The organism is Mycobacterium riyadhense, from assembly GCF_963853645.1.
GTDB lineage: Bacteria > Actinomycetota > Actinomycetes > Mycobacteriales > Mycobacteriaceae > Mycobacterium > Mycobacterium riyadhense.
On the sequence record NZ_OY970456.1, the window covers coordinates 1,267,331 to 1,498,016 of the forward strand.

Consider the following 230,686-nt stretch of genomic DNA (forward strand, 5'->3'; position numbering starts at 1 on the left):
GATGGGCCTACCTACCCGCCCTGGAACAGGTCGCCGCTTGGCACTGGCGACTGACCCACCCCGACGATGACGGCGACGTTCGCCAACAGGCGTCTCTCGCCATTGGGCAGGTCGCTGCCGAGAGCCGCCAACGCGCGTTGGAGATCGTCGCCCACCGCTACGCCGTGGCCGTTGGACTTGCCGACGAGTCCGGCTTCCCCGAGCCCGTCAGGGTGCAGTGGTTGACCGCCGACGAGAACGAAACCCTTTGCGATGACCCGATTGCCGTCTCGGCGCGGCTGATCACGCGCACGTTGTTTATCACCCGGGCGCTGCCGGCGATCGAGCACTTTCTCGACCTGCTGCGTGCGGACCCGCGGCTGCCGCAGTGGCGGACCGCTGCGGCCCAAGCGCTGGCCAGGCGCGACGAATTAGCCTGCCAAAAGCCCCATTTGAACCTGCACCGACCCGACGCCACGCAACTGAAGAGTCTTTTCGCGAAGAGATGGCACACCGAGGTGGACTGCATCGAGCTCGCCCGACGCGGCCTGATGAGCGACGATGCCTTCTACACCGCCGCCAGCCCGTTCGCAGTCGCGGCGGCCGACGACCGTCTGCCGTCTATTGAAGTGGGCGTCCTCGGTCCGGCGCGCCGGTAACGACGCAGCGGGTCCGGCTGTAGATGGTGGGCATGCACCGGTTGCAGTGCGTGCAGGCCGATCGCACCTGCTCGCCGTCGGCGGCTATTCGATTGATCAGGTCCGGTTCGGCCAGCAGCGCCCGGGCCATCGCGACGAACTGGAATCCCTCCGACATGGCCAAGTCCATCGTTTCCCGGTTGGTGATGCCGCCAAGCAGAATCAGCGGCATCTTCAGCTCGGCGCGAAATAGCTTCGCCTCACGCAACAGATAGGCATCGCGGTAGGGGTATTCGCGGAGAAACTTCTTGCCCGTCAGGCGCATGCCCCAGCGCAGCGGCGGTTTGAAAACGCCGGCGAACTCCTTGACCGGCGCGTCGCCGCGGAACAAATACATCGGGTTGACCAGCGAGCTGCCCGCGGTGAGCTCGATCGCGTCCAGCCCGCCGTCTTCCTCCAGCCATTTGGCGGTGGTCAGCGCCTCGTCGGTGGTGATGCCGCCGCGGATGCCGTCGGCCATGTTCAGCTTGGCTGTCACCGCGATCTGGCCTTCGACAGCTCGGCGCACGGCCAGCACCAATCCGCGAGCGACCTTGGCTCGGTTCTCCAGCGAGCCGCCGAACTCGTCGTCGCGGCGGTTGATCAGTGGGGACAGAAACGCGCTCGCCAAATAGTTGTGGCCCAAATGGATTTCGACGGCGTCGAAGCCGGCATCGACCGCCAGCCGGGCGGCGTTGGCGTGGGCGGCCAACACCTCGTCGATGTCATCGGGGGTGGCCTTCTTGGCGAACCGCATCGCGATCGGATTGAAGAACCGCACCGGCGCCAGGGCCGTGGCCTTGTTGGAGCGGGCATCGGCCACCGGGCCGGCGTGGCCGATCTGTGCGCTCACCGCCGCGCCCTCGGCGTGGACGGCCTCGGTGAGCCGGCGCAGCCCCGGTACCGCCTCCGGGCGCATCCAGATCTGGTCGCCGCCGGTGCGCCCGCCGGGGGAGACCGCGCAATAGGCGACAGTGGTCATGCCGACCCCGCCGGCGGCGGGCTGGCGGTGATAGTCGATCAGATCATCGGTCACCAGCGCGTTTGGCGTGCGCGCTTCGAAGGTCGCAGCCTTGATGATCCGGTTGCGCAGCTTCAACGGACCGAGCGTGGCCGGGCTGAGCACATCCGGGGCCATATCGGGAGCGTAATGGCGATCGCAAGCGCGGCGAAGCCGGGCGCAGCGGGTCGCCATTATTGGGCACCCGGCGATCGCAAGCGCGGCGAAGCCGGGCGCGGCGGGTCGCCATTATTGGGCACCCGGCGATCGCAAGCGCGGCGAAGCCGGGCGCGGCGGGTCGCCATCATTGAGCTACGCGGCACCCATGCCAGACTGTCTGGCGTGGGCGCTATCACGCTGGACGGCAAGGTCACCCGCGACGAGATCTTTGTGGACCTCAAGCAGCGGGTCGCGGCATTAACCAAATCGGGCCGCACGCCCGGACTGGGCACCATCCTGGTCGGCGACGACCCCGGGTCGCACGCCTACGTGCGGGGCAAGCACTCCGACTGCGCCAAGGTGGGCATCACGTCGATCCGCCGCGATCTACCCGCCGACATCTCCCAGGCCACCCTCGACGAGACCATCGACGAACTGAACGCCAACCCCGAGTGCACCGGATACATCGTGCAGTTACCCCTGCCGAAGCATCTGGACGAAAACGCCGCATTGCAGCGCGTCGACCCGGATAAGGACGCCGACGGCCTGCACCCGACCAACCTGGGCCGGCTGGTGCTGAGCATGCCGGCGCCGCTGCCCTGTACCGCGCGCGGCATCGTGCACCTGCTGCGCCGCTACGACGTTGAAATCGCGGGGGCGCACGTGGTCGTCATCGGTCGCGGTGTGACGGTGGGCCGGCCGTTGGGGTTGTTGCTCACCCGGCGCTCCGAGAACGCCACGGTGACGTTATGCCACACCGCAACGCGCGATCTGCCGTCGCTGACCAGGCAAGCCGACATCATTGTGGCCGCCGTCGGGGTGCCGCATCTGCTGACGGCCGGCATGGTGCGTCCCGGCGCCGCCGTCGTCGACGTCGGCGTCAGCCGCACCGATAACGGACTAGTCGGCGACGTGCATCCCGACGTATGGGACGTTGCCGGGCATGTGTCGCCAAACCCCGGTGGTGTAGGGCCGCTGACCCGGGCGTTCTTGTTGACCAACGTTGTCGAGCTGGCCGAGCAGCGATGACGGTTCGGACCATCCTGGGGCGCGCCGTCCGCGCCCAATGGCCGATCCTGCTGGTTGGGCTGATCTTTGTGGTGGCGTTCGTGCTGGCGGCGGCGAACTTCTGGCGCCGCGGGGCGCTGCTGATCGGTATCGGTGTCGGGGTCGCCGCGGCGTTGCGGCTGGCATTGCCCGACGAGCGGGCCGGCCTGCTGGTGGTACGCAGCAGGGGGACCGACTTCCTGACAACGGCGGCGGTCGGGGCCGCGATGGTCTACATCGCGTGGACGATTGACCCGTTGGGCACGGGCTAGAAGTGGGCTAGAAGCCGGGCAGGTCCGGCATGCCCGGTATTTGCTGCAAACCCGACAGGTTGCCGCTCGCGACGTCTGCCATCACCGACGGGCAGTACATCGAAATCGCAATGCTGGTGAAGGTTTCCGCCATCTCCTGGGACATGCCTTGACTGCCTGCGATGACGCTCGCCGCCGCGCTGTTGAAGGACCCTCCCGGCTGGGCAAGGATCGGGCACACCGACTGACCCAACGCCTCCGCGTTTATCGGGTCGCCGTAGTTGACACCGGCGTTGTTCAGCGCGGTGATGAACGCGTCGTCGACGGGGTTTGCCTCGGCGGGTGCCGCGAATGCCGCCGCTGCGGCGAGGATGCCCGCGGATGCCGCCAGCAGTCGAAGTGTCAGGGGCTGATGGCGCCATAGGTTCATCTCCGCAACCCTGCTACACGTCAGTCACATTTGGGGCACGTTGACGTTAAGGTTTGCGTTCTGTCGCGGTTCGTAACCGGCCGCGCTCGGAACGCCGCGTTTAACAATGCGGCCCATGATCTCTCGCCAGATATTTCTGCGCGGCGCTGTCGCAGCGTTGGCGACCTCGGCGGTTTTCCCGACGGCACGAGCGCGCGCGGAACCGGGGTGGGCCAACCTGGCGTCGTCGATAGCCGGGCAGGTGCTGCTGCCGGCCAACGGCGGCTCGTTCACCAGCGGAAAGCAGATCTTCAACTCGAACTACAACGGCTCCAACCCCGCGGCGGTGGTAACGGTCACCTCGCAGGCAGATGTGCAGAAGGCGGTCGCGTTCGCGGCGACGAACAAGCTCAAGATCGCCCCGCGCGGCGGCGGGCATTCCTACATCGGCGCGTCCACCGCGCCCGGGACGATGGTGCTCGATCTGCGCGGGCTGCCGGGCGGGGTGACTTTCGACAGTGCCACGGGAACCGTGACGGTGCCGGCCGCGGCCGATCTCTATGCGGTCCATCAGGCAATGGCCGGCGCGGGCCGGGCGATTCCCACCGGCAGCTGCCCGACCGTGGGTGTGGCGGGGTTGACCCTAGGCGGCGGCATCGGCGCCGACTCCCGCCACGCGGGGCTGACCTGCGATGCGCTCAAGTCGGCGACGGTGGTGCTGCCCAGCGGTGATGCGGTGACCGCGTCCGCGGACGACCACGCCGACCTGTTCTGGGCGCTGCGCGGTGGCGGGGGCGGCAACTTCGGGGTGACGACGTCGATGACCTTTGCGACGTTCCCCACTGCCGACTCCGATGTCGTCCGTGTCGATTTCCCGCCGTCGGCGGCCGCGCAGGTGCTCGTCGGCTGGCAGGTGTGGCTGGGCTCGGCCGACCGCGACACCTGGGGTCTGGTCGACCTCGCCGTCGGTTCGGCGCAGGGCCCGTCGGGGGGCAATTGCCATGTGCTGGCGACCTGCCCGGCCGGGCGCGGTCCGGCGGTCGCGGACGCGATTAGGTCCGCAGTTGGAGTGCAGCCCAGCGGAATTGAGCACAAGACCCTGAGCCACATGGACCTGGTGCTGTATCTGGCCGGCGGCCACACGACCTATCCGCCGGAGGGCTTCGTGGCCGGATCCGATGTGATCGGCACGATGAATTTGGCTGCGGCGCAAGCCATCGTGGCCGGGATCGGAAAGTGGCCGCCCGCCGTGGGTCGCGCGTCGGCTCTCATCGATTCGCTCGGTGGCGCGGTCGCCGACGTGGACCCGGCAGGCTCGGCATTCCCGTGGCGCCGTCAGTCCGCCGTTGTGCAGTGGTACGCCAACACCCCCAGCAGCGGCCAGGCGGCGACGGCCAACAAATGGCTGAGCGATGCGCATCAAGCGGTGCAACACGTTTCGGTCGGCGGCTACGTCAACTATCTGGAGACCGACACCGCGGCGTCACGCTACTTCGGCGCAAACCTGTCGCGGCTGACCACCGTGCGGCAGCGATACGACCCCGACCGGATTATGTACTCAGGGCTTAACTTCTGACGGGTTTGCATGCCCCCGGTCTTCGATAGGGCGTTCTGCCCAGGTCTTTGTTAAACATGTGTGCACTGTGCACTGACATTCTGAAATCTTTGGGAACTTTGCCCTTCCTTGTCCTGGCCACGCGCAGAATCATCGGTGCGAGCTGATGCCACCGGCTTGCTCAGAGGTGTCAATGAGACGCCGCAGAAACACAAGTAGTGGGTGAATCGACCGGTGGTAGGGGCGTTACCCGCGAACAGGATAGGGCAATGGATTTGTCGGCGTTGCCACCGCAGCTCAACGCTCGTGCCCGAGCGGCGTACCCGCCGCTGGTGTTGGAGGAATAGTCGTGTTGCTGGTGGTGGCGCCGGAGATGGTCGCGGCGGCGGCAGCTGACTTGGCCGGGATTCGGTCGGCGATCAGCGCGGCGAATGCGGCGGCAGCGGGCCCGACCACTGAGGTGTTGGCGGCCGCCGGTGATGAGGTGTCGGCGGCGATCGCAGCGTTGTTTGGTGCGCACGCGCAGGAGTATCGGGCGGTGAGTGCTCAGGCGGCGGCGTTTCATGAGCGGTTTGTGCAGTCGCTGACGGGGGCTGGCGGCGCGTATGCGAGTGCTGAGGCGGCGAATGCGTCGCCGTTGCAGGCGTTCGAGCAGGCCGTGTTGGATGCGATCAATGCGCCCACACAGCTGTTGTTGGGGCGTCCGCTGATCGGTGATGGCGTTAATGGGGCGTCGGGAACTGGGCAGGCCGGTGCTGCCGGGGGGTTGTTGTGGGGCAATGGCGGTAACGGCGGTTCGGGGGCGGTCGGGCAAACCGGCGGCCCGGGCGGTGCGGCGGGGCTGTTCGGCAACGGCGGGGCCGGCGGCGCTGGCGGCGCTGGCGCTACGGGTGGTGTCGGCGGGACCGGCGGCTGGTTGAACGGCAACGGCGGCGCCGGCGGGTCCGGCGGGACCGCAGGTGCCGGCGGTGCGGGCGGCAACGCCTGGCTGTTTGGGGCCGGCGGAGCTGGCGGGGTCGGCGGCGCCGGTGCCACTGGTGGTGTCGGCGGGACCGGCGGGTGGGTGTACGGCAACGGCGGGGCCGGAGGGGTCGGCGGGGCCGGCGGTACGGGTGGCAACGGTGGCAACGCCGGGTTGCTGTTCGGCAACGGTGGCGTCGGTGGGGCTGGCGGGGCTGGCCTGCCGGGTGCCGCCGGCCTTAACGGCAATAGCGGCGGCGACGGCGGCAACGGCGGAACGGGCGGCAACGGTGGGCGCGGCGGGTTATTGGTCGGTAACGGTGGGGCCGGCGGGGCCGGTGGTGTCGGTGGCGATGGCGGTATCGGCGGCGCCGGCGATCCGAGTTTCGCATTCAACAGTGGTGCCGGCGGTAACGGCGGTAACGGCGGCGACCCCGGCGGGGGCGGGGCCGGTGGGGCCGGCGGCATCCTTGGGGGTGCGCAAGGTGCTACCGGCGTTACCCCCACCAGCGGCGGTAACGGCGGCGACGGCGGCACTGGCGCCACCGGCAACTCGCCCCTTCAGGCCGGTGGAGCAGGTGGTAATGGCGGTAATGGCGGGTCGGTCGGTAACGGCGGTAACGGCGGTGCCGGCGGTACCGGTTATGCGGGTTCTGCCGGTGCTATAGGTACCGCCTTACAAACTGGGGGCGGTAACGGCGGTAATGGCACCGCTGGGGGCCACGGTGGTAACGGCGGTGATGGCGGCGCACAGCACGGCAATGGCGGCGCCGGCGGCAAGGGCGGCGCCGGCGGTAGCGGTGGCACCGGTGGTAACGGGTTCGACGCCGCCACCGTGGGTTCGCCCGGTTCTGACGGCGGCATGGGCGGCAACGGTGGCAAGGGGGGCGACGGCGGTAGTGGCGGCGCCGGCGGCACCGCGGTCGCCGGTTCCAACGGCAAGGCGGGGGACGGCGGTAGGGGCGGTGATGGCGGTGGCGCCGGTAATGGCGGTGGCGGCGCCGCCGGTGATGTGACGTTGACGGTCAACCAGGGTGCCGGCGGCGACGGCGGTAACGGCGGTGAAGTGGGTGTTGCCGGCAAGGGTGGGGCCGGCGGAATTAGCGCCAACCCGGCTCTGAACGGTTCGGCCGGTGCGAACGGCACCGCGCCCACCAGCGGTGGTAACGGCGGCAACGGCGGCGTCGGCGCGACCCCCACCGCCGCGGGGGCGAGCGGCGGTGACGGCGGCAACGGCGGCAATGGCGGGTCCTACGGCAACGGCGGTGCGGGTGGCGACGGGGGTAGCGGCGTCGCTGGCGCCGGCTTTGGCGCCAACGGCGGCAACGGCGGCGATGGCGGCAACGGCGGCGACGGCGGGTCGTTGGCCGGCACCGGCGGTGCGGGTGGCGACGGCGGTAACGGCGCCGCCGGAACCGACGGGCAAGACTTCTCCAATTCTTCCCTCGGCCAGGACGGCGGCAACGGCGGTAGTGGCGGCAGCGGCGGCGACGGCGGCAAGGGTGGTAACGCCTCGGCCACGCTCGCTAAGGCCGGCAGCGGCGGCGCCGGCGGTAACGGCGGTGCCGCCGGTGATGGCGGCGGCGGTGCCGCCGGCGACGTGACGTTGGCGATCAACAGCGGTGCCGGCGGCGACGGCGGCGCCGGCGGTGAGGTGGGTGTTGGCGGCACGGGTGGGGCCGGCGGCAAGGGCGCTATTCCGGCTATGAAGGGTGCGGCCGGTGCCGACGGCACCGCGCCCACCAGCGGCGGCAACGGCGGCAACGGCGGTAACGGCGCCACCGCGACCACGTTGGGTGCCATCGGGGGCGCCGGCGGCAACGGTGGCAATGGCGGGTCTTACGGCAACGGCGGCGCCGGCGGCGACGGCGGCAACGGAGGCAAGGCCGGTGAGCTCTTTCCCGGCTTAATCGTCCCAGGTGGTCTCGGTGGCACCGGCGGCGATGGCGGCAATGGCGGGTCGTCGGTCGGCAACGGTGGTAACGGCGGTGACGGTGGCAACGGCGGCGCCGGCGAGTTCAGCCTCGGCATCTCCCTCGCAGGCGGCGCCGGCGGGGCCGGCGGCAATGGCGGCCATGGCGGGTCGGTCGGCGACGGCGGCAACGGTGGCAACGGCGGCAACGGCGCAGCTGGCGCCGGCGGCAAGTCGGCCATCAGCTCCGGTGGATTCGGCACGGATGCCGGCGACGGTGGGGCTGGTGGGAAGGGCGGGTTCGGCGGCAATGGCGGAACCGATGCCGGCAATGGCGGCGACGGGGGCGCCGGCGGCGCCGGCGGCGCTGGCGGCAACGGCGGCAACGGCCTAGACGGCACACAGGGCTCTAACCCCTTCCCCGGTGACGGTGGCAACGGCCAGAACGGTGGTAACGGCGGTGACGGTGGTAACGGCGGCGCCGGAGGCGACGGCGGCGCGGGCGGCACGGCGCAGGCGGTCGGGTACGTCGACGGCGCCACAGGCGCTGGCGGTGACGGCGGCGCGGGCGGTAACGGCGGCACTCCGGGTGACGGCGGAGCCGGCCAGGCCGGCACCAGCAGCTCAGACAGCGATTCTGTCGGTAAGGGCGGTAACGGCGGTAACGGCGGTGACGCCGGGGTTGGCGGGACCGGAGGCAAGGCCGGCACCGGCTCTTCGACGGGTTTGGACGGCGCCGACGGCATAACCCACAACGGCGGCAAGGGCGGCGACGGTGGCGCCGGCGGGAGCGCCCAGTCAAAGGCCGGCGGGACCGCCAAAGACGGCGGGGGTGGCGGCAACGGCGGCAACGGCGGCTCCGGCCTCAACGGCGGTGACGCCGGCAACGGCGGCAACGGCGGGGGAGCGCTGAACCAGCTCGGCTTCGTAGGCACGGGTGGCACGGGCGGCAACGGCGGCACCGGCGGTACCGGCATGATCAACGGCGGCCTCGGCGGCTTCGGCGGCGCCGGCGGCGGTGGCACCGTTGACATCGCTGCGGGACAGGGCGGGAACGGCGGACATGGCGGCGCCGGCGGCGCCGCCGGCACCGGGTTTGGTGGCCCGGGCGGCGCCGGCGGCACCGGCGGCATAGGAGATTTTGCTAACACCAGCAAAAGCGGCGGCACCGGCGGCAACGGCGGCAACGGCGGTAGCAGCACCAGCGGGGTTGGCGGCTTCGGCGGCCAGGGGGGCACGGGCGGAACCGGGAACACCGGCGGCAACGGCGGCGCCGGCGGCGCCGGTGGCGGCGGCGCCTTGGGCGGCGGCCAAGGCGGTGGCGGCGGCTTCGGCGGCCCGGGCCAATTCGCCGGCAGCGGCGGCAACGGCGCCGTCGGCGGCGCCGGCGGCGACGCCACCAAGGGATTCGGCGGCGCCGGCGGTACCGGCGGGTACGGCGGTAGCAGCGGCCCCAACGGCGGCGCCGGCGGCGACGGCGCCAACGGGGGCGCCGGCGGCCAGGGCGGAAATGACGAAATTGGCGGTGTCGGCGGCGCCGGCGGGGCCGGCGGCAACGGCGGCAACTCCCTGGGTGGGAATCAAACGGGCGGCACCGGCGGTGCAGGCGGCGCCGGCGGCGATGGCGGCAATGGCACGGCCGGCGCGGGTGGTGCCGGCGGCGCCGGCGGTGCCGGTGGTGCCGGCGGTCAAAACACCAGCACGACGGTCGGCGGTAACGGCGGTAACGGCGGCGCCGGTGGCGACGGCGGCGACGGCACGGACGCTGCGGGCGGTGCCGGTGGTAACGGCGGCAACGCAGGCGCCGCTGGCAAGGCCTTGGGCGACCTCGCGGGCGGCAACGGCGCCAACGGCGGCAACGGCGGCCACGGCGGCAACGGCACGACGGGCGGGGCCGGCGGCGCGGGCGGCAACGGCACCGACGGCGCCGCCAACGGCCCAGCTGCCATCAACTTCACCGCCGGCCACGGCGGCAACGGCGGCAACGGCGGCAACGGCGGCAACGGCTCCGCGGGCGCCGGCGGCCAGGGCGGCGCCGGTGGCAACGCCGGCGACGGCGGCGCCGGCGGCGGCGCGGGCGGCGGCAACGGCGGCAACGGCGGCAACGGCGGCAACTCCGGCAACAGCACCGGCGTCGCGGGCCTTGCCGGTGGTGCCGCCGGTGCCGCAGGCAACGGCGGCGGCACCTCCAGCAACACCGGCCAGGGTGGCAGCGGCGGCAAGGGCGGCAGCGGTGGCAACGGCGGCAGCGGCACCACGGGCGGCGCCGGCGCCAACGGCGCCGCCGGCGGCACGGCCGCCGGCAACGGCTCCCTTGCCGCCGGCCTCGGTGCCGGTAGCGGCGGCTCCGGCGGTAACGGCGGCAACGGCGGCAACGGCTCCGCCGGCGCCGGTGGCCAGGGCGGTAACGGCGGCGCCGGCGCCAACGGCGGTCACGGCGGCGGCGGCCATGGTGGTAACGCCGGCAACGGCGGCAACGGCGGCAACTCCGGTAACAGCACTGGCGTCGCGGGCCTCGCTGGTGGTGCCGGTGGTGCCGGCGGCAACGGCGGCGGCACCAGCGCCGGCGGCGGATTCGGCGGCGACGCGGGTGCCGGTGGCGCCGGCGGCAACGGCGGCGACGGCACCAGCGGCGGTGACGGCGGCGCCGGTGGTGCCGGCGGTGCTGGTGCCGGCGGCGGCTCTCTTAGCCTTGGCGACTCCGGTGGCAACGGCGGCAATGGTGGTGCCGGCGGCGCTGGTGGCGACGGCTCCACCGGCAACGCCGGTAGCGGCGGTGCTGGCGGCGGCGGCGGTAACGGCGGCAACGGTGGCGGCGGCAACGGCGGCCACGCCGGCTCGGGCGGCGCTGGCGGCAAGGGCGGCGACAGCACCGGCCCCGCCGGCCACTTCGGCGGCAGTGGCGGCAAGGGCGGCGACGGCGGCGACGGCGGCTCTACTAGCGGTAACGCTCGCGGTGGCAACGCAGGTGGCGGCGGCAATGGTGGTGCCGGCGGCAGCGGCCACACGGGCGGCGCCGGTGGTGCCGGCGGCCAGGGCGGCTTCGGCGGCGCCGGGGGCACCGGCACCGGTACCGGCGGTGGTGCCGGCGGTAACGGCGGTAACGGAGGCAAGGGCGGCACCGGTGTCGTCCTCGGCGGAGCAGGTGGCGCCGGAGGCCACGGCGACCACGGCGGCGCCGCCACCAACGGAGGTAGCGGCAGCATCGGCGGCAATGGTGGTGCCGGCGGCAGCGGCGGCGACGGCGGCAACTCCACCGGCGTGGGCGGCAAGGGCGGCGCCGGCGGTAACGGCGGCAACGGCAGCTTCGGCGACACCAGCGGCGGCGTGGCCACCGGCCTCACGGGCGCGTCCGGCGGCGCCGGCGGCGCCGGGGGCAAGGGCGGTAACAATCTCAACGGCTCCGGTGGTGACGGCGGCAACGGCGGCATCGGCGGCGCCGGCGGCAACGGCGGTGGCGGCAACGGCGGCTCTGGGGCCTCCGGTGGTGCCGGCGGGGCCGGCGGCCACGGCGGCCTTAACGTCGGTGACATGGGCGGCAAGGGTGGTGCCGGCGGCAACGGCGGCGGCGGCGTCGGCGGCACCGCCGGCGGCTCCCAAGGCGGCAACGGCGGCAACGGCGGCAAAGGTGGTGCCGGCGGCACCGGCTACGTGGGCGGTGACGGCGGTAGGGGTGGTGACGGCAGCTCCGGCGGCTCCAACGGCGCGCTCACCATCGGCACCGTGTCTGGTGTTGGCGGCAACGGCGGCAACGGCGGCGACGGCGGCGACGGCGTCACCGTCGGCGGTACCGGAGGCAACGCCGGCAACGGCGGTACCGGCGGCAACGGCGGCGGCTCCACCGGCGGTAACGGCGGCACCGGCGGCGCGGGCGGTGACGGAGGTACCGCCGTTGCTCCCGGCGGCTTCGGCGGTGATGGCGGCAACGGCGGTCGTGGCGGCGACGGCGGCGCCACCCAGAGCGGCACCGGCCTCGGTGGCGACGGCGGCAGCGGCGGCAGCGGGGGTGATGGCGGCGCCAGCAACGTCATTGCCGGCGATCCCGGCGACGCCGGTAAGGCCGGCGAGGCCAACGTGGGCACAACCCCCGGGGCCGGCGGCGACGGCGGCGATGGCGGCGACGGCGCAACGCCCTGATCACCGGTCGACAGCGATGTTGGAAACGCACGGAGAAGGGATGGCGGCATGAATTTCGTCGTAATGCCGCCAGAGATCAACTCGGCGCTGATCTACGCCGGGGCGGGTTCGGGGCCCCTGTTGGCCGCGGCTGCGGCCTGGGATGAGCTTGCCGCCGAGCTGGGCTCGGCGGCGATGTCTTTCGGGTCGGTGACCTCGGGGTTGGCCGGTGGGATGTGGCAGGGACCGTCGTCGGTCGCGATGGCGGCGGCGGCCGCCCCATACGTGGGGTGGTTGAGCGCGGCGGCTGCCTCGGCCGAGTCGGCGGCCGGGCAGGCCAGGGCGGTGGTGGGTGTGTTCGAGGCGGCGTTGGCCGCGACGGTGGACCCGCTCGTCATTGCGACTAATCGGTCGGAGTTGGTGGCGCTGGCGCTATCGAATTTGTTCGGGCAGAACACGCCGGCGATTGCGGCCGCGGAGTTCGACTATGAGCTGATGTGGGCCCAGGACGTGGCCGCGATGCTGGGGTACCACGCCGGCGCATCGGCGGTCGCGTCGGCGTTGGCGCCGTTTGCCCCGCCGTTGGCGAGCCTGGCGGCCGCCGCGGAGCCGGGCAGGTCGCTCGCCGTCAATCTGGGCCTGGCCAACGTCGGCGCCTTCAACGCGGGCAACGCCAATATCGGCAGCTACAACCTGGGGTCCGGAAATATCGGCGGCAACAACGTCGGGTGGGGCAATGTCGGGTGGGGCAACGTTGGGTTCGCGAACTCGGGTGACCCGGTGGGTCTGATGGGTGTTGCCAATATCGGGTTCGGCAATGCCGGCAGCAACAATTTCGGTTTGGCGAATATGGGTGTGGGCAATATCGGGTTCGCCAATACCGGGAGCAACAATATCGGTATCGGGCTCACCGGTGACAACCTGACCGGGATCGGTGGCTTCAATTCGGGCAGCGGCAATGTCGGGTTGTTCAATTCGGGGACCGGCAATGTCGGGTTCTTCAACTCCGGCACCGGGAACTGGGGCGTGTTCAATTCGGGGAGCTACAACACCGGTATCGGTAATTCGGGGATCGCCAGCACGGGGTGGTTCAATGCGGGTGACGCCAATACCGGCGGTTTCAACCCGGGCAGCATCAATACCGGCTGGTTGAACACCGGTGACACCAACACCGGGCTGGCCAACTCCGGCAACGTCAACACCGGGGCCTTCATCTCGGGCAGTTACAGCAACGGCGTCTTGTGGCGGGGCAACTACGAGGGGCTGCTCGGATCCTTCTCAACCGGATGGGACATTCTCCCCAAAATTCCCCTCAGCCTCGATATAAACGGTGGTGTCGGCGCCATCACGATCGAGCCCATCCACATTCTTCCCGAAATCCCGATCAACATCAACGAAACCCTCTATCTTGGACCCTTGGTCGTCCCACCGATCAACATCCCGGCAATCTCGCTGGGCATCGGCATACCGAATCTTTCGATCGGCCCAATCAAAATCAATCCCATCACGCTTTGGCCCGCTCAAAACTTCGAGCAGGCTATAACTTTGAGCTGGCCCGTCTCGTCCATAACAATTCCTCAAATCCGACAGGTCTCCCTTAGCCCTTCCGTTCCCGATACTTTGATCGGCCCAATACATATCAACACCGGCTTTTCAATCCCAGTCACGTTCAGCTATTCCACCCCGGCCCTTACCATTTTCCCGAATGGCGTCAGTATTCCCGACACACCGCTCTCCCTGACTCTTGGTGTGACGGCCGGCACCGACGCCTTCACCATTCCGGGATTTTCGATTCCCGAGCAACCACTTCCGCTGGCGATCAACGTGATTGGCCACATCGACGCCCTGAGCACCCCGGGAATCACTATTCACAACATCCCGTTGAACCTGCACGCCACCGGCAGCGCCGGCCCCGTCGGCATCGCAGGCGTGAATGTTCCGGCGTCGCCGGGCTTCGGGAATTCGACCACCGCCCCGTCATCAGGTTTCTTCAATACCGGTGCCGGTGGCGTGTCGGGATTCGGGAACGCTGGCGCACACACGTCGGGCTGGTTTAACCAGATCACGCAGTCGTTGCCGGGGCCGGGTTCGGGTTACTTCAACGCCGGCACGTTGGTGTCCGGTATCGGCAATGTCGGCGCTCAGTTGTCGGGGGTGTTGTCGGGGAGCGCGCTAGGGGCCGGCAATATCGGCAGCAACAACCTGGGGTTGGGCAATATCGGGTCGGGCAACGTCGGGTTCGGGAACTCGGGTTTGGCGGCTGGCCTGATGGGCATGAACAACATTGGGTTCGGCAATTCCGGCAGTGATAACCTCGGCTTTGCGAATATGGGCTTGGGCAACATCGGGTTCGGCAACACCGGCAATGGGAATATCGGTATCGGGTTGACCGGTGACAACCTGACCGGGTTCGGTGGCTTCAATTCGGGCAGCGGCAATGTGGGGTTGTTCAATTCGGGGACCGGCAATGTCGGGTTCTTCAATTCCGGCACCGGGAACTCTGGCTTGTTCAATTCGGGGAGCCAGAACAGCGGAATCGGTAATTCGGGGATCGCCAACACCGGCGTTTTCTTCACGGGCAACCACAGCAACGGCCTGGCCCCCTTCACCCCGGGTCCCCTTTTCACTATTTCCGAAATACCCATTGACCTTCAAGTGGTCGGCGGGATAGGACCCATCTACGTCGAGCCCATTCCAGTTCCTGCATTCAACGTGCAAATCACCGGCGGATTCGTCGGGCTCCGCGAATTCGTCCTCCCGGAGATCACCATTCCGGCGATCCCAATCCACGTGGCGGCAACCGTCGGCCTCGAGGGTTTCCACGTGTCTCCCACTGTTCTCGTTCCAGGGCTCGGCGCCACGGCATCTGTCTTCGCAAACCCTTTCGATTTGCCGAGCCCGTTCATCACGATCGATCACTACGGCCCGCCCTTAGGTGGGCCCGGCAACAAATTCCCCTCTGGACCGTTCTACCTCAGCATCACCGACCTCAAGATCAATGGACCCCTCATCGGCAGTGGGGACCAAGGGGTCGTCACCCCGATCTTCGCGTCTTTCGATCTGTCCACAACGCCCCTGACCTTGTTCCCGCACGGCATCACTGTTCCCGACCAAACCCCGGTGACAATCAACCTGTCTGGCGGCCTCGACAGCATCACGTTGTTCCCGGGTGGCCTGGAGTTCCCGGAAAACCCCGTGGTCAGCCTCACCAACTTCTCCGCCGGTACAAGGGCGTTCACGGTTTTCCCGCAGGGCTTCACCGTTGACCGCATCCCGGTGAACCTGCACAGCACACTTTCTATCGGCCCCTTCCCCTTCCACTGGGGCTACATTCCCCCGGCCCCACCGAACGGCCCCATTCCGGCAATCCCAGGCGGCTTCGGCCTCACCAGTGGGCTGTTCCCGCTGCATTTCACCCTCACCGGCGACATCGGCCCCATCAGCATCCCAACCACCACCGTTTTGGACGCCATAAATCCGCTCCTGACGGTCACGGGAAACGTCGAGGTTGGCCCTTTTACCGTCCCGGACATCCCCATCCCTGCAATCCGTCTGGGCCTCGACGGAGCTGTCAACCTGAGCTTCAGCGCCCCGGCAACCACTGTTCTTTCCGGCCTGGGCATCACGGGAGGCCTCGATATCCCTCAAATCCAAATCGCGGATATCGGCACCGAGCCCGCCAAATTGTACATGGCGGTCGGTAACATTGGCACTCTTTTCCTATTTGACTTCAGAGACGGCATCACGCTAAATCCCATAGTAATTCCGGGAATTTCTATACCTCTCGACGTGGACGCGCTGGAACTCACCTTCCCGGGCACTTTCACTGAATCCATACCTATCAATCTGACGATCGTCGACTCCCCGGCATCCACCATTAAGTCGATGGTTCTCCACGTTACTGAGTCCATCAACGAGTCCGTTGCCATCGAGGCCGTCTCCATCCCGGCCACCGTTCTGCCCGCAATTAACCTGGACGTGGACGCCACCCTCCCCGTGGGCCCCATCAACATCCCGATCATCACCGACCCGGGTTCAGGGAACTCGACCACCACCAACACCTCGTCAGACCCCGTGTCGGGTCTCTTCAACGGTTTGGGTGTGCCGGGCCTGGGTTTGGGTGTATTGAGCCTGTTCGACGGGAGCTTCGGGTCCCACCTGATAGCGGGCTTCAGCTCGGCCGTTGGGATCGTGGGCCCCAATGTGGGGTTGAGCGACCTAGGTGGCGGCAATATCGGGCTCGCCAATGTCGGGGACTTCAACGTAGGCAGCGGCAACGTCGGCGACTTCAATCTGGGGGCCGGCAACATCGGCGGCAACAACGTCGGGTGGGGCAATGTCGGGTGGGGCAACGTCGGGTTCGCGAACTCGGGTGACCCGGTGGGTCTGATGGGTGTTGCCAATATCGGGTTCGGCAATGCCGGCAGCAACAATTTCGGTTTGGCGAATATGGGTGTGGGCAATATCGGGTTCGCCAATACCGGGAGCAACAATATCGGTATCGGGCTCACCGGTGACAACCTGACCGGGATCGGTGGCTTCAATTCGGGCAGCGGCAATGTCGGGTTGTTCAATTCGGGGACCGGCAATGTCGGGTTCTTCAACTCCGGCACCGGGAACTGGGGCTTGTTCAATTCGGGGAGCTACAACACCGGTATCGGTAATTCGGGGATCGCCAGCACGGGGTGGTTCAACGCGGGTGGTTTCAACACCGGTCTGGTCAATGCGGGTGATTACAACACCGGCAGCTTCAACGCGGGTGACGCCAATACCGGCGGTTTCAACCCGGGCAGCATCAACACCGGCTGGTTGAACACCGGTGACACCAACACCGGGGTGGCCAACTCCGGCAACGTCAACACCGGCGCCTTCATCTCGGGAAGTTACAGCAACGGTGTCTTGTGGACCGGCGATTACCAGGGCCTGCTCGACTTCACCTTCCCCGTCGGCCCCCTGATTCCCAAAACCTACCTCGTCTACCTCCGCGAAACCGTGAACCTGGGCCCCATCCACATTGATCCGATACCCGTTCACATACCCCCGCTGCTGGACATTGACCAAACCTTCGACATCGGCCCATTCACCGTGGATCCCATTACCGTTGAGGCAATCCCCCTGGATTACCACGACACCTTCGAGCTGGGCCCCCTCGTCATCTTCCCGCCCATGAACATCCCCGCCACGGTCATAAACTCGTACTCCACATCCGCCGGTGACCCCGCACCACCGCCCTTTGTCATTCCGTCAACTGGAAATGTGTGGCTCTCCAGCGTCGACTTCGCGAACGGCAACATCGTATTGGGGCCATTTCCGGGTGCCCTCAACGACGTCACCATTCAGCTGGGCGCTTCTGGCCCGTCATTCTCCGCGTTCAACCTGAGCATTCCGCCCATCCATATTCCGGGACTGACCATTCCATCCCTGCCCGTGCGCATCGATGTGGACAGTGGTATCGCGGGTTTCACCCTCTTCCCGGATGGCCTCACTTTCCCGAAAATCCCGGTGCATGTCGATGCCTTCGCCGGCATCCCGGACTTCACGATCTTCCCCAACGGCTACACGATCGACCCGATTCCCCTCCAGCTCAACCTCGACCTCACCCTCGGCCCGATCAACCTCAATCCCATCCACAATCCGGCGGTCCCGGGGTTCGGGAATTCGACGAGCGCCCCGTCGTCGGGTTTCTTCAACAGCGGTGCCGGTGGGGTGTCGGGGTTCGGGAACTTCGGTTCGAACATGTCGGGCTGGTTTAACCAGGCCCCCCAGTCGTTGGTAGGGCTGGCGTCGGGTTACTTCAATGCCGGTGCGCTGGGATCGGGTGTGCTCAACCTCGGGTCGGGTGTGTCGGGGCTGTTCAACACCAGCGCGCTGGATGCGGGGGCCTCGGCGTTGGTGTCGGGTTTCGCCAATGTCGGCGCTTTCGTGTCGGGGCAGTGGTCGGGAGCCAGCCTGGGGTTGGCCAATGTGGGCGCGGGCAATGTCGGGTTCGGCAACATCGGCGCCGTCAACCTGGGCAGCGGCAACGTCGGCGACTTCAATCTGGGGGCCGGCAACATCGGCGGCAACAACGTCGGGTGGGGCAATGTCGGGTGGGGCAACGTCGGGTTCGCGAACTCGGGTGACCCGGTGGGTCTGATGGGTGTTGCCAATATCGGGTTCGGCAATGCCGGCAGCAACAATTTCGGTTTGGCGAATATGGGCGTGGGCAATATCGGGTTCGCCAATACCGGGAGCAACAATATCGGTATCGGGCTCACCGGTGACAACCTGACCGGGATCGGTGGCTTCAATTCGGGCAGCGGCAATGTCGGGTTGTTCAATTCGGGGACCGGCAATGTCGGGTTCTTCAACTCCGGCACCGGGAACTGGGGCTTGTTCAATTCGGGGAGCTACAACAGCGGTATCGGTAATTCGGGGATCGCCAGCACGGGGTGGTTCAACGCGGGTGGTTTCAACACCGGTCTGGTCAATGCGGGTGATTACAACACCGGCAGCTTCAACGCGGGTGACGCCAATACCGGCGGTTTCAACCCGGGCAGCATCAACACCGGCTGGTTGAACACCGGTGACACCAACACCGGGGTGGCCAACTCCGGCAACGTCAACACCGGCGCCTTCATCGGCGGCAACGACAGCAACGGCTTCTGGTGGCGGGGCAACTATCAGGGCCTGGTGAGCTTCTCCTACATCCCTGCTGTGCTTCCCCAAACCCCGTTCCTGGACCTCACCTTCACCGGCGGACTGGGCCCCGTCGTTATCCCTGCCATCGACGTTCCCGCGATCCGCCCCGAGTTCAGCGCCAACGTCGCCATCGGCAGCTTCACCCTCCCGACCATCCCGATTCCCCGGATCGACCTGGACGTCACCACGGTAAGCGTCGGCGTCGGCCCCATCAGCGTCCCGCACCTCGAAATTCCAAAGGTGCCCGTCACACTGAACTACTCCTTTGGCTCACAACCCGGCGGCCCGCTGAAAATCGGTCCGATTACGGGCATCTTTTCGGTGTTCAACGTCCCTACCTTTGTCGAAATCAGCCAGATAGTGATAGGCGCCAGCTCGTCGCAAGGGACCATAACTGCTTTCCTGGCCAACCTGCCTTTCAGCACCCCGGTAGTCACCATCGACGAGATCCCGCTGCTTGCGAGCGTTACCGCCCATACCGAGCCCATCGACATCTTCCCAGGCGGCCTCACGATCCCCGCGATGAACCCGCTGAGCATCAACCTGTCCGGCGGCACCGGCGCGTTCACCATCCCGGCAATCACCATCCCCGAAATCCCCTTCACTCTCGAGGCCCACAGCACCCTCGGCCCCATTCACATCAAGCTCATCGACGTTCCGGCGGTCCCGGGGTTCGGGAATTCGACGAGCGCCCCGTCGTCGGGTTTCTTCAACAGCGGTGCCGGTGGGGTGTCGGGGTTCGGGAACTTCGGTTCGAACATGTCGGGCTGGTTTAACCAGGCCCCCCAGTCGTTGCTGGGGCTGGCGTCGGGTTACTTCAATGCCGGTGCGCTGGGATCGGGTGTGCTCAACCTCGGGTCGGGTGTGTCGGGGCTGTTCAACACCAGCGCGCTGGATGTGGGGACCTCGGCGTTGATGTCGGGTGTCGGCAATTTCGGCGCTCACTTGTCGGGGGTGTTGTCGGGTGCCAGCCTGGGGTTGAGCAACGTAGGTGGCGGCAATATCGGGTTCGGCAATGTTGGCGACTTCAACCTGGGCAGCGGCAACATCGGCGACTTCAACATCGGGGTGCCCAATGTCGGGGGTGTTGTCGGGGGTGTTGTTGTCGGTGGTATTTCCGGGAGCGCTGCCGGGGGTGTCATCGGAAGTGTTGCCGGCGGTGTTGTCGGAAGTGTTGCCGGGGGTGTTGTCGGGGGTGGCATCGGGGGCGTCGTCGGAGGTGCTGCCGGGAGTGTTGTCGGGGGTGTCATCGGGGGTGTTGCCGGGGGTGTTGCCGGGGGGCTGTTTCCGGGGGGCAACATCGGCGACTTCAACCTCGGCAGCGGCAACATCGGCGACTTCAACCTGGGTGACGGCAACATCGGCAGCAACAACTTCGGGTTCGCCAATGTCGGCAGCACCAATTTCGGTTTGGCGAATATGGGCGTGGGCAATATCGGGTTCGCCAATACCGGGAGCAACAATATCGGTATCGGGCTCACCGGTGACAACCTGACCGGGATCGGTGGCTTCAATTCGGGCAGCGGCAATGTCGGGTTGTTCAATTCGGGGACCGGCAATGTCGGGTTCTTCAACTCCGGCACCGGGAACTGGGGCTTGTTCAATTCGGGGAGCTACAACACCGGTATCGGTAATTCGGGGATCGCCAGCACGGGGTGGTTCAACGCGGGTGGTTTCAACACCGGTCTGGTCAATGCGGGTGATTACAACACCGGCAGCTTCAACGCGGGTGACGCCAATACCGGCGGTTTCAACCCGGGCAGCATCAACACCGGCTGGTTGAACACCGGTGACACCAACACCGGGCTGGCCAACTCCGGCAACGTCAACACCGGCGCCTTCATCGGCGGCAACGACAGCAACGGCTTCTGGTGGCGGGGCAACTATCAGGGCCTGGTGAGCTTCTCCACCATCAACACCATCGTTCCCGAATTCACTGTCGCGAGCGTTCACGCGTCCGGCGGCGCCGGGCCCATCACCGTTCCGTCGTTCCATATTCCCGCAATTCCGCTGGATTTCAGCGCAACCGGCCACATCGGCGGCTTCACCATCCCGTCCATCGCTATTCCCCCGATCACGCTACGCATCGACCCAGTCTTCGACCTCGGCCCCATCGTCGTACAGGACATCACGATTCCCGCCCTGGGCCTCGACCCCGACAGTAGTGTCACTGTCGGCCCGATTTTCAGCTCGGGCTCCATCATTGATCCATTCACTATTCAGCTTGGGTTTGTCGACATTAATATCGCTGCCATCCAAACGACGGGCAGCGAGATTTTGCCGTTCACCGTGACGTTGAGTTCTCTTGGCCTGACCACCCCGACACCGGAATTCACCATCCCGGGATTCCGCATTCCCGTCGATCCAATCCACATGGAGGTGCCGCTGTCCGTCACCATCGGGCCCTTCGTGAGCCCGGAAATCACGATTCCGCAGATCCCAGTGGGCTTAGGGTGGTCCGGCGCCACACCGGCTTTCGCCTTCCCCCCGGAGATCACCATCGACCGAATCCCGGTGGTTCTCGATGTCAACGCCCTCCTCGGTCCCATCAACGCCCCGATCGTCATCCCGGCGGTTCCGGGCTTCGGCAACGCGACCACGGTCCCGTCGTCGGGATTCTTCAACGCCGGCGGTGGTGGGGTTTCGGGTATCACCAACTTCGGCGCGGACATCTCGGGTTTGCTGAACCAGGCTGCGACTCCGTTGTTGGGGTCAGTCTCGGGCTACTTGAACTTTGGTGCCCTGCAGTCGGGCCTGCTGAACAGCGGTGCCGGTCTGTCGGGCCTATACAACACCAGCATCCTCGACCTCAACCACTTAACGTCGGCCTTCACTTCGGGCGTCGTGAACTTCGGCCGGCAGCTCTCCGGCTTCCTGTTCCAAGGCACCGGGCCCTAACCGGTCCCCGGCATTAGTGCGGCTGGATTCAACCGTTAGCCAACGTTTATTCAAGGCTGCCCCGCCACGGTTGGCGAGAAGGCGTGGTTGGGAGGTCAGTGACGCCGTACGTGACCGTAGTGCCGCAGCTGCTGGCGGTGGCGGCTTCGGATTTGGCGGGTATCGGCTCGACGATCAGCGCTGCGAATGCCGTCGCGGCCGCCCAGACGACCCGGATGGCGGCGGCCGCTGCCGATGAGGTGTCGGCTGCCCTCGCGGCGCTGTTCGAAACGTACGCTCAGCACTATCAAACGATCGGCGCCCAAGTGGCGACGTTTCACGACCAGTTTGTGAACGCCTTGACCGCTGCCAGCGGATCGTATGCGGCCACCGAGGCCGTGAACGTGGGGCACAGTCTGCTGACTGCGGTGAATGCACAGACCATGGCGTTGTTGGGTCGCCCACTCATCGGCGACGGTGCCGATGCGACCGTGCCCGGCGGCAACGGCGCGCCCGGCGGTTTGTTGTATGGCAACGGTGGGGCCGGCGCTGCTGGGGAATCCGGCGTTGCCGGCGGCCAAGCCAGCGTGAACCTCCAGGCCTGGTTCGGCTCTACTTGGCCAGTGTGGCCCGCACGCACACCGTGACGTACGGCAGCGCAAGGCCGTTGGCGTTCGCCAGCGCCGGATGCGTGGCCAGCAGTTCGCGCACCTGCCCAAGGGTTTTGGTGCGAACTTCCGTGGGCGAGTTAATGCAGTAGGTGCGGGACGCAACCAAATCGATAAGTGCTTGCGGGGTAAGGTAATTCGTCCACTCGAGCTGATGCCGTTCGACTCCGGTGAACGGCTCGGGCAGCGACACCTTGTTGCGGACCGGATCGTCGTCGCGGCCGATGATTTCACCCAGCTCACGCACCCAGCCCAGCCGTTCATCGCGGGTGTTCCACACCAGACCCAGCCGCCCGCCCGGGCGCAGGACGCGTGCCACCTCGGGAATCGCCCGCGCTGGATCGAACCAATGCCACGCCTGGGCGACCAGCACCGCGTCAACACTGTTGTCCGCCAACGGAATTTCTTCCGCGGTACCCAACAGTGCGACGGTCTCCGTCAGCGAAGCGCGCAGCACTTCCAGCATCTCCGCAATCGGGTCGACGGCAACCACATCCAGGCCGCGCTCGACCAGCCGGGTGGTCAGCTTGCCGGTACCCGCACCAAGGTCCAGCACGTCGCGCACACCCGCCGGCAGCAGCCAGTCGATCGCCTCGGGCGGATACGACGGGCGCCCACGCTCATAGGCGGCAGCCGCCGAACCGAATGACAGGGAGCGGTCGCGCTTAGAGCGGATCACCTTGGACACCTAAGGCACGAGCCTTCGATCTCGGCCAGTTTCAACGTCTTTCGGATCAGTTCGCCCACAGCGTCGGATTCCACCAGAAAGCCGTCGTGCCCGCAGATGGAGTCGACGACGTTTAGGCCGTCGCAGCCGGGCAACAGCTCGGCCAGCTCCTCCTGCAAGCGCAGCGGGTAGAGCCGGTCAGAAGTGATGCCGCCGACCACGACCGGAACCGGGCACCCGCGAAGCGCCGCCGCGACCCCGCCGCGCCCACGGCCGACATCGTGGCTGTTGAGTGTCTCCGTTAACGTCACATAGCTCCCGGCGTCGAACCGGGCCAACAGCTTGTCGCCCTGGTGTTCCAGATAGCTCTGCACGGCGTAGCGGCCGCCGCGCGTAGGGTCCTCGGTGCCTTGGCTGTCGTTGGCGAATCGGGTGTCGAGCTCGATCTCGCCGCGGTAGGTCAGGTGCGCAAAGCGGCGGGCGATCTTCAGCCCGGTATCCGGTGACCTCCCGGTCTCGTAGTAGTCGCCGTCCTGCCAGTCCGGGTCGGCCTTGATGGCCGCGATCTGGGTGGTTTGGGTGCCGATCTGATCGCCGGTGGCACGCGCGCCGACGGCCAGCAGCAATCCGGCCCGAACCCGATCCGGATGGCCGACAACCCATTCCAGAGCCCGAGCACCGCCCATAGACCCGCCAACGACGGCTGCCACGTCGGTTATTCCCATCGCGGCCAGCGCGGCGATGTCGGCCGCTACCTGATCGCGCACCGTTATTTGCGGAAACCTTGAGCCCCAAGGTTTTCCGTCGCGGGCAAGCGAACTGGGCCCGGTCGAGCCGCGGCAACCGCCGAGCACGTTGGTGGCCACGGCGCACCAGCGGTCGGTGTCGATCGGCGCGCCCGGTCCGGCCACCCCGTCCCACCAGCCCGGTGTGGGATGGCCGGGTCCGGCGGGCCCGGTGATATGCGAATCACCGGTGAGCGCGTGCAGAACCACGACGACGTTGTCACCGCTGGGCGACAACTTGCCCCAGCGCTGGACGGCGATACAGACATCGTCGATCACCGCGCCGCTTTCGGTGGTCAGCGAGCCGATGTCGACCAGGCCCACCTCGCCTTCAGCGGGCAGTGTCTGGGTTGGCACCTCGGAGATCGTCATGTCAGAACCCTCAGAATGCCGCCACGGCCTGCGGGTCGCTGCTCTTTGCGGAGGCGCCGGATGCCCGGGCCGCCGCGAAACCAAGCTCCAGGTCGGCCAGGATATCGTCGATACCTTCGATGCCCACCGCTAACCGCACCAGTCCCGGGCTGACGCCGGTGGAGAGCTGCTCCGCGGGGCTCAGCTGGGCGTGGGTGGTTGACGCCGGGTGGATCACCAGCGAGCGCACGTCACCGATGTTGGCGACATGACTGTGCAGCTGCAACGCATCCACGAACGCCTTGCCGGCCGCTATGCCACCGGCCAGCTCGAAGGCAAGGACCGCTCCAGTTCCCTTGGGCGCCAGCCTCTTTGCCCTCTCGTGCCATGGCGAGCTGGGCAGCCCCGCATAGTTGACCGACAGCACGTCGTCGCGGGCTGCCAAAAACTCGGCGACTCGCTGCGCGTTGGCGACGTGCCGCTCCACCCGCAGACTCAGCGTTTCCAGGCCTTGGGCGATCAGGAACGCGTTGAACGGCGAAGCCGCCGACCCGTAGTCGCGCAGCAGTTGCACCCGAGCCTTGAGCGCATACGCCGGCGGCCCCAGCTCGGCATACACCACGCCGTGGTAGCTGGGGTCGGGTGTGGTGAATCCGGGGAAGCGGCCCTGCGTCCAGTCGAAGGTGCCGCCGTCGACGATCACTCCGGCGATGGCGGCGCCGTGCCCGCCCAGGTACTTGGTGGCCGAGTGCACCACGATGTCGGCGCCCTGTGCCAGCGGCTGGATCAGGTAGGGGGTGGCGATGGTGTTGTCGACGATCAGCGGCACCCCGTTGCGGTGGGCGACCTCGGCGACCGCCGGGGTGTCCAGCACGTCGATCTGCGGGTTGGAGATGGTCTCGCCGAAGAACGCCTTGGTATTCGGCCGGACCTCCGCCTGCCAGGACTCCGGATCGTCGGGATCGGCGACGAAGCTGACCTCGATGCCGAGCTTCGCCAGCGAATAGTGGAACAGGTTATAAGTCCCGCCATACAGCCGCGGGCTGGACACGATGTGATCGCCGGCACCGGCCAGGTTCAGGATGGCGAAAGTCTCCGCGGCCTGCCCGGAGGACAGGAACAACGCGGCCACCCCGCCCTCGAGTGCGGCGATGCGCTGCTCGACCACCTCGGTGGTCGGGTTGCCGATCCGGGTGTAGATGTTGCCCGGAACTTCCAGCCCGAACAGGGCGGCGGCATGCGCGGTGTCGTCGAAGGTGTACGAGGTGGTCGCATAGATCGGCAGCGCCCGGGCGTTGGTGGTCGGGTCCGGGTACTGACCCGCATGAATCTGCTTGGTCTCAAACGACCAATGCGCGGTCGGATCGGTGTCGGTACTGCCGGTTTCTGAGGTGCCCATCACGTATCCCTGTCTGGCCAGGGGCCCGTCATGGCGGACCCGCGCTTGCCGTGTAGCCGGGTCTGGCTACTCAACCTGGTCATCACCCGGGGCACCCCACCGCGGTTGGAGGGTTGCCGGCCAGCAAGCCGGGGCTTAACGCTGGCGCTCATGACCGCAATGCAGCTTAGCGTATGGCGGCTAGTCGATGCCAATTGCGTAGTCTGATCTGGCGAGCAATGGACTGGAGGATCCGCTCAACGATGTCCAAGATCAAAGTCAAAGGTCCGGTGGTTGAGCTCGACGGTGACGAGATGACCCGCGTCATCTGGAAGCTCATCAAGGACATGCTCATCCTGCCGCATCTTGACATCAACCTGGACTACTACGACCTGGGTATCGAGCACCGTGATGCCACCGACGACCAGGTGACAATCGATGCGGCCTATGCGATCAAGAAGCACGGCGTGGGCGTCAAGTGCGCGACGATCACCCCCGACGAAGCCCGGGTCCAGGAATTCAACCTCAAGAAAATGTGGCTGTCGCCCAACGGGACGATCCGAAACATCCTGGGCGGCACCATTTTCCGTGAGCCGATCGTGATTTCTAATGTGCCGCGGCTGGTTCCGGGCTGGACCAAGCCAATTGTCATCGGCCGCCACGCTTTCGGCGACCAATACCGCGCGACGAACTTCAAGGTCGACCAACCAGGCACCGTCACATTGACTTTCACTCCTTCCGACGGCAGCGAGCCGATCGTGCACGAGATGGTGTCCATCCCCGAAGACGGTGGCGTGGTGATGGGGATGTACAACTTCAGGGAATCCATCCGGGATTTCGCGCGCGCGTCGTTCGCCTACGGGCTGAACGCAAAATGGCCGGTGTACCTGTCGACCAAGAACACCATCCTCAAGGCCTACGACGGCATGTTCAAAGACGAGTTCCAGCGCATCTACGAAACCGAGTTCAAGGACAAGTTCGAAGCCGAAGGGTTGACCTACGAGCACCGGCTGATCGACGACATGGTCGCCGCCTGCCTGAAGTGGGAGGGTGGCTATGTGTGGGCGTGTAAGAACTACGACGGCGACGTGCAGTCGGACACCGTCGCGCAGGGATACGGCTCGCTGGGGTTGATGACGTCGGTGCTGATGACGGCCGACGGTAGGACGGTCGAGGCCGAGGCCGCGCACGGCACCGTCACCCGGCACTTTCGGCAGTACCAGGCCGGCAAGCCGACCTCCACCAACCCGATCGCGTCGATCTTCGCCTGGACGCGTGGCCTGCAGCACCGTGGCAAGCTGGACGGCACACCGGAGGTCACCGAATTCGCCCAACAGCTGGAAGAGGTCGTCATCGGCACCGTCGAGAGCGGCAAGATGACCAAGGACCTCGCGCTGCTGATCGGTCCCGGACAGGAGTGGCTGAACAGCGAGGAATTCCTCGAAGCGATCTCCGACAACCTGGAAAAGGCGCTGGCCAACTAGCCGAGCAGACGCAAAAGCCCCCGAAAATGCGCATTTTCGGGGGCTTTTGCGTCTGCTCGCGCGGCTAACTGGCCGGTGGTTCGATCGCCTTCGGCGGCGCGAACTGGTCGAGGAACTCGACGATCACCTCTGTGACCCGCTTCGGCGCCTCGAACATGGGGACGTGCCCGACGTCCTCGAGCGTGGTGACCTTGTGGTCCTTCGGAAGGTGGGTGGTGAAATGCCGGATGAATCTGGGTGCGGGAACGACCCGATCCTTTCCGCAGATCACCAGATGCGCCGGGGCGGCGGTTTCCGCGAGCTCTCGCAGGCCGTGCAGCAGCGCCGCCTTGACCAGGAGCTGGAAGTAGGCGGGGCACCGAGCGACGTCGTCGACGATCGTGCTGAGCTCGCGCTCGCTGACCCCATCCGGTGACGCGCTGATCGCGTAGGTGGCTAGCCGGCGGCTGAACGGCAGCTGCAACACCCGCGGCCCGAACAACCAAGCGAGCACAAATAGCGGCATACCCAGGATGAATTTGCCGATCACCTCGAACTTCGCCGGGCTCCATCGTGTCCATCCGCCAGCCGGGGCGATGCCGGTGACGGTGCGCGCCCGCCCACGTCGCTCCAGTTCGAAAGCGACCCAGCCGCCCAGCGAGTTGCCGACGATGTGGGCGGTGTCCCAGCCCAGTTCGTCGAGTTGCCGCTCGACGTGATCGGCCAGCACCGCAGAGGACAAAAACCAGGTGCCGGCACCCGGGCCCCCGTTGTGGCCGGCCATCGTCGGGGCGAACACCTCATAGCGGCCGGTGTCGGCCAGCTGTTGGGCAACCTTTTCCCATACCGTCTGCGACAGCAGGAACGGGTGCAGCAACAGGACCGGTTCTCCAGAGCCCAAGTGAATCGGCGGGCGTGTAGTCATGCTGCCGACACTAAATGCGGTACCGCCGGTATCGCAAGGATGGTCGGTGCCGCCCGTGGCCGAACGGATGTCAAACCTGCTGGCCATTCGGGCCAGTTGGGCCGGTCGCGCCGGCGAGGCCCAACAGCTGGCCGCTGTTGCCGCCGTTACCGCCTTGACCACCGGTCCCGACGGCCACAAAGGGCGTAGTGACGGACCCGCCGGCCCCACCGGCACCCCCGTTCCCGCCGTTACCGACCAGCTGGGCATCACCACCGTCGCCACCGACCCCGCCGTTGCCAGCCACTGCCGTAGGAGTGGCGAGGCCGAGGAGGTTCCCGCCGTTCCCGCCGTCTCCGCCGGCCCCAGCATCGCCGTATAGCAGCCCGCCGGCGCCACCGTGACCACCGTGACCCCCCGTGCCGCCCGCTGACAAAGAGGCGCCGCCACCGAACCCGCCGGTCCCGCCATTTCCACCGGCGCCGATCAGCCTGGCAGTACCACCGCCCCCGCCGGCACCACCGGTCCCACCGATAAGTCCACCGGTCCCACCGTTCCCACCGGTCCCGCCGGCGCCGGCGTTGCCGATCAGCCCGCTGATGCCACCGATCCCACCGTTCCCCCCGGCGCCTCCGGCCCCGCCGGCCCCGCCGGCCCCACCTGACCCTCCGAGTCCGCCGCTGCCGATCAGTCCGACGGCGTTGCCGCCGGCCCCACCGGCTCCGCCGGCCCCGCCGTCCGCGCTGGCAGTCGCCAATGCGGTCCCGCCGGTCCCGCCGGTCCCGCCGGTCCCGGCGTTGCCAAACACCCGCCCGCCGGTGCCGCCGTGACCGCCGTTCCCGCCGCCGCCACCGACACCACTGCCCGCGCCTCCGTCAGACGTCCCAGACCCGCCGGCGCCACCGGCCCCACCGCGCCCGCCGCTGCCGATCAGGCCGACGGCCTCCCCGCCATCCCCACCGACCCCGCCGGCTCCGCCGACGCCGGCGGAAGCGCTGGAGCCGGACCCGCCGGCCCCGCCGGTCCCACCGCCGCCAGCGTTGCCGAACACCAGCCCGCCGGTGCCGCCGTGACCTCCGTTCCCGCCGGCACCACCGGTAGCGGTATCGGTGCTTGCGATCACATTGGCGATCCCGCCCGCCCCGCCGGCCCCACCGAGCCCGCCGCTGCCGATCAGCCGCGCAGCACCGCCGTCCCCGCCCGTCCCACCGGGCCCGCCGCCGAAACCGGACCCGCCGTTCCCGCCGGTCCCACCGCCGCCAGCGTTGCCGAACATCAGTCCGCCGGTGCCGCCGGTGCCGCCGGTACCGCCGGCGCCGCCGTCAACGCCACCTAATCCGGCCCCGCCGGATCCACCGGTTCCGCCGTTCCCACCAGCGCCGAACAGTCCGACGGCGCTGCCACCGGCGCCACCGTTGCCGCCCGCAGCGCCCGCGATGCCAGCGGTGCCCCCGGCCCCACCGGCGCCACCGGTGCCCACCAGCAGCCCGCCATTGCCGCCGCGACCGCCCGGCTCGCCGGCACCGGTGCTGGAGTTGAACCCGCCTGTCCCGCCGGCGCCGCCACTACCGAACAACCCGGCGCTGCCGCCGTTGCCGCCGGCCTGGTTGGGTCCGCCCGATCCGCCGTTGCCCCCATTGCCGATCAACAGCCCGCCGTCGCCGCCGTTTTGCCCGGTCCCGGGCAGCCCGTTGGCGCCGTTGCCGATCAGCGGGCGGCCCAGCAGGGCCAGGGTGGGCGCATTGACCGCGTTCAGCAGTTCCTGCTGCACGGCCTGCAGTGGCCCGGCGTTGGCGGCCTCGGCGCTGGCATAGGATCCCGCGGCCGCGTTCAGCGCCCGCACAAACTGCGCATGAAACGTCGCCGCCCGCACGCCGAGCGCCTGATAGCCCTGGGCGTGCCCGGAAAACAGGGCGGCGATGGCCGCCGACACCTCATCGGCGGCCGCGGGCAGCACTGCGGTGGTCGGCGCCGCCCAGGCTGCATTGGCCGCGCTGATCGCCGAGCCAATTCCTGCCAATTCCGTCGCCGCCGCCGCCAGCGTCGGTGGCGATGCCAAAACGAACGACACCGTAGTCCTCCCACCGCAACAGGGTCGCCTACAGACAACGAACGCTACGCCGAGACGGCCGAGAACACTGAGGTTTCGACGAAGGTCATTGATGCCAGCGCCAGCGTGAAATGATCAGGGCATCATGAGCACCCCTACCGGATTGCGCCGGGTCTTCTCCGGCGTGCAGCCAACTTCCGACTCGCTTCATCTCGGTAACGCGTTGGGCGCGGTCTCCCACTGGGTTGGGCTGCAGGAGGACCACGACGCGTTCTTCTGCGTGGTCGACCTGCACGCGATCACCGTCACGCAGGATCCCGAGGCGCTGCGCCGCCGCACCCTGGTTACCGCCGCGCAATACCTGGCGCTGGGTATCGATCCGACCCGCGCCACCATTTTCGTGCAAAGCCACGTGCCGGCCCACACCCAGTTGGCCTGGGTGCTGGGCTGCTTCACCGGCTTCGGCCAGGCGTCGCGGATGACGCAGTTCAAAGACAAGTCGACGCGTCAGGGCAGCGAATCCACCACCGTCGGCTTGTTCACCTACCCGGTGCTGCAGGCCGCCGACGTGCTGGCCTACGACGCCGAGCTGGTGCCGGTGGGTGAGGATCAGCGGCAGCACCTGGAGCTGGCGCGCGACGTCGCGCAGCGGTTCAACAGTCGGTTCCCCGACACTTTCGTGGTGCCCGACGTGCTCATTCCCAAGGCCACCGCGAAGATCTACGACTTGCAAGACCCGACATCGAAGATGAGCAAGTCGGCCAGCACCGACGCCGGGCTGATCAGCCTGCTCGACGATCCAGCGTTGTCCGCCAAGAAGATTCGCTCGGCGGTCACCGACAGCGAGCGAGAGATCCGCTATGACCTTGACGCCAAGCCGGGCGTGTCGAACCTGTTGAGCATCCAGTCGGCGGTCACCGGAGTCGGCATCGACACCCTCGTCGACGGCTACGCCGGACGCGGCTACGGCGACCTGAAGAAGGACACCGCCGAAGCCGTCGTCGAGTACGTTAGGCCCATCAAGGCCCGGGTCGACGAGTTGACGGCCGATCCCACCGAATTGGAGGCGGTGCTTGCCACCGGCGCGCGGCGCGCCAACGATGTCGCCAGCAAAACTCTGCAGCGGGTCTACGATCGGCTCGGGTTCCTTCCGCAGCGGGGATAGGGCGTCCATGACCGAACCGGCCAAGCCAGGGATCTTGGATCGGATGCGGGCCCGGTTTCCCTGGTTGGACCATGTGGTCCGCGCCCATGCACGCTTCAGCCAGTGCAATGGCGGCTTCTTTGCGGCCGGGCTCACCTACTACACGATCTTCGCCCTATTTCCGCTGCTGATGGTCAGTTTCGCGGTGGGCGGATTCGCGTTGTCGCGTCGACCGGAGCTGCTGCAGACAATCGACGACCGAATCCGCTCCTCGGTCACCAGCGAGCTCGGACAGCAGCTGGTTGACTTGATGAATTCCGCGATCGACGCGCGGGCGTCCGTCGGCACCATCGGGCTGGCCACCGCGGCCTGGGCGGGTCTGAGCTGGATGTCGCATTTGCGAGAAGCACTGAGCCAGATGTGGGACCAGTCGCGGAACCAGTTGGGCTACGTGCGCGCCAAATTGTCCGATGCGGTCGCGATGGTGGGGACGTTCGTGGTTATTGTGGTGACGCTTGCGCTGACCGCGCTCGGCCATGCGAAACCGATGGGCGCGGTGCTGAGATGGCTTCAAATACCCGAGTTCTCGTTCTTCGACGAAATCTTTCGCGGTGTCTCACTGCTGATTTCGCTACTGGTGTCATGGCTGCTGTTCACGTGGATGATTGCCCGGCTGCCCAGGGAGCCGGCCAGCTTCGTCACCTCGGTGCGGGCCGGACTCATCGCGGCCGTCGGGTTCGAGTTGTTCAAGCAGTTGGGGTCGATCTACCTACAGGTCGTCCTGCGCAGCCCGGCCAGCGCCACGTTCGGGCCGGCGCTGGGCTTGATGGTGTTTGGGTTCATTACCGCCTACCTGATCCTGTTCGCCGCCGCCTGGGCCGCGACGGCCTCCGGCGAAGACCCCCGCGCTAAACACGTAGAACCGCCCGGCCCCGCGGTGATCAGCCCGCGGATACAGGTGAACGAGGGCCTCAGTACGCGCCAGACGTTGACCGCGGTGGCCGTGGGAGCCGTTGGGGCGTTGACGTTTTCGAGGTTGATCAACCCGCATCGGCACCACCACTAGGCTGGTACCGGCACCTGCCACTCGCCGTTGGCCATGACCGCGGTCACCTGCCAATCACGGTCCAGCACGACAAGATTGGCGTCATAGCCGGCTCGCAGTTCGCCCACCCGATCCAGCCCGAGAGCCCGCGCGGGCGTCGTCGAAGTCATCTGAACAGCGGCCAGCAGCGCCGCATCGCGGTCCACGCCCAATCCCGCCACCAACCGAAACAGCTGATCCATGGTCGCCGTGCTGCCCGCGATGCTCGACGTTCCGCGCACCCGAGCCACGCCCGACGCGACATCCACTGGCAACGTGCCAAGCCGGAACGCGCCGTCGCCGCAGCCCGCCGCGGCGGTGGCGTCGGTGACCACGGCGACCCGGTGCGGACCCGCGAATTGGATCACGGCGTGCACCACATCGGGGTGGACGTGCACGCCGTCGGCGATCAGTTCGACGGTCACCCGTGGGTCGGCTAGCAGGGCCAGCGCGGGTCCCGGCTCGCGGTGGTCCAGCGGCGGCATCGCGTTGAACAAATGGGTACCGACGCTGGCGCCCAGGGCGATGGCTCGTCGGGTCTGCTCATATGTCGCGTCCGTATGTCCAACGGCCACAACCACACCCGCGTCGAGGAAGCGCCGGATCGCCTCGTCGCTGCCGGGCAGTTCGGGAGCCAGCGTGACCATCCGGACGGCGCCGCCGGCGGCGGTAAGAACGGCGTCGATCTCCGCACAATCCGGCGCACGCATCCGGGTGTGGTCGTGTGCGCCGCAGCGCGCCGGGCTCAGCCACGGCCCCTCCAGGTGAATGCCCGCGATGACGCCGCGCCGAGTCGCGTCGGCAAGGCCACCCACGGCCGAGAGCAACTCTGCGGGTGCGGCGGTGACCACACTGGCCAGCGTGGTGGTGCTGCCGTGCCGCAGGTGAAACGCGACGGCCGCGCCGACGCCGGAAGCGTTGCCGTCGGTGAAGGACCCGCCGCCGCCCCCGTGCACGTGCATGTCGATAAACCCAGGCACCACAACGCAATCTGGCACGTCCAGATCGGCCGGCACGGGCGGCGCGCCGGCACCGCAGGCCAGAACCTGACGACCGGCGATCTGCACCCATCCGGGTCTGCAAAGCTGCCCGTTGATGATCACGGTGCCGGCATGGATGATCATCAGGCTTTCGCCTCGGCCGGCCAACGGCCGCCGTTCTCCCAAAAGTGGCGGATGTCTTCGAGCTGGCGGCCTTTGGTCTCGGGCGCATACCGGTATACCACCATGAAGGCGGTCACGGCGAACGTCCCGAACAGCGCGAAAACGCCTGCGCCGCCAAGGAAATGCAACATCGTGAGGAAGAAGCCGGCAATGAGAGCGTTGGCCGTCAGGTTCGCGGTGAGCATCACGCTCGACCCCATCGACCGCAGCCGCAGCGGAAAGCTTTCGGCGGCGTACACCCAGACCAGCGCGCCGAACCCGAAGCCGAACCCGATGATGAACAGCAGCACGCCGCCGAATCCGAACAGCAGCGCCACGCCGTGACCGAAGTCCCGGGCGAACACAAAGATCAGCACGGCATCGGCGACGATCATCAACGCGATGCCGGACAACAGGATTGGACGCCGCCCCAGCCGGTCGACCAGCAGCAGTGAGACACACACCGCCGCCAAACCCGCGACCTGCACCATCGCCGGCAGCGCCAGCAGCGCGAAATTGCCTTGGAAGCCCATGGCCGCGAATAGCCGTGGGCTGTAGTAGATGATCGCGTTGATGCCGGTGATCTGGACCAGAAAGCCGAGCGCGATCACAAACATACTGGCCCGCAAGTAGGGCCGCCGCAGCATCTCCGACAAGCCGCCGCCACCTTCTTCGGTTATCGCGCCGGCGATTTCGGCCAGCTCGGCGTCGACGGCGGTCTCGCGCTCTATGAGCATCAGCGCCCGGCGGGCATCGGCGACCCGGCCCTTGAGCAGGTACCAGCGCGCGGTGTCGGGCATGCGTAGCAACAACGGCAGCAGCAGCACCGCGGGAACCGCGGCCAGGCCCAGCATCCACCGCCACTGCTGCCAACCGGCCAGCAGGTAGCCGGTTAGATAGCCGAGGATGATGCCGCTGACCGTCGCCACCTGATAGGCGGCCACCAACGATCCGCGCACGGCGGCCGGTGCCGACTCGGCGACGTACACCGGGGCCACCACCACCGACACCCCGATGGTGATACCGAGCAGCAGCCGCGCCACCAACAGCATCGGCACCGAGACCGAGCTCGCGCCCAGCACCGCGAAAACCGCGTAGCCGGCGGTGATCAACACCATCGACTTCTTGCGCCCGACCGCGTTGGCCAGCACGCCGCCGCCAAGCGCCCCGAGGATCTGGCCGAACACCACCATCGTGGTCAGCAGCTCTTGTTGGCGCGTGGACAGGCGGAATTCCTCGGTGATGAACAGCAGCGCGCCCGCGATGCTGGACAGGTCGTAGCCGTAGATGACGCCGACGCTGGCGGCGGTGAGCCCGACCAGTAGTCCCCGCCGTGACGATCCGGTCAGCTGACCGGTACCCGGGCTTCAGCTTCAGTCATCCCGCAGAGTCTAAAGCGTGGGCCTGCGATTCATCGAGCGCGCGACCATGATCAATCCGAAAACGATGACGGTTCCGATCACGGCCACGCCCACCCGTATCGGCAGCGCGTCGGCCGACGAGATCAGGCCGGCGGCCTGGCTGGCGTTGGCCTGCCGATCGGTGGGGTTGGGCTTGGCCGGCTGCAACGACGGGTCGGGTTCGATCAGCGAACCGATCTGGGTGCCTTGGGCGGTGCTGAACCCGTAGTCCAATAGGTGCGCGGCCTGTTCCCACGGCGCGATCGGCTGGCGGGTCCCGTGCAACAGCACCGCCATCAGCCGCCGGCCGTTGTGGTTGGCCGCGCCCACGAACGTCTGCCCGGCGTCGTCGGTATAACCGGTCTTGCCGCCCATCGCGCCCGGGTAGTGGTAGAGCAGTTGGTTGTCGTTCTCCAGCTCGTAGCCCGGATGATCGCCGTGCCCCGGGAAGTCGAACGTGCGGGTGGCGACGATGTCGGCGAAGACCGGGTTCTGCCACGCATAGCGGTAGAACAGGCCGATGTCGTAGGCCGACGTGCACATCCCGGGCCCGTCCAGGCCCGACGGCGTCGCCACCCGGGTATCCCGGCCACCCAGCTTGGCGGCCAGCACATTGAGCTTCTCCAACGCGGTCTGCATACCGCCGAGTTGAACGGCCAGCGCGTGCGCGGCGTCATTGCCGGAGTGCATCAGCAGACCGTGCAGCAACTGATTGATGGTGTAGGTGCCGCCGGCGTTCACCCCGACCTTGGTGCCCTCGGCGGCCGCGTCGTCGTCGGTTCCGGCGACGGACTTGTTGAGGTTGAACGCGTTGATGGACGCCATCGCGACCAGAACCTTGATGATGCTGGCCGGGCGGTGACGGCCGTGCGGGTCGCGGGCGGCGATGACCGCGCCGCTGTCTAGATCTGCCACCAGCCAAGCCTCGGCGGAGATGTCGTTGGGCACCGACGGGGTGTCAGGGGCGGCGATGATGCCGCAGCCGCCCAACGCGTTGCCGCCGACCGGGGTAGGGGGCACCGCCAGCGGCAGCGGCGGTGCACCTGCTGCGGGAACCTCCGACGAGTCCACGGCGGGTGGGGTGGTGATCTTGTACCGGCAGTTTTCGGCGGCGCCATTCGCCTCCGCGTTGGGCTCGGCGACGACTAGCGGCGTACCCAGGGCGACCGGCCCGGCAACCACGAAAACTGCCGCGGCCAGGCAGGATGCCGCGCGGGAGAGGGGCCTTGAACAGAGCATCGTCTGTGCAGAGTAGGGGATAGGCTGCGGGTTCGCAGGTCGGCGCGCTGTGACTGATGGGACACAAGTTAATTTGACAGTGTCTGGTATTTGTATGACACTGTCAAATAGCCCATGCAAACGCTGCTGACGCTTTCGGAATTCGCCGCCGTCGCCGCCAAGGCGGTCCAGGTGTCGGGCGCCGCGCCCGAAAACCGTCAAGCCAAACCGATCCCGGCCGAACGAATGGTTCGCTACTACACGGCGCGGGGCCTGCTGCCCAGACCAGGCACTCGTGGACGCGCCCTCACCTTTGGGCGGACGCACCTGCTGTGCCTGGTCGCCATCAAACGGCTCCAAGGACAAGGCCTGTCGCTGGACGAGATCGCCGAACGCCTGGACGGGATGGCGCCGGCCGAGGTGGAGTCGCTGGCCGCTATCCCGCACAGCGCCATGCCGCCCGACCTGGGCGACCCCGACACGCCCGCTCCATCTCGTGCCGCGGGCCGGTTCTGGCGCGATCCACCGGCCTCCAACGTCCCCGCACCCGCCGTTACCAACCTTCAGGCGGTTCGGCTTTCCGACACTGTCACGTTGCTGATCGACGGCGACTCGCTCCCGGCGCTAGACAGCCTGCGCCGCGCCGCCGCGCCGCTACTGGACCTGCTCGCCAATTCCCGGAAGGACGCCCCATGAGTACTCAGTTACTTCCCCTCATCGTCACCGAACCCGCCCAGTCCGCCGGCCGGCCGACCTGCGGAGAGCTGAGTACGGCCGACGGGGTCCGGCTGCCGCTGAAGGCCCTGAGCGTCGACACCGCCATCGTCGGCATGACCGCGACGTCCACCGTCCGTCAGCGTTTCGCCAACACCGGGGACACCACCATCGAGGCCACTTATGTGTTCCCACTGCCGGCGCGTGCGGGTGTCACCGATTTCGTCGCCGACCTGGCGGGGCGACGGGTGGTTGGCGTGCTGAAGGAGCGCGGCCAGGCCCGAGCCGACTACGAGCAGGCATTGGTGCAAGGGCAGCGCGCCGCGATCATGGAGGAGGACCGCTCCGACGTGTTCTCGGTGCGCGTGGGCAACCTCGGGCCCGGCGAGGAAGCCACCATCGAGATGCGCCTGACGGGTCCGCTGTCGTTCGAGGATGGCGAGGCCACCTTCCGGTTCCCGCTCGTGGTCGCCCCGCGGTACACCACCGGAAGCCCGGTGCCCGGGGATCAGACCGGCTCCGGTTTGGCCGTCGACACTGACGCGGTGCCCGACGCGTCACGGGTGACCCCGCCCCGGCTTGAGGACGGTGACGAGCGTCCTGATGTCGAGATCGCGCTGACTCTCGACGGCGGTGGGCTGCCGGTGTCAAACCTGCGGGCGTCATTGCCCACCGCTGTTGCTGACAACGATGGATTGACCCGGTTGCGGGTCGAGCCGGGCGTCCGAGCCGACCGTGACTTCGTGCTGCGCTTTCGCGTTGACCGCCAACAACTTTCGTCGGCAGCGCTACTCGTCTCCGACGCCGAGGGTGATGAGGGCACCTGGTCGGTCACGTTGGTGCCGCCCATCGAGACGTCAACCACGCCGCGCGATGTTGTAGTGGTGCTGGACCGGTCCGGGTCGATGCACGGCTGGAAGATGATCGCCGCGCGACGAGCGGCGGGGCGGATCGTGGACATGCTCGACACCGTCGACCGATTCAGCGTCCTTGCCTTCGACGACCGGATCGACACGGCCGCGACCCTGCCCGTCGGACTCGTCGAGGCCAACGACCGAAATCGGTTCGCCGCGTCGTCGTGGCTGGGTTCGCTGGAAAGCCGCGGCGGGACCGCGATGGCCGAACCGCTGCGTAAGGCCGTCCAGATGCTAGCCGGCCCCGGTGAAGACCGGCTGGCCAGCGTGGTTCTGGTGACCGACGGCCAGATCACCGGCGAGGACCACCTGTTGACCACGCTGGCACCTCTGGTCGGGCGAACCCGGGTCTACTGCGTGGGCATCGACCGCGCCGTCAACGCGGGCTTCCTGGACCGGCTGGCGCGCCTGGGCGCCGGACGATGCGAGTTGGTGGAATCGGAGGAGCGCCTCGACGAGGTAATGGCCAGGCTGGCGCGAACCATCGGGCGCCCGGCGCTGACGGATATTCGGGTGAGCGCCGAGGGAGCCGACCTTATCGAGGGCACCGTCACGCCCAGCCGGTCGCCGGATGCCTTTGCCGGCGTGCCCTGCGTGATCTCCGGGCGCTATCGGGGCCGGGCGGATTCGGTGACATTCCGCGTCGCGGCCGACGGGCCATTCACCGCCGCACTCGCAGCCCGCTCGTCGCCGGAAGCACTTGCCGTGCAAACGATTTGGGCACGTTCGGTGGTCCGTGACCTAGAGGACGAATACGCGTCCGGTTATCCCGACGAGGAGTTGGCCGCCCGACTGGTCGACCATTCCATCCGATTCGGCGTGCTGTCCCGGTTCACCGCGTTCGTCGCCATTGACCCCGAACGGACCGAGGCTGGGCCGCTCACCGAGGTCATCCAGCCCGTCGAGATCCCCTCGGGGTGGAGCCCGGCGGTGCGCTTCGCCGCGGCCGCGCCGCTGGCGGTGGGCGGCAGGGCTGGCGCCGCCGTGCGCCCGGCCGGCGCTCAACCTGTGGTCACGCGACCCCTCAAGGAACTGCTCAAGCTGGTGCAGAAGGGGATCGGCGCTGACGAGTCAGGGCTCGCGGCGGTCTGCGCGGAGCTGGCCGTCCACCGCGACGCGGCGTCGGATCCCGCGTTGAGCGCGGCGGTCACGCAACTGTGCGACGCGCTGACCCGGTACCTGTGCAACCCGACCGAGCTGGGAGCGCAGGAAGTGCTGGCGGGGGTGGCGGACGTCAAGCGAATCCTGGCCAGCGCCAAGCGCACTCGGCGCACCAGCAAGCTGCGTTTCTGGGCCTAAACTTCGCTGAGCACGCTGCGCGGGATGGATACGATCACCACGGACCGCCAGTATTGGGCAGGTCGAATCGGTGATCACCCGCGACACCCTGGCTGCAACCACCGTGGAGCGACAAGAGTTGGCCCTGGCTGTGCTGCGGTCGCTTATGGACGACGGACTGATGGCACGCGTATATGACCTCTTCGTAGCCCGTTACGACGATCTCGGAACTTGGGCATTCGCTGTCTGGCTCAAACTCACCGAAGCGGGCAAACACACTGCTAAAGAACTCGCTAACAAGACCAGGTGGAGCCTCGCTGAGCACGCGGCGCGGGATGGCTTCGACGGTGTCGAACTCGGCCTGACCGCTGATTGGCGGCGGGGTGAGCTGGATGACCGAATCGCCGCGATCGTCTGTGCGGCAATACAATCCGCCACATCGCATGGTCATAACAGTCACATGTGTCGCTGCACCGGGAGACACCCGATCTGCCCGGCTTTGAGCGACAATTACCTGACCTGCGGTGTTGTGCCCAAGTTGGTGGTGGCGGTGCGGGTTTCGCGGTGGCGTTGACCTGCAGAAACCGCGTTGTCGCGCGTAGATGGGCAGGGAGACCATAGCCGCCGGCAGAGGCCAGTGTTGCGGATGTGACGAGAGAGCAATACGGACAGCCAGAGCAGAAAGTCGCGTCGAGTGCAGTCATGGTGCGCGCCAACACAGTTCGGAGTAGCCCGGCTCGTTACCGTCGCGTCCAGGTGCTCCTGACTGACCGGCCCACCAGGAAGACTCCAGCGGCGCGTCGCAGGTCTGGGTTTCGTGCACAATTTTCGACGCGCCACGATGCATACTCACAGGTCAGCGGGCTCCAGCCAGGCTGACGGGTGTCACGCAAGTATTGGTGAAACTTGTTGACCTCAGCTGGGGCCTGGGTGCGGTTACAAAGGCTGGCTAACTTCGCTGAGCACGCTGCGCAGGATGGCTTCGATGTTGTTGAACTCGGCCTGACCGCTGATCAACGGCGGGGCCAGCTGGATGACCGAATCGCCGCGATCGTCGGTGCGGCAGTACAGCCCGGCCTCAAACAGCGCCGAGGACACGTGGCCGAGCAGCTTGGCGCGTTCGTCGTCGGTGAAGGTCTGTTTGGTCGCCTGGTCCTTGACCAGTTCGATGCCGAAGAAAAACCCCTCGCCGCGGACATCGCCGACGATGGGCAGGTCGTACAACTTCTCCAAGGTGGCGCGCAGCGCCGGCGACAGTTGTTTGACGCGCTCGTTGAGGCCCTCGCGTTCGAAGATGTCGAGATTGGCCAGCCCGACGGCCGCCGACACCGGATGACCGCCGAACGTGTAGCCATGGCGGAACATCGTTTTGCCGTCGTTGAACGGTTCGAACACGCGGTCGCTGGCGATCATGGCGCCCAGCGGGGAGTAGCCCGACGTCAGCCCTTTGGCGCAAGTGATCATGTCGGGCACATAGCCAAAATCGGTGCAGGCGAACATGGAACCGATCCGGCCGAACGCACAGATCACCTCGTCGGAAACCAGCAGCACGTCGTACTCGTCGCAGATCTCGCGGACCCGCTCGAAATACCCTGGCGGCGGCGGATACGAGCCGCCGGCGTTTTGCACCGGCTCTAAAAACACCGCGGCGACGGTATCGGGCCCTTCGAACTCGATCGCCTCGGCAATCCGGTCGGCGGCCCACTGCCCAAAGGCCTTGATGTCGGTATCAAACGGTGCGGGCGCGCGGTAGAAGTTCGTGTTGGGCACCCGGAAGCCGCCCGGGGTCACCGGCTCGAACGGTTGCTTGAACACCGGCAGCCCGGTGATCGCGAGCGCGCCCTGGGTGGTGCCGTGGTAGGCGGTCGCGCGCGAAATGACCTTGTACTTGCCCGGTTTGCCGGTGAGCTTGAAGTACTGCTTGGCCACTTTCCAGGCGGTTTCGACGGCCTCGGTGCCGCCGGTGGTGAAGAACACCCGGTTCAGGTCGCCGGGCGCATATCGGGCCAGGCGTTCGGCGAGCTCGATCGCCGGCGGGGTGGCATATCCCCACAACGGAAAGAACCCGAGCGTGCCGGCTTGGCGGGCGGCGGCCTCGGCGAGTTCGGTCCGGCCGTGACCGACCTGCACCACGAACAGCCCGGACAGCGCGTCGAGGTAGCTCTTGCCGCGGTCGTCGAAGATGGTCACACCCTCACCGCGAGTGATGATCGGCGGCTTGATACCGGCGCCGTGCCGGGCGAAATGCAACCAAAGATTGTCGGTCATGCTGCCCGCGAGCGTAGCGCTAGTGTTGGGGGATGACCTCGACGCAGGTCGCCGAGTTCGAGGAGTTGCGGCCACATCTCATGTCGGTTGCCTACCGGCTGACCGGAACCGTCGCCGACGCCGAAGACATCGTCCAGGAAGCCTGGCTGCGCTGGGACCGCGCGGACACGGTGATCGAGGACCTGCGGGCCTGGCTGACCACCGTGGTGAGCCGGCTCGGCCTGGACCGGTTGCGGTCGGCGGCGCATCGGCGCGAGACCTATACCGGCACCTGGCTGCCCGAACCCGTGGTCACCGGTTTTGACAGTGCCGATCCGCTTTCCGCCGTGGTGGCTGCCGAGGACGCCCGGTTCGCGGCGATGGTGGTGCTAGAGCGACTCAGCCCCGATCAGCGCGTGGCGTTCGTGCTGCACGACGGGTTCGCGATGCCGTTTGCCGAAGTCGCCGAGGTGTTGGGAACCAACGAGGCCGCCGCGCGGCAGCTGGCCTCGCGGGCCCGCAAGGCGTTGAAGGAGGGAGGCGCGAAGCCACCGCCCAATTCGGATCCCAGCCACAACGAGGTGGTCGGCAAGCTGATGGCCGCCATGGCCGCCGGTGACCTGGATGCCGTGGTGTCGCTGTTGCATCCCGACGTGACCTTCACCGGCGATTCAAATGGCAAGGCGCCCACGGCGGTTCAGGTCATCCATGGCGCGGACAAAGTGGCCCGATTCATGTTTGGCCTGGCCCGCCGCTACGGTCCGTCGTTCTTTACCGTCAATCAGCTGGCACTGGTCAACGGCGAGCTGGGCGCCTACACCGAAGGCTGCCCCGGCGCCGACGGGTTTCGGGAGATGGCACCGCGGATCACCGCGATGACGGTGCGCGACGGAAAGGTTTGCGCCCTATGGGATATCGCGAACCCCGACAAGTTCACCGGCTCTCCGCTTCGAGCCATGGCACGCGGCACGCGTCACCGGAGTTGAAGCCCTGCTCGGTGATGCCCAGGGCCGAGTACATCCGGGCGCGCATGTTCTCCACGCCGATCTGGTAGGTCAGCTCGATGACGCCGGGGTCGCCGAAGCGGGCTCGCAGATCGGCGACCTGCTCATCGGTGACGGTGTGTGGGTCGGTGGTCATCGCGTCGGCGTAGGAAATGGCGGCGCGCTCGTCCTCGGTGAAGCGAGGCGATGTCGCGTAGTTGTCGATCTCCTTCAAGCGCTCGATGTCGAGGCCGTCCAGGCGTTGCAGCATGGATCCGAAGTCCACGCACCAGGAGCAGCCGATCTTGCGTGCCGTCCACAACACGGCGAGCTCACGCACGCTGATGGGCAGCGTTCGCGACGCGCGTTGCAGCAGCGTCTCGTGCACCGCGTTGGCGACTAGCAGACGGGAATGATGCGCCGCGACGGTGAACGGCTCGGGTACCTCGCCGAAACGACGCTTGGCGATCCGGTACATGATGCGGGTCAGCACGCCGGCGCGCTTTGGGGGTAGGGGCTCAATTCGGGTTTTCTGTGTCATACCAGTCAGACGAGACGGCCCGCCAAACCGTGACGGGTCTCAAGAATCGACCAAGAATCCACCAAGGCCCACGTCGCAGGCTCGGGTAGTGGCAGATGAAACGTCGTCGTACTGGTCTTTCACGCAGATTCCGCGGCCGCAGGACATCCAGGATTGGGCACACGCAGAAGTGCTGGTTGCCGACTCGCGATTGGACCAAGGGGGCATCCGCGCCGCAGTCGATGCGGTCTTCGAAGCCAACCCCGCCCTTGGCGCCGTGTTCGAACCGCGCTGTGACCGCTGGATGGCTCGTCCGGGCGGCTCATGGACGTGGGCGGTGGAACCCCCGGGGGTCGCCGTCGCGGAGGTGATCGCGCGGCAACGCGCCTCTTTCGACATGCGCACCGGCAGGCTGTTCGCGGTGTCGTTGCTCCCCGGAGCGCCGGAACGGCTGGTGCTTACCGCCAGCCACCTCTGCGTGGACGGGCAGTCGTGGCAGACCGTGGTGGAGGACTTGATTACGGAGTACGACGAGGGTGCATTGGCGCCTGAAGCCGCGTACCACGCCTAGAAATCACGCCGAATGCTCATCGGTGTGGTGGCGGGCAGATCACCGCCGGCGAGCACCGTGCGGGCGACCGCCGTCAACGCGTGCAACAGCGCCTCCAGTTCGCCGTCGTCCAGACCGTCGAACGAATGGAGTGCCAGCATGTCGGTGGTGGCCTCGATGCGGTCCTTGAAGTCACGTCCGGCGGGTGTCAGTGATCCGTCGTCACCGAGCAGACCGCGGTCCGCAAGACTCTGTTCGCAGGCCCGCCACTCGGCATCGTCGTAGTGGCGGATCCGCTGCATGTAGTCTTGCGGCACCGCCCCGGCCGCGGCGTGCAACACGTTCGACTCCCGCCCCGAGATACCCGCGGCAACAAGCACCGCCGTGTGACCGTCGCCGCGATGCTCACGCAGCAAAGTCGCGGCATGCCACAACGTCGCAACCGGATCCGACGGCCAGGGCAGCGCGAGATTGGCCGCGAACAATGGCCGGCCGTCCAGGGGTGCCCGCTGTGCCGCGCGGGCAGCCAATTGTGCTGCCGTGCATACATTTTCATCATCGTCGGTGAGCCCGTAGCGCCGCAGCGCCGCGGCCGCCGATTCTTCGCGGGCTCGCAGCGCACGCTGCGGCCCGGCGATCTCCCAGGCCGCCGGAAGGGCCTTGGCTACCCGCGCCCGTGCGAAGTTGTAGAACACGGCCGCCACGACCTCCGGCGGCACCGGGCCCAGGGGAGCCGACCGAGCGGCGAAGTAACCCATCCAGAACCCGCGGTAACCGAGGTTGTCGAGCGCCGCGCGCGCCTCCGGCGCAAAGTACGTCACCGCGTGGATCGGCTCGAAGCGATCGTAGAACTGCCGGGCCAGCTCAGGTAGTCGTTGCATGTCTGCAGAACCTAGCCCGGCGTGAACACGACCGGTATTGCGGCCGGCGATCGGAACGCCATGCCGACGATGCTCGGGGTGGCTGCGTTTGGGTCGAGCCGCAAGTCCGGCAACCGGTCGAGCAGCGCGTTGATCGCGACCGTTGTTTCCATCCGCGCCAGGTGCATGCCCAGGCACAGGTGCGGGCCGCCACCGAACGTCAGGTGCGCGACGTTTTTCCGGGTGGGATCGAAGCGGTCCGGGTCCGGGTAGCGCTTGGGGTCCCGGTTGGCCGCCGCGACACTGACGTTGACGGTTGTTCCCGACGGAATCGCGACGCCCCCGAGCTCGCAGTCGACGACGGCTCTGCGTACCACCGAGGTGATCGGCGGCTCCCAGCGCAAACCTTCCTCGATGGCACCGCGGACCATGCCGCGATTGGTTCGCACCGTGTCGAGTAGCGCCGGCTCGGACAGCAGGGCGACCAGCAGGTTGCCCGAGGACCGGTATGTCGTCTCCACCCCGGCAGGCAGGATGAGCAGCAGGAACGCGAAGATCTCGTCGTCGGTCAGCCGTACGCCGTCGATCTCGGACTCCGCCAGCGTGCTGACCAGGTCGTCTTGTGGGTTGCGTCGCCGGCTGGCAAGAACCTCCCCGAAGTACTCCTTCAACGACGCGGAGGCGGCGATCCCACGATCCCAGTCGTAAACCACATTGAGCAGCTCGATCGAAAGTCGTTGGAAGCGAAGGTAGTCCGCCCGCGGCAGTCCCATCATGCGGGCGATCACCTGCACCGGGAACGCGAAGGTGAACTCGCGAACCAGCTCGGCGCGACCGCGCGCCGTGAACCTGTCGATGAGCTCGTGCACCACGACTTCCACCAGCTCGCTGCGCCATCGCTCCAGCAGCGCGGCCCGGAACGACGGCGACACCAGGGCCCGGCTGGCCCGGTGCTCGGCCCCCTCGAGTTCGAGCAGGGTGCGGCCCATGACGGGGCCCATCACCTGGGCGTATATCGACGAGGAAAACGTGTCCGGATGCGTGAGCACCGTCTGGCATTCGTCGTATCCGAGTACCGTCACCCCCGCCACACCGAGCGTCTGTCCGGCGGTTTCTGCGAATGGGTTGCCCAGCATCACCGGGTGCCGCGCGCGTGCGTCGCGCAGCCGGTCGTGCACGTTCTCGACCTGCATGAGCAGACCGATCTCGGGGCGGGTCAAGGTGCGCCGGCCCGGATCGTCTGTGTGTCCCGTCCGGATCGAAGCACGGTGCCCGGCGTTGCCCCGGTGGCCACGCCGTCGCGGCAGACCTCGACGCCGCCGACCCACACGCAGGTGATCCCGTGGGCGTCGGCGACCAATCGTGGGGCGCCGGCGGGCAGGTCGTAGCGGGTGCGCTCGGGCCCGTGGTCGACGGTCGCCGGGTCGAACAGCACCAAGTCGGCGTGCCAGCCGGGCGCGATCCGGCCGCGGTCCGTCAGCCCGTAGAGGCGGGCCGGCACGTCGGTGATCAGCCGCACGGCCTCTTCCAGCGTCACCACTTTGTGCTTGCGGACACCGCGGCCGAGCAGCGACGTGGTGTAGATCGCGCCGCACATCATGTCGAGGTGGGCGCCGGCGTCCGAGCCGCCGATCACGGCATGCGGGTGGTGCCACACGTCGGCCCGCAGCCGCCAGTCCGCGGCTTCATCGCCGGCCAGCGGCGGGCTGAGTCCGGTCCGCAGCTCGTCGGCGATGACGATGTCGAGCAGCGTGTCGAACGGCTCACCGCCGCGCGCGGCGGCGACGTCACCGACGGTGCGGCCGGCCGCGTCGGCGTTCTCGGGGGCGAAGGTCTCGACGACGCTCAGCCGCTCCCACTGCGCCAGACCGCGCAGCATGCCCGCCTCCTTCGAGGCAGCACCCTCGGTGAGGCGTCGTCGTACCTCGGGGTCGGCCAACGCCTTGAGCCGTTCGGGCACCGGCAGGTGCATGGTGTCGCGCCAACCCGGCAGCCCGTCGAGCACGAAGCCGGACAGGAACGAGAGCCGGATCTTCATCGCGTGCGGAAGCGTGAGCGCGACGACGCGGGCGCCGCGCTGCGCGGCGACTTCCGAGGCGCGCAGCTGCCTTTGGTGGCCGGCCGGATTCGCGGCCGACACACCCAGCAGGTTCCAGTTGAGCGGCCGGTCGGCGGCCAGCGACAGGTCGGTGAGCAGCGCGACCTCGTCGTCGGTGAAACCCGCCAGACAACCGGGGATGATCGCCTCGAGCGTCGTGCCCGGATGGTCGCCGACGGCGGCCGCCAGCGCCACCAATTCCTCCCGTGACGCGCTGCGCGACGGTACCGGCTGGCCGGCGCCGTCGTTGTGAGTCGGTGACTGCGACGTCGACAGCCCCAGCGCGCCCGCGTCCAAGGCCTCGTGCAGCACCGCGAGCATCCGCTCGATCTGCTCGGGCGTGGCCTCGCCACCGACCGCGTCGCTGCCCATCGCCGCCAGCCGGACCGCCGAATGGCCCACCAGGAAGCCGGCGTTGACGGCGATGCGGCCTTCGAACCGGTTCAGCCAGTCGCCGAACGACGACCACTGCCAGTCCAGACCGGCCCGCAGCGCGTTCAGCGGCATGCCTTCGACCCGCGCCAGCATCCGGGTGAGGTAGTCCTGTTGGTCGACCGCCGGTGCCAGCGTGAACCCGCAGTTGCCGCCGAACACGGTGGTGACACCGTGCTGCAGCGACGGACTCGCGGTCGGATCCCAGAACAGCTGGGCGTCGTAGTGCGTGTGCAGGTCGACGAAGCCCGGCGCCAGCGTCAGCCCGTGTGCGTCGACCGTCTGCGTCGCCGGGTCATCGACGTGACCGACCGCGACGATCCGCCCCGCACTGACACCGACGTCGCCACGGCGGGCGGGCGCACCGGTGCCGTCGACAATGTCGGCATCACGGATGAGTAGGTCCAGCATGGCAGCCCCCTACGTCTTAGCCAGCCATCCGTTGTCCGGCAGCTGGTGACGAAACAGCTTCGCGGCGTTGCGGTGGGTAATCCGAGCCGCGTCCTCCGCCGAAAGGCCCGCGACGTTGCGCGCGACCACCTGCTGGGTGTCGGGCCAGCTGGAGTCGGCATGCGGGTAGTCGCTTTCGACGAGGATGCGCTCGGCGCCGATCGCGTCCAGCGCACCGAATGCGTGCGGGTCGTCGATCGAGCAGAACCAGAAGTTGCGTCGCAGCACCTCGCTGGGCAGCAGGTCGCCCTTCCAGGACCCACCCTCGCGGCCCGAAGCGGAGTGTGCGAGAACGTAATTGGCCCGATCGCCGAGCATCGCCGCCCAGCCGAGCCCGCCTTCGGCCAAGGTGATGTTCAGCCGGGGGAACCGCACCGGAATGCCGGACCACAGCATGTCCGCGCAGGCGACCAGGCCGTTCACCGGAAACAACGTGGTGATCGTCTCAAAGGGGGTGTCCGGGGCGGGAATTGGCGCCCACTGGGCGGAGCCGGTGTGCAGGCACACCACGGTGTCGGTCTCCTCGCAGGCCGCGAAGAACGGGTCCCACACCCCGGTGTGCAGGCTGGGCAGGCCGCATTGGGCCGGCAGCTCAGGGAAGCTCACCGCTTTGAAGCCGCGGGCTGCGTTGCGGCGCACCTCTTCGGCCGCGAGCCGCGGGTCGGCCAGCCACGGCAGCTGCAACGGAATGATCCGCTCGGGAAAACTGCCGGCCCACACCTCGAAATGCCAGTCATTCCAGGCTCGCAGCACCGCCAGCCCCAGCTCCGGGTCGTCGCTCTTCCAGAACACGGTCCCGGCGAACCCGGCAATCAGTGAGGGGAAGTTCAGCGAAGCCCAGATGCCGGCGAGATCCATGTCGGCGATCCGGGCGTTGATGTCCCAGCAGCCGCGCCTCATCTCGTCGAACCGCGCGGCCTCCATGCTCCATTCCTCGAGTGGCCGCCCGACCACGGCGTTGAGCCCAACGTTGGGGTATTCGCGGCCCTCGTAACGCCAAACCTGGCGTCCGTCATCGGTTTCCACGATCCGCGGCGCCCGTTCGGCCAATGCCGCCGGCAGCCGGCCGGTGAACATGTTGGGTGGCTCGATGACGTGGTCGTCGACCGAGATCAGGATGTGCTGTCGTTCCCGCGGCGCAGGATCAGGCAGCAATGCCATACCTGTCGACTATCGTCCGATTTCGGCGGGTGTCAATCCTTTTAGGGCTATTAATGCTATCTATGCAAAGTTGCTTTCAGGCCAGGCGCTTGCGATGGTGGGCGTCTGGTTGGAGCAGGACGCCCTCGACGTGCTGGGAACCCTGTCGACGATCCACCGACGCCTCGATGTTGCACGCTCGCGCGCGGTTCACCCATCGACCGGCCACGTTGACCGGTTGTGTCCACCATGTGCACTGGCCGAACGCTTCCCAAACGACAATCGGTACAGGGTCATCAAGGGTGACTGCAACCAGACGATCGACGGGGTGCTGCAAGAGCTGCAACCGATCCGATGGGCGCCGACGTTCGCGTTCCTCGATCAGCAAGGCGCCGAGATCCACTGGAGAACCATCGAAAGGCTCGCACGGTTCCGCGAGAACAAGAACGGCTGGAAGACCGAGCTGTGGATCCTGATGTCGCCGACGATGATTGCGCGTGGGGTGCGCGGCACCAACGCCGAAGAGTTCGAGCAGCAGGTGTCGAAGCTCTACGGCGGCGAGGACTGGTTGCGCATCGTGCGTGCGCTACGTGCCCGGACGATCACTGCCGACGAGTACCGGCAGGAGATGGTCAACCTGCTGCGCTTCCAGCTAGAAACCATCCTCGGTTACCGCCATACTCACCGCATCCCGATGAAGATGTCGACGAACAAGATGACCATCTTCGACATGGTGTTCGCGACCGACCACGACACCGGCGATCGCATCATGCGCCACCTCTATAACCTTGCGGCGCAACGTGAGCCGGAGATGATGCGGCGAGCGCAGGCGGCCAAGGCCGAGACCGAAGCCGAGAAGGCCGGGTTGATCGGCCTCTTCCCAGCCGGGGACTTGGAGGTCAAACCGAGCAACACCCTCGGCCAGGTGCTCTGGACACCGCAGCCGACCTGGGATCCGGCGGTCCGCGACTGGTGGGAAGACGACGATGCTTAACCCGTAGCCGACGCGGGCATCTCGTCCCACAGTTGGCCGTCAAGCTCACGTCCGAACGCCTTCGGGGTGCGGCCGCCCCACTGTTTGAAGAAGAAGGGCACCTCGGCGTCGCTGCAGGCGTCGCGGATGCCGCGTGCCCAGGACAGTTCCATCGGCCGGTACCGCGGGCCCGACTCGCCACCGGCGATCACCCAACCGATGCCGGTCAGGTCGATCCCGTCGAGCGGCCCGAGCAGCGGCTCGCAGGAAAGGAACCGGACTGCTGCTGGAACCTCGCGCAAGTGGTCCACCCGTGGCAGGGCGTCGGCATTCTCCACCGACACACCCATCCACAGGTTGTCCGGCCAGTCCAGCTTCTCGGCGACGCGGCGCAGACGCAGACTGCGCTTCGTGACCACCTGGTAGGTGTGCTGGGGGGTCTGCCGACACACTTCGAACACGTCGCGGACGAAGTCCAGCGGCACCCTGGCGTGGAACATGTCCGACATCGAGTTCACGAACACCACCCGTGGACTCCGCCAGCGCCTCGGCTCGTCGAGGGCCTGCGGATGGACCGTGACTCCGAAGCCGGGGCCGGAGGTGCGAGAGTCACCGTCAGCCTGGTACTTGGCCGAGCCCATCGCCTTGAGCCGCTTGGCCAGAGTCATCGCATAGCAATGGTCGCAGCCAGCGGAGACGCGGTCGCAGCCGGTGACAGGGTTCCAGGTGGCCTCGGTCCACTCGATCGCCGATCGATCCGCCATCGTGGCCTCCTCAGCCGTTCCCGGTCCATGTCACCGTCACTCTATGGTCAGGTAGCGACGAACTCGGTGATGCAATTGTGACAGGTGTGTCACGGGGTACCGCACGGTCGTCGGCGGCAACAAGACGCGGGCCGAGATGACGGTATGCCCTGTGGGGCTGGCGGTGCGATTTGCGCCGGGCGACAGGGATCCCCGCGGTGAAGGCTGCGTTCATCAATCGAGAGATGTTGTGGCGGGCCATGACAGCGACCTGTAGCGCATCCCGGGCCGATAAGCCCGAGTGCGCGGTCTGGACCGCCTCACGTCGGTTAATCACCACATAGCGGTGACACATTTCTTGCAATACTTCGGCGTCGGTGACCGGCCGTTCGCCGGCGAAGAGCGCGGATTCCAGCAGCCGCTGCGCATCCAGCTTGTGTGGACGAGTCGACGAGGATCACCGGGCAGCTTCGGGTGGCTCGGAGTATCCACGCTCGACCTCTTCGAGCATCTGCTCAATGTCGGGGGCCGGGAACTCATAACGCGCCGCGGCGCGGACGGCGCGCAGCTTGGCGTCGAGGTCGCCGCCTGGTTCGCGCTCCCGCGCTTGGCGCAGCATACGGCGAACCCAGTCGGAGACGGTCATTCGATGCCGGCGTGCGATCTGTTGAACCTCGTCCCATTCGTCCGCGTCGAGGAGTACCTGTAGACGCTTACTCATCCTAGCGATCAGACCCGCTAGCACGGGACGCTCTGTCGAACGAACCCGCGAGGTTGGGTGAACGCCCGGATGCCCTCGGCGCCGAGTTCGCGGCCGATACCGGACTGGCCGACGCCGCCGAACGGCAGCCGTGGGTCCTGGGCCGCCATGCCATGGCAGTTGACGCTGACGGTGCCGGCGACGAGCTGGGCGGCGACTCGGTCGGCGAGCGCGTCGTCGCCGGTCCAGATCGAGGCGGTCAGGCCGAACTCGGTGGCGTTGGCCGCCGTGACGGCGTCCTCGACAGCGTCGTAGCCGAAAATCGGCAGCACCGGGCCGAACTGCTCCTCGGTAGCCAGCGGCGAGTCGGGCGCCAGATCCGTGACGACGGTCGGCAGCGCGAAGTACCCGCCGCTGTCAGCGTCCGCCTCGCGGACCCGCCCGGCTGTGCGCACCGACGCCCCGCGCGCCGCCGCGTCGGCGACCAGTGCGGCTACTCGGTCGCGCCCCGCGGCGGTGTGCAACGGGCCGAGGGTGGTCTCCTCGGCGAGGCCGTCGCCGACCACCTCGCGCTCGCAGCGGGCGAGCAGCGCCTCGGCCAGCTCGTCGACCCGATCCCTGGGGGCATACAGCCGCTTGATCGCCATGCACACCTGGCCGCTTGTCGTGTACGTCGCCGTCGCCAGCCGCTCGACCAGCTCGTCGCTGACGGTGATGTCGGGCCCGATGATCGCGGCGTCGTTGCCGCCCAGCTCAAGCAACACCGGGGTGAGCCGGGGGGCGGCCGCGGCCATGACCGCACGCCCGGTGGCGACGCCGCCGGTCAGCGAGATGACGTCGATGCCCGGATGGGCGACCAATGCTTGACCGAGTTCGCTGCCCGGGCTGGCGAGCATGTTGACCACCCCCGGCGGCAGTGCGGCGGCGAGCGCCGCGCCGAGCTGCAACGCGGCCAGCGGACAGGTCGGCGGCACCTTGACGACCGTGGTGTTGCCGGCGACCAGCGCCGAGGTCAGCTTCGTCGCCGTTAGCGACAGTGGCCAGTTGAACGGGAGCACGACCGCGGCCACCCCGAACGGCTCGCGGTGCAGCCGTGGGTAGGGCGACTGCGGGTCGATCCGTTCAGGCGCTAGCGCCGCCTCCGCCATCGAACCGATCAGTGCCGCCAAGGCCGGCCCGGTGTTGATCTCGAAGTCCGCCTCGGCGAGCACCTTTCCGTGCTCGCGGGTGTACAGCCGCGCGCCGTCGCCGCCCGCGAGTTCCTGGGCGGCCGCGGTAGCCGCGGTCGCGACGGCCGCGACTCGCTCGGCGACGGGGAGCGCGCGCCACCCTGGCAATGCGTGCCGCGCAGCGCGCACCGCGGCGTCGACCTGGCCGCGATCGGCGGCCGGCGCGTGGCCGACGATCTCGGCCGGTCGAGCCGGATTGTGGACGGGGTAGCTGCCCGCGGCGCCGGGCTGCGATTCGCCGCCGATCGTGAGCAACGCATCCGTCATCGTCGAGCTCCTTGACCTGTTGCGGTCCTGCGGCCATGGTAGGTCGATATGAAGGCCGTCGTGCTGCGCGAGGCCGGGAAGCCCCCTGCGGCGGAGGAACTGACGCTGCGGCCGCTCGCCCGCCACGAGGTCCGGGTGCGGCTGGTGGCCAGCGGCGTGTGCCACACCGACCTGTCGATACGCGACGGTCTGATACCGACCTTGCTGCCGTGCGCGCTCGGTCACGAGGGCGCCGGGATCGTCACCGAGGCGGGCGACGCCGTCACCACCGTCGCCCCGGGCGACCACGTCGTGCTGACGTGGAACGTGCCGTGCCGGCGCTGCCCGCACTGCCTGCGCGGCGAAGCCGAACTGTGCCCGCACGGCCTCAAGCACGCCTTCGGCGAGCCCTATGCCCAGAGCGCCACCGGCCCAGTGTGGCCCGAGATGGGCGCCGGCACACTGGCCGAGCAGACACTGCTACCGGCCGCGGCGGTAGTCCCGGTCAATCCGACGCTGCCGCTCGACCACGCGGCGCTGCTGGCCTGCGGGGTCACCACCGGGGTCGGCGCGGTCGTGCGCACCGCCGCCGTCCGTCCGGGCGAGAGCGTTCTGGTGGTCGGCTGCGGCGGTGTGGGTCTAGCGGCGATCCAAGGCGCCCGGCTGGCCGGCGCGGCGCCGATCATCGCCGCCGACCGGGTGGCGGGGCAGCTTCCGGCGGCGGCGGCCAACGGCGCGACCGACACGATCGACGTCGGCGACGTCGACCTCGCCACTGCTGTCCGCGACCTCACCGGCGGCGCCGGGGTCGATCACGGGATCGAGGTCGTCGGCAAGCCCGACACGATCCGGGCGACGTACGACGCCACCCGCCGCGGCGGCACCGTCACGTTGGTTGGTGCTGCCGGTATCTCCGAGACGGTAACCCTCCCGGCGTTGTCGTTGATGGCCGACGGCAAGCAGATTCGGGGCAGCGTCTATGGCGCCAGCGACCCCGCACGCGACATCCCGGTGCTCGCCGAACTCGCCGTGCGCGGTCGGCTGGATCTCGAGGCGCTCGTGACGCGGCGGATCGGGATCGACGACGTCGAGGCGGCGTTCACCGATATGGCCGCGGGGCGCGGAGCGCGTAGCGTGGTCTGCTTCAGCGACACCCCGTGAAAGGACGCCGAGCAGACGCAAAGGCCCCCAGATTCGGCACGAATCAGGGGCCTTTGCGTCTGCTCGCGCCAAAAACTCAGCGCGAGAACATGATTGCGCGCTTGACCTCTTGGATCGCCTTGGTCACTTCGATGCCGCGGGGGCAGCTTTCGGTGCAGTTGAACGTGGTTCGGCAGCGCCACACCCCGTCGACCTCGTTGAGGATGTCGAGACGCTCGGCGGCGGCCTCGTCGCGGCTGTCGAAAATGAAGCGGTGCGCGTTGACGATCGCCGCCGGGCCGAAATAACTGCCCTCGTACCAAAAGACCGGGCAGCTGGTGGTGCAGCACGCACACAGGATGCACTTGGTGGTGTCGTCGTAGCGAGCGCGGTCGGTGGGACTTTGGATCCGCTCCCGAGTGGGCGGGTTACCCGTGGTGATCAGATAGGGCTTCACCGCGCGGTAGGCGTCGAAGAACGGCTCCATGTCGACCACCAGGTCCTTCTCGACAGGCAGTCCGCGGATCGGCTCGACCGTAATGGTTAGCGGCTTTCCCGGCTTTTTTGGCAGCAGGTCGCGCATCAACACCTTGCAGGCCAGCCGGTTAACCCCGTTGATCCGCATGGCATCCGAGCCGCACACCCCGTGGGCGCAGGATCGCCGGAAGGTCAACGTGCCGTCCAGGTAGCCCTTGATGTAGATCAGCAGGTTGAGCAACCGGTCGCTGGGCAGGCAGGGCACCCGAAAGCTTTGCCAGCCGCCGGTGTCTGCGAACGCGTCGGGGTCGTCGGGATTGAACCGGGCGATCTTGACCGTCACCATAACCGCGCCTTCGGGAATCGGCGGCAGGGGTGGCTCCAGAGTCTCGACCTCGGCAGTCATCAGTACTTCCGTTCCTTCGGTTCGTAGCGGGTCTGCACGACGGGCTTGAAGTCCAGCCGGATGTCGCTGAGCAGGTCGGTGCCTTCCTTATCGGCCCCAATTTCCTTGTATGCCATGGTGTGGCGCATGTAGTTGACGTCGTCGCGGTTGGGATAGTCCTCCCGGGCATGCCCGCCACGGGATTCCTTGCGGTTCAACGCACCTACCACCGTCACTTCGGCCAACTCCAGCAGGAAACCCAGCTCGATGGCCTCCAGCAAGTCGCTGTTGAAGCGTTTTCCCTTGTCGTGCACGGTGATTCGGGAATACCGCTCCTTCAGAGCGTGGATATCCGTCAAAGCCTGCTTCAGGGTTTCCTCGGTGCGAAACACCGCGGCGTTGTTGTCCATCGTCTGCTGCAGGGCGCCGCGGATGTCGGCCACGCGCTCGTTGCCATGCTCGGACAGGATGTCGCTCACCCAGCCGACGACCATCGCCGCCGGGTCGGGAGGCATGTCGGTGAAGTCGTGGCCCCGCGCGAAGTTGGCTGCGGCGATGCCGGCCCGACGACCGAAGACGTTGATGTCCAGCAGCGAGTTGGTACCCAGCCGGTTGGCGCCGTGCACCGACACGCAGGCGCACTCGCCGGCCGCGTATAGGCCGGGGACGGTATTGGTGTTGTCGCGCAATACCTGCCCGGTGACCGTGGTCGGGATGCCGCCCATCACGTAGTGACACGTCGGGTAAACCGGGACCAGTTCGTGCACCGGGTCCACGCCGAGGTAGGTGCGGGCGAACTCGGTGATGTCGGGCAGCTTGGCTTCCAGCACCTCCTCACCGAGATGGCGGACGTCGATGTAGACGTAGTCCTTGAGCGGTCCGGCGCCGCGGCCCCCCAGAACTTCCAGCACCATCGAGCGGGCGACGATGTCGCGGGGCGCCAGGTCGACGATCGTCGGGGCGTAGCGCTCCATGAAGCGCTCGCCCTCGCCGTTGAGCAGTCGGCCGCCCTCGCCGCGAACCGCTTCGGAGATCAAGATGCCCAGGCCGGCCAGGCCGGTCGGATGGAATTGGTGAAACTCCATGTCTTCCAACGGAAGTCCCTTGCGGAAGACGATGCCGATGCCGTCGCCGGTGAGCGTGTGCGCGTTGGAGGTGGTCTTGTACATCCGGCCGGAGCCGCCGGTGGCGAGCACGATGGCCTTGGCGTGGAAGACGTGGATCTCGCCGGTGGCCAGTTCATAGGCCACCACCCCGGTGGCCACCGGGCCGGTGGGGGTCTGCGTCAAAGCCAGGTCGAGTGCGTAGAACTCGTTGAAGAACTCCACGTCGTGCTTGACGCAGTTCTGGTAGAGCGTCTGCAGGATCATGTGGCCGGTACGGTCGGCCGCGTAGCAGGCCCGCCGTACCGGGGCCTTGCCGTGATCGCGGGTGTGCCCGCCGAACCGGCGTTGGTCGATGCGGCCCTCGGGGGTGCGGTTGAACGGCATCCCCATCTTTTCCAGGTCGAGCACCGCGTCGATGGCTTCCTTGCACATGATCTCCACGGCGTCCTGGTCGGCGAGGTAGTCGCCGCCCTTGACGGTGTCGAACGTGTGCCATTCCCAGTTGTCGTCTTCGACGTTGGCCAGCGCGGCGCACATGCCGCCCTGGGCGGCCCCGGTGTGGCTGCGGGTGGGATACAGCTTGGTCAGCACCGCGGTGCGAACGCGCGGACCCGCCTCGACCGCCGCGCGCATTCCGGCACCGCCCGCCCCGACGATCACCACGTCGTATCGGTGTTGCTGGATCACGGCCGCCGCCGACGATGCAGTGGGGGCACCCCCAGCCGCGAGGCGGCGAGGGGGACGCAGCGATGAGGTGGGGGTGCCTCCCGCTTGCGGGGGAGAGGTGGCGAAATCAATGGAGGCCTCTCAAGAGATGTTCGGGTTGAACGTGACCAAGATGTAGGTGCCCAGCATCAGCGTGAACGTCATCGACACCGCCAGCAGCGCGTTCAGCCAGAATCGGGTGATGTTCTTGCGGCTGTAGTCGTCGATGATGGTACGGATGCCATTGCCGCCGTGCAGTTGCGCCAGCCACAACAGCAGCAGGTCCCAGGTCTGCCAGAACGGCGATGCCCAGCGTTGCGCCACGAAGTTGAAGTCGAGGCGGTATACGCCGTTGTCCCACATCAGCATGATGAACAGGTGGCCGATTGCCAGGAACACCAGCACGATTCCGGAGAACCGCATGAACAGCCAGGCGAATTTCTCGAAGTTGGGGATGCCGGCCCGACGTCGCGGTGACCTGGGGTTGTCCAGGCTGGCCGGGCGATCGTAGCTGCGCTGCCGTACCGGCGCGATCTGGCCGCGGCCGAGCTGAAGGTCGGGTGTGCTCATCGGAAGTGCTCCCACATGTGAACGCCAATGACCACTCCTGCCATAACCAGCAGGAGTAGGAACACGACGCCGATAATCCACAGCATCAGCCGCTGGTGGCGGGGGCCCTCCGACCAGAAGTCGATCAGAATGACCCGAATCCCGTTCAGCCCGTGGAAAAGCACCGCAGCCACCAGGCCGTATTCCATTAGCCCGACGATCGGGGTTTTATATGTCGCAAGCACCGCGTTGTATGTCTGGGGGCTCACCCGCAGCATCGCGGCGTCCAGGACATGGACAAACAGGAAGAAGAAAATTGTCGCGCCGCTGATGCGGTGTAGCACCCATGACCACATACCGGGATCGCCCCGATAGAGGGTACGAGGTGGTCGCCGCTTGCGTCGTGATCCAGCGGCAGTGGCCGGATCCGCGGTTGTCGTCGTTGTCCTCACCCCTTCAAAACCACCGTCAAAACGCCAAAATAACCAGCTTTGGCCGGGCAATCGAGCTTAACTTGACCAGGTTGCGGGTGGTACCGAACAGTCGGATCGAAAGGCGTGTGTCTTGTAACGACAATTGCGGAGTTAGGGTGGGCTTTCTTTAGTCGACGCACCGGTGAGCAGGGGTTGTTGAATGCCTGATGTTGATTGGAATATGCTGCGGGACAAGGCAATCCAGGCGGCAGCGGGAGCCTACGCGCCGTATTCGCGGTTTCCGGTGGGCGCGGCCGGATTGGTCGATGACGGCCGCGTCGTCAGCGGATGCAATGTGGAGAATGTCTCATATGGCCTGGGTCTATGCGCGGAGTGCAGTGTCGTGTGCGCCCTGCATTCGAGCGGTGGCGGCCGGCTGGTGGCGCTCGCCTGTGTCACCGGGACCGGGTCGCTGCTGATGCCGTGCGGCCGATGTCGTCAGGTGCTGCTCGAGCACGGCGGCCCCGAGCTGCTGATTGACCATCCGGCTGGGCCCCGCCCGCTCGGGGATCTACTTCCGGATGCCTTCGGCCCCGGCGATCTGGCTAAGGAACTTTCTTGAGCGACTTCGCATTCGACGCGCCGACGGTGATTCGGACCAAGCGCGACGGGGGCCGGCTCTCCGACGCCGCCATCGACTGGATCATCGGGTCCTACACCGACGGCAAGGTTGCCGATGCACAGATGGCGGCCCTGTTGATGGCGATCGTGTGGCGCGGCATGGACCGCGGCGAGGTCGCGAGGTGGACCGAGGCGATGCTCACTTCCGGTGAGCTGCTGGACTTCACCGATCTGCGCTCGGGCGGTAAGCCGTTGGCGACGGTGGACAAGCACTCCACCGGCGGGGTCGGGGACAAAACCACGCTGGCCTTGGTGCCGATCGTCGCCGCCTGTGGCGGGGCCGTGCCAAAGGCATCCGGTCGTGGACTGGGCCATACCGGCGGCACCTTGGACAAGCTGGAATCCATCGCGGGCTGCACCACGGATTTGCCCAATCAGCGGGTCCGCGAACAATTGTGTGACATCGGTGCGGCGATCTTCGGCGCCGGACAGCTGGCAACGGCCGACAAGAAGCTGTATGCGTTGCGCGATATCACCGCGACGGTCGAATCCTTGCCGTTGATCGCCAGTTCGGTGATGAGCAAGAAGCTGGCCGAAGGGGTCGGCGGGTTGGTGCTCGACGTGAAGGTCGGTGCCGGGGCGCTGATGGAGTCGGAGGCACAGTGCCGCGAACTGGCGCACACCATGGTCGAGCTGGGCGCGGCCCATGGGGTGCCCACCCATGCGCTGCTGACGGACATGAACTGCCCGCTGGGCGCCACCGTCGGCAATGCGCTCGAGGTTGCCGAGTCCATGGAGGTGCTGGCCGGTGGCGGTCCGCCCGACCTGGTGGAGCTGACGTTGCGGTTGGCCGAGGAGATGCTCGCGTTGGCAGGGATCGACGATGTCGATCCCGCACAGACGCTGCGGGACGGGACCGCGATGGACCGATTCCGCCAGCTGGTCGCCGCCCAGGGAGGTGACTTGTCGGTACCGTTGCCCGTCGCGGCGCATTCGGAGAGCGTCATCGCCTACCGGAGCGGCACAATGGGCACCATCGACGCGATGGCAGTGGGGTTGACAGCCTGGCGGCTGGGTGCGGGCAGATCGCGCCCGGGCGAACAGATCCAAGCCGGTGCCGGCGTCAGGATCCACCGGCGACCCGGGGAGCCGGTCGCGGCCGGTGAGCCGTTGTTCACGCTGTACACCGATACCCCGGAACGCTTCGGCGCCGCGTTGGCCGAGCTGGAGGGCGCCTGGAGTGTCGAGGACACACCACCGGAGCCCGGGCCACTGATCATCGATCGGATTGCTTGATGACTAACCCACTGAACTTGGCGACGATCAAGCAAGCGCCCAAGGCCCTGCTGCACGATCACCTCGACGGCGGGCTGCGCCCGGCAACGGTGCTCGACATCGCCGGCCAAGTCGGCTATGACGGGCTGCCGGCGACCGACGTCGACGCGCTGGCGAACTGGTTTCGAACCCGGTCGCACAGTGGCTCACTGGAGCGCTATCTCGAACCCTTCTCGCACACGGTGGCCGTGATGCAGACTCCGGAGGCGTTGCACCGCGTCGCCTACGAGTGCGTGGAAGACCTGGCCGCCGATTCGGTGGTGTATGCCGAGGTGCGATTCGCCCCAGAGTTGCATATCGACCGCGGGCTGTCGTTCGACGAGGTCGTCGACGCCGTGTTGACCGGATTCGCCGCCGGCGAGAAGGCTTGTGGCGCCGAAGGCAGGCCGATCAAGGTGCGTTGCTTGGTCACCGCGATGAGGCACGCCGCGGTGTCTCGCGAGATCGCCGAGCTGGCGATCCGATTTCGGGACAAGGGGGTGGTCGGATTCGACATCGCCGGTGCCGAAGCCGGACACCCGCCGACCCGGCACCTGGACGCTTTTGAGTACATGTGGGATAACAACGCGCGCTTCACAATTCATGCTGGCGAGGCGTTCGGGTTGCCGTCCATCCATGAGGCGATCGCGTTTTGCGGTGCCGATCGGCTGGGTCACGGGGTGCGAATTACCGACGACATCGACGTCGGCCCCGACGGTGGTGTCACGTTGGGCAGGCTGGCATCCATCCTGCGGGACAAGCGAATTCCGCTGGAGTTGTGCCCCAGCTCGAACGTCCAGACGGGCGCCGTCGCAAGCATCGCCGACCACCCGTTCGATCTGTTAGCCCGGACGCGCTTTCGGGTGACCGTCAACACCGACAACCGGCTGATCAGTGACACCACGATGACGCTCGAAATGCATCGTCTGGTAGAGGCTTTCGGATATGGCTGGAGCGATCTCGAGCGGTTCACCATCAACGCGATGAAGTCGGCGTTCATTCCGTTCGATGAGCGGCTGGCGATCATCGACGAGGTGATCAAGCCGCGGTACGCAGTGCTGATCGGGTAGCGCAGGTGCCGGTGCCGATGCCTATCGGAGTGGACGGTCTCGACGAGCTGACCGCAATCGCGTGATCGGGTATGGCTAGCCAGCCGCGTCGAGATCGCCGAGCACCGGCGTGCCGTTCATCCAGCCTAAGGCCCGCCAGGCCGGTCGCAGAACGCCACACACAATGCTGAAGCGGGAATGGACACCCACTGCAGTTGCCCATCCGCCTGGCGCTCGCAATAGATCGGACCGGGGTTCCCCCATAGTTTCGCGCCTTCCGGCGAGCATGGTTTACCGATATCGGTATCGGCATGCGCCGGGCTGCTTCCGATGAGGACCGCGATCGGAGTGACCGCCGTCATGATCGCCAAGCCGACGAACCTCCGTAGGTCCATGATCCACGCCTTCCTGTAATGGCAGCGCCGAACGACAAACTCGACGATACAAGGAAACGTGACTGAGCAGCAGGAGCAGGCAGTGTTCTTCGAGTTCCACCCAGGGTGGCCCATCAAAAGGGCGGTGGTTCGTCGTCGGGATCGGTTGGTGGGCTGTGGGTTTCGGTGGGGGTTGTGGTGGCGCTGGCGGTTGCGGTGGTTTGGCGGCGTTGGTGGTTGTGGTGGCGTTCGGTGGCGATGTAGTGGGCCCGGTTTTGCGCGCGGGTGCTGGCTCGTAGCGGCATCATCGCGGTACGGTCCCCACAACGGTCGGCGCGGGCCGGATCGGGTGGGGGTGGGTCGCCGGTAGGGGTGCACAGGCTGGGGAACAGCAGCGCGCTGCCGGGGGTGGTGACGTGGGTTTGGTTGTCGGGCAGGGTCCAGATCACGGTGCCGTCGGGCAGTTGTTTGTCGCGCCAGCCCCAGAAGGTTTTCAAAAGGTGGTGGGTGCGGCACAGACATTTGATGTTGGAGGGGTGGGTGGCGCCGCCGTCGGAGTAGGCGATGGTGTGGTCGAGGTCGGTATCGGTGGCGGGGCGGTCGCAGCCTGGGGCTCGGCAGGTCAGGTCTCGGGCCCGCACGTAGGCCGCCAGTTGCGGTGAGGGGGTGTAGCGGGGTTCGCCCCCGGGTGGGTCGAGGGGTTGCAGGCGCGCGGTGCGGGCCAGCTCGGCGACCAGCTCGGCGGGGATGAGGCCGTCGGCGCCAAGCAGGGTGCCCGGGGTGGCACTGCGGCCTTCCAGGGTGGCTTGTTCGGCGATCACATGAACGACTACCGGGGACACCGGGCGGGTGGCGGCGGGGCAACCGGGGTCAGCGCAGCGGCAGTCCAGCCGCTGGGCGCCGGCGGCCAGCGCGCCCAGGGCGTCGGCGCGGCGCTGATCGCGGGTTCGCGGATCGGCGGGGCACACGGTGGCCGCCAACGCGTCCAGGCGTTGGTCGAGGGTGTGGGCGTCGGTGGCATACAACCGCCCCGAGATCTCACTCATCCCCGACTGCACGTCCCAGATCGCCACTGCCCGGTCCCGGGTGTGTTCGCGGGTGCGGCGCACCGCGTCGGGGTCGGCGCCGGCCACGATGCGATCGATGGCGGCGGCCAGCTTGCCCTGGGTCATCGACGGCCAGCGCCGCACCCGCAGGGCAAGCTCGGCGTCCACCCGGGCCAGCACCTGCGGGTCGGTGATCAAGTCGCTGCGATAGACCAGCGTCTGAAACATGCGGTAATCGATGTCGCCGGCTACGAACACCGCCGCCACCTCGGGGAGTCGTTCGCGCATGGCCAGCGCGTAGCGCAGGTAGCTGCCGGCCATGGCCAGGCTGGTGCGAAAGGCCGCGGCCACCTCAGCGCCCACCGCGGCCCAGGTGTCCACGGCCCAGTCGGCGCATTCGCCGCGTTCCCGGCGGCGCAGCTCGAACAGCTCTGCGATCGCCGCCAAGCGGGCCGCGGCGGCCCGAGCTTCGGCGCGCCCGGCCGCGCGCATCCGATCGATCAGGGTGCGTGACGGCTCGGTGTCGGAAGGCTCCCAATACTCCGCGAGATCGAACATGTGTTCGAGCATAACCGAGCCCACCGACACCGTCATACCATCGTTCGTGTGCTGCTTAACCGTGTCACTGCCGAGGGCATCGCGGACGGCAGCATCAGCCTGGTGCTGCGGCGCTGGGACGTCGCACGGGCAAAGCCCGGTGGCACCCAACGCACGATGGCCGGCACGATCCGCATCGACGATGTCGAGGAGCTGCCCCACGACCATCGGGTCACCGAACAGCAGGCGCGTGCTGCCGGCTATCGGGATGCCGCGACCGCCCAGGCGGAGCTGGATCGGCGGCACGCGAAACACACCTACCTCATCACCGTGGCGTTCGTCGGCCCCGACGAGCGCCCCTCGTTGGCGAAAGCCGACGCCCTGACCGCCGATGACACCCAATCGATCGTGGCCCGCCTCGACCGCCTCGACGCCGTCAGTCAGTCCGGCCCGTGGACCAGGCGCTACCTGCGATTGATCGCCGACAACGAGGCGGTTCGCGCCCCGAACCTGGCGGCCGGGGAAGGACTGGATGTGCCCCGCTTCAAGCGGCGGGTGCGTCGGCTCAAGGAACTGGGCCTGACGATCAGCCTCAATGTCGGCTACCGCCTGTCGCCGCGGGGCCGGGCTTTTCTGGAAGCCACCGGCTGATGCAGTTGCTGCCGGAGCACATCAGCACCGACGAGGCGAGCACGCTAATGCTGTCCGACGGGCGCGCGCTCGCCTACCAGGAGTGGGGCGACGGCGCCGGGTATCCCACGTTCTACTTTCACGGCACGCCTAGCTCGCGGCTCGAAGGTGCCTTTGCCGATCAGGCCGCAAAGCGGACCGGCTTTCGATTGATCGCGGTCGATCGTCCCGGATTTGGGCGCTCGACATTTCAGGAACGGCGCCGGTTGCGTGATTGGCCCGCAGACGTATGCGTCCTGGCCGATGCGCTCGAGCTGGACGATTTTGGCGTGGTCGGGCATTCGGGAGCAGGTCCCCATCTCTTCGCCTGCGGCGCTCTCATTTCGCCGGCACGGCTTGCGTTCGTCGGCGCGCTCGGACCATGGGGTCCGTTAGTCACCCCGGAAATCATGCGTGGCCTCAACGCCGCGGACCGCTGCTATGCACTCATAGCGCGACGAGCGCCATGGATGTTCGGCGCATCATTTGCGCCCCTCGGCTGGTGCGCGAAGTACTCGCCCGGGTTGTTTGCGACGTTGGTTACCGCATCGGTCCCAACAGTAGACAAGCGCCGCATGCTCGACCCACTCTTCCTCAAGCACTTCCAAGCCATGCAACTCGAAGCGTTCCGGCAGGGCAGCAGAGGTGGAGCGTACGAGGCGTTTCTCGAGTATCGGCCCTGGGACTTCGACCTCGCCGAGGTCGCTGTGCCCGTGCACATCTGGCTGGGTGACCGCGACTCATTCGTGCCGCGCGCGATGGGCGAGTATCTCGAGGGCGCGATTCCGAATGTCGATTTTCACTGGGTCGAAGGCAAAGGCCATTTCAACATCGAAGACTGGGACGCCATCTTCGCCGCATGCGCCGGAGACATCGGCACCCGTAGGTAAGCGGCGCTATTCGCGTCTGAGCCGACCCTCCACGAAGGACTCCAACTTTTCCCACTCCCGTACGGCCGACGCGTACGGCGGTGCGGGCTTGCCGACGGCCTCGGGGTCCAGCACGTAGGCCACCAGCTTGCCCAGTGGCTTGCCGGAGTCGAGCGCCTTGTCGACGGTGCTCTCCTCGGAGTAGTCGCCGATATCGCGGAGCAGCTCGACGGCGAGGTCGAGCTGGTCGCGGTCCACCGCGTCGGGCCCGTCGGCGAAATCGTCGGCGAGCCCGCTCAGCACGTAAACGTTGTCGTCGGTGACGTCCACCGCCAGTGACCCGTCGGTGGCGGCGGTGCGGATGTCGTCGTAGGTACTCAGATCCGACAAGTCATGGTCGTGTTCGTCGGCGAGGTAGCGCGCCAGGGCGCGCTCGGAGCTGAATACGCTGATCCGGCCGTTGCGGCCCAGGAAGATCGGGCGATCATCCAGGTAGCAGCGCAGCGTATAGAAGGTACCCGAACCCGTCATGATCTGGATCGGGTCGATACCTACTTGCAGCCAGAAATCCTCCTGGCTGCCCAGCACGACGGTGTCGCCGGGCGCGCGTTCATGCTCCTCTTCCTCGCCCTCGTCGGCCTCCTCGCCCTCCTCGGCTTCGTCAACTGCGTCCTCCGCGGCCTCGGCGTCGGACTCGTCAGCTGTCTCGGGTTCTTCGATCTCCTCTTCCAGTTCTTCGGCGGCCTTCTCCGACAGCTCCGCGTCGACCTCGGGAATGCTGATGATGCCCTCGACGGCGTTGAGCACGTCATCCCAGCTTCGCCCGATGATCTCGGCGATCATGTTCCAGCGTTTCTGGCCGGCCTTCCCGGTGAAGTGTTCGATGCCGCCAGACACCGTGCCCAGCATGGGATTGCCGTTGAAGAACTTCGAGACCGCCGCCAGCTCGCACACCGATCCGATGGACGAGACCACCGCCAGTGTGGCCGCCAGCGTGGATACCGAGTCCTCCGTCGGCTTCTCGGCCACCAGCTCCTCGACGACCATCAGATCGAACTGCCTGTCTTCGGACGGCTCGAAGTGATGCGCGTGAGCCTCGGTCAGACCCTGCCACGCGGGGTGGTCGACCACGTCGTTGTCGGTGTTGGAACGCACGAATGCGACCAGGTCAGCAACGTTTTCGAAGCCGTACAGGTCGTCGTCTTTGCCCAGAAACGCTTCCCACTCGTCGCCGGCATCACGCCACCGAGGCGCCCACAGCGTGTAGCGGTCACCTTCGGACAGGCTCAGGCGGATGGGCACGAGGTCAGCAGCCATGCGGCACAGAATAGCGACCCCGCCCGATTGTGCTTACCCGCCCCAAATACTTGCGATGGGGGCGGCATTCACCGCATTGCCGGTCTTGGGCAAGCCATACATCTGCTCCAGTGTGGAAAGCACGTTGTAGTGGTTGATCTGCTCGTTGTACGTTCCGGGCTGCACGTGCGCGCCGTAGAACACCGTCGGAATTTGGTTCCGGCTGGATCCATCGTCCTCGTCCCAGGTCACGATCAGCAGGCTGTTGTTGGCCTTGGCCCAGTTGGCATACGCAGACAGCTGGCGGTTCAGCCAGGCGTCGCCGGCGGCGATCGAGCCGTCGTGCATGTTGTTGGCGGCATTGGGAATGACGAACGCGACGGTGGGCAGGCTGGCGTAGTTGTCCGGGGCGGGAAATGCGGAAAACGGCACGGAATTCGTTGGCGGCACGTTGCTGAAGTTGACCCAGGGCACGTGCTTGCGTCCGTACTTGCCCGCACTGCAGACCGTTGAGCCGACCGCGGGTAGGTCTTCTGAATAACCCACGAATGTGTAACCAGCGGCTAGCAATTCAGAACCCAGATTGGGCAGGTTGCCACCGTCAACCGGACAGATGTTCTTCTTCAAACCGAACGTGTCGCCGGCGAACAGCGCCAGGTAGTTCGGTTCGCTTGGGTGTGTTTCGGCGAACGACTGGGCCATCATTGCGCCGTTGGCGGCCAGGGCGTTGATAAACGGCGCCGACTTGTTACCGATGATGTTGGCCTGAGAACGGTTTTCCTCCACCACGATTACCACGTGCGCGAAGGTCGGCAGGGCTGCAGCGGCGTGTGCTCGCGTGGGGGCCACGCTGGCGATGATCGTTAGCAACATCAACGTCGCTAGGGCGAGGGGCCGCATGCCGGGGAGTATATGGGCGGGTTGAGCCGGTTGGGACCCTGGCGGGAAGCGTGTCAGCGGTACGACTCCCGATTGTTACGTACGCTCGAAGCCATGGACGTGTGCGTGGTAGACCACCCGCTGGCCGCTGCCCGACTTACCGTGCTGCGCGACGAACGTACCGATCCGGCTACCTTTCGGGCAGCGTTGCGCGAACTGACGCTGGTGCTGGTCTACGAGGCCAGCAGAGACGCACCCCGGGAGCCGGTCAAGATCCGGACCCCAGTTGCCGAAACGGTTGGGACGCGACTCATCAACCCGCCACTACTGGTTCCCGTGTTGCGGGCCGGCCTGGGGATGATCGACGAGGCACAGGCTGCGATACCGGAGGCCCAGGTCGGGTTCGTCGGTATGGCGCGCGACGAGGAAACCCACGAGCCGGTCACGTACATGGAGAAGTTGCCCGACGATCTCAGAGGCTGGCCGGTAATGGTCCTCGATCCCATGCTGGCAACTGGTGGGTCGATGATCCAAACCATCGAACTGCTGAAACGCCGCGGCGCAACGGAATTCATCGTGCTCTGTGTGGTGGCCGCACCGGAAGGACTTGCGGCGCTTGAAAAAGCGGCGCCCACCGCCCGGGTGTTCACCGTGGCGGTCGACGAAGGGCTCAATCAGGCGGCATATATCGTGCCGGGTCTCGGAGATGCCGGCGACCGGCAGTTCGGGCCCAGCCCCTTCACCAACCCGCAACCGAAGAGACCAGCCCCGCACGCACCGCGGCGGCCCGTTCCCGGGCATGTCGTAGGTCACCGGCCCCCGCGCAGCGAACCTCCAGATAACACTTCACCTTCGGCTCGGTTCCGGAAAGGCGCGCCACCACCCTGATCGAGGTGCCACCGTCGCCGCCGGTGAAGATCAGCGCGTCGGCGATATCGGTTACGGTCACGGCTAATCCAGCCAGCCGATCCGGCGGCGCCGCACGCAGCCGCTGCATCCACCCGGCAGCCTCTTCGGGGTTGGCGACGCGACGTGATACCGCGGCAACATCGTGCACTCCGTGGCGCCGGGCAAGGTCGTCGAGCACATCAGACACCGACCGACCCTGCTGCTTCGCCATGGCGACCAGATCGCACACCAAAACCGCGGCACTGATGCCGTCCTTGTCGCGCACCGCGACGGGATCGACGCAGTGCCCGATCGCCTCCTCGTAGGCGTACCCGAGCGTTCCCCCGGCGCGCGCGTCGGCGCGCGCCAACCATTTGAAACCGGTGCGAGTCTCCACGTGGACCGCGCCGTAGTGCGCGGCGATCGCCGCCAGCATCCGCGACGACACCACGGTGCTGGCAACCACCAGGCTCTCCGGATTCGAGGCCCGCGACAAGATGTAATCGCCTAGCAACCAACCGGTTTCGTCGCCGGACAGCATTCGCCAGCCCGACGCCCGTGAATTTCCCAACGGGATGCCCACCGCACACCGGTCAGCATCCGGATCCAGCGCGATCGCAACGTCGGCCCTGACTTCGGCGGCCAGGGCGAGCAGTGCGTCGGTGGCGCCGGGCTCCTCCGGATTTGGGAATCTCACGGTGGGGAAGTCGGGATCCGGCGCGAATTGTGCTGCGACGGTTTGCACATCGTCGAAGCCGGCCCGGCGCAGCGTCTCGACCGCGACGGCACCGCCGACCCCGTGCATGGGTGTCAGGGCCACCCGGACGGATCCGGTGCCGCGGCGGACTCCGGCCGCGCGCTTGATGTAGCGGTCAATGAGGTCGGTGCCTGCGGGTTGCACCGGTTTCCTGATGATCTGATCGGCTGGGGGAGCCGACGACATCGCGGCTTCAATTTGGTGGTCGGTAGGAGAAACGATCTGGATACCGTCGTCGAGATACACCTTGTACCCGTTGTCGGTCGCGGGGTTATGCGACGCGGTGATCTGAATCCCGGCGGCGGCGCCGGTGTGGCGCACCGCGAACGCGACCACCGGTGTGGGCACCGGCCCCGGCAGCAGCAGCACCGAAAAGCCTTCGGCAGCAAGCACTTCAGCCGTCATCCTGGCAAATGCCGCCGAGCCGTGCCGAGCGTCGCGCCCCACGATGGCCAGCCCACCGCCACAGCCGCGCTGACTGAGCACCTGTGCCACCGCCCACGTTGCGCGCAGCACCACGGCAACATTCATCGCGTCCGGGCCGCCGCGCACCGGACCGCGCAGCCCCGCGGTCCCGAATGCCAGTGGACGAGCGAATCGCGCCGCCAGCTCGGCGGGGTCGCACGCGGCGAGCTCGGCGGCCGTCCGCGGGTCCGGGTCGTGAGCGATCCAATCCTGTGGTGTCACAGTCACTTTCTAAAACCGAGCGATGACGTCGGCCAGCAGCGATCCCATCCGAGCCGCCGACGCGGCCCCGGCGGCGAGCACCTCGGCGTGGCTCACTGGCTTGCCCGTGATCCCGGCCGCCAGGTTCGTCACCAGGGACACCCCGAGCACCTCGGCACCCGCCGCCCGTGCGGCGATGGTCTCGTGCACGGTCGACATGCCCACCAGGTCGGCGCCCAACGTTTGCAGCATCCGAATCTCCGCGGGCGTCTCATAATGCGGACCCGGCAGGGCGGCGTAGACGCCCTCGGGCAGCTCCGGGTCCGCGGCGTGAGCCAGCGCCCGCAGCCGTGGTGAATACGCGTGGGTCAGGTCAACGAACTGCGCCCCGACCAGCGGCGAACGCGCGGTCAGGTTCAGGTGGTCGCTGATCAGCATCGGCTGGCCCACCTGCAGCTCCCGACGCAGTCCGCCGGCCGCGTTGGTGAGCACGACGATCCGCGCTCCCGCGGCACAGGCTGACCGTACCGGGTGCACGACGTGCCGCAGCTCGTGTCCCTCGTAGGCGTGGATGCGACCGGCCAGCACCAGCACCCGGTGCCTACCGATCGGCACCGACGACAGCTCCCCGGCATGGCCGGCCGCCTGTGGGGGCGTAAACCCCGGCACTTCGGCGTAAGGCAGTGCGGCGGTAGGGGAACCCAGTGCCGCAACGGCCGGTGCCCAGCCCGACCCAAGAACGACCGCGACGTCGTGCTCGCCGATCCCGGTGCGCTCCGCGATGACCTGGGCCGCCCGCTGCGCGAGTTCGGCGGGATCAGTCACAGTGGGGGAGCGTAACTCGCTCGATGAGATACTGCGAGCATGCTTGCTGCCAGCGCACTGGATAACGTCGAGGAAGTGGTGCGACGCCGTGGCAGCGAACTGGTCGAGCTGTCCCACGCGATCCACGCCGAACCGGAGTTGGCGTTCGCCGAACACCGCAGCTGCGCCAAGACCCAGGCGCTGGTTGCCGAACGCGGTTTCGAGATGGCCGCGGCGGTCGCCGGTTTGGACACGGCGTTTCGCGCCGACTACGGCAGTGGACCGCTGGTAGTCGGGATCTGCGCAGAATATGACGCGCTTCCCGGTATTGGCCACGCCTGCGGTCATAACATCATTGCCGCATCGGCGGTGGGCACCGCGCTGGCATTGGCCGAGGTAGCCGATGACTTGGGCCTGACGGTGGCGTTGCTGGGCACGCCGGCCGAGGAGTCCGGCGGCGGTAAGGCGCTGATGCTGCAGGCCGGGACATTCGATGATGTCGCGGTTGCGGTGATGGTGCATCCCGGGCCGACCGACATTGCCGGGACCCGATCGTTGGCGTTGTCTGAGGTCACCGTTAAGTACCGAGGTAAGGAATCGCACGCCGCCGTCGCCCCGCACCTCGGGGTCAATGCCGCCGATGCCGTGACCGTTGCCCAAGTGGCCGTGGGATTGCTGCGACAGCAGCTGGCGCCGGGGCAGCTGGTGCACGGCATCGTCACCGAGGGCGGGCAGGCGGTCAACGTCATCCCCGGGCATGCGTCGTTGCAGTATGCGATGCGGGCGGTGGAATCGGATTCGCTGCGCGAGCTAGAGGGCAGAATGTTCGCTTGCTTTGCCGCGGGTGCGCTGGCCGCTGGCTGTGAATACGGAATCGACAACGCCGCACCGGCATACGCGGAGCTCAAACCCGACCGATGGCTGGCCGAGGTATGCCGGGAGGAGATGCGCCGGCTCGGGCGCCAGCCGGTGCCGCCCGCCATGGAGGCGGCGCTCCCGTTGGGCAGCACCGACATGGGTAACGTGACGCAGGTGATACCGGGGATTCATCCGGTGATCGGCCTAGACGCCGGCGGGGCCACGGTCCACCAGCGCGCCTTCGCCGCGGCGGCCGTCGGTCCCAGCGCCGATCGCGCGGTAGTGGACGGCGCGATCATGTTGGCGCGCACCATCGTTCATCTCGCCCAGACTCGCGACGAGCGTGACCGGGTACTGGCGGCTCGCGATAAACGGGTGGCCTCATGAGCCGCGCCGGCGACGATGCAGAGCGTAGCGATGAGGAGGAGCGGTGCATATGAGCCGCGCCGGCGACGATGCAGAGCGTAGCGATGAGGAGGAGCGGTGCATATGAGCCGCGCCGGCGACGATGCAGAGCGTAGCGATGAGGAGGAGCGGTGCATATGAGCCGCGCCGGCGACGATGCAGAGCGTAGCGATGAGGAGGAGCGGTGCATATGAGCCTCGTGGACACCGCCGAATCGTGGCTCGCCGCGCACTACGACCAGCTGATCGAATGGCGCCGGCACATCCACCGCTATCCAGAGTTGGGCCGCCAGGAGTATGCCACCACGCAGTTCGTTGCCGAGCGGTTGGCCGATGCGGGGCTCAACCCCAAGGTGCTACCCGGGGGAACCGGACTGACCTGCGACTTCGGCCCCGAGCATCAGCCGAAGATTGCGCTGCGCGCCGACATGGATGCGTTGCCGATGGCTGAGCGGACCGGCGCACCGTACGCCTCGACGATGCCCAATGTCGCGCACGCCTGTGGTCATGACGCCCACACCGCGATCCTGTTGGGCACCGCGCTGGCGTTGGCGTCGGTACCCGAGCTGCCGGTCGGGGTGCGACTGATCTTCCAGGCTGCCGAAGAGCTGATGCCCGGCGGCGCCATCGACGCGATCGCCGCCGGAGCGTTGATCGGGGTGTCACGAATCTTCGCTCTGCACTGCGATCCTCGGCTCGAGGTCGGCAAGATCGCGGTCAGACATGGCCCCATCACTTCGGCGGCCGACTCCATCGAGATCACGCTGTATTCGCCTGGCGGACACACGTCGCGTCCACACTTGACCGCCGACTTGGTTTACGGCCTCGGCACGCTGATCACCGGGCTGCCCGGGGTGCTGTCGCGTCGCATCGACCCGCGCAACGGCACGGTGCTGGTGTGGGGGGCGGTCAATGCCGGCGTGGCCGCCAACGCCATTCCCCAAACCGGCGTCCTGTACGGCACCGTTCGCACCGCGAGCCGGCAGACCTGGGTCGACCTCGAGGACATCATCCGCGAAGCGGTGGCTGCGCTGCTGTCGCCGTTGGCCATTGAGCACACCCTGCAGTACCGACGCGGCGTGCCACCCGTGGTCAACGAGGACGTGTCGACACGCATCCTCACCCACGCCATCGAGGCCGTCGGACCCGACGTGCTCGCCGACACCCGGCAATCCGGCGGCGGTGAGGACTTCTCCTGGTACCTCGAGGAAGTGCCCGGCGCGATGGCGCGCCTGGGGGTTTGGTCGGGCGAGGGACCCCAGTTGGACCTACATCAGCCAACGTTCGACCTTGACGAGCGGGCCCTGGGGATCGGGCTGCGAGTGCTGGTGAACATCATCGAGCAGGCCGCCGCCTTCTGACCGCGAGCGTGCGTGTCTGTGCAAGGACACGCCGCCCCGCGGTGGCATTCTGCGCACCTTCGGCGGGGGTGAATTGTGGGGATGGGAGGCTCGCCCGGACGATAGCGTGCGTGCAGCCAGAGCTGGGTCAGCTATTGGACTCGCAGGGCGGGGTCGTTACTTCCGCCCAGGCCTTGACATTCCTCACCCGACGCGGCCTGGAGTCACAGCTGAAATGCGGTGTGCTGCAAAAGGTTTGGCATGGCATCTACGGTCGGGGCGAAATCACCGACGCACTACGTCTGCGTGGCCTGGATTTGGCGACCGGGACGAGGGTCGCGGTGTGCCTGGGCACGGCAGCGGCCGTACACGGATTCGACACCGAAGGGGATAAGTACCTGCACGTGCTCAATCCCGCCGGGCAGCAATTGCGACCGACCCGCGGGCTAGTGGTGCATCGTCGCGAGGGCGCGCCGTTGACCGAGCTTTCGGGCCGGCCGATCACTACGCCCGCATGGACCGCGATCGAGGTGGCCCGCAGCCTGCGGCGGCCGAGGGCGCTGGCGACGCTGGACGCCGCCCTGCGCAGTGGCACGTGTGGCCGTGTCGAACTCGAGCAGGCCGTCAAACGGCAGTCCGGCCGGCGCGGCATCGTCATCGTGCGCGAGTTGCTGCCTCTAGCCTCCCCACTGGCCGAGTCGCCGATGGAGAGCGAGGCCCGGTTGGTCATGCATGACGGCGGGTTGCCCCCGCCGCTGCTGCAGTACCAGATCGTCGACCTGCACGGGCGGATCTGGCGGCTCGACTTCGCCTGGCCCGAACACCGCGTCGCGGCCGAGTACGACGGCGTGGACTGGCACAGCGGGCCGGACGCATTTCTCCGGGACCGCCGGCGTACGTCTGCGCTCCAAGAGCTGGGCTGGCTGGTACATCCCATCATCGCCGAGGACGTCAGGTACCGACCCGTCGAACTTATCCGCCGACTCGAGACATCGCTACGACGCGCCGCGTGAGAGTGCGTAAAGTGCCAGCCGCGACGGCGTGTCGCTGTACAGACACGCACGCTCGCGAGAGAGAGGCTAAGCCGTGGTCCCCGGGCCGATATTGCGGGCCGGACGGGTGCGCAGGTCGTGAACGTAATCGGCTGGGGCGCCGGCGATTTCGGCGGCATCGGCCATGACACCCAGATAGCGCGCTGACGGCAGCCCACCCTCCCAGGCATCCAGTACGTACAGCCAGGCCAGCACGGGATCGGTTGTGGTGTCACTGGATAAACGCTCCACGCGACAGCGGATCTTCTTGTGGACGCCGAACTCGGAGCCCTCCCACTGATCAAGGTTGCGCTCGTCCGACGGCGTCATGTCGTAGAGCACGACGAACACCTTGGAATCGGGATCCTCGACGACGGTGGCCAGAGCCCCTTCCCAGCCGATGTCTTCGCCGCCGAACGTCAGCCGCCACCCGTGCAGCCACCCGGTTCCGGCCATCGGCGAGTGGGGCGCCCGCTTGAGCATCTGCTCGGGATGCATGTTCGACCCATAGGCTGCGTAGAGCGGCACGGGGAAAGCTTAAACAACGCACCGGCGCGCTAGGTTAGGCCTGTGGTGACACGCATAGTGATCCTCGGCGGGGGACCGGCCGGTTACGAGGCCGCATTGGTAGCGGCAACCTCTCACCCCGAATCAACCCGTGTCACCGTCATCGACTCCGATGGCATCGGCGGGGCGGCCGTGCTCGACGACTGCGTGCCGTCCAAGACCTTCATCGCCTCCACCGGCCTGCGCACCGAACTGCGCAAAGCGCCGCAATTGGGCTTTGACATCGACATCGAGGACGCCAAAATCTCGTTGCCGCAAATCCATGCCAGGGTCAAGTCCCTGGCCGCGGCACAGTCGGCCGATATCACCGCTTCGCTGAAGAGCATGGGAGTGGAGGTGATCGCCGGTCGGGGTGAGCTGGTCGATCCCACCCCCGGGCTGGCGCGGCACCGCATCAAGGCGACCCATTCCGATGGGGGGCCCGACGGCCCCATCACCAGCGAGCACGACGCCGACGTGGTGCTGATCGCCACCGGCGCCAGCCCCCGCATCCTGCCGTCGGCCCGGCCCGACGGCGAGCGCATCCTGACCTGGCGGCAGCTCTACGACCTCGACGCGCTGCCCGAGCACCTGGTGGTGGTCGGCTCGGGGGTCACCGGTGCCGAGTTCGTGCACGCCTACACCGAGTTGGGCGTGCAGGTGTCGGTTGCCGCCAGCCGGGACCGGGTGCTGCCGTACGAGGACGCCGACGCCGCGCTGGTCTTGGAAGAGTCGTTCGCCGAACGCGGCGTGCGGCTGTTCAAGAACGCGCGCGCCGCGTCGGTCACCCGTACCGAAGCCGGGGTGCTGGTGACCATGACCGACGGCCGCACCGTGGAGGGCAGTCACGCCCTGATGACCATCGGGTCGGTCCCCAACACCAGCGGCCTTGGCCTGGAACGCGTCGGCATCGAGCTCGGCCCCGGCGACTACCTGACCGTGGACCGGGTGTCGCGCACCTCGGTGCCGGGCATCTATGCCGCCGGCGACTGCACCGGTCTACTGCTGTTGGCGTCGGTTGCCGCGATGCAGGGCCGGATCGCGATGTATCACGCGCTGGGCGAGGGGGTCAGCCCGATCCGGTTGCGCACGGTGGCCGCGACGGTGTTCACCCGCCCCGAGATCGCCGCCGTCGGCATCCCGCAATCGGCGATCGACGACGGGACGTTCAGCGCCCGGACCATCATGCTGCCGCTGCACACCAACGCGCGGGCCAAGATGTCCGGGGTGCGGCAAGGGTTCGTCAAGATCTTCTGCCGGAAGTCCACGGGCGTGGTGATCGGCGGCGTGGTGGTGGCGCCGATCGCATCCGAGCTGATCCTGCCGATCGCGGTCGCCGTGCAAAACCGCATAACCGTCAACGAGCTGGCCCAGACACTCGCCGTTTACCCGTCGTTATCCGGTTCGATCACTGAGGCCGCTCGCCGCCTCATGGCACACGACGATCTGGACTGAAGGCCAACTCACGGCGGCATAAGCAACTAGCCTTGGCTAAGCAACGCCTACCCACCGGTAACCGACAGGAGTCCTTAGTCGTGAGCAACCCGATCCCCGGACCGGAGAGCGACCAGGTCTGGCCCGCCGCGTCGCTGGGCCCTGAGCAGCGCGCGTTGGCCTGGGAGCGACTCGGCACCGAGCAGTTCGACGTGGTGGTGATCGGCGGCGGTGTGGTGGGTTCCGGCTGCGCGCTGGATGCCGCCACCCGCGGACTCAAAGTGGCGCTGGTCGAGGCGCGCGACTTGGCCTCCGGCACGTCGAGCAGGTCGTCGAAGATGTTCCACGGCGGCCTGCGCTATCTCGAGCAACTGGAATTCGGGCTGGTGCGTGAGGCGCTCTACGAGCGCGAGCTGTCGCTGACCACGCTGGCGCCGCATCTGGTCAAGCCGTTGCCGTTCCTGTTTCCGCTGACCAAGCGCTGGTGGGAACGCCCCTACATGGCCGCGGGCATTTTCCTCTACGACACCCTCGGCGGCGCGAAATCGGTTCCGGCGCAAAAGCATATGACTCGCGCCGGTGCGTTGCGGTTAAGCCCCGGCCTCAAACGCAGTTCGCTGATCGGTGGTATTCGCTACTACGACACCGTCGTCGACGACGCCCGCCACACCATGACGGTCGCCCGCACCGCTGCGCACTACGGCGCGGTCGTCCGGTGCTCCACCCAGGTGGTCGCATTGCTGCGCGAAGGCGACCGGGTGATCGGCGTGCGGGTCCGCGATTCCGAGGATGGCTCGGTCACCGAGGTCCGCGGCCACGTGGTAATCAACGCGACCGGGGTGTGGACCGACGAGATTCAGGCATTGTCCAAGCAGCGCGGCCGGTTCCAGGTGCGCGCGTCCAAGGGCGTGCACGTCGTGGTGCCGCGGGACCGCATCGTCAGCGACGTCGCAATCATCCTGCGCACCGAGAAGTCGGTGATGTTCGTCATCCCCTGGGGCAGTCACTGGATCATCGGGACCACCGACACCGACTGGAACCTCGACCTGGCGCACCCCGCGGCCACCAAGGCCGATATCGACTACATCCTGCAGACGGTCAACACCGTGCTGGCCACCCCGCTCACCCACGCGGATATCGACGGCGTCTACGCGGGCCTGCGGCCGCTGCTGGCCGGGGAAAGCGATGACACTTCCAAGTTGTCCCGGGAACACGCCGTGGCGGTGCCGGCGGCCGGCCTGGTCGCCATCGCGGGTGGCAAGTACACCACTTATCGGGTGATGGCGGCCGATGCCGTGGACGCCGCGGCTGAGTTCATCCCGGCCAGGGTCGCGACGTCGATCACCCAAAAGGTGCCGCTGGTGGGCGCGGACGGCTACTTCGCCCTGATCAACCAAACCGAGAACGTTGGCGCTACGCGAGGTCTGCACCCCTACCGGGTACGCCACCTGCTGGACCGCTACGGCTCGCTGATCGACGAGGTCCTGGCATTGGCGGCCAAAGACCCCAGCCTGCTGGGCCCGATCAAGGAGGCGCCGGGCTACCTGAAGGTGGAAGCCCTCTACGCCGTCACGGCCGAGGGTGCGCTGCATCTCGAGGACATCCTGGCCCGACGAATGCGCATCTCGATCGAGTATCCGCACCGCGGTGTCGACTGCGCCCGGGAGGTCGCCGAGCTGGTCGCGCCGGTGCTGGGGTGGAGCGCCGCGGACACCGACCGGGAAGTCGCGAACTACAAGGCGCGGGTGGAGGCGGAGATACTGTCACAGGCGCAGCCCGACGACGTGTCGGCGGATGAGTTGCGGGCCAGCGCGCCCGAGGCGCGCGCCGAAATTCTCGAGCCGGTACCCCTGAGTTGAGACCCGCGCCGCTGCCGGTTCGCGACGGATTGGGGCCCGCGCGGGTGCGGCTGCGTGGCGGAGGAGTGCTGGACGAGCTGAACGCGCGATTCGGCGCGGCAGCCCGCGCGAAAGTCCTTGCCGGAGAAGTCGTCGACGCCCGCGGCCGCGTGGTTGATGAAACCACCGTGCTGGCCAGCGGCTCGCACGTGTATCTCTACCGTGAGCTGCCCGCCGAAGTGCCGGTGCCCTTTGACATTCCGGTGCTCCATCGGGACGCGGACATCGTGGTCGTCGACAAGCCGCACTTCCTGGCCACCATGCCCAGGGGCCGTCACGTCGCGCAGACCGCGCTGGTGCGGCTGCGCCGGGAACTGGATTTGCCCGAGCTGAGCCCGGCCCACCGGCTGGACCGGCTGACCGCCGGCGTGCTGCTGTTCACCACTCGGCGCGAGGTGCGCGGGCGGTACCAGACGCTGTTCGCGCGGGGCGCGGTACGCAAGACCTACCTGGCCCGGGCGGCCGTTGACCCGGCCCTGGAGCTGCCGCGCGTGGTTCGAGACCGCATCGTCAAGCGGCGGGGCAATCTGCAGGCTGTCTGTGAGCCCGGCGCGCCTAACGCGGAGACGTTCGTGGAGCTGTTATCACCAGACGGTCTGTATCGGCTGACGCCGCGCACCGGACGCACCCACCAGTTAAGGGTTCACATGGCATCGCTGGGCCTGCCGATCGTCGGAGACCCGTTGTACCCGAAGGTGCTTGACATAGCCGACAACGACTTCAGCACGCCGCTGCGACTGCTGGCGCAGCGCATCGAGTTCAAGGATCCTGTGACCGGTTCGCCCCGGGAATTCGTCAGTCGCCGAGAAATCTAGGAGTCAGCTCATGGGTGAGGAAAACGCGCTAGTCATTGTCGCCGGCTATCAGGACCTCGAGGCGGCTCGTCACGACTTCGAAAACCTCACCGGTGGGGCCACCGCCAAGACCGTTCCGCTGCAGGATGCGATGCTGGTCGGCAAGGACGCAAAGGGCGAGCGGGTGGTGCTCGACAGCGGGAATCGGCTCGCCCGCAAGGGCGCGGTGTGGGGCGCTGGCGCGGGTCTGGCGCTGGGTTTGTTTTCACCGGTGTCGTTGGCCACGGCCGCATTCGGCGCCGCGACCGGAGCGTTGGCCGGCAGTGTCGTCAACAAGCGGGTCAAAGGCGGGGTGGCTGACAAGATCGGCGAAGCGATGGCGGCGGGCAGTGCGGTGATCATCGCGGTCACACCGGCCTCGGGCCGCCTGGCGGTGGAGCAGACCTTGGCCGGCTCACCGATGAAATCGGTTGCCGAAATGAGCCATTCGACGCTGCGCAGCTTCGGCGGCGCGCTGCGGGAGGCGATGGATAAGTTCAACCCGGACCGCACCAAGCTGCCGATACCGCAGCGCAACTTCGGCGGCACGATCGGTCGCACCACGGCGGACTCGGTGGGGGACTGGACGATTGTCCCCGGCGCCAACGCGCCCGACGGTGCACCCAATGTGCTGATCGTGCTGATCGACGACGCCGGGTTCGGTGGCCCGGATACCTTCGGTGGCGGCATCCGGACCCCGACGCTGTCTCGCGTGGCGCAGAATGGGCTGGCGTACAACCGCTTCCACGTCACCGCCGTGTGCTCACCGACCCGTGCGGCGTTGCTGACCGGACGCAACCATCACCGGGTGGGTTTTGGATCGGTGTGCGAGTTCCCCGGGCCTTACCCGGGCTATTCGACGGTCAAGCCGCGCAGTTGTGCCGCACTGCCGCGCATCCTGCGCGACAACGGTTATGTGACAGGCGCTTTCGGCAAGTGGCACCTGACACCGGACAACGTTCAGGGGGCAGCCGGGCCGTTCGACAACTGGCCGCTGGGCTGGGGCTTCGACCACTACTGGGGGTTCCCGTCGGGCGCCGCCGGTCAGTACGACCCGATCATCAGCCAGGACAACTCCGTGCTTGGCATACCCGAAGGACGAGACGGCAAGCCCTATTTCTTCCCCGACGACCTCACCGACAAGGCCATCGAGTGGCTGCACACCGTGCGTGCCCAGAACGCCACGAAGCCGTGGATGATGTACTACTCGACCGGCGCCACCCATGCGCCGCACCACGTGTTCAAGGAATGGGCCGACAAGTACCAGGGACAGTTCGACGAGGGCTGGGATGTCTACCGGCGCAAGACTTTTGAACGGCAGAAGCAGCTGGGGATCATTCCGCCGGACGCCGAACTGACCGAGCGGCCCGACCTGTTCCCGGCGTGGGACAGCCTGTCGGAGACCCAGAAGAAGCTCTTTGCGCGGCAGATGGAGGTGTTCGCGGGATTCTCCGAAAACGCCGACTGGAACGTCGGCCGCCTGCTCGACGCGATCGAGGAACTTGGCGAGTCGGACAACACGCTGGTCTTCTACATCTGGGGCGACAACGGCGCCAGCATGGAGGGCACCAACACCGGTTCGTTCAACGAGATGACGTTCCTCAACGGCCTGGATCTCGACGCCGACAAGCAGCTTGCGCTCATCGAACAGTACGGGGGGATCGAAGCGCTCGGCAACGAGTTCACCGCGCCGCATTTCGCGAGCGCGTGGGCACATGCCAATAACACCCCGTTCCAATGGGGCAAGCAGATGGCCAGCCACCTGGGCGGCACCCGTGATCCGATGGTGGTCGCCTGGCCGGCACGGATCCGGCCGGACGGCGTGCTTGGAGTCCGGAGCCAGTTCACCCACTGCATCGACATCGCCCCAACGGTGTTGGAGGCCATCGGTTTACCAGAGCCGACCAGTGTGGACGGCTTCGAGCAGGAACCGATGGACGGCACCAGTTTCGTGCACACCTTCGACCCGAGCGTGGCAGCGGCGGCCGAAGACCGCCACACGGTGCAGTACTTCGAAAATTTCGGCAGCCGCGCCATGTACAAGGACGGCTGGTGGGCGTGTGCTCGCCTGGACAAGGCGCCGTGGGACTTGTCTCCGGAGACGATGCAGCGGTTCGCGCCCGGGAATTACGACCCCGACGACGACGTGTGGGAGCTGTATTACCTTCCCGACGACTTCTCACAGGCCAAGAACCTGGCAGCCGAACATCCGGACAAGGTCGCAGAGCTCAAAGAGCTGTGGTGGCAGGAAGCCGAGAAAAACCGGGTGCTGCCATTGTTCGGTGGGCTCGCGGTGATGTTCGGCGACCTGCCGCCACTTCCCACCACCGCACGGTTCAGCTTCCCCGGAGGTGTGCAGAACATTCAGCGGGGCATGATCCCACGTATCTTCGGCCGCTCCTATGCGATCGAGGCGCGGCTGCAGGTGCCCGACGACGGCGCCGAAGGCGTCATCGTCGCCAACGCCGACTTCATGGGTGGGTTTGCCCTGTGGGTGGACGAGGGGCGCCTGCTACATCACACCTATTCGTTCCTCGGCATCGAGACCTATCGGCAGGTATCCACCGAGCCGATCCCCACTGGCGATATCACCGTGCGGATGCTCTTCGAGTCCGAGCAGCCGGTCGTCGGTTCCGGCGGCCGGGTGACACTGTGGGCCGACGATCGGTTGATTGGCGAGGGTGAGCTGCCGCAAACGGTGAGCCTGGCGTTTACGTCCTATGCCGGGTTGGATGTCGGCCGCGACAACGGCCTGGTCGTCGATCGCGATTATGAGGACAAGGCGCCGTATGTGTTCACCGGAACGGTCAAGGAGGTCGTTTTCGACCTCAAGCCCCTGCCTCTGGACGCGGAGCGGGCGCTGCACGAGCATGCATCGGTGCAGGCGGTGGGACAGGGCGCGGCGGGTTAGCCGGCAGGTCAAACGGCCAACGACTATGTGTGGTGGTGCCTGGGGCAGTACGCGGCGATGCTGAGGCCGACAAAGAACCCGGCGTGATAGCCGTCCAGGTTGCCGCCATTCGTCATGTCGGTCGCCACGTCGGCTTTCTGCCGACCTTGATCGAGTTCGTCGCACACTTCGTGGCCGGCAACTATCGCGGCTTTCGGTGACCCGAAATTGATTCCCTTGGAGTTCACGGCCTTCAGGAATGCGTCATCGACGCCGTCGGCGTGTGCGGTTGGGATCGCTATGCCCACGAGGCCAAGCAGCGCGACCACCAGGGCAAGGCCGGTCAAGAGTGATCGCACGGATGGAACCTCCCTTCTGCGCTGACGGCAAGCCAAGCCGCTGGGCTATAACGGGAGGTGAACCCGTCGGAAACAATGGCTGAACTCGTCAATGCCCTTGCTACTATGCCTCATGACTGCGATCAAGACGGCGTCATTCCAAGGAATTGAATTGAAACCCAATCGATTTGGCGCTGCGCTGAGTATTCTGACCGCTGGTGCGGTGATGCTGTCGGCATGTGGCAGTGACAACAACGCCAGCGGAGGACGCGCACCGACTCCCACGTCGTCGGTGACGGTGGCCTGCGGCGGCAAGACGACGCTGAAGGCCAGTGGTTCCACCGCGCAGGAAAACGCAATGACCCGATTTGCCAAGGCTTTCGAACAAGCCTGCCCTGGGCAATCTTTGAACTACACGGCCAACGGTTCCGGCGCCGGGGTCAGCGAATTTATAAGCAGTGAAACCGATTTCGCTGGCTCGGACTCGCCGCTGAGCAAAGACGAGTACAACGGCGCTGGGCAGCGGTGCGGCTCGCCGGCGTGGAACTTGCCTATGGTGTTCGGCCCGATCGCCATCGCTTACAACGTCAACGGTCTGACTTCGTTGAACCTCGACGGTCCGACTGCCGCCAAGATCTTCAACGGCGGCATTACCGCCTGGAACGATCCTGCGATCCAAGCATTGAACTCGACTACTACCTTGCCCGCCGAGCCCATTCGTGTCGTGTTCCGCAGCGACGAATCCGGGACCACGGATAACTTCCAGCGATATCTCGATACCGCTTCGGGCGGCGCGTGGGGCAAGGGTGCAGGAAAGCAATTCAAGGGTGGCGTCGGTGAGGGTGCCAGGGGAAACGGTGGCGCCGCGGTGGCCGTTAAAGACACCGAAGGGTCGATCACCTACGTCGAATGGTCATTCGCGCAGACGAAACAGTTGAACACGGCTAAGGTCATCACGTCGGCGGGTCCGGAGCCCGTTGCGATCAGCACGGAGTCGGTGGGAAGGACGATTTCGGCCGCTTGGTTCACCAGGGAGGGTAACGACCTAGCGCTCGACACGATCTCGTTCTACCGGCCGAACGAGCCCGGCTCCTATCCGATCGTGCTAGCGACGTATGAAATCGTGTGCTCGAAGTATCCCGATGCGCAGGTCGGTACGGCCGTAAAGGCATTCCTGCAAAGCACGATCGGCGCGGGCCAAAATGGTCTGGCTGACAACGGGTATGTCCCCGTTCCGGACCGGTTCAAGTCGCGGTTGTCGACCGCGGTCAACGCCATTTCGTAGCGACGCGCAATGTTCCAGGGCTTTTACCGCCGTAGTCAACCCAATGTTCCAGAAAATTTTCTTTCATAGTCAATTAACTACGTTGTGGAGTTCACAACATTGCCTCCCGAGGTGACCTCGGCGCTGATCCACTCGGGACCCGGTGCGCAATCTTTGATCGAGGCCTCCGGCGTGTGGCAGCGGCTCGGCACCGACTTGGAAGAAACTGTTGGCGGCTATGTAGCGGTGCTGTCAACACTGGCCGCGGACTGGCACGGTCCGTCCACGTTGGCGATGCTGCAGGCCGCGGAACCTTATCTCAGGTGGATGCGCACTACCGGGCAGCAGTGCCACCAGCTGGGCTCCTCGGCGCAGGCCGCCGCCGCGGCATACGGCTCCACACTCGCGGCGGTGGTTCATCCTGCACAGGTCAGCGCCAACCGAGTCCAATTGGCACAACTGCTGGCCACCAACGGATTTGGCAAAAACCTTGCGGCCATCGCCGAAACCGAGGCGCAGTACGAGGGCATGTGGGTGAACAATTCGGCGGCGATGTATCGCTATGAGGCGGCCACGGCACAAGCGCTTGCGCTTCCTGAGTTCTCGCCCCCGCCTTCGATTGTCGATCCGGCGGGGTCGGCGGCTCAAGCCAGTGCGGTGTCTGCCGCTGCGGTAGCGCCCGCTGACGCTGTCGCTCCGCCGGTGTCTCCGGTGGATTCGATATTGCAGGCGATTGGCGTCACCTTCGACCCCAACCAAGGCTGGTTTGGGCTGGCGAACACCTACGCCAACCAGTTCGTATCGTCTGGATTTCCGATTAACCTGCTCAGCTACATGGCGCAAAACACGTCGGCCCAGGCGCTGACGTCGGTGGCCCCCGATATCGCCGCGGGCCTATCGGAGGGCGAGGCGGCGCTAGGAGAGTCGGCGGCCAGTTTGTCCAACGCGGCCAGCGCCCTTGGCGCGGCAGAAGCGCCCGCCGCGGCGGTGGGCGTCGGAGTTCCGATGGGCAACCTCACCGCGCCGCCCGCCGCGGTGGGGTTGTTGACCACTGCGCAAACGCCGGTGCAACTTGCGTCGGCGGCGTCACCACTGCCCGCGGGGGAATCCGGGTTTCCCATGCTTCCGCCGCTAATGCCGCCGCCGATCGCGGCGGGCAGTGGGTGGCGCAAACGCAAGCAGCAGAAGTACGAAGATCTCGCGATGGGCTTGGAGCTCAAGGGGACGTTCATGCCGAAACCGCCATCGGCGGGATGAGCCTGATGTGGCAGCGGTAACTTGGCCGTCATGCCATGGGCGCGATTGCTGTCGGTTGCCGTTCTCGTGGCGTGCCTGGTCGGGTGTGGCGAGCGGCACGTCGCGGCGGCGGCCCGCGCTCGGGACCAGCCCGGAACATTTCAGTTCGGCGGCTTGAACCGGACCTATACGGTGCACGTGCCGCCGGGCCCGCCCGTCGGGCTGGTGCTCAACCTGCACGGTGGTGGTGGCACCGGCACCGGACAGCAGGCGCTGACAAACTTCAACGCCGTCGCCGACAGCACCAACCTGGTCGTGGTCTATCCCGACGGCTACGACAAGAGCTGGGCCGACGGCAGAGGGGCGTCACCGGCGGACCGCCGTCATCTCGACGACGTTGGGTTTCTGGTGGCCCTGGTTGGCAAGGTACGGAACGAATTTGGCGTTCCCGCCGGGCATGTCTTCGCGACCGGCATGTCCAACGGCGGCTTCATGTCCAACCGCCTGGCTTGCGACCGAGCCGATGTGTTCGCCGCCATCGCGCCAGTGTCCGGCACACTGGGCGTGGGTGTGGCGTGCAATCCAACACGGCCGGTGTCGGTTCTGGACGCGCACGGTACCGCCGATCCGATCGTGCCGTTCAATGGCGGGAAGGTTCGTGGCAGGGGCGGGGTCAGCCAGGCCATCTCGGCTACCAGCGTGGTCGATCGATGGCGGGCTATCGATGGCTGCCAGGGCGACCCGTCGGCAGTGGACCTACCAAGCGCGGGCGACGGAACCCTCGTGCGCAGGTTTGACTCCGCGGCGTGTACGGCCGGCACCGAGGTTGCCTTCTACCAGATCGACAACGGCGGACACACCTGGCCCGGCAGCAAGCCGTATCTGCCGAAGGCGATCATCGGGTCCACCACCCGCGCGTTGGATGGCTCCCTAGTCATTGCGCAGTTCTTCCTGGCACACGGCCGGGAATAGCGGGGGCTTAGCCCTGATTGCTCGGCTCCTCCTCGCCGCTACGCGGCTGGGGGTGCCCCCACCTCACTCCGCTTCGCGGAGAGCATCGTTGCCAAGCTCAGCGCTGGCAGGTGGGACACCAATAGGCGACCCGTTCGCCGGTGCCTCCGGGGTTTCGGTGTTCGATCCGCGTACCGCAGCGTCGGCAGCGTTGCCCGGCGCGCCCGTAGACCCACAGCTGCCGGCCTGGGCGGGTGTCGCCGGTGGTGCAGCGGCTCCAGCGGAAGCGGTTGGCCCACAACATATCCCGGGCGCGCGAAACCATACGCCTCGGATCGGTTATCGCGCTGACCGGCGCGGTCGGCAGCTGCCCGCTGACGAAACAGAGTTCGTTGCAATAGACGTTGCCGATCCCGGCCATCACACGCTGGTCGAGCAACGCCTCGGCGATCGGCCGATCCGGATCGGCCATCAGGTTGGTGGCGGCAAGCTTGGGATCCCAATCCTCGCCGAGTAGATCGGGCCCCAGATGCGCGACGACGTCACCGTCATGGTCCCGTTCGAGGATCTCCAACACGCTTAGGTCGACACCGACGGCGCGGATGGTGCCCGCTTCCAGGATGATTCGCACGCGGTGATCCACCCGCACCGGCCGGTCGCCGACGCGCCAACTGCCGTCCATCTTCAGATGGGAATGAATGCTGGCCGCACCGATCCTGATGAACAGATGCTTACCCCGACTGAGCACCTCGTCGACCACAGCCCCGGTGAGGTCGACGGTGGCAAACCGTGGCACGCGGATGTCGCAGCGCGTCAGGGTACGGCCGGCCAAGTGCTGCCGCAGGGTCGCCGCGGTGTGCCAGACGGTGTCACCCTCGGGCATGCCTACCGCAGCCGCAACCCACGTGGCGTTCGGGCGAAGCCGGCGTCCGTCAGCGCCTCCGTCACCGGGGTCGATCCGCCTGGTTGTAGAACCGGTACCCCGTTGACGCGCTCGATCAGGATGGACGCGACGCGCCGAGCCGCGACCAAGTCGGCCAGTTCGCTGGCCGCCGCGTGATTGGCCCCGGCGTCGTCGGTGAACGTCAGCAGTGACCGCCCGCCGCGTTCTAAGAACCAGGCCAGCTCGCCGTCTACCAGCACCACCAGCGCCCCGGCCTTGCGCCCCGGCCGGGCGGCCCCCCTGGAATCGTCGTCTTCGGAATTGGGCCAGGGCAGGGCAGCGCCGTAGGGGTTGGCCGGGTCGGCGGCGGCCAGCACCACGGTCCGGTACTCCGGCCGTTCGGGGTCGACACTGTCGAGGAAGCCGCGCAGCCGGTCGACGGTCGACGTGACGGCGAACTGCGCGCCCCCCAACGACTCGACGAAGTAACCACGCTGGCACCTGCCGGCGTCCTCGAACCCACTCAGCACCTTGTAGAGGGTGGCGAACCCGCCCGGCACACCCTCGGCGGCTACGGCGCCCTTGGTCAGCACGCCGTATCGGTTGAGCAGCAGCTCGGCCTGGTAGTGGGCCCGCAGCGTGGAGTCCGGCTCGGGAGGCGGCAGCGCCGACCACCGACCGGCCACCGTCGGGTCGGCGGTGCGTGCCGCGGCGTGCGCGACGCTGTAGCGGCTCAGACGCGGTGGGCGGTGTGTCCGGTGCGCCGGCAGGGAGGGTCGGCCACGCTTGCGACTGCCCGGACCGCCGCCGAGTATCGCCCGTACCGGCGCGAAGGTGTCGCCGGTGACCCAGCCGGCCCAAATCAATTCCCACAGGGCGGCTTTCAGCTCCGCCTCCGGCGGCCCGGTCTGGCAGAGCTGCCGGAAGAAGTACGCGCCGCCGCCGGCTAGCGCGTCCAGGATCGCCCGATGGGCGTCGGTGAAATCGATCTCGACCGGCGCGGTAAGCGTCAAGGGCGCCGACTCGGCAGGGTGCAGCGCGATCCAGCCGTCACTACCCGAGATTGGCCCGGCACCCGACCAGGTGACCTCGCCGGCGGCCAGCAGCTCGTCGAGCATCGCGGGGGTGTAGTCGCGGATGCGCGGCGCCAACACGAGCGGTTCCAGCGACGATGCGGGCAGCCGCACCCCGGCGAGCTGATCGATCACGGCGACCAACCCGTCAACCCCCGAGAGCGCCGACGAACCAGAGGTGCCCACCTGGTGCCAGGCCGGCAGAAATCGGCCGTAAGCGGCGGTGCTCACGGGCTCGACCTGGGCCCGCAGCGCGGCCAGCGACCGGCGCCGCAGGATGCGCAACACCTCGGCGTCGCACCATTGCTCGCCGCCGACCGTCTCCACGGTGGCGACGAAGTCGCCGCGTACCAGGCGACCGTCACTTGCCAACCGGCCCAACACATCCGCGGTGACCCGCAGGCCCAGGCCGAACCGGCGGGCGGCCTCGGCTGTGGTGAACGGGGTGTGGGTGCGTGCGTAACGACCGAGGAGCTCGCCGAGCGGGTCGGTGACCGCCTCGGTGAAGCTGGCCGGCACGCCAACCGGAACCGCCGCGCCCACGCCGTCACGCAGCCGGGCGATGTCCTCAATGGCCACCCACCAGCTGTGGCCGGCGAACGACACCGTCAGCGCGCGCCGACCCGCGCGCAGGCCTTCCAGCCATCCGCCGACTGCGGGAGCGGTCGCTCGGGCGGCGACTTCTTCCTCGGTGAGCGGACCCAACAGCCGCAGCAGATCCGCCACCCCTTCGGCATCGCGGGCGAGTCGGTCGGTCGACAAATGCTGCAACTGACGGCCGGTCGCGGCGATGACCTCGGGATCGAGCAGCTCGCGTAGCTCGACCCGGCCCAGGAGCTCGGCCAGCAGGGTGCTGTCCAGCGAGAGCGCCGCGGCGCGACGCTCCGCCAAGGGGGCATCGCCCTCGTACATAAATGCGCCGACATACCCGAACAACAGTGATGCCGCGAACGGGGACGGTCTCGCCGTTTCTGCCTCGAGCACCCGCACCTTGCGCTGGGCGATCTCGCTCATCAACCGCACCAGGGTCGGGACGTCGTAGACGTCCTGCAGGCATTCGCGGACGGTCTCCAGCACGATGGGGAAGTCGGGATATTTGTGCGCCACTTCCAGCAGCTGGGCGGCCCGCTGTCGCTGGTGCCACAACGGTGAGCGGCGGCCCGGATGCCGGCGCGGCAGCAGCAGCGCGCGGGCCGCCGCTTCCCGGAATCGCGCAGCGAACAAAGCGGAGCCGCCCACCTCGGCGGTGACGATCGGGTCTATCTCCTCGGCGTCGAAGACGAACAACTCGGCTCCGGGCGGGGCCTCACCCCCAGGAGACAAGCCGATGTCGGGCAACCGCACCACGATGCCGTCGTCGGAGGCGGTCGGTTTCTCGTCGATGCCGTAACGTTCGTGCAGCCGCCGGCTCACCGCGAGCGCCAGCGGCCCGTGCACCGGAAGCCCGTACGGCGAGTGCAGGATCACCCGCCAATCGCCCAGCTCGTCGCGGAACCGTTCGACCAACAGGGTGGTGTCGGTGGGCACTACCCCGGCGGCGGTGCGTTGGTCGTCCAGCAGGGTCCACAGGTTGTCGGTGGCGTAGTCGTCGAAGCCCAAAGTCGCACACCGTTTGCCGAATGCCTTGCGGTCCAGGTTGGCCAGTTCGCCGGTGAAGGCGCCGAGTGCTCGGCCGAGCTCGGCGGGCCGCCCGACGTCGTCACCGCGCCAAAACGGCAATCGGGCCGGCTGGCCCGGCGCGGGAATCACCAGCACCCGGTCGTGGGTGATCTCGGTGATCCGCCAGCTGGTGGCGCCCAGCGAGATCACGTCTCCGGGGCGGGACTCGTAGACCATCTCTTCGTCGAGTTCGCCTACCCGCGAAGGCTTTTCGGAATCGGAAGCCAGGTAGACGGTGAACAGCCCGCGGTCCGGGATGGCGCCGCCGGAGGTGACGGCAAGGCGCTGGGCTCCGGGCCGGGCGATCAGCGTGCCGTTGTCGCGGTCATAGACCAGCCGCGGTCGCAGCTCGGCGAACTCGGTCGACGGGTATTTGCCGGACAGCAGGTCCAAGGTGGCCTCGAACACGCTGCGCGACAGCGTCGCGAACGGGGCGCTGCGGCGCACGGTGTCGAACCACCGGTCGGCGTCCAGCGGCTCCAGCGCGGCAGCGGCCACGGTGTGTTGCGCCAGGATGTCGAGCGGGTTGGCCGGCACCCGCATGGTCTCGATCTGACCGGAAAGCATGCGCTGCACGCTGACCGCGCAGCCCAGCAGATCGGTGCGGTGTTTGGGAAACAGCACACCCCGAGAAATCTCGCCGACCTGATGGCCGGCCCGCCCGATGCGCTGCAAGCCGCTGGCCACCGACGGCGGCGCCTCCACCTGGATGACCAGATCGACCGCGCCCATGTCGATGCCGAGCTCCAGGCTGGACGTCGCGACCACCGCCTTGAGCTGTCCGCGTTTGAGGTCCTCCTCGACGATGGCGCGCTGTTCCTTGCTGACCGAGCCGTGATGGGCGCGCGCCAACACCGTTGGCGCACCGAAGGTCTGGCCGCTGGCCATGATGTAGGCCGGGGCGCCGCCGGCAACCTGTGGGTTGGCGTCGGACGGGAGCGCGACACCGCAGCGCTCTGCGTGAATTTCGTTGAGCCGGGCGGTAAGTCGCTCGGCCAGCCGTCGCGAGTTGGCGAACACGATGGTCGAATTGTGCGATTCGATTAGGTCGACGAGCCGCGCTTCGACATCGGGCCAAATGCTGTCGTTGGCCAGATTGGCCATATCGGGCACCGGCACCTGCACCGACAGCTCGACGGTCTTGGCCGAGGGCGGCACCACAATGGTCGTCGGACACTGACCGGATAAGAATCGCGCCAGCTCCTCGGGCGGACGCACGGTCGCCGACAGCCCGATGCGCTGCGCGCGCCGCCCACCCGACAGGTCATCGAGCCGCTCCAGCGACAGCGCCAGATGCGCGCCGCGTTTGGTGGCGGCGATGGCGTGAATCTCGTCGACGATGACGGTCTGCACACCGGCCAGGGTTTCCCGGGCGGCCGAAGTCAGCATGAGAAACAGCGACTCCGGGGTGGTGATCAACACGTCGGGTGGCCGGGCGATGAGCTGGCGGCGCTGCGCGGCCGGGGTGTCGCCGGAGCGGACCCCGACGCTGATGCTCGGCGGGGGCAGACCGCGGCGCTCGGCGAGCCGCGTCAGCCCCGCCAGCGGAGTGCGCAGGTTGCGCTCGACGTCGACCGCCAGCGCCTTGAGCGGGGACACGTAGAGCACCCGGGTACCCGCCGGGCGGTCGGCTTCGCGGGCCAGCGCATCGATCGCCCACAGGAACGCGGCCAAGGTCTTGCCCGACCCGGTGGGCGCGATGACCAGGGTGTTGTCGCCGTCGGCGATGGCCGCCCAGGCGCTGGCCTGCGCCGGGGTGGGCCCGACGAAGGTGCTGGTGAACCAGTCGCGGGTAGCCGCGCTAAACCTGGCCAACGGATCGACGATCACATAGCCATCGTGCCAACGGGCACCGACAAAAAACTATTGCGGGCGTGTTCTCGCGGTCGCCATCGCCTCGGCCAGTTGGGCCGGAATCTCAGGTACCCGGGCAATCGAGTCCAGCAGCGTGTGCGCGCACGCGTCGGCGAGCCGGTCGGCATCGGTCGTGGGGTCCATGATGCGCTGCCGGCATATCTCGAAGGTGAACGCGATCCAGCCATGAATGATCACTCGCAGGTCGCGCTCGACTTCGGGTGCCAGGGTATTGCTGCCGGGAATCCCGCTGACGACCTCGCCGATGCGGGTCATGATGTGTTCCATCTGCCGGTTTTTGGCTTCGTCATCGATGCCCAGCAGAACCGGGTCCGACCGGCCTAGTCCGACGTATGCGGCCCATGCCGCCTCCGGATTCTGCTGGTGATACGCCATGTAGGCGAGCACGCCCATCCGAATCTCTTCGAACATCGTCATGCCCGCCGGAGGCTCGGTGTTGGTGGCCGCGTACAGCCGGTCGGCCTCGTCCTTGACGACGGCCGCAAAGAACGCCCGCTTGTCCGGGAAGTAGTGGTACATCAGGGCGCGCGACACCCCGGCCCGCTCCGCGATCTCATCGATGCGGACCTCGTCGTAAGGTCGCTTACCGAAGACCTCTGCCCCCAGGGCGAGCAGTTCGGCGCGTCGGTCCTCAGGGGATAACCGCCTCCTGGCTGTCGCCATAAGCAGTGATACTACTCACGCAAAATATGCGCCCCGCTAGAGCCGATGGTGGTGACCCGCTGTCGCCCCGCTTCGCGGCGCTGGCGATCACCACGAGGCCGATGGTGGTGACCCGCTGTCGCCCCGCTTCGCGGCGCTGGCGATCACCACGAGGCCGATGGTGGTGACCCGCTGTCGCCCCGCTTCGCGGCGCTGGCGATCACCACGAGGCCGATGGTGGTGACCCGCTGTCGCCCCGCTTCGCGGCGCTGGCGATCACCACGAGGCCGATGGTGGTGACCCGCTGTCGCCCCGCTTCGCGGCGCTGGCGATCACCACGAGGCCGATGCTCACCCGAACTTCACGCCTTGGGCCAGCGGCAGCTCGTTGGAGTAGTTGATGGTGTTGGTGGCGCGGCGCATGTAGGCCTTCCACGCGTCCGAACCGGACTCGCGGCCGCCGCCGGTTTGCTTCTCGCCGCCGAACGCGCCACCGATCTCCGCGCCCGACGTGCCGATGTTGACGTTGGCGATACCGCAGTCCGATCCGTCCAGAAAGCGTTGCGCCTCGCGCAGGTCTGTGGTGAACATCGACGATGAAAGCCCTTGTGGCACAGCGTTGTTGAGCGCTATAGCGGTATCGAGATCGTCGTAGGTCAGCACGTAGAGGATCGGTGCGAAGGTCTCGGTCGCCACGATGTCCGTTTGCGACGGCATGCGGACCACCGCAGGCGCGACGTAATACGCGCTCGGGTATGCGCTGGAGAAGCCGTCCTGGTGGCGTTGGCCGCCGAAGACCTCGCCGCCGTCGGCGCGCGCCTGTTCCAGGGCGCCCACCATGTCGCGATAGGCGGTTTCGTGGATGAGTGGCCCGACCAGTGTGGCCGGCGCCGACGGGTCGCCGATCGGCAGTTGCCGATACGCGGAGACGACGCGGTCGGTCACATCGTCGGCCACCGAGCGGTGCACGATCAGCCGGCGCAGGCTGGTGCAGCGCTGACCGGCGGTGCCGGCGGCGGCGAACACGATGGCGCGCGCCGCCAGCTCCAGGTCCGCCGACGGCGTCACAATGGCCGCGTTGTTGCCGCCCAGCTCCAGCAGCACCCGCCCGAAGCGCCGGGCCACGCGGGGACCGACCTGCGCACCCATCCGCACCGAACCGGTCGCCGACACCAACCCGATCCGCGGGTCGTCGACGAGCCGTTCGCCCAGGTCGCGCTCACCCAGGAGCAGACCGCTCACCGCGGGCGGAGCACCGACATCAGCGGCGGCGCGGGCCAACAGCGCCTGGCAGGCCAGGGCGGTCAGCGGTGTCAGCTCCGAGGGTTTCCACACCACCGCGTCGCCGCATACCAGCGCGATCGCGGCGTTCCAGGCCCAGACCGCCACCGGGAAGTTGAACGCGGTGATCACCCCGACGACACCGAGCGGATGCCAGGTCTCCAAGAGCTGATGGCCGGGCCGCTCCGAAGCGATGGTGCGTCCGTAGAGCTGGCGCGACAGGCCGACGGCGAACTGACAGACGTCGATCATTTCCTGAACTTCGCCCAGCGCCTCGGACGTGATCTTGCCGACCTCGACCGTCACCAACGTCGCGAGGTCGTCCCTGTGTGCGGTGAGCAGCTCGCCGAGCCGGGCCACCAGAGCCCCGCGCACCGGGGCCGGCGTGCTGCGCCATTGCGAAAACGCCTGGGCGGCAGCGGCGATCGTGTGGTCGGCCTGCTCCGGCGTGGTGGGTGCGACGGTGCACAGCACCTCCCCGGTGATCGGCGTGCTCGCGGGCAGCCCCTCCGAGCCCGGCTCGCCTAAGTCAGCGGCAACGCCGATCGCTTCGAAGGCCTTGAGCACCTGGGCGCGCAACTGATCGGTCATCCTGCTGCCTCCTCGTATAGCGCGTACGGGTCGTGGATCTCGGGGCACGTGACTGCCAATTCGTGAGCCTCATGTTGCGCCGTCGCTGCGATAGTCTCCGGCCATGGGTGAGACGCTCGACGATATCGACCGGATCCTGTTGCGCGAGCTGGTCGCCGACGGGCGTGCCACGCTGTCGGAACTGGCTGCCAGTGCTGGGCTGTCCGTCTCGGCGGTCCAATCGCGGGTGCGCAGACTGGAGTCCCGCGGGGTGGTGGCGGGGTATTCGGCGCGGATCAACCCGGAGGCGGTCGGGCACTTGCTGTCGGCGTTCGTGGCCATCACTCCTCTTGATCCGTCTCAACCCGATGATGCTCCCGCCCGCCTGGAACACATCCAGGAGATTGAGTCGTGCCAGTCGGTGGCCGGCGAAGAGAGCTACATCCTGCTGGTGCGCGTCGAGTCCGCGCGGGCGCTCGAAGATCTGTTGCAGCGGATCCGGACAACCGCGAACGTGCAAACACGCAGCACGATCATCTTGAACACTTTTTACAGTGATCGGCAGCATATACCATAATATTTCCTGTCGCTGAGCCAGTATTTCGTAAAGATACAGCTATCATGGCGGCATGACGGTAGCCCTGGACACGGGACCCGATCAGGTCCATGAGGTGCTGGCGCGCAGCATGCTGGTCGACGGTTTTGACTTCGTGCTCGATCTGAACCGCTCAGCCGGCTCCTATCTGGTCGATGCCCGAACGGGCCGGCGCTACCTCGACATGTTCACGTTCTTCGCCTCGTCGGCGCTGGGCATGAACCATCCGGCGATTGCCGACGACGACGAGTTCCGTGCCGAACTCACCGAGGCCGCCCTGAACAAGCCCAGCAACTCCGACGTGTACTCGGTGGCGATGGCCCGCTTCGTGGAAACCTTTGCCCGTGTCCTGGGCGACCCGGCGCTGCCGCACCTGTTCTTCGTCGACGGCGGCGCACTGGCCGTGGAGAACGCACTCAAGGTTGCCTTCGACTGGAAGAGTCGCCACAACGAGGCCCACGGCATTGATCCCGCGCTGGGCACTCGGGTGCTGCATCTGCGCGGCGCATTTCACGGCCGCAGCGGCTACACCCTGTCGCTGACCAACACCAATCCGGTCGCCGTGTCGCGCTTCCCGAAATTCGACTGGCCGCGCATCGACGCGCCGTACTCGCGGCCCGGTGTCAACATGGACGCGCTGGAAGCCGAGTCGGTTGGGCAGGCCCGCGCGGCGTTCGAGGCGTACCCGCACGACATCGCGTGCTTTATCGCCGAACCCATCCAGGGGGAAGGCGGCGACCGGCACTTCCGGCCGCAGTTCTTCGCCACCATGCGCCGACTCTGCGACGAATACGATGCCCTGCTGATCTTCGACGAGGTGCAAACGGGCTGCGGTTCGACCGGAACTCCCTGGGCCTACCAGCAATTGGGGATCGAACCCGACGCGGTGGCGTTCGGCAAAAAGACACAGGTGTGCGGAGTGATGGCGGGTCGCCGGGTTGACGAGGTCGCCGACAACGTGTTCGCGGTCGCCTCGCGTCTCAACTCGACGTGGGGCGGCAATCTCGCCGACATGGTGCGCGCCCGTCGCACCCTGGAGGTGATCGAAGCAGAGGGGCTGTTCGAGCGCGCGGCCGAACAAGGTGCCTACATGCGCGCCCGGCTCGACGAACTCGCCGACGAGTTCCCCGGAGTGGTTCTCGACCCGCGCGGGCGCGGCCTGATGTGTGCATTCAGCCTGCCCACCACCGCCGACCGTGATGAGTTGATCCGTCAGGTATGGCAGCGGGGGGTCATAGTGCTGCCCACCGGAAAGGACGGTGTGCGATTCCGTCCCGCGCTGACCGTTTCGCGCGCCGAGATCGACGCGGCAATGGCCGGGGTGCGGGGTGCGCTGATGGCTGTGAGCTAGGCCGCAGGTGTTTGCCTTGGTGTGACGCCGGGTATTGCACCGAAATGGCCTCGGAGATTGGTGAGTGACGCAGGATAGAGGTGCTCCGATGCAGAAGGCGGATGAGCGATTACGCGGTGATGATCGTCTGGGGCAGGAAGACAGCGAGGTCCGCGCCGCCATCCGGTTTGCAGTCCTTGCCATGATCGCCGGTGTTGGCTTCGTGATCCTGGCCGCGTTGTGGGTCAGTACTTGTCCCGGAGCCAGCGTCGACACGGTGGCTTGTGGTCCACCCCAGCGGACCGTGCTGGCGTTGGGCGGGCCGCTGATCCTGTTGATTGCCGGGCTCTGGGCGTTTCTGCGGACCTACCGCGTGTGGCGCGATGGCGGCACTTGGTGGGGATGGCACGGTGCCGGCTGGTTCTTGTTGACGCTGATGATGCTGACGACGGCCATGGGCGTCGCCCCGATCGCCAGCCCGACCCTGTGACGCCGCAGCCGCCCCGGTAGGCCCGCTGGCAAATACTTGCCTCTGAACTCTCCACAACCGGTTCCACGAGTTCTACCGTTGGTTGTGATGCCTGATGTTGGCAGAAATCGCGGAATAGGACCGTAATAGGAGGAAGCCATGGGGGACACGTATCGTGACCCCGTCGACCACTTGCGGACGACGCGGCCACTCGCGGGCGAATCGCTGATCGACGTGCTGCACTGGCCTGGGTATCTCTTGATCGTCGCGGGTGTGATCGGCGGCGTCGGATCCCTTGCGGCCTTCGGCAGCGGACATCACACCGAAGGCATGACGGCTGGCGTTGTGGCGATCTCGCTCGCCGTCGTCGGCCTCGTGTGGCTGGCGGTCGAGCACTGGCGGGTACGCAGGCTCGCCGACCGGTGGTACGCCGAGCATCCCGAAGTCCGAAGGCAGCGCCTGGCCAGCTGACGCGAATATTGGGGTTTTGCCTGCGATGGTAAGGGGGTATCAGGTCTAGACCATGACGAGTACCGGCAGTCGTATTGCCTCAGCGTTGTCACCCCATCATGGGGGACAAAATCACGAAAGCACCGACATAGATCCCTACTGCTATCAAGATCAACACCATCAGCGTGATTCCGGCGATCACCGCGATGCGCTTAAGTCGGCGCGTCCGGACGGTGTCGGTCGCGTCTACCCCGTTCATAGCTGGTTGAATACCCGGTGGCGACCATGACCAACCGGCTCGAAGGCAAGGTCCAAGGTGGGCCCCAGGGGGGTAGTAGTGTCGGTCGAATACTGCCGGGAGGCCAGATGATCGATGGGGATCGGCGCACCAGCGGGCGCCAGCGAGGGCACCGCGCCGTCGAGCTCACCGTTGCTGCACGCCTGGAAAACCTGGCGATGTTGCGCACTCTGGTCGGTGCCATCGGCACCTTCGAGGACTTGGATTTCGACGCCGTCGCGGACCTGAGGCTGGCGGTCGACGAGGTGTGCACTCGGTTGATCCGGTCCGCGACGCCGGATGCCATGCTCAGCCTGGTGGTCGATCCGCGCGACGACGAACTCGTGGTGGAGGCCTCCGCGGCGTGTGACACTCACGACGTGGTTGCTCCGGGAAGCTTCAGCTGGCATGTCCTGACATCGCTTGCCGACGATGTCCAGACGTTCCACGACGGTCGCGAACCCGATGCCAGCGGAAGTGTCTTCGGCATCACCCTGACAGCCCGGCGGGCGGCCTCTAGCAGGTGACTTCCACGTGACAGCTAATGCTGCCGGCGGATCTACTTCGCGACCTAACGAATACGCCGACGTTCCGGAGATGTTCCGCGAGATGGCGAACTTCCCTGCCGATTCGCCGGAAGTCCAGCGTCACCGGGACAAGATCGTCGCGAGGTGCCTGCCGCTTGCCGAACACATCGCGCGGCGGTTCGAGGGCCGCGGCGAACCGCGTGACGACCTGATTCAGGTCGCGCGGGTCGGGTTGGTCAACGCCGTGGTCCGCTACGACGTCGAGGCCGGCTCGGACTTTGTCTCCTTTGCCGTTCCCACCATCATGGGTGAGGTCCGTCGGCACTTTCGCGACAACAGCTGGTCGGTCAAGGTTCCCCGGCGTCTCAAGGAACTGCACCTGCGGCTTGGCACCGCTACCGCGGATCTGTCGCAACGGCTGGGCCGCGCGCCCACGGCAACCGAACTTGCCATGGAACTCGGTATGGACCGGGATGAGGTTGTCGAGGGCCTGGTTGCGGGGAGCTCCTACAACACCCTGTCCATCGACAGCGGGGGCGGCAGCGACGAGGACGATGCCCGCGCCATCGCCGACACGCTCGGCGACGTCGACGCCGGTCTGGAGCGGATCGAGAATCGTGAGGCGCTGCGTCCGCTGCTCGAGGCGTTGCCCGAGCGGGAACGAACGGTGTTGATCCTCAGGTTTTTTGAGGCCATGACACAAACCCAGATCGCCGAGCGGGTCGGCATCTCACAGATGCACGTCTCTAGGCTGCTGGCTAAGTCGCTAGCTCGACTACGCGACCAGTTGGAGTAGCCGCGGCCAGGCCGTGCTATTTGATCTCGGCGAGCACCGTGCCCTGGGTGATCGCTGCGCCGGCCTCGACCGCCAGTCCGGTGATCGTGCCGTCCTTGTGCGCGGTGACCGGGTTCTCCATCTTCATCGCCTCAAGGACCACGACCAGGTCGCCGGCCACGACCTCCTGTCCCTCTTCGACCGCGACTTTGACCACGGTGCCCTGCATGGGCGCGGTAACAGCGTCGCCGGAGGCTGCAGCGCCGGTGTGCGCACCACGCTTGCGGGGCTTGGGCTTGCGCCGAATAACACCGGCCGACTCGGCGCCGGAGCCGTTCGACAGCGCCAGATCGGCGGGCAGCGAGACCTCGACCCGGCGACCATCGATTTCGACGACCACCTTCTGCCGGGGCCGGGCGTCCTCTTCGTCGATTGGTTCGCCGCCGGCGAACGGTTCGACGGTGTTGTTCCACTCGGTCTCGATCCAGCGGGTGTGCACCGAGAAGCCGTCGTCGTCGCCGATGAAGGCCGGATCGGACACCACCGCGCGGTGGAATGGGATAACGGTGGCCAGGCCTTCGACCTGGAACTCGTCCAGCGCGCGACGGGCCCGGGCCAGCGCCTCGGCGCGGTCGGCGCCGTGCACGATGAGCTTGGCCAGCATCGAGTCGAACTGGCCACCGATCACCGAGCCCGTTTCGACACCGGAGTCCACCCGCACACCCGGGCCGCTGGGCGGGTGGAACTTCGTCACCGGCCCCGGCGCAGGCAGGAAGCCGCGGCCGGCGTCCTCGCCGTTGATCCGGAACTCGATGGCATGTCCGCGGGGCGTGGGATCCTCGGTCAGATCCAGCTTCTCGCCGTTGGCGATCTTGAACTGCTGCAGGACCAGGTCGATGCCCGCGGTTTCCTCGGTGACCGGGTGTTCCACCTGCAGGCGGGTGTTGACTTCCAGGAAGGAGATCAGGCCGTCCTGGCCGACCAGGTATTCAACGGTTCCGGCGCCGTGGTAGTGCGCCTCTTTGCAGATCCGCTTGGCGGATTCGTGAATCTCCTTGCGCTGCGCGTCCGTCAGGTACGGTGCCGGCGCCTCTTCGACCAGTTTCTGGAACCGGCGCTGCAGTGAGCAGTCCCGGGTGCCGGCGACGACGACGTTGCCGTGCTGGTCGGCGATCACTTGTGCCTCGACGTGGCGGGGCTTGTCCAGGTAGCGCTCGACGAAGCATTCGCCGCGCCCGAACGCGGCCGTCGCTTCCCGTACCGCTGACTCATACAGCTCGGGAATCTCTTCGATGGTGCGGGCCACCTTCATGCCCTTGCCGCCGCCGCCGAATGCGGCCTTGATCGCGATCGGCACGCCGTACTCCTTGGCGAACGCCACCACCTCGTCGGCGTCTTTGACCGGGTCGGGTGTGCCGGGGACCAGCGGGGCCTGCGCACGTGCGGCGATATGGCGTGCGGTCACCTTGTCACCGAGGTCGCGGATCGACTGCGGGCTGGGGCCTATCCAGATCAAGCCGGCGTCGATGACGGCCTGGGCGAAGTCCGCGTTCTCAGCCAGGAAGCCATAGCCGGGGTGGATGGCGTTGGCGCCGGACTTCGCCGCCGCGTCGAGGATCTTTGCGAAGTCCAGGTAGGACTCGGCCGAGGTTTGACCGCCCAGCGCAAAGGCTTCGTCGGCCAGGGTGACGTGCGGGGCCTCGGCATCGGGTTCGGCATACACCGCCACACTGGGCAGACCGGCGTCGCGGGCGGCTCGGATCACGCGGACCGCGATCTCGCCGCGATTGGCGACCAAAACCTTAGCGATCCTCGAGCTGGCGTGACTACCCACTGCGCCTCCTTGTAGGACGTCTTCGTCTCTGAAAAAAATCGGTCTTTAAGAGAATTTCTTACAAGTCTCGTCGGGGGAAGTTTAGGCGCAGCGCCGTGGGCTCGGTCACGCGGTTCCTCAATTCAGTGCTCTTGGGGGCTCTCGCGAACGCGTCGCTTGATCCGGGCCAGCATCGCCGACATTCCGCGCAGCCGCAGCGGGCTGATCAGAGCTGCCAGACCAAGATCGGTGTAGAAATCCTCGGGCACCGCAAGGATGTCGGCTGCGGGTTGTTCGTCCAGGCCGGCGGCCAGAATCGAGGCGAATCCGCGAGTGGTTGGCGCTTCGGCCGGCGCGCTGAAGTACAGCCGCACTCGATTCGGGTCGTGCACGTCGACGTGCAGAAACAGCGGCGACTGGCACTCGGGCACCGGTTCCATCGCTGCCTCGACGAGGTCGGCGGGCAGCGCTGGCAGGTCGTCGGCGAATTCCAGCAGCAGCCTCAGTTTGTCCTGGCCCTGAACTTCGGCGAAATCGGACACCACCTCGGCCAGTGGCGCGGGCAGGCTCATAAGGCTGGTACAGCTCCTGGTTCTTCGCCGGCGACGATGGGCACCCGCACGGTGTTTCCCCACTCGGTCCATGAGCCGTCGTAATTGCGCACATCCGGCTTGCCCAACAGATGCGTCAGCACGAACCAGGTGTGGCTGGACCGCTCGCCGATACGGCAGTAGACGATGGTGTTGTCTTCGGGCTCTAAGAAGCCGTACAGCTCTTCCAGCTCCTCGCGACTGCGGAACCGGCCGTTCTCCGCGGCCGCCTTCCCCCACGGGATCGAGCGCGCGGTGGGGATGTGGCCCGCGCGCAACGCCCCCTCCTCCGGATAGTCGGGCATGTGGGTCCGTTTGCCGGTGTACTCCTCGGGGGAACGCACGTCGATCAGCGGCTCGGTGCCCAAGATGCCCAGCACGTCGTCTTTGAACGCACGGATCGGCGCGTCGTTGCGCTGCACGACGGGATAGCCGGTCGACGTCTTGGTCGGCACATCCAGCGTGGTGTCTCGACGTTCGGCGAGCCAAAGGTCGCGGCCCCCGTTGAGCAGCCGCACATCGGGGTGGCCGAACAACGTGAAGACCCAGAGCGCGTAGGCCGCCCACCAATTGCTCTTGTCGCCGTAGATCACCACGGTGTCCTCGCGGGCGATGCCCTTACTGTCCATCAAATCGGCGAACTGCTCGCCATCGATGTAGTCACGCACCCTCGGGTCGTTGAGGTCGGTATGCCAGTCGACCTTGACCGCGCCAGGAATATGGCCCACGTCGTAGAGCAAGACGTCCTCGTCGGATTCGACGATCACCAGCCCGGGTGCGCCCAGGTTGGCCGATAGCCAGTCGGCCGTCACCAGCCTTTCGGGATGGGCGTAGGCCGACAGAGTGGGACTTGGATCTGGAGGTAATGGCACGTCAACGAGCCTACGCCGGCCGACCGGCGACAGGTCAGCACAAATGTCCCCCGATTGGGGGACCCGGCTAGTCATCCTCAAAGCGGCTGTTCGGCGGATACATCCGGCTAGGTCGCCGCGCAATAGTGGCGACTAACTCCGCACGGAACGCACGGACCGGCGAAAGGGGGTGAATCCATGTCACACGAACTGCTGTTCAGCGAGCAAGAATTCTGCGTTGCACAGGTTGCTCTGTCTGTCGAGAACATCGACGCATGACGCGCCAAGCGTGTCCGTGAGGCGGGGGTCGCGCTTATCCGCAGGTGCGCGATCCTCGCCCGGCACGTCACGGTGCGCTAAATGGCAACCGTCGCTGGGGGTCGACCGTCATTACGGACAGAAGCTTCTCCAACCCGCTGATCCAGGCGCGGATGGTGGCAGCGTCGTAGACGTCGGTGCGATATTCCGCCACGCCACTGATTCCTGCGGGGAGACCGGCGTCAGTGAATTTTTCAGTGAGAGACAACACCAAGTCCATCCGCGCCACACGGGTGTGCAGCGGGACAGCGGTGATTTTCAGATCGTCCAACACCCACTTGGCGGACTGGGTGTTGTGCCAGACCAAGATCACTTGACGCAGCGGCGTATGGCTCGGCGACGGGGTGGGATTGAGCAACTCGACTAGAACACCGAACGGCACGTCCTGGCGATCGAACGCCGCCAAGGTGCGCCTCCGCACCTGGTCCAGCAGTTGCGCAAAGGTAGGGTTATCGCCTATTTCCGTGCGCAGCACCATGCTGTTGGAGAAGGCACCGACCAAGTCGTCCAGCATCGGGTGGTTACGCCCGGCAACGTTGATTCCGATGGGAATATCGTTGCTGCCGCTGAGTTCGGACAGCAGTGCGGCCAGTGCCGCATGGACAACCATGAAGCTGGTCGCGCGATGGTCGCGCGCCAGCCGGGCTATCTGGACGTGCAGTGTCGTGGGCAAGTGCACTGCGACCGTATCGCCGCGGTAGTCGGCGACTGGCGGGTAGGGACGGTCGGTGGGCAATTCGAGTCGCTCCGGGATACCGGCGAGCGCATTCTCCCAATACTGCAGTTGCGTCCCGACGACGCTTTCGGGGTCGGCGGGATCACCCAGGTAGTCGCGTTGCCACAGGGCGTAATCGGCGTATTGGACGGGTAGTGGGACCCAGGTTGGGGCACGCCCGGCGCGACGACTGCGGTAAGCAGCGTCCAGATCGGATGCCAGTGGGGCCAGCGACCCGCCATCGGCGGCAATGTGATGCAAGGTGATGGCCAATACGTGTTCGTCGCGGGCGACGCGATAAAGCTGGGCGCGCAGTGGGATCTGGGTGGACAAATCGAAGATGGCGCTGGCATGTGCGGTCAGGGATTGGTGGAGCCGCTCGCCGGACCATCCGGCGGCGTCGATGATTCGCCAGCCCATGTCCGCGCGTTCGGCGGGCAAAACGACTTGGTGCAACGCGCCGTCGACGGCGGCGACGACGGTGCGCAACGTCTCGTGGCGGTTCACCACGTCGGCCAGTGCGTGGCCTAACGCGCCAACATCGAGCTCGCCGCGCAGCCGCAGCGCCAAGGGTATGTGGTAGATCGGGGCATCGGGCGCCAGATGGTGCATATCCCACATCCGTTGCTGTGCGTAGGAAAGTGGGATGTGTTGTGGTCGGGGCCGGGGGGTGAGGGGGGTTTGTGGTTGGTGTGTGGGTTGGGTGGTGATCCAGTGGGCTAGTTGGGCGACGGTGGGTGATTCGAAGATGACGCGGATGGGGACTTCGGTGGCGAGTTCGGTTCGGATGCGTGCGATGAGTCGGGTTGCTGATAGGGAGTGTCCGCCGAGGTCGAAGAAGTTGTCGTTGATGCCGATGGGTGTGATGTTGAGGGTTTCGCTAAAGAGTGTGGTCAGGGTGTGTTCGTGGGGGTTGCGGGGGGCTTGGTAGGTGGTGGTGGTGAGGAATTCGGGGGCTGGGAGGGCGTGTCGGTCGAGTTTGCCGTTGACGGTGAGTGGTAGCGAGTCGAGGACCATGATCGTTGCGGGGACCATGTAGGGGGGTAGTTGGGTGGCGGCGAATTGGCGCAGTTGGGTGCTGAGCTGGGCGGTGGCGGGGTCGTTGACGTAGTCGGTGATGGGTCCGACGGGGTGCGCGGGCAGGTAGACGTCGGTGAGTGCGGTGGTGGTGGTGCGGGTGTAGATGAGGTCGATCAGTCCGGGGGTGGGTGAGTAGGTGATGGTGGTGGTGTAGCCCAGTTGCTGGCCCAGCTGACGGCATTGGTGGGGCAGCACGGCGTCGGGGGGTGGTGGGGTGGCTAGTTGGTGCAGGGGGGTGTGATCGGCGGCGTGATGGAGGGCGTGTGCGGTGGTCACGTCGGTCCATATGCCGGCGTGGGGGATTCCGGTGATGCGTAGTGCGTTGGGTTGGTGGGATTGCAGGTGCTGGCCGAGTGCGGTGAGGTCGTGCCAGCGTTGCCAGGGGTGGGTGGGTAGCTGCGCCAGGGACTGGGCGGTGGTGGGGGCTTTGCGCAGGATGACGTCGTAGCGGTAGTTGCTGAGTTCGTTGACCGCGTGCATCGGTTTGAGCTGGATATCGATGGCGGCGATGTCGGGGATGTGGCGGGTTGCTGCGGTGAAGAAGTCGGGTGCGAGCAGCAGTTCGTGTTGGGTGAGCAGGTCGCGGCGGAGCCGTTGGCGGATCGTCGCGGTGGGCGCTTGGGGGGTGTCGGCGCGGGCGATGGCGGTGCTGAGGGCAGGCTGCAGGGTCAGGTTGCGGATGTCGCCGAGGAAGAGTGCCCCGCCGGGGGTCAGCAGCTGCAGTGCTGCGGTGAGGACGTCGAGCAGGTAGGCGGCGCTGGGGAAGTATTGGACGACGGAGTTGAGGATGACGACGTCGAAGTGGTTGTGGGGTAGGCCGTCGGTGGCGTCGGCGGGTTGGACTCGTAGCTGCACGCGCTGGCCCCAGGGTTGGGTGGCCAGTGCGTGGCGCAGGGTGTCGATGGTGGGGGCCGAGAAGTCGGTGGCCCAGTATTCGGCGCAGCGGGGGGCCAGCTGGCTCAACAGCAGCCCGGAGCCCACCCCGATTTCGAGCACCCGCTGTGGGGCCAATCCGCCGATGCGGTCCACGGCGGCCGCGCGCCATTGCTGCATGTGCTCGAGTGGGATGGGCTGGCCGGTGTAGCTGCTGTTCCAGCCCGTGAAGTCGTCGCCCAGTTCGGTTGAGGCGGTGGGTTGCAGCGCCCCGGAGTACAGGTCGTCGTAGATGCCTTGCCACTGTTGGATCAGGGGGTTTCGCGGTCGGGTTCGCGGGCCAAGGCGGCGTGGCGGTCGCGTACCACGTAGGCCACCAACTGTTGGTCGCTGGCGTCGCGGGCGTGGTGGGCGACGACGGCTGCTTGGGCGATGTGGGGATGGGTGGCCAGCACCGACTCGATCTCGGCGGGTTCGATGCGGTAGCCGCGGATCTTGACCTGTTCGTCGGCGCGTCCGACGAACTGCAGCTGTCCGTCGGCGGTCCAGCGCACCAGGTCTCCGGTGCGATACATCCGTGTTCCGTAACCGCCGAACGGGCATGCCACGAACCGGGATGCGGTCAACCCGGCCCGGCCCACATACCCATAGCCCACCCCGGCCCCGGCCACATACAACTCACCGGCCACACCCACGGGCACCGGATGCAACCCCGTATCCAACACGAACAACGCCGCTCCCGGCACCGGTGACCCGATCGGCACCACACCCGAACCCGCCACCAACCGCGTCGTGGCCACATACATCGTCGTCTCCGACGGGCCGTATTGATTGATCATCACCCGCCCCGGGGCCCACCGATCCACCACCTCGGGCGGGCACGCTTCACCACCGACGACCAGCGTCACCGACTCCAAACCCTGCGTTGGCAACACCGCTGCCGCTGAGGGGGTTTGGCTGACCACGTCAATGCGCTCGCAGACCAGTAATCTGTGTAACTCTGCTGGTGAGCGGGTCAGCGTTTCGGGCACCACGACCAGCCGCCCGCCGTGCAGCAGCGCGCCCCAGATCTCCCACACCGAGAAATCGAAACCGTAGGAATGGCACTGGCTCCATGCCTGGCCCGCTGTTGGGGTGAACAGGGCCGGTGTGGCGAGCAACTGGGCGATGTTGTGGTGGCTGATGGCCACGCCCTTCGGGGTCCCCGTAGTGCCGGAGGTGTAGACGAGGTAGGCGATGTCTTCGGCGCTAGGTGGTTCAGCCTGCGCGGCCACGCTGTGTGTATCGGTGGGCGTCTCGGCGACGTCGATGACCACCACGTCGTGCCCAGCCAACCGCTCGCGCAGGCTAGCGGTGCTCAGCGCCACCCTCGGGGCGGCATCGGCGAGCATGAACCCGATGCGGACATCCGGAAGTGCCGGATCGATCGCCAGATACGCCGCCCCCGACTTGAGTACCGCCAAAATCGCGATCACCGCATCAGCCGACCGCTCAAACAACAACGCCACCACATCACCACGACCTATGCCGCGCCCAACCAACACCTGCGCAAGCCGATCAGCGGCCCCGTCAAGCTCGCGATAGTTCAACGTCACGCCGTTGAACGTCAACGCCGGCGCACCCGGGGTGCGAGCCACCTGCGCGGCAAACATCTCCGGCACGGTCACCTTCAGAAGTGCGGCCGGGGCCGCAATGACAGCGGCGTTCGACCGGATCAAGATCCGGTCGTGTTCGGCGGTGTCGAGGATGTCGATCATGTCGATACGCCGGTGCGGGTCGATGGTGATCGCGTGCAGGATACGCAGGTAGTAGACGGCGAACGTTTCGACGGTGTCGCGGTTGAAAAGATCGGTGGCGTATTCGATGCTGCCCGGCAGCGGCTGCGGTTGTCCGGAAGTTGAGGGCAGATCCATCAGGTTGATGAACAGGTCGAACTTGGCCGTGCCGGTGGGCGCGGGTAAGAACTCAATGCCCAACCCGGGCAGGTCGATTTTGGGAAGGGGATTGTTCTGCAGCGCGAACGCCACTTGGAACAACGGGTGATAGGCGGTCGATCGTCTCGGGTTGATCAGTTCGACGAGCCGTTCGAACGGGGCATCTTGGTTTTCGTAGGCGGCCAACGCTTTAGTGCGCACCTGCTCGATCAGCTCAACGAAGTCCCGGTTGCCCGAGACGTTGAAACGCAACACCCAGGAATTGACGAAAAACCCGATCAGGTCGGTCAGGGCATGGTCGGTACGTCCGGCGATGGGCCCACCGATCATGACATCATCGCCGGCGCCAAGTTTGCGCAACAGCACTGCTAACGCGGCCTGTAGCACCATCGACAGGGTGGCACCGCCGCGGCGGGCCAGCTGCTCGATCCTTTCCCGCAATGCAGGGTCGATCGTGAACGTCACAACCTCACCACGGAATGACTGCTGGGCCGGGCGGGGTCGGTCGGATGCCAACACGGTTAACTCGGGCGCCCCGGCCAGCTCCGCACGCCAGTAGGCGACCTGCGCAGACATCACACTGTCGGGATCGTCCTCGCTGCCCAGGATCTCGCGCTGCCACAGGGTGTAATCGGCGTACTGGACCGGCAGCGGCGACCAGTTCGGCTGCTGCCCCTGGCAACGGGCGGTGTAGGCGGCGGCCAAATCCCGCGCCAACGGCACAAACGACGCTCCATCAGCAGCGATGTGATGCACCACCAACACCAACACGTGTTCGGTGGCTGACACCTTGAACAGATCGGCCCGGATCGGGATCTGAGTGGCCAGGTCGAATCGGTACTGCGCGGTTTGGGCGACCGCAGTCGTCAACTCCGGCCCGTCGCAGACCTCGGTCATCGCGACCGGCACTTCGACCGCGTGCGCCGGCAAGATCTGCTGCCACGCAACCCCGTCGGTCTCGGCGAAGACCGTGCGCAGACTCTCATGACGAGCCACCACATCACCGATGGCCGCGACTAGCGCTGCTGAGTCCAGCCGTCCCGCCAAACGCGCCGCCAGCGGTACGTTATAGGTCGCTGATGGGCCCTCGTACTTGTATATGAACCACAACCGCGACTGTGCGTAGGAAAGTGGGATGTGTTGTGGTCGGGGGCGGGGGGTGAGGGGGGTTTGTGGTTGGTGTGTGGGTTGGGTGGTGATCCAGTGGGCTAGTTGGGCGACGGTGGGTGATTCGAAGATGACGCGGATGGGGACTTCGGTGGCGAGTTCGGTTCGGATGCGTGCGATGAGTCGGGTTGCTGATAGGGAGTGTCCGCCGAGGTCGAAGAAGTTGTCGTTGATGCCGATGGGTGTGATGTTGAGGGTTTCGCTAAAGAGTGTGGTCAGGGTGTGTTCGTGGGGGTTGCGGGGGGCTTGGTAGGTGGTGGTGGTGAGGAATTCGGGGGCTGGGAGGGCGTGTCGGTCGAGTTTGCCGTTGACGGTGAGTGGTAGCGAGTCGAGGACCATGATCGTTGCGGGGACCATGTAGGGGGGTAGTTGGGTGGCGGCGAATTGGCGTAGTTGGGTGCTGAGCTGGGCGGTGGCGGGGTCGTTGACGTAGTCGGTGATGGGTCCGACGGGGTGCGCGGGCAGGTAGACGTCGGTGAGTGCGGTGGTGGTGGTGCGGGTGTAGATGAGGTCGATCAGTCCGGGGGTGGGTGAGTAGGTGATGGTGGTGGTGTAGCCCAGTTGCTGGCCCAGCTGACGGCATTGGTGGGGCAGCACGGCGTCGGGGGGTGGTGGGGTGGCTAGTTGGTGCAGGGGGGTGTGATCGGCGGCGTGATGGAGGGCGTGTGCGGTGGTCACGTCGGTCCGTATGCCGGCGTGGGGGATTCCGGTGATGCGTAGTGCGTTGGGTTGGTGGGATTGCAGGTGCTGGCCGAGTGCGGTGAGGTCGTGCCAGCGTTGCCAGGGGTGGGTGGGTAGCTGCGCCAGGGACTGGGCGGTGGTGGGGGCTTTGCGCAGGATGACGTCGTAGCGGTAGTTGCTGAGTTCGTTGACCGCGTGCATCGGTTTGAGCTGGATATCGATGGCGGCGATGTCGGGGATGTGGCGGGTTGCTGCGGTGAAGAAGTCGGGTGCGAGCAGCAGTTCGTGTTGGGTGAGCAGGTCGCGGCGGAGCCGTTGGCGGATCGTCGCGGTGGGCGCTTGGGGGGTGTCGGCGCGGGCGATGGCGGTGCTGAGGGCAGGCTGCAGGGTCAGGTTGCGGATGTCGCCGAGGAAGAGTGCCCCGCCGGGGGTCAGCAGCTGCAGTGCTGCGGTGAGGACGTCGAGCAGGTAGGCGGCGCTGGGGAAGTATTGGACGACGGAGTTGAGGATGACGACGTCGAAGTGGTTGTGGGGTAGGCCGTCGGTGGCGTCGGCGGGTTGGACTCGTAGCTGCACGCGCTGGCCCCAGGGTTGGGTGGCCAGTGCGTGGCGCAGGGTGTCGATGGTGGGGGCCGAGAAGTCGGTGGCCCAGTATTCGGCGCAGCGGGGGGCCAGCTGGCTCAACAGCAGCCCGGAGCCCACCCCGATTTCGAGCACCCGCTGTGGGGCCAATCCGCCGATGCGGTCCACGGCGGCCGCGCGCCATTGCTGCATGTGCTCGAGTGGGATGGGCTGGCCGGTGTAGCTGCTGTTCCAGCCCGTGAAGTCGTCGCCCAGTTCGGTTGAGGCGGTGGGTTGCAGCGCGCCGGAGTACAGGTCGTCGTAGATGCCTTGCCACTGTTGGATCAGGGGGGTTTCGCGGTCGGGTTCGCGGGCCAAGGCGGCGTGGCGGTCGCGTACCACGTAGGCCACCAACTGTTGGTCGCTGGCGTCGCGGGCGTGGTGGGCGACGACGGCTGCTTGGGCGATGTGGGGATGGGTGGCCAGCACCGACTCGATCTCGGCGGGTTCGATGCGGTAGCCGCGGATCTTGACCTGTTCGTCGGCGCGTCCGACGAACTGCAGCTGTCCGTCGGCGGTCCAGCGCACCAGGTCTCCGGTGCGATACATCCGTGTTCCGTAACCGCCGAACGGGCATGCCACGAACCGGGATGCGGTCAACCCGGCCCGGCCCACATACCCATAGCCCACCCCGGCCCCGGCCACATACAACTCACCGGCCACACCCACGGGCACCGGATGCAACCCCGTATCCAACACGAACAACGCCGCTCCCGGCACCGGTGACCCGATCGGCACCACACCCGAACCCGCCACCAACCGCGTCGTGGCCACATACATCGTCGTCTCCGACGGGCCGTATTGATTGATCATCACCCGCCCCGGGGCCCACCGATCCACCACCTCGGGCGGGCACGCTTCACCACCGACGACCAGCGTCACCGACTCCAAACCCTGCGTTGGCAACACCGCTGCCGCTGAGGGGGTTTGGCTGACCACGTCAATGCGCTCGCAGACCAGTAATCTGTGTAACTCTGCTGGTGAGCGGGTCAGCGTTTCGGGCACCACGACCAGCCGCCCGCCGTGCAGCAGCGCGCCCCAGATCTCCCACACCGAGAAATCGAAACCGTAGGAATGGCACTGGCTCCATGCCTGGCCCGCTGTTGGGGTGAACAGGGCCGGTGTGGCGAGCAACTGGGCGATGTTGTGGTGGCTGATGGCCACGCCCTTCGGGGTCCCCGTAGTGCCGGAGGTGTAGACGAGGTAGGCGATGTCTTCGGCGCTAGGTGGTTCAGCCTGCGCGGCCACGCTGTGTGTATCGGTGGGCGTCTCGGCGACGTCGATGACCACCACGTCGTGCCCAGCCAACCGCTCGCGTAGGCCAGCGGTGCTCAGCGCCACCCTCGGGGCGGCATCGGCGAGCATGAACCCGATGCGGACATCCGGAAGTGCCGGATCGATCGCCAGATACGCCGCCCCCGACTTGAGTACCGCCAAAATCGCGATCACCGCATCAGCCGACCGCTCAAACAACAACGCCACCACATCACCACGACCTATGCCGCGCCCAACCAACACCTGCGCAAGCCGATCAGCGGCCCCGTCAAGCTCGCGATAGTTCAACGTCACGCCGTTGAACGTCAACGCCGGCGCACCCGGAGTGCGAGCCACCTGCGCGGCAAACAAGTTTGGGACCGACGATGACGGAGCTGTGGTGCATGTCAATGCGGCGCGGTTACCCCAACCGTCCAGAAGGGTCTGCTTATGCTCTTCAGGCGGCGAAGTCGCCTCCAGGCGAGCGCCTGCCACGGCTATGCCGCTTCCATCGTCGACAAAACCATCAACACCTGAGCTCCCCAAGTCGCCGCGTGAAGAATCAACCAACGTGGCATACCGCGGCACACCAAAGTCGCACAACCGCCCGCGCAAAACGCTCACAGTTGCCGTAGCACAATAATGCTGCATACATAATTTGCAATATGCAATAGTGTGTGAGCTAGTAGGCGTGGCTCGGGTCAGTGCTTGCGCACCACTGTCTATGGCTCGCCCGGATTCCATACGTGATGTCCAGGTGGTCGTCGTGGACTTCGACCGTTGAAGATCCCGTGATGTCGGTTCCCCTGGGCGACGCGACACTCAACCCACGTACACGACATGCAGGGCGAGGTCGCCGTGGCTTGAGTTTCGAGCATTTTGACGGGAGGAGCCTGGATTACTTAACGCCGTTCGCTGCCCAGAGCGCGGCGAGCGACAGCCCCGCCCGGTGCAGCAGGGAGCGCAGCAGCGGCAGGCTCAGGCCGATCACGTTCGACGGATCGCCCTCAACACCGTCGATGAACCAGCCGCCGAGGCCGTCCAGGGTGAACCCTCCGGCCATGCGCAGGGGTTCCCCGCTGGCCAAGTATGCCTCCAGGTCTGCGGCCGAAGGTGACCCGAAATGGACTGTGGTAATTGAGGTTTCAGCCTCATGGTTGACGGTTCTATTGTCCAGCAACCGGATAACGCAATGCCCGGTATAGAGCTGTCCGGCGCGGCCGGCCATCGAACGCCATTGGTGGCGTGCGTCATCGACCGACTGCGGCTTTCCGCACAATCGGCCATCGATGTAGAGCAACGAATCACAGCCAACAACAACGCAATCCGCGGCGACAATGCTCTGCGGACCACCTAACGTTCCCGTCACCTGCGCGGCCTTGGCCAGGGCCAGAGCCGACACCACCTCGGCTGGCGAAGCATCCGGTCCTAGGTCGGCGGTGACGATATGCTCGTCGACGCCGGAGACGATCACCAGCGGGTCGATGCCTGCCTGGCGAAGAACCTTGAGCCGACCGAGGGAGGCGGACCCGAGCACCAGCCGGGTCATCGGCGCATATGCGTCAATTCCTGCAGGGTGATGCGCTGCCAGCTGAAGACGGGGTACCGCAACTTGTCGACCGGCAACCCCCACCGCGCGGGCTCGGGCGCGGGGGGCGGGGGCGGGCCGCTGATGCTGCCCAACACCGCGATCAGCGCGGCCAACTCCTGATCGCTCGGGTGTCCCTTGAGGATCTCGATGTGCGGCTCGTGCGGGTATTGCAGCTGGTCGGTCATAGGGGGATGTTCCCGTGTTTCTTGGGCGGGGTCTGGGCGATCTTGCGTTCGAGCAGGCGCAGCGCCGTACCGATGTAGCCGCGGGTGTACGACGGCGGGATCACCGCGTCGACGTATCCGCGTTCGGCGGCGACGTACGGATTGACCAGCGTGTCCTCGTATTCCTGCTGCAGCTGCAGCCGCAGCGCATCAACGTCCTCGCCGTTGCGGGCGGCCTCGGCCAGTTGTTGGCGGTAGACGAAGCCGACGGCGCCGGAGGCGCCCATCACCGCGATCTGCGCGGTCGGCCAGGCCAGGTTGACGTCGCAGCCCATGTCTTTGGAACCCATCACGCAGTACGCGCCGCCGTAGGCCTTGCGGGTGATGACGGTGATCTTGGGGACGGTGGCCTCGCCGTAGGCGTAGAGCAGCTTGGCGCCGCGCCGGATGATGCCGTTGTACTCCTGGCCAGTGCCCGGCAAAAACCCCGGAACGTCCACCAGCATCACGATCGGGATGTTGAAGCAGTCGCAGGTCCGCACGAACCGCGCCGCCTTCTCCGAGGCGTCGATGTCCAGGCAGCCGGCGAAGTGCGTCGGCTGGTTGGCGACGATGCCCACCGGCCGACCCTCGACGCGGCCGAATCCCACCACGACGTTCTGGGCGTAACCCGCTTGTATTTCCAGGAATTCGTCCTCGTCGAGGATGCGGGTGATCACCTCGTGCATGTCGTAGGGCTGATTCGGCGAGTCCGGGATCAGCGTGTCCAGCTCGAGGTCTTCCTCGGTCAGGTTTTCCTCAATGGGCCCAGTAGGCAGCGCGACTTGGTACCGCGGTGGGTCGGTGGCATTGTTGGGCGGCAGGTAGCTCAGCAGCTCGCGAACATAGTCAAAAGCGTCCTGCTCACCGGATGCGACGTAGTGGGCCGTCCCCGACTTGGCCATGTGGGTGTGGGCGCCGCCGAGTTCCTCCATGGTGACGTCCTCGCCGGTGACGGTCTTGATGACGTCGGGTCCGGTGATGAACATCTGACTGGTCTGGTCGACCATGATCACGAAATCGGTCAGCGCGGGAGAGTAGACGTGACCGCCGGCGGCGGCACCCATGATCAACGAGATCTGCGGGACGACGCCCGAGGCCAGGATGTTGTTGCGAAAGATCCGGCTGTAGAGGCCCAGCGAGACGACGCCCTCCTGGATCCGCGCGCCCGCGCCGTCGTTGATGCCGATGAGAGGTCGGCCGGTCTTGATCGCAAGTTCTTGAACCTTGACGATCTTCTCGCCGTAAACCTCACCCAGGCTGCCGCCGAATACCGTGGCGTCCTGGCTGAAGATGCACACGTCGCGGCCGTCGATGGTGCCGTAGCCGGTGACCACGCCATCGCCGAGCGGGCGGTTGTTTTCCAGCCCGAAGTTGGTGCTGCGGTGCTTGGCCAACGCGTCGAGTTCGACGAACGAATCCTCGTCGAGCAGCGCGTAGATGCGCTCGCGCGCCGTGAGCTTGCCCTTGGCGTGGACCTTGTCGACGGCGGCCTCACCCATCGGATGCAGCGACTCTTCCCTGCGCTTGTGCAGTTCCGCCAGCTTGCCGGCGGTGGTGTGAATATCGACGATGTGCTCGGTGGACCGCTCTGCGGAATGAGCCGAGCGGTCGCTAACGCTTGTCATGGGAGTCGATGTTATCGGCCAGCCGCCATACCGCCGTCTTTAGGCTGGTGCGATGGACCGCAATCAGCTCCGGCTGCCACTGGACGAGCGCTCACTGCGCGACGAGCTGATCGGCACGGGTGCGCGTTGGCGGCAACTCGACGTCGTAACCGAGACCGGCTCCACCAACGCCGATCTGCTGGCACGAGCGGCATCGGGCGCCGACATCGATGGGGCGGTGCTGATTGCCGAGCACCAGACCGCTGGGCGTGGCCGTCATGGCCGCAGCTGGTCGGCCGCTGCACGGGCGCAGATCACCCTGTCGGCCGGGGTGCGTGTGGATGATGTTCCCACGGCCGCATGGGGCTGGTTGTCGCTGGCCGCGGGTCTGGCGGTGGTCGACTCGGTGGCCGCGGTGACCACGGTCGAAGCGGGCCTGAAGTGGCCCAACGATGTGCTGGCCGGTGGCGGCAAGCTGGCGGGAATCCTGACCGAGGTCGCGCAACCGTTCGCGGTCGTCGGCATCGGGCTCAACGTCACGCAGTCCCCGGAGGAGGTTGGCGATCCCGGGGCAACCTCACTTCTGGACCAAGGCGTGACGGCACCCGATCGGGACGTCCTGGTCCGCAGGCTGCTGCGCGAGCTCGGGGAGCGGATCACCGACTGGCGGGCCGCGCGCGGAGCCGACGCCCAGCTGGCAGCCGACTATCGGGCCCGCAGCCTGACCATCGGGTCACGGGTCTGTGCCCAGCTTCCCGGCGGACAGGATGTCGTCGGGATCGCGCGTGACATCGACGAGCAAGGCCGGCTGTGCCTAGAGACCTGGGAGGGCGACCAGGCGCGAACCGTGATCGTTTCGGCCGGTGACGTGGTGCATTTGCGGGGCTAAGGTCGCGAACATGAGCTATCCCGACAATGCCCTGGCCGCCGGCGAGCAGGTGGTCCTGCATCGTCATCCGCACTGGAAGCGCCTGATCTGGCCGGTGGTCGCGCTGATCCTGGTAACCGGGCTGGCCGCATTGGGCTCTGGGTTCGTCAACTCGACGCACTGGCAGCAGCTCGCCAAGAACATCATCTACGGCGTGATCTGGGGCATCTGGTTGGTGATCGTCGGCTGGCTTACCCTGTGGCCGTTCTTGAGCTGGCTGACCACGCATTTCGTGGTGACCAACCGGCGCGTGATGTATCGGCACGGGGTGCTGACCCGAAGCGGGATCGACATCCCGCTGGCGCGGATCAACAGCGTGGAGTTTCGGGACAAGATTCTCGAACGGATGTTTCGCACCGGAACGCTGATTATCGAGTCCGCGTCACAAGATCCGTTGGAGTTCTACAACATTCCGCGTCTGCGCGAAGTGCACGCGCTGCTGTATCACGAAGTCTTCGACACGCTGGGCTCGGAGGAGTCACCCAGCTGAGCGTATCGGCTAGCCCGGCTGCGCCACGCCCGCAACAGCGTGACGTTGCCATCTTCCAAGCCGCCCTCCAAGACGTCCTCGAAGACTTCGGCGATACCGCCGGCGGTGAGGGCCGATTCCAGCGCCTTGTCGGGGTTGCGAGCGAACTGGTCGGGGAACACCCAGCGCCGAAACGCCCAGAAGCGGAACGCCATCTGCAGCAGGTTGCCGATGATGTAGGCCGAAAGGAAGTCGGCGAGGTTCTCCACGGTCAGTGACACCGTCGGCACCCGCAGCTGCAGGACGTAGCTGGAGAACCACAGCGGCGCCATGCTCAGCAGCACTCCGACGCCGCTGAACGCGAAGAACAGCAGCGCCTCGTGATGGCGCTCGCGGCCGCCACGATCCCGGAAGCTCCACTCCCGGTTCAGCACGTAGGACGCGATGACCGCGACGATGCCGGCGATCACCTTGGCGGTCACCGGTTTGGGCTCGAGAATTGTGAGCTTCAGCGTGTAGAAAATTGCCGAGTCGATGATGAATGTGGTGCCGCCGACAATGGCAAACTTGATCAGTTCGTGATGGCGCAGTGCAAAGGGTTGGACCACCCCGGGAAGACGCGCAATCGTGGCATCGGCAAAGGACACAACCACTCAGTGTACGGACGTACGCAAAATCGACGCAAAATGGTCGATAACAAACGGGTCGCCTAGCCGCTAAACACGCCGGTCAAGCGCCATGACAACATGAGGGCGTGCCGAGCTCTCGCACCCCGCTGGTCGCCATGGTTGGCGGCGGTCAACTTGCCCGGATGACTCATCAAGCCGCGATCGCGCTCGGGCAGAACCTGCGCGTGTTGGCTAATGCACCCGATGACGCCGCCGCACAGGTCACTCCCAACGTCGTGATCGGCTCGCATGCCGACCTCGAGGACTTGCGTCGAGTTGCGGCCGGAGCCGACGCGCTGACCTTCGACCATGAGCATGTCCCAACCGAGCTGCTGGAGAAGCTGGTCGCCGAGGGCGTCAACGTGGCGCCGCCGCCGCAGGCCCTGATGCACGCTCAGGACAAGCTCCACATGCGCCGACGGCTGGAGGCCCTGGGTGCGGCGGTACCCCGCTACGCCGAGATCCAAAGCATCGACGAACTTGATGCCTTCGCGCAGCGCATAGCCGGACCCGTTGTCGTGAAAGCTGTCCGCGGCGGTTACGACGGGCGCGGGGTGAGGATGGCCCGCGATCCTTTGCACGCCCGCGAAATCGCGGCCACCTTCCTGGCCGATGGGGTGCCGGTGATGGCCGAGGAACAGGTGAACCTGCGCCGCGAATTGTCGGCGCTGGTGGCGCGCTCGCCGTTCGGCCAGGGTGCCGTCTGGCCGGTAGTGGAGACGGTGCAGCGACCGTCATTACGGACAGAAGCTTCTCCAACCCGCTGATCCAGGCGCGGATGGTGGCAGCGTCGTAGACGTCGGTGCGATATTCCGCCACGCCACTGATTCCTGCGGGGAGACCGGCGTCAGTGAATTTTTCAGTGAGAGACAACACCAAGTCCATCCGCGCCACACGGGTGTGCAGCGGGACAGCGGTGATTTTCAGATCGTCCAACACCCACTTGGCGGACTGGGTGTTGTGCCAGACCAAGATCACTTGACGCAGCGGCGTATGGCTCGGCGACGGGGTGGGATTGAGCAACTCGACTAGAACACCGAACGGCACGTCCTGGCGATCGAACGCCGCCAAGGTGCGCCTCCGCACCTGGTCCAGCAGTTGCGCAAAGGTAGGGTTATCGCCTATTTCCGTGCGCAGCACCATGCTGTTGGAGAAGGCACCGACCAAGTCGTCCAGCATCGGGTGGTTACGCCCGGCAACGTTGATTCCGATGGGAATATCGTTGCTGCCGCTGAGTTCGGACAGCAGTGCGGCCAGTGCCGCATGGACAACCATGAAGCTGGTCGCGCGATGGTCGCGCGCCAGCCGGGCTATCTGGACGTGCAGTGTCGTGGGCAAGTGCACTGCGACCGTATCGCCGCGGTAGTCGGCGACTGGCGGGTAGGGACGGTCGGTGGGCAATTCGAGTCGCTCCGGGATACCGGCGAGCGCATTCTCCCAATACTGCAGTTGCGTCCCGACGACGCTTTCGGGGTCGGCGGGATCACCCAGGTAGTCGCGTTGCCACAGGGCGTAATCGGCGTATTGGACGGGTAGTGGGACCCAGGTTGGGGCACGCCCGGCGCGACGACTGCGGTAAGCAGCGTCCAGATCGGATGCCAGTGGGGCCAGCGACCCGCCATCGGCGGCAATGTGATGCAAGGTGATGGCCAATACGTGTTCGTCGCGGGCGACGCGATAAAGCTGGGCGCGCAGTGGGATCTGGGTGGACAAATCGAAGATGGCGCTGGCATGTGCGGTCAGGGATTGGTGGAGCCGCTCGCCGGACCATCCGGCGGCGTCGATGATTCGCCAGCCCATGTCCGCGCGTTCGGCGGGCAAAACGACTTGGTGCAACGCGCCGTCGACGGCGGCGACGACGGTGCGCAACGTCTCGTGGCGGTTCACCACGTCGGCCAGTGCGTGGCCTAACGCGCCAACATCGAGCTCGCCGCGCAGCCGCAGCGCCAAGGGTATGTGGTAGATCGGGGCATCGGGCGCCAGATGGTGCATATCCCACATCCGTTGCTGTGCGTAGGAAAGTGGGATGTGTTGTGGTCGGGGCCGGGGGGTGAGGGGGGTTTGTGGTTGGTGTGTGGGTTGGGTGGTGATCCAGTGGGCTAGTTGGGCGACGGTGGGTGATTCGAAGATGACGCGGATGGGGACTTCGGTGGCGAGTTCGGTTCGGATGCGTGCGATGAGTCGGGTTGCTGATAGGGAGTGTCCGCCGAGGTCGAAGAAGTTGTCGTTGATGCCGATGGGTGTGATGTTGAGGGTTTCGCTAAAGAGTGTGGTCAGGGTGTGTTCGTGGGGGTTGCGGGGGGCTTGGTAGGTGGTGGTGGTGAGGAATTCGGGGGCTGGGAGGGCGTGTCGGTCGAGTTTGCCGTTGACGGTGAGTGGTAGCGAGTCGAGGACCATGATCGTTGCGGGGACCATGTAGGGGGGTAGTTGGGTGGCGGCGAATTGGCGCAGTTGGGTGCTGAGCTGGGCGGTGGCGGGGTCGTTGACGTAGTCGGTGATGGGTCCGACGGGGTGCGCGGGCAGGTAGACGTCGGTGAGTGCGGTGGTGGTGGTGCGGGTGTAGATGAGGTCGATCAGTCCGGGGGTGGGTGAGTAGGTGATGGTGGTGGTGTAGCCCAGTTGCTGGCCCAGCTGACGGCATTGGTGGGGCAGCACGGCGTCGGGGGGTGGTGGGGTGGCTAGTTGGTGCAGGGGGGTGTGATCGGCGGCGTGATGGAGGGCGTGTGCGGTGGTCACGTCGGTCCATATGCCGGCGTGGGGGATTCCGGTGATGCGTAGTGCGTTGGGTTGGTGGGATTGCAGGTGCTGGCCGAGTGCGGTGAGGTCGTGCCAGCGTTGCCAGGGGTGGGTGGGTAGCTGCGCCAGGGACTGGGCGGTGGTGGGGGCTTTGCGCAGGATGACGTCGTAGCGGTAGTTGCTGAGTTCGTTGACCGCGTGCATCGGTTTGAGCTGGATATCGATGGCGGCGATGTCGGGGATGTGGCGGGTTGCTGCGGTGAAGAAGTCGGGTGCGAGCAGCAGTTCGTGTTGGGTGAGCAGGTCGCGGCGGAGCCGTTGGCGGATCGTCGCGGTGGGCGCTTGGGGGGTGTCGGCGCGGGCGATGGCGGTGCTGAGGGCAGGCTGCAGGGTCAGGTTGCGGATGTCGCCGAGGAAGAGTGCCCCGCCGGGGGTCAGCAGCTGCAGTGCTGCGGTGAGGACGTCGAGCAGGTAGGCGGCGCTGGGGAAGTATTGGACGACGGAGTTGAGGATGACGACGTCGAAGTGGTTGTGGGGTAGGCCGTCGGTGGCGTCGGCGGGTTGGACTCGTAGCTGCACGCGCTGGCCCCAGGGTTGGGTGGCCAGTGCGTGGCGCAGGGTGTCGATGGTGGGGGCCGAGAAGTCGGTGGCCCAGTATTCGGCGCAGCGGGGGGCCAGCTGGCTCAACAGCAGCCCGGAGCCCACCCCGATTTCGAGCACCCGCTGTGGGGCCAATCCGCCGATGCGGTCCACGGCGGCCGCGCGCCATTGCTGCATGTGCTCGAGTGGGATGGGCTGGCCGGTGTAGCTGCTGTTCCAGCCCGTGAAGTCGTCGCCCAGTTCGGTTGAGGCGGTGGGTTGCAGCGCGCCGGAGTACAGGTCGTCGTAGATGCCTTGCCACTGTTGGATCAGGGGGGTTTCGCGGTCGGGTTCGCGGGCCAAGGCGGCGTGGCGGTCGCGTACCACGTAGGCCACCAACTGTTGGTCGCTGGCGTCGCGGGCGTGGTGGGCGACGACGGCTGCTTGGGCGATGTGGGGATGGGTGGCCAGCACCGACTCGATCTCGGCGGGTTCGATGCGGTAGCCGCGGATCTTGACCTGTTCGTCGGCGCGTCCGACGAACTGCAGCTGTCCGTCGGCGGTCCAGCGCACCAGGTCTCCGGTGCGATACATCCGTGTTCCGTAACCGCCGAACGGGCATGCCACGAACCGGGATGCGGTCAACCCGGCCCGGCCCACATACCCATAGCCCACCCCGGCCCCGGCCACATACAACTCACCGGCCACACCCACGGGCACCGGATGCAACCCCGTATCCAACACGAACAACGCCGCTCCCGGCACCGGTGACCCGATCGGCACCACACCCGAACCCGCCACCAACCGCGTCGTGGCCACATACATCGTCGTCTCCGACGGGCCGTATTGATTGATCATCACCCGCCCCGGGGCCCACCGATCCACCACCTCGGGCGGGCACGCTTCACCACCGACGACCAGCGTCACCGACTCCAAACCCTGCGTTGGCAACACCGCTGCCGCTGAGGGGGTTTGGCTGACCACGTCAATGCGCTCGCAGACCAGTAATCTGTGTAACTCTGCTGGTGAGCGGGTCAGCGTTTCGGGCACCACGACCAGCCGCCCGCCGTGCAGCAGCGCGCCCCAGATCTCCCACACCGAGAAATCGAAACCGTAGGAATGGCACTGGCTCCATGCCTGGCCCGCTGTTGGGGTGAACAGGGCCGGTGTGGCGAGCAACTGGGCGATGTTGTGGTGGCTGATGGCCACGCCCTTCGGGGTCCCCGTAGTGCCGGAGGTGTAGACGAGGTAGGCGATGTCTTCGGCGCTAGGTGGTTCAGCCTGCGCGGCCACGCTGTGTGTATCGGTGGGCGTCTCGGCGACGTCGATGACCACCACGTCGTGCCCAGCCAACCGCTCGCGTAGGCCAGCGGTGCTCAGCGCCACCCTCGGGGCGGCATCGGCGAGCATGAACCCGATGCGGACATCCGGAAGTGCCGGATCGATCGCCAGATACGCCGCCCCCGACTTGAGTACCGCCAAAATCGCGATCACCGCATCAGCCGACCGCTCAAACAACAACGCCACCACATCACCACGACCTATGCCGCGCCCAACCAACACCTGCGCAAGCCGATCAGCGGCCCCGTCAAGCTCGCGATAGTTCAACGTCACGCCGTTGAACGTCAACGCCGGCGCACCCGGAGTGCGAGCCACCTGCGCGGCAAACAAGTTTGGGACCGACGATGACGGAGCTGTGGTGCATGTCAATGCGGCGCGGTTACCCCAACCGTCCAGAAGGGTCTGCTTATGCTCTTCAGGCGGCGAAGTCGCCTCCAGGCGAGCGCCTGCCACGGCTATGCCGCTTCCATCGTCGACAAAACCATCAACACCTGAGCTCCCCAAGTCGCCGCGTGAAGAATCAACCAACGTGGCATACCGCGGCACACCAAAGTCGCACAACCGCCCGCGCAAAACGCTCACAGTTGCCGTAGCACAATAATGCTGCATACATAATTTGCAATATGCAATAGTGTGTGAGCTAGTAGGCGTGGCTCGGGTCAGTGCTTGCGCACCACTGTCTATGGCTCGCCCGGATTCCATACGTGATGTCCAGGTGGTCGTCGTGGACTTCGACCGTTGAAGATCCCGTGATGTCGGTTCCCCTGGGCGACGCGACACTCAACCCACGTACACGACATGCAGGGCGAGGTCGCCGTGGCTTGAGTTTCGAGCATTTTGACGGGAGGAGCCTGGATTACTTAACGCCGTTCGCTGCCCAGAGCGCGGCGAGCGACAGCCCCGCCCGGTGCAGCAGGGAGCGCAGCAGCGGCAGGCTCAGGCCGATCACGTTCGACGGATCGCCCTCAACACCGTCGATGAACCAGCCGCCGAGGCCGTCCAGGGTGAACCCTCCGGCCATGCGCAGGGGTTCCCCGCTGGCCAAGTATGCCTCCAGGTCTGCGGCCGAAGGTGACCCGAAATGGACTGTGGTAATTGAGGTTTCAGCCTCATGGTTGACGGTTCTATTGTCCAGCAACCGGATAACGCAATGCCCGGTATAGAGCTGTCCGGCGCGGCCGGCCATCGAACGCCATTGGTGGCGTGCGTCATCGACCGACTGCGGCTTTCCGCACAATCGGCCATCGATGTAGAGCAACGAATCACAGCCAACAACAACGCAATCCGCGGCGACAATGCTCTGCGGACCACCTAACGTTCCCGTCACCTGCGCGGCCTTGGCCAGGGCCAGAGCCGACACCACCTCGGCTGGCGAAGCATCCGGTCCTAGGTCGGCGGTGACGATATGCTCGTCGACGCCGGAGACGATCACCAGCGGGTCGATGCCTGCCTGGCGAAGAACCTTGAGCCGACCGAGGGAGGCGGACCCGAGCACCAGCCGGGTCATCGGCGCATATGCGTCAATTCCTGCAGGGTGATGCGCTGCCAGCTGAAGACGGGGTACCGCAACTTGTCGACCGGCAACCCCCACCGCGCGGGCTCGGGCGCGGGGGGCGGGGGCGGGCCGCTGATGCTGCCCAACACCGCGATCAGCGCGGCCAACTCCTGATCGCTCGGGTGTCCCTTGAGGATCTCGATGTGCGGCTCGTGCGGGTATTGCAGCTGGTCGGTCATAGGGGGATGTTCCCGTGTTTCTTGGGCGGGGTCTGGGCGATCTTGCGTTCGAGCAGGCGCAGCGCCGTACCGATGTAGCCGCGGGTGTACGACGGCGGGATCACCGCGTCGACGTATCCGCGTTCGGCGGCGACGTACGGATTGACCAGCGTGTCCTCGTATTCCTGCTGCAGCTGCAGCCGCAGCGCATCAACGTCCTCGCCGTTGCGGGCGGCCTCGGCCAGTTGTTGGCGGTAGACGAAGCCGACGGCGCCGGAGGCGCCCATCACCGCGATCTGCGCGGTCGGCCAGGCCAGGTTGACGTCGCAGCCCATGTCTTTGGAACCCATCACGCAGTACGCGCCGCCGTAGGCCTTGCGGGTGATGACGGTGATCTTGGGGACGGTGGCCTCGCCGTAGGCGTAGAGCAGCTTGGCGCCGCGCCGGATGATGCCGTTGTACTCCTGGCCAGTGCCCGGCAAAAACCCCGGAACGTCCACCAGCATCACGATCGGGATGTTGAAGCAGTCGCAGGTCCGCACGAACCGCGCCGCCTTCTCCGAGGCGTCGATGTCCAGGCAGCCGGCGAAGTGCGTCGGCTGGTTGGCGACGATGCCCACCGGCCGACCCTCGACGCGGCCGAATCCCACCACGACGTTCTGGGCGTAACCCGCTTGTATTTCCAGGAATTCGTCCTCGTCGAGGATGCGGGTGATCACCTCGTGCATGTCGTAGGGCTGATTCGGCGAGTCCGGGATCAGCGTGTCCAGCTCGAGGTCTTCCTCGGTCAGGTTTTCCTCAATGGGCCCAGTAGGCAGCGCGACTTGGTACCGCGGTGGGTCGGTGGCATTGTTGGGCGGCAGGTAGCTCAGCAGCTCGCGAACATAGTCAAAAGCGTCCTGCTCACCGGATGCGACGTAGTGGGCCGTCCCCGACTTGGCCATGTGGGTGTGGGCGCCGCCGAGTTCCTCCATGGTGACGTCCTCGCCGGTGACGGTCTTGATGACGTCGGGTCCGGTGATGAACATCTGACTGGTCTGGTCGACCATGATCACGAAATCGGTCAGCGCGGGAGAGTAGACGTGACCGCCGGCGGCGGCACCCATGATCAACGAGATCTGCGGGACGACGCCCGAGGCCAGGATGTTGTTGCGAAAGATCCGGCTGTAGAGGCCCAGCGAGACGACGCCCTCCTGGATCCGCGCGCCCGCGCCGTCGTTGATGCCGATGAGAGGTCGGCCGGTCTTGATCGCAAGTTCTTGAACCTTGACGATCTTCTCGCCGTAAACCTCACCCAGGCTGCCGCCGAATACCGTGGCGTCCTGGCTGAAGATGCACACGTCGCGGCCGTCGATGGTGCCGTAGCCGGTGACCACGCCATCGCCGAGCGGGCGGTTGTTTTCCAGCCCGAAGTTGGTGCTGCGGTGCTTGGCCAACGCGTCGAGTTCGACGAACGAATCCTCGTCGAGCAGCGCGTAGATGCGCTCGCGCGCCGTGAGCTTGCCCTTGGCGTGGACCTTGTCGACGGCGGCCTCACCCATCGGATGCAGCGACTCTTCCCTGCGCTTGTGCAGTTCCGCCAGCTTGCCGGCGGTGGTGTGAATATCGACGATGTGCTCGGTGGACCGCTCTGCGGAATGAGCCGAGCGGTCGCTAACGCTTGTCATGGGAGTCGATGTTATCGGCCAGCCGCCATACCGCCGTCTTTAGGCTGGTGCGATGGACCGCAATCAGCTCCGGCTGCCACTGGACGAGCGCTCACTGCGCGACGAGCTGATCGGCACGGGTGCGCGTTGGCGGCAACTCGACGTCGTAACCGAGACCGGCTCCACCAACGCCGATCTGCTGGCACGAGCGGCATCGGGCGCCGACATCGATGGGGCGGTGCTGATTGCCGAGCACCAGACCGCTGGGCGTGGCCGTCATGGCCGCAGCTGGTCGGCCGCTGCACGGGCGCAGATCACCCTGTCGGCCGGGGTGCGTGTGGATGATGTTCCCACGGCCGCATGGGGCTGGTTGTCGCTGGCCGCGGGTCTGGCGGTGGTCGACTCGGTGGCCGCGGTGACCACGGTCGAAGCGGGCCTGAAGTGGCCCAACGATGTGCTGGCCGGTGGCGGCAAGCTGGCGGGAATCCTGACCGAGGTCGCGCAACCGTTCGCGGTCGTCGGCATCGGGCTCAACGTCACGCAGTCCCCGGAGGAGGTTGGCGATCCCGGGGCAACCTCACTTCTGGACCAAGGCGTGACGGCACCCGATCGGGACGTCCTGGTCCGCAGGCTGCTGCGCGAGCTCGGGGAGCGGATCACCGACTGGCGGGCCGCGCGCGGAGCCGACGCCCAGCTGGCAGCCGACTATCGGGCCCGCAGCCTGACCATCGGGTCACGGGTCTGTGCCCAGCTTCCCGGCGGACAGGATGTCGTCGGGATCGCGCGTGACATCGACGAGCAAGGCCGGCTGTGCCTAGAGACCTGGGAGGGCGACCAGGCGCGAACCGTGATCGTTTCGGCCGGTGACGTGGTGCATTTGCGGGGCTAAGGTCGCGAACATGAGCTATCCCGACAATGCCCTGGCCGCCGGCGAGCAGGTGGTCCTGCATCGTCATCCGCACTGGAAGCGCCTGATCTGGCCGGTGGTCGCGCTGATCCTGGTAACCGGGCTGGCCGCATTGGGCTCTGGGTTCGTCAACTCGACGCACTGGCAGCAGCTCGCCAAGAACATCATCTACGGCGTGATCTGGGGCATCTGGTTGGTGATCGTCGGCTGGCTTACCCTGTGGCCGTTCTTGAGCTGGCTGACCACGCATTTCGTGGTGACCAACCGGCGCGTGATGTATCGGCACGGGGTGCTGACCCGAAGCGGGATCGACATCCCGCTGGCGCGGATCAACAGCGTGGAGTTTCGGGACAAGATTCTCGAACGGATGTTTCGCACCGGAACGCTGATTATCGAGTCCGCGTCACAAGATCCGTTGGAGTTCTACAACATTCCGCGTCTGCGCGAAGTGCACGCGCTGCTGTATCACGAAGTCTTCGACACGCTGGGCTCGGAGGAGTCACCCAGCTGAGCGTATCGGCTAGCCCGGCTGCGCCACGCCCGCAACAGCGTGACGTTGCCATCTTCCAAGCCGCCCTCCAAGACGTCCTCGAAGACTTCGGCGATACCGCCGGCGGTGAGGGCCGATTCCAGCGCCTTGTCGGGGTTGCGAGCGAACTGGTCGGGGAACACCCAGCGCCGAAACGCCCAGAAGCGGAACGCCATCTGCAGCAGGTTGCCGATGATGTAGGCCGAAAGGAAGTCGGCGAGGTTCTCCACGGTCAGTGACACCGTCGGCACCCGCAGCTGCAGGACGTAGCTGGAGAACCACAGCGGCGCCATGCTCAGCAGCACTCCGACGCCGCTGAACGCGAAGAACAGCAGCGCCTCGTGATGGCGCTCGCGGCCGCCACGATCCCGGAAGCTCCACTCCCGGTTCAGCACGTAGGACGCGATGACCGCGACGATGCCGGCGATCACCTTGGCGGTCACCGGTTTGGGCTCGAGAATTGTGAGCTTCAGCGTGTAGAAAATTGCCGAGTCGATGATGAATGTGGTGCCGCCGACAATGGCAAACTTGATCAGTTCGTGATGGCGCAGTGCAAAGGGTTGGACCACCCCGGGAAGACGCGCAATCGTGGCATCGGCAAAGGACACAACCACTCAGTGTACGGACGTACGCAAAATCGACGCAAAATGGTCGATAACAAACGGGTCGCCTAGCCGCTAAACACGCCGGTCAAGCGCCATGACAACATGAGGGCGTGCCGAGCTCTCGCACCCCGCTGGTCGCCATGGTTGGCGGCGGTCAACTTGCCCGGATGACTCATCAAGCCGCGATCGCGCTCGGGCAGAACCTGCGCGTGTTGGCTAATGCACCCGATGACGCCGCCGCACAGGTCACTCCCAACGTCGTGATCGGCTCGCATGCCGACCTCGAGGACTTGCGTCGAGTTGCGGCCGGAGCCGACGCGCTGACCTTCGACCATGAGCATGTCCCAACCGAGCTGCTGGAGAAGCTGGTCGCCGAGGGCGTCAACGTGGCGCCGCCGCCGCAGGCCCTGATGCACGCTCAGGACAAGCTCCACATGCGCCGACGGCTGGAGGCCCTGGGTGCGGCGGTACCCCGCTACGCCGAGATCCAAAGCATCGACGAACTTGATGCCTTCGCGCAGCGCATAGCCGGACCCGTTGTCGTGAAAGCTGTCCGCGGCGGTTACGACGGGCGCGGGGTGAGGATGGCCCGCGATCCTTTGCACGCCCGCGAAATCGCGGCCACCTTCCTGGCCGATGGGGTGCCGGTGATGGCCGAGGAACAGGTGAACCTGCGCCGCGAATTGTCGGCGCTGGTGGCGCGCTCGCCGTTCGGCCAGGGTGCCGTCTGGCCGGTAGTGGAGACGGTGCAGCGCGACGGCATCTGTGTGCTGGTGATCGCGCCGGCGCCGGAGCTGCCCGACGAGACGGCGTCGGCGGCGCAGCAGCTGGCGTTGCGCGTGGCGGCCGAACTCGGGGTCATCGGTGTGCTTGCCGTTGAGCTGTTCGAGACCGCCGACGGCGCATTGCTGGTCAACGAACTCGCGATGCGCCCGCACAACTCGGGGCACTGGACCATGGACGGGGCCCGGACCAGCCAGTTCGAGCAGCATCTGCGCGCGGTGCTGGACTACCCGCTCGGCGATACCGACGCCATCGCGCCGGTCACGGTCATGGCCAATGTGCTGGGCGCCGCGCAACCGCCGGCGATGTCTCTCGATGAGCGGTTGCACCATCTCTTCGCGCGGATGCCCGACGCTCGTGTTCATCTCTATGGCAAGGCCGAGCGTCCCGGCCGCAAGGTGGGGCACATCAACTTTCTCGGCGACGATGTTGGCAAGTTGCGAGAACGCGCCGAGCTGGCGGCGCACTGGTTGTCGCATGCGCAGTGGCGCGCCGGCGACGATGCAGAGCAAAAGAGCGATGTGGGGGCACCTCCCGCTTGCGGGGGAGAGGAGCGGCGCTAAATGCCTGACGGATGGGATCCACATGACTAAACAGGCCGCTCGGGTCGGCGTGATCATGGGCAGCGACAGCGACTGGTCGGTGATGCAGGACGCGGCCGCCGCATTGGCCGAGTTCGATATCCCGATGGAGGTTCGGGTGGTTTCGGCGCATCGCACGCCCGCGGTCATGTTCGACTACGCCCGCGGCGCGGCCGATCGCGGCCTCGAGGTGATCATCGCCGGGGCCGGCGGTGCCGCACACCTGCCCGGCATGGTCGCCTCGGCCACGCCGCTGCCGGTGATCGGCGTGCCGGTGCCGCTGGCGCGCCTCGACGGCCTCGATTCGCTGTTGTCGATCGTGCAGATGCCGGCCGGTGTTCCGGTGGCCACGGTGTCCATCGGCGGCGCCCGCAACGCCGGCCTGCTGGCCGTGCGGATGTTGGGATCGTCGGACCCGGAACTGCGTGCCCGAATCGTGGCGTTTCAGGACCAGCTGGCCGAGACGGTCCGCGCCAAGGATGCGGCGCTACAGCAGCTGCACGGTAAATTGACCGGCGAGTCGTCGATCGCGAGCGCGGCGCAGCCGGGCGAAGCGGGTCGGCGACATTAGAGTCAGCAAGGAGGCCAACATGGCTGGATGGGCCGGAAACCCGTCATTCGATTTGTTCCAACTGCCCGAGGAGCACCAAGAGCTGCGGGCGGCGATTCGGGCGTTGGCGGAAAAGGAGATCGCTCCACACGCCGCCGATGTCGACGAGAACTCCCGGTTCCCGCAGGAGGCCCTGGACGCGCTGAACGCCTCGGGTTTCAACGCCGTGCACGTTCCCGAGGAATACGGCGGCCAGGGTGCGGACTCGGTGGCGGCGTGCATCGTCATCGAGGAGGTGGCCCGCGTCGATGCGTCGGCCTCGTTGATCCCCGCGGTGAACAAGCTGGGCACCATGGGCCTGATCCTGCGCGGGTCCGAGGAGTTGAAGAAGCAGGTGCTGCCGCAGCTCGCCGACGGCACCGCGATGGCCTCGTACGCCCTCAGCGAGCGGGAGGCCGGCTCGGACGCGGCGTCGATGCGGACCCGGGCCAAGGCCGACGGTGACGACTGGATTATCAACGGCGCCAAATGCTGGATCACCAACGGCGGCAAGTCATCCTGGTACACCGTAATGGCGGTGACCGATCCCGACCGGGGCGCCAATGGAATTTCGGCGTTCATGGTGCACAAGGACGACGAGGGCTTCGTCGTCGGCCCCAAGGAACGCAAGCTGGGTATCAAGGGCTCGCCCACCACCGAGCTGTACTTCGAAAACTGCCGGATTCCCGGCGATCGGATCATCGGCGAGCCGGGCACCGGGTTCAAGACGGCGCTGGCCACCCTGGATCACACCCGCCCGACCATTGGCGCGCAGGCGGTCGGCATCGCCCAGGGGGCATTGGATGCCGCGATCGCCTACACCAAGGACCGCAAGCAGTTCGCTCAAGCGATCAGTGATTTTCAGGCCGTGCAATTCATGCTCGCCGATATGGCGATGAAGGTGGAGGCCGCGCGGTTGATGGTCTACTCCGCCGCCGCGCGCGCCGAGCGCGGCGAACCCAACCTCGGGTTCATCTCCGCAGCGTCGAAGTGCCTGGCCTCCGACGTGGCCATGGAGGTCACCACCGACGCGGTGCAGCTGTTTGGGGGAGCCGGCTATACCGTCGACTTCCCGGTCGAGCGGATGATGCGCGACGCCAAGATCACCCAGATCTACGAGGGCACCAATCAGATCCAGCGCGTGGTGATGTCGCGAGCGCTGCTGCGCTGAGTCGACTACCCAACCGGCTCGGGCGCTCGGCGACCGGAAATCATGATCAGCGGCGAATTGACGATGCGACTGGCGTCCTTGTCGATGAGATCAACGCAGTCGACGAGGTCGCGCGCGTCGGCGAGATCGATGGAGCGGCCGGCGATCCAGGTACGGAAGATTGCCAGGTTGACACCTCGCAAGAATCGCGGCATCGCATACCTTCCTACAAACTCCTGCGCGTCTTCGAAGATCGCGCTGCGATCCGCGTCGGTGACCAGCAGCGGCCCACCCGGTTTGAGCACCCGAAAGCACTCGGCGAGCCCGGTTTCGCGCGACGTCCAGTGCTTGATGGAGCCATAGCTGATCACGCCGTCGAAAGCGTGGTCGCCGAACGGGAGCCGGGTTGCGTCACCCAGTTGGAAGCGGACGCGATCGGCGTAGTTACGCATGCGCTTCGTGGCACGTTCAATCTGTGGCTGCGAGAGATCAAGGCCGACGATGTGCAAATCGGGCCGCTGATCAGCGATGTAATTCGTGAAAAGACCACCGCCCGATCCCACGTCCAGGACATGGGCGCCCGTCGGCAAGTGCGCTAGAAAGCGTTCGTCGATGACGGGGTGTGATGGGAAGACGGCCGGTGCCACGAATGTCTCGTACATCCACGCATGTAGCCGCGTGTAGGTCGCGGTGATGTCGTTGAAAGGCGCAATCGGCATGCCGGCGATGTTAACGGGTGTCAAGTGGCGTCGGGGCCGGTTTGACGCTAATGGGCCTCCGCGTCAACAGGGGGAATGAGGCCGTCCTGGGTCACCTCTAGCACATGAGCCGTCGCGAGATCGAAGAACATACCGACGACGTATAGCGCGCCGGACGCCACTGCGGGGGCCAGGATCTCGTGGTGGGTGAGCCTTTCCACCTGTACGGCCACGTTCACGATCGCCAGCCGGTCCACTTCGCTGAAGCCGTTGCTGGTGGCGCTCGCGCGCGCCGGATGGTCATCGTGGTAGGCGGCCAGACTGTCGTTCGCATGCTCAAGCCAGCGGTCCATCGGAGTCGCCGCTTGGTCCGTCGACTTCTCCAGCAACGCCCTCATGGCGTCGCACGACGAATGGCCGCAGACGACCACCGAACTCACGCCGAGCTTGTTGACCGCGAAGTCGAGCGCGGCGTCCACCGAACGTTCGGTCGGATCGATCGGTACCAGGTTGCCAACGTTGCGGACGATGTAGAGGTCACCCGGTCGACTGGCGGTGATGACATCGGGCAGAATTCGCGAGTCGGCACACGTCAGGAACAACGTGTCCGGATTGGGCGAATCGGCCAGGCCGGAGACGTGGCGGTGCAGCGCGTCGACACCGTTGCGGTGGTATTCGGCAATGCCGTGGCGAATCGGGGATTCGGTGTTGTCGCGAGCATGGTCACGCCGGGATGGCCAGGGCACCGCGCGCAGCGACCGGGGCGTGTAGTGGCGCTTCGGCGGACCACTGTGCGCGCTATGCAGGTTCGCGGGCGACGTTTCAACGATGGCTACCGAGCCGCCGGTCGCCTCGTGGCCAGCTTTCCAGTCCGAAATTGCTTCGGAAATGGAGTGATCGATGTAGTCCGCGTTGAGGCTTAGCGTCACGTCCGTGCCTCGCGGAAGCGTCGAAAGCACGTGGGTAAGGCGGGGCAGGAGCAGGAAGCTGAGCGTGCCGTCTATGTCGACCCGCCAATGCTTTGCTTCCTCGCTCAATGGCTTGGCCTCAATGGGCGCGCGCACAACTCGGACCAACAGGATGGCTACCGCGACAGCAAGTCCGATAGCCACGCCTTCCAACAGGTTGAGGAACACGACGCACACGATGGTGACGACGTAGATCGCAAAATTGCCGGTGCGCCAAGCGAGTTGGATGTGGGCCAGTGTGACGAGCTGGATACCGATCACGATGAGCAGGCCAGCCAGCGCCGCTTTGGGAATGAGTTCCACCAAGTTGGTGAACATGGACGCGAACAGCAGCACCCATACGCCGTGCAGTATCGCCGACATCCGGGTGCGTGCGCCGGCGGCTACGTTGGCCGAGCTGCGCACGATGACGCCGGTGATCGGCAGCCCGCCGAGGAGTCCGGACAGCATGTTCGCGCTGCCCTGTCCGATCATCTCCTTGTTGAAATTGGTGCGCGGGCCGCTGTGCAGCTTGTCGACACCGACCGCACACAGCAGTGATTCGACGCTGGCGATCAGCGCGATCGTGAAGACACCGATGACGATGGCGCTAGTTTCATGCGTCCAGGGCTGCCCTCCGGGGGCAGCGTGGGGAAGATGGGGCAAGCCGATCGCCTCGAAGAAGTTGCCTGAGAGGTCGATCCGCTCGACGTGCAGGTCCACCACCAACGACAGCGCGGTCGCCGCCGCGATCGCCACGAGCGGGCCGGGAATCATGCGCACCTTGGGCGGCAGCTTCGTCCACAGCAACAGAATGACAATGACCGTCCCGCCGACGATCACTTCGTGCAGTTCGTGATTGAGCAGGCCGTTGGGCAACGCCACGATGTTCTGCCAGGCCGAGCTTCGCGACGTACCACCGACCAGGACATGAATTTGCTGCAGCGCGATGGTGATACCGATGCCTGCCAGCATGGCGTGCACCACGACGGGAGCAATCGCCAGCGCGGCGCGAGCCATCCGACTCACGCCGAACAGGATCTGCAATACGCCTGCCGCAATGGTCATCAGGCACACCATTTGCCAACCGAGCTGCTCGATCAGATCGGCGACGACCACCGTGAGGCCCGCGGCCGGGCCACTGACCTGAACCGATGACCCGCCGAATGCTCCGGCGACAATGCCGCCTACCACCGCGGCGATCAAACCGGCGACCAGCGGAGCCCCGGAGGCGATCGCGATACCTAGCGAAAGCGGCAGTGCGACAAGGAACACGACAAGCGATGCGGGAAAGTCGTGTCGCAGATTCGCCAGGATCCACCGAGCTCCAGACTGGGGCGCATCGGGGTAGGTCTTGGCAACGGTGCTCATACATTGACTCCTTGGAACCGGTCAGAAGGTCGTCGGCGGCGATCCGCTATGAGCTGACGACCGTTCATGACCGGCGTGACTGTGGTGTTTCAAGCGACATCGAACAAAATTGCGGGACAGCAAACAAATGCAGCCCGCAAGACCCACCTAGGGAAATCCTCCTCGCTCTCCGCATTGGTTCGATGAATCCGAGTAGGCATTCATGGGCAATTCAAAGGAAAGCCATCCCTGGCCATCAGGGTTTGCCCAGAAAGAGAATGTTGTGTTCACCTGCGGCGGGCGGGGGATCGGTGACCACGGCGTCAAAGGTCGAGTAACGCGCTGGGGTGCGGATCACCGTGATGGCGTTGGCGCCGCTGCCGACTTGCAGCGCGAGGTCGTTCTCGGCAAAGAGCGGGGTCTCGACAACCTGTTTCCAGGTATGGGCTAGGCAAGCCATCAGGCCGTTGTCCTGCAACAGCTCGACCCATTCGGCAGCGGTCTTACTGGCCAATGCCGATTCCAGTTCGTCGGTCAACTCGGGGTAATTGATCGACCGCGCGCGCTGATCGGCGAACCGCTCGTCGTCCAGGAGGTCGGGTCGGCCGATGAGGTGACACAGCCTTTCCCAGTGTTTGGGCACATACGCGCTGATGACGACGTACCCGTCGGCGGCGCGGAACGCGTCCGACGGCTGCGTTGCGAAGCCGACGCCCTTGCGCCGCTTGGTTTTGGGTGCCGGATCTGGCTTGGGCTGATCGGCGGGGCGGTTGAGGTGCATCGTCAGCTGGTTGGCTTGCAGGCCAACCGCGACGTCGTACATGGCGACCCGGACGATGTCGGCGACCCCATGGCGCTCGCGGTTCAGCAGCGCGGCCAGGACCGCCTGAGCCAGCACATGACCGCTGGCGTTATCGACCAGCTGGAACGGGATGATCTGCGGTTTGCCATCCGGGGTGGCCATCCCGGTGGTCATGCCGGCCTCGGCGGCAACCATGAGGTCGATGCCGGGACGGCTGCCGTGTGGGCCGTTGCCGCCGTAGGCCGTCAGTCGGGCGTAGATCAGTTTGGGGTTGCGTGATCGCAAGTCGTCGGGGCCCAGGCCCATCCGTTCCATGGTCCCGGGGCGAAACGCTTCCAGGACCACGTCGGCGGTGTCGGCCAGCCGCAGGATCTGCAGTCTGGCCTCTTCGGTGGTCAGATCCAGCGACACCGACTTCTTGCCGCGGTTGTTGGGCAGAAAGTACGTGGCCAACGGCGGCCGTCCGGGAAGCACCGAGGTAATCCGGCGGGCCGCGTCACCCTCGGGCGCCTCGACCTTGATCACTTCGGCACCCAGATCGGCCAGCACCTGGCCGGCCAGCGGGCCGGCCACGTTCTGGGTGAAGTCGAGTACCCGAAACCCGTCCAGCGGTTTGGCGGCGTGGTTGTTCGGCATCGGCGGGGCCTTTCTGGATCAGGGGCCACTCGTTAGACAGATTAACCACGAGCACTCCCGGCGCCGGGCGCGTCTTGCCCTTACCATCGTCGGGATGGAGATGACGACCCCCGGCGAGTTGGTAGCGGACGTCTGCTGCGATGGATCCACCCGTAGTTCGCCCGTGGCGGCTGTCCGGGAGGCCGGCTGGCGGCGGCATGCCCGGTGGGCGCTATGGCTGGCCTGGGTGAGCCTGGTCGTGATGCTCTCCGAGGGAGTGGTCGGGTTCTGGCAGGGCGTTGCGGTCGGATCCGTCGCATTGACGGGGTGGGCGCTCGGCGGTGGGGCCGAGGCGTTGGCCAGTGCGATGGTGGTCTGGCGATTCAGCGGCGCACGCACTTTTTCCGAGACCGCCGAACGGCGTGCGCAACGCGGCGTTGCGGTGTCGTTCTGGCTCACGGCCCCTTACATCGCGGCCGAATCCATTCGGTACGTGGCTGCCCGACACCACGCCGAGACTTCGGTGATCGGCATTGCGCTGACGGCCGGCGCATTGGTGCTGATGCCGATTCTGGGCTGGGCGAAACACCAGCTGGCCGTGCGGCTGGGCTCGGCCGCAACCAAGGGTGAAGGCACGCAGAACTATTTGTGCGCCGCTCAGGCCGCCGCGGTTCTGCTCGGTCTCGCTGTCACGGCGTTGTGGTCCGGCGGTTGGTGGGTGGACCCGGTGATCGGGCTGGGTATCGCGGGTGTCGCCGTGTGGCAGGGCGTGCGAGCCTGGCGCGGCCTCGACTGTGGCTGCTGATTGCCGAATCGCTTCCTCGCGTCACAGACCGCGCCTGCGCCCGAATGACGTGGTGCCGTTGCGACGAAGCATCGCGAGCGTGGTGGCGATGCGTCCGCGATTGAGGTCGGGTTGTAGACCTGCCCCCACGCGGTGCAATTGGTCGGTGTGCCAGGATAGTTCGAGAATCCCGTCGAGTGATTTCAGGCTGGCGAAGCTGCCAAGGATGCGGCCCAATCCGAGGCGTAGTTGGTGTGCGGCAAGGGTTTCGGCGCGCCCGGCAAGGATCACATCGGCGGCGTCCATGGTTGTTGCGGCGGGCCGGGCCAGGCCGATGACGTCGCACTCGCCGGAATCCACGGCTTCTTGCATCGCGGCGCGGGAACGGAAGCCGCCCGTGACCGCCAACGGGATGCCGCCGGCGAGACTGCGGACGGTCCGGGCGTACTGCAAGAAATAGGCTTCCCGCGCTCGGGTGCTGTCGGCACCCCGGCCCATCATTGCGGGCTTTTCGTAGCTGCCGCCGCTGACCTCGATAAGGTCGAGACCCTCGTGCGCCAGTGCCGCCATTACCCGGCGGGATTCGCCTTCGGTGAGTCCGCCCCGCTGAAAATCGGCCGAGTTGAGCTTGATACCCACGGCAAAACCCGGTGACACCCGCGCGCGGACGCGACGTACGACTTCGAGTACAAAGCGCATCCGACGCTCGGGGTTACCGCCCCACTCATCTTTGCGCTGATTGCATAACGGCGACAGGAACTGCGCGATCAGATATCCATGAGCGCCATGTATTTCCACTCCGTCAAAACCCGCGGTCTCGCATACCGCGGCGGCGGTCGCGAAACGCTCAATGATGTCGTCGATCTCGTCGGAGGTCAGCTCACGAGGCGCGGCCGCACCCGGGAAGCTAAGCGGCACCGGGCTTGGCGCAACTGGTCTGTGCCCGAGCGCCAGCGGGTTGGACTGGCGCCCTGGATGATTGAGCTGAACCCAAATCGGAACACCAGCGTCCTTCGTGGTCTTAGCCCACCGCGACAGCGCTTCGAGATCGCGCTCGTCCTCGATCACCACGTTGCCCGGCTCGCCGAGTTGAGTGCGGTCGATCATCACGTTGCCGGTGATGATCAAGCCGTACCCACCTTGGCTCCAGCTCGCGTAGAGCCGCTCCAAGCGGTCGTTGGGAGCATTGCGCTTGCCGCCGAGCGCCTCGCTCATCGCGGCTTTCATGATCCGGTTGGGAAGCACCTGTCCGCATGGCAGTTCCAGCGGTTCGTGCAATGAGGTCATGCCGGTGGTCCTCCGCCTTGGTATACCGTTCGGTTTACTCGCTTAGTCGGAGACGTTAGTAGACCGAATGGTATATTGCAATTCATGCGAGTGCGCGAGCGGCTGACGTCCGCGACGGCCACCCTGATGCAACGACACGGAGTTGCGGGTACCGGTATTGCGGAGATCTTGTCGACGAGCGGCGTGACGCGGCGGTCGATCTACCTGAATTTCCCGGGCGGCAAATCCGAGCTCGTGGCCGCGGCGACTCGGTCGGCGGGCGATGCCATGGCAGCGATGTTGGCGCACTGCATTGAGCAACCGAACCCGATCGAGGCCTTCACCCGCATGTGGAGCGAACTGCTGGTCAGCAGCGACTTCGCCGGCGGCTGCCCGATTGCGGCCGCGGCATTCAGTCGCGACGAAGCCCCCGAAGCGGCCAGCATCGCAGCGGAGGTGTTCGCACAGTGGGGCCAGCTGCTAGCCGGCAAGCTCAGCGATGATGGCATCAATCACGCTGCGGCCCAATCGTTATCAACGACGATCATCGCGGCGCTGGAAGGGGCCGTCATGCTCGCGCGTGCCGCGAAGTCGACGAAGCCGCTCGAGCAAGTCGCCCCGCATCTCAGCGAGTTGGTCGCCCAGCAGCTTCAGTCCAGGCGATAGCGGATCAGCCGGGAGCTATTGGCCACCACTGCCACCGACGATGCGTTGTGCAGGATCGCCGCCAGCACGGGCGAGAGCGCGCCCCCCGCGCCGATAAGCAGCCCGGCGGCGTTGACGGCAATGGACATGCCGTAGTTCTCCCGGATCACGTCCACCGCCCGGGCACCTAGGTCGCGCACGTCGAGCAGGCGGTTCAGATCGTCGTTGGCCAGGGCCACATCGGCGGTTTCGACCGCGACGTCGGTTCCGGCCAAACCCATGGCGATGCCGATGTCGGCGGCCGCCAGTGCCGGGGCGTCGTTGATGCCGTCGCCGACCATTCCCACCACGTAACCGTCGTCCTGTAGCTCGCGCACCACCTCGAGCTTGTCCTCCGGCATCACTTCGGCGCGCCACTCGTCGATGCCCAACTCCTCGGCAACCACCTTGGCGATATCGGGATGGTCCCCGGTGAGCATGACAATCCGGCGAATCCCGTTGGCGCGCAGCTTGTTCAGGACTTCAGCCGCCTCGGGCCGCACTTCGTCACGCAGGCTGATCAGACCGACAAGCGTGCCGTCCACGGCGAGCAACAGTGGGGTCTCCGCCTGGGCGCGCAGTTTATCGACCCACTCCGAGGCCTTCTTGGACACCTTGACCTTTTCCGACCGCAGCAGCGACGGGCTGCCCAACAGCAGCGTCCGGCCGTCGGCCCAGGTCCGCATGCCCAGGCCGACGAGCACCTCGCACTCCTCGTGCGGGGGAATGCTGATGTGGCGTTCCTCGGTCGACCGGATCACCGCTTCGGCCAGCGGGTGTCGGGAGTGAATTTCCGAGCTGGCCGCATAGGCAAGAACCTGCTCGGGCTCCCAATCCTTATGCATCGCAACGATATTGGTGACCACGGGACGTCCCACGGTCAACGTTCCGGTCTTGTCGAACACGATCGCGTCGACCCGGCCCGCCTGCTCCAGATGGGAGCCGCCCTTGATCAGAATGCCGCGCCGTGCCCCGTTGCCGATAGCCGCGCTGATCGCGGTCGGGGTGGACAGGCCGACCGCGCAGGGGCAGGCGATCAGCAACATGGTCATCGCGCGGCGCACATCTCCGGTGATCAACAGGGTGATGGCCGAGACGATGAACGAGGTGGGCACGAAGCGGCGGGAGAAGTTCTCGCCGACGGTCTGGATAGGTGCCCGGTCGTGCTGGGCCTCTTCGACTCTGGTGATAATGCGGCCGATCGTCGTTTGGTTGCCGACGGCCTGGGCGCGCACCACTAGGCGACCACGCACCACCACCGAACCGGCGTGCACGTGGGTCCCGATGGTGACGCTGACCGGCAGGTTCTCCCCGGTGATCGCGGACTGGTTGACCACCGCCTCGCCGTCGACCACCTCGCCGTCGACCGGTATTGCGACGTGGTCATGGACCACCACCTCGTCGCCGATCTGCACGGTGTCGATGGGCACCTGGACCTCGGTGCCGTCGGTAAGCCTGACCCAGGCGGTGTCCTGATTGCCGCGCAACAGATCGGAGATCGCTCGGCGGGTTCGCCGTAGCGTCAGATCCTGTAGGTACTCACCGATATTGAGCAGCCACAGCACGGTGAGCGCGACCACGTTCTCGCGCAAGATGAGACTGGCGACGGTCGCCGCTGAGACCAGCGCGTCCGTGCCGGCCTTGCCGGAGCGCAGCGAACGCAGCGCGCCGCGCAGGAACGGATAGCCGGTGAAGATCGTGACGCCGGTGGCCACCATCCGGCCGCTCGGCCCGAGCAGCGGTGGTCGAGCGAACACGTAGCGACGCACCCCGAGCAAGGCCAGCGCCACACCGCCGATTACCATGCGCAACACGTCGGTGTTGCGGATCTCCGACGAGTGCGGGGCGCGTGCCGGGATCAGTTCGGCGGCAATGTGTTTGGCGCCGCTGATCGCCTCCAACACCTGGGCGCGGTCGCATCGGCGGGGTGAATACCACACGACGACCGACCCGGTGCGCGGGTAGGCGTGCACGACCCGCACCCCGTTCTGCTTGGCGACGGCCTCTTCCACCGCCACGGCGCGCCGGGAATCGGAACGGACCCAATCCACCAGGACCCGCATCCGCCCAGCCGCGTCCGAAACCACGACGAGTGTGGGGTCATCGGCGGGTGCGAGGTCTTCTCGAACAATCGCGAGCGTCATGTCGAGGCGATCAGTGGTCGTGGTCGTGGACACTGCTGACGGCTGGGGTTGGCGCTTCCTCGCCAACGCGCTCGCGGGCTTCGGCCATCACGTCGGCGATCTTGAGTCGGGCCGACTCCGCGGCGGTCTCGGCCTTGCGGGTGCCGCGCAGGCCCAGCTCCGCGGCTGAGACAGCGGTTTCACGCAGCGGCGCCTTGACTGCGGCCTTTTTCAGGATCTCGTAGGCTGTCACACCAACCACACCGGTGACTACCGTCGATGCTGCCTTCACCAAAAACGCCTGCACTGCCATTGTCTGAGCCTTCCTTTACTGGTTGTCGGTTGCGCTTTCCGTCGACGTTAACATCTAAATATCGCGATATCAACATGAATTGGCCGAGCAGACACAAAGGTGCCCCGATCGGGCCCGCTGCGGGGGATTTTGCGTCTCCTCGTCAAAGGACGCGGGTGACTTTTTCGGTCTCGATCCGGCGCTGCAGAGCCATCGGATCGGGGTTGGCGACCTGGACCAACGACGCGCCGACGGCCAGTACCGCCAGTAGACCGTCCACCACTTCGTCGGGCGTTGTCCATGAGGCGGTGGACAGTACCCGGTCCGTCGATGTCAAACCCCTTGCAGCCGCGGCCCTTTCACAATCGGCCAGGATTTGCTCGACCGACCGGCCGGCCAGCGCCGGTCCGGGCCGGCGTTCGGCGATGATCTGGTCGCCGTGCACCCGAACCGCGGTCGCGTAGTCGGTGACGCCGATCGGCAGGTCGGGTGCGGGCCGGCCGAACGGATCCAGCGACAGCACCGCCACCTCTCCGTTGAGGCCGCCGGCGCTAACGGAAGTGTCGGCCTCGTCCAGCCTGTCGACGGTGCATACGGCGACATCTGCGCGTCCGTCCAGAACGACCTCAGCGCCGATCCACCACACCCCGAACAACACCGCCGCCGTCTGCCAGTGGGCCGGCAGCAGGACCGCTACCCGGCTTGCCGGCCCGGCGCCCAGCTCGTCGCGCAATAGATTGCCGGTCTTGGCGGCCCAGTTGGCAAGTGTGGCTGCCGACAGTTCGATGCGCTCGCCACCAGCATCGTCGTAGTAGGTGATGCGCGGGCCGACCGGGTCGGCCCGCAACATCGGATCCAGGATCGCCCCGGACAGCGTGGTCAGTTGATGCACTCGGGTTTGTCGGAGCCTGCGGTCAGGATCGGGGATGGCGGGGGAGTGGTGTCGTTATCGGACCCGGCGTTCGATGCTCGGGCAGGTGCCAATTGGCCGTTGGGGCCGCCGCCGTCGAGGCCGGAGCCCGGACCGGTGTAATCGTTGGCCAGCACCACCCGCACCGATCCCGCCGGTAACGACGCGTCGGCGACGACCGGCAACCCGCCGAGTTGCTTGGCCACCTCCTGCGCGCCCAGGTCGTCGGTTTTGGCGGCCCGCACCTGACTGCCCTTGACGTGGCCGCCGTCGTTGTTGCCGATGTCGCCGGCGGTAAACCCCTTGGCGCTGAGCACGTTTGATACCGCCGCGGCCAGCCCGTTGATGTCGGTGTCATTGGCCACGTTGACCGTGGTCTTGCCGGGTGTGTAGGCCAGCTCCTCGGTCTTGCCTTGATCCTGCTCGTGCAGCAGGCTTGCGACCCATTCGGCGACCTGGCGCGGATCCACCCGCACCACGCTTTGCATGCCGTCGTCGCTCCAGCCGGCCCCGTCGAGCACCGGGATGGTGGCGAACGCGACGCTGCCGCCGGAGAGCTTTTGCAGCTGCTTGACGAAATCCATGATGTCCCAACCCGAGGACAGCACCACCGAGCGCTGCACGGCCTGCTCTAGGTGCTTCAGCGTGGCGGGGCTGGACAGCGTCTTGCCGGAGATGACCCGGTGCGCCAGCGAGGCCATCACCACCTGCTGGCGCACCACCCGATCCAGGTCGCCACGCGGCAACTCATGGCGTTGCCGGACGAAGCTCAGCGCCTGCGGACCGTTGAGTTTTTGACGGCCGGCCGGAAAGTCTGCGCCGGAAAGTGGTTCGTATACCGCCTCTTTGAGGCACACGTCGACGCCGCCGAGCGCGTCGGCGATCAACGCGAAGCCGAGCAGTCCGATCTCGGCGTAGTGGTCGACGGTGACGCCAGTGAGGTCGGCGACGGTCTTGATCAGTGCTTCGCGCCCGGCTTCGGTGCCCGCCGCGGCGGCTTCGCCGGCGGAGGCGCCGGCCTGGACGAGGCTGGTTCGCTTGGCCTCTCTGGTTTGACCGTAGACGCCGTTGATCTTGGTCTTGCCCAATCCGGGGGCGGCGACGTAGGAGTCGCGCGGGATGGAGATCGCGGTCGCCGACTTCCCGTTGTTGGGTATCCGGACCAGGATGATTGTGTCGGTGTTGGTCGCTTCCTCGTCGCCGGCCCGCAGTGTCGCCAGTTCCTCGGGAGTCAGCGGGTTGCCGTGCGCATCGGTGCGGCTATCCAGGCCGACCAGCAGGATGTCGATCGCGCCGTCGTCGCCGCCGCGGCCCAGGGACGGCGAGGACATATGGAAGATGCCATCTTCGAATGACCGGACGTTACTCCAAGCCACGCCGGTGCCGAGGACGATCGCGATCGCCAGCGCCGCGGAAAGGGGGCGAAACGCGCGAACCACACGAGCCACACGTTGCTCAGGCATCACTGTAGATTACGTGTGTCGCAGCTGCTTTTCGGGTAGCCAAGCTCGGCGTGCCAGACTCGATGCATGTCGGGCAGGCCAGCAAGACTCGTGATCACCGGTGCTGGCGGACAGCTGGGCAGCCATCTGACGGCGCTGGCCGCTCGGGCGGGCCGCGAGATGCTGGCCAAGACGTCTGCGGAGTGGGACATCACCGATCCCGGCGCGGCCGAGCGCACCATCCAACGTGGTGACATCGTGGTCAACTGCGCGGCCTACACCGATGTCGACGGCGCCGAGAGCGACGAAGCGGGTGCTTACGCGGTAAATGCCACCGGCCCGGAAAACCTCGCCCGCGCCTGCGCCCGCGTCGGAGCTCAGCTGATCCACGTCTCCACGGACTATGTATTCAATGGTGAATTTGCCGACGGCAAGCCCCGGCCCTACGAGCCCACCGACGAGACGGCGCCACAGGGCGTCTACGCCAGGAGCAAACTCGCCGGCGAACAAGCAGTGTTGGCGACGTCGCCCGATGCCGTCGTGGTGCGCACCGCGTGGGTTTATACGGGTGCGACGGGCAACGATTTCGTGGCCGTCATGCGTCGGCTGGCCGCCGCAGATGGCCCGATCAACGTGGTCGACGATCAAACCGGCTCGCCAACCTACGTCGCCGACCTGGCGGCCGGACTGTTCGAGCTGGCCGACTCTCGCGTGCGCGGCTGCGTACTGCACGCCGCCAACGAGGGCGTGGTCACTCGGTTCGATCAAGCCCGTGCGGTGTTCGAAGAGAGCGGTGCCGACCCGCAACGAGTCCGGCCGGTCAGCAGCGCACAATTTCCCCGGCCAGCGCCCCGGCCTAGTTACTCGGCGCTATCGGGAAAGGCGTGGGCCGCGGCGGGCTTGACGCCGCTAAGGCCATGGCGCAGTGCACTTGTCGCGGCATTGACGGCTGCTTCCGGCACAACTTCGGCCGATGGACCGGCTCCTCCGCACGCCGCTTCGCGGCGAGCATCGTCGCCGGCCGGAGCCGATGGACCGGCTCCTCCGCACGCCGCTTCGCGGCGAGCATCGTCGCCGGCCGGAGCCGATGGACCGATACCCTCTACGCGTGACTGACATCCTGCCGGTCGTAGCGGTGACCTACTCGCCTGGCCCCCACCTGGAGCGGTTCCTGGCGTCGTTGTCGCTGGCCACCGAGCGGCCGGTCGGTGTTTTGTTGGCCGATAACGGCTCGACGGATGGAACACCCGAGGCCGCCGTTGAGCGTTACCCCAATGTCAGGTTGCTGCCGACCGGCGGCAATCTCGGGTACGGAACCGCTGTGAATCGCACGGTGGCCCAGCTCGGCAAGGAAGGGCCCGTCGGCGATGAAGCTTGGGTTGACGACTGGGTGATCGTGGCCAACCCGGACGTGCAGTGGGGTCCGGGCAGCATCGACGCCCTGCTGGACGCCGCGGCACGTTGGCCCCGCGCGGGCGCGCTGGGCCCGCTGATCCGGGATCCCGACGGATCGGTGTACCCGTCGGCGCGCCACCTGCCCAGCCTGGTCCGCGGCAGCATGCACGCGGTCCTCGGGCCATTCTGGCCGCGCAATCCATGGACGGCGGCCTACCGGCAGGAGCGGTTCGAGCCCAGTGAACGGTCGGTGGGGTGGCTGTCGGGTTCCTGCCTGCTGGTGCGCCGGTCGGCCTTTAATCAGGTCGGTGGATTCGACGAGCGGTACTTCATGTATATGGAGGACGTCGACCTCGGCGACCGCCTCGGCAAAGCCGGTTGGCTGTCCGTCTATGTGCCGTCAGCCGAAGTCCTGCATCACAAGGGCCATTCAACCGGCCGCGACCCGGCAAGCCATCTGGCCGCGCATCACAAGAGCACCTATATCTTCCTGGCGGATCGGCATGCTGGCTGGCGGCGGGCCCCGTTGCGTTGGTCGTTTCGAGCATCGTTGGCGCTACGTTCCCGCCTGATGGTGCGCAGCTCACTGCGCCGTTCTAGACGATCTGAGCGTCAGAACCTGAAACTGGCAGAAGGGCGGCACTGAGTTGGCAACCAACCAAGTCGATGCGGTGGTCCTCGTCGGCGGCAAGGGCACCCGGCTGCGCCCGCTGACACTGTCGGCGCCCAAGCCCATGCTGCCGACGGCCGGGCTGCCCTTTCTCACCCACCTGCTGTCCCGGATCGCCGCCGCCGGCATCGAGCACGTCGTCCTTGGCACGTCATACCGGGCCGATGTGTTCGAAGCCGAGTTCGGCGACGGGTCCAAGCTGGGCCTGCAGCTCGACTATGTGACCGAGGAGAACCCGTTGGGGACCGGCGGCGGGATCGCCAATGTCTCCGGAAAGCTGCGCCACGACACGGTGATGGTGTTCAACGGTGACGTGCTCTCGGGTGCCGACCTGGGCCAGCTCCTGGATTTCCATCAGTCCCGCCAGTCCGACGTCACGCTGCACCTGGTGCGGGTTGGCGACCCGCGCGCCTACGGCTGCGTACCCACCGACGACGGGGACCGCGTCGTCGCCTTTCTGGAGAAGACGCAGGATCCGCCCACCGACCAGATCAACGCCGGCTGCTATGTGTTCAAACGCGACATCATCGACCGGATTCCACGCGACCGCGAGGTATCGGTGGAGCGCGAGGTGTTCCCGAACCTACTGTCGGCCACCGACGTCAAGGTGTGTGGCTATGTCGATGCCACCTACTGGCGCGACATGGGCACCCCGGAGGACTTCGTTCGCGGCTCGGCGGACTTGGTGCGCGGGATCGCCCCGTCGCCGGCCCTGCGAGGCCACCGTGGCGAGCAGTTGGTGCACGACGGCGCCGCGGTGTCTCCCGGGGCAGTGCTGATCGGCGGCACGGTTGTGGGGCGCGGCGCCGAGATCGGCCCCGGCGTCCGGCTGGACGGCGCGGTCATTTTCGACGGCGTCAAGATCGAAGCGGGCAGCGTGATCGAGCGCTCGATCATTGGCTTCGGGGCCCGCATCGGTCCGCGGGCGCTGATCCGCGACGGCGTGATCGGCGACGGCGCCGACGTCGGGGCCCGCTGCGAGCTGCTGCGGGGCGCACGGGTGTGGCCGGGTGTCTCGCTTCCCGACGGCGGGATCCGCTACTCGTCCGACGTTTGATGGTGATCGCGAGACCGGCAAGTCCGGGTGAAGCGGGTCACCATCATCAAACCTAGGTCGCGCGGCACGTCGCCTGGGCTACCAAGTACGACAAGGCGTCATCGGTGCCGGGCGGCAACGCGTCGGCCGGCCACCATTGCAGGTCCACGGACTCGTCGCTGACCGCGATCTGCGCCGCGGCAGGCGCTTGCGCCACGAACTGCAAATCCAGATGCCGCGTCGGCGCACCCAAGGAGCAGGTGACCGGATGAACGTGCACCGCGACCAATTGCGGCGTCATCCGCAGGTCCGCGACCCCGGATTCCTCGGTCGCTTCGCGCCGTGCCGCGGCGACGATGTCGTTGTCGTCCTCCTCGCAGTGCCCACCCAGTTGCACCCAACGACCAAGGCGCGGGTGCAGGGTCAACAGCACCTGTCGGCCGCTGTCGTCGAGCACCAGCGTCGACGCGGTGACATGACCCGGTTCGCACTCGCGGCGGCAGGCATCGGCGCGGCCGTGCACGAAGGCCAGCACGGCATGCCGTACCGAGTCCTGCGCCGCGTCGGGCGCTTGCCAGTCGGTGAGGATCGCGATCACCGACTCACGCAGGCTCACGTGTGCGCTTGCGGTCGCCGGGACCCTCGCTTGGTCCGCCGATCCCGCAGCGTGAACCAGGCCGCTCGGCAGTCGGCGACCAGGCGCGGCGACAACCCGAGTCCGTCGACCAAGACTTGACGATCCACTACATCGAGCGCCTTTTCGATCTCATTCGCTTTTAATAGCAGATCAACATCCTCGGCAAGTTCGGCGCTCCCACACTCCGGCGGTGGAATGGGTAGCTGCTCGGCTTCCCGAGGTTCCAACTCCAATATGCCCCCGCCATAACTGCGGCCCATGATTTCGGCGAACGCGAATGTTGCGCTGTTGTGGAAGACCGCAGCAAATATTGCGGGGTCCAAGTTGGGGTCGAGCCGGACCCGATGCACGGTGTCGGTGCTGGTAGCCGCGGCAGCGTTGACGGTCAGGCGCGGGGCGAAGTGGATCTGGCGCAGCATAAAGAGGTCGGGAATCCACAACGACGGTGTGGCCCACCACGGCTTGCGGATCGAGCACTTGTAGCCGAGGTGGACGCCGGCGGCTTCACCCGCCTCGATGTGCGCGACCAGCGCGGGATCGGTCGGATCGTCATCGGCGTCGAGTAGCCACGTGCGGTGCCTGGCCGCGACATCGCTTGCCCGACAATCGTCGTCGTACACCAGGCCACTCAGTTGAGCGCTGCGAGAAACGAGCGGGACGCAGTGCTTCCTCAGCCCTAATGATTTCGCCTCGACATCGGCAAAAGTGAAGAAGCTGTTACGACCGGTGACGATGCCCACATCCACGTCAGCCATGGAGCCGAGCCGGGTCAGCGAGTCGGACTGCTTGAGTTTTCGGAGCAGCTGGATTTGACCCGGGTCGAGGAAGTACTTAGTCCACTTCTCATTTTCGTGGAGAAGGGCCGGTTCCGACTCGTTGTCGAAGTCCTTGCCCGCCAGGGTGCTCAGATCGTCTGCATCGCCAAGACTGACGGTGCGTATCTGCGCTGGGCCGGCACCGACGACGCCGCAAAACAAGACGACCTCTTGCAAGATTCCGTCGAACACCAAGCGCGTGAAGGTAACCAGGGTGATGTCGCTGTAGCGGCTCAGCAGAAATTCGCGCAGCTGCGCCGCGTAGGTGACTTGAAGCAATTCCGCCGGAACCACAAGGCCCACTCGTCCGCCGTCACGCGTCAGCGTCGTGCTCGCCACAACAAACGGGACCCAAGCGTTGGTCAGTTTGGTTGGACGCAGGCCCACACGCCTCATCAGTTCGAGTGCCGGATCCCGCTGTGCCGATGCCCAGTTTCCGAAGCGGATGTACGGCGGATTGCCGGCAACACCGTCCCAGCCGCCGGTTTGACTCCCGCGCACCCAGGTGAAGAGGTTCGCCGCGTCGACGGGAGCGAATCGTCGCGACTTTCTCGCCTCGCGCGCGACGAGTTCGACACCGTGCGCGTGGTTGGTGACGGCGGCGAGTTCGCGGAGAATTCGCCCATCGCCGCATGACGGCTCAAGGATTCGCGGACCCGCCTTGCGGACCCAGCGGGCCAGAAATCGGGCCACCGCGGGCGGCGTGTAGTAGCCCCCGCGAACCTTGTCAGCGGACGCGGCCGTCTTGCCGGCGAACGTCGTCATGGGACAAGTATCAGGGGAGCCACCGACATCCTTGGTGACCGCACGCAGGGCGCGTCGGATGCCTAGGTTGCATGGGGCGGAAGGCCCTGGAATCGGGCATGCTGGCAGCGGTACACGTCGGCGCTGAATCGTTCTATCCGTAGGGGGCTTTGCGGTTCGGGCAGGTTGGGGTCGACATGACCGGTTGCCGTGTCCCACGAGACCAGGCTCACTGCTTCTGCTCGATGGTTTGGCCCGTCAACTAGGCCGCGACCACCTAGCCGAGCCAAGGTGCCTACGATGGCGTTCGTTCGTGCACCGGGCGTCAAACACGGCACCGTTATGGCGACTACAGAGCCCACGACGGCGCTTGGAAACCTGCTGTGGACTGTGGTTGCTTCGGTCGCCAGGTCGTTGATCATGTTTTGCCGGTTCTTGCCGACGCTTTCGTGGTCAGTCAATGTCTTGCTGTCGAACGCGATTCGCACACCATCCGGCCGGTAACCGACGTCGAAGTTTTGCGGCCGAACGCTGCCGACGATACGCACTGGCCCAACTTCTACGCAGTCGGGTTGGGAAGGTTGCAGCTGGTTGGCGTTCGGTACCACTAGCGGGGTATTGCCGAGCATTACGGACAGCGCGCCGCCCACAGCCGCATCTATCAAGGTGCCGAAGTCCATGCCGTCCTTCTTGGAGAACTTCGAGCCGAGGAGCCACTTTGACCGAACGCGGTGAACTGATCCGTCGGAAAGTTAATGGTTGGCATCGGCTGCAAGACGGCCACGTCTGGGTAGCTATCGTCCTGTCTTGGCTCAAATTGGTGCGCACCATAGATCGGGCGCATCGCACCGTCACAACAGTCACATGTGTCGCTGCGCCCGGTGACACACCCGATGTGCCCGGCTGTGAGCGACAATCGCCTGAGCTGCGGTGTTGTGCCCACGTTGGTGGTGGCCGTGCGGGTTTCGCGGTGGCGTTGACCTGCACAAACCGCGTTGTCGCGGGTAGACATCCCAGCGTTGGAAGAGTCAAGCGGCGGTGGGTTGTCGGTTTGGGCCGCAACCCGGCAAACCGGGCACTGAAGAGCGTCAACGACCAATATCGTCAACCCCAAGCCGAAAGCAGCACAAGCGATCTCGATCTCCCTTGCCCTGAACAGCATGCGCCGAACGGCGCCGCCGTCAAGGCCCTACGGCCGCTACGCGGTCGGGCTGCGCCCGAACCTTTGACCCCGACGCCGACTTCGACGCCGCCCAGCCAGGACCAGGAAGCTTCAAAACAAGCAAAAACAAACGCAGCCGTGGGGTCTTGACCGCGCGGCCCTCTGCTTCGGGAATGACCTGCAGAAACCCCAGTTGTCGCGGGTACGTTGGAAGAGTCAAGCGGCGGTGAGTTGTCGGTGGGCCCAGGCGGTGTCTTCGTTGTAGAGGGTTTGGTGACGTAGACAACCGTGCAGGATGCCCACGAGGCGGTTACCCAAGGCCCGTAGGGCTTGGTGGTGGGTGTCGCCGGCGGCGCGGTGTTGGTCGTAGTAGGCGCGCACACCGGGACTGCATTGCAGGGCGGCGAACGCCCAGCGGTCGATGGCGTCGTAGAGGCGGTCGTTGCGGACGTAGCGGGCCCGCACGAGTTTTTGTCTTCCCGACGCGACGGTCAACGGTGATGTGCCGGCGTAGTTTTTGCGAGACTTGGCGGTGGTGTAGCGGTTCGGGGCGTCCCCGAACTCACCGAGCACCCGGGCGCTGAGGATGACACCAAGTCCTGGCAGGGAGCGGTAGATGTCGGCGTCCGGGTGCTTTTCACAATGCTCAGCCAGCGTGGTTTCCAACTGGCTGATCTGATCGGTGAGTTCGATCAGCACGTTGACGGTGGCGCTGGTGATGGCGCCGCAGGCCTGTGTGACGGCCTCGGGGGCGGCCAGTTGCTCGGTGCGCAGGGCCGCTTGGATCTGGCGAGCGCGTTCGTCGATGTTGCGTTGGCGCCCACCGGCTTTAAGCGCCGATCCGATTTTGCTAAGACTCAACCGGGCACCTTGTGTGGGGGTGGGAGCTCGGCCCAGCACTGCCAGCGCGTCGCGGTCGCGATCCCGGTCGCCCAGACTGGGCAACGCTTCTAGGGCCGCCGGATAGTACTGCAACAAGTTGGCGCGCAGTGTGGCCGACTGGCGCGCCCGCGTCCAGATCAGGCCCTGATGGGCACGGGCCAGCACCTGGATCGCGTCGGCCTGCGAACTATTGGCGCTGAGTGGGCGGTGGTTGTGGCGGTCGGTGCGGACCAGATCGGCCAGTAACTTCGCATCAGCGGCGTCGGATTTCGCGCCCGAAACCCCATGGCGGTCCCGGTACCGGGCCACCGACCTCGGATTGACCGCGTACACCTGATAACCGGCCGCGACCAGCGCACCCACCCACATGCCGCGGTCGGTCTCGATCCCGATGATCACCTCGCCGGGATCGTCGGCATGCTCGGCGAGCAACTCGTGGAACTGCCCGATCCCGGTCAACCCCTCAGGTAATCGCGTTGCGGCCAAACGTGCGCCAGCCTCGTCCATCAGATACACGTCGTGATGGTCTTGGGCCCAGTCATCGCCAACAAACAACATCACCTCACCACCTTCTCCTCACTGGATCGAACTACTCTTTGTTCGAGCCTGAAGCCACCCGGCTGCGGCCTAATGGTCCAGTGCTCGCATGGCACAACATCCCAGTAGCGCTACAAGTGACCCACGACCGGACCGGGGCAACGGTCTACGCCGAAGGAATCAATCGTTCCTGGTGGGCAATAGTGCTCACCGGCCGGCGGCTCACCAATCAGCCTCGCCGATGACCATCCATAAAGCACGGTCAACGACTACAGCCGATCCATTCCCATTAGGTGGGCAGCGAGACCATAGCCTCCGGCGCAGGCCAGAGTTGCAGATGTGACTACAGAGCAATACAGACAGCCAGAGCAGAACCTCGCGCCAAATTTGAGTCATGGTGCGCGCCACCGCAGTTCGGAGTAGCCCCGGCTCGCTATCTTCTTCGCGTCCAGGTGCTCCGGAACGACCGGCCCGCCAGGAAGGCTCCAGCGGCCGCGCTGCAGGTCTGGGTTAGTGCGCGATTTTCGACGCGTCCCGAAGCAGACTCACAGGTCAGCGGGCTCCAGCGATGCCGAGCTCTGAATCGTGAGCCAAGTCGGGTCGGAAGGTTGATAGATGGCATCGGCTGCAAGACGGCCACGTCTGGGTAGCCTATCGTCGCTGGAGCCCATGTCACTTCAGGATCAGCAAGTCGGTGAGCGGGACCGGGTCGCGTAACCCGGCTGGCTCCTGCGCATAGCCGATCGCGATGGCGCCCAACGGCTCCCAGTCGACAGGCAGGTCCAGCTCTTCGCGTACCAGGTCGGCGGCAAAGATCGTCGACCCGATCCAGCAACTGCCCAGCCCGCGCACCGCCAGCGCGACCAGCAGGGCTTGCACGGCGGCGCCGGCCGCGACGGTGAACATGGTGTGCTCGGCGTCGGTGCGAGCGGTGTCGGGGTAGGTGTGTGCGCCGTCCGGGACCATCAGCGGGATGACGACTTCGGGTGCGTCGTAGAGGATCTGGCCGCGCGCCACCCGGCGTTCGATGGAGTCGGCGGGTCTGCCGTCGCCGGCAAGGTCGTGCCGCCACTTGTCTTTCATCCGGTCGAGCAGCCGGTCGCGGGTGGCGCGACTGTGCAGCCACACGAACCGCACCGGCCGGGTGTGGTGCGGAGCCGGCGCGGTGAGGGCTTCGGCGACGGCGGCCTCCACCAGGTCCGGTGGCACCGGTTGGGCGCTGAACCAGCGCACCGACCTGCGCAACAATTGAGCCTGCTGACGCCCCAGCTCGATGGCCTCGTCGGCGCCGAGCCAGAACAGGTCTTCAGCGCCCGGTCGCAGCAGTTGCCGGGCCGTCGAACCGTCATCGGGCACGGATAGACCGCGCACCACGGCCACTGGCATGCCGTTCAGTTTGCCCTTGACCAGGTCGGCCGCGGCCGCGATCTCGTCGGCGACCGCGATCTCGGTCACCACCAACTCGTTGCCGTATCGGTCGACGGCACCCGAATAGTTGTGCAGCACAGCCAGACCGGCGGCACCGACAGCGGCGTCGATCTGGCCGTTGCGCCACGCGCGGCCCATGGTGTCGGTGATGATTACGGCGACGGTGACGCCGAGTCGCTCCTGTAGCCCGGCCCGCAGGGCCGCGGCACTGGCGTCGGGATCGACTGGCAGCAGCGCCAGTTCGGAGCGGTCGACGTTGGATCCGTCAACACCGGCGGCGGCCTGAACCAGCCCGAGCCGGTTCTCGGTGATCAGCGTCCGCCCCTTGCGCGCCAGCACCCGCACCGACTCTTGCTCGACCAGCTTGCGGCGCAGTCCGTCTCGCGCCTCGTCATTCTCGGGAGCCGGGACCAGCCGGCCCTCGCACTTGGACACCACCTTGCTGGTGACGACCACCACGTCGCCGTTACGCAGCCACGGCGCCGCGGCGGCGACCGCGCCGCCCAGGTCGTCGCCCGGACGGAATTCGGGAAGCCCGGTGATGGGCAGCATCTCGATCCTCGTCGCGGTACCGTGGTCGGTCACGCGGCTCATTGGCGCCGCTCTCCCCCGCAAGCGGGAGGTGCCTCCACCGCATCGCTGCGCTCTGCATCGTCGCCGACGGGGGTCATTGGCGCCGCTCCTCAGCATCGCTACGCTCTGCATCGTCGCCGACGGGGGTCACGCCCGCAAGGTCCAAGCCAGCCCGGACCATCTCCGCCGTCGCCTTCGGGTCGTTCATCAGCAGCGGTGCCGATGCCACCATGACGTCGTCGATTTCGGCGTGATCGCCGTCGTGTACCAACCAGAAATCCAGTATCCCGGTGGTGCGGCGCCCGCCGTAATGCCGGCCTACCGCTTCCGCGGTGGAATCCACCCCGATGACTGCCAGGCATGCATCAGCCATGCCGCGCAACGGCTTTCCGCCGATGATCGGCGAGTAGCCCACGATCGGAGCGGTGGCCGACCGCAACGCCCCGCGGATACCGGGGACCGCCAGGATCGCGCCGATGCTGACCACGGGATTCGACGGTGCCAGCATGATGATGTCCGCTTCGCCGATGGCTGCCACCGCTTCCGTTGCGGCGCTGGCCTTTTCGGCCCCGACGAAGGCGAAGCTGTGGGTCGGTAACTGGGCGCGGTAGCGCACCCACCACTCCTGGAAATGGATCGCCCGGGGGGCGTCGTCCACTGGATCGGTTACCACCACGTGGGTTTCGCACCGGTCGTCGCTCGCGGGCAGCAACCGTGCACCCGGTTGCCAACGGTCGCACAAGGCCGCGGTGACTTGCGACAGCGGATAGCCTGCCCGCAGCATCTGGGTGCGCACCAGATGGGTGGCCAGATCGCGGTCGCCGAGTCCAAACCAATCGGGCTGCATGCCGTAGCGCGCGAGTTCCTCTTTGGCGTGCCATGTTTCGTCACGATGGCCCCAACCGCGCTCCGGGTCGACGCCGCCGCCCAGTGTGTACATGCACGTGTCCAGATCCGGGCAGACGCGCAGTCCGTGGATCCAGGCGTCGTCGCCGATGTTGACGACGGCGGTTAGCTCGTGGCCCGCGTCCTGGAGGGCACCGTCGGGTGTGGCAAACTGGCCAAGGCCCAGCAGCTGCTGCACTCCCAGGAGGAAGCGGGCACCGCCGACTCCACCCACCAGAACAGTGACCTTCACATCGCAGGACAGTACCTGCCCGCGATGCGGGGTCGACCGGCCCGTGTGAGGCGTCGCAAGACACGCCGAAGACCAACAACAACGGAATCGCCGAAATTTGATCACGAGATGATATGGAAATGCCGCGGAATGCTTGACCCAGCAGGTGAAGCCGTGTCTAATCACATCAGTGTCATTTCCCGGTTGGCCGGCCGGTTCCGGTGTCGCAGACCGAGATTCGATCACTTGTTCGAATTGGGTTAACTGTACATCAAAACAGTGGGAAACCATTTCACTATCTATCAGTGAGGAGGCGGAGGCATGTCCTATGAGCACCTTCGGGGCGTAATGGGAGGCGCACCGCACACCACTAACATGGCAACGCCCCGACCGCATCTGAGCTTGGTTCCAGAGGTACCCACCGCATTCGAGGCATTCGAGCCCGAGCCCGAACCGGTGCCCAGCGACCAATGGCAGGACCGTGCGCTATGCGCGCAAACGGATCCCGAAGCGTTCTTCCCGGAAAAGGGTGGATCTACCCGCGAGGCCAAGAAGATCTGCCTGGGGTGCGAGGTCCGTCACGAATGCCTGGAATACGCCCTGGCCCATGACGAGCGCTTCGGCATCTGGGGCGGTCTCTCCGAGCGCGAGCGTCGCCGCCTCAAGCGCGGCATTATCTAAAGCGGCGTCGGGCAGTCAGTCGTCGATCGTCGGGTCGATGACGGCAGGATCGACGTCCAAGTAGATGGCCACCTGAGCCACCAGTATTTCGTGCAGCAATTCGCCGAGTTCGACGGTGTCCTTTGCTCGTCGTTCGATTGGCTTGCGGAACAAGACAATTCGCGCTCGCGTGGCGTTGCCCCGGACATCCACACCGGCGGGGATCAAGCGGGCCAGCGCGATCGGTCCGTCGGCGATGACCTCGGGGGGCCACTGCACGCTGTCGGGATCCTTGGCCGCAATCCGGGGGATCTCGTCGACCGCGACGTCGAGTTCCGACACCCGCTCGTGCCAGCGCCGCTCGATGGGCTCGTAAGCCTCCAGCACCGCCATGTCGAACCGCTCGGCCCGGCTGCGCCATCCCGGCACTGTCGGCGGCAGCAACGGACCTCGCAGATCGCGACCCCGTCGCCGCGCTCGTTGCGTCGCCGATCTACCTCCCGAGCGACCGCTGCGTGGGGAGCTTCGGGAATCGCTCACCGACCGATGGTAACGGTTACACATCGTGGGAAGAACGGATGCGCGTGTCCGGCGCTTCGGCGACGTTTCCGCACGATAGCCTTGCGCTCGTGAACGTACCCCGTCGCTGCTGCCGGCCCGGGTGTCCGCACTACGCAGTGGCAACGTTGACGTTCGTCTACTCGGACTCCACCGCGGTGGTCGGTCCGCTCGCTACCGCGCGGGAACCGCACTCCTGGGATCTCTGCGTCGGCCATGCCGGCCGTATCACCGCACCACGCGGGTGGGAACTCGTGCGCCATGCCGGGCCACTGCCTACGCATCCCGACGAGGACGACCTGGTCGCGCTGGCCGACGCGGTGCGGGAAGGTGGCCCGGGCGCTGGGGAGCTGTCCTACTCGGGAACCCGCGCGGCTGCGACGGGCGTGCCGCTCAACGGCTTTGCGCCGCAAGCGGGGGCCGCTCCGACCGAAGCGCAGCTGCATGCCACCGCGCCAACCGGTAGCCTGCTCGCCCCGCCCGAGCGCTCTGGCCGCCGGCGCGGACATCTGCGGGTGTTGCCCGATCCTTCGGATTAAGTGCGCTAGCGCTCGACGGCGGCTCGCGGGCCATTAGGCTGGCGACCAACAGACAATCACAATCCAGGTCGTCAGGAGCCCCCGCATGTCTTGGCCCGCCGCGGCTGTCCAACGTGTTATCAAGGCCTACGACGTGCGCGGGTTGGTCGGCGAAGAGATCGACGAGTCACTGGTCACCGATGTGGGCGCCGTGTTCGCGCGGCTGATGCGTGCTGAAGGTGCGCAGCAGGTGGTCGTCGGGCACGACATGCGCGACAGTTCACCGTCGCTGTCCGCGGCATTCGCGGCCGGGGTGACCGCCCAGGGTCTCGACGTGGTGCGAATCGGATTGGCGTCCACCGATCAGCTTTATTTCGCCTCGGGGCTGCTGGATTGCCCCGGCGCGATGTTCACCGCCAGCCACAACCCAGCGGCCTACAACGGCATCAAGTTGTGCCGGGCCGGGGCCAAACCGGTCGGCAAGGATACCGGCCTGACCGCGATCAGCGACGACCTGATCGCCGGTGTTCCCGCGGGCGACGTGCCACCGGGAACGGTCACCGACCAAGACGTGCTTGCCGACTACGGGGCGTTCCTGCGCTCGCTGGTCAACACCTCCGGGTTGCGCCCGTTGCGGGTGGCTGTGGACGCCGGCAACGGCATGGCCGGCCACACCGCGCCGGCCGTATTGGGCGCGATCGACTCGATTACGTTGTTGCCCTTGTACTTTGAGTTGGATGGATCGTTTCCCAATCACGAGGCCAACCCGCTGGACCCGGCGAACCTGCTGGATCTGCAAGCCTATGTGCGCGCCACCGGTGCCGATATCGGGTTGGCGTTCGACGGGGATGCCGACCGGTGCTTCGTGGTCGACGAACGCGGCCAGCCGGTCTCGCCATCGACGGTCACCGGCTTGGTGGCAGCGCGTGAGCTGCAGCGGGAGATCGGCGCTACCGTGATCCACAACGTGATCACGTCGCGCGCGGTGCCGGAGCTGGTCATCGAGCACGGCGGCACACCATTGCGTTCGCGGGTCGGACACTCCTACATCAAGGCACTGATGGCTGACACCGGCGCGATTTTTGGCGGTGAGCACTCGGCGCACTACTACTTCCGTGATTTCTGGGGCGCCGATTCCGGAATGCTGGCCGCACTGTATGTGTTGGCCGCCCTTGGCGAACAGGATGGACCCCCAAGGCCACTGTCGGAGCTGACCGCCGATTATCAACGCTACGAATCGTCGGGCGAGATCAACTTCAAGGTGGCTGACGCGGCGACCTGTGTGGACGCCGTGCTGAAATCATTCGGCAGTCGGATTCAGGCGATCGATCATCTGGACGGGGTGACGGTGGACCTGGGTCATGACAGCTGGTTCAATCTGCGCAGCTCCAACACCGAGCCGTTGCTGCGGCTTAATGTGGAGGGACGCAGTGTCGAGGATGTCGAGGCGGTGGTCCAGCACGTCAGCGCCGAAATTGCTGCCCACGCAGTTGCCAACGAGGCGGGACCGTGAACGCCACCCAGGCCATTGATCTCGAGGACGCCAAGGGCTTGATCGGTGCCGACCGGGAGGCCATGTTGCGGGCCGCTTCGACGGCCGGCGCGCAGGTGCGTGCCATCGCCGCCGCGGCCGACGAAGGCGAACTTGACTCGCTTCGTGGCGACGACCGTGCACACACGGTGATCTGGGTCGCCGGACGAGGCCCCGCCGAGACCGCTGGGGCGGTGCTGGCCGCGACGTTCGGTGCGGCGGCCGCCACACCGATCGTGCTCGCCGCCGAGGCGCCGCCGTGGATCGGGGCGCTGGATGTGCTGATCGTTGCCGGGGACGATCCTGGTGATCCTGCCCTGGTCACCGCGGCCGCGACGGGAGTGCGCCGGGGCGCTCGGGTGGTCGTGGTGGCACCGTATGAGGGCCCGCTGCGCGATTCCACGGCCGGCCGCGTCGCGGTGCTGGAACCGCGGGTGTGGGTCCCCGATGAGTTTGGGTTGTGCCGCTACCTGGCTGCGGGGCTGGCCGTTTTGAAAACCCTGGAGCCCAGGCTGCGCATCGACCTGGCATCGCTAGCCGATGAGGTGGATGCCGAGGTGCTGCGCAACAGTGCCAGCCGGGAAGTGTTCACCAATCCGGCCAAGACAATTGCCGCGCGGGTGTCCGGGTGCCGGGTGGCCCTGGCCGGCGACAGCGCCGCGACGCTGGCGCTGGCGCGCCATGGCAGTTCGATTCTGCTTCGGGTGGGAGACCAGGTCGCGGCCGCCACCGGACTGGCGGATGCTGTGGTGGCGCTGCGGACCCCCGCGCTCGATGCCGGGTATGCGGGAGAGGCCCTGTTTCACGACGACGACATCGACGGGCCGCTGCTCCAGCGACTTCGGGTGCTGGTGCTGACCCTTGCTCACGAGCGGACGGTAGTCGCCGCTCGGGTGGCCGGGCTCAACGACGCCTACCTGATCGAGGCGGAAGATGTGCCGGAGGTGGCCGACGGCCCGGCTTCGTCTCCCGTGCCGCGGGGCGTCGGGCGCGCCGAGCAGCAACTCGCGGTACTGGCCGTTCGGCTGGAAATGGCCGCGGTTTACTTGCGACTGGTGCGGGGATAGATAGAGACGGTGGAACTGCTACGCGGAGCGTTACGGACGTACGCTTGGGGATCGCGCACCGCCATCGCCGAATTCACTCGGCGGCCGGTCCCGGCCGCTCACCCTGAGGCCGAACTCTGGTTCGGCGCACACCCAGGCGACCCGGCGTGGCTGGAAACCGACCATGGCGAAATCTCCCTGCTGCAAGCGCTGACTGACGATCCGGAGGGACAGCTCGGCGCGGGGTCGCGCGCCCGGTTCGGTGATGTGCTCCCGTTCTTGGTCAAGGTGCTGGCGGCCGACGAACCGCTGTCGCTGCAGGCCCATCCCAGCGCAGAGCAGGCCGTGGAGGGCTACCTGCGCGAAGAGCGACTGGGCATTCCGATCTCCGCACCCGTCCGCAACTATCGCGACACCAGTCACAAGCCTGAGCTGTTGGTCGCGCTGCAGCCCTTCGAGGCGCTGGCGGGCTTTCGTCAGGCGGCTCGTACCGCCAAGCTGCTGCAGGCGCTCGCCGTGTCCGATCTCGATCCGTTCATCGATCTGCTGAGCGACCAGTCCGACGCCGATGGTCTGCGTGCCCTGTTCACCACCTGGATCACCGCACCTCAGCCCGACATCGACGTGCTGGTGCCCGCCGTCCTCGAGGGTGCCATCCAGTACATCAGCTCGGGCGCTACGGAATTCGCGGCCGAAGCCAAGACGGTGCTGGAACTCGGCGAACGCTATCCGGGCGACGCCGGCGTGCTGGCGGCATTGTTGCTCAACCGGATCAGCCTGGCCCCCAGCGAGGCAATCTTCTTGCCGGCGGGCAACTTGCATGCCTATCTGCGGGGTGTCGGCGTGGAGGTTATGGCCAACTCCGACAACGTGTTACGCGGCGGTCTCACGCCCAAGCACGTCGATGTGCCCGAGTTGTTGCGAGTGCTGGACTTCACCCCCACCCCCGAGGCCCAGCTGCGGCCGCCGATCCGCCGCGAGGGGATGGGGCTGATCTATGAGACCCCGACGGAAGAGTTCGCGGTCGCGCTGCTGGTAATCGACGGCGAGCATCTCGGCCATGAGGTCGACGCGTCGTCGCGCCATGACGGGCCCCAGATCTTGTTGTGCGCTGAGGGTTCGACGACCGTCCACGGGAAATCCGGTTCGCTCACGCTGGACCGCGGTATGGCGGCCTGGGTGGGCGCCGACGACGGTCCGATCCGGCTGGTCGCGCGCGAACCCACCAAGTTGTTCAGGGCGACTCTCGGGCTTTAAGCGGGGGCGGCCCGCCTGCGGTCACGCTTCTCTGACAGCCACAGTCGCATATTGTGCGCCATCGTCCGGCCGATTATCCGCGGTGGCGGCACCATGTAGAGGCTGTCGAGAAGACTGAACCGACGCAAAAACCATTCGGCGAGAACGGGTTCGGTTTCCGCGGCGCCCAGGAACTGATCGAACAAGTTGCCTGCCGGCCGCCACCAGCGGGGTATGGAGTCAGCCTTGGCGTGGTGAAAAGTGATGTCACCGATGGCGTTCATCATCCACACCGGATAGGTGGTCTTGGCGGTGGCCCGATTGAATTCGCGGGCAAGGTCGCCATCGGCTGTTTGCAGCGCGCGTCGCAGGTGACCGGCCTGCAGCGACGTCATTGTCATGCCCTGCCCGAAGGTGGGATTAAAGCTGGCGACCGCATCCCCGAACGGAAGGATCCCGGACGGGAAGCGTTGCAGCTTGTGGTACCGGCGCCATCGGCTAGCCGGAAAGGCGTGATACGACGGCTCGCCGATGGGTTCGGCCTGGGCCAGCGCGGAGGTGAAATGTTCGGGCAGCAGCTTGTCGGCCAGCGCGAGCATCTCCGGAAAAGTCTGTGGCGGTTTGACATTGGCCACCCCGAAGGTGGTCAGGACCCAGGTGCCGTCTTCATAACACAGCATGCCCAGTCCCAGCGACTGGTCGTGTGAGGCGCCGTTGACCACGACCTTCTCCGGGATCAGACCCTCCGGGATGCGGAACTGCTGTGAGGCGTACTTGACGCCGATATCCACCGTGTCTTCCTCGGGGCGCTGGTATCCCCACTGGGCCAACCACACCGGTAACCGCGTGCCGCGACCCGCCGCGTCGATCACCAGGTCTGCTGGCATTAGTTCCGGGTCTTGACCAGGTACGGCGGGGTCGAGCAGCACACCGGTCACCCGCTGTCGCGCGCGCTCAAATTTCGGCTCGGCGACGGCGCGCCGCACGATCTCGACATTGTCGATGTCTGCGACGCGTTGCCGCACCTGCCACTCGAGGTGCGGGCGGCTCGGCACGTAGGCGGTGAACTCATCGCGTAGCGTGTGTCCGGTTCCCAGGACATGGCCCGCGGCGCCCAGGTAAATGCAGTCCGGCCGGTTCTCCAGCATGGGCACGCCCGCGGCCACCATGTCTTTGAGCAGGCCCGGGAACAGGCGCTCGAACTCGTTGGCGCCGCGGGCCATCAGCATGTGCAAATGCCTGTCCTGGGGTACGGTCGCGCGGTTGGCCGGTGTGCTCGGCAGCTCGTCGCGCTCGAAAACCGTCACTTGGTCGAAGAACTCCGAGAGCACCCGCGCGGCGCACAAACCGGCGATGCTGGCACCGATAACCACCGCGTGATCTTTCCCCCGCATGCCCGCAGACTACCCAGTGCTTGCGGGGTTCAGCCCGAGCGCCGCCTCATGACGGCGCGGCGCACATAGTTCGCGATGGCACGGCCGACCAGCAGCGGCGACGGCACCATGTAAAGGCTGTCGAGTAGGGAGAACCGGCGCAGGAACCACTCGGCCAGCGCCGGCTCGGTTTCGGCTTCCTCGAGGAACTGGTCGAACAACGCGCCGAAAGGTCGCCACCAAATGGGTGCCGGACTGGCCGTCGCATTGTGGAAGCTGACGTCGCCAATGCCGTTGCTCATCCACACCGGGTATGTGGTTCTAGCGGTCGCCCGATTGAGCTTGCCGGCCAGTTTGCGGTCCGGAAACTCCAGTGCCCGTCGCAGATGACCGGCCTGCAGCGAGGTCATGGTCATGCCCTGCCCGTAGGTGGGGTTGAAGCTGGCCACCGCATCACCGACGGCAACGATCCCGGCCGGAAAGCGGCGCACCCTGTCATAGCGGCGCCACCTACTCACCGGATAGGCGTGGCGTGCCGGGTTTCCGACGGGCTCGGCCTGTTTCAGGGCAACGCCGAAACGCGCCGGCAGCAACTCGGCGGCAAGGGCGCGCATGTCATCGAACGTCGGCGGCGGCTTGGCATTGGCAACCCCGAATGCGGTCAAAACCCAGGTGTCGTCCTCGTTGCGCAGGATGCCGATCCCATACGACCGGTCATGCGAAGCGCCCGCGATGACGATGTTCTCGTCGAGCGAGCCTTCGGGTAGGCGGAACTTCTGGGTGGCGTAGGTGATGCCGACGTCCACCGTCTGTTCGGTTGGGCGCCGGTATCCCCACTGCGCCAACCACACCGGCAAGCGAGTGCCTCGTCCCGCGGCGTCGACGACCAGATCGGCAGCGATGAATTCCGGGAATTCCTGGTCGCCGCCGACCGAATCCAGCAGCACGCCCGTCACCCGTCGCTGCCCCCGCTCGAACCTCGGTTCGGCGACGGAGCGCCGCACGATCTCGACATTGCCGATCTCGAGCACCCGTCGTCGCAGCTGCCATTCCAGATGTGGCCGGCTGGGCACATACGCATTGAATTCCTTGCGCAGGGTGCGCCCAGTGCCCAGGACATGGCCGGCAGCGCCCAAATAGACGCGTTGCGGCTCCGTCCGCAGCATCGGCACGCCCGCGGCCACCATGTCGTTCAGCAAGCCGGGAAAAAGGCTCTCGAACTCGTTGGCCCCGCGCGTCATCAACATATGCAGGTGCCGGTCCTGGGGGACCGTGGCGCGGCTGGCCGGTCCGCTCGGCAGCTGGTCGCGCTCAAAAACCGTCACCCGCGAATAGCAGTCCGACAGCACCCGCGCGGCGCAGAGCCCTGCGATGCTGGCTCCGATGACGACCGCGTGGTCCCTGGTGTCGTCGCGTCGGCCGCGCATCCTCGGGAGGTTACTCGGTACTGTGCGGTCACAACGAGTGGGAGGACGGGTGATGGCCGGTCGATGGCGCACGAAATCGGTAGAGCAATCGATCGCCGACACCGATGAACCGACCACCCGGCTACGCAAGGACCTCACCTGGTGGGACCTGGTGGTTTTCGGTGTCTCGGTGGTGATCGGGGCCGGCATCTTCACGGTTACCGCGTCGACAACGGGTGACATCACCGGCCCGGCCATTTGGGTGTCGTTTCTGATCGCCGCGGGCACCTGCGCGCTGGCGGCGCTGTGCTACGCCGAATTCGCTTCGACGCTGCCGGTGGCCGGTAGCGCGTATACGTTCTCCTATGCCACCTTTGGCGAGTTCCTCGCCTGGGTGATCGGCTGGAATTTGGTGCTGGAATTGGCAATTGGCGCCGCGGTGGTGGCCAAAGGCTGGTCCAGCTACTTGGGCACGGTGTTCGGATTTGCCGGTGGCACAGCCCATCTCGGGTCGTTCAGCCTTGACTGGGGTGCATTGCTGATCGTCGCGCTGGTGGCGACCCTGTGCGCGCTGGGCACCAAGCTGTCATCGAGGTTTTCCGCGGTGGTGACGGGGATCAAGGTGTCGGTGGTGGTGTTAGTGGTGATCGTCGGCGCCTTCTACATCAAGGCCGAAAACTACTCGCCCTTCATTCCCAAACCCGAAGCCGGACACCACGATGGAGGGCTCGACCAGTCCGTCTTGTCGCTGCTGACCGGCGCGCCGGGCAGCCATTACGGCTGGTACGGCGTGTTGGCCGGGGCATCGATCGTGTTCTTCGCGTTCATCGGGTTCGACATCGTGGCCACCATGGCCGAGGAGACCAAGGACCCGCAGCGCAACGTCCCGAAGGGAATTTTGGCGTCGCTGGGGGTCGTCACCCTGCTCTACGTCGCGGTTTCGGTCGTGTTGTCCGGCATGGTCTCCTACACCCAGTTGCGTACCGTCCCGGGTGGTGGCTCGACAAACCTGGCGACCGCGTTCAAGGCAAACGGGTTGTACTGGGCCAGCGGCATCATCTCCGTCGGGGCGCTGGCGGGTCTGACCACCGTGGTGATGGTGCTGATCCTCGGGCAGTGCCGGGTCTTGTTCGCGATGGCCCGAGACGGGCTGTTGCCCCAGCAACTGGCCAGGACCGGTTCGCGCGGCACCCCCGTCCGGATCACCGTGTTGGTCGCGGTAGTGGTGGCCGCGACCGCGTCGGTGTTCCCGATAACCAAGCTCGAAGAGATGGTCAATGTCGGCACCCTGTTTGCATTCGTTCTGGTGTCCGCCGGCGTGATCGTCCTGCGCAGGATGCGGCCGGACCTGCAGCGCGGGTTCCGGGCTCCCTGGGTGCCGCTGCTTCCGATCGCCTCGGTGGTTGCGTGCCTCTGGCTGATGCTGAATCTGACGGCGTTGACCTGGATCCGGTTCGGCGTCTGGCTGTTGCTCGGAACCGCGATCTATGTCGGCTACGGGCGCCGGCACTCGGTGCAGGGCCGGCGGGAGACTCAGGAGCTCGTACAAGACAAATAACTCATGTTTGGCCAATAGGTATACAAATTGCCATCTATTGTCTAGACAGGAGACGGAGATGGCGGTATTGTCCAACCTCGACGTGGTGTGACTCACAAGGAGGTTTGGCCTATGACCACACAGATCCGGTCCGAAACGGTCCAAGAAGATCAGGTACCCGCCCCCGAACCCGAATGGCGCGACAAGAAGCGCTACCTGTGGCTCATGGGACTGATCCCGCCGACGGCGTTGTTCGTGATGCTGCCGATCACTTGGGGGCTCAACCAACTCGGCTGGCATGCCGCCGCGCAGGTGCCGTTGTGGATCGGGCCGATCCTGCTTTACATCCTGTTGCCGCTGCTCGACCTGCGCTTCGGACCCGACGGGCAGAACCCGCCCGACGAGGTGATGGCGCGGCTGGAGAACGACAAGTACTACCGGTACTGCACCTACGTCTACATCCCGTTCCAATACCTCAGCGTGGTCCTGGGTGCCTATCTGTTCACCGCATCCAATCTCAGCTGGCTCGGCTTTGACGGCGGGTTGAGCTGGGCAGGGAAACTCGGTGTGGCGCTATCGATCGGCGTGCTCGGCGGCGTCGGCATCAACACCGCGCACGAGATGGGGCACAAGAAGGAGTCGCTGGAGCGCTGGCTGTCCAAGATCACCTTGGCGCAGACCTGGTACGGGCACTTCTACATCGAGCACAACCGCGGTCACCACGTTCGGGTGTCCACCCCCGAGGACCCGGCGTCGGCCCGGTTCGGCGAGACCTTCTGGGAGTTCCTGCCTCGCAGCGTGTTTGGCAGCCTGCGCTCGTCGGTTCGGCTGGAGGCCCAGCGGCTGCGCCGAGCAGGCGTCAGCCCCTGGAATCCGAAGACATATCCGCGCAACGACGTGCTCAACGCCTGGGCGATGTCGGTGGTGCTGTGGGGCGTGCTGATCGCGGCGTTCGGCCCGAGTCTGATCCCGTTCGTGATCGTCCAGGCGGTCTTCGGCTTCTGCCTGCTTGAAGCCGTCAACTACCTCGAGCACTACGGACTGCTGCGGCAGAAGAACGCAAACGGCCGCTACGAGCGCTGCGCCCCGGTACACAGCTGGAACTCCGACCACATCGTCACCAACCTGTTCCTGTACCACCTGCAGCGGCACAGCGACCATCACGCCAACCCGACTCGCCGCTACCAGACGCTGCGCAGCATGGACGGCTCGCCCAATCTGCCCAGCGGGTACGCGTCGATGATCGGCCTGACCTACTTCCCTCCGCTGTGGCGCAAGGTGATGGACCACCGGGTGCTCGAGCACTACGACGGCGACATCACCAGGGTCAACGTGCAGCCGCGGCTGCGCGGGAAGATCCTGGCCAAGTACGGGCAAGCCGCATGACTGCCTCCTACCAGTGCCCGATCTGTGACTACGTCTACGACGAGGCCAAAGGTGATCCCAGGGAAGGCTTTCCAGCCGGAACCGGCTGGGATCAGATTCCCGATGACTGGTGCTGTCCGGACTGCGCTGTCCGCGAGAAGGTCGATTTCGAGAAGATTGGAGCGAACCGATGACTGACCCTGATTACAAGCTGTACCAATGCGTCCAGTGCGGCTTCGAGTATGACGAGGCGCTGGGCTGGCCGGAGGACGGCATCGCGCCCGGCACCCGCTGGGCCGACATTCCCGAGGACTGGAGCTGCCCGGACTGCGGCGCGGCCAAGTCGGACTTCGTGATGGTGGAGGTTGCTCGCTCATGACCGCCCCGAACACTACAGTCGCGCCTATGAAGCGGGTTCCTTATGCCGAAGCGTCGCGTGCCCTGCTGCGTGACTCGGTACTCGACGCGATGCGGGATCTGCTGCTGACCCGGGACTGGTCGGCGATCACGCTGTCCGATGTCGCTCGCGCCGCGGGCATCAGCCGGCAGACCATCTACAACGAATTCGGTTCCCGCCAGGGGCTCGCCCAGGGCTACGCGCTGCGCCTGGCCGATCGCTTGGTCGACGCCGTGCACGCCGCCCTGGACGCCAACGTGGGCAACGTCTACGAATCGTTCCTACAGGGTTTTCGCACGTTCTTCACAGAGACGGCGGCCGACCCACTGGTGATCTCGCTGCTGACCGGGGTCGCCAAGCCCGATCTGCTGCAACTCATCACCACCGACAGCGCGCCGATCATCACCCGCGCGTCGGCCCGGCTGGCAACGGCATTCACCCAAACGTGGGTTGCCACCAGCGACGACGACGCCAATGTGCTGTCGCGGGCGATCGTGCGGCTGTGCTTGAGCTACGTGTCGATGCCACCGGAGGCCGACCACGACGTGGCGGCGGACTTGGCCCGATTGATGACGCCGTTCGCGGAGCGGCACGGCGTCAATATTGTCCCCTGAGAGGTTCGCTGAACGGTCCTGACCTGCGGGGCTTACAGCGAGGCGACTAAAGTGGCGCTCGAGCGTATCGAGGCGAAGTAGCCCGCTCGGACCTTTGAGCCCCAGTGAGCCCCGTAGTAAGGATGAAACACGTAATGACGACAACCGAAATCTCGCTAGCCCCAGACGTTCGTAACGGCATCGACTTCAAGATCGCCGACCTGTCACTAGCGGAATTCGGCCGCAAAGAACTCCGGATCGCCGAGCACGAGATGCCCGGCCTGATGTCGCTACGCCGCGAGTACGCCGAGGTGCAACCCCTCAAGGGGGCCCGGATCTCGGGTTCGCTGCACATGACCGTCCAGACCGCCGTGTTGATCGAAACCCTCACGGCGCTGGGCGCCGAAGTCCGCTGGGCGTCGTGCAACATCTTCTCGACCCAGGACCATGCGGCGGCGGCCGTCGTCGTCGGCCCGTACGGCACTCCCGAGGAGCCCAAGGGTGTCCCGGTCTTCGCCTGGAAGGGCGAGACGCTGGAGGAGTACTGGTGGGCCGCCGAGCAGATGCTCACCTGGCCCGACCCGGACAAGCCGGCCAACATGATCCTCGACGACGGCGGTGACGCCACCATGCTGGTGCTGCGCGGCATGCAGTACGAGAAGGCCGGTGTGGTGCCGCCCGCCGAAGAGGACGACTCCGCGGAGTGGAAGGTGTTCCTCAACCTGCTGCGGACCCGCTTCGAGACCGACAAGGGCAAGTGGACCAAGATCGCCGAGTCCGTCCAGGGCGTCACCGAGGAGACCACAACCGGCGTGCTGCGGCTCTACCAATTCGCCGCCGCCGGAGATCTGGCCTTCCCGGCGATCAACGTCAACGACTCGGTGACCAAGTCCAAGTTCGACAACAAGTACGGCACCCGGCACTCGCTGATCGACGGCATCAACCGCGGCACCGACGCGCTGATCGGTGGCAAGAAGGTCCTCATCTGTGGCTACGGCGACGTCGGCAAGGGCTGTGCGGAGGCGATGAAGGGTCAGGGCGCGCGCGTCGCCGTGACCGAGATCGACCCGATCAACGCGCTGCAGGCGATGATGGAGGGCTTCGACGTGGTCACCGTCGAGGAGGCCATCGGCGACGCCGACATCGTGGTGACCGCGACCGGCAACAAAGACATCATCATGCTTGAGCACATCAAGCAGATGAAGGATCACTCGATCCTGGGCAATATCGGCCACTTCGACAATGAGATCGACATGGCCGGCCTGGAGCGCTCGGGGGCGACCCGGACCAACGTCAAGCCGCAGGTGGACCTGTGGACCTTCAAGGAGACCGGTCGCTCGATCATCGTGCTGTCCGAAGGCCGGCTGCTGAACCTGGGCAACGCCACCGGGCACCCGTCGTTCGTGATGAGCAACAGCTTCGCCAACCAGACGATCGCCCAGATCGAGCTGTGGACCAAGAACGACGAGTACGACAACGAGGTATACCGGCTGCCCAAGCACCTTGACGAGAAGGTGGCCCGCATCCACGTCGAGGCCCTCGGCGGTCATCTGACCAAGCTGACCAAGGAGCAGGCCGAATACCTCGGTGTCGACGTCGAGGGCCCTTACAAGCCGGATCACTACCGCTACTGAGGGTTGGCGCTTGCCCGCTAGGCTCGCGCGGTGCTGATCGCAATCGAAGGCGTCGACGGCTCCGGCAAGCGAACGTTGACCGAAGGCCTGCGCAAGGCGTTCGAGGACGTGGGCAAGTCGGTGGCCACGCTAGCTTTCCCGCGATACGGGCAATCGGTAACCGCCGACGTCGCGGCCGAGGCGCTGCATGGTAAACACGGTGACCTCGCTTCGTCGGTGTATGCGATGGCGATGCTGTTCGCGCTCGACCGGGCCGGCGCGATCACCGAGATCGAACGCTTACAAGGCGATCACGACGTGGTGATCCTGGATCGCTACGTGGCCTCCAACGCCGCCTACAGCGCGGCGCGTCTGCACCAGGATGCTGACGGCGAGGTGGTGGCCTGGGTGCAGCAGCTCGAATACCGGAGGTTGGGTCTGCCCGCACCCGACTGGCAAGTGCTGCTCGCGGTGCCCGCCGAACTCGCCGAGCAGCGGGCCCGCAACCGGGCGGAAAGTGATCCCGGCCGGGCGCGCGACAGCTACGAACGCGACGACGAACTGCAGCGGCGCACCGGGGCGGCGTACCTCGGATTGGCCGCGGCCGGCTGGGGCGGACGATGGTTGGTCGTCGACGCCGACGTCGATCCGGGCGGCCTGGCCGCGACTTTGATGGCCCCAAATGGGCGAATTTGAGAGTATTTGCCCTTCTTGACCAAGAAACGCCCGTGTGGCGCCCCAGTTTTATCCCGAACTGGTGACACCATGGACAGCATGAGGCAAAGGATTTTAGTCGTCGACGACGACGCTTCGCTGGCCGAGATGCTCACCATCGTGTTGCGTGGGGAGGGTTTCGACACCGCGGTTATCGGCGACGGTACTCAAGCCCTGACCGCAGTGCGCGAGCTGCGCCCCGACCTGGTGCTGTTGGATTTGATGTTGCCCGGTATGAACGGCATCGACGTGTGCCGGGTGCTGCGCGCCGATTCCGGCGTTCCGATCGTGATGCTGACGGCCAAGACCGACACCGTGGACGTGGTGCTGGGACTGGAGTCGGGCGCCGACGACTACATCATGAAGCCGTTCAAGCCCAAGGAGCTGGTCGCGCGGGTGCGCGCGCGGCTGCGCCGCAACGACGACGAGCCCGCCGAGATGCTGTCCATCGCCGACGTCGACATCGATGTGCCAGCGCACAAGGTCACCCGCAATGGCGAGCAGATCCCATTGACACCGCTGGAGTTCGACCTGTTAGTGGCATTGGCGCGCAAACCCCGCCAGGTGTTTACTCGTGATGTGCTGCTCGAACAGGTGTGGGGATACCGGCACCCGGCGGACACCCGCCTGGTGAACGTACATGTCCAGCGTCTGCGGGCCAAGGTCGAGAAAGACCCGGAGAACCCGACCGTAGTGTTGACCGTTCGAGGAGTGGGATACAAGGCCGGACCTCCGTGATCCGGGAGGTCCATTGATTTGGGGCTCGCGGCGACGTAGCCGGGGTCGTTGGGGGCGCTCGGGCCCCATGACGCGCGGCTTGAGTGCATTGAGTCGAGCCGTAGCGATTGCCTGGCGTCGGTCCTTGCAATTGCGGGTAGTGGCATTGACGCTCGGACTCTCGCTGGCCGTGATCCTGGCGCTCGGCTTTGTGCTGACCAGCCAGGTCACCAACCGGGTGCTCGACATCAAGGTCAAGGCCGCAATCGACCAGATCGAGCGGGCGCGCACCACCGTCAGTGGGATCGTCAACGGCGAGGAGACGCGCTCGCTCGACAGTAGCCTCCAGCTCGCACGCAACACCCTGACGTCGAAATCCGACCCGGCCTCCGGCGCCGGCCTGGCCGGTGTGTTCGACGCGGTACTGATGGTGCCCGGGGACGGGCCGCGCGCCGCGTCTAGTGCCGGACCCGTCGACCAGGTGCCCAATGCATTGCGGGGCTTCGTCAAGGCCGGGCAGGCGGCTTACCAGTACGCCACGGTGCACACCGACGGTTTCTCGGGGCCGGCGCTGATCGTCGGTACCCCGACGTCGTCCCGGGTGACCAATCTGGAGCTGTACCTCATTTTTCCTCTGGTCAACGAGCAGGCCACGATCGCACTGGTGCGCGGCACCATGGCCACCGGCGGTCTGGTGCTGCTTGTCCTGCTCGCTGGTATCGCCCTGCTGGTATCGCGCCAAGTCGTGGTGCCAGTGCGGTCGGCATCCCGTATCGCCGAACGGTTCGCCGAGGGCCACCTTTCCGAGCGCATGCCGGTGCGCGGTGAAGATGACATGGCCCGGCTGGCGGTCTCGTTCAACGACATGGCCGAAAGCCTGTCCCGGCAAATCACTCAGCTCGAAGAGTTTGGCAACCTGCAGCGCCGCTTCACTTCCGACGTCAGCCACGAACTGCGCACGCCGCTGACCACGGTGCGGATGGCCGCCGACTTGATCTACGACCACAGCGCCGACCTCGACCCGACGCTGCGGCGCTCCACCGAGCTGATGGTCAGCGAGCTGGATCGGTTCGAGACGCTGCTCAACGACCTGCTGGAGATCTCGCGCCACGACGCCGGCGTGGCCGAGTTGTCCGTCGAGGCGGTCGACCTGCGCGCGACCGTCAATAACGCTCTGGGCAACGTGGGCCACCTGGCCGAGGAGGCGGGTATCGAGTTGCTGGTTGACATGCCGCCGGGGGAGGTGATCGCCGAGGTCGATGCGCGCCGGGTGGAACGGATCCTGCGCAATCTGATCGCGAACGCCATCGACCACGCCGAGCACAAACCGGTGCGGATCCGGATGGCCGCTGACGAAGACACGGTCGCCGTGACGGTCCGCGACTACGGGGTCGGGCTGCGGCCCGGTGAGGAGAAGCTGGTGTTCAGCCGGTTCTGGCGTTCGGATCCGTCACGGGTGCGGCGCTCCGGCGGCACCGGGCTGGGTCTGGCGATCAGCATCGAGGACGCGCGACTGCACCAGGGCCGACTGGAGGCATGGGGAGAGCCCGGCGAAGGTGCGTGCTTCCGGTTGACGCTTCCCCTGGTCCGCGGCCACAAGGTGACTACCAGCCCGCTGCCCATGAAACCAATACCGCAGCCGACACAGCCGACTGCGCCGGACCACGATGAGCGTCAGCGCCCACGTGAGCATGCCGAGTGGAGCGGGTGATGAGGCGGCTCCTGGCTCTGATCTGCGCGGCCCTGTTGCTCGGTGGCTGCGCCAGCGTGCCTAGCTCGTCGGCGCCCCAAGCCATCGGTACCGTGGAGCGACCGGCACCGTCGAACCTGCCCAAGCCGACCCCCGGCATGGACCCTGACGTACTGTTGCGGGAATTCCTCAAGGCCACAGCCGATCCCGCGAACCGGCATCTGGCCGCGCGCCAGTTCCTCACCCAATCGGCATCGAACGCCTGGGACGACGCCGGCAGCGCACTGCTGATCGACCACGTGGTGTTCGTCGAAACCCGTGGCGCCGACCGGGTTTCGGCGACCATGCGGGCCGACATCCTGGGCTCGCTGTCCGACGTGGGGGTGTTCGAGACCGCCGAAGGCCAGCTGCCAGACCCGGGCCCGATCGAGCTGGTCAAGACATCCGGCGGCTGGCGCATTGACCGGCTTCCTAACGGGGTTTTCCTGGACTGGCAGCAGTTTCAGGCGACCTACAAGCGCAACACCCTGTACTTCGCCGACCCGACCGGCAAGACCGTCGTCCCCGATCCGCGCTATGTGGCGGTGTCCGACCACGATCAGCTGGCCACGGAGCTGGTCTCCAAGCTGCTGGCCGGTCCACGTCCGGAGATGGCGCACACGGTGCGTAATCTGCTGGCTCCGCCGTTGCGGTTACGCGGTCCGGTGACCCGGGCCGACGGCGGCAAGAGCGGAATCGGCAAAGGCTACGGCGGCGCGCGCATCGATCTGGAGAAGCTGTCCACCACCGACCCACACAGTAGGCAATTGCTTGCCGCGCAGATCATTTGGACACTGGCCCGCGCCGACATCAGAGGGCCGTACGTGATCAACGCCGACGGCGCCCCGCTGGAGGACAGGTTCGCCGAAGGGTGGACCACCTCCGACGTCGCCGCCACCGACCCCGGTGTCGCCGACGGTGCCGGTGCGGGGCTGCATGCCCTGGTAAACGGGTCTCTGGTAGCGCTGGACGGACAGCGCATCACCACTGTGCCCGGAGCCTTCGGGCGGATGGGGGACCAGACGGGCGCCGCGCTCTCGCGCAACGGGCGCCAGGTGGCTTCGGTGGTGACGTTGCGGCGCGGCGCCCCGGATATGGCGGCGTCCCTGTGGATCGGCGATCTCGGCGGCGAGGCGGTCCAGTCCGCAGACGGGCACAACCTGTCGCGGCCGAGTTGGTCGCTGGACGATGCGGTCTGGGTGGTGGTCGATGCCAACAACGTGCTGCGAGCGATTCAAGAAACGGCGTCCGGACAACCTGCGCGGATCCCCGTGGATTCCACCGCGGTCTCCAGCCGCTTCCCCGGGCCCATCACCGACCTGCAGCTGTCCCGGGATGGGACACGTGCCGCGATGGTGATCGCTGGCCAGGTGATCCTGGCCAGTGTCGAGCAGACCCAGGCCGGCCAGTTCGCCCTGACCTACCCGCGGCGGCTGGGTTTCGGGCTGGGCACCTCGGTGGTGTCGCTGTACTGGCGAACCGGGGACGACATCGTGGTGACCCGCAATGACGCCACCCATCCGGTGTCGTACGTCAACCTCGACGGGGTGAACTCCGACGCGCCGTCTCGCGGTTTGCAGATCCCGCTTTTCGCCATAGCGGCCAACCCGTCGACGGTGTATGTCTCCGGCCCCCAAGGGATCGTGATGTACTCGGCGTCGGCCGCCGAAAACCAGCAGAGCTGGTCGGAGGTGGCGGGGCTGATGATCGCCGGGGCGGCGCCGGTGTTGCCGGGGTAATCCGGCTACCCTCGCACTGAGGAGGCGCCTCGGATGTTTCCCAAACTTCCCCGGTTGCGTTGGGACGACGCCTTCCGTGCGTTGGACGTCCTGGGCTCGTTGTGGCAGTCCACCGGAATGCCGTCGGTCAGTGCCGGTGCGGCCCAGGCGGTTTCGATGCCGTACCGGACCTTGTTCATCACCCTGCAGCAACTGCTCGTCGGCAAGGAGGTCACGGTACGCATCGGCGCCCACGATGTGCTGCTCACCGTCACCGAGCTGGACTCCGCGCTGGACCCCCAAGGATTGCCGGTGGGCCAGCTGGGTGACGTCCGGGTGGCCGCTCGCGACATCAGGTGGGATCAACACCGCCTGCAAAGCGCCGTCGCCGTGCTGCGCAACGTGCACATCCGCCCCGGCGTACCGCCGCTGGTGGTGGCGGCTCCGGTGGAGCTGTCGTCGGCGTTGCCGGCAGCGGTGTTCGACGACGTGCTGCGACAGGCGGCGCCGCAGCTGCGCAGCGAATTGCGGGAGGACGGCACGGCAAGACTCAGCTGGGCGCGCCGACCCGATTGGGCCGGTCTCGAAGTGGACGCCGATGTGGTCGGGACGACGTTATGGCTGCGACCCCGTGCCGTGATCACCGGGCAACGGCGGTGGCGGCTGCCGTCGCGGACCCCCGCATATCAGGTGCCGCTGCCTGAGCTACCGCGCGGGCTACTGATCACCGGCGTCGAGCTCGGCTCGGATTCCCTTCGCCTGTCGGCGCTGCTGCCGGAGTGGCGTATGGACTTGCCGCTGCGGCATCTCGAAGACCTCATCACCCGGCTGAGCCAGGGTGCACTCAGTTTCAGCTGGCCATCGCTGCTGGGCGGATCAGACTGAGGCGCCGCGTTGTCACCCTCGGCGGCAACACTGCAGACGTGCTCGACCTCATCCTCCCCTTGGCATGCGGCGGCTGCGGAGCGCCGTCGACGCGCTGGTGCCACACCTGCGCCGAGGAACTGTCGGTGGACACCGGTGAGCCGCGCGTGGTGACTCCCCGCATCGACCCGCAGGTGCCGGTGTTCGCGCTCGGCCGCTATGTCGGCGCTCGCCGCCAGGCGATCCTGGCGATGAAGGAGCGCGGCCGCCGCGACCTCGTCGTGCCGCTGGCGCGCGCCTTAGCAGTCGGTGTACATCGGCTGCTGTGCTGGGGCATGGTCGAGACCCCACTGACGATCGTGCCCGCACCGACCCGACGCTCGGCAGCGCGACGGCGCGGCGGCGACCCGATCACCCGCATCGCAACGACGGCAGTCGCAATCCATCCGCAGATCACCGTTGTGCGGGCACTGCGAATGCGAGCGCTGGCCCGCGATTCGGCCGGGCTTAACACATCGGATCGCGAGCGAAACATCGCAGGCCGGGTACTGCTGCGCGTGCGGCGGCCGGGCAGGGATATCGGCGAAGTGCTGATCGTCGACGACATCGTCACTACCGGGGCCACGGCACGCGAATCGGTTCGGGTCCTGCAAGACGCCGGCATGCGGGTCGCCGCCGTCCTTGCGATCGCCGCGGCATGAGAAGAATCTGCGTGAATCAAAGAAGTTGCCAAGAGAACGTGAAGAACTCGAAACAGGTGTGCCAAATTGGTGGCACGGCAAGGCGAACACGAGCTAACGTCGGAACCAACCTTCATGCAGCACCCGCAGGTAGGGGGTGAGTAATCGATATCTTGCTCCGGCGGGCAGCGTGCGGCGGTGACACCTTCAAAACCGCGCTAACCCCGTCGGCGCCTATCTGATTGCCGGACACGCAGGACGCGTGTGACGTGGAAAGAGAAACGAGTTGTCACGTATGTCAAGGCTTACCGTGGATTCCGATCAGATTCTGGACCCAGCGTCGGCTGGAACCGGCGAACAGGGCGAACCGACTGCGCACGCTGAGATCGTGTTCAAGGGCCGTAACGTCGAGATTCCTGACCACTTCCGCACTTACGTTTCGCAAAAACTCGCCCGTTGCGAGCGGTTCGACCGAACGATCTACCTGTTCGACGTCGAGCTCGACCATGAACGCAACCGTCGCCAACGCAAGTCCTGTCAACGCGTCGAGATCACCGCTCGCGGGCGCGGGCCGGTTGTCCGCGGAGAGGCGTGCGCCGACAGCTTCTACGCCGCCCTTGAGTCCGCGGTCGTCAAACTGGAAAGCCGCCTGCGCCGCGGCAAGGATCGGCGCAAAGTGCACTATGGCGACAAGACTCCCGTCTCGCTGGCCGAGGCCACGGCGGTGGTGCCGCCGCCGGAAAAGGCCTTTAACACCCACGAGGCCGAGCCACACGACCACCCCTCCGTAAAGAGCGTCGAAGTCGGACTCAACCATCAGAAAGACCACGAGCCCGGTCGGATCGTTCGAACCAAGGAACACCCGGCAAAGCCGATGTCGGTCGACGATGCGCTGTACGAGATGGAGCTTGTCGGACACGATTTCTTCCTGTTCCACGACAAGGACACCGACCGGCCGTCCGTGGTCTACCGTCGGCATGCCTATGACTATGGCTTGATCAGGCTGGCTTGAGCTCGGCTTGATAAAAGGCCCAAATCGGGGCATCACCTCGTCCGATGGTCGCGACCCGCTGCGCCCGGCTCCGCCGCGCTGGCGGTCGCGACCTAGCCACTTGGTCGCGACCCGCTGCGCCCGGCTCCGCCGCGCTGGCGGTCGCTCCTAAGATGGGGGTCGCCTGATAGAAGAAGACGCCTACACAGACGGGGACATAGCTGTGCTGTCGAAGTTGCTGCGCCTTGGTGAAGGTCGCATGGTCAAGCGCCTCAAAAAGGTGGCCGACTATGTCAACACGCTGTCTGATGACGTCGAGAAACTCACCGACGCCGAGCTGAGAGCCAAGACCGACGAGTTCAAAAAGCGCCTCGAGGACGGCGAAGACCTCGATGACCTGCTGCCCGAAGCGTTCGCGGTGGCCCGCGAGGCCGCGTGGCGGGTGCTCGACCAGCGGCCCTTCGATGTCCAGGTGATGGGCGCGGCCGCGTTGCACCTGGGCAACGTCGCCGAGATGAAGACCGGTGAGGGGAAGACCCTGACCTGCGTGCTGCCCGCCTACCTCAACGCGCTGGCCGGCAAGGGTGTGCACGTCGTCACCGTCAACGACTACCTGGCCAAACGCGACAGTGAGTGGATGGGTCGCGTGCACCGCTTCCTCGGACTGGACGTGGGCGTCATCCTTGCGCAGATGACACCCGACCAGCGTCGTCTCGCCTACAACGCCGACATCACCTATGGCACCAACAATGAGTTCGGCTTCGACTACCTGCGCGACAACATGGCGCACTCGCTCGAAGAGTTGGTGCAGCGCGGACACAACTACGCGATCGTCGACGAGGTCGACTCGATTCTGATCGACGAGGCCCGCACCCCGCTGATCATTTCCGGTCCGGCCGACGGCGCCTCCAACTGGTACACCGAGTTCGCTCGGCTGGCACCGCTGATGGAAAAGGACACGCACTACGAGGTCGACCTGCGCAAGCGCACCGTCGGCGTGCACGAGAAGGGCGTGGAGTTCGTCGAGGACCAGCTCGGCATCGACAACCTCTATGAGGCCACCAACTCCCCGCTGGTCAGCTACCTCAACAACGCGCTGAAAGCCAAGGAGCTGTTCAACCGCGACAAGGACTACATCGTCCGTGACGGCGAGGTGCTCATCGTCGACGAGTTCACCGGCCGCGTGCTGATCGGCCGCCGCTACAACGAGGGCATGCACCAGGCCATCGAGGCCAAGGAGCACGTCGAGATCAAAGCCGAAAACCAGACGCTGGCCACCATCACGCTGCAGAACTACTTCCGGCTCTACGACAAGCTCGCCGGCATGACCGGCACCGCCCAGACCGAGGCCGCCGAGCTGCACGAGATCTACAAGCTGGGTGTGGTCAGCATCCCGACCAACATGCCGATGATCCGCGAAGACCAGTCCGACCTCATCTACAAGACCGAGGAAGCCAAGTACATCGCGGTGGTCGACGATGTCGCCGAGCGCTTCGAGAAGGGTCAACCGGTGCTGATCGGCACCACCAGCGTGGAGCGCTCGGAGTACCTGTCGCGGCAGTTCACCAAGCGGCGCATCCCGCACAACGTGCTCAACGCCAAGTACCACGAGCAAGAGGCGACCATCATCGCGGTGGCGGGCCGCCGGGGCGGCATCACGGTCGCCACCAACATGGCCGGCCGCGGCACCGACATAGTGTTGGGCGGCAACGTCGACTTCCTCACCGACAAGCGGCTTCGCGAGCGCGGCCTGGACCCGGTGGAGACGCCCGAGGAGTACGAGCAGGCCTGGCACGAGGAATTGCCGATCGTGAAGGGGGAGGCCAGTAAAGAGGCCGCGGAAGTCATCGAGGCCGGCGGCCTGTACGTGCTGGGCACCGAACGGCACGAGTCGCGGCGCATCGACAACCAGCTGCGTGGCCGGTCGGGACGCCAAGGTGACCCGGGGGAGTCGCGCTTTTATCTGTCGCTGGGCGACGAGCTGATGCGCCGGTTCAATGGCGCGGCCCTAGAGACTTTGTTGACGAGGCTGAACCTGCCCGACGACGTGCCGATCGAAGCCAAGATGGTCACCCGGGCGATCAAGAGTGCCCAGACCCAGGTGGAGCAGCAGAACTTCGAGGTCCGCAAGAACGTCCTCAAGTACGACGAGGTGATGAATCAGCAGCGCAAGGTGATCTACGCCGAACGGCGCCGCATTCTCGAAGGCGAGAACCTCAAGGATCAGGCCATGGACATGGTCCGCGACGTCGTCACCGCGTACGTCGACGGTGCCACCCGCGAAGGTTATGCCGAGGACTGGGACCTGGAGGCATTGTGGACGGCGCTCAAGACGCTGTATCCGGTTGAGATCCAGCACGAGGACTTGACGCGTCAGGACGTCGACTCCGAGCGGGACGAGCTCACCCGCGACGAGCTACTCGACGCGCTGCTCAAAGACGCCGAACGTGCCTATGTCGCAAGGGAAGCCGAGCTCGATGAAATCGGTGGCGAGGGCGCGATGCGCCAGCTGGAACGCAACGTATTGCTCAACGTCATCGACCGCAAGTGGCGCGAGCATCTCTATGAGATGGACTACCTCAAGGAGGGCATCGGGCTGCGTGCGATGGCGCAGCGCGATCCGTTGGTCGAGTACCAACGCGAGGGGTACGACATGTTCATGGCCATGCTCGACGGCATGAAGGAGGAATCGGTCGGCTTCCTGTTCAACGTCACGGTCGAGGCGGTTCCGCCGCCGCAGGTCGAGGTTGCCCCCGTCGCGGAGCCCGAAGATTTGGCCGAATTCGCAGCCGCCGCGGCGGCTGCTGCGCAGCAAGCCGGCCCTGGGCCCGCGCGGCAAGAGGCGCCGAGTACGTTGCGCGCCAAGGGCATTGAGAGTGAAGCGCCCGCCCTGACCTATTCCGGGCCGTCCGAGGACGGCTCGGCGCAGGTGCAACGCAACGGCGGCGCTGCAAAGCCGCCGGCAGGGGTGCCGGCCGGCGCCAGCCGGCGCGAACGGCGCGAGGCCGCGCGGCGGCAAGGCCGCGGCACCAAGCCGCCGAAATCGGTGAAGAAGCGCTAGAACCGCACGGCGACAACTACCCGCGGCTTTTAGTCACATCCGCCGCATTGGCCTCTGCCGTGGGCGATGCTGTTCTTGCCCACTGTAGTGTCCTCTCCCCCGAGACCTGTGTGGCCCGTGTGGGCAAACGTGACTTCGCGGTATTTGAGGCATAAGCCCCATGCGTCGGGGCATCGGATGCGTGAATCATCCAGGTATGACGACATCGCGCACCCCCTACGACGCCGCCAAGGCGATCCTGAAAACCCCACCCTGCTCTACCGGCTGGTCCGTCACCCGATCATGCTCGGATTCATCGTCGCCTTCTGGGCGGCGCCGACGATGACCGCGGGACATCTGCTGTTCGCGATCGCTACCACGGCCTACATCCTGATCGCTCTACAGCTGGAAGAACACGACCTCGTCGCCGCGCTGGGCAACCAATACCGCGACTACCGCCGCGAGGTGCCGATGCTGGTTCCGCTGCCACGCCGGCACTCGACCGAAACAGTTGGCCAGCTCTAACCCGAAGTTGCGTCGGGTGAGATGGCGAATTTGGCGGTTGAGCTGGGATCTGTGTGGGTTTGGGGCCTGGATATGTAGCCAGTGAATGTGGCGTGTTGATGACGCATATTGGTGAATTTGCCTGGTAGTATCCGGTTATGGTGAAGCCGATGCGAATGCATGTAGCCCGAACACCGAGCAGGTACGTGGACAAGGCCGGCAACGTGCACCGCTACGAGTCGGTGCTGGTGCGCCGCACCTACCGCGAGGGCAAGAAGGTCCGCCACGAGACCCTGGCCAATCTGTCCAAGCTGCCCGCGGAGGCGATCGCCGCGATCGAGGCAACGCTGAAGGGGCAGGCACTGGTACCCGCCGAGGCGGCGTGCACCATCACTCGCTCGCTGCCGCACGGGCATGTGGCCGCGGTCGCCGCGATGGCCCGCCGATTGGGGTTTCCGGGCCTGTTGGGCCCGGCCTGCCGATCTCGGGACCTGGTGCTGGGGTTGATTATCTCGCGGGTGATCCGCCCGGCCTCCAAACTGTCCACGCTGTCGCGATGGGCCGATTGCACCCTGGGGCCCGACCTGGCGGTGGCAGATGCGTCTACCGATGAGGTGTATGCCGCGATGGACTGGTTGGCCAATCGCCAGGACGCAATCGAGAAGAAGCTAGCCGCCAAACACCTTGGGCCAGAGGCGAACCCAAGCCGGATGGCGTTGTTTGATCTGACCAGCTCGTGGGTGACCGGGCGGTGCTGTGAGCTGGCCGCCTATGGCTATTCCCGCGACGGCAAGAAGGGCCTGCCGCAGATTGAATACGGGGTGCTCACCGACCCGGCCGGGCGCCCGGTGGCGGTACGGGTAGTGCCCGGGGACACCGCCGACCCGGTCGCGTTCAGCGACATCGTCGAGGTGATCCGCGACCGCTTCGGGTTGACCCGGCTGGTGCTGGTCGGCGATCGCGGCATGATCACCTCCGCGCGCATCGACGCGCTGCGCAAGCTCAACGACAGCCCCGACACCGCAACGGCTTTCGGGTGGATCACGGCGCTACGCGCCCCGGATATCGCCACACTGGCCGCCGAGCAGGGACCGCTGCAAATGAGCCTGTTCGACACCCAAGACCTCGCCGAGATCAGCCACCCCGACTACCCGGGGGAACGGTTGATCGCTTGCCGCAACCCCGCCCTGGCCACCGAGCGGGCCCGCAAACGCAACGAACTGCTGGCCGCCACCGACGCCGACCTGGCCGCCATCGCCGCCCGGGTGGCATCCGGGCGCCTGCGCGGAGCGGGCAAAATCGGCGAGGCCATCGGCCGGGTAATCGCCAAACGCAAAGTAGGCAAGCACTTTCGCCGCGAGATCACCGACACCACCTTCACCTACCACCGCGACCAGGCCGCCATCGATGCCGAAGCCGCCCTCGATGGCATCTACGTGCTACGCACACCGGTACCCGCCACCGAACTCGATCCGACCGCGGTCGTAGAAAGCTACAAGAACCTGGCCCACGTCGAACGCGACTTCCGCAACATCAAAACCGACGACCTGGATCTACGACCCATTCACCACCGCCTCGACGAGCGCGTCCGCGCCCACGTACTGATCTGCCTGCTAGCCTGCTACCTCATCTGGCACCTGCGCAAAGCCTGGGCGCCACTGACCTTCACCGACGAACACCCACCCACCCGCGACAACCCCGTCGCCCCCGCGCAACGCTCACCGCAGGCCCAAGCCAAGGCCTCCACCCAACACGACGCCAACGGCAACCCGCTACGCAGCTTCCGCGGCCTACTCGACCACCTAGCGACCCTGACCCGCAACGACATTCACTACCACGGCACCAACGCCACGGTGCCCACCTTGGCCGAACCCACCCCCGATCAACGCCGCGCCTTCGACCTCATCGGCACCCCGATCCCACTAACCGCAGCGTAGCCAGAACCACCACCCCAACAAGACCAGCAAAACCCCAGGTCAACTAGAAATCCACTCACCCATAACGCCGCAACTTCGGTCTAACCTTCAACACCGTCAACCGATGTGCAGCGCGACCACCAGCCATCGCGTTCGGTCGCCAGCGGGCACCCGTTCCACCCGGCAGGCGATCGCGTGGATCCGGTCCCCGCGGCTGTAGGTGCCGAAAACTTCGGCGGCGGTGTCGGGCGCATCGCGTCCGACCGGCTGAAGCCGCATGCGACGCAGTGTCGCCACGCCTTGGGGTGGGGACACCGCCCGGCTGACCGAGAGCACGGAGTCGACCAGGCTGGGCGCCAGCAGCGAGCGCAGCTGAGTTGCCGGGCGGCGACGGTCGATGACTTCCAGGACTCGGCGCAACGCGGCGTCAGCGAACATCGCCGCCTGGCGCATCGGCACGGACATGACCGCCGCTGTCGAGGCCGCGGGCGGCCTGCCGGAAAGTCTCGTTGGCGCACTCGGCGTATGCGGCCGCGACGACGCGTGGGATGATTGCCGACATCGCGGGACGTTTCGCGTCGGGGGCTCATAGTCGGCGACGGGTATGACGGTGAAGGTGTCGCGGCGGGGTGAGCCCACTATGGGACCAGTGGTCAACGGGCACTCTCCAACTTCGAACGATGGAACCAAATCGACAACGTGAGACGGGAAGGCTGCTGGAGAGTGGCAGACGATTGTTGTTCAGTGTTTTCTGACTGCGGGACATCATCGCACAACTGAGGCTGGCGTGTTTTCGCCCCAGTAAAGGCATGAATTGACAAGGAGGACAAGGCCGTAATGGTGACCCGGTTGTCCCCGGCGGACGCGTCCTTCTATCGACTGGAGAACACCGCCACCCCAATGTATGTGGGAGCGCTGTCGATCCTGCGTCGACCACGCGCCGGCTTGAGTTACGAGACGCTGCTGGCCACGGTCGAACAGCGGCTACCACAGATACCTCGCTACCGACAGAAGGTGCGCGAGGTGAAGATCGGCCTGGCCAGGCCGGTGTGGATCGACGATCCCGACTTCGACATCACCTATCACGTCAGGCGGTCGGCACTGCCCTCGCCGGGCAGTGACGAGCAACTCCACGAGCTGATCGCCCGGCTGGCCGCACGGCCGCTGGACAAATCACGGCCGCTGTGGGAGATGTACCTCGTCGAAGGCCTGGCAAAGAATCGCATCGCCCTCTACACCAAGTCGCATCAGGCGTTGATCAACGGTGTGACGGCGCTGGCGATCGGCCACGTCATTGCCGATCGCACCCAACGTCCACCGGTGTTTCCCGAAGACATCTGGATACCGGAACGCGACCCCGGCAACACTCGGTTGGTACTGGGCGCCATCGGCGACTGGGCGATGGGGCCCGGTGCCCAGCTGCAGGCGCTCGGCGCCACAATGGCCGGGCTGGCAACGAACTACGGCCAACTCGTCGAAGCCGGCCGCCGGTTTGTCGACGTTGCCCGCACGGTGGCGCGCGGCACCGCGCCCAATAGCCCGCTCAATGCCCCGGTTTCGCGTAATCGGCGGTTCACGGTTGCCAGCGGACGGCTCGAGGATTACCGGACGGTGCGGGCGCGTTATGACTGCGACGTCAATGACGTGGTGCTGGCAGTGGTTACCGGCGCGTTGCGCAATTGGCTGCTGTCGCGCGGTGAAGCCGTGGCGCCGACGGCGACGGTGCGGGCGATGGCGCCGCTGTCGGTCTACACCGATGACCAACTCGACTCGGTCGGCCCCGGTCAAGCGATGAGCCAGGTGACGCCGTTCCTGGTCGACCTACCGGTCGGGGAGGGAAACGCCGTAGTGCGGCTCTCCCAGATCGCGCACGCCACCGAATCGAACCCGACGGCCGCCAGCCTGGTCGACGCCCGGACCATCGTCACGTTGTCAGGTTTTGCGCCAGCCACCTTGCATGCCATGGGTGTCAAGGTCGCCACTAGCTTCTCGGCGCGGCAATTCAACCTATTGATCACCAACGCCCCGGGTGCTCAGTCGCAGATGTTCATCGCCGGCACCAAATTACTAGAGACCTACGCGGTGCCACCGCTGCTGCACAATCAAGCGCTGGCCATCAGCGTGACGTCCTATAACGGCATGCTGTATTTCGGAATCAACGCCGACCGAGACGCGATGAGTGACGTCGACCTGTTGCCGAGCCTACTGACGCAATCATTGGAAGAGCTTCTCGAAGGTTCTCGGTAGTGCGGGGTCAAAACCGCCGCGTGGCGATAACATCCGTTGAGTGACCACGGCGAAGAAAAAGAAATCCAGTGCGCCAGCCGTGCGTAAGATCCCCGACGATGTCTATGAAGCCGAATTGTTCCGGCTGCAAACAGAATTCGTCAAGCTCCAGGAGTGGGTGCGGGCTTCCGGTGCGCGCGTCGTCGTCATCTTCGAGGGTCGCGACGCGGCGGGCAAGGGTGGCGCCATCAAGCGCATCACCGAATACCTCAGCCCCCGCATCGCCCATATCGCCGCATTGCCGGTACCCACCGATCGAGAGCGCGGGCAGTGGTACTACCAGCGGTATATCGCACACCTACCCGCCAAGGGTGAGATCGTGTTGTTCGACCGGTCGTGGTACAACCGCGCCGGGATCGAGAAAGTCATGGGATTTTGTACGCCGCAAGAGTATGTGCTGTTTTTGCGGCAGACTCCGATCTTCGAACAGATGCTGATCGACGACGGGATCCTGTTGCGCAAATACTGGTTTTCGGTCTCCGACACCGAACAGCTGCGCCGGTTCAAGGCCAGGCTCAACGACCCGGTCCGGCAATGAAAACTCAGCCCGATGGACCTGGAATCGGTGTATCGATGGGAGGACTATTCGCGGGCCAAGGACGAGATGATGGTGCACACCGATACTCCCAATAGCCCGTGGTACGTCGTCGAATCCGATATCAAGAAGCACGCGCGGTTGAACATGATGGCCCACCTGCTATCCACGATCGACTATCGCGACGTCGAGAAGCCGGAGGTCAAGTTGCCCGAAAGGCCGGTCGTGAGCGGTAACTACCAACGGCCGCCCCGTGAGTTGTCGACCTACGTCGACGACTATGCGGCCACGTTGATCACATGACGCAGGTCTACATCCCGGCCACCCTGGCCATGTTGCAGCAGCTCGTTGCGGACGGTTCGCTGTGGCCGGTCAACGGCACCGCATTCGCGGTGACACCCACATTGCGCGAGGCCTACGCCGAGGGAGACAACGACGAGCTCGCCGAGGTGGCGCTCTATGAGGCGGCGCTGGCGTCGCTGCGTCTGCTCGCGGCCGACACGGGTGAGATGGCACTGCCGCGACGCGCGGTGCTAGCCGCCGAGGTCGACGACGTCAAGTACCGCCCCGACCTTGACGACGCCGTCGTCCGATTGGGCGGGCCTGTTGCAATGGATCAGGTCATCGCTGCGTATGTCGACAACGTCGGCGCGGAGCCGGCCGTGACGGCGGCGATCGCGGTCATTGATGCCGCCGACCTTGGTGACGAGGACGCCGAGCTGGTCGTCGGTGACGCCCAGGACCACGACCTGGCCTGGTACGCGAACCAGGAGCTGCCATTTTTGCTTGAGCTGCTCTAGCTCGCCTTAGAGTTCGCCGAATGTGACGCATTCTTCTGCATCCGGGGCTAGATACGGAATCGTAAGTTACGGTACCGTAGCTTTACAAATGAGCAAGAAGAACGCGCTTACTGCCAAGGTCGTCGACACCAAGCGGCCGAGCGTTGTTGGCGCGGATAGGCATCCCGGCTGGCACGCGCTGCGGCAGGTGGCCGCGCGCATCACCACGCCGTTGTTGCCCGACGACTATCTGCGCCTGGCCAATCCGCTGTGGTCCGCGCGGGAATTGCGGGGCCGTGTTGTCCAGGTCCGCCGCGAGACGGAAGACTCCGCCACCCTGGTCATCAAACCGGGCTGGGGCTTCAGTTTCGACTACCAGCCGGGCCAATACATCGGGATCGGACTGTTGGTCGACGGGCGCTGGCGCTGGCGGTCGTATTCGTTGACATCGAGTCCGGCTTCGGCGTCCGGCTCGGGTCGTGCCCGCACCGTGACCATCACCGTCAAGGCCATGCCCGAGGGCTTCCTGTCCACCCACCTCGTTGCCGGCGTCGAGCCGGGGACCATCGTGCGGCTGGCCGCGCCTCAGGGCAATTTCGTGCTGCCCGACCCGGCGCCGCAGTCGATTCTGTTCCTCACCGCAGGGTCGGGGATCACGCCCGTGATGTCGATGCTGCGAACATTGGCGCGCCGCAACCAAATCCATGACATCGCGCACCTGCATTCGGCTCCCACCGAATCCGACGTGATGTTTCGTGCCGAACTGGCCGCGCTGGCCGAGGACCACCCCGGTTATCGGCTGTCGGTACGCCAGACGCGGGTCGAGGGCCGCCTTGACCTGTCCCGGCTGGATTGGGCGGTGCCGGACTGGTGCGAACGGCAGACGTGGGCTTGCGGGCCGGAAGGCATGCTCAACCAGGCCGAGAAAGTCTGGTCGTCGGCCGGCGTCGGTGACCGGCTGCACCTAGAGCGGTTTGCGGTGTCCAAGGCGGCACCGGCCGGTGCGGGTGGAACGGTGACGTTCGTCCGTAGCGGCAAGTCCGTCGCCGCGGATGCCGCGACATCGTTGATGGACGCGGGCGAGGGTGCCGGTGTGCAGATGCCCTTCGGTTGCCGGATGGGGATCTGTCAGTCGTGTGTGGTCAGCCTGGTCGAGGGCCATGTCCGTGACTTACGAACGGGCCGCGAACATGACCCCGGGACCCGGATCCAGACCTGTGTGTCGGCCGCATCCGGCGATTGCGCCCTCGACATATAAGTTACTCATAGGTAACCTACGGATTCGTAGGTTACGATAGCGTAGGTCATAACCGCTACGACGCAGGGGAGAAGACGATGGCGATCACAGACGTCGACGTATTCGCACACCTGACGGACGCAGACATCGAGAACCTGGCCATTGAGCTGGATGCCATCCGCCAGGATGTTGAAGACTCGCGCGGCGAACGCGACGCCCGCTACATCCGCCGCACCATCGCCGCGCAGCGCGCGCTGGAGGTGAGTGGCCGGCTGCTGTTGGCCGCCAGCTCAAAGCGTTCGGCGTGGTGGGCGGGCGCCGTGACCCTCGGCGTGGCCAAGATCATCGAGAACATGGAGATCGGCCACAACGTCATGCACGGCCAGTGGGACTGGATGAACGACCCGGAGATCCACTCCTCGACCTGGGAGTGGGACATGAGCGGGGCGGCCAAGCACTGGCGCTACACCCACAACTTCGTGCACCACAAGTACACCAACATCTTGGGGATGGACGACGACGTCGGCTACGGCATGCTGCGCGTCACCCGAGACCAGCGCTGGAAGCGCTACAACATCTTAAATTTGGTGTGGAACACCCTGCTCGCGCTCGGTTTCGAGTGGGGAGTTGCTATGCAGCACTTGGAGATTGGCAAGATCGTCAAGGGCCGGCTCGACCGCGACGTGGCCAGGGGCCGGCTGCGGGAGTTTTCCGGCAAGGCCGGTCGCCAGCTGTTCAAGGACTATGTCGCCTTCCCCGCGCTGACCTCGTTGTCACCCGGTGCGAGCTACCGGTCCACCTTGACGGCCAATGCGTTGGCCAATGTGATTCGCAATGTGTGGTCCAACGCGGTGATCTTCTGCGGGCATTTTCCTGATGGTGCCGAGAAGTTCACCAAGACCGACATGGTGGGTGAGACGAAGGGTCAGTGGTACCTGCGGCAGATGTTGGGTAGTGCCAATTTCAATGCCGGGCCTGCGTTGCGGTTTATGAGCGGCAACCTGTGTCATCAGATCGAGCATCATCTGTATCCGGATCTGCCGAGTAATCGGCTTGCTGAGATCTCGGTGCGGGTGCGCGAGGTGTGTGACAAGTACGACCTGCCGTATACCACCGGGTCGTTTTTGGTGCAGTACGGCAAGACGTGGCGGACGTTGGCGAAGCTGTCACTGCCGAATAGGTATTTGCGTGACGATGCTGACGATGCGCCGGAGACCCGCAGTGAGCGGATGTTCGCTGGGCTGGAGCCGGGGTTCGCGGGCACTGACCCGGCGACGGGGCGTCGGCGCGGGCTCAAGACCGCGATCGCCACCGTGCGCGGTTGGCGGCGCGGCAAGCGCGGCGCGACCGGAAACGTAAGCGGCGCCAACGGTCTCGCGGCCTAGCCCGGGCATCTGCGGTTGTTCGAGGAGATCGCCATCGTCGAGCACACGTGTGCCAGAATCCTCGTAGCTACACGAAGGGAAGACGATGGCAATCACCGACGTCGACGTGTTCGCGCATTTGACCGCCGCCGACATCGAAAACCTGGCCGTTGAGCTGGATGCCATCCGCCAGGATGTTGAAGACTCGCTCGGCGAACGGGACGCCCGCCACATCCGTCACACCATCGTCGCGCAACGCGCGCTGGAGGTCAGTGGCCGGCTGCTGCTGGCCGTCGGCTCAAGGCGTTCGGCGTGGTGGGCGGGCGCGGTGACTCTGGGCGTGGCCAAGATCATCGAGAACATGGAGATCGGCCACAACGTCATGCACGGTCAGTGGGACTGGATGAACGACCCGGAGATCCACTCCTCGACCTGGGAGTGGGACATGCTTTCCACGTCCAGGCACTGGCGCTACACCCACAATTTTGTGCACCACAAGTACACCAACATCCTCGACATGGACCACGACGTCGGCTACGACATGGTGCGAGTGACCCGAGACCAGCCCTGGAAGCGGCGCAACGCCTTCAATCTGCTGATTAACACATTGCTGGCTATCACATTTGAGTTGGGAATTGCGTTGCGGCACTTGGAGGTCCACGAAGTAGTGGTCAAACGCGGGGCCGAGCGCGAAGCGGCTCGGGCTCGGCTGCGCGAGTTTTCCGGCAAGGCCGGTCGTCAGCTGTTCAAGGACTATGTCGCCTTCCCGGCGCTGACTTCCCTGTCACCTGGTGCTAGTTACACCTCGACGCTCAAGGCCAATGCGTTGGCCAATGTGATTCGCAATGTGTGGTCGAATGCGGTGATCTTTTGCGGTCATTTTCCTGATGGTGCCGAGAAGTTCACCAAGACCGACATGGTCGGGGAGACGAAGGGGCAGTGGTACCTGCGGCAGATGTTGGGTAGTGCCAATTTCAATGCCGGGCCTGCGTTGCGGTTTATGAGCGGCAACCTGTGTCATCAGATCGAGCATCATCTGTATCCGGATCTGCCGAGTAATCGGCTTGCTGAGATCTCGGTGCGGGTACGCGAGGTGTGTGACAAGTACGACCTGCCGTATACCACCGGGTCGTTTTTGGTGCAGTACGGCAAGACGTGGCGGACGTTGGCGAAGCTGTCGCTGCCGAATAGGTATTTGCGTGACGACGCTGACGATGCGCCGGAGACCCGCAGTGAGCGGATGTTCGCTGGGCTGGAGCCGGGGTTCGCGGGCACTGACCCGGCGACGGGGCGTCGGCGCGGGCTCAAGACCGCGATCGCCACCGTGCGCGGTTGGCGGCGCGGCAAGCGCGGCGCGGCCGGAAAGGTAAGCGGCGCCAGGGCTTGGGTAGCGCCCGTCACGCTCCAATATTCGCAACCAACCAGCGGTGCAGGTCGGCCAGTCGGGCCAACCGCGCGGCGCTGAAGGCGACCAGGCGATGTGTGGAGACGTCGGCCGGCAGCTCTTCGGCCCAGCGGAGTTGAAACATCGCTTTGTGGCGCAACAGGTTTGCACCGGGGTGCTCGCTCGAATATGGCGCTGGTACGCGTTTGAGGTCGGCACCAGCGACGTCGACGTCGCGGGTGCCGCACCGAATGTCATTGATCAGCCGGCATAACTCGGCAGCGGTGCGGGTGTTACCGACCACGGTGCGCCAGCGGTCCGTCGACGCGAACGTCACGCCCGAGGCGAACCCGATCCGGTCCGGGTCCAGCATGAGAAACAGGGTGGGCGCCGTCTTTTTCGGTGTCCCCTCCCACCAGCGAAACAGCAAATGGTCCTTGTAGCGCGGGCCGTGCGGGTCGAAGCGCACGTCGCGGTGGATCGGGGCAATGGACCCGTTGACCTTCGAGATGGCCACCAGGCCAGGCGAAACGTGCTCCGCTAGCCACGCACCGAGGTCGTCGACGAGGTTGCGGGCCGGGTCGAGCAGGTTCTGCTCCCAGCATCTGCGCTGGGCGGCAAAGCTCGTCGAGTCGAGGGTCGGCAGACGCGCCAGCAGCGCCAGCCCGTCAGGCGGAAAACCGTTGAACGTCATGACTGCCCGCTCACAAAGCGGCGGGCCTCGTCAATGAGTCCGACCCATCTGGCCTCGTCGCGATCGTCGATGAGGACCCACTCTCGGAAGGTGCGCCCGGCCGGGGCAAACGGTTTGCCCCGGCCGGCGTCGATGAGTTGCTCGACGCGGTGGCGGGGGAGCTTGACGATGAGGTCACCGGTGCGGTGGTCGCAAGAAGCGAAGAACGCTCCGCCGACACGTAGGCACGGGAAGCCCATCATGGTGCCGGTCGCCACTCCGGGTTGGGTCAGGGCGGTGGTGGCGACGTCGTGGAACAAGTCGGTGGGGTGGTCAGGCATTGGTGGTCTCCGATTCGACGTGGAGCAAGTAGCCGGTGGCCGCGAGCCAGCGCGGCCAGGCCTCCGGGGGGCCGTCGACGATCACATCACCGCTTGCGCGGCCGTCGTCCCAGCCGAGTTCGCCTGCGGCCCAACGGTCGAGAAAGCCCGCTGTGGTCCGGACGATCAGTTCGGCGCCGGGGGCAGCGCCTGGTTCCTGGCTGAGCCGGCCGGCGGCGAAACGCAGGGTGGTGGGCCGGTCATCCACAACGAGCTGGAACTGCCCGTCGGCCACCGTCGCAATGCCATCGACGTAGGTGACGTCGAAACACTGCTCAGTCGCGCCATCGGCTGTGGGATCGGCGAGGTAACCGACACCCCATCGCCGCAGCGCGCACAGGGCGTCATCGAGCGCGTGTCCCCGCTCGGTCAGGGCGTAGACGACGCCCCCGCCCACCGCACCGGGCTGGCGCGCGACCAGGCCGGCCAGCTCGAGCCGCCGCAGCCGGTCGGCGAGCACGCTGGTGCCGATGCCCGGAAGCCGGCCGAGCAACTCGCCGTAGCGGTGCGGCCGTGCAAGCAGTTCCTGAACGATCACCAGGGTCCACCGCTCACCGACCACATCAAGCGCGCGAGCCAGCGGACAGAATCGTGCGTAGCCGCGCCAAGGCCCCTTGGGCATTCCCGATCGCTTTCAGGACGGCGGCCGCAACGCCATCATGTCCACACAACTCATTGCCCTCCTCCCACTGCCGGAGGATGCCGGCGCCCGACTGCCGCAGGTAGGTGCGGCAGGTCCGTTCGACACAATACCTCTTATGATGAGAACTTACTCTCATAATAAGAGTGATGGCAAGGCTCCCCGCCGGAGTCCGGCGAACTCGGAATGTAGCTGGTTGGTGCTCCCCGAGCGTCGCCAGTAGCCTCCGGGTGGCGGCGACGCGGAGCACAGCTGTTCCGGACAAGGCGCACAGCTGTTCCGGACAAGGAGTCCAGCGCGGCCATTCGGGGTCGGCCGGTGGTCCCATGTGTCCGCAGCCGCGTGGACAGTCCTTGCTCGCCTCAGCGAGGTCGGCGAACGTCAGCAGCACGTCATCGGGCTGGATGTGGGCCAACCCGAACGAGCGCATCCCCGGAGTGTCGATCACCAAACCGGTGACCCCGAGCGGCCGCATCAAAGGAAGAGCCACTGACTGTGTCGAGGTGTGCGACAAGTACAACCTGCCGTACACCACTGGGTCTTTCTTGGTCCAGTACGGCAAGACCTGGCGGAGTTGGCGAAGCTGTCGCTGCCGAATAAGTATTTGCGCGACGACGCCGACGACGCGCCGGAGACCCGCAGTGAGCGGATGTTCGCTGAGTTGGAGCCGGGTTTCGCGGGCACTGATCCGGCGATGGGACGTCGGCGCGGGCTCAAGAACGCGATCGCCACCGTGCGGGGTTGGCTACGCGACAAGCGCGGCGCTGCTGGAAAGGGCTTGGTCGTCTAGACCGAAGTTGCGGCGTTATGGGTGAGTGGATTTCTAGTTGACCTGGGGTTTTGCTGGTCTTGTTGGGGTGGTGGTTCTGGCTACGCTGCGGTTAGTGGGATCGGGGTGCCGATGAGGTCGAAGGCGCGGCGTTGATCGGGGGTGGGTTCGGCCAAGGTGGGCACCGTGGCGTTGGTGCCGTGGTAGTGAATGTCGTTGCGGGTCAGGGTCGCTAGGTGGTCGAGTAGGCCGCGGAAGCTGCGTAGCGGGTTGCCGTTGGCGTCGTGTTGGGTGGAGGCCTTGGCTTGGGCCTGCGGTGAGCGTTGCGCGGGGGCGACGGGGTTGTCGCGGGTGGGTGGGTGTTCGTCGGTGAAGGTCAGTGGCGCCCAGGCTTTGCGCAGGTGCCAGATGAGGTAGCAGGCTAGCAGGCAGATCAGTACGTGGGCGCGGACGCGCTCGTCGAGGCGGTGGTGAATGGGTCGTAGATCCAGGTCGTCGGTTTTGATGTTGCGGAAGTCGCGTTCGACGTGGGCCAGGTTCTTGTAGCTTTCTACGACCGCGGTCGGATCGAGTTCGGTGGCGGGTACCGGTGTGCGTAGCACGTAGATGCCATCGAGGGCGGCTTCGGCATCGATGGCGGCCTGGTCGCGGTGGTAGGTGAAGGTGGTGTCGGTGATCTCGCGGCGAAAGTGCTTGCCTACTTTGCGTTTGGCGATTACCCGGCCGATGGCCTCGCCGATTTTGCCCGCTCCGCGCAGGCGCCCGGATGCCACCCGGGCGGCGATGGCGGCCAGGTCGGCGTCGGTGGCGGCCAGCAGTTCGTTGCGTTTGCGGGCCCGCTCGGTGGCCAGGGCGGGGTTGCGGCAAGCGATCAACCGTTCCCCCGGGTAGTCGGGGTGGCTGATCTCGGCGAGGTCTTGGGTGTCGAACAGGCTCATTTGCAGCGGTCCCTGCTCGGCGGCCAGTGTGGCGATATCCGGGGCGCGTAGCGCCGTGATCCACCCGAAAGCCGTTGCGGTGTCGGGGCTGTCGTTGAGCTTGCGCAGCGCGTCGATGCGCGCGGAGGTGATCATGCCGCGATCGCCGACCAGCACCAGCCGGGTCAACCCGAAGCGGTCGCGGATCACCTCGACGATGTCGCTGAACGCGACCGGGTCGGCGGTGTCCCCGGGCACTACCCGTACCGCCACCGGGCGCCCGGCCGGGTCGGTGAGCACCCCGTATTCAATCTGCGGCAGGCCCTTCTTGCCGTCGCGGGAATAGCCATAGGCGGCCAGCTCACAGCACCGCCCGGTCACCCACGAGCTGGTCAGATCAAACAACGCCATCCGGCTTGGGTTCGCCTCTGGCCCAAGGTGTTTGGCGGCTAGCTTCTTCTCGATTGCGTCCTGGCGATTGGCCAACCAGTCCATCGCGGCATACACCTCATCGGTAGACGCATCTGCCACCGCCAGGTCGGGCCCCAGGGTGCAATCGGCCCATCGCGACAGCGTGGACAGTTTGGAGGCCGGGCGGATCACCCGCGAGATAATCAACCCCAGCACCAGGTCCCGAGATCGGCAGGCCGGGCCCAACAGGCCCGGAAACCCCAATCGGCGGGCCATCGCGGCGACCGCGGCCACATGCCCGTGCGGCAGCGAGCGAGTGATGGTGCACGCCGCCTCGGCGGGTACCAGTGCCTGCCCCTTCAGCGTTGCCTCGATCGCGGCGATCGCCTCCGCGGGCAGCTTGGACAGATTGGCCAGGGTCTCGTGGCGGACCTTCTTGCCCTCGCGGTAGGTGCGGCGCACCAGCACCGACTCGTAGCGGTGCACGTTGCCGGCCTTGTCCACGTACCTGCTCGGTGTTCGGGCTACATGCATTCGCATCGGCTTCACCATAACCGGATACTACCAGGCAAATTCACCAATATGCGTCATCAACACGCCACATTCACTGGCTACATATCCAGGCCCCAAACCCACACAGATCCCAGCTCAACCGCCAAATTCGCCATCTCACCCGACGCAACTTCGGTCTAGATCGCTGACTGGCAAACAGCCGCGAGATCGACATTTTGCAGACAAAGTGCGAGAGGCGACCTGCAAAACGTCGATCTCGCTACGGTTGCTGGCGTGCGGTGCTGAGCAGCTCGGGATTGCTCTCGACGACCATCAGCGATGACGGCCTGACGTATGTCGGGCCGACATGAGATTCGGCCTCGGCCTGATAGACCTTCCAGCTGTCGAGCCCTGTCGCGAAGCCGTTGATCAGAACCGGCCTTTCGCCGATGGCGGCCAGCAACGCGGCGAGCAGCTCGGCGTACGGCTTCGTGCTGTCGTAGCGCACCCGTACACCCTGGAACTGCGTTTCAGATACCGTGCCCTAGTCGAGCCGCTCGATGATGGTGGCGTTGGCCATGCCGCCGCCTTCGCACATCGTCTGCAGCCCGTAGCGCCCACCGCGTTGCTGCAGCGCGTTGACCAGCGTGGTCATGATGCGGGCGCCGCTGGCGCCCAGCGGGTGGCCGATCGCGATGGCGCCGCCGTTGACGTTGGTCCTGGCCAGATCGGCGCCGGTGTCGTGCGCCCAGGCGAGCACGACGGGTGCAAACGCCTCATTGACCTCGAACAGGTCGATATCGGCGAGCGTCAGGCCGGCACGTTGTAGAGCTTTTGCGGTGGCCGGGATGACTCCGGTCAGCATGTACAGCGGGTCGGAGCCCACCACCGTTGTGGTGTGGATGCGCGCCAGTGGCCGCAGGCCCAGGTTCTTGGCGACCTCGCTGCTGGTGATCATGACCGCGGCGCTGCCGTCAGACAGGGGCGAGGAGTTACCCGCCGTGATCTCCCAATTGATCTGTGGGAAGCGGGCTTTCATCGTCTCGTTGTAAAACGCGGGTGGCAGTGGGGCCAGTGTCTCGACCGTCGTGCCGGGCCGGATGATCTCGTCGGTGGTAAGCCCGGCTATCGGGACGAGTTCGTTGTCGAAGAGTCCGTCCTTGGTGGCTCGGGCGGCCTTGTCATGGCTTGCCGCGGAGAACTCGTCGAGCTGGGTGCGCGACAAGCCCCACCGCGCGGCAATCAGCTCGGCGCTGATTCCTTGCGGCACCAAGCCATCGGGATAGCGCCGCGCCATGTCCTCGCCGAACGGGTTGCTGCCCGGCAGCACCGACGAGCCCATCGGAACGCGGCCCATCGACTCCACACCCGCGGCCACCACGATGTCGTAGGCCCCGGAGAGCACGCCCTGTGCGGCGAAACTGATGGCCTGTTGGCTGCTGCCGCACTGGCGGTCCACAGTGGTTCCGGGGACCGACTCGGGGAAACCGGCTCCGAGCAAGGCGTTACGGGCGATGTTGACAGCCTGGTCACCGACCTGGGTGACGGCGCCGGCGATCACGTCGTCGATCTGGACCGGGTCCACGCCGGTCCGGTTGACAAGTTCGCGCAGGCTGTGGGCCAGCAGGTCGGCCGGCAGCACGTCGTGCAGCGCGCCGCCGGCCTTGCCCTTGCCAATGGGGGTGCGGACAGCGCCGACGATGACGGCGTCACGGGACATGGCTCCTCCTCGAAGCTAAGTATCGATCGCTATACCCAGCTATAACATCTGGGTATACTAAACGCAACCCAGAGGGGGAGGTGATTTACGTGACACTGCTGCAGGGCCCACTCGCTGACCGGGACGCTTGGTCGGCGATCGGGGAATGCGCGATCGAGAGGACCATGGCGGTCGTCGGCACCAAATCCGCAATGCTCATCATGCGCGAGGCCTACTACGGCACAACCCGTTTCGACGACTTCGCGCGCCGGGTGGGCATCACCAAGGCCGCCACCTCCGCCCGGCTGGCCGAACTGGTCGGCATCGGCCTGCTGCGGCGCCAGCCCTACCGAGAGCCCGGGCAGCGTGGCCGTGACGAGTACGTGCTCACCGACACCGGCATCGCGTTTATGCCGGTGGTCTGGGCGATGTTCCAATGGGGGCAGCGGCACCTGCCGGGCCGCGACCGGCTTCGGTTGACTCATCTGGGCTGCGGCGCCGACGCGGAGGTCCAAATGCGCTGCGCCGACGGGCACCTGGTGCCACCCGACGAGCTCGGCATGCGGTTGGTGTCCCGGTCTGGCCGTCGCGAGGGTGCGTAAACGTACGCGTTTAGCGGCGTGTCGGTGTACAGACACGCACCCTCGCGGGCCGTCAAGTCTCCCTGAGCGTCGCGAGTAGCCGCCGGGTCGCGGCCACGCGGCGCACAGCCGTTCCGGACAAGCCGTCCAGCGCACATTCGGGGTCGGCCGGCGGTCCCATGTGTCCGCAGCCGCGCGGACAGTCCTGAGTCGCCTCTGCGAGGTCGGAGAACGCCAACAGCACGTCGTCGGGCCGGATATGGGCCAACCCGAACGATCGGATCCCCGGAGTGTCGACCACCCAACCCGAACCTTCGAGTGGCAGCGCCACCGACTGCGTGGAAGTATGTCGTCCGCGGCCGATCTCCGTGACTTCGCCGACCGCCCGATCGGCTTCGGGCACAAGACGATTCACCAATGTCGACTTGCCGACCCCAGAATGTCCAAGCAGCACGGTGATGTTGCGATCGAGCAGGTCCGCCACCGCGAGCAAGGGATCGTCCACACCCGCGGCGATCACCGTCAGGTCCAGGTCCACGAACTGCTCGGCGAACGGTCCGGGTGGGGCCAGGTCGGTCTTCGTCAGGCACAGAATGGGTGTCAGGCCACCGGCGTAGGCGGCGATCAACGCGCGATCGACTAGGCCGGTGCGCGGTGGCGGGTCCGCGAGCGCCACCACGATCAGCAGTTGGTCTGCGTTGGCGACCACCACGCGTTCAGTGGGGTCGGTGTCATCGGCGGTGCGCCGCAACACCGTTCGTCGCTCGCCCCGCCGCACGATGCGGGCCAGCGTGTCCGGGCGTCCGGACAGATCGCCGACGATGTCGACGTCGTCGCCGACGACGATCGGGGTGCGGCCGAGCTCGCGTGCCCGCATCGCGGTGACCCGACGAGCCGGGTCTCCGCCCAGCACGCAGCCCCACCGGCCGCGGTCGACGCTCACCACCATGGCGGCCTCGGCGTCGGCGTGCTCGGGACGGGTTTTGGTCCGTGGTCGCGAACCGCGACCAGAGCGGACCTTGACATCGGACTCGTCGTAGTCGCCCGGTCTCAACCCGACCCCCGGACCATATCGGCCCATAGTTGCGGGAACTCAGGCAGAGTCTTGGTGGTGGCGGCGATGTCGTCGACCTGGACTCCGGCGACCCGTAGCCCGATGATCGCACCGGCCATCGCCATCCGGTGATCGGCATACGCCCGCCAAATGCCGGGCCGCAGGGGTGTGGCGGTGATGAGCAGACCGTCGGAGGTCTGCCGGCAGTCGCCGCCGAGCCGGTTGATCTCGGCGCTCAGCGCGGCGAGCCGGTCGGTTTCGTGGCCCCGCAGATGGGCGATGCCGCTCAGCCGTGATACCGATCCGGGTGTGGCCAGCGCCGCCAGCGCCGTGACCGAGGGTGTGAGCTCGCCGACGGCGCGCAGGTCGACCTCGAATCCGCCGTAGCCGGCCGGCCCGCATCCTTGGAGGAACGAATCATTGTGGGTGACAACGGTATTCAGCCTTTGCAGGATGTCAATGATGTGCTCGGCTGGCTGCACGCTGACCCCCGGCCAGCCGGCGATGCGTACCTTTCCACCAGTGACCACCGCGGCCGCCAGGAATGCCACCGCGTTGGTCAGGTCGGGTTCGACTTCCCAATGGCGGGCGGCGACCGGGCCGGCGCGCACCTGCCAACGGTTGGGCACCGAATCGTCGACGTCGACGCCGGCTTGACGCAGCATGGCCACCGTCATCGCGATGTGCGGCGCTGACGGCAGGGTCGGACCGGTGTGGTGCACGATCAGGCCTTCGGTGAACGATGCCCCGGACAACAGCAAGCCGGACACGAATTGCGACGACGCCGACGCGTCGATGGCCACGGTGCCCCCGGTGACGGATCCGCTGCCCTGTACCCGGAATGGTAGACCGGTTCCGTCGACTGGGACGCCGAGACCGCGCAGCGCGTCCAGCAGCGGTGCGATCGGGCGGCCGCGAGCTTGTTCGTCGCCGTCGAAGGTGACGGGCTCGGCGCTCAGCGCGGCCAGCGGCGGAACGAAACGCAACACGGTCCCGGCCAGGCCGCAGTCCACTCGGGCGTCGGGGCCGGGTGCGATGCGCCCGCTGACCATCAGTTCGCGCCCGTCGCCGTCGATGCGCAACCCCAGGGTTCGCAGCGCTCCGATCATCAGGTCGGTGTCCCGGCTGCGCAGCGCACCGGCAATGGTTGCGGAGCCTTGGCCCTGTGCAGCCGCCAGCGCAGCCAGCACCAGCGCGCGGTTGGTCTGGGATTTCGAGCCAGGAACGGTCACGGTCGCGTCCACGGGCATGGACGCGAAGGGGGCCGGCCACGTGCTGCTCACCGCTTCATCCTGCCGTGTCGGCGGGTGTCATGTGCACCAGGCACCATGGAGGAATGTGCGGACGCTTTGCGGTCACCACCGATCCCGCCTTGCTGGCCGAGAAGATAAGTGCGATTGACGAGACAACCGAATCCGGTGCATCGGCGCCCAATTACAACGTGGCTCCCACCGACACGGTAGCGACCGTGGTGACTCGTCACAGCGAGCCCGACGACGAGCCCACCCGCCGGGTACGACTCATGCGCTGGGGGTTGATTCCGCCGTGGACCAAGGCCGGTCCCGCCGGCGCGCCAGACACCAAAGGCCCGCTGCTGATCAACGCCCGCGCCGACAAGGTCGAAACCTCGCCGGCATTCCGGAATTCGGCGCAGCGCAAGCGCTGCCTGGTGCCGATGGATGGCTGGTACGAATGGCGAGCCAACGCCGATTCGGGCACGAAGGCCGCCAAGACGCCGTTCTTCATCCACCGCGACGACGGCCGCCTGGTGTGCCTGGCCGGCCTCTGGACTGTCTGGAAGCCCGCCAAAGACGCGAAGCCGCTGCTGAGCTGCACGATCATCACCACCGACGCGGTTGGCGAGCTTGCCAAGATCCACGATCGGATGCCGCTGATGCTGGCCGAAAAGGATTGGGATGCCTGGCTGAATCCCGACGCCCCGCTGGATCCGGAGCTGCTCGTCCGCCCGCCGGACGTGCGTGACATTGAGCTACGTCAGGTGTCGACATTGGTCAACAGCGTGGGCAACAACGGGCCCGAGCTCCTGGAGCCGGCCGAACCGCAGCCTGAACAGATCACGCTCCTGTAGGTCGTGGACGAATCAAGGGCTTCAGCAGCGGTTGCTATTGCGGTCTGTCCGGCGACCAGGGGGGCGGCTATGCCGACGGTGTTACCCGCGTCGCGGGCCCGAAGCCTTGGTGATCATGGCCGGATTCACGAGGACCCAGGCATTGTCGCCGGCATCTGCGAAGCGGATCTACTGCGCCGCTTTCCCTCCTGGCAACTGCGTACCGGCGCCCCGGTACCGGTCGGCGACCTGCAGCGTCACACCCATATCGCGTATCCCATCAAGGTCGGGCTGCGGACTGGTCGCCTGGAGATCCGCCGGTTCGAGCTGTCCAGGGTGACACAGCAGTAGCGGTTACCGGCGGCGGGCAGTGCTACGGCTGCACATACCCCGGCGGGTTGACTTCTTCCACCCACAGGTCGACGCCAAGGTTCGACCCCGGCACGCAGTCATAGACCGACAAGTCGGCAACACCGGATTCCACCAGCACGTCCTCGCAAAGCACGGAGTTACCGGTGTACTCGCGCGAGTTCTTGTTGAGGATGACGTAGGCCGCGTCGGCATAGACCTCCGGCTTGCGGGCCCGCGCCATCGCCTCGTCACCGCCGAGCAGGTTCTGCACCGCGGCGGTGGCCACCAGGGTGCGCGGCCACAAGGTGTTGGACGCGATGCCCTCGGCGCGCATCTCCTCGGCGATCCCCAGCGCACACAACGTCATACCGAACTTGGCCATCATGTAAGCCGTTGGCTTTAGCCACTTCTTGTCCAGCAACACCGGCGGCGAGAGCGTCAGGATGTGCGGGTTCTCCCGTCCCTTCATGTGCGGTATACAGGCCTGCGACACCGCGTACGTGCCGCGCACCTGGATGCCGTTCATCAGATCGAAGCGCTTCATCGGCACGTCGGTGATGGACCCGAGGTTGATCGCCGACGCGTTGTTGACGCAGATGTCAATGCCGCCGAATTGCTCGACGGTCTGGGCCACCGCGGACGCGACGGAATCCGGGTCGCGGACGTCGCCGACGATCGGCAGGGCCTGACCGCCGGCTTCTTCTAGTTCCTTGGCGGCGGTGTACACGGTTCCCGGCAGCTTCGGGTGCGGTTCCGCGGTCTTGGCGATCAGGGCGATGTTGGCGCCGTCTTGTGCGGCGCGTTTGGCGATCGCAAGGCCGATCCCGCGACTAGCGCCAGAGATGAACATGGTTTTGCCGTTGAGGGACATGGCGTCACAGTAACGCAGTAGGCCCTGGAAATAGCACGCCGGTTAATGGGCGTTGATTGGGGCGGTTTCTTGTGTCGGTACCAGCCTCTAGATTGGGAGGAGGGTCAGGTGTCAACGGTGATGAGCGTCTTGGCGTCCAGTGACACCGCAACCGAAGGGACCGGGCTAATCAAGATGGCCGACATCGATGATGCGACGGGGTCGGAGATTTCCGAGCCTGCGCCGCTTGAGGAGACGGACGAGGAACTGACGGCGCGTTTCGAACGCGACGCCATTCCGCTGTTGGACCAGCTGTACGGCGGCGCGCTGCGCATGACACGCAATCCCGCCGATGCCGAGGATCTGGTCCAGGAAACGATGGTCAAGGCCTATGCGGGATTCCGTTCATTCCGGGAAGGCACGAACCTCAAGGCGTGGCTGTACCGGATCCTCACCAACACCTACATCAACGGCTATCGCAAGAAGCAGCGGCAGCCGGCGGAGTATCCGACCGAGGAGATCACCGACTGGCAACTGGCGTCCAACGCCGAGCATTCCTCGAGCGGGCTGCGCTCGGCCGAGGTCGAAGCCCTTGAGGCGTTGCCGGACACCGAGATTAAAGAAGCGCTGCAGGCGCTGCCGGAAGAGTTCCGGATGGCGGTTTACTACGCCGACGTCGAAGGTTTCCCCTATAAAGAGATTGCCGAGATCATGGACACCCCGATCGGGACCGTGATGTCGAGGCTTCACCGTGGCCGGCGCCAGCTGCGTGGTCTGTTGGCTGATGTGGCCAAAGAGCGAGGCTTTGTCCGTGGCGAGCAGACGCACGAGGAGGTGTCGTCATGAGCGAGTTTCCCGGCCCATCCGACACTTGCCCGGACGGCGGTGAGTCACTCGACTACTACGGGTGTGAGCAGGTCATCGCCGAGGTCTGGACCCTGCTCGACGGTGAATGCACCCCGGAGACTCGCGCGAAGCTGCGCCGCCATCTGGAGGCGTGTCCCGGCTGTCTCAAGCATTACGGGCTCGAGGAGCGCATCAAGGCGTTGATCGCCACCAAGTGCCAAGGCGAAAAGGCTCCCGAGGGCCTAAGGGAACGCCTCCGGATGGAAATCCGCCGGACCACAATTATTCGACGTGGGCAGTAGGCTTCCCGCGCTACGCGTTGGGCCGCTTGCCGTGGTTGGCTTTGCTGTACTTGCGGTCGCGCTTCTTGCGGCCACGCTTGGCCATCTCGGGAACCTCCGTAGTTCGTCAAATGCAGGGCTGCTAACGTGCGCCCGGTTGTTGTCCAGTGTCTCACGCGACGCGTGGTAGGCCACCGTTAGCCCGCATGCCGCGGTCCCGAGCGATCTTATGGTTCGATATACATGACTGATTGACGCCCGATGAAGCAGCCGTCAGCGTGCGTAATGGCCGAAACGAGTGGGGTGAAGATGTCCGAGGATGTTCGAGCCGAGATCGTGGCCAGCGTGCTCGAAGTCGTTGTCAGCGAAGGCGACCAAATCGCCAAGGGTGACACCGTGGTCCTGCTGGAGTCGATGAAGATGGAGATTCCCGTCCTGGCCGAAGTCGCCGGGACCGTTAGTAAGGTGAGCGTGTCGGTGGGCGATGTCATTCAGGCCGGCGACCTTATCGCCGTGATCAGCTAGCCGTTGGATCTTTCATACCTGCATGTCCACTCTCGGTAACCTGCTGGCCGAACATACGGTCCTGCCGGGAAACGCGGTCGACCATTTGCATGCCGTGGTCGGAGAGTGGCAGCTGCTTGCCGATCTATCGTTCGCCGATTACTTGATGTGGGTTCGCCGAGACGACGGCGTCCTGGTCTGCGTTGCGCAATGCCGTCCGAACACCGCGCCGACGGCGCTGCAGACCGATGCGGTGGGCAGGGTGGTCGCCGCCGACAGGCTGCCGCTGGTGGCCGAGACCTTCGCATCCGGCGCTGCGCGGCGGGAAAGTAATGGGGGCCAGGACCATTCGCGGCAACTTCCCGGTCCGAATGTTGATTCCTCTCCGGTGCGATTTCGCGACCGGGTGGTGGCGGTGCTGACGCAGCACCAGACCGAACTGACGGCCCGTCGCAGTTCGGGCGGCCTGGAGACGGCCTACCGGGATACCGCCACAGACCTGCTGCACATGCTGGCGGAGGGCACTTTCCCCGACGTCGGGGATGTGGCCATGTCGCGATCCACCCCACGGGCAGGCGATGGCTTCATGCGCCTCGATGTCGATGGTGTTGTCGCATACGCCAGCCCTAACGCGCTGTCGGCCTACCACAGGATGGGCCTGACCAGCGAGCTGGAAGGCCACAACCTCATCAGAGTCACCCGGCCGCTGATCTCGGACCCGTTCGAGGCGCAGGAGGTGGCCGAGCATGTGCTGGACTTGCTTGCCGGCGGGGCGAGCATGCGGATGGAGGTCGATGCCGGCGACGCCACCGTGCTGCTGCGGACGCTGCCGCTGGTGGTGCATGGTCGCAACGCCGGTGCCGCGATATTGATCCGCGATGTCACCGAGGTGAAGCGCCGGGACCGCGCCCTGATTTCCAAGGACGCCACCATTCGCGAAATCCATCACCGGGTGAAGAACAATCTGCAAACCGTGGCCGCACTGCTGCGGCTGCAGGCTCGACGCACGGCCAACGCCGAAGGTCGGGAGGCACTGATCGAGTCCGTTCGCCGGGTGTCGTCGATTGCGTTGGTCCACGACGCGTTATCGATGTCGGTTGACGAGCAAGTCAACCTCGACGAGGTCATAGACCGAATCCTGCCGATCATGAACGATGTGGCGTCCGTGGGCACGCCGATCCGGATCAACCGGGTGGGCGACCTCGGGGTGCTGGACTCCGATCGGGCGACGGCCCTGATCATGGTGATCACCGAACTGGTGCAGAATGCGATCGAGCATGCGTTCGACCCGACAGCCGAAGAGGGATCGGTGACGATTCGTGCTGAGCGATCGGCACGCTGGCTCGATGTCGTGGTGCACGACGACGGGCGTGGGTTACCAGATGGATTCAGCCTGGAGAAATCCGACAGCCTGGGACTGCAGATCGTTCGAACCTTGGTATCTGCCGAGCTGGATGGCTCGCTGGGGATGCGCGAAGCCCCCAATCGCGGCACAGATGTGGTGCTGCGGGTTCCGATTGGTCGCCGGGGGCGGTTGGTGTTGTAGCGGTTCACACAACAGTGCGGCCCCGACGATGGTCGGGGCCGCACTGTTCGGAGACCGGGTCTTTCAGACTCCGCTTCGGGCCTTCGTCCGGGCGTTGCGGCGCTTTAGCGCGCGCCGCTCATCTTCGCTCATGCCGCCCCAGACACCCGAGTCCTGGCCGGTATTCAGAGCCCAGCTGAGACACTCTGTGGTCACCGGACACCGATTGCAGACCAGTTTCGCGTCAGCGATCTGCGCAAGCGCCGGGCCGCTGTTCCCAACCGGGAAGAACAGCTCGGGATCCTCGTCACGGCAGACCGCCTTGTGGCGCCAATCCATTAGTAGTTACTCCTCACTATGTGCGCAGCAGTGCGCACGGGCGATTTTTCTTGGCGGTTAACGCGTGCACAAGAAAGGTTTCCGTACCTCTACATCTCTCTGCATGCAACCTTTTGATCGTTTCACAGGCCCAACAGATGTCAATAGTGTTACGTAAGCGCGTGGGCTATCTCACTTTGACGTTCTGTCAGACGTTCTGTCACCAAACCCCTCACTCTGTTGTACTACACTAACCGTCCTTTGTGCCGAACATTTGCGTCGCAACCTTGTCACATCTTTGATTGTCGCAGGTCAGGCCTATTTTTTGCGGGGGGTGCGACCACCGACAATACCTCCGGAACTGCGCGGAAGGTCATGGTTTCGCGCACGCCGAGGTAATCCCCGTCGAACTGACAGGCCGCGGGTTCCCCAGTGCTGGTGATCGTCAGGTAGGGGACATCGTCCTCGGTGATCAGTTGCTTGAAGTTGAACTTCGGCCGTTTTGCGAACATCTGCCGGACAATCCGCAGGGTGGGGATCGTCTTCATGGTCGTGGGGGCGAAGACGCCCAAACCGGACTCGAACGTGCAGGCGGGATTGGTCCAAACCGGCCGGTTGTTTGCGTAGGTCCATGGACTGGCGTTGGACACGAAGATGAAGCTCACACCCGTAATCGGTTCACGATTGGGAAGTTCCAGCTTGAGGGTGGGTTCGCGGCGCGTGTAGCCCCACACAGCGGGCACCGCCGCCCGGATATACCGCCAGGCCGTAACTTTGCCACCCTTATCGCGTTCGGCCTCCACCGCGGCCACCACTTCGGCGTCGACACCCATTCCGGTGTTGAACACGGCCCAGCGCTCACCGCAGTCGATCAGCCCGATTCGACGCCATTGCTGGTGGCGGTGGTAGTCGTCGAGCAACTGGATGAGCTGGTTAGTGGCGGCGAGCGGGTCGGGCGATATTCCCAGAACCCTGGCCAGCACATTCGCCGAGCCTCCTGGGACGATCGCGACTGCCGGCACAGGTCCGGCCTGCGTCGTGGCGGGGCTGCCCAGCATGCCGTTGACCACCCCGCTCACCGTGCCGTCGCCACCATGCACGACAACCAGGTCAACACCGTCCGCAACAGCTGCCTGGCCGAGTTCAGCGGCGTGACCGCGGTGTTTGGTGTGTTCGACGGTGAGTTGAAGGCGACTCTTGAGCGCGTGTGCGACTAGGTCCCGAGCGGCCGGCGTGATGGTAGTCGCGGTGGGGTTGACGATCAGCACGGCTCGCATGAGCCATGAGCTTAGGCGTGGCGACGATGCGCGCCGCGTAGCGGCGCGAGGAGCGCGCGATCGGGCTTGAGCGTGGCGACGATGCTTGCCGCGTAGCGGCGCGAGGAGGAGCCGCGCGATCCGGCTTGAGCGTGGCGACGATGCGCGCCGCGTAGCGGCGCGAGGAGCGCGCGATCGGGCTTGAGCGTGGCGACGATGCTTGCCGCGTAGCGGCGCGAGGAGCGCGCGATCGGGCTTGAGCGTGGCGACGATGCGCGCCGCGTAGCGGCGCGAGGAGGAGCCGCGCGATCCGGCTTGAGCGTGGCGACGATGCTTGCCGCGTAGCGGCGCGAGGAGCGCGCGATCGGGCCGGGCATCGAGTGTGTACTGGCGGCCCTGAGTGTGTTTGTAGGGTGGGGGTTTCGCGATTTGGTCGCCCTAGCGGCACACTCAAAGCCCTCAGCTCACACTCGACGCCGTCGATCGCGAAGGGCCCGCATGACTACGCTGACCCTGTGACTGTTCGCGCCCCGACGACCGTGCGTGGAGCCGGCCTGATCGTCGTCGTTCAGGGTGCGGCGGCGCTGGTAATGGCCGCGGTGCTGGTGGTGCGCGGACTCGCGGGCGCCGACCAGCACATAGTAAACGGGCTGGGAACCGCAGGCTGGTTCGCGCTGGTCGGTGGTGGGGTGTTGGCCGGTGGCTGCGCCCTGATAGCCGGCAAGCGGTGGGGCCGCGGGCTGGCGGTGTTCGCCCAGCTGTTGCTGCTGCCGGTGGCGTGGTATCTGGCTGTGGGTTCGCATCAGCTGGCGATTGGGATCCCGGTGGGGATCGTGGCGCTCGCCGCGCTCGGATTGCTCTTCAGTCCGCCTTCCCTGCGCTGGGCCGCCCGCGGTGATCAGCGTGGTTCGGCCAGCGCCGCCAATCGCGGGCCGGACAGCCGATAGGTAGTCCACTCGCGTTGCGGCTGCCCGCCGATCTGGTCGTAGAGCGCGATGGCATCCGAATTCCAGTTCAGCACCGCCCATACCAGCCGCGTGTAGCCGTTGTCGACGCATTCTTTGGCCAGCGTGGCCAGTAAACCACGGGCTAGGCCGCGGCGGCGAAATCTCGGGCGCACGTAAATGTCTTCCAGGTAGATGCCCGCGACGCCATCCCAAGTGGAAAAGTTGAGAAACCACAGCGCCATCGCGGCGATCTCGCCGTTAATCTCGGCGACGTGTCCTTGCACCGTCGGTGAATTGCCGAAAAGTGCTGCCGATATTTGAGTTTCGGTGACCGTGCATTGGTCGGCGGCATGCTCGAATTCGGCGAGTTCGTGGATCATGGCTGCAATTTCGGCGCTGTCTTCCGGTACGGCGCGGCGGACATTGCGGGTCATGGCTCGACTCCCAGCGCGGTCAATATGGTGGCGAATTTCGTTGTGGTTTCCTCGACTTCGTCGTCGGGATCGGATTCGGCGACAATGCCGCCGCCCGCACGCGCGAGCGCGGTGCGCCGATCGGCCGATAATTGTGCGCAACGGATCGATACCACCCAGCGGCCGTCGCCCCGCGCATCACACCATCCCACGGCACCTGCGTAGAAGCCGCGGTCGCCTTCAAGCTCGGCGATGAGCTCGGTGGCCGCGCTGGTCGGAACTCCTCCGACCGCGGGGGTGGGGTGCAGCGCCAACGCCAGATCGATTGCGGTAGTTAAGGTGTCGCGTAGTCGGCCAGTGATTGGTGTGCACAGGTGCCAAACGGCAGCGGTGCGGCTCAGCTGTGGCTCAGATGCGATGGTGAGGTCCTCGCACAGTGGCTCGAGGGCTGCGCGCATGCTGTCGATGACCAATTGGTGCTCGTGGCGGTTCTTGGCCGAAGCGGCCAGCGCGGCGCCGTTGGCGGCGTCGACGTCGGGCTCTTCGGCACGCGGTGCCGTGCCGGCGAGCGGCTGACACACGACGCGATCGGCGAACCGTGCGACCAGGAGTTCTGGGGTAGCGCCCACCAGAGCCGCCCCAGTGTAGTCGTCACCAGCGGAGGTCAGGTCGACGAGATAGCCATAGGCCGTTGGGTCGGCTGCTACCAGCCGGCGCAGGACGACGCGGGCGTCCAGCGGTGCGTCGGCGGTCAGCTGCAACGATCGGGCCAGTACCACCTTGCACAGCGAGTTGTCCGGCGCGGCAAGCTGATCCCGTGCGCGGCTGATCTGGTCGCGGTAGTCAGCCAGCGACGGGATGGCGGCGCCAACGCGGACGGCCGGCAGTGCGTCGGTTGGCCACCGGGGCAGTCCCTCGAGGCGCCGCACCGCACCCGGTACCATCAGCGCTGCTGGCCTGCTTACATCAAAAGGCAGCCCGCCCAACAACATTGGCGCCTCTCCGGAGCGCAGAGCCGCCTGTGCCGCGGGCAGGTCGCGATAACGCGTCCTTACCCCGTCGGCAACCAGTGCGCCCCCTGAGCCGCACAGGACGAACGGCGGTTCGCTGGCTATCAATTGACCGGATGACCGGTCAACCCGAGCACACAGAGCTGGCGCACCCCATGCTCGAACCCACAGACAGCAATCGAGGCGGTCACCATGCCGAACCGACTGCCTTCGGTCAGCGGCAACTCGACCCAACGCGTGATCACCGCGCGCGAGAAGTGGCCGTGGCTGACGAACAACACATCACGCGACGTCATATGCTCGAGCGCCATCGCAACGGCGCGATCGGCGCGATCGCTGACCTGCGTAACACTTTCACCATCCGGGCATCCGTGTGTCCACACCAGCCAATCGGGTACGGATTGCTGTATCTCCCGCGTCGTCAAGCCTTCGTAGGAACCGTAATCCCACTCAGCGAGCAGCGGAGATACCTCGTCAACGGTCAGCCCGGCTAACTCGGCGGTGACCAAGCATCGTTGACGTGGGCTGCTGATCACCACCGGGTCATCAAGCTCGAGTTGAGCCAGTGTCTGCCCGGCCAGCTTGGCCTGCGCGCGGCCAGCTTCGGTCAGCTCGATGTCGCTACGGCCGGTGTGCTGTCCCGATTTCGACCATTCGGTCTCGCCGTGGCGCAGTAGCAGCAGTCGGTGCCCCGACCAAGGATTGTGCAAGCCCATGCCGACAGATTCTGCCTGAGACACGCCGGACCCACGCCGCCGCTGCTCGAAGCGAGCCGCGGCGAGCATGCCAGGATGGGGCTTGTGACGAACACGAGGGTGCTGGCGGTGGCCAACCAGAAGGGTGGGGTGGCCAAGACGACGACGGTTGCCTCGCTGGGTGCGGCGATGGTGGATAAGGGACGGCGAGTGCTGCTCGTCGATCTGGACCCGCAGGGTTGCTTGACGTTCTCCCTTGGTCAAGATCCCGACAAACTTCCGGTGTCCGTCCACGAGGTGCTCCTCGGTGAGGTCGAACCGAACGCCGCGTTGGTCACGACGGCAGAGGGAATGACGCTGTTGCCAGCCAACATTGACCTGGCCGGCGCTGAGGCGATGCTACTGATGCGCGCCGGTCGCGAGTATGCCCTCAGACGCGCGCTGACCAAGCTTGACGACGAGTTCGACGTAGTCATCATCGACTGCCCGCCGTCGCTGGGTGTGCTCACCCTTAACGGCCTGACAGCCGCCGACGAGGTGATCGTGCCGTTGCAGTGCGAGACGCTGGCCCACCGCGGCGTTGGCCAATTCCTGCGCACGGTCGCCGATGTCCAGCAGATCACCAACCCGAAGCTGCGGATGTTGGGTGCGTTGCCGACGCTGTACGACTCGCGAACCACGCATACTCGCGACGTGCTGCTCGACGTTGCCGACCGTTACGAGCTGCCGGTGCTGGCGCCGCCGATCCCACGCACGGTGCGCTTCGCTGAGGCCAGTGCCTCGGGTTCGTCGGTGCTGGCAGGCCGCAAGAACAAGGGCGCGGTGGCCTATCGCGAGCTGGCGCAGGCGTTGCTCAAACACTGGAAGTCCGGCAAGCCGCTGCCCACGTTCACAGTGGAGCTGTAACAGCGCGAGCAGACGCAAAAGCCCCTATTTCCTGCGGAAATAGGGGCTTTTGCGTCTGCTCGCGCGGGCTAGCCCAGGGTCACCACGGTGTCGCCGCGTTGTTCGATCACCTTTGAACCCGAAACGGTCGGGATAACCGCCGAGGCATTCGTCGGCCGATTCACCGGGATGTAGCGATTGTTCGCCCCGGTGATCGGGTCATAGACGCCGATCGCGCCAGTCACTGGCACGAGCAGCTGACCGGCCATCATCACGCCCGGTCCCAAGGGGGCAGCCGTCTCGCCCGCGACGATGGTGTAGCGCTGGGTCAGGTTGGCCGCGTCAAAAACCATCAATGTATCGCCGGTCCACCAGGTCACCAGGTTGCCGGTTTGTGACATCACCGCCGATGGCGACGGCGGCTTGGCCAGCAGTGTGCTCGACACCGTGGTGCCGGTCTCGTCGATCACGTCGACTCGAGGCTGTGGGGTTGGCAGGTACACCGCGGTCCGGTTTTGCGACACGACCAGCACCCGCGCCCCCGAACCCGGCCGGATGCCGGGTTCGGCCACAAACTGCTGCTGGGGTTCGTCTTCTTCCTTACCCGGGCGCAGCAGGACGAGCCGCAGGTCAGCCTGGTTCCCGCAGACCTCGAGCACCGATACCGCCGACGAGCTGGCGCTCGCCGACTCCAGCGTGCATCCGGAATGCAGGCCCCGGTTTGAGGGTTTCACCCGCGCGTCGGTCTCGCCGTAGGACAACATCCGGACCATGTCCGAACGCCACAGTTCTAGGCGGGTATTGCCGGCAGACAACACCGTCGTGCCATCTGTGGAGAGCCGGACGCGCGGATCGGCGTAGCTGCTGCGGGCGGGGCCGCGACGGCCGGTGGACCCATCGATCGTGCTGACCTGACCGCATCCCCGATCATCGTGATAGACCGCGACGGCGTAGCGGTAGATCCAGGTCACCCCGCACAGGTCGGTGTCACGGGCGTAGCTCCACAGTGACGCTCCGGTGGCCGGGTCGCGCCCTTCCACCTGGCGGCCATTCGCCGTGACCACCGTCCCGCCCACCGCCACGGGTGCCCGGGTAGCGGGGCTGGAAGCGGTCCACAACTGCTGCAGCGTGGCCGGGACTTCCCGGGCTGGGGCCGGATTCGGCGCCGGAACGGCGGCCGGTCGGCTGACGGTGGCCCGGGCATCGCTGGTCCACCAGATCAGCACCGCCACCACGGCGACGACGACCGCGATCGTCACGGCCGCCACGATGTCGGCCTTGGTGCGGCGTTCGGGTTTGGCCATGCCGGAGAGGTGGGCCGGCTTAGTTGGCCGGCGTGGTGGCGTCCGCGGGCTTGCGGCGGCGACGGCGGCGCCGGGCGGTCCCGGAGGCGGCTGACGAAGAGTCGGACCCAGTGCAAGGACCCGTTTCTGGAGCGGCATCACCACTGGCGGGGGTGTTGGTGCCGGGGTGCCCGGTGATCGGCTTGCCGCCACGGGTGCGCCGTCGGCGTGAGCTGCTGCGCGTGCGTTGAGCCTTTTGGCCGTCTCTGTCTCCCGCGTCGGCTTGGCCGTCTGAGCGGCGTTTGACCTGCGATTTGCGCGCCGGGCCGACAGTGCCTCCGGCCTCGGCCGGGATGTCTAACTCGGAGTACAGGTGCGGCGAGTTGGAGTACGTCTCCGCCGGATCGGGGGAGCCCAGACCCAGCGCCTTATCGATCATCGCCCATCGCTCCAGCTCGTCCCAGTCCACCAGGGTGATGGCGACTCCAGTGCGGCCGGCGCGGCCGGTGCGCCCGATGCGGTGGACGTACATCTTCTCGTCCTCGGGGCACTGGTAGTTGATGACGTGAGTCACGTCGTCGATGTCGATGCCACGCGCAGCCACGTCGGTGGCCACCAGCACGTCGATGTCCCCGCCCCGGAACGCTTTGAGCGCCTTCTCGCGCGCTATCTGTCCGAGGTCACCGTGTACCGCGCCCACCGCGAAGCCGCGCTCGTTCAACTCATCGGCCACCTTCTGCGCGGTGCGCTTGGTGCGGGTGAAGATCATCGTCGCGCCCCGGTCACGTGCCTGCAGCACCCGGCTGACCAGCTCGACCTTGTCCAACGCGTGGGCGCGGTAAACGAACTGCTCGGTGGTGTCGTGCACGGCCAGAGAGTGCGGTGCCTCCGCCCGGATGTGGGTGGGCTGGTCCATGAAGGTGCGCGCCAGCGTGATGATCGGATCCGGCATGGTCGCCGAGAACAACATCGACTGCCGGTCGGCGGGGATCTGACGCAAGATGCGCTCGATGTCGGGCAGGAAGCCCAGGTCCAGCATCTCGTCGGCCTCGTCGAGGACCAGCACCGACAAGCCGCCGAGCTGCAGGTGGCCCTGCTGGCACAGGTCGAGCAGGCGGCCGGGAGTGCCCACCACCACATCGGCGCCCTTGTGCAGTGCCTCGATTTGCGGCTCGTAGGCCCGCCCCCCGTAGATGGATACCACGGTGAGCTGTCGCTCGTCGTCGGCGACGAGGTATTTTGCGGCGGTGGCGAGGTCATCGGTCACCTGCAGACACAGCTCGCGGGTGGGCACCACCACCAGCGCCCGCGGAGCTCCGGTGAGTGGCCGTACTCCGGTACCGGAGGAGATGCGCTGCAGCAGCGGAACGCCGAACGCGAAGGTCTTGCCCATTCCGGTGCGGGCCTGGCCAATGACGTCTTCGCCGTTGAGCGCGAGCGGCAGGGTGAGTTCTTGAATAGCAAAGGGTGTCTGGATGCCCTTTTCGGCTAGTGCGCGGACAATTTCGTCGCGGACTCCAAGTTTGGCAAACGACGGTTCAGTTGTGCTTTTGAGCGCGGTCATACGTGGTTGCAGAACCTTTCGGTGACGGTATCGGTCGTGTGTCGGTGTTTCTCTGTCGCGGTTCACGCGCGCACGAGTTCCGACTCCGATACGTCGCCGAGGCGCCGGCTCCAATACACCATCCGGGCGGGCCAGCTACGTGCACGCACATTTCGCCGATAGTGACAGCACACCAGATGCAGCCACCACCTATAGGAATGATAACTGGTCGCCAGCACGCTCCATTTCCTTTCGTGCCTGCCGACTAGAGTGTGGCCATGCCCTCGCCCTCATCCGCCGACCAGGTGGCCAATTCGCCGAGGCCACGGCTACCGGCGGATCATCCCGGCGTCAACGAGTTGTTCGCTTTGCTGGCCTACGGCGAGGTGGCGGCGTTCTACCGGCTTACCGATGAGGCGCGGATGGCGCCGAATCTGCAGGGGCGGATCTCGATGGCGAGCATTGCCGCCGCCGAGATGGGGCACTATGAGCTGCTGCGCGATGCGCTGGAACGTCGTGGTGTCGATGTGGTACCGGCAATGTCGAAGTACGTGTCGGCGCTGGAAAATTACCACCGGCTTACGACGCCGAGCACGTGGTTGGAAGCCCTGGTGAAGACCTACGTCGGTGACGCCCTGGCCGCCGATTTGTATCTGGAGATCGCCGACGGGCTGCCGGACGAGGTTGCCCACGTCGTGCGAGCGGCGTTGTCGGAGACTGGGCACTCCCAATTTGTCGTTGCCGAGGTACGTGCCGCGGTGACCGCCAGCGGCAAACAGCGCAGCCGGCTGGCGCTGTGGTCTCGCCGGCTACTCGGCGAAGCGATCACCCAGGCCCAGTTCCTGCTGGCCGATCACGATGAGCTGGTCGATCTGGTGGTAGCTGGTACCGGCGGCCTTAGCCAGCTCGGGGCATTCTTCGACCGCCTCCAACACACCCACGATCAACGGATGCGGGAACTCGGCCTTAGCTAACGTGTGCAGGTCGCGATGATCCCGTAGCTGGTCGACGCCACGACCAGCTGACCCTGGGCGTTGACGATCGCGCAATTGAGACGACCGCGGAGGCTGGTCGCGATGACCGACTCGGTCTGCACGCCCGGGTTCAACACCACCACCTTCGTCCACGGCAGCGCCACGTTGACGTCCGTCTTGAGGAAGCCCCGCTCATCTGTGTAGACCACGTTCACCAGGTCGAGGAGCTGCTTTGTTCCGGTCACGCTGTAGACGACGGTGCGCGGACTCAGCGCGGCGCCCGGCGGTGCGGCGGTTTGCGGCGGTACGGCGGTGGGTGTTCGCGGCGCGGTACTGGGCCAGGGACTGCTCGGCGTCAGGGTAGTAACCGTCTCCGGAGGTAGCTGGGGCCGCAAGGTGCTTGGCGGAGATGTGGGCGCGACACGGGGTGCCATGCTGGGCGGGGCCGTCGATCGCGGGGTGGTTGACAGAACCGGCCGCGGCGCGGGCGCTCCGACGGTGGCCTTGGTGGTAGCGCTGTCTCCGCTGTTGATGATGACCGCGGTCGCGAGAGCGCCCAGCGCCACCACACCGCCGACGATCGCGGCGACTGGGCGCCATCGACTATCGGCCGGCCATGCCAGCTCTCCGTAGCCTTCTTCACCATAGGAGCCGGCTCCGGTGGTGTCATAGCTCTCGTCGTCCGGGTAGTCCCGGACGTCGTCATAGAGGGTGTTAACTGTGTTACTGATGGTGCCAATGTTATCGACGCGGGGGCGGGCGGTCGGGCATCGCGGGGGCGGGTAAACCCGGCTGGGACCGAACCGTAATTAAGCCGTTTCGCTAGCCGCGAACCGCCCGTAAGGGCCCGTGGCGCAATGCGCCCGCGGCGTGTCCACTAGCCTGCTGCTGACACGCCTGCGACGAAATGCCAACGGAAGGGGCGACCGTGGAGGTCAAGATTGGTATCACGGAAAGTCCGCGCGAGCTGGTGTTCTCCAGTACGCAGACGCCTGATGAGGTTGAAGAGCTGGTGAGCAGCGCGCTGCGCGAGGGTTCCGGTGTGTTGAATCTCACCGACGAGCGTGGCCGTCGCTTCATGGTCAACACTGCAAAGATTGCCTACGTCGAGATCGGGGTCGCCGACGCCCGCCGGGTCGGCTTCGGAATCGGTGCTGAGGCCGTCGCGAGAGCGGCTACGAGCGAGTAAGCGGCACGTGGGAGAGCCCACCCCAGGCGAACTGGACGGTGCCCTCGACCGCATCCGATTTAGAAATCGGACGATCGGCATCCAGCCAGTACCTTGCGGCGTCGACGCTCATGCCGACCAGGCCCACGGCGATCATCCGGGCACGATGCGGCTCTAGCCCGGAATCCTCGGCGATTAGGGCGAATACCGCGTCGATGCAGGATTCGGTGGCTACCCGCACCTGTGCGGCGACCTCGGGTTCGGTGACGTAGTCGTTTTCGAAGATCAGGCGGTAGCCCTGGCTGTCGTGCTCGATGAAGTCAAAGAACGCCTGAACCGCGGCATGCAACCGCTGTCGGTTGTCGGTGGTGGTGCGTAGCGCCTGCTGCACACCGTAAACCAGGTTGTCCACGTGCCGATGAAGCACCGCCAGATACAGTTCTAGCTTGCTCGAAAAGTGTTGATACAGAACGGGTTTACTCACACCCGCGCGGTCGGCGATCTCGTCCATGCCGGCCGCGTGGTAGCCATGGTCGACAAACACGTCGCTGGCTACGACCAACAATTGGCCACGGCGCTCATCGCGGGGTAGCCGGTTTCCGCGCCGGCTCGAGGTCACCGCGGCGTCGGCCGGCCGACCGCGTTCGGCCGATCTGACGGCGCGCCGTTGCGCGGCCTTGGCGAGATCGCTCATCGGTCCTCAATCTGATTCGCGCTGATTTTCCGGGCCACTTTCCCATCCCCGCGGCCGCACGTGTGTCGCAACGACATTACTACCCCAGGCGTCCCACCGGCCCAAATGGGCGTTATCGATCGTGACAGCGAGCCGACTTGGGCGGTGCATTCGGGCGCGCCAGGGCTCGCAGGCGGAGCCGGCTGTGCGATCCTGGGGAAATGACGTTCCCGCGGCCTGTGAGCAGCACCGGTCGAGTTCCCGTGCTGCATGAGCAGTGGCGCGAGCCACTGCGTGCACAGCGCGACCCGCTCGCCCCGGCCGCCGGAAGGGCTCGGGCCGACCGCGACCGGCCGCGTCGCTGGCGCAAACAAACCTGGTTAGGACGGTTCGTGTCCACCTACGGCTGGCGTGCCTATGCATTGCCGGTTCTGGTCGTGGTCACCGCGGTGGTGATCTACCAGACGGTGACCGGAACGAGTGCGCCCAAGCGGGCGGTGGCCCAGGCCATCCACGACCCACCGGCTATCGGCGTGGTGGGTACCGCGATCCTCGACACACCGCCTCGGGGCTTGGCGGCGTTCGACGCCAACCTGCCGGCCGGGACATTGCCCGAGGGCGGCCCCTTCACCGAAGCGGGCGAGAAGACCTACCGCCTGGTTCCGGGCGCGACGGCACAGGTCGGTCAGGGCACGGCCAAGGTGTTCAGGTACACCGTCGAGATCGAGAACGGTCTCGACCCCACCATGTACGGCGGTGACAGCGCGTTTGCCCAAATGGTTGACCAGACGCTGGCCAATCCGAAGGGCTGGACCCACAACCCGCAATTCGCGTTTGTTCGCGTCGACGGAGCCAGTGCGGGCAAGCCCGACTTCCGCATTTCGCTGGTGTCACCGATGACGGTGCGTGAGGGATGCGGCTATGAATTCCGGCTGGAGACTTCCTGCTACAACCCTTCGTTCGGGGCGGACCGGCAGTCACGGGTGTTCCTCAATGAGGCGCGCTGGGTGCGTGGCGCGGTTCCGTTCGAAGGCGACGTCGGGTCCTACCGGCAGTACGTAATCAACCATGAAGTCGGGCACGGCATCGGGTACCTGCGCCACGAACCGTGCGACAAGCAGGGCGCCCTGGCGCCGGTGATGATGCAGCAGACGTTCTCCACGTCCAACGACGACGGCGCCAAGTTTGACCCCGAATGGGTCAAGGCGGACGGCAAGACGTGCCGGTTCAATCCGTGGCCGTACCCGATCGCCTAGCTCGGCGATGAGTCCGGGAAGCTTCCCGGCATGTTTGCCGTTGCTCCGGGCAACTGATGTGATGGTTAGAGCTGATCGAAGCGAAGCCGAGGAGATGTTTAGGTGTCGACATCCCAGACATCACTGCCGCCACTAGTTGAGCCCGCAGCCGAGCTGAGCCGTGACGAGGTGGCCCGGTACAGCCGTCATCTCATCATTCCCGACCTAGGGGTCGACGGGCAGAAGAGACTCAAGAGCGCGCGCGTGCTGGTGATTGGGGCGGGCGGGCTCGGATCACCGGCGTTGCTGTACCTGGCGGCCGCCGGCGTCGGCACCATCGGCATCGTCGACTTCGACGTCGTGGACGAGTCCAATCTGCAGCGTCAGATCATCCATGGCGTGGCTGACGTCGGCCGCTCCAAGGCCCAGTCGGCACGTGACTCGATTGTCGCGATCAACCCCCTGGTCGACGTGCGCTTACACGAGGTCAGGCTCGAGCCCAAGAACGCGGTCAACCTGTTCAAGCAGTACGACCTGATACTGGACGGCACCGACAACTTCGCCACCCGCTATCTGGTCAACGACGCCGCGGTGCTGGCCGGAAAGCCATATGTGTGGGGATCGATCTACCGCTTCGAAGGCCAAGTGTCGGTGTTTTGGGAGGACGCTCCGGCCGATGAGGCCGGCAATGAGCGCGGCCTCAACTACCGCGACCTATATCCGGAGCCGCCGCCGCCCGGGATGGTGCCATCCTGCGCCGAGGGCGGTGTGCTGGGCATCATCTGCGCCTCGATTGCGTCGGTGATGGGCACCGAGGCGATCAAGCTGATCACCGGGTTGGGTGAGACCCTGCTCGGCCGGTTGATGATCTACGACGCGCTGGAGATGACCTACCGCACGATCAGGATCCGCAAGGACCCGGCCACGCCCAAGATCACCGAACTGGTCGATTACGAGCAGTTCTGCGGTGTGGTGTCCGACGATGCCGTCCATGCCGCCAGCGGCTCGACCATCACCCCGCAGGAACTGCGCGAGATGATGGACTCCGGCAAAAAGCTGGCCCTGATCGACGTTCGCGAGCAGGTTGAGTGGGACATCGTGCACATCGACGGCGCTCAGCTCATCCCGAAATCGTTGATCAGTTCGGGTGAGGGTCTGGCCAAGCTGCCCCAGGACCGCACCACGGTGCTGTACTGCAAGACCGGCGTGCGCTCCGCCGAGGCGTTGGCCGCGGTGAAGAAGGCCGGCTTCTCCGACGCGGTCCACTTGCAGGGCGGGATCGTGGCCTGGGCCAAGCAGATGCAGCCCGACATGGTGATGTACTAGCCGATACCCCGATCAGGCTCGATTAGGCTGACGCGTGTGACTGTCGAGCCGCCGCCAGAGCATGTGTTGGCGGCGTTCGGTTTGACCGGTGTGCCGCCCAATCCGTTGGGTCCCGGTTGGGACGGCGGCTGGCGCTGCGGCGAGGTCGTGTTATCGATGGTGGCCGACCATGCTCGCGCGGCCTGGTCGGCCCGCGTGCGCGAGACGTTGTTCGTCGACGGCGTACGCCTGGCCCGACCGGTCCGCTCGACGGACGGCCGGTACGTGGTTTCCGGGTGGCGGGCAGACACATTCGTCGCCGGTACGCCCGAGGCCCGCCACGACGAAGTCGTGTCAGCTGCTGTGCGACTGCACGAAGCCACCGGCAAATTGGAGCGTCCTCGATTTCTGACGCAGGGACCCACCACACCGTGGGCGGACATCGATGTGTTCATCGCCGCCGACCGCGCCGCGTGGGAGGAGCGGCCGCTGCAGTCGATTCCGCCGGGAGCGCGAACGGTACCGGTGACGGCGGATGGCGAGCGATCGATTGATTTGATCAATCAGCTGGCCACCCTACGCAAGCCGACCCGGAGTCCCAACCAGCTGGTGCACGGAGATCTTTACGGGACCGTGCTTTTCATCGGCACTGCGGCACCTGGGATCACGGACATCACGCCATACTGGCGGCCCGCGTCGTGGGCGGCCGGCGTTGTCGTGGTCGACGCCCTGTCCTGGGGCGAGGCCGACGACGGACTCATCGAGCGGTGGAGCGCGTTACCGGAATGGCCGCAGATGTTGTTGCGCGCGTTAATGTTTCGTTTGGCAGTGCACGCTTTGCACCCGCGGTCCACGGCCGAGGCGTTCCCGGGTCTGGCTCACACTGCGGCGCTAGTTCGCCTGGTACTTTAGCTCTCGCTGCCGAACTCGTAGCGGACCTCGCGCAACGCAACCTTGCCGTCTACGGCCAGAACACCTTCTGCGCGCAGCAGCTCCAACTGCCGGGTCGTCAGATGCCGGGCCGGGCGCCCCGAGGCCGTGATCACCCGGTGCCAGGGCAGGTCGGAGGAGTCGACCCGCATGATCCAGCCCACGATGCGCGGACTGGAAAGCCCTGCGACAGCGGCGATGTCGCCGTAGGTGGCGACCCTGCCGGGAGGGATGGACGCGACCAGCGAGCGCACCAGCTCCACCTGCTCGTCGGTAACCCGCGCCACCGTCAGCGCCCTTTCAGCCGATCGCGGACGACCGCGGCGACCTCCTTGGGCTTGGCCTGGGGAACCATGTGTCCGCACTCGAACTCCAGCAGCTCGAAATCGGCACCCAGGTGGTCCCGCAGCGCTGTTATCAGCCCTTCGCTGACATATTGCGGATCGGCGCACACCGCCCGCACCAGTGTGGTCGGTGTACCGGCTGGTGGCAGCACGATGTCGCGGGCCAGTTCGCTCCAGTAGCACACCATCGCCGCCAGGTTTATCCGCCAGCTGTACCGTCCGTTCGCCAGTGCGATGAGGTGTTCGTCGATTTCAGTGTCGAGCACGGCGGGATCCACGTCCGCCCAGGCTCCGAACGACTTCTCCGCACGGGCCTCGGCCGGGTCTGTGTAGTCGGGGAAGGCCACCATCGCGTCGACGACTTCGCGCACTCGGGTGCCGTCCACAGCAACCGCCGGATCGAGCAGGACCAGGGCGGCCACCTGGTCCGGACGAGCTGCGGCCAGCTGCAACGCGACAGCGCCGCCGAACGAGTGCCCAACGACCACAACCGGACCGTCGGCCTGGTCGTCGATTAGCGAGGCCAGTGCCGAAACGTTGGCGTCGATAGTCCACGGCGCTGCCCACGACGATCTGCCGTGGCCCAGCAAATCCGGTGCGGCAATGGTGATTTCGGGCAAATGGCTGGCTAGCAGTTCCCAGGCCTGCCCGTGCTCGGTCACTCCGTGGATCGTCAACATCTGCACTGGGCCGGGCGGACCGTAGCGGTGCACATGAAGGTCGGTGGTGGTCACCCGTCGATAATGCCAGCACTTGCGTAGGCGGACCGGGACGACAGGGGAGCACGGCGTTGGCTAGTTTTCTTAATAGCTAAGACGCATCGAAACGCCTGCGACTGGTATCGGCGCCGCGTTATGGTCTGGCGGTTGCCGGCCGGTTGCTGTGGGAGGTCTCGTTGGAGAGGACTTCGTTCGGACGGTACCAGCTGATCGAGGTACTGGGGCGTGGCGGCATGGGCGAGGTGTGGCGCGCCTATGACACGGTCACCGACCGGGTCGTCGCTCTCAAGATTCTGCCTACCGAGATTTCCCACGACGAGGTGTTCCAGCAGCGGTTCCGTCGTGAAGCCCATGCGGCCGCGCGATTGAGCAGTCCGCATCTGATCCCGATCCACACCTTCGGGGAAATCAACGGACGGCTGTTCGTGGACATGCGGTTGATCGAGGGCCGCGACCTACAGTCGGTGCTCAGCCGTGGGCCGCTGCCGCCGGTCCGCGCGGTGGGCATCGTCGAGCAAGTTGCCAAAGCGCTGCACGCCGCGCACCGGGACGGGCTGTTGCACCGGGATGTCAAGCCGTCCAACATTTTGCTCGACGACGACGACTTCGCGTACCTGATCGATTTCGGGATCGCGCGTGCGCCAGGAGAACTGGGCCTGACGGCGACCGGCGACGTGATGGGAACCGCTCATTACATGGCGCCGGAACGGTTCAGCACCACACAGATCGACGCTCGCTCGGATATCTACTCGTTGACCTGCGTTCTCTATGAGTGCCTGACCGCGCAATACCCATTTCCCAGCGACAGTCTGGACCAAGAGATCGGCAACCACCTCTCGACTCCGCCGCCACGGCCGTCGCGGGCCAATCCTGGGGTGCCATTGGGTTTCGACATGGTCATCGCCAAAGGCATGGCCAAAAATCCCGGCGATCGCTACGACACCGCAACGGAGTTGGCGCGAGCCGCCCACGACGCCCTCGCCACGCCTCCGCTGAAACCACAGCAGAATGTCGCCAACCCACCGACTATGCCGCGACCGCTGCCACCCGCGTTCCCGCTCCCAGGGCGACAACCCTCTGCTGGACGGCCTGCCGAGCCGACTCGGTCGGTGCCGCCGCCATGGTGGCGCCGCAGGGCCGTCGTCATCGCGGCCGCTGCCCTACTCGCCGTGTCTGCGACTGTTGCGGCCATGGTCACGGTGAGCAAGTTGCGTCCAGAACGCGAAGAATTCCATCAGGTGACGCTGCCCTTCAGCGGGCTGCGGGATCCGCAAGGTTTGTCGGTGGACAATGGCGGCACGGTCTACGTCGGTGACACCGAGCACAATCGGGTGTTGGCCTTGCCCGCGGGCTCTACCACCCCAGCCGAACTGCCCTTCGTGGGCCTGCACTATCCGACCGGTGTGACAGCGGACAACACCGGCACGGTGTACGTCAACGACGCCGGCAACAAGCGGGTGGTGGTACTTCCTGCCGGGTCGAAAACCCAAATCACGCTGCCCTTTACCGATCTCAGCAATCCGACCGGCTTGTCGGTTGACAGCAGCCGCACCGTCTACGTCACCGACACAGCGAAGAATCGCGTGGTAGCGCTTTTCGCCGGTTCGAACACGCAGATCGAACTACCGTTCACCGGTCTTAGCGATCCGACCGGCCTAGTGGTGGACGGCAACGGAACGGTTTATGTTGCCGACGGCGGCAACAATCGGGTTCTGGCGTTGCCTGCGGGCTCGAAGATGCAAGCGCCGCTGCCCTTTACGGGCCTCAACCAACCCGGCGGTGTCACGGTCGACAACAAGGGTGCGGTGTATGTCACCGACACCGGCAACAATCGGACGCTCAAGCTCCCAGCAGGCTCCAGGACGCAAGTCGAGCTGCCGTTCACCGGCCTCGACTATCCGTGGGGTTTGGCGGTCGACAACCTGGGAACGGTCTACGTTGGCAGCCGCAATAGCCAAATAGTGGCGCTTCGGCAAAAGTAGGCGGTGCCTGCGCTAGCGGACTTGTCAGACCCTCGTGATGTCATGCCGCTATGTCATACACCTGGGACGCTTCGGCGCGGACTGTTCTCGCGCCGGACCTATGCGGCGTGCTGCGGGTCCTGGGCGGCCCCGGAACGGGCAAGAGCAGCCTGCTGGTGGACGCCGCAATCGCCCGCATCGCCGCCGGTGTCGATCCGGAATCGGTTCTGCTGCTTACCGGTTCGGGACGGCTCGGCATGCGGGCGCGCAGCACGCTGACGACGGCGTTGCTGCGGTCACGTGGCGCCGGCCCCTGCCGTACCGCGGTCCGCGAGCCACTGGTACGGACCGTGCACAGCTATGCGTACGCGGTGCTGCGACGGGCCGCCGAGCGCGCCGGTGACGCACCGCCGCGACTGGTCACCAGCGCCGAGCAAGACGCAATCATCCGGGAATTGCTGGCCGGCGACATCGAAGACGGACCGGCCGCCGCGGCCGCGTGGCCCGCGCAGCTGATGCCCGCCCTGAGTACCGCAGCCTTCGCCACCGAACTGCGAAATCTATTGGCGCGCTGCGCTGAACGCGGCGTGGACCCGCTGGAGCTGGACAGGATGGGCCGCCGCTGTGGGCGCCCGGAATGGAGCGCCGCCGGCCAATTCGCCCGACAGTACGAGCGGGTGATGTTGTTGCGGGCGGCGGTGGGGACAGCGGCACCGCAGGCGAGCGCGCCGGCCCTGGGTGCCGCCGAACTGGTCGGGGCGGCATTGGAGGCCTTCGCGGTCGACCCCGAGTTGTTGGCCGCCGAACGCGCTCGCGTCCGGGTCCTGCTGATCGACGACGCCCAGCAGCTCGATCCGCAGGCGGCCCGTCTGGTCCGGGCGTTGGCAGCGGGCGCCGAACTGGCACTGGTCGCCGGCGATCCGAACCAGGCCGTGTTCGGTTTCCGCGGCGGCGAGCCTGCCGGGTTGTTGGCCGATGACAGTCGGTCGGTGACGTTGACGGTGTCGCACCGCTGTGCTCCCGCGGTGGCGCACGCCATCAGCGGCATAGGCTGCCGGTTGCCCGGCCGCAGCGTCGGTAGACGGATCGAGGGCACCGGAGCCGAGGATGGATCGGTTGCGGTGCGGCTGGCTTCCTCCACCCACGCGGAGGCGGCGTTGATCGCCGATGCGCTGCGGCGTGCGCATCTCGTCGATGACGTGCCGTGGTCGCAGATGGCCGTGATTGTGCGGTCGGTGCCGCGAGCCGGCGCGCGGCTGCCGCGCGCGTTGGCTGCCGCCGGGGTTCCAGTGGCGCTGCCCGCGATTGGCGGGTCGCTGCCCGAGGAGCCGGCGGCGCGTGCGCTGCTCACGGTCCTGGCGGCGACGGCGGACGGGCTCGATGGCGACCAGGCGCTGACCCTGCTGACCGGGCCCATCGGGCGCGTCGACCCGGTCTCGCTTCGTCAACTGCGCCGCACCCTGCAGCGCGCCCGGGACGGCTGCGCCCGAGGGAAATTCGGCGATCTGCTGGTGGCCGCGCTTACCGACGACGCGCCGGTGTCCGGCCCCCAGGCGCGCCCGCTGCGCCGGGTGCGTGCCGTGCTGGCCGCGGCGGCTCGCTGCCATCGGGAAGGACTGGATCCGCGGTACACGCTATGGGCGGCGTGGCAACGGTCAGGTCTACAGCGTCGTTGGTTGGCGGCCAGCGAGCGTGGCGGCCCGGCCGGCGCGCAGGCAACGCGGGACCTGGAAGCGGTCACCGCATTGTTCGATACCACCGATCACTACGTGTCACGCACGTCCGGTGCGTCGCTACGCGGACTCATCGAGCACGTCGCGGCATTGCAGTTGCCAAGTGTCAGGCGCGAGCCGGTATCGGAGACCGAACAGGTCAAGGTGCTCAGCGCGCACGCTGCGCTCGGGCACGAGTGGGATTTTGTGGTCATCGCCGGACTGCAAGATGGATTGTGGCCCAACACGATTCCGCGTGGCGGTGTGCTGGGCACCCAGCGGTTGCTCGACGAGCTCGACGGCGTCACCGCGGATGCCTCGGCGCGTGCGCCGCTGCTGGCCGAAGAGCGTCGTCTACTGGTGGCAGCAATGGGCCGGGCTCGGCGCCGGTTGTTGGTGACGGCGGTCGATAGTGAAACCGGAGAGAGCTCGAAGGAGGCATCGTTGCCGTCGGCGTTCTTCTTCGAGATCGCGCAGTTGGCCGGCGATGAACTTGTTGCCGCGCGGCCAGTTTCGGCGCCCCGCGTGTTGTCGGCGGCGGCGGTGGTGGGACGGTTGCGCGCTGTGGTGTGCGCGCCCGACGGCGCCGTAACCGACGCGGCTCGCGGTTGTGCAGCAAAGCAATTGGCCCGGTTGGCCAAGGCTGGTGTCCCAGGCGCCGATCCAGTCGGCTGGCACGGCCTGATCCCGGTCAGCACCACGGATCCGCTGCGGGCCAGCGATGATCTCGTGACGTTGACACCATCGACCTTGCAGACTCTCACCGACTGCCCGCTGCGCTGGCTGGCCGAGCGGCACGGGGGAACCAACGCCCGCGAGCTTCGGTCCGCGGTCGGTTCGGTGCTGCACGCGCTGATCGCCGACCCGACCAAGAGCGAATCGCAGCTGCTGGCCGAGCTCGACCGGGTGTGGGAGCACTTGCCCTTCGGCGCCCAGTGGTATTCGGACAACGAGCTGTCCCGGCACCGCGCCATGATCCAGGCATTCGTCGAGTGGCGGGCCGGGTCACGTGGCGAGCTGACCGAGGTCGGCGTCGAGGTCGACGTCGACGGAGTCTTCGAAGGACAGGGCACGGACGTCGGCGACATTCAATTGCACGGCCGGGTTGACCGGCTCGAACGCGATGGCGCCGGTCGGCTGGTCATCGTCGACATCAAGACCGGCAAGACACCGGTCAGCAAGGACGACGCCCAACAGCACGCCCAGCTGGCGATGTATCAGCTGGCGGTGGCCGAGGGTCTGGTGGCGGCTGGCCCCGACGTTCGTGAGCCCGGCGGCGCCCGTCTGGTTTATCTGGGCAAGACCGGTGCGGCCGGCGCCACCGAACGGGAACAGGATCCGCTGACCCCGGCCGCTCGTGACGAATGGCGCAACCTCATCAGGCAGGCGGCCGGCGCGATGGCCGGGCCGCAGTTCGTCGCTCGGCGCAACGACGGTTGCTCGCACTGTCCAATCCGGCCGTACTGTCCGGCCCACGCCGACGGGTCAGCACGATGAGCGGGCCTGCTGGTGGCGACCCGCTGCGACCGGCTGGGTCCGATGGTGGCGCGCCGCTATTGCGATCATCGCGGGTAGCCGTGCGGTATAGCCCGTCCGAATTAGCTTGTGCGCTAGGTCTTTTCCCGCCCACGGATGAGCAGGCCGCCGTTATCGCCGCGCCGCCGGGGCCGCTGGTCGTCATCGCCGGAGCCGGAGCCGGAAAGACCGAGACGATGGCCGCCCGGGTGGTGTGGCTGATCGCCAACGGCTACGCCGAACCCGAACAAGTGCTGGGATTGACGTTCACCCGCAAGGCCGCTGGCCAGCTGCTGCGCCGCGTCCGGTCCCGGCTGGCCAGGTTGGCCGGCATCGGCTCGGTGTCGGCCGGCCCGACGGCCGGTTCGCCGACGGTCAGCACCTATCACGCCTTCGCCGGTTCACTACTTCGCGACTACGGCCTGCTGCTGCCCGTAGAGCCCGACACGCGGCTGCTCAGCGAGTCCGAGCTGTGGCAGCTGGCCTTCGATGTGGTGAACGGGTATGGCGCGGAGCTGCGTACCGATAAAACCCCGGCGGCGGTCACCTCGATGGTGCTGCGGTTGTGGAGTCAGCTCGCCGAGCACCTGGTGGACACTCGGCAGCTCCGCGATACCCACATTGAGCTGGAACGGTTGGTCCACACCCTGCCGGCAGGCCCCTACCAGCGGGAGTGCGGCCCCAGCCAGTGGCTGCTGCGGATGCTGGCCACCCAGACCGAGCGTGCCGAGCTGGTGCCGTTGCTTGACGTCCTGGCCGAGCGCATGTGTGCGCAGAAGGTGATGGACTTCGGCATGCAGATGGCGTCGGCCGCACGATTAGCCGCAGCATTCCCACAGGTCGGACAAGACCTGCGGAACCGCTACCGGGTGGTGTTGCTCGACGAGTATCAGGACACCGGGCATGCCCAGCGGGTCGCTCTGTCGGCACTGTTCGGCGGTGGAGTCGACGACGGATTGGCGCTTACCGCGGTCGGCGACCCGATTCAGTCGATCTACGGCTGGCGCGGTGCCTCGGCCACCAACCTGCCACGGTTCACCACCGACTTCCCGTTGTCCGATGGCACCCCAGCGCCGGTCCTGGAGTTGCGCACCAGCTGGCGCAACCCGCCGCGAACGCTGCAAGTGGCCAACGCGATCTCGGCCGAGGCGCGACGGCGATCGGTCGCGGTGCGCGCCCTGCGCTCACGACCGGACGCCCCACCGGGAACCGTCCGGTGTGCCCTACTGGCCGACGTTCAGGCCGAACGTGAATGGATCGCCGATCATCTGCAGGGGCATTTCCGGCGGGCCCAGGCTGACGGCGTCAGCCCACCTACCGCGGCCGTGTTGGTGCGTCGCAACGCGGACGCCGCGCCCATCGCCGAGGCCCTGCGCGCCCGCGGAATCCCGGTTGAAGTCGTCGGGTTGGCCGGTCTGTTGTCGGTCCCCGAGGTCGCCGACGTGGTTGCGATGTTGCGACTCGTCGCCGACCCGATGGCCGGCGCGGCGGCGGTGCGGGTGCTTACCGGTCCACGGTGGCGACTCGGTGGCCGGGACCTCGTCGCGCTGTGGCGCCGTGCGCAAGTGTTGGCTGGGGGATCCTGGACAACTGCGCAAAGCGCATCGCCGTCGCCCGAGTCGGTCGCGATTGCGGCTGGCGCCGACGCCGACGCGCCGTGTCTGGCCGACGCGATTTGCGACCCGGGTCCGTCCGACCAGTATTCGGCGGCCGGATACGAGCGCATCGGTGCGCTGGCCGGCGAACTGAGCGCCCTGCGCGGCCATCTCGGCCATTGTCTGCCTGACCTGGTTGCCGAGGTGCGGCGGGTGTTAGGCATCGACTGCGAGGTGCGCGCTCGGGTGGGGGCGGCGGGGGAGTGGGCCGGCGCCGAGCATCTGGATGCTTTCGCCGACGTCGTAGCGGGCTATGCCGAGCGGGCTGGTGCGGTGTCCCGCGAATCCTCGGTAGCCGGCCTGCTCGCCTACTTGGACGTGGCCGCGGTGGTGGAGAACGGATTGGCGCCGGCCCAAGTAGCTGTCGCCCGGGACTGGGTCCAGGTGCTCACCGTGCATGCCGCGAAGGGTTTGGAGTGGCAGGTGGTGGCGGTGGCACATCTGTCCGCCGGGGCATTTCCGTCGACCGCGTCGAGAAGCAGCTGGCTCACCGACCCCGGCGAGTTGCCGCCACTGCTGCGGGGTGATCGCGCCTCGTCAGGCGCGCTGGGTATCCCGGTTCTGGACACCTCGACCGTCGTCAATCGAAAACAGTTGTCGGACACCATCTCTGATCATCGCCGCCAACTTGATCAGCGACGCGTCGATGAGGAGCGCCGGCTGCTGTATGTGGCCGTCACGCGGGCCGAGGACACGTTGCTGGTGTCCGGTCATCATTGGGGTGCCACGGGGATCAAGCCGCGCGGGCCGTCGGATTTTCTGTGCGAGCTCAAGGACGTCATCGATCGATCGGCCGCGGCCGGCGATCCCTGCGGGGTCATCGAACAGTGGGCGCCGGCCCCGGCTGACGGCGACCGAAACCCATTGCGTGACAATGTTGTCGAAGCGGTTTGGCCGGCCGATCCATTGGCTGCACGCCGCCGCGACGTCGAGCGCGGGGCAGCGCTGGTGGCCGAGGCAATGTCGGCAGACGCGACTGTCGCCGGTGCAGACGTAGACGGTTGGGTCGGCGACGTCGATGCGTTGCTGGCGGAGCGTGCGCGTGCGACGCGACCGCTCAACCATACTTTGCCAAGCCAGTTGTCGGTCAGCGGCCTGGTTGAGCTGGCCCGCGACCCCGCCGGCGCCGCACAGCGCCTGCGGCATCGGCTGCCGACACGTCCGGACCCGCATGCGTTGTTGGGCAATGCTTTTCACGCCTGGGTCCAGCAGTTCTATGGTGTCGAGTTGCTGTTCGATCTAGGCGACCTTCCTGGTGCCGCGGACTCCGACCTTGGCGACACCCAGGAGTTGGCCGCGTTGCAGGCGGCATTCACACGGTCGCAGTGGGCGGCGCGCACACCGGTCGCGGTCGAGGTGCCGTTCGAAATGCCGATCGGCGATACCGTCGTGCGCGGGCGCATCGACGCGGTGTACGCCGACCCCGATGGCGGGACCACCGTGGTGGACTGGAAAACCGGTGAGCCACCGCGCGGGCCGCTTGCCATGCGACAGGCCGCCGTCCAGCTCGCTGTCTACCGGTTGGCCTGGGCCGCCCTGCGCGGCTGCCCGGAATCGTCGGTGCGTACCGCGTTTCACTACGTGCGCACCGGAATCACCGTCTTCCCCGAGGTGGGGGTACCGCCGGCTTGCGGGGGACTGCCCGACCCCCAGGAGTTGGCCGCGCTGCTGGCTGACTCCGGCCGTCCTGCCGCCGTCTGAGCGTGGTTACATTTGTATGGTGCGTAGGGTATGCGCTGGGAGCAGGCCGATGACGGATCGTTGTGGGCAACACTAAGTCGCGGCGCCTGAGCGGTCTGGATCAAAGGTTGACCGCCCAGCCCAGTTATGCGCTTGTCGGCGTGCTGCGCATTCCGCAGGGGCGTGCCGGTCCGGCTCGCATTATCTCGCGGCGAGTGGCCATCGCCCTGGTGGCGTTGCTCATCGCTGCCGTGGCCGTTTACGTCGATCGCGACGGGTACCGAGACGCCCAAGGCGATCAACTGACATTTCTGGATTGCCTGTACTACGCGGCGGTAACGCTGTCGACGACCGGCTACGGCGACGTCACGCCCATCTCTGAATTCGCGCGCGCGATCAACGTCTTGGTCATCACGCCACTGCGCATCGCGTTCCTGATCTTGCTGGTCGGTACGACGCTTGAGGTTGTTACCGAAACGTCTCGTCAGGCACTGAAGATCCAGCGTTGGAGGAGCAGGGTGCGTAATCACACCATCGTCATCGGCTACGGGACCAAGGGCAAAACCGCCGTCGCTGCCATGCTCGGTGACGAGGCAGTCCCGGGTGAAATCGTCGTCGTCGACACCGATCGGGCGGCTCTCGAGCGCGCGGCTGCGGCTGGCCTGGTTACCGTGCACGGTGACGCCACCAAATCCGATGTGCTGCGGCTCGCCGGTGCCCAACATGCCGCCTCGATCATTGTGGCCGCCAGCCGCGACGACACCGCCGTGCTGGTCACATTGACGGCTCGGGAAATCGCGCCCAAGGCCAAGATTGTCGCGTCCATCCGCGAAGCCGAGAATCAGCACCTGCTGCAGCAATCGGGTGCGAACTCGGTGGTGGTCTCTTCAGAGACCGCTGGTCGGCTGCTGGGCATCGCCACCACCACGCCCAGTGTGGTGGAGATGATCGAGGATCTGCTTACTCCGGACGCCGGGCTGGCCATCGCCGAACGCGAGGTGGAGCAGAACGAGGTTGGGGGGTCGCCGCGGCACCTGAGCGACATCGTGCTCGGTGTGGTGCGCGACGGCCAGCTGCTGCGGATCGGTGCACCCGAGGTGGACGCCATCGAGGCCAGCGACCGGCTGCTCTACATCCGCAACGTGGGGCCGTAGCCATGGCGATCGCAACGATGCGGGCTTAGCGTGGAATTCCAGTTGCGAAGCGTTCCGCTGCTATCGCGCGTCGGCGCCGACCGAGCCGATCAGCTGCGGACCGATGTCGAGGCGGCCGCCGCCGGATGGGCGGAGGCGGCGCTGCTGCGCGTGGATTCCCGCAATCAGGTGTTGGCCGCTGATGGTCGGGTGGTGCTCGGCCAGGCCGCCGCGCTGGGCGATAAGCCGCCGCCGGAAGCGGTATTTTTGGGCCGCATCGAGGGCGGGCGCCACGTGTGGGCAATCCGGAGCGCGCTGGAACCGCCCGCGGATCCCAAACTGGCAGCCGAGGTAGTGGACCTGCGCAGGCTCGGCCGGATCATCGATGACACCAGCAGCCAGTTGGTGTCGTCGGCAACGGCGTTGCTGAATTGGCATGACAGCTCCCGATTTAGCGCGATGGACGGGACGCCGACGAAACCGGCCAGGGCCGGCTGGTCACGCGTCAACCCGATCACCGGCCGAGAAGAGTTCCCGCGTATCGACCCGGCGGTGATCTGCCTGGTGCACGACGGCGGTGATCGCGCGGTGCTGGCGCGCCAGGCGGGGTGGCCGCAACGGATGTTCTCCCTGCTGGCCGGATTCGTCGAGGCCGGCGAGTCGTTCGAAGTATGTGTCGCCCGGGAGATCCGTGAGGAAATCGGCCTGACCGTTCGCGATGTGCGTTATCTGGGCAGCCAGCCCTGGCCCTTCCCGCGCTCGCTCATGGTTGGTTTCCATGCGCTGGCTGACCCGAATCAGGAGTTTTCGTTCAATGACGGTGAGATCGCCGAGGCCGCCTGGTTCACCCGCGATGAAGTACGCGCCGCGCTGGAAGCCGGCGATTGGACCAGCGCTTCAGGGTTAAAGGAGTCGAAACTGCTACTGCCGGGGTCGATTTCGATCGCGCGCGTGATCATCGAATCCTGGGCGGCGCGCGACTGAGCCGTTACTTAATTCGATCGGTGATGACCTGCAGGACGTCGGTCGCGATCCGCTCTGCTGGTTCGATGCCCAACACGCCGACGGAAATCAATACCGCGTTTTTGGCGCGATACAGGTGGCTCCAACCCTGGTCGGTGATCCTCAGGGTGGACGAATCCGGCTTGTCCAGGGTGAAATCGTAGTTAGGGTCGTGCAAGGCAATACATGCTTGCAGCGACGACTCCAGCTGATCGAGGGCTTGGCGCGCCGCATTCGCATCCGGGTAAATCGCAACGGCCTGGCTGACTGAGTCGATTATGGCGACCCCGCTCGGCTCTATGTTGTCGGTTACCCCGCTGTAACCCGCGCTACGAAACTCTGACCAGCCGCTGGCGAAGGTGAGGTCGCTGGTCCCTGCTGCCCGGCAGGGGCCCGGCGCGTTCAAGTCTCCCTGTGGCGGATGACGCAAGTCCGCATGAGAATGTGCCGTGAGTTCCTCGTTGTCGGCGATGCGCCGCACATCTTCGATGCTGACGATTAGCGCGTCGGCACCAGAGGCAGGCGCGGGGGCGGTCTGCTTGGCCGCCGGGCTGTTATGTGAGCACGCCGTGATCGCGACCGCAACACAGCAGGCGATCAAAGCCGACCGGCAAACCCGGGCAACAGCGGTACCGATCATTGATTGCCATTTTCTGCGGACGGCCGTCCGCGGTTGATTTGGCGTTATCGTACCGACGGATTTCTCCGAAATGTGTGCAACCGGCTAGGTCGAGGTTCCGAGATTCCTACCCGGCCAGTTTTGCTTTGACCTCACCCGCGCTCGGATTGGTCAGCGTCGACCCGTCGGCGAACTTCACCGTCGGAACCGTCCTGTTACCTCCATTGACCGAGCCAACGAACTCCGCTGCCACGGCGTCGTGTTCAATGTCGATCTCGTGGTATGGGATCCCGGTGGCCTGGAGCGCCGTCTTGAGCCGATGGCAGTAGCCACACCATGACGTCGTGTAGATCGTGAGCGCAGCGTTGGTCATAGCCAGTTAACCTAACCTGGCGGCGAACCATTCCAGGCACCGGTGCGAAACGGCGTGGGGTGTGCGACACGAATGTAGGTGCTCGGGATTGCGGCTGGTGGCGCGATAGTCTGGTTGTGGTATAAACAACCAGACTAGGAGCGTGGATGGTGGATCCGTCGTTGGACGATCTGGAGGGGCAGCGGACCAGGCTCTACGAGCAGCTGGCCGCGACGGGCGATTTCCGGCGCGGCTCGATCAGCGAGAACTACCGTCGCTGCGGGAAACCCAACTGCGCGTGCGCGCAACCGGATCACCCCGGGCACGGGCCGCGGTATCTGTGGACGCGCACCGTGGCCGGGCGCGGTACCAAGGGGCGGCAGTTGTCGGCCGAGGAGGTGGACAAGGTGCGCGCCGAGCTGGCCAATTACCACCGCTTCGCGGCGGTGAGCGAGCAGATCGTGGCGGTCAACGAAGCCATCTGTGAGGCGCGCCCGCCCGGTGCGGCCGGCACGGTTTCGTCCACGGTCGACACGCAGGCCGAAAAAGGGGGCTCCGAGAGGCGCTCGAAGCGGAGTTCGCGGCCGAGGTAGACCGGCTGGCCGCGCTGGCCGTGCGGTCGCTGGGTACCTCAGGGGAGGATTTGGAGGCCGTGGAGCTGGCGATCCGCACCGCGATGACCCGGCTCGGTGCCTCGCTGCTAGGCCGATTGCTGGCCGCCGACACCGGCCACCGCGGACCCCGGATCGACTGCAGTGCAGGTCATGCGGCCGAGTTCGTCGGCTACCGGACCAAGACGATCCAGACCGTGCTGGGGCCGGTCGAACTGCGCCGCGCCTACTACCACTGCGGCGGGTGCGGGCGCGGCCTCGTTCCGCGTGACGACGTGCTCGGTGTTACCGGGGCGTCGCTGTCGCCGGGACTGCGCCGGATGGTGGCCCGCGCCGGGGCCGCGCAACCGTTCGCCACCGCGTCCGACCTGCTCGCTGAGCTGGCCGGAATCCGGTTGAACCCCAAGCGGATCGAACGCAGCGCCGAAAACGACGGTGCCGCCGTCGCGGCGCGCATCGCCGCCGAGTCGGCCGCCATCGCGGCCCGCCGGGTGCGCGTGCTGCCACCGGCGGTGCTGCCCGACAAGCTCTACCTCGCCATCGACGGCACCGGCGTGCCGATGGTGCCCGCCGCCACCACCGGGCGTGCCGGCAAGGCCCCCGACGGGCGGGCCCGCACCCGCGAGGTCAAACTCGCCGCCCTGTTCACCCAGACCACCGTCGACACCGACGGCCGGCCAGTGCGCGACCCGGACTCCACCAGCTACCTGGCCAGCTTCGCCCCCGTGGCCGAATTCACCACCCTGGTGGCGGCCGAGGCCCGCCGCCGCGGCGCCGATGCCATCCGCCAACTGGTCGTCCTCGGCGACGGCGCGCCCTGGATCTGGAACCTGGCCACCGCGATCCTGCCCGCGGCCACCCCGATCGTGGACCTCTACCACGCCCGCGAACACCTGCACGCCCTCGCCGCGCACCTCACCGGCGTCCTCGGCGATGAGCACCTGGACTGGTTGGCCGCCCGCCTGGCCGACCTCGACGCCGGCGACATCGAAACCCTGGTCACCCAAACCGAGCGGCTCCTGCCGCAACTACCAGACGACACCGCCCACCAGACGGCAAGAGCACTGCCGTACTTCAAGACCAACGCCCACCGGATGCGCTACGCCTACTTCCGCGCACACGGCATGTTCGTCGGCTCCGGAGTCGTCGAGGCCGGCTGCAAATCCCTCGTCGGCCAGCGACTGAAACTGTCCGGCATGCGCTGGAACATCCCCGGCGCCACCGGCATCCTCACCCTGCGCTGCCAACAGGCCAGCGGTCGCTTCGACCGCATCTGGACCCAGCCGCACAACCAGATCGCCGCCCACGCCACCGCATGACCAGCAGGCCAACGGTTCAACTCAAGATCAACTTCGATTACCTATAAATCTGTCGCACACCCAACGGCGTGGCGACACGCCCGGTTTGTCGGCGACCGCTGCCAAGATGGACGCCATGCCAATGGTCGCAGACCCGTTGACCGCAGGGCTGGACGACGAGCAACGCGAAGCTGTGCTGGCTCCGCGCGGGCCGGTATGTGTGCTCGCGGGCGCCGGAACAGGCAAGACCCGCACCATCACGCACCGCATCGCACAGCTCGTCGCCAGCGGACATGTCGCGGCGGGGCAGGTGCTCGCGGTGACATTCACCCAGCGTGCGGCGGGGGAGATGCGCAACCGGTTACGGGCGCTCGGTGCCGCCTCTCGGACCGGTGCCAGCGTCGGCGCCGTACAGGCGTTGACCTTTCACGCGGCCGCACACCGTCAGCTGCGGTATTTCTGGCCGCGGGTGGTCGGTGACACCCGCTGGCAGCTGCTGGACACCAAGTTCGCCATCGTCGCCCGAGCCGCCAGTCGATCCCGGCTGAATGTCAGCACCGATGACGTGCGGGACCTCGCCGGCGAGATCGAGTGGGCTAAGGCGTCGCTGATCGGGCCCGAGGAATACCCGAGCGCAGTCGCGGCCGCCGGCCGGGACACCCCATTGGACGCCGCCAAAATCGCCGACGTCTACGCCGCATATGAAGCGCTCAAGGTCCGCGACGAGAACCTGACCCTGCTCGACTTCGATGACCTGCTGCTGCACGCCGCGGCGGCGATCGAAAACGACGCAGCGGTGGCCGAGGAGTTCCGGGACCGCTACCGCTGTTTCGTCGTCGACGAATACCAGGACGTCACCCCGCTGCAGCAGCGGGTGCTTGCGGCGTGGTTGGGCGATCGAGACGACCTGACCGTCGTCGGCGACGCCAACCAGACAATCTATTCGTTCACCGGGGCCTCGCCGCGCTTCCTGCTCGACTTCTCGCGGCGGTTCCCGGACGCCACGGTCGTGCGCCTAGAGCGCGACTACCGGTCCACACCGCAGGTGGTATCGCTGGCCAACCACGTGATCGCGGCCGCTCGCGGTCGCGTCGCGGGTAGCAAGCTGAAGCTCGTCGGCCAACGTGAGCCCGGTCCGGCCCCGTCGTTCCACGAGCACCCCGACGAGGCATCGGAAGCCGCCGCGGTGGCGGCGTCGATCAACCGGCTGATCGAATCCGGCACTGCGCCAGCCGAAATCGCCATCCTGTATCGGGTCAACGCGCAGTCCGAAGTCTACGAGGACGCGTTGACCGAGGCCGGCATCGCCTATCAGGTCCGCGGCGGCGAGGGGTTTTTCAACCGTCAGGAAATCAAGCAGGCCCTGCTGGCACTGCAGCGCGCTTCGGAACGTGACGTCGAGGGCTCCTTGCCCGAGGTCGTGCGCGGCATCCTGGAGCCGTTGGGCCTGACTGCTCAGGAACCCGTCGGCACCCGCGCCAGGGAGCGTTGGGAGGCGCTCAACGCGCTCGCCGAACTGGTCGACGACGAGGTCGCGCAGCGTCCGCAGCTGCGCCTTCCCGGGTTGCTGGCCGAGCTTCGGGCGCGCGCCGATGCGCGGCACCCACCGGTGGTCCAGGGGGTCACGCTGGCTTCGCTGCACGCGGCCAAGGGACTCGAGTGGGATGCGGTGTTCCTGGTCGGATTGGTCGACGGCACATTGCCCATCTCGCACGCGCTGGCGCATGGCCCCGACAGCGAGCGTGTCGAAGAAGAGCGTCGACTGCTTTATGTCGGAATCACCCGAGCCCGAGTGTATTTGGCGCTCAGCTGGGCGCTAGCGCGGGCTTCGGGCGGGCGTCAGAGCCGCAAGCCGTCGCGATTCCTCAACGGCATTGCGCCGCAGACGCGGGTCGAGCCGGCAAGCAAATCCCGGCGCAACCGAGGCGCGGCGGCGACCCGGTGCCGGATCTGTAACAACGCGCTGACCACGCCGGCGGCCGTCATGCTGCGGCGCTGCGAATCATGTGCCGGCGACGTCGACGAGGAGTTGCTGTTGCAGCTCAAGGCCTGGCGGTTGGACATGGCCAAAGAACAGAAGATGCCGCCCTACATCATCTTTAGTGACAACACCCTGATCGCGATCGCCGAGATGCGGCCCACCGACGACGCGGCCCTGATCGCGATTCCAGGGATCGGCGCCCGCAAGCTCGAGCAGTACGGGCCCGACGTGTTGGAGCTGGTTCGACAATCGCGCTGAGCGGCATAGCTGCAGGCCAGAAAATCGGTTGTCACAGGTGGCTGCGACCGTTTACCCTCGTTACCGACATGGCGTCAGCTGTAGCTGGATGCTGGTATCCGGGCAGGCAACAACGAGAGGAGGGTGGCCACGATGATCGACAGCAATGCGTTCGGTGTAGGCGTGGCTGCTCATGCCGCCCATGCCGCCGTGCCGGCGGCAGCGGTCAAGCACCGCGTCGCCGCCGCGACCGAAGCGTCCGTGGATCGGGGCTCAACTTAGCTACGTAGCGAGCCCGCTAGATGGCCACGGACCGGAAGTCACAAGGATCCGTGGCCACAGTTTTCGGGTAGATCACCTCCCAACCTGGTCCGGATCACTGCAACGACAGCAACCAGACCAGGAAGCAGGTGAACAGGACATGTCGGCCCCGACAGTCCCCAAACGAAGGCAGCCGGCCCTGCCATGTCACGTCGGTGACCCCGACCTGTGGTTCGCCGACACCCCCGCGGACCTGGAGCGGGCCAAGACGCTGTGCGTCAACTGTCCCGTCCGGCGTCAGTGCCTGGCCGCGGCCCTCGAGCGGGGCGAACCCTGGGGTGTGTGGGGCGGCGAAATATTCGAGCGGGGCTCAATCGTCAGCCGCAAACGTCCGCGCGGACGACCACGCAAGTTCGCTGCATAGATTTAGACGACCGCCGTATCGGGTTCGGCGAACCCCGGGATCAGCTCCTCGGACAGGGCCTTGATCGGCACATGCGCGTCCAGCTGGCACAGCATCGCGGCCACCGACGCGATCACCCGCATCGGAAGTGCCAGCTTGGGCGGTAGGTCCATTTGGCGCGCCGTCCGGATCTGGGCCATCGAGCGGTCGATCTGGCTGACGGTCATCCGCTGCAACCACTTGCGGGTGTAGTGGAAGACCTCGACCTCGATGGGTTCGACGTATTGGCGCAGCATCTCGTCGATCTCGCGGACGGAGACCTGTTGTCCTCGCTGGATGAACCCGGCCTTTTCCATGGTCGGCAACAGTAGGTCGTAGTTTTTGTCCCGGGCCAAGCGAATGGTCATTCCTAGCTCGATGGGATAGCCCCCGGGCAAGGGCGCGACCGCGCCGAAGTCGATGACGCCCATCCGGCCTTCGGGCAGCAGCATGAAATTTCCCGGGTGGGCATCGCCATGCAACATCCCCAATCGGCGCGGCGCGTCGAAGGTGAGCTCCAGCAGCAGTGTGCCCATCAGGTCACGCTGTTCGGGTGTCCCGTCGCGAATGATTTGCGACATCGGTACGCCGTCGATCCACTCCTGGATCACGACTTTGGGGGCGCTGGCCACGATGTGCGGCACCAAGAAGCGTGGGTGGCCTTGATACGCCTTGGCGAAGGCGCGCTGGTTGTCGGCTTCCAGCCGGTAGTCGAGTTCCATCTCGGTGCGTTCGATCAGCTCGTCAACCACGCCCTGGACGTCGGCGCCCGGTGAGAGTTGCTTGAGCACGCCGACCATGCGTTGCATGGTCTTGAGGTCGGCACGAAGTGCCTCGTCG

Annotated in this window: 181 protein-coding genes, 20 pseudogenes and 1 riboswitch (2 of these 202 cut by a window edge); of the genes and pseudogenes, 105 read left to right on the forward strand and 96 right to left on the reverse strand. The window is 66.3% G+C overall.

The annotated features are described in order from the left end of the window. Positions 1 to 638, forward strand: partial view of a TfuA-like protein gene (locus AADZ78_RS05775; RefSeq protein WP_085252935.1) — the end only. 820 nt of this gene lie to the left of the window's left edge; only the last 638 of its 1,458 coding nucleotides appear in the window; the start codon falls outside the window, past its left edge; its stop codon occupies positions 636 to 638. Here the strand turns inward: AADZ78_RS05775 and AADZ78_RS05780 are convergent. After that, a complete protein-coding gene (locus AADZ78_RS05780) occupies positions 601 to 1,794 on the reverse strand; it encodes an NADH:flavin oxidoreductase (protein ID WP_085252936.1) in 1,194 nt (397 codons plus the stop codon). The genes AADZ78_RS05775 and AADZ78_RS05780 overlap by 38 nt on opposite strands. A 204-nt stretch (positions 1,795 to 1,998) precedes the next feature. On the opposite strand from AADZ78_RS05780, the gene AADZ78_RS05785 reads away from it, so the two are divergent. Then, the gene (locus AADZ78_RS05785; RefSeq protein ID WP_085252937.1) at positions 1,999 to 2,844 is read left to right on the forward strand and encodes a bifunctional methylenetetrahydrofolate dehydrogenase/methenyltetrahydrofolate cyclohydrolase; all 846 of its coding nucleotides are present in this window, start codon (positions 1,999 to 2,001) and stop codon (positions 2,842 to 2,844) included. After that, a complete protein-coding gene (locus AADZ78_RS05790; protein ID WP_085252938.1) occupies positions 2,841 to 3,134 on the forward strand; it encodes a DUF3017 domain-containing protein in 294 nt (97 codons plus the stop codon). The genes AADZ78_RS05785 and AADZ78_RS05790 overlap by 4 nt, the downstream gene beginning before the upstream one ends. Before the next feature lie 7 nt (positions 3,135 to 3,141). Here AADZ78_RS05790 and AADZ78_RS05795 read toward each other — a convergent pair whose 3' ends face one another. Then, positions 3,142 to 3,543: a DUF732 domain-containing protein gene (locus AADZ78_RS05795; RefSeq protein ID WP_085252939.1), complete on the reverse strand. Its 402-nt coding sequence runs from the start codon at positions 3,541 to 3,543 to the stop codon at positions 3,142 to 3,144. Positions 3,544 to 3,661: 118 nt separating this feature from the next. Here AADZ78_RS05795 and AADZ78_RS28935 point away from each other — a divergent pair. The 5 genes and pseudogenes from AADZ78_RS28935 to AADZ78_RS05820 form a co-directional block, all read left to right on the forward strand. After that, a pseudogene (locus tag AADZ78_RS28935) lies at positions 3,662 to 4,255 on the forward strand (FAD-binding oxidoreductase); the annotation flags it as partial. A gap of 459 nt (positions 4,256 to 4,714) precedes the next feature. Further along, positions 4,715 to 5,098 carry a BBE domain-containing protein gene (locus AADZ78_RS28940; protein WP_276063638.1) on the forward strand — a complete coding sequence of 128 codons (384 nt, stop codon included), beginning with the start codon at positions 4,715 to 4,717 and terminating at the stop codon, positions 5,096 to 5,098. 322 nt (positions 5,099 to 5,420) lie between these two features. Beyond that, positions 5,421 to 12,086: a PE family protein gene (locus AADZ78_RS05810; protein ID WP_085252941.1), complete on the forward strand. Its 6,666-nt coding sequence runs from the start codon at positions 5,421 to 5,423 to the stop codon at positions 12,084 to 12,086. A 48-nt stretch (positions 12,087 to 12,134) separates the two neighbouring features. Then, on the forward strand, positions 12,135 to 21,644 hold the full coding sequence (locus AADZ78_RS05815) for a PPE family protein (protein WP_204903451.1): 9,510 nt from the start codon (positions 12,135 to 12,137) through the stop codon (positions 21,642 to 21,644). A 98-nt stretch (positions 21,645 to 21,742) separates the two neighbouring features. After that, a pseudogene (locus AADZ78_RS05820) lies at positions 21,743 to 22,201 on the forward strand (PE family protein); the annotation flags it as partial. A gap of 34 nt (positions 22,202 to 22,235) precedes the next feature. Here AADZ78_RS05820 and AADZ78_RS05825 read toward each other — a convergent pair. The 3 genes from AADZ78_RS05825 to AADZ78_RS05835 are packed head-to-tail and all read right to left on the reverse strand — an operon-like array spanning position 22,236 to position 25,493. Further along, positions 22,236 to 22,970, reverse strand: a complete 735-nt coding sequence (locus AADZ78_RS05825) for a class I SAM-dependent methyltransferase (RefSeq protein WP_085250929.1) — start codon at positions 22,968 to 22,970, stop codon at positions 22,236 to 22,238. Further along, a complete protein-coding gene (gene metX / locus AADZ78_RS05830; RefSeq protein ID WP_085250926.1) occupies positions 22,967 to 24,115 on the reverse strand; it encodes a homoserine O-acetyltransferase MetX in 1,149 nt (382 codons plus the stop codon). Before metX ends, AADZ78_RS05825 begins: the two co-directional genes overlap by 4 nt. A 10-nt stretch (positions 24,116 to 24,125) precedes the next feature. Further along, positions 24,126 to 25,493 (reverse strand): bifunctional o-acetylhomoserine/o-acetylserine sulfhydrylase, encoded by a 1,368-nt coding sequence (locus tag AADZ78_RS05835; RefSeq protein WP_085250927.1) that lies wholly within the window; start codon positions 25,491 to 25,493, stop codon positions 24,126 to 24,128. Positions 25,494 to 25,529: 36 nt separating this feature from the next. Next, positions 25,530 to 25,649, reverse strand: a riboswitch (SAM riboswitch). Positions 25,650 to 25,711: 62 nt separating this feature from the next. Between AADZ78_RS05835 and AADZ78_RS05840 the strand changes: the two genes are divergently transcribed. Then, complete coding sequence (locus AADZ78_RS05840; protein ID WP_372510530.1) at positions 25,712 to 26,956, forward strand: NADP-dependent isocitrate dehydrogenase; 1,245 nt, start codon at positions 25,712 to 25,714, stop codon at positions 26,954 to 26,956. Positions 26,957 to 27,020: 64 nt separating this feature from the next. Here the strand turns inward: AADZ78_RS05840 and AADZ78_RS05845 are convergent, their stop codons facing one another. Continuing rightward, positions 27,021 to 27,860, reverse strand: a complete 840-nt coding sequence (locus AADZ78_RS05845; RefSeq protein ID WP_085250931.1) for an alpha/beta fold hydrolase — start codon at positions 27,858 to 27,860, stop codon at positions 27,021 to 27,023. A gap of 70 nt (positions 27,861 to 27,930) precedes the next feature. Then, positions 27,931 to 29,910 (reverse strand): PE family protein, encoded by a 1,980-nt coding sequence (locus AADZ78_RS05850; protein ID WP_204800853.1) that lies wholly within the window; start codon positions 29,908 to 29,910, stop codon positions 27,931 to 27,933. 124 nt (positions 29,911 to 30,034) lie between these two features. Here AADZ78_RS05850 and trpS point away from each other — a divergent pair, with 124 nt between their 5' ends. Beyond that, the gene (gene trpS, locus AADZ78_RS05855; RefSeq protein WP_085251076.1) at positions 30,035 to 31,054 is read left to right on the forward strand and encodes a tryptophan--tRNA ligase; all 1,020 of its coding nucleotides are present in this window, start codon (positions 30,035 to 30,037) and stop codon (positions 31,052 to 31,054) included. A 7-nt stretch (positions 31,055 to 31,061) separates the two neighbouring features. Continuing rightward, positions 31,062 to 31,925: pseudogene (gene yhjD, locus AADZ78_RS05860) on the forward strand (inner membrane protein YhjD); the annotation flags it as partial. Between the two features lie 170 nt (positions 31,926 to 32,095). On the opposite strand, the gene nagA reads toward yhjD, so the two are convergent. From nagA to AADZ78_RS05875, 3 genes are read right to left on the reverse strand one after another with little or no spacing between them, the layout of a single operon-like run. Further along, positions 32,096 to 33,241: an N-acetylglucosamine-6-phosphate deacetylase gene (nagA, locus tag AADZ78_RS05865; protein ID WP_372510529.1), complete on the reverse strand. Its 1,146-nt coding sequence runs from the start codon at positions 33,239 to 33,241 to the stop codon at positions 32,096 to 32,098. Then, positions 33,241 to 34,608 carry a sugar porter family MFS transporter gene (locus tag AADZ78_RS05870; RefSeq protein ID WP_085251074.1) on the reverse strand — a complete coding sequence of 456 codons (1,368 nt, stop codon included), beginning with the start codon at positions 34,606 to 34,608 and terminating at the stop codon, positions 33,241 to 33,243. Before AADZ78_RS05870 ends, nagA begins: the two co-directional genes overlap by 1 nt. 42 nt (positions 34,609 to 34,650) lie before the next feature. Then, positions 34,651 to 35,898, reverse strand: a complete 1,248-nt coding sequence (locus AADZ78_RS05875; protein WP_085251073.1) for a D-alanyl-D-alanine carboxypeptidase family protein — start codon at positions 35,896 to 35,898, stop codon at positions 34,651 to 34,653. Between the two features lie 114 nt (positions 35,899 to 36,012). Between AADZ78_RS05875 and AADZ78_RS05880 the strand changes: the two genes are divergently transcribed. The 3 genes from AADZ78_RS05880 to AADZ78_RS05890 all read left to right on the forward strand — a co-directional run bounded on the left by AADZ78_RS05880 (position 36,013) and on the right by AADZ78_RS05890 (position 39,357). Further along, entirely contained in the window at positions 36,013 to 36,573 is a 561-nt protein-coding gene (locus AADZ78_RS05880; protein ID WP_085251072.1) for a MerR family transcriptional regulator, read from the forward strand. Continuing rightward, positions 36,570 to 38,804 carry a VIT domain-containing protein gene (locus tag AADZ78_RS05885; RefSeq protein WP_085251071.1) on the forward strand — a complete coding sequence of 745 codons (2,235 nt, stop codon included), beginning with the start codon at positions 36,570 to 36,572 and terminating at the stop codon, positions 38,802 to 38,804. The genes AADZ78_RS05880 and AADZ78_RS05885 overlap by 4 nt, the downstream gene beginning before the upstream one ends. Before the next feature lie 70 nt (positions 38,805 to 38,874). Next, complete coding sequence (locus tag AADZ78_RS05890; RefSeq protein ID WP_169726326.1) at positions 38,875 to 39,357, forward strand: hypothetical protein; 483 nt, start codon at positions 38,875 to 38,877, stop codon at positions 39,355 to 39,357. Between the two features lie 362 nt (positions 39,358 to 39,719). Here AADZ78_RS05890 and AADZ78_RS05895 read toward each other — a convergent pair. After that, positions 39,720 to 41,051, reverse strand: a pseudogene (locus tag AADZ78_RS05895) (aspartate aminotransferase family protein); the annotation flags it as partial. Between the two features lie 32 nt (positions 41,052 to 41,083). Between AADZ78_RS05895 and AADZ78_RS05900 the strand changes: the two are divergent. Then, a complete protein-coding gene (locus AADZ78_RS05900; protein ID WP_085251068.1) occupies positions 41,084 to 42,016 on the forward strand; it encodes a sigma-70 family RNA polymerase sigma factor in 933 nt (310 codons plus the stop codon). Here AADZ78_RS05900 and AADZ78_RS05905 read toward each other — a convergent pair. Continuing rightward, positions 41,964 to 42,587, reverse strand: a pseudogene (locus AADZ78_RS05905) (carboxymuconolactone decarboxylase family protein); the annotation flags it as partial. The gene AADZ78_RS05900 and the pseudogene AADZ78_RS05905 overlap by 53 nt on opposite strands. Before the next feature lie 55 nt (positions 42,588 to 42,642). Between AADZ78_RS05905 and AADZ78_RS05910 the strand changes: the two are divergent. Further along, positions 42,643 to 43,104 carry a hypothetical protein gene (locus AADZ78_RS05910; protein WP_085251066.1) on the forward strand — a complete coding sequence of 154 codons (462 nt, stop codon included), beginning with the start codon at positions 42,643 to 42,645 and terminating at the stop codon, positions 43,102 to 43,104. Here AADZ78_RS05910 and AADZ78_RS05915 read toward each other — a convergent pair. Genes AADZ78_RS05915 through AADZ78_RS05930 form a run of 4 tightly spaced genes read right to left on the reverse strand, consistent with a single transcriptional unit; the run spans position 43,101 to position 48,084 of the window. Next, positions 43,101 to 43,964 carry an SCO6745 family protein gene (locus tag AADZ78_RS05915; RefSeq protein ID WP_085251065.1) on the reverse strand — a complete coding sequence of 288 codons (864 nt, stop codon included), beginning with the start codon at positions 43,962 to 43,964 and terminating at the stop codon, positions 43,101 to 43,103. The two genes, AADZ78_RS05910 and AADZ78_RS05915, sit on opposite strands and share 4 nt — an antisense overlap. An 11-nt stretch (positions 43,965 to 43,975) precedes the next feature. Next, on the reverse strand, positions 43,976 to 45,136 hold the full coding sequence (locus AADZ78_RS05920) for a cytochrome P450 (RefSeq protein ID WP_085251064.1): 1,161 nt from the start codon (positions 45,134 to 45,136) through the stop codon (positions 43,976 to 43,978). A 23-nt stretch (positions 45,137 to 45,159) separates the two neighbouring features. Next, positions 45,160 to 46,884: an N-acyl-D-amino-acid deacylase family protein gene (locus AADZ78_RS05925; RefSeq protein WP_085251063.1), complete on the reverse strand. Its 1,725-nt coding sequence runs from the start codon at positions 46,882 to 46,884 to the stop codon at positions 45,160 to 45,162. Positions 46,885 to 46,893: 9 nt separating this feature from the next. After that, a complete protein-coding gene (locus AADZ78_RS05930) occupies positions 46,894 to 48,084 on the reverse strand; it encodes an amidohydrolase family protein (RefSeq protein WP_085251062.1) in 1,191 nt (396 codons plus the stop codon). Here AADZ78_RS05930 and tcmP point away from each other — a divergent pair. Next, positions 48,014 to 49,057: a three-Cys-motif partner protein TcmP gene (gene tcmP, locus AADZ78_RS05935; RefSeq protein ID WP_239656782.1), complete on the forward strand. Its 1,044-nt coding sequence runs from the start codon at positions 48,014 to 48,016 to the stop codon at positions 49,055 to 49,057. The genes AADZ78_RS05930 and tcmP overlap by 71 nt on opposite strands. Here tcmP and AADZ78_RS05940 read toward each other — a convergent pair. The 4 genes and pseudogenes from AADZ78_RS05940 to AADZ78_RS05955 all read right to left on the reverse strand — a co-directional run bounded on the left by AADZ78_RS05940 (position 49,054) and on the right by AADZ78_RS05955 (position 51,975). Further along, positions 49,054 to 49,800 (reverse strand): DUF5131 family protein, encoded by a 747-nt coding sequence (locus AADZ78_RS05940; protein WP_085251060.1) that lies wholly within the window; start codon positions 49,798 to 49,800, stop codon positions 49,054 to 49,056. The genes tcmP and AADZ78_RS05940 overlap by 4 nt on opposite strands. Before the next feature lie 289 nt (positions 49,801 to 50,089). Beyond that, positions 50,090 to 50,212 (reverse strand): annotated as a pseudogene (locus tag AADZ78_RS28945) (VapC toxin family PIN domain ribonuclease); the annotation flags it as partial. A 24-nt stretch (positions 50,213 to 50,236) separates the two neighbouring features. Continuing rightward, positions 50,237 to 50,500, reverse strand: coding sequence for a ribbon-helix-helix protein, CopG family (locus tag AADZ78_RS05950; protein WP_085251084.1), 264 nt, complete (start codon positions 50,498 to 50,500; stop codon positions 50,237 to 50,239). Between the two features lie 17 nt (positions 50,501 to 50,517). Continuing rightward, the gene (locus tag AADZ78_RS05955) at positions 50,518 to 51,975 is read right to left on the reverse strand and encodes an aldehyde dehydrogenase family protein (protein WP_085251059.1); all 1,458 of its coding nucleotides are present in this window, start codon (positions 51,973 to 51,975) and stop codon (positions 50,518 to 50,520) included. A 48-nt stretch (positions 51,976 to 52,023) separates the two neighbouring features. Here AADZ78_RS05955 and AADZ78_RS05960 point away from each other — a divergent pair, with 48 nt between their 5' ends. After that, positions 52,024 to 53,115, forward strand: a complete 1,092-nt coding sequence (locus AADZ78_RS05960) for a zinc-binding dehydrogenase (RefSeq protein ID WP_085251058.1) — start codon at positions 52,024 to 52,026, stop codon at positions 53,113 to 53,115. 76 nt (positions 53,116 to 53,191) lie between these two features. On the opposite strand, the gene AADZ78_RS05965 is transcribed toward AADZ78_RS05960, so the two are convergent. The 4 genes from AADZ78_RS05965 to sdhC form a co-directional block, all read right to left on the reverse strand. Continuing rightward, positions 53,192 to 53,977 carry a succinate dehydrogenase iron-sulfur subunit gene (locus AADZ78_RS05965; protein WP_085251057.1) on the reverse strand — a complete coding sequence of 262 codons (786 nt, stop codon included), beginning with the start codon at positions 53,975 to 53,977 and terminating at the stop codon, positions 53,192 to 53,194. Next, positions 53,977 to 55,749 (reverse strand): succinate dehydrogenase flavoprotein subunit, encoded by a 1,773-nt coding sequence (sdhA, locus tag AADZ78_RS05970; RefSeq protein ID WP_085251056.1) that lies wholly within the window; start codon positions 55,747 to 55,749, stop codon positions 53,977 to 53,979. Before sdhA ends, AADZ78_RS05965 begins: the two co-directional genes overlap by 1 nt. A gap of 120 nt (positions 55,750 to 55,869) precedes the next feature. Next, the gene (locus AADZ78_RS05975) at positions 55,870 to 56,337 is read right to left on the reverse strand and encodes a succinate dehydrogenase hydrophobic membrane anchor subunit (protein ID WP_085251055.1); all 468 of its coding nucleotides are present in this window, start codon (positions 56,335 to 56,337) and stop codon (positions 55,870 to 55,872) included. Further along, complete coding sequence (gene sdhC, locus AADZ78_RS05980) at positions 56,334 to 56,672, reverse strand: succinate dehydrogenase, cytochrome b556 subunit (RefSeq protein ID WP_239655243.1); 339 nt, start codon at positions 56,670 to 56,672, stop codon at positions 56,334 to 56,336. Before sdhC ends, AADZ78_RS05975 begins: the two co-directional genes overlap by 4 nt. Before the next feature lie 277 nt (positions 56,673 to 56,949). Here sdhC and AADZ78_RS05985 point away from each other — a divergent pair, with 277 nt between their 5' ends. Genes AADZ78_RS05985 through AADZ78_RS05995 form a run of 3 tightly spaced genes read left to right on the forward strand, consistent with a single transcriptional unit; the run spans position 56,950 to position 59,734 of the window. Next, complete coding sequence (locus tag AADZ78_RS05985; RefSeq protein ID WP_085251053.1) at positions 56,950 to 57,351, forward strand: cytidine deaminase; 402 nt, start codon at positions 56,950 to 56,952, stop codon at positions 57,349 to 57,351. Then, complete coding sequence (locus AADZ78_RS05990) at positions 57,348 to 58,646, forward strand: thymidine phosphorylase (protein WP_085251052.1); 1,299 nt, start codon at positions 57,348 to 57,350, stop codon at positions 58,644 to 58,646. Before AADZ78_RS05985 ends, AADZ78_RS05990 begins: the two co-directional genes overlap by 4 nt. Continuing rightward, positions 58,646 to 59,734: an adenosine deaminase gene (locus AADZ78_RS05995; RefSeq protein WP_085251051.1), complete on the forward strand. Its 1,089-nt coding sequence runs from the start codon at positions 58,646 to 58,648 to the stop codon at positions 59,732 to 59,734. The genes AADZ78_RS05990 and AADZ78_RS05995 overlap by 1 nt, the downstream gene beginning before the upstream one ends. A gap of 125 nt (positions 59,735 to 59,859) precedes the next feature. On the opposite strand, the gene AADZ78_RS06000 is transcribed toward AADZ78_RS05995, so the two are convergent. Both AADZ78_RS06000 and AADZ78_RS06005 read right to left on the reverse strand, forming a co-directional pair. Then, a complete protein-coding gene (locus AADZ78_RS06000) occupies positions 59,860 to 60,108 on the reverse strand; it encodes a hypothetical protein (RefSeq protein WP_085251050.1) in 249 nt (82 codons plus the stop codon). 113 nt (positions 60,109 to 60,221) lie between these two features. After that, positions 60,222 to 61,703: an HNH endonuclease signature motif containing protein gene (locus AADZ78_RS06005; RefSeq protein ID WP_085251083.1), complete on the reverse strand. Its 1,482-nt coding sequence runs from the start codon at positions 61,701 to 61,703 to the stop codon at positions 60,222 to 60,224. 36 nt (positions 61,704 to 61,739) lie between these two features. Between AADZ78_RS06005 and AADZ78_RS06010 the strand changes: the two genes are divergently transcribed. Together AADZ78_RS06010 and AADZ78_RS06015 are read left to right on the forward strand one after the other, a co-directional pair. Next, positions 61,740 to 62,321 (forward strand): hypothetical protein, encoded by a 582-nt coding sequence (locus AADZ78_RS06010; RefSeq protein ID WP_085251049.1) that lies wholly within the window; start codon positions 61,740 to 61,742, stop codon positions 62,319 to 62,321. Next, positions 62,321 to 63,229 carry an alpha/beta fold hydrolase gene (locus AADZ78_RS06015; protein WP_085251048.1) on the forward strand — a complete coding sequence of 303 codons (909 nt, stop codon included), beginning with the start codon at positions 62,321 to 62,323 and terminating at the stop codon, positions 63,227 to 63,229. The genes AADZ78_RS06010 and AADZ78_RS06015 overlap by 1 nt, the downstream gene beginning before the upstream one ends. Before the next feature lie 6 nt (positions 63,230 to 63,235). Here AADZ78_RS06015 and AADZ78_RS06020 read toward each other — a convergent pair whose 3' ends face one another. Then, the gene (locus AADZ78_RS06020) at positions 63,236 to 64,525 is read right to left on the reverse strand and encodes a primosomal protein (protein ID WP_085251047.1); all 1,290 of its coding nucleotides are present in this window, start codon (positions 64,523 to 64,525) and stop codon (positions 63,236 to 63,238) included. Positions 64,526 to 64,558: 33 nt separating this feature from the next. Beyond that, positions 64,559 to 65,377 carry an alkaline phosphatase family protein gene (locus AADZ78_RS06025; RefSeq protein ID WP_085251046.1) on the reverse strand — a complete coding sequence of 273 codons (819 nt, stop codon included), beginning with the start codon at positions 65,375 to 65,377 and terminating at the stop codon, positions 64,559 to 64,561. Positions 65,378 to 65,497: 120 nt separating this feature from the next. Between AADZ78_RS06025 and upp the strand changes: the two are divergent. Then, a pseudogene (upp, locus tag AADZ78_RS06030) lies at positions 65,498 to 66,115 on the forward strand (uracil phosphoribosyltransferase); the annotation flags it as partial. 7 nt (positions 66,116 to 66,122) lie between these two features. Here upp and AADZ78_RS06035 read toward each other — a convergent pair. Together AADZ78_RS06035 and AADZ78_RS06040 are read right to left on the reverse strand one after the other, a co-directional pair. Next, positions 66,123 to 67,715, reverse strand: coding sequence for a phospho-sugar mutase (locus AADZ78_RS06035; protein WP_239656844.1), 1,593 nt, complete (start codon positions 67,713 to 67,715; stop codon positions 66,123 to 66,125). A 9-nt stretch (positions 67,716 to 67,724) separates the two neighbouring features. Continuing rightward, positions 67,725 to 68,519, reverse strand: coding sequence for a purine-nucleoside phosphorylase (locus AADZ78_RS06040; RefSeq protein WP_085251044.1), 795 nt, complete (start codon positions 68,517 to 68,519; stop codon positions 67,725 to 67,727). A gap of 39 nt (positions 68,520 to 68,558) precedes the next feature. On the opposite strand from AADZ78_RS06040, the gene AADZ78_RS06045 reads away from it, so the two are divergent. From AADZ78_RS06045 to AADZ78_RS06055, 3 genes are all read left to right on the forward strand, one after another. Further along, a complete protein-coding gene (locus tag AADZ78_RS06045) occupies positions 68,559 to 69,743 on the forward strand; it encodes a M20 family metallopeptidase (RefSeq protein ID WP_085251043.1) in 1,185 nt (394 codons plus the stop codon). A 208-nt stretch (positions 69,744 to 69,951) separates the two neighbouring features. Continuing rightward, positions 69,952 to 71,121 carry a M20 family metallopeptidase gene (locus tag AADZ78_RS06050; protein WP_085251041.1) on the forward strand — a complete coding sequence of 390 codons (1,170 nt, stop codon included), beginning with the start codon at positions 69,952 to 69,954 and terminating at the stop codon, positions 71,119 to 71,121. 110 nt (positions 71,122 to 71,231) lie between these two features. Continuing rightward, on the forward strand, positions 71,232 to 72,113 hold the full coding sequence (locus tag AADZ78_RS06055; protein WP_085251040.1) for a hypothetical protein: 882 nt from the start codon (positions 71,232 to 71,234) through the stop codon (positions 72,111 to 72,113). 66 nt (positions 72,114 to 72,179) lie between these two features. Here AADZ78_RS06055 and AADZ78_RS06060 read toward each other — a convergent pair whose 3' ends face one another. After that, positions 72,180 to 72,659: a gamma-glutamylcyclotransferase gene (locus tag AADZ78_RS06060; protein WP_085251039.1), complete on the reverse strand. Its 480-nt coding sequence runs from the start codon at positions 72,657 to 72,659 to the stop codon at positions 72,180 to 72,182. 42 nt (positions 72,660 to 72,701) lie between these two features. Between AADZ78_RS06060 and AADZ78_RS06065 the strand changes: the two are divergent. The 4 genes and pseudogenes from AADZ78_RS06065 to AADZ78_RS06080 all read left to right on the forward strand — a co-directional run. Next, positions 72,702 to 74,194 (forward strand): annotated as a pseudogene (locus AADZ78_RS06065) (NAD(P)H-quinone dehydrogenase); the annotation flags it as partial. Positions 74,195 to 74,212: 18 nt separating this feature from the next. Further along, on the forward strand, positions 74,213 to 75,970 hold the full coding sequence (locus AADZ78_RS06070) for a glycerol-3-phosphate dehydrogenase/oxidase (protein ID WP_085251037.1): 1,758 nt from the start codon (positions 74,213 to 74,215) through the stop codon (positions 75,968 to 75,970). Beyond that, complete coding sequence (locus AADZ78_RS06075; RefSeq protein WP_085251036.1) at positions 75,967 to 76,824, forward strand: pseudouridine synthase; 858 nt, start codon at positions 75,967 to 75,969, stop codon at positions 76,822 to 76,824. The genes AADZ78_RS06070 and AADZ78_RS06075 overlap by 4 nt, the downstream gene beginning before the upstream one ends. A gap of 10 nt (positions 76,825 to 76,834) precedes the next feature. Beyond that, positions 76,835 to 79,753 carry an arylsulfatase gene (locus tag AADZ78_RS06080; protein WP_085251035.1) on the forward strand — a complete coding sequence of 973 codons (2,919 nt, stop codon included), beginning with the start codon at positions 76,835 to 76,837 and terminating at the stop codon, positions 79,751 to 79,753. Between the two features lie 23 nt (positions 79,754 to 79,776). Here AADZ78_RS06080 and AADZ78_RS06085 read toward each other — a convergent pair whose 3' ends face one another. After that, positions 79,777 to 80,091 carry a DUF732 domain-containing protein gene (locus AADZ78_RS06085; protein ID WP_085251034.1) on the reverse strand — a complete coding sequence of 105 codons (315 nt, stop codon included), beginning with the start codon at positions 80,089 to 80,091 and terminating at the stop codon, positions 79,777 to 79,779. 151 nt (positions 80,092 to 80,242) lie between these two features. Between AADZ78_RS06085 and pstS the strand changes: the two genes are divergently transcribed. The 3 genes from pstS (at position 80,243) to AADZ78_RS06100 (ending at position 83,542) form a co-directional block, all read left to right on the forward strand. Beyond that, positions 80,243 to 81,355, forward strand: a complete 1,113-nt coding sequence (gene pstS / locus AADZ78_RS06090; RefSeq protein ID WP_085251082.1) for a phosphate ABC transporter substrate-binding protein PstS — start codon at positions 80,243 to 80,245, stop codon at positions 81,353 to 81,355. An 84-nt stretch (positions 81,356 to 81,439) separates the two neighbouring features. Continuing rightward, the gene (locus tag AADZ78_RS06095) at positions 81,440 to 82,591 is read left to right on the forward strand and encodes a PPE family protein (protein WP_085251033.1); all 1,152 of its coding nucleotides are present in this window, start codon (positions 81,440 to 81,442) and stop codon (positions 82,589 to 82,591) included. 30 nt (positions 82,592 to 82,621) lie between these two features. Then, positions 82,622 to 83,542 (forward strand): alpha/beta hydrolase family esterase, encoded by a 921-nt coding sequence (locus AADZ78_RS06100; RefSeq protein ID WP_085251081.1) that lies wholly within the window; start codon positions 82,622 to 82,624, stop codon positions 83,540 to 83,542. 97 nt (positions 83,543 to 83,639) lie between these two features. Here the strand turns inward: AADZ78_RS06100 and nei2 are convergent, their stop codons facing one another. The 4 genes from nei2 to AADZ78_RS06120 all read right to left on the reverse strand — a co-directional run bounded on the left by nei2 (position 83,640) and on the right by AADZ78_RS06120 (position 91,524). Beyond that, positions 83,640 to 84,404, reverse strand: coding sequence for an endonuclease VIII Nei2 (gene nei2, locus AADZ78_RS06105; protein ID WP_085251032.1), 765 nt, complete (start codon positions 84,402 to 84,404; stop codon positions 83,640 to 83,642). A gap of 2 nt (positions 84,405 to 84,406) precedes the next feature. Beyond that, positions 84,407 to 88,966 carry an ATP-dependent helicase gene (locus tag AADZ78_RS06110; protein WP_085251031.1) on the reverse strand — a complete coding sequence of 1,520 codons (4,560 nt, stop codon included), beginning with the start codon at positions 88,964 to 88,966 and terminating at the stop codon, positions 84,407 to 84,409. 33 nt (positions 88,967 to 88,999) lie between these two features. Then, positions 89,000 to 89,674 (reverse strand): TetR/AcrR family transcriptional regulator, encoded by a 675-nt coding sequence (locus AADZ78_RS06115; RefSeq protein ID WP_085251030.1) that lies wholly within the window; start codon positions 89,672 to 89,674, stop codon positions 89,000 to 89,002. Positions 89,675 to 90,003: 329 nt separating this feature from the next. After that, positions 90,004 to 91,524 carry an aldehyde dehydrogenase family protein gene (locus tag AADZ78_RS06120; RefSeq protein WP_085251029.1) on the reverse strand — a complete coding sequence of 507 codons (1,521 nt, stop codon included), beginning with the start codon at positions 91,522 to 91,524 and terminating at the stop codon, positions 90,004 to 90,006. A 103-nt stretch (positions 91,525 to 91,627) separates the two neighbouring features. Here AADZ78_RS06120 and AADZ78_RS06125 point away from each other — a divergent pair, with 103 nt between their 5' ends. From AADZ78_RS06125 to usfY, 4 genes are all read left to right on the forward strand, one after another. Next, on the forward strand, positions 91,628 to 92,080 hold the full coding sequence (locus AADZ78_RS06125) for an Lrp/AsnC family transcriptional regulator (protein ID WP_085251028.1): 453 nt from the start codon (positions 91,628 to 91,630) through the stop codon (positions 92,078 to 92,080). Between the two features lie 52 nt (positions 92,081 to 92,132). Beyond that, the gene (lat, locus tag AADZ78_RS06130) at positions 92,133 to 93,449 is read left to right on the forward strand and encodes an L-lysine 6-transaminase (RefSeq protein ID WP_085251027.1); all 1,317 of its coding nucleotides are present in this window, start codon (positions 92,133 to 92,135) and stop codon (positions 93,447 to 93,449) included. A gap of 88 nt (positions 93,450 to 93,537) precedes the next feature. After that, positions 93,538 to 93,918: a hypothetical protein gene (locus tag AADZ78_RS06135; RefSeq protein ID WP_085251026.1), complete on the forward strand. Its 381-nt coding sequence runs from the start codon at positions 93,538 to 93,540 to the stop codon at positions 93,916 to 93,918. A 138-nt stretch (positions 93,919 to 94,056) separates the two neighbouring features. Beyond that, positions 94,057 to 94,368 carry a protein UsfY gene (usfY, locus tag AADZ78_RS06140; protein ID WP_085251025.1) on the forward strand — a complete coding sequence of 104 codons (312 nt, stop codon included), beginning with the start codon at positions 94,057 to 94,059 and terminating at the stop codon, positions 94,366 to 94,368. 88 nt (positions 94,369 to 94,456) lie between these two features. Here usfY and AADZ78_RS06145 read toward each other — a convergent pair whose 3' ends face one another. Beyond that, a complete protein-coding gene (locus AADZ78_RS06145; protein WP_169726325.1) occupies positions 94,457 to 94,606 on the reverse strand; it encodes a hypothetical protein in 150 nt (49 codons plus the stop codon). A 107-nt stretch (positions 94,607 to 94,713) separates the two neighbouring features. Here AADZ78_RS06145 and AADZ78_RS06150 point away from each other — a divergent pair, with 107 nt between their 5' ends. After that, positions 94,714 to 95,151 carry an anti-sigma factor gene (locus AADZ78_RS06150; RefSeq protein ID WP_085251024.1) on the forward strand — a complete coding sequence of 146 codons (438 nt, stop codon included), beginning with the start codon at positions 94,714 to 94,716 and terminating at the stop codon, positions 95,149 to 95,151. 7 nt (positions 95,152 to 95,158) lie between these two features. Further along, positions 95,159 to 95,947 carry an RNA polymerase sigma factor SigF gene (locus AADZ78_RS06155; protein ID WP_085251023.1) on the forward strand — a complete coding sequence of 263 codons (789 nt, stop codon included), beginning with the start codon at positions 95,159 to 95,161 and terminating at the stop codon, positions 95,945 to 95,947. A 16-nt stretch (positions 95,948 to 95,963) separates the two neighbouring features. On the opposite strand, the gene AADZ78_RS06160 is transcribed toward AADZ78_RS06155, so the two are convergent. The 8 genes and pseudogenes from AADZ78_RS06160 to AADZ78_RS06195 form a co-directional block, all read right to left on the reverse strand. Next, a complete protein-coding gene (locus AADZ78_RS06160) occupies positions 95,964 to 97,760 on the reverse strand; it encodes an acetyl/propionyl/methylcrotonyl-CoA carboxylase subunit alpha (RefSeq protein ID WP_085251022.1) in 1,797 nt (598 codons plus the stop codon). A 122-nt stretch (positions 97,761 to 97,882) separates the two neighbouring features. Next, positions 97,883 to 98,311 (reverse strand): cysteine desulfuration protein SufE, encoded by a 429-nt coding sequence (locus AADZ78_RS06165; protein WP_085251021.1) that lies wholly within the window; start codon positions 98,309 to 98,311, stop codon positions 97,883 to 97,885. After that, on the reverse strand, positions 98,308 to 99,201 hold the full coding sequence (locus tag AADZ78_RS06170) for a sulfurtransferase (protein WP_085251020.1): 894 nt from the start codon (positions 99,199 to 99,201) through the stop codon (positions 98,308 to 98,310). Before AADZ78_RS06170 ends, AADZ78_RS06165 begins: the two co-directional genes overlap by 4 nt. A 325-nt stretch (positions 99,202 to 99,526) precedes the next feature. Further along, positions 99,527 to 102,346 carry a condensation domain-containing protein gene (locus AADZ78_RS06175; RefSeq protein WP_204903448.1) on the reverse strand — a complete coding sequence of 940 codons (2,820 nt, stop codon included), beginning with the start codon at positions 102,344 to 102,346 and terminating at the stop codon, positions 99,527 to 99,529. A gap of 131 nt (positions 102,347 to 102,477) precedes the next feature. Continuing rightward, positions 102,478 to 108,180, reverse strand: coding sequence for an amino acid adenylation domain-containing protein (locus tag AADZ78_RS06180; protein WP_341343630.1), 5,703 nt, complete (start codon positions 108,178 to 108,180; stop codon positions 102,478 to 102,480). Positions 108,181 to 108,721: 541 nt separating this feature from the next. Then, positions 108,722 to 109,372: a Maf family protein gene (locus AADZ78_RS06185; RefSeq protein ID WP_085251018.1), complete on the reverse strand. Its 651-nt coding sequence runs from the start codon at positions 109,370 to 109,372 to the stop codon at positions 108,722 to 108,724. After that, a pseudogene (locus tag AADZ78_RS06190) lies at positions 109,369 to 109,581 on the reverse strand (acyl-CoA carboxylase subunit epsilon); the annotation flags it as partial. The pseudogene AADZ78_RS06190 and the gene AADZ78_RS06185, both read right to left, overlap by 4 nt. A gap of 14 nt (positions 109,582 to 109,595) precedes the next feature. Then, the gene (locus AADZ78_RS06195) at positions 109,596 to 111,245 is read right to left on the reverse strand and encodes an acyl-CoA carboxylase subunit beta (RefSeq protein WP_085251016.1); all 1,650 of its coding nucleotides are present in this window, start codon (positions 111,243 to 111,245) and stop codon (positions 109,596 to 109,598) included. 52 nt (positions 111,246 to 111,297) lie between these two features. On the opposite strand from AADZ78_RS06195, the gene AADZ78_RS06200 reads away from it, so the two are divergent. Further along, positions 111,298 to 112,113 carry a biotin--[acetyl-CoA-carboxylase] ligase gene (locus tag AADZ78_RS06200; RefSeq protein WP_085251015.1) on the forward strand — a complete coding sequence of 272 codons (816 nt, stop codon included), beginning with the start codon at positions 111,298 to 111,300 and terminating at the stop codon, positions 112,111 to 112,113. A 10-nt stretch (positions 112,114 to 112,123) separates the two neighbouring features. Next, complete coding sequence (locus AADZ78_RS06205; protein WP_085251014.1) at positions 112,124 to 112,642, forward strand: PH domain-containing protein; 519 nt, start codon at positions 112,124 to 112,126, stop codon at positions 112,640 to 112,642. Here the strand turns inward: AADZ78_RS06205 and AADZ78_RS06210 are convergent. Next, positions 112,597 to 113,268, reverse strand: a complete 672-nt coding sequence (locus AADZ78_RS06210) for a GtrA family protein (protein ID WP_085251080.1) — start codon at positions 113,266 to 113,268, stop codon at positions 112,597 to 112,599. The genes AADZ78_RS06205 and AADZ78_RS06210 overlap by 46 nt on opposite strands. Before the next feature lie 137 nt (positions 113,269 to 113,405). Here AADZ78_RS06210 and AADZ78_RS06215 point away from each other — a divergent pair. Continuing rightward, positions 113,406 to 114,020 (forward strand): annotated as a pseudogene (locus AADZ78_RS06215) (5-(carboxyamino)imidazole ribonucleotide synthase); the annotation flags it as partial. A 70-nt stretch (positions 114,021 to 114,090) separates the two neighbouring features. On the opposite strand, the pseudogene AADZ78_RS06220 reads toward AADZ78_RS06215, so the two are convergent. The 4 genes and pseudogenes from AADZ78_RS06220 to AADZ78_RS06235 all read right to left on the reverse strand — a co-directional run. Continuing rightward, positions 114,091 to 118,647: pseudogene (locus tag AADZ78_RS06220) on the reverse strand (amino acid adenylation domain-containing protein); the annotation flags it as partial. 154 nt (positions 118,648 to 118,801) lie between these two features. Further along, positions 118,802 to 119,452 (reverse strand): Maf family protein, encoded by a 651-nt coding sequence (locus AADZ78_RS06225; protein WP_085251018.1) that lies wholly within the window; start codon positions 119,450 to 119,452, stop codon positions 118,802 to 118,804. Then, a pseudogene (locus AADZ78_RS06230) lies at positions 119,449 to 119,661 on the reverse strand (acyl-CoA carboxylase subunit epsilon); the annotation flags it as partial. The gene AADZ78_RS06225 and the pseudogene AADZ78_RS06230, both read right to left, overlap by 4 nt. Positions 119,662 to 119,675: 14 nt before the next feature. Next, on the reverse strand, positions 119,676 to 121,325 hold the full coding sequence (locus tag AADZ78_RS06235; protein ID WP_085251016.1) for an acyl-CoA carboxylase subunit beta: 1,650 nt from the start codon (positions 121,323 to 121,325) through the stop codon (positions 119,676 to 119,678). A 52-nt stretch (positions 121,326 to 121,377) separates the two neighbouring features. On the opposite strand from AADZ78_RS06235, the gene AADZ78_RS06240 reads away from it, so the two are divergent. After that, on the forward strand, positions 121,378 to 122,193 hold the full coding sequence (locus AADZ78_RS06240) for a biotin--[acetyl-CoA-carboxylase] ligase (protein ID WP_085251015.1): 816 nt from the start codon (positions 121,378 to 121,380) through the stop codon (positions 122,191 to 122,193). A 10-nt stretch (positions 122,194 to 122,203) separates the two neighbouring features. Continuing rightward, positions 122,204 to 122,722, forward strand: coding sequence for a PH domain-containing protein (locus tag AADZ78_RS06245; protein WP_085251014.1), 519 nt, complete (start codon positions 122,204 to 122,206; stop codon positions 122,720 to 122,722). Here the strand turns inward: AADZ78_RS06245 and AADZ78_RS06250 are convergent. Beyond that, positions 122,677 to 123,348 carry a GtrA family protein gene (locus AADZ78_RS06250; protein WP_085251080.1) on the reverse strand — a complete coding sequence of 224 codons (672 nt, stop codon included), beginning with the start codon at positions 123,346 to 123,348 and terminating at the stop codon, positions 122,677 to 122,679. The genes AADZ78_RS06245 and AADZ78_RS06250 overlap by 46 nt on opposite strands. Before the next feature lie 107 nt (positions 123,349 to 123,455). Between AADZ78_RS06250 and AADZ78_RS06255 the strand changes: the two genes are divergently transcribed. Genes AADZ78_RS06255 through AADZ78_RS06265 form a run of 3 tightly spaced genes read left to right on the forward strand, consistent with a single transcriptional unit; the run spans position 123,456 to position 126,469 of the window. After that, positions 123,456 to 124,691 carry a 5-(carboxyamino)imidazole ribonucleotide synthase gene (locus tag AADZ78_RS06255; protein ID WP_264033470.1) on the forward strand — a complete coding sequence of 412 codons (1,236 nt, stop codon included), beginning with the start codon at positions 123,456 to 123,458 and terminating at the stop codon, positions 124,689 to 124,691. Positions 124,692 to 124,713: 22 nt separating this feature from the next. After that, complete coding sequence (gene purE, locus AADZ78_RS06260) at positions 124,714 to 125,280, forward strand: 5-(carboxyamino)imidazole ribonucleotide mutase (RefSeq protein ID WP_085251013.1); 567 nt, start codon at positions 124,714 to 124,716, stop codon at positions 125,278 to 125,280. Between the two features lie 19 nt (positions 125,281 to 125,299). Then, complete coding sequence (locus AADZ78_RS06265) at positions 125,300 to 126,469, forward strand: acyl-CoA dehydrogenase (protein WP_085251012.1); 1,170 nt, start codon at positions 125,300 to 125,302, stop codon at positions 126,467 to 126,469. A 5-nt stretch (positions 126,470 to 126,474) separates the two neighbouring features. Here AADZ78_RS06265 and AADZ78_RS06270 read toward each other — a convergent pair whose 3' ends face one another. From AADZ78_RS06270 to AADZ78_RS06280, 3 genes are all read right to left on the reverse strand, one after another. Then, positions 126,475 to 127,167: a class I SAM-dependent methyltransferase gene (locus AADZ78_RS06270; protein ID WP_085251011.1), complete on the reverse strand. Its 693-nt coding sequence runs from the start codon at positions 127,165 to 127,167 to the stop codon at positions 126,475 to 126,477. A gap of 47 nt (positions 127,168 to 127,214) precedes the next feature. After that, on the reverse strand, positions 127,215 to 129,464 hold the full coding sequence (locus AADZ78_RS06275; protein WP_085251010.1) for a SulP family inorganic anion transporter: 2,250 nt from the start codon (positions 129,462 to 129,464) through the stop codon (positions 127,215 to 127,217). Positions 129,465 to 129,699: 235 nt separating this feature from the next. Further along, positions 129,700 to 130,881 carry a CoA transferase gene (locus AADZ78_RS06280; RefSeq protein WP_085251009.1) on the reverse strand — a complete coding sequence of 394 codons (1,182 nt, stop codon included), beginning with the start codon at positions 130,879 to 130,881 and terminating at the stop codon, positions 129,700 to 129,702. Positions 130,882 to 130,981: 100 nt separating this feature from the next. On the opposite strand from AADZ78_RS06280, the gene AADZ78_RS06285 reads away from it, so the two are divergent. Then, complete coding sequence (locus tag AADZ78_RS06285) at positions 130,982 to 131,665, forward strand: cation transporter (RefSeq protein ID WP_139828770.1); 684 nt, start codon at positions 130,982 to 130,984, stop codon at positions 131,663 to 131,665. A 21-nt stretch (positions 131,666 to 131,686) separates the two neighbouring features. Here the strand turns inward: AADZ78_RS06285 and AADZ78_RS06290 are convergent, their stop codons facing one another. Beyond that, complete coding sequence (locus AADZ78_RS06290; RefSeq protein WP_085251008.1) at positions 131,687 to 132,931, reverse strand: NADH:flavin oxidoreductase/NADH oxidase family protein; 1,245 nt, start codon at positions 132,929 to 132,931, stop codon at positions 131,687 to 131,689. A gap of 84 nt (positions 132,932 to 133,015) precedes the next feature. Here AADZ78_RS06290 and AADZ78_RS06295 point away from each other — a divergent pair, with 84 nt between their 5' ends. Next, the gene (locus tag AADZ78_RS06295) at positions 133,016 to 133,576 is read left to right on the forward strand and encodes a TetR/AcrR family transcriptional regulator (protein ID WP_085251007.1); all 561 of its coding nucleotides are present in this window, start codon (positions 133,016 to 133,018) and stop codon (positions 133,574 to 133,576) included. Here AADZ78_RS06295 and ctpC read toward each other — a convergent pair. The 4 genes from ctpC to AADZ78_RS06315 form a co-directional block, all read right to left on the reverse strand. Further along, positions 133,561 to 135,738, reverse strand: coding sequence for a manganese-exporting P-type ATPase CtpC (gene ctpC, locus AADZ78_RS06300; RefSeq protein WP_085251006.1), 2,178 nt, complete (start codon positions 135,736 to 135,738; stop codon positions 133,561 to 133,563). The two genes, AADZ78_RS06295 and ctpC, sit on opposite strands and share 16 nt — an antisense overlap. 10 nt (positions 135,739 to 135,748) lie before the next feature. Further along, positions 135,749 to 136,030 (reverse strand): DUF1490 family protein, encoded by a 282-nt coding sequence (locus AADZ78_RS06305; protein WP_085251005.1) that lies wholly within the window; start codon positions 136,028 to 136,030, stop codon positions 135,749 to 135,751. 142 nt (positions 136,031 to 136,172) lie between these two features. Continuing rightward, complete coding sequence (locus AADZ78_RS06310; protein WP_204803987.1) at positions 136,173 to 136,901, reverse strand: TIGR03089 family protein; 729 nt, start codon at positions 136,899 to 136,901, stop codon at positions 136,173 to 136,175. Next, positions 136,889 to 138,385, reverse strand: coding sequence for an LCP family protein (locus tag AADZ78_RS06315; protein WP_139828765.1), 1,497 nt, complete (start codon positions 138,383 to 138,385; stop codon positions 136,889 to 136,891). Before AADZ78_RS06315 ends, AADZ78_RS06310 begins: the two co-directional genes overlap by 13 nt. A 63-nt stretch (positions 138,386 to 138,448) precedes the next feature. On the opposite strand from AADZ78_RS06315, the pseudogene rfbD reads away from it, so the two are divergent. The 3 genes and pseudogenes from rfbD to AADZ78_RS06330 all read left to right on the forward strand — a co-directional run. Further along, positions 138,449 to 139,348, forward strand: a pseudogene (gene rfbD / locus AADZ78_RS06320) (dTDP-4-dehydrorhamnose reductase); the annotation flags it as partial. Between the two features lie 100 nt (positions 139,349 to 139,448). Further along, complete coding sequence (locus AADZ78_RS06325; protein WP_139828764.1) at positions 139,449 to 140,402, forward strand: glycosyltransferase family 2 protein; 954 nt, start codon at positions 139,449 to 139,451, stop codon at positions 140,400 to 140,402. Position 140,403: 1 nt separating this feature from the next. Further along, entirely contained in the window at positions 140,404 to 141,483 is a 1,080-nt protein-coding gene (locus AADZ78_RS06330; protein WP_085251001.1) for a sugar phosphate nucleotidyltransferase, read from the forward strand. Between the two features lie 52 nt (positions 141,484 to 141,535). Here the strand turns inward: AADZ78_RS06330 and AADZ78_RS06335 are convergent, their stop codons facing one another. From AADZ78_RS06335 to cofD, 7 genes and pseudogenes are all read right to left on the reverse strand, one after another. Further along, a complete protein-coding gene (locus AADZ78_RS06335) occupies positions 141,536 to 142,078 on the reverse strand; it encodes an NUDIX hydrolase (protein ID WP_085251000.1) in 543 nt (180 codons plus the stop codon). After that, a pseudogene (locus tag AADZ78_RS06340) lies at positions 142,075 to 143,752 on the reverse strand (Eco57I restriction-modification methylase domain-containing protein). Before AADZ78_RS06340 ends, AADZ78_RS06335 begins: the two are co-directional and overlap by 4 nt. Next, positions 143,742 to 144,338: a hypothetical protein gene (locus tag AADZ78_RS06345; RefSeq protein ID WP_239655240.1), complete on the reverse strand. Its 597-nt coding sequence runs from the start codon at positions 144,336 to 144,338 to the stop codon at positions 143,742 to 143,744. The pseudogene AADZ78_RS06340 and the gene AADZ78_RS06345 overlap by 11 nt, the downstream one beginning before the upstream one ends. A gap of 698 nt (positions 144,339 to 145,036) precedes the next feature. Continuing rightward, positions 145,037 to 146,260 (reverse strand): IS110 family transposase, encoded by a 1,224-nt coding sequence (locus AADZ78_RS06350; RefSeq protein ID WP_341343631.1) that lies wholly within the window; start codon positions 146,258 to 146,260, stop codon positions 145,037 to 145,039. A 651-nt stretch (positions 146,261 to 146,911) separates the two neighbouring features. Beyond that, on the reverse strand, positions 146,912 to 148,261 hold the full coding sequence (locus tag AADZ78_RS06355) for a coenzyme F420-0:L-glutamate ligase (protein WP_085249841.1): 1,350 nt from the start codon (positions 148,259 to 148,261) through the stop codon (positions 146,912 to 146,914). Next, positions 148,251 to 148,372, reverse strand: a pseudogene (locus AADZ78_RS28950) (sirohydrochlorin chelatase); the annotation flags it as partial. The gene AADZ78_RS06355 and the pseudogene AADZ78_RS28950, both read right to left, overlap by 11 nt. Beyond that, positions 148,335 to 149,378 (reverse strand): 2-phospho-L-lactate transferase, encoded by a 1,044-nt coding sequence (gene cofD, locus AADZ78_RS06360; protein WP_085249840.1) that lies wholly within the window; start codon positions 149,376 to 149,378, stop codon positions 148,335 to 148,337. The pseudogene AADZ78_RS28950 and the gene cofD, both read right to left, overlap by 38 nt. Before the next feature lie 327 nt (positions 149,379 to 149,705). Here cofD and AADZ78_RS06365 point away from each other — a divergent pair, with 327 nt between their 5' ends. Next, positions 149,706 to 150,038: a WhiB family transcriptional regulator gene (locus AADZ78_RS06365; protein ID WP_085249839.1), complete on the forward strand. Its 333-nt coding sequence runs from the start codon at positions 149,706 to 149,708 to the stop codon at positions 150,036 to 150,038. Positions 150,039 to 150,053: 15 nt separating this feature from the next. Here AADZ78_RS06365 and AADZ78_RS06370 read toward each other — a convergent pair whose 3' ends face one another. Further along, entirely contained in the window at positions 150,054 to 150,473 is a 420-nt protein-coding gene (locus tag AADZ78_RS06370; RefSeq protein WP_085249844.1) for a metallopeptidase family protein, read from the reverse strand. A gap of 173 nt (positions 150,474 to 150,646) precedes the next feature. Here AADZ78_RS06370 and AADZ78_RS06375 point away from each other — a divergent pair, with 173 nt between their 5' ends. From AADZ78_RS06375 to manA, 4 genes are all read left to right on the forward strand, one after another. Then, complete coding sequence (locus AADZ78_RS06375) at positions 150,647 to 151,114, forward strand: DUF3499 domain-containing protein (protein ID WP_204803972.1); 468 nt, start codon at positions 150,647 to 150,649, stop codon at positions 151,112 to 151,114. A gap of 85 nt (positions 151,115 to 151,199) precedes the next feature. Then, on the forward strand, positions 151,200 to 152,606 hold the full coding sequence (locus tag AADZ78_RS06380) for a phosphomannomutase/phosphoglucomutase (RefSeq protein WP_085249837.1): 1,407 nt from the start codon (positions 151,200 to 151,202) through the stop codon (positions 152,604 to 152,606). Further along, complete coding sequence (locus tag AADZ78_RS06385; RefSeq protein ID WP_085249836.1) at positions 152,603 to 153,691, forward strand: TobH protein; 1,089 nt, start codon at positions 152,603 to 152,605, stop codon at positions 153,689 to 153,691. The genes AADZ78_RS06380 and AADZ78_RS06385 overlap by 4 nt, the downstream gene beginning before the upstream one ends. A 9-nt stretch (positions 153,692 to 153,700) precedes the next feature. Next, a complete protein-coding gene (manA, locus tag AADZ78_RS06390) occupies positions 153,701 to 154,927 on the forward strand; it encodes a mannose-6-phosphate isomerase, class I (RefSeq protein WP_085249835.1) in 1,227 nt (408 codons plus the stop codon). On the opposite strand, the gene AADZ78_RS06395 is transcribed toward manA, so the two are convergent. Beyond that, positions 154,924 to 156,279, reverse strand: a complete 1,356-nt coding sequence (locus AADZ78_RS06395) for an FAD-dependent oxidoreductase (RefSeq protein ID WP_139828610.1) — start codon at positions 156,277 to 156,279, stop codon at positions 154,924 to 154,926. The two genes, manA and AADZ78_RS06395, sit on opposite strands and share 4 nt — an antisense overlap. Before the next feature lie 50 nt (positions 156,280 to 156,329). After that, entirely contained in the window at positions 156,330 to 157,706 is a 1,377-nt protein-coding gene (locus AADZ78_RS06400) for an NAD(P)/FAD-dependent oxidoreductase (protein ID WP_085249833.1), read from the reverse strand. A 52-nt stretch (positions 157,707 to 157,758) separates the two neighbouring features. Here AADZ78_RS06400 and AADZ78_RS06405 point away from each other — a divergent pair, with 52 nt between their 5' ends. The 16 genes and pseudogenes from AADZ78_RS06405 to AADZ78_RS06480 all read left to right on the forward strand — a co-directional run bounded on the left by AADZ78_RS06405 (position 157,759) and on the right by AADZ78_RS06480 (position 176,084). Further along, entirely contained in the window at positions 157,759 to 159,243 is a 1,485-nt protein-coding gene (locus AADZ78_RS06405) for an APC family permease (protein WP_085249832.1), read from the forward strand. Positions 159,244 to 159,354: 111 nt separating this feature from the next. After that, a complete protein-coding gene (locus AADZ78_RS06410) occupies positions 159,355 to 160,608 on the forward strand; it encodes an alkane 1-monooxygenase (RefSeq protein WP_085249831.1) in 1,254 nt (417 codons plus the stop codon). After that, positions 160,605 to 160,781 (forward strand): rubredoxin, encoded by a 177-nt coding sequence (locus tag AADZ78_RS06415; protein WP_085249830.1) that lies wholly within the window; start codon positions 160,605 to 160,607, stop codon positions 160,779 to 160,781. The genes AADZ78_RS06410 and AADZ78_RS06415 overlap by 4 nt, the downstream gene beginning before the upstream one ends. Then, positions 160,778 to 160,966, forward strand: coding sequence for a rubredoxin (locus tag AADZ78_RS06420; RefSeq protein WP_085249829.1), 189 nt, complete (start codon positions 160,778 to 160,780; stop codon positions 160,964 to 160,966). The genes AADZ78_RS06415 and AADZ78_RS06420 overlap by 4 nt, the downstream gene beginning before the upstream one ends. After that, the gene (locus tag AADZ78_RS06425; RefSeq protein WP_139828607.1) at positions 160,963 to 161,598 is read left to right on the forward strand and encodes a TetR family transcriptional regulator; all 636 of its coding nucleotides are present in this window, start codon (positions 160,963 to 160,965) and stop codon (positions 161,596 to 161,598) included. The genes AADZ78_RS06420 and AADZ78_RS06425 overlap by 4 nt, the downstream gene beginning before the upstream one ends. A 134-nt stretch (positions 161,599 to 161,732) precedes the next feature. Next, on the forward strand, positions 161,733 to 163,211 hold the full coding sequence (gene ahcY / locus AADZ78_RS06430) for an adenosylhomocysteinase (RefSeq protein WP_085249843.1): 1,479 nt from the start codon (positions 161,733 to 161,735) through the stop codon (positions 163,209 to 163,211). A gap of 30 nt (positions 163,212 to 163,241) precedes the next feature. Further along, positions 163,242 to 163,886, forward strand: coding sequence for a dTMP kinase (locus AADZ78_RS06435; protein ID WP_085249827.1), 645 nt, complete (start codon positions 163,242 to 163,244; stop codon positions 163,884 to 163,886). Between the two features lie 69 nt (positions 163,887 to 163,955). Next, positions 163,956 to 164,642, forward strand: coding sequence for a two-component system response regulator MtrA (mtrA, locus tag AADZ78_RS06440; protein ID WP_085249826.1), 687 nt, complete (start codon positions 163,956 to 163,958; stop codon positions 164,640 to 164,642). A 13-nt stretch (positions 164,643 to 164,655) separates the two neighbouring features. Continuing rightward, positions 164,656 to 166,332: an MtrAB system histidine kinase MtrB gene (gene mtrB, locus AADZ78_RS06445; protein ID WP_085249825.1), complete on the forward strand. Its 1,677-nt coding sequence runs from the start codon at positions 164,656 to 164,658 to the stop codon at positions 166,330 to 166,332. Further along, positions 166,332 to 168,089 carry an MtrAB system accessory lipoprotein LpqB gene (gene lpqB, locus AADZ78_RS06450; RefSeq protein ID WP_169726260.1) on the forward strand — a complete coding sequence of 586 codons (1,758 nt, stop codon included), beginning with the start codon at positions 166,332 to 166,334 and terminating at the stop codon, positions 168,087 to 168,089. Before mtrB ends, lpqB begins: the two co-directional genes overlap by 1 nt. A 33-nt stretch (positions 168,090 to 168,122) precedes the next feature. Continuing rightward, entirely contained in the window at positions 168,123 to 168,953 is an 831-nt protein-coding gene (locus AADZ78_RS06455) for an LmeA family phospholipid-binding protein (protein ID WP_085249824.1), read from the forward strand. A gap of 38 nt (positions 168,954 to 168,991) precedes the next feature. Beyond that, on the forward strand, positions 168,992 to 169,633 hold the full coding sequence (locus tag AADZ78_RS06460; RefSeq protein WP_085249823.1) for a ComF family protein: 642 nt from the start codon (positions 168,992 to 168,994) through the stop codon (positions 169,631 to 169,633). A gap of 289 nt (positions 169,634 to 169,922) precedes the next feature. Then, positions 169,923 to 170,624 carry a ribosome hibernation-promoting factor, HPF/YfiA family gene (hpf, locus tag AADZ78_RS06465; RefSeq protein WP_139828609.1) on the forward strand — a complete coding sequence of 234 codons (702 nt, stop codon included), beginning with the start codon at positions 169,923 to 169,925 and terminating at the stop codon, positions 170,622 to 170,624. 202 nt (positions 170,625 to 170,826) lie between these two features. Next, positions 170,827 to 173,664, forward strand: coding sequence for a preprotein translocase subunit SecA (gene secA / locus AADZ78_RS06470; protein ID WP_085249821.1), 2,838 nt, complete (start codon positions 170,827 to 170,829; stop codon positions 173,662 to 173,664). 252 nt (positions 173,665 to 173,916) lie between these two features. Further along, positions 173,917 to 174,168: pseudogene (locus AADZ78_RS06475) on the forward strand (methyltransferase family protein); the annotation flags it as partial. A gap of 149 nt (positions 174,169 to 174,317) precedes the next feature. Continuing rightward, complete coding sequence (locus AADZ78_RS06480; RefSeq protein WP_239655096.1) at positions 174,318 to 176,084, forward strand: IS1634 family transposase; 1,767 nt, start codon at positions 174,318 to 174,320, stop codon at positions 176,082 to 176,084. A gap of 96 nt (positions 176,085 to 176,180) precedes the next feature. Here the strand turns inward: AADZ78_RS06480 and AADZ78_RS06485 are convergent, their stop codons facing one another. Next, positions 176,181 to 176,720: an Rv3235 family protein gene (locus AADZ78_RS06485; protein ID WP_139828641.1), complete on the reverse strand. Its 540-nt coding sequence runs from the start codon at positions 176,718 to 176,720 to the stop codon at positions 176,181 to 176,183. 180 nt (positions 176,721 to 176,900) lie between these two features. Between AADZ78_RS06485 and AADZ78_RS06490 the strand changes: the two genes are divergently transcribed. The 6 genes and pseudogenes from AADZ78_RS06490 to AADZ78_RS06515 form a co-directional block, all read left to right on the forward strand. After that, positions 176,901 to 178,310, forward strand: a complete 1,410-nt coding sequence (locus tag AADZ78_RS06490) for a WS/DGAT/MGAT family O-acyltransferase (RefSeq protein WP_085250059.1) — start codon at positions 176,901 to 176,903, stop codon at positions 178,308 to 178,310. Between the two features lie 40 nt (positions 178,311 to 178,350). Then, a pseudogene (gene ppk2 / locus AADZ78_RS06495) lies at positions 178,351 to 179,187 on the forward strand (polyphosphate kinase 2). Beyond that, positions 179,184 to 179,684 (forward strand): DUF6912 family protein, encoded by a 501-nt coding sequence (locus AADZ78_RS06500; RefSeq protein WP_085250058.1) that lies wholly within the window; start codon positions 179,184 to 179,186, stop codon positions 179,682 to 179,684. Before ppk2 ends, AADZ78_RS06500 begins: the two are co-directional and overlap by 4 nt. Before the next feature lie 88 nt (positions 179,685 to 179,772). Continuing rightward, complete coding sequence (locus tag AADZ78_RS06505) at positions 179,773 to 180,921, forward strand: ferredoxin reductase (RefSeq protein ID WP_085250057.1); 1,149 nt, start codon at positions 179,773 to 179,775, stop codon at positions 180,919 to 180,921. 77 nt (positions 180,922 to 180,998) lie between these two features. Further along, entirely contained in the window at positions 180,999 to 182,285 is a 1,287-nt protein-coding gene (locus AADZ78_RS06510; protein ID WP_085250056.1) for a fatty acid desaturase family protein, read from the forward strand. A gap of 85 nt (positions 182,286 to 182,370) precedes the next feature. Then, positions 182,371 to 183,621, forward strand: a pseudogene (locus tag AADZ78_RS06515) (fatty acid desaturase family protein); the annotation flags it as partial. 40 nt (positions 183,622 to 183,661) lie between these two features. Here AADZ78_RS06515 and AADZ78_RS06520 read toward each other — a convergent pair. From AADZ78_RS06520 to AADZ78_RS06535, 4 genes and pseudogenes are all read right to left on the reverse strand, one after another. Next, positions 183,662 to 184,342, reverse strand: coding sequence for a DUF2461 family protein (locus AADZ78_RS06520; RefSeq protein WP_085250054.1), 681 nt, complete (start codon positions 184,340 to 184,342; stop codon positions 183,662 to 183,664). Then, positions 184,339 to 184,662 (reverse strand): MmcQ/YjbR family DNA-binding protein, encoded by a 324-nt coding sequence (locus AADZ78_RS06525; RefSeq protein WP_085250053.1) that lies wholly within the window; start codon positions 184,660 to 184,662, stop codon positions 184,339 to 184,341. Before AADZ78_RS06525 ends, AADZ78_RS06520 begins: the two co-directional genes overlap by 4 nt. Then, positions 184,655 to 185,323: a winged helix-turn-helix transcriptional regulator gene (locus AADZ78_RS06530; protein WP_085250052.1), complete on the reverse strand. Its 669-nt coding sequence runs from the start codon at positions 185,321 to 185,323 to the stop codon at positions 184,655 to 184,657. Before AADZ78_RS06530 ends, AADZ78_RS06525 begins: the two co-directional genes overlap by 8 nt. A gap of 220 nt (positions 185,324 to 185,543) precedes the next feature. Then, positions 185,544 to 185,849: pseudogene (locus tag AADZ78_RS06535) on the reverse strand (ribosome small subunit-dependent GTPase A); the annotation flags it as partial. Between AADZ78_RS06535 and AADZ78_RS06540 the strand changes: the two are divergent. Further along, a pseudogene (locus tag AADZ78_RS06540) lies at positions 185,794 to 186,131 on the forward strand (fatty acid desaturase); the annotation flags it as partial. The pseudogenes AADZ78_RS06535 and AADZ78_RS06540 overlap by 56 nt on opposite strands. A gap of 80 nt (positions 186,132 to 186,211) precedes the next feature. On the opposite strand, the gene AADZ78_RS06545 reads toward AADZ78_RS06540, so the two are convergent. The 3 genes from AADZ78_RS06545 to AADZ78_RS06555 all read right to left on the reverse strand — a co-directional run bounded on the left by AADZ78_RS06545 (position 186,212) and on the right by AADZ78_RS06555 (position 189,650). Beyond that, positions 186,212 to 187,978 (reverse strand): IS1634 family transposase, encoded by a 1,767-nt coding sequence (locus AADZ78_RS06545; RefSeq protein WP_239655096.1) that lies wholly within the window; start codon positions 187,976 to 187,978, stop codon positions 186,212 to 186,214. A gap of 232 nt (positions 187,979 to 188,210) precedes the next feature. Continuing rightward, positions 188,211 to 188,438, reverse strand: coding sequence for a hypothetical protein (locus AADZ78_RS06550; protein ID WP_085252006.1), 228 nt, complete (start codon positions 188,436 to 188,438; stop codon positions 188,211 to 188,213). A 36-nt stretch (positions 188,439 to 188,474) separates the two neighbouring features. Beyond that, positions 188,475 to 189,650 carry a thiolase family protein gene (locus AADZ78_RS06555; RefSeq protein WP_085252007.1) on the reverse strand — a complete coding sequence of 392 codons (1,176 nt, stop codon included), beginning with the start codon at positions 189,648 to 189,650 and terminating at the stop codon, positions 188,475 to 188,477. A gap of 89 nt (positions 189,651 to 189,739) precedes the next feature. Between AADZ78_RS06555 and AADZ78_RS06560 the strand changes: the two genes are divergently transcribed. After that, the gene (locus tag AADZ78_RS06560; protein WP_085252032.1) at positions 189,740 to 190,231 is read left to right on the forward strand and encodes a winged helix-turn-helix transcriptional regulator; all 492 of its coding nucleotides are present in this window, start codon (positions 189,740 to 189,742) and stop codon (positions 190,229 to 190,231) included. A gap of 52 nt (positions 190,232 to 190,283) precedes the next feature. On the opposite strand, the gene rsgA is transcribed toward AADZ78_RS06560, so the two are convergent. Together rsgA and aroA are read right to left on the reverse strand one after the other, a co-directional pair. Continuing rightward, a complete protein-coding gene (gene rsgA, locus AADZ78_RS06565; RefSeq protein ID WP_085252033.1) occupies positions 190,284 to 191,264 on the reverse strand; it encodes a ribosome small subunit-dependent GTPase A in 981 nt (326 codons plus the stop codon). After that, positions 191,261 to 192,514 carry a 3-phosphoshikimate 1-carboxyvinyltransferase gene (gene aroA / locus AADZ78_RS06570; protein ID WP_139828908.1) on the reverse strand — a complete coding sequence of 418 codons (1,254 nt, stop codon included), beginning with the start codon at positions 192,512 to 192,514 and terminating at the stop codon, positions 191,261 to 191,263. The genes rsgA and aroA overlap by 4 nt, the downstream gene beginning before the upstream one ends. Before the next feature lie 86 nt (positions 192,515 to 192,600). Between aroA and AADZ78_RS06575 the strand changes: the two genes are divergently transcribed. After that, entirely contained in the window at positions 192,601 to 193,353 is a 753-nt protein-coding gene (locus AADZ78_RS06575; protein WP_085252009.1) for an SOS response-associated peptidase, read from the forward strand. 69 nt (positions 193,354 to 193,422) lie between these two features. Beyond that, complete coding sequence (locus AADZ78_RS06580; protein ID WP_085252010.1) at positions 193,423 to 193,683, forward strand: hypothetical protein; 261 nt, start codon at positions 193,423 to 193,425, stop codon at positions 193,681 to 193,683. Positions 193,684 to 193,705: 22 nt separating this feature from the next. Here the strand turns inward: AADZ78_RS06580 and AADZ78_RS06585 are convergent, their stop codons facing one another. Then, positions 193,706 to 194,554 carry an SDR family oxidoreductase gene (locus tag AADZ78_RS06585; protein ID WP_085252011.1) on the reverse strand — a complete coding sequence of 283 codons (849 nt, stop codon included), beginning with the start codon at positions 194,552 to 194,554 and terminating at the stop codon, positions 193,706 to 193,708. 174 nt (positions 194,555 to 194,728) lie between these two features. Between AADZ78_RS06585 and AADZ78_RS06590 the strand changes: the two genes are divergently transcribed. Both AADZ78_RS06590 and rsrA read left to right on the forward strand, forming a co-directional pair. Further along, a complete protein-coding gene (locus AADZ78_RS06590; protein ID WP_139828909.1) occupies positions 194,729 to 195,379 on the forward strand; it encodes a sigma-70 family RNA polymerase sigma factor in 651 nt (216 codons plus the stop codon). Continuing rightward, a complete protein-coding gene (rsrA, locus tag AADZ78_RS06595; RefSeq protein WP_085252013.1) occupies positions 195,376 to 195,681 on the forward strand; it encodes a mycothiol system anti-sigma-R factor in 306 nt (101 codons plus the stop codon). The genes AADZ78_RS06590 and rsrA overlap by 4 nt, the downstream gene beginning before the upstream one ends. A gap of 10 nt (positions 195,682 to 195,691) precedes the next feature. Here rsrA and AADZ78_RS28955 read toward each other — a convergent pair whose 3' ends face one another. Further along, positions 195,692 to 195,766 (reverse strand): 50S ribosomal protein bL37, encoded by a 75-nt coding sequence (locus tag AADZ78_RS28955; protein WP_089025046.1) that lies wholly within the window; start codon positions 195,764 to 195,766, stop codon positions 195,692 to 195,694. 203 nt (positions 195,767 to 195,969) lie between these two features. Here AADZ78_RS28955 and AADZ78_RS06600 point away from each other — a divergent pair, with 203 nt between their 5' ends. Next, positions 195,970 to 196,185 carry a biotin/lipoyl-binding carrier protein gene (locus tag AADZ78_RS06600; protein ID WP_085252034.1) on the forward strand — a complete coding sequence of 72 codons (216 nt, stop codon included), beginning with the start codon at positions 195,970 to 195,972 and terminating at the stop codon, positions 196,183 to 196,185. 22 nt (positions 196,186 to 196,207) lie between these two features. Next, positions 196,208 to 197,710 carry a sensor histidine kinase gene (locus AADZ78_RS06605; RefSeq protein WP_085252014.1) on the forward strand — a complete coding sequence of 501 codons (1,503 nt, stop codon included), beginning with the start codon at positions 196,208 to 196,210 and terminating at the stop codon, positions 197,708 to 197,710. Positions 197,711 to 197,773: 63 nt separating this feature from the next. Here the strand turns inward: AADZ78_RS06605 and whiB1 are convergent, their stop codons facing one another. The 3 genes from whiB1 to AADZ78_RS06620 form a co-directional block, all read right to left on the reverse strand. Then, on the reverse strand, positions 197,774 to 198,028 hold the full coding sequence (gene whiB1 / locus AADZ78_RS06610; protein ID WP_023371700.1) for a transcriptional regulator WhiB1: 255 nt from the start codon (positions 198,026 to 198,028) through the stop codon (positions 197,774 to 197,776). A 269-nt stretch (positions 198,029 to 198,297) separates the two neighbouring features. Further along, positions 198,298 to 199,284, reverse strand: a complete 987-nt coding sequence (locus tag AADZ78_RS06615) for a diacylglycerol/lipid kinase family protein (RefSeq protein WP_085252015.1) — start codon at positions 199,282 to 199,284, stop codon at positions 198,298 to 198,300. A gap of 11 nt (positions 199,285 to 199,295) precedes the next feature. Further along, positions 199,296 to 199,640 (reverse strand): hypothetical protein, encoded by a 345-nt coding sequence (locus AADZ78_RS06620; protein WP_264033369.1) that lies wholly within the window; start codon positions 199,638 to 199,640, stop codon positions 199,296 to 199,298. A 138-nt stretch (positions 199,641 to 199,778) separates the two neighbouring features. Between AADZ78_RS06620 and AADZ78_RS06625 the strand changes: the two genes are divergently transcribed. Next, on the forward strand, positions 199,779 to 200,210 hold the full coding sequence (locus AADZ78_RS06625; protein WP_085252016.1) for a hypothetical protein: 432 nt from the start codon (positions 199,779 to 199,781) through the stop codon (positions 200,208 to 200,210). On the opposite strand, the gene AADZ78_RS06630 is transcribed toward AADZ78_RS06625, so the two are convergent. The 3 genes from AADZ78_RS06630 to AADZ78_RS06640 are packed head-to-tail and all read right to left on the reverse strand — an operon-like array spanning position 200,162 to position 202,349. Beyond that, a complete protein-coding gene (locus tag AADZ78_RS06630) occupies positions 200,162 to 200,644 on the reverse strand; it encodes a GNAT family N-acetyltransferase (protein WP_085252017.1) in 483 nt (160 codons plus the stop codon). The genes AADZ78_RS06625 and AADZ78_RS06630 overlap by 49 nt on opposite strands. After that, entirely contained in the window at positions 200,641 to 201,741 is a 1,101-nt protein-coding gene (locus tag AADZ78_RS06635) for an isochorismate synthase (protein WP_085252018.1), read from the reverse strand. Before AADZ78_RS06635 ends, AADZ78_RS06630 begins: the two co-directional genes overlap by 4 nt. After that, positions 201,738 to 202,349, reverse strand: a complete 612-nt coding sequence (locus tag AADZ78_RS06640; protein ID WP_085252035.1) for an acid phosphatase — start codon at positions 202,347 to 202,349, stop codon at positions 201,738 to 201,740. Before AADZ78_RS06640 ends, AADZ78_RS06635 begins: the two co-directional genes overlap by 4 nt. An 84-nt stretch (positions 202,350 to 202,433) precedes the next feature. On the opposite strand from AADZ78_RS06640, the gene AADZ78_RS06645 reads away from it, so the two are divergent. Then, positions 202,434 to 203,234: a ParA family protein gene (locus tag AADZ78_RS06645; RefSeq protein ID WP_085252036.1), complete on the forward strand. Its 801-nt coding sequence runs from the start codon at positions 202,434 to 202,436 to the stop codon at positions 203,232 to 203,234. A gap of 68 nt (positions 203,235 to 203,302) precedes the next feature. On the opposite strand, the gene AADZ78_RS06650 is transcribed toward AADZ78_RS06645, so the two are convergent. Together AADZ78_RS06650 and AADZ78_RS06655 are read right to left on the reverse strand one after the other, a co-directional pair. Then, positions 203,303 to 204,517: a PQQ-binding-like beta-propeller repeat protein gene (locus AADZ78_RS06650; RefSeq protein ID WP_085252019.1), complete on the reverse strand. Its 1,215-nt coding sequence runs from the start codon at positions 204,515 to 204,517 to the stop codon at positions 203,303 to 203,305. Positions 204,518 to 204,536: 19 nt separating this feature from the next. Beyond that, the gene (locus AADZ78_RS06655) at positions 204,537 to 206,060 is read right to left on the reverse strand and encodes a DEAD/DEAH box helicase (RefSeq protein WP_085252020.1); all 1,524 of its coding nucleotides are present in this window, start codon (positions 206,058 to 206,060) and stop codon (positions 204,537 to 204,539) included. Positions 206,061 to 206,317: 257 nt separating this feature from the next. Here AADZ78_RS06655 and AADZ78_RS06660 point away from each other — a divergent pair, with 257 nt between their 5' ends. Beyond that, a complete protein-coding gene (locus AADZ78_RS06660; RefSeq protein WP_085252021.1) occupies positions 206,318 to 207,013 on the forward strand; it encodes a ferritin-like fold-containing protein in 696 nt (231 codons plus the stop codon). Here the strand turns inward: AADZ78_RS06660 and AADZ78_RS06665 are convergent. After that, positions 207,010 to 207,744 carry a hypothetical protein gene (locus tag AADZ78_RS06665; protein ID WP_139828907.1) on the reverse strand — a complete coding sequence of 245 codons (735 nt, stop codon included), beginning with the start codon at positions 207,742 to 207,744 and terminating at the stop codon, positions 207,010 to 207,012. The two genes, AADZ78_RS06660 and AADZ78_RS06665, sit on opposite strands and share 4 nt — an antisense overlap. Before the next feature lie 197 nt (positions 207,745 to 207,941). Between AADZ78_RS06665 and AADZ78_RS06670 the strand changes: the two genes are divergently transcribed. Further along, complete coding sequence (locus tag AADZ78_RS06670) at positions 207,942 to 208,202, forward strand: DUF3107 domain-containing protein (protein ID WP_085252038.1); 261 nt, start codon at positions 207,942 to 207,944, stop codon at positions 208,200 to 208,202. Here AADZ78_RS06670 and AADZ78_RS06675 read toward each other — a convergent pair. Then, positions 208,189 to 208,875, reverse strand: a complete 687-nt coding sequence (locus tag AADZ78_RS06675; protein WP_085252022.1) for a TetR/AcrR family transcriptional regulator — start codon at positions 208,873 to 208,875, stop codon at positions 208,189 to 208,191. The genes AADZ78_RS06670 and AADZ78_RS06675 overlap by 14 nt on opposite strands. A gap of 200 nt (positions 208,876 to 209,075) precedes the next feature. On the opposite strand from AADZ78_RS06675, the gene AADZ78_RS06680 reads away from it, so the two are divergent. From AADZ78_RS06680 to AADZ78_RS06690, 3 genes are all read left to right on the forward strand, one after another. Next, positions 209,076 to 210,110, forward strand: a complete 1,035-nt coding sequence (locus AADZ78_RS06680; protein WP_085252023.1) for a DUF3152 domain-containing protein — start codon at positions 209,076 to 209,078, stop codon at positions 210,108 to 210,110. A 102-nt stretch (positions 210,111 to 210,212) separates the two neighbouring features. Further along, positions 210,213 to 211,415 (forward strand): adenylyltransferase/sulfurtransferase MoeZ, encoded by a 1,203-nt coding sequence (gene moeZ / locus AADZ78_RS06685; RefSeq protein ID WP_085252024.1) that lies wholly within the window; start codon positions 210,213 to 210,215, stop codon positions 211,413 to 211,415. Positions 211,416 to 211,451: 36 nt separating this feature from the next. Beyond that, entirely contained in the window at positions 211,452 to 212,306 is an 855-nt protein-coding gene (locus AADZ78_RS06690) for a TIGR02569 family protein (RefSeq protein ID WP_085252025.1), read from the forward strand. Here AADZ78_RS06690 and AADZ78_RS06695 read toward each other — a convergent pair. Further along, positions 212,303 to 212,611 (reverse strand): MGMT family protein, encoded by a 309-nt coding sequence (locus tag AADZ78_RS06695; RefSeq protein ID WP_085252026.1) that lies wholly within the window; start codon positions 212,609 to 212,611, stop codon positions 212,303 to 212,305. The two genes, AADZ78_RS06690 and AADZ78_RS06695, sit on opposite strands and share 4 nt — an antisense overlap. A 2-nt stretch (positions 212,612 to 212,613) precedes the next feature. After that, positions 212,614 to 213,348, reverse strand: coding sequence for an alpha/beta fold hydrolase (locus AADZ78_RS06700; protein WP_085252039.1), 735 nt, complete (start codon positions 213,346 to 213,348; stop codon positions 212,614 to 212,616). A 215-nt stretch (positions 213,349 to 213,563) separates the two neighbouring features. On the opposite strand from AADZ78_RS06700, the gene AADZ78_RS06705 reads away from it, so the two are divergent. From AADZ78_RS06705 to nudC, 5 genes are all read left to right on the forward strand, one after another. After that, entirely contained in the window at positions 213,564 to 215,369 is a 1,806-nt protein-coding gene (locus AADZ78_RS06705; RefSeq protein ID WP_085252040.1) for a serine/threonine-protein kinase PknD, read from the forward strand. A 50-nt stretch (positions 215,370 to 215,419) separates the two neighbouring features. Continuing rightward, complete coding sequence (locus AADZ78_RS06710) at positions 215,420 to 218,557, forward strand: ATP-dependent helicase (RefSeq protein WP_085252027.1); 3,138 nt, start codon at positions 215,420 to 215,422, stop codon at positions 218,555 to 218,557. Then, positions 218,554 to 221,931 (forward strand): ATP-dependent helicase, encoded by a 3,378-nt coding sequence (locus AADZ78_RS06715; RefSeq protein WP_085252041.1) that lies wholly within the window; start codon positions 218,554 to 218,556, stop codon positions 221,929 to 221,931. The genes AADZ78_RS06710 and AADZ78_RS06715 overlap by 4 nt, the downstream gene beginning before the upstream one ends. Before the next feature lie 62 nt (positions 221,932 to 221,993). Continuing rightward, the gene (locus AADZ78_RS06720) at positions 221,994 to 223,064 is read left to right on the forward strand and encodes a potassium channel family protein (protein ID WP_085252028.1); all 1,071 of its coding nucleotides are present in this window, start codon (positions 221,994 to 221,996) and stop codon (positions 223,062 to 223,064) included. Between the two features lie 30 nt (positions 223,065 to 223,094). Then, on the forward strand, positions 223,095 to 224,027 hold the full coding sequence (nudC, locus tag AADZ78_RS06725) for an NAD(+) diphosphatase (RefSeq protein WP_085252029.1): 933 nt from the start codon (positions 223,095 to 223,097) through the stop codon (positions 224,025 to 224,027). Positions 224,028 to 224,031: 4 nt separating this feature from the next. On the opposite strand, the gene AADZ78_RS06730 is transcribed toward nudC, so the two are convergent. Both AADZ78_RS06730 and mrx1 read right to left on the reverse strand, forming a co-directional pair. Beyond that, positions 224,032 to 224,685, reverse strand: a complete 654-nt coding sequence (locus AADZ78_RS06730) for a sensor domain-containing protein (RefSeq protein ID WP_085252030.1) — start codon at positions 224,683 to 224,685, stop codon at positions 224,032 to 224,034. Between the two features lie 106 nt (positions 224,686 to 224,791). Continuing rightward, a complete protein-coding gene (gene mrx1, locus AADZ78_RS06735; protein ID WP_085252031.1) occupies positions 224,792 to 225,037 on the reverse strand; it encodes a mycoredoxin Mrx1 in 246 nt (81 codons plus the stop codon). A gap of 146 nt (positions 225,038 to 225,183) precedes the next feature. On the opposite strand from mrx1, the gene AADZ78_RS06740 reads away from it, so the two are divergent. The 5 genes from AADZ78_RS06740 to AADZ78_RS06760 all read left to right on the forward strand — a co-directional run bounded on the left by AADZ78_RS06740 (position 225,184) and on the right by AADZ78_RS06760 (position 229,828). Continuing rightward, a complete protein-coding gene (locus tag AADZ78_RS06740; RefSeq protein WP_085251679.1) occupies positions 225,184 to 225,609 on the forward strand; it encodes a DUF6788 family protein in 426 nt (141 codons plus the stop codon). Between the two features lie 59 nt (positions 225,610 to 225,668). Continuing rightward, a complete protein-coding gene (locus tag AADZ78_RS06745; protein WP_169726357.1) occupies positions 225,669 to 226,946 on the forward strand; it encodes an ISKra4 family transposase in 1,278 nt (425 codons plus the stop codon). 115 nt (positions 226,947 to 227,061) lie between these two features. After that, positions 227,062 to 229,164, forward strand: coding sequence for an ATP-dependent DNA helicase UvrD2 (locus AADZ78_RS06750; RefSeq protein WP_169726256.1), 2,103 nt, complete (start codon positions 227,062 to 227,064; stop codon positions 229,162 to 229,164). A 123-nt stretch (positions 229,165 to 229,287) separates the two neighbouring features. Then, complete coding sequence (locus AADZ78_RS06755) at positions 229,288 to 229,425, forward strand: hypothetical protein (RefSeq protein ID WP_169726257.1); 138 nt, start codon at positions 229,288 to 229,290, stop codon at positions 229,423 to 229,425. Between the two features lie 139 nt (positions 229,426 to 229,564). Beyond that, on the forward strand, positions 229,565 to 229,828 hold the full coding sequence (locus tag AADZ78_RS06760; RefSeq protein ID WP_085249732.1) for a WhiB family transcriptional regulator: 264 nt from the start codon (positions 229,565 to 229,567) through the stop codon (positions 229,826 to 229,828). A 2-nt stretch (positions 229,829 to 229,830) separates the two neighbouring features. Here the strand turns inward: AADZ78_RS06760 and AADZ78_RS06765 are convergent, their stop codons facing one another. Further along, positions 229,831 to 230,686, reverse strand: the 3' portion of a protein-coding gene (locus AADZ78_RS06765; RefSeq protein ID WP_085249733.1) for an ABC1 kinase family protein. Its footprint extends 488 nt past the window's final position; the window shows 856 of its 1,344 coding nt (coding positions 489-1,344); its start codon lies beyond the right edge, outside the window — the gene reads right to left on this strand; it ends in the stop codon at positions 229,831 to 229,833.

Bases quoted from the DNA above. Each gene is read 5' to 3' on its own strand.
- AADZ78_RS05780 (WP_085252936.1), bottom strand. From the start codon at position 1,794: ATGGCCCCGGATGTGCTCAGCCCGGCCACGCTCGGTCCGTTGAAGCTG.
- AADZ78_RS05790 (WP_085252938.1), top strand. From the start codon at position 2,841: ATGACGGTTCGGACCATCCTGGGGCGCGCCGTCCGCGCCCAATGGCCG.
- AADZ78_RS05795 (WP_085252939.1), bottom strand. From the start codon at position 3,543: ATGAACCTATGGCGCCATCAGCCCCTGACACTTCGACTGCTGGCGGCA.
- AADZ78_RS28940 (WP_276063638.1), top strand. From the start codon at position 4,715: ATGAATTTGGCTGCGGCGCAAGCCATCGTGGCCGGGATCGGAAAGTGG.
- AADZ78_RS05815 (WP_204903451.1), top strand. From the start codon at position 12,135: ATGAATTTCGTCGTAATGCCGCCAGAGATCAACTCGGCGCTGATCTAC.
- metX (WP_085250926.1), bottom strand. From the start codon at position 24,115: ATGACGATCTCCGAGGTGCCAACCCAGACACTGCCCGCTGAAGGCGAG.
- AADZ78_RS05835 (WP_085250927.1), bottom strand. From the start codon at position 25,493: ATGGGCACCTCAGAAACCGGCAGTACCGACACCGATCCGACCGCGCAT.
- AADZ78_RS05840 (WP_372510530.1), top strand. From the start codon at position 25,712: ATGGACTGGAGGATCCGCTCAACGATGTCCAAGATCAAAGTCAAAGGT.
- AADZ78_RS05845 (WP_085250931.1), bottom strand. From the start codon at position 27,860: ATGACTACACGCCCGCCGATTCACTTGGGCTCTGGAGAACCGGTCCTG.
- trpS (WP_085251076.1), top strand. From the start codon at position 30,035: ATGAGCACCCCTACCGGATTGCGCCGGGTCTTCTCCGGCGTGCAGCCA.
- nagA (WP_372510529.1), bottom strand. From the start codon at position 33,241: ATGATCATCCATGCCGGCACCGTGATCATCAACGGGCAGCTTTGCAGA.
- AADZ78_RS05875 (WP_085251073.1), bottom strand. From the start codon at position 35,898: ATGCTCTGTTCAAGGCCCCTCTCCCGCGCGGCATCCTGCCTGGCCGCG.
- AADZ78_RS05880 (WP_085251072.1), top strand. From the start codon at position 36,013: ATGCAAACGCTGCTGACGCTTTCGGAATTCGCCGCCGTCGCCGCCAAG.
- AADZ78_RS05885 (WP_085251071.1), top strand. From the start codon at position 36,570: ATGAGTACTCAGTTACTTCCCCTCATCGTCACCGAACCCGCCCAGTCC.
- AADZ78_RS05900 (WP_085251068.1), top strand. From the start codon at position 41,084: ATGACCTCGACGCAGGTCGCCGAGTTCGAGGAGTTGCGGCCACATCTC.
- AADZ78_RS05915 (WP_085251065.1), bottom strand. From the start codon at position 43,964: ATGCAACGACTACCTGAGCTGGCCCGGCAGTTCTACGATCGCTTCGAG.
- AADZ78_RS05920 (WP_085251064.1), bottom strand. From the start codon at position 45,136: ATGCAGGTCGAGAACGTGCACGACCGGCTGCGCGACGCACGCGCGCGG.
- AADZ78_RS05925 (WP_085251063.1), bottom strand. From the start codon at position 46,884: ATGCTGGACCTACTCATCCGTGATGCCGACATTGTCGACGGCACCGGT.
- tcmP (WP_239656782.1), top strand. From the start codon at position 48,014: ATGACGTGGTCGTCGACCGAGATCAGGATGTGCTGTCGTTCCCGCGGC.
- AADZ78_RS05930 (WP_085251062.1), bottom strand. From the start codon at position 48,084: ATGGCATTGCTGCCTGATCCTGCGCCGCGGGAACGACAGCACATCCTG.
- AADZ78_RS05940 (WP_085251060.1), bottom strand. From the start codon at position 49,800: ATGGCGGATCGATCGGCGATCGAGTGGACCGAGGCCACCTGGAACCCT.
- AADZ78_RS05950 (WP_085251084.1), bottom strand. From the start codon at position 50,500: ATGAGTAAGCGTCTACAGGTACTCCTCGACGCGGACGAATGGGACGAG.
- AADZ78_RS05955 (WP_085251059.1), bottom strand. From the start codon at position 51,975: ATGACGGATGCGTTGCTCACGATCGGCGGCGAATCGCAGCCCGGCGCC.
- AADZ78_RS05960 (WP_085251058.1), top strand. From the start codon at position 52,024: ATGAAGGCCGTCGTGCTGCGCGAGGCCGGGAAGCCCCCTGCGGCGGAG.
- AADZ78_RS05965 (WP_085251057.1), bottom strand. From the start codon at position 53,977: ATGACTGCCGAGGTCGAGACTCTGGAGCCACCCCTGCCGCCGATTCCC.
- AADZ78_RS05975 (WP_085251055.1), bottom strand. From the start codon at position 56,337: ATGAGCACACCCGACCTTCAGCTCGGCCGCGGCCAGATCGCGCCGGTA.
- sdhC (WP_239655243.1), bottom strand. From the start codon at position 56,672: ATGTGGTCATGGGTGCTACACCGCATCAGCGGCGCGACAATTTTCTTC.
- AADZ78_RS05985 (WP_085251053.1), top strand. From the start codon at position 56,950: ATGCCTGATGTTGATTGGAATATGCTGCGGGACAAGGCAATCCAGGCG.
- AADZ78_RS05995 (WP_085251051.1), top strand. From the start codon at position 58,646: ATGACTAACCCACTGAACTTGGCGACGATCAAGCAAGCGCCCAAGGCC.
- AADZ78_RS06000 (WP_085251050.1), bottom strand. From the start codon at position 60,108: ATGGACCTACGGAGGTTCGTCGGCTTGGCGATCATGACGGCGGTCACT.
- AADZ78_RS06005 (WP_085251083.1), bottom strand. From the start codon at position 61,703: ATGCTCGAACACATGTTCGATCTCGCGGAGTATTGGGAGCCTTCCGAC.
- AADZ78_RS06015 (WP_085251048.1), top strand. From the start codon at position 62,321: ATGCAGTTGCTGCCGGAGCACATCAGCACCGACGAGGCGAGCACGCTA.
- AADZ78_RS06020 (WP_085251047.1), bottom strand. From the start codon at position 64,525: ATGGCTGCTGACCTCGTGCCCATCCGCCTGAGCCTGTCCGAAGGTGAC.
- AADZ78_RS06025 (WP_085251046.1), bottom strand. From the start codon at position 65,377: ATGTTGCTAACGATCATCGCCAGCGTGGCCCCCACGCGAGCACACGCC.
- AADZ78_RS06045 (WP_085251043.1), top strand. From the start codon at position 68,559: ATGCTTGCTGCCAGCGCACTGGATAACGTCGAGGAAGTGGTGCGACGC.
- AADZ78_RS06050 (WP_085251041.1), top strand. From the start codon at position 69,952: ATGAGCCTCGTGGACACCGCCGAATCGTGGCTCGCCGCGCACTACGAC.
- AADZ78_RS06080 (WP_085251035.1), top strand. From the start codon at position 76,835: ATGGGTGAGGAAAACGCGCTAGTCATTGTCGCCGGCTATCAGGACCTC.
- AADZ78_RS06100 (WP_085251081.1), top strand. From the start codon at position 82,622: ATGCCATGGGCGCGATTGCTGTCGGTTGCCGTTCTCGTGGCGTGCCTG.
- nei2 (WP_085251032.1), bottom strand. From the start codon at position 84,404: ATGCCCGAGGGTGACACCGTCTGGCACACCGCGGCGACCCTGCGGCAG.
- AADZ78_RS06115 (WP_085251030.1), bottom strand. From the start codon at position 89,674: ATGGCGACAGCCAGGAGGCGGTTATCCCCTGAGGACCGACGCGCCGAA.
- AADZ78_RS06120 (WP_085251029.1), bottom strand. From the start codon at position 91,524: ATGACCGATCAGTTGCGCGCCCAGGTGCTCAAGGCCTTCGAAGCGATC.
- AADZ78_RS06125 (WP_085251028.1), top strand. From the start codon at position 91,628: ATGGGTGAGACGCTCGACGATATCGACCGGATCCTGTTGCGCGAGCTG.
- lat (WP_085251027.1), top strand. From the start codon at position 92,133: ATGACGGTAGCCCTGGACACGGGACCCGATCAGGTCCATGAGGTGCTG.
- AADZ78_RS06135 (WP_085251026.1), top strand. From the start codon at position 93,538: ATGCAGAAGGCGGATGAGCGATTACGCGGTGATGATCGTCTGGGGCAG.
- usfY (WP_085251025.1), top strand. From the start codon at position 94,057: ATGGGGGACACGTATCGTGACCCCGTCGACCACTTGCGGACGACGCGG.
- AADZ78_RS06145 (WP_169726325.1), bottom strand. From the start codon at position 94,606: ATGAACGGGGTAGACGCGACCGACACCGTCCGGACGCGCCGACTTAAG.
- AADZ78_RS06150 (WP_085251024.1), top strand. From the start codon at position 94,714: ATGATCGATGGGGATCGGCGCACCAGCGGGCGCCAGCGAGGGCACCGC.
- AADZ78_RS06165 (WP_085251021.1), bottom strand. From the start codon at position 98,311: ATGAGCCTGCCCGCGCCACTGGCCGAGGTGGTGTCCGATTTCGCCGAA.
- AADZ78_RS06175 (WP_204903448.1), bottom strand. From the start codon at position 102,346: ATGCAGCAATGGCGCGCGGCCGCCGTGGACCGCATCGGCGGATTGGCC.
- AADZ78_RS06185 (WP_085251018.1), bottom strand. From the start codon at position 109,372: ATGACCCGGCTGGTGCTCGGGTCCGCCTCCCTCGGTCGGCTCAAGGTT.
- AADZ78_RS06195 (WP_085251016.1), bottom strand. From the start codon at position 111,245: ATGACAAGCGTTAGCGACCGCTCGGCTCATTCCGCAGAGCGGTCCACC.
- AADZ78_RS06200 (WP_085251015.1), top strand. From the start codon at position 111,298: ATGGACCGCAATCAGCTCCGGCTGCCACTGGACGAGCGCTCACTGCGC.
- AADZ78_RS06205 (WP_085251014.1), top strand. From the start codon at position 112,124: ATGAGCTATCCCGACAATGCCCTGGCCGCCGGCGAGCAGGTGGTCCTG.
- AADZ78_RS06225 (WP_085251018.1), bottom strand. From the start codon at position 119,452: ATGACCCGGCTGGTGCTCGGGTCCGCCTCCCTCGGTCGGCTCAAGGTT.
- AADZ78_RS06235 (WP_085251016.1), bottom strand. From the start codon at position 121,325: ATGACAAGCGTTAGCGACCGCTCGGCTCATTCCGCAGAGCGGTCCACC.
- AADZ78_RS06240 (WP_085251015.1), top strand. From the start codon at position 121,378: ATGGACCGCAATCAGCTCCGGCTGCCACTGGACGAGCGCTCACTGCGC.
- AADZ78_RS06245 (WP_085251014.1), top strand. From the start codon at position 122,204: ATGAGCTATCCCGACAATGCCCTGGCCGCCGGCGAGCAGGTGGTCCTG.
- purE (WP_085251013.1), top strand. From the start codon at position 124,714: ATGACTAAACAGGCCGCTCGGGTCGGCGTGATCATGGGCAGCGACAGC.
- AADZ78_RS06265 (WP_085251012.1), top strand. From the start codon at position 125,300: ATGGCTGGATGGGCCGGAAACCCGTCATTCGATTTGTTCCAACTGCCC.
- AADZ78_RS06270 (WP_085251011.1), bottom strand. From the start codon at position 127,167: ATGCCGATTGCGCCTTTCAACGACATCACCGCGACCTACACGCGGCTA.
- AADZ78_RS06275 (WP_085251010.1), bottom strand. From the start codon at position 129,464: ATGAGCACCGTTGCCAAGACCTACCCCGATGCGCCCCAGTCTGGAGCT.
- AADZ78_RS06280 (WP_085251009.1), bottom strand. From the start codon at position 130,881: ATGCCGAACAACCACGCCGCCAAACCGCTGGACGGGTTTCGGGTACTC.
- AADZ78_RS06285 (WP_139828770.1), top strand. From the start codon at position 130,982: ATGACGACCCCCGGCGAGTTGGTAGCGGACGTCTGCTGCGATGGATCC.
- AADZ78_RS06290 (WP_085251008.1), bottom strand. From the start codon at position 132,931: ATGACCTCATTGCACGAACCGCTGGAACTGCCATGCGGACAGGTGCTT.
- AADZ78_RS06295 (WP_085251007.1), top strand. From the start codon at position 133,016: ATGCGAGTGCGCGAGCGGCTGACGTCCGCGACGGCCACCCTGATGCAA.
- ctpC (WP_085251006.1), bottom strand. From the start codon at position 135,738: ATGACGCTCGCGATTGTTCGAGAAGACCTCGCACCCGCCGATGACCCC.
- AADZ78_RS06305 (WP_085251005.1), bottom strand. From the start codon at position 136,030: ATGGCAGTGCAGGCGTTTTTGGTGAAGGCAGCATCGACGGTAGTCACC.
- AADZ78_RS06325 (WP_139828764.1), top strand. From the start codon at position 139,449: ATGGACCGATACCCTCTACGCGTGACTGACATCCTGCCGGTCGTAGCG.
- AADZ78_RS06345 (WP_239655240.1), bottom strand. From the start codon at position 144,338: ATGGACTTCGGCACCTTGATAGATGCGGCTGTGGGCGGCGCGCTGTCC.
- AADZ78_RS06350 (WP_341343631.1), bottom strand. From the start codon at position 146,260: ATGTTGTTTGTTGGCGATGACTGGGCCCAAGACCATCACGACGTGTAT.
- AADZ78_RS06355 (WP_085249841.1), bottom strand. From the start codon at position 148,261: ATGAGCCGCGTGACCGACCACGGTACCGCGACGAGGATCGAGATGCTG.
- AADZ78_RS06365 (WP_085249839.1), top strand. From the start codon at position 149,706: ATGGGAGGCGCACCGCACACCACTAACATGGCAACGCCCCGACCGCAT.
- AADZ78_RS06380 (WP_085249837.1), top strand. From the start codon at position 151,200: ATGTCTTGGCCCGCCGCGGCTGTCCAACGTGTTATCAAGGCCTACGAC.
- AADZ78_RS06400 (WP_085249833.1), bottom strand. From the start codon at position 157,706: ATGCGCGGCCGACGCGACGACACCAGGGACCACGCGGTCGTCATCGGA.
- AADZ78_RS06405 (WP_085249832.1), top strand. From the start codon at position 157,759: ATGGCCGGTCGATGGCGCACGAAATCGGTAGAGCAATCGATCGCCGAC.
- AADZ78_RS06410 (WP_085249831.1), top strand. From the start codon at position 159,355: ATGACCACACAGATCCGGTCCGAAACGGTCCAAGAAGATCAGGTACCC.
- AADZ78_RS06415 (WP_085249830.1), top strand. From the start codon at position 160,605: ATGACTGCCTCCTACCAGTGCCCGATCTGTGACTACGTCTACGACGAG.
- AADZ78_RS06420 (WP_085249829.1), top strand. From the start codon at position 160,778: ATGACTGACCCTGATTACAAGCTGTACCAATGCGTCCAGTGCGGCTTC.
- AADZ78_RS06425 (WP_139828607.1), top strand. From the start codon at position 160,963: ATGACCGCCCCGAACACTACAGTCGCGCCTATGAAGCGGGTTCCTTAT.
- ahcY (WP_085249843.1), top strand. From the start codon at position 161,733: ATGACGACAACCGAAATCTCGCTAGCCCCAGACGTTCGTAACGGCATC.
- mtrA (WP_085249826.1), top strand. From the start codon at position 163,956: ATGGACAGCATGAGGCAAAGGATTTTAGTCGTCGACGACGACGCTTCG.
- lpqB (WP_169726260.1), top strand. From the start codon at position 166,332: ATGAGGCGGCTCCTGGCTCTGATCTGCGCGGCCCTGTTGCTCGGTGGC.
- AADZ78_RS06455 (WP_085249824.1), top strand. From the start codon at position 168,123: ATGTTTCCCAAACTTCCCCGGTTGCGTTGGGACGACGCCTTCCGTGCG.
- AADZ78_RS06480 (WP_239655096.1), top strand. From the start codon at position 174,318: ATGCGAATGCATGTAGCCCGAACACCGAGCAGGTACGTGGACAAGGCC.
- AADZ78_RS06490 (WP_085250059.1), top strand. From the start codon at position 176,901: ATGGTGACCCGGTTGTCCCCGGCGGACGCGTCCTTCTATCGACTGGAG.
- AADZ78_RS06500 (WP_085250058.1), top strand. From the start codon at position 179,184: ATGACGCAGGTCTACATCCCGGCCACCCTGGCCATGTTGCAGCAGCTC.
- AADZ78_RS06505 (WP_085250057.1), top strand. From the start codon at position 179,773: ATGAGCAAGAAGAACGCGCTTACTGCCAAGGTCGTCGACACCAAGCGG.
- AADZ78_RS06510 (WP_085250056.1), top strand. From the start codon at position 180,999: ATGGCGATCACAGACGTCGACGTATTCGCACACCTGACGGACGCAGAC.
- AADZ78_RS06520 (WP_085250054.1), bottom strand. From the start codon at position 184,342: ATGACGTTCAACGGTTTTCCGCCTGACGGGCTGGCGCTGCTGGCGCGT.
- AADZ78_RS06525 (WP_085250053.1), bottom strand. From the start codon at position 184,662: ATGCCTGACCACCCCACCGACTTGTTCCACGACGTCGCCACCACCGCC.
- AADZ78_RS06530 (WP_085250052.1), bottom strand. From the start codon at position 185,323: ATGCCCAAGGGGCCTTGGCGCGGCTACGCACGATTCTGTCCGCTGGCT.
- AADZ78_RS06545 (WP_239655096.1), bottom strand. From the start codon at position 187,978: ATGCGAATGCATGTAGCCCGAACACCGAGCAGGTACGTGGACAAGGCC.
- AADZ78_RS06555 (WP_085252007.1), bottom strand. From the start codon at position 189,650: ATGTCCCGTGACGCCGTCATCGTCGGCGCTGTCCGCACCCCCATTGGC.
- aroA (WP_139828908.1), bottom strand. From the start codon at position 192,514: ATGCCCGTGGACGCGACCGTGACCGTTCCTGGCTCGAAATCCCAGACC.
- AADZ78_RS06575 (WP_085252009.1), top strand. From the start codon at position 192,601: ATGTGCGGACGCTTTGCGGTCACCACCGATCCCGCCTTGCTGGCCGAG.
- AADZ78_RS06580 (WP_085252010.1), top strand. From the start codon at position 193,423: ATGCCGACGGTGTTACCCGCGTCGCGGGCCCGAAGCCTTGGTGATCAT.
- AADZ78_RS06585 (WP_085252011.1), bottom strand. From the start codon at position 194,554: ATGTCCCTCAACGGCAAAACCATGTTCATCTCTGGCGCTAGTCGCGGG.
- AADZ78_RS06590 (WP_139828909.1), top strand. From the start codon at position 194,729: ATGGCCGACATCGATGATGCGACGGGGTCGGAGATTTCCGAGCCTGCG.
- rsrA (WP_085252013.1), top strand. From the start codon at position 195,376: ATGAGCGAGTTTCCCGGCCCATCCGACACTTGCCCGGACGGCGGTGAG.
- AADZ78_RS06600 (WP_085252034.1), top strand. From the start codon at position 195,970: ATGTCCGAGGATGTTCGAGCCGAGATCGTGGCCAGCGTGCTCGAAGTC.
- AADZ78_RS06605 (WP_085252014.1), top strand. From the start codon at position 196,208: ATGTCCACTCTCGGTAACCTGCTGGCCGAACATACGGTCCTGCCGGGA.
- whiB1 (WP_023371700.1), bottom strand. From the start codon at position 198,028: ATGGATTGGCGCCACAAGGCGGTCTGCCGTGACGAGGATCCCGAGCTG.
- AADZ78_RS06615 (WP_085252015.1), bottom strand. From the start codon at position 199,284: ATGCGAGCCGTGCTGATCGTCAACCCCACCGCGACTACCATCACGCCG.
- AADZ78_RS06620 (WP_264033369.1), bottom strand. From the start codon at position 199,640: ATGCCCGGCCCGATCGCGCGCTCCTCGCGCCGCTACGCGGCAAGCATC.
- AADZ78_RS06630 (WP_085252017.1), bottom strand. From the start codon at position 200,644: ATGACCCGCAATGTCCGCCGCGCCGTACCGGAAGACAGCGCCGAAATT.
- AADZ78_RS06640 (WP_085252035.1), bottom strand. From the start codon at position 202,349: ATGGGCTTGCACAATCCTTGGTCGGGGCACCGACTGCTGCTACTGCGC.
- AADZ78_RS06650 (WP_085252019.1), bottom strand. From the start codon at position 204,517: ATGGCCAAACCCGAACGCCGCACCAAGGCCGACATCGTGGCGGCCGTG.
- AADZ78_RS06655 (WP_085252020.1), bottom strand. From the start codon at position 206,060: ATGACCGCGCTCAAAAGCACAACTGAACCGTCGTTTGCCAAACTTGGA.
- AADZ78_RS06660 (WP_085252021.1), top strand. From the start codon at position 206,318: ATGCCCTCGCCCTCATCCGCCGACCAGGTGGCCAATTCGCCGAGGCCA.
- AADZ78_RS06675 (WP_085252022.1), bottom strand. From the start codon at position 208,875: ATGAGCGATCTCGCCAAGGCCGCGCAACGGCGCGCCGTCAGATCGGCC.
- AADZ78_RS06680 (WP_085252023.1), top strand. From the start codon at position 209,076: ATGACGTTCCCGCGGCCTGTGAGCAGCACCGGTCGAGTTCCCGTGCTG.
- AADZ78_RS06700 (WP_085252039.1), bottom strand. From the start codon at position 213,348: ATGTTGACGATCCACGGAGTGACCGAGCACGGGCAGGCCTGGGAACTG.
- AADZ78_RS06710 (WP_085252027.1), top strand. From the start codon at position 215,420: ATGTCATACACCTGGGACGCTTCGGCGCGGACTGTTCTCGCGCCGGAC.
- AADZ78_RS06715 (WP_085252041.1), top strand. From the start codon at position 218,554: ATGAGCGGGCCTGCTGGTGGCGACCCGCTGCGACCGGCTGGGTCCGAT.
- AADZ78_RS06730 (WP_085252030.1), bottom strand. From the start codon at position 224,685: ATGATCGGTACCGCTGTTGCCCGGGTTTGCCGGTCGGCTTTGATCGCC.
- mrx1 (WP_085252031.1), bottom strand. From the start codon at position 225,037: ATGACCAACGCTGCGCTCACGATCTACACGACGTCATGGTGTGGCTAC.
- AADZ78_RS06740 (WP_085251679.1), top strand. From the start codon at position 225,184: ATGGTGGATCCGTCGTTGGACGATCTGGAGGGGCAGCGGACCAGGCTC.
- AADZ78_RS06750 (WP_169726256.1), top strand. From the start codon at position 227,062: ATGCCAATGGTCGCAGACCCGTTGACCGCAGGGCTGGACGACGAGCAA.
- AADZ78_RS06760 (WP_085249732.1), top strand. From the start codon at position 229,565: ATGTCGGCCCCGACAGTCCCCAAACGAAGGCAGCCGGCCCTGCCATGT.